Origin of the sequence: Symmachiella dynata (assembly GCF_007747995.1) — a bacterium.
Taxonomy (GTDB): domain Bacteria; phylum Planctomycetota; class Planctomycetia; order Planctomycetales; family Planctomycetaceae; genus Symmachiella; species Symmachiella dynata.
In genome coordinates, this window is the sequence record NZ_CP036276.1 from 5,375,344 (window position 1) to 5,606,029 (window position 230,686).

Consider the following 230,686-nt stretch of genomic DNA (forward strand, 5'->3'; position numbering starts at 1 on the left):
TCTTATTTTGCGCTTTCGCAACGGTCACTCTCGCCCTGTTTGGCCGCACGTTGTATTGCGCCGAATCGCATCGGCAATCGCCGCCGCAATTCAAGGCGCTGCTAAACGCGAGCGATATCGAGTTCGATTTTTACGATCCGGCCATAGAACCAGATCGATATCCCGGACGCGCTTTGTTTTCCCTCGATGTGCGGACCCGGTTTCTGTATGAGTACCAGGTTGTCAGGCGCCGCGCTCGACGCTATGTGATCATCCGGCCCAAAATCCAGAAAATCCAATGGAAGCTGAAGCACACCATCCGACTTCCTGAGTCCTACGACGACCCGACAATGTGGGACACCGTGTTACTGTTGCACGAGTTGGATCACGTCGCCATTAGTAGCGACCCCCGTTTGCGGATGTTGCTGGAACGGGCACTCTTCTCGGTGAAGCGGATTGAACGCCCCATGACACAGGGGGGCGCCCTGAATGAAGCGGCGATACAAAAAATCATCAACGACGAATTCATCAAACGCCGCGATGCCGTCGTCGAGTTGGCAACTAAAAATTACAAACTGTTGGACAAAGTCTCAGCGCACGGTGCCCGAAACATTCCCGACCGCGATGCGTTTTTTCGTAAGCTTTATTCCAAAGAGTCGCTGGACGAAGCGGGGTTTCCCTATTTGGGAGAGGTCGTGGAACTGTTGAATGACAAGAAGTATGAAAAAGCCAAACTGCTGCACCATTCCAGCATCGGCAAATAGTGACTCCATTATGATGCATACAATGCTGTGTTTATGGACGGACAACGCTCGGCTTTTGACAACCGAATGCGACAGCGCTTATTGAACAAGTCGAAATGCCGCTAACGCCCAATCGCCTATCAAGGTTCGACGTCGGGTGCCACAGGCACCCCAAATTGGGACGACTAAAAACTTAATGCTCTGCTGAAAACCTAAGGACCATTGCATGAACACCGTGCGAGTCTCTCTGTTCGTAGGCGCATTGTTATCCGTTCCGTTGTTGGCCGTCGCTGAACCGGTGACTCTCAAGCTCCAAGCGGGGAAACAGGACCGCCTGTCGACACCGGTTTTCTGGGAATTGCCGGCAGCGCTGCGCAAGGCGTCCGGCTTCACGCTCACGCGCGGAGAGGACGGGAAAAATGTTCCGGTCCAAATCACGCAAGATGATCCGCCGCGAATCATGTGGATTCTCGACGAAGAGTTGAAAGCTGGCCAGTCGCGGCGTTATCGGATGACGCCTACCGCTGAGTCCTCTGCGGCCGCCGCGGTGACGTGTCGGGACAACGGACGGCAATTGGTCGTGGCTGTCGGCGACAAACCGGTGTTGCACTACAACCATGCCGTTGTCCCCGCTCCCAATGCGGATGAAGCATATTATGCCCGCAGCGGATATTTGCACCCGCTGTTTGCACCGGACGGACAGGTTCTCACGGGCGACTTTGCCCCCGATCATCCGCATCAACATGGCGTGATGTTTGCCTGGACCAACACCACCTTCGAAGGCCGCGACATCAATTTTTGGGACCAAAAATCCCAAGCGGCAAAAATCGAACACGTTGCGATCGGGGAGACCTTCGAAGGTCAGGTGGCCGGGGGATTTCGTGCGTCGTTGCGACATACCGATCTGACAGCTCCGGAAGGACCCAAACCGGTGCTAGATGAGACGTGGGAGGTGCGGGTCTACAATGTGAGCGACGGCTTTCTCTTCGACGTGCATTCCACGCAACGTTGTGCCGGAGACAGCCCGCTGACGATCAATCAATATCATTACGGCGGAATGGCGATCCGTGGGCGTCGAGAATGGCTGAAGGCCGAGGGTGCAGAATTCCTCACCAGCGCAGGCAAAACACGGGACAACGGCAATCATAGCCGGCCGGATTGGGTCACAATGTCCGGGCAGCTTGAGGGGCGGCCGTATGACGTAACCATGTTCGCAAGCCCCAGCAATTTCCGCGCGCCGCAACCGGTCCGGCTGCATCCCTCGAAACCTTATTTCGTCTTCGCCCCGTTGGTTTTGGGCGAGTTTCAAATTCGCCCCGGCACGCCGTACGAATCGCGATATCGTTTCCACGTCGCTCAAGGAGCACCCGACGTGAAACGGACGCAACAACTTTGGCAAGATTACGCCGATCCACCGCAGGTCACGCTCATAAATGACTAAGCTGTATCAGCGCTGAAAAATCGGCAGTAGTTGATACGGCGGTGTGAGTGCCAGCACGGTCATTGCTGTGGTGTAAGCCTCACCGTAACGACGATCCAGACCGCCGGCAGGTCGCCAGGCGCCGTCGCGCGATTGGTGAGCGGTCACTGTGTCGACGAAAGTCGGGAAATAATTTTCCCAATACTCTCCTCCCAGTTGAAACATCGCCTGGCTGCTATAAAACGCCGAGTAGACATGCCAGTTTTCACCACGGATGGGACGGTCGTATTGGGTAAACGGCCGCTGCAGTAACCAGTCACCCGTTTTCTGTGCCATCTCAGTGTGATGCTGTCCTGCCAGCGAGAGTGCTAAGATCCCAGCCCCGGCCATCGCCCGTGGTCGGTTGAATTCTGGTTCTTCCTCGACGATTTCATAGACAAACGTTGTGTTCTTGGCGTCGTAACAACTTTTGATGTATTTGACCGCTAGCTCAATATCCCGCGCCGGAATATCAAATCCGGCGTTGCGGGCCGAACGCAAAAACATGACCTGCCACGATGTGATCGATAGGTCGGCATCATTTAAGCCGTACCGTCGCAAATACCGCCAGGAGCCCCGTTCATTGGGAAAGCGTTTGGGCTGCGGGTGGCACAACATGCTGAATTGAATGGCCCGTTCGATGGTCACGCGTAAATCCGCCGGCCCCGCGGCGGCGGGAAACCGGCCTTGGAATGCGACTGCCTGTTGGGGCTGGTCGTTCGGCAGCATGCCATAGACTTCCGTAAGCATCAAACCAGTGATGGCATGATTATAAGTCGCCGCGTGGGAAGCGAGGAGATAGCGATGGGTCGACTCGGGCTTGTTTTGGCTGAACAGTCCGTCGGGGCGTTGTGCTGAGCGGCAAAACGCGATGGCGCGTTCGAGGGTCTCGCCATAGGGCCCCTGCCCCGGCAAATGTCCCCGCGACAGGAAAGCCAACACACACAGACTGGTGACCCCGGGCTGGCCGGCTGCAGGTGCACGGAATGAACCGTCACGCTGCTGTTGCGAAGCCAAAAACTTCAAGCCTTTATCGACAGCTGCCTCCACGCGGTTTCGTTGCCGCGGCGTTAGGACACCAAACCCACCCATTTCCGCCCCGGCCGCCGTTGAGGCTGACGATCCACTGGCGAGAACAACCGTGATGCCACAGATAGCAGACGTCAGCATTAAGCGAGCACGATTCATCAGGGACGTCCTTTGTTACGAGGTTTTTTGACTATTCGGTCGGCGGCCGAAAATCTTAGCCGCGTTGTCGATTGATCAGGTCGTGGGCCCCACCGATCGCGCGGCTGAGCCACATCCCGTCGATCACCACCGCCAAGCCAATGGCAGCGCTGGCCAGAATGGTCACGGAGTCGAAAATATGTGCCCCCACGGTGATCACCGGTTGAGTGGTATGATCCCGCAAGAACAAATCAATACCCAGCACAATCGCGCTGGCGAATAGATGATACACCATAAATCGCAGCGTGTATTTCCCAGTGGCCGTGTCATGAAACCGCCGCGCGATTTGCTGCAGCGAGAGCGCTTGGAATAGGATTCCCAGACATCCCAAACCGACAGCGAACATTTGCGGGAACTTGTACAACGGTGAATCCCGCAGAATGGCCGGCACAGGGATTTCGCCACCGATTTTCGTAATTTCCAACGTCAACACGATCGCACCGAACAATGCCACCAATGCCGCAGCGGAGAATAGCCAGCGGAGGATGTTTCCCACCGGCGTGATACTCAAGATACTTCCCACAAAAAACAGCCCGCAACAGGCCAACAGGACCGGCGGGGTAATGCGTCCCAGAGCGGTGAGGATACGCTCTAACGTCGCGGGATGGGCATAAACCAACTGGCAGACGACGATGGAAAGAATCACGAAAACTATCAACTGCATCTTTTCGTCGGCATCGGTGATGAATGCAAAACGGACAATTCCCAGATAGATGGCGGCAATTAGGATGCCCAATCCGAACCCGACCAATCCATTGACTTCATGGCCAACCACCCAGGGCGCCAATGCCAAGCTGATCGCTGAATGCAGCAAAAAAACAATAGCGATCGCTTGGGAACTGATGCGATTCAGCGTGAGTCCGAAACGGACGCCGTGCCAACCGATATTCATGAGAAATGCCAATCTGCGTTCATGGTCGAAGGCTCAGCCTTGCGACCGGGGTCTCTGTTTCAATTCGTAATTTCCGGTGCGACTTGTTTCATTTGGACCGTCTCACCAAAGGGAGAATTTGGTGAGGAGCCAGTTTGCGGGGAGACTTCACTCCACCACTGCGCGGCTTGATTCGCGTTCCAATCTCCGGCCGCGCCGCAGTCATTGAGGGCTTGTTCCAACGCCGATAAGTCGCTGTAACGGTCCGCCGGTTTCTTGGCTAGGCATTTGAGCACCACGGCTTGAAGGTCCGCAGGAATATCTTCCCGATGAATCGTCGGTGGCTCAACCTCTTTGGTGGCATGCGCCATCATGACTGCCACCGGTGTCGCCCCTTCAAACGGCGGCCGACCCGTTAGCATGTAATAGGCGACGGCACCAAGGGCGTACATGTCGGTCCGCCCGTCCAGCGCAGGATCGCCTATCGCTTGTTCGGGCGACATATACAACGGCGTTCCGCTGATTACCTGATCGGATGTGATTTGTGATGCCTCAGGTTCATTGGTGAGCTTCACGAGGCCAAAATCCAGTACCTTGATGAAGTCGCACATGCCGCCTCGTTCCGAGACGAACAGGTTGGCCGGTTTGAGGTCGCGGTGAATCAAGCCCGCTGCGTGTGCATCGGCCACAGCGTTGCACGCCTGCCGCAGCAAATAAATCACGCGACCGGCCGGCAACGGTCCATACTGTTCGACCATCTCGTCGAGACTCATTCCAGGCAGATATTCCATGATGTAATAAAACGTGCCGTCGTCACAATGACCGTAGTCGTAAATGGCGATTGTGTTGGGATGCGTGAGCGCAGCTGTCGATTGCACTTCCCGTTCAAACCGGGCTAACGACGTGGGATTCCCGGCCGCTTCGGGACGGATCAATTTCATGGCACAGGGCCGTTTGAGCAGGTCATGCTCTACCAAATGCACCTGTCCCATACCGCCACTGCCGATCAGCTTTACTAAATGATATTGCCCAAATTTTTTAGCCTGATGGACTTCTAGACGCATCGCACTGAGCACAGCGGCACCGTAGGTGGCCAGCAGCGCCGCGATGAACACAATCAGCAGTTCGGTGCTGACATTTTGCTGGCTCGTCAATCCGTCCAATTTGTCCACCAAATCGGCATGCCTCATGGCGAACAACCCCAATGTGATCAACGGTGCTAAGGCCATCGTAAAGACCACGCGTGCTGTTCCGATCCAACGGTGCGGAATCAACAGCCCGTGAACAATGATCAACATAAAGATCCCGAACATTTGGGTGCGTGCGGCAAGCACCATTTCGGCCGTGTTTCCAGAGAGCGCACCATTGAGGGCGATTTCGTAGCGCAGGTAGATCCACATCAACGTCAAAGCGCCGAACAGGGTATATTCGATGCTGCGCAGCACCGTTTGTGACAGTTGCGGCTTGATGAACAGATACACCACAATGCCGCCCACCAGCACCAGCCGCAGCAGATCGACATGTTCGATCACCGCCATGTCGTTGAGAAAATCAATTCCCCCGTTGCCGTTGCGATTGATCATCGCCCAGAGAAAGATCAGGCCGTACACCACCAGCAGCAACAGCGTGACCGCGCGCAACCGCGTGTGCAGCAGAGAGGTGGTCTCCGTACCGAACGTCTGTCCGCGGCCCATGACCAATTCGATCGGTCGGATGCTCGACTTTTTTTCACCGGCAGCGGCATCAACCGTCTGTGCAAGTTCAGCGGCCACTTTTTGAGGGGTGCGATCCGACCGCTGCGGCGGTGCCATGCGTCTGCCTTTAGCTGAGGTTTCTATCGAGTTGACCCGCCTGCGTGTTCGGAAATCAGCGGTCAACCGATCCATCGTACGGGGAGACAGTGCTGGTTACAACTGAGGTTTGTCGGCGTCACTTTGTGCTTTTAGAACCGATAACATCGCCATTTGCCCGCTATTGCAAGCCAAGGCGGGGCGCACCGCTTGAAGTTGACGCAACGCATCGTGCAGTGGGAGGTCGGGATTGCGGTGCATCAATAACGCAGCCGTCACCAAACCGGTCCGACCATGTCCCTGCGCACAATGAATATAGGTCGTACCGGCGCACCCATTGATCTCGTTGATCAATTGCCGCAATTGGGGCCACGTCGGTATGGAACCGTCCAAGATCGGGCACGAAATATAATTGACCGCCGAGCAAATGGTGGTTGGCTCTGCAAATTCACACGTCAGATCAATCACATTGTCGATCCCGTCGATCATTTCCTTGGCCAATAATCTGCGACCGATGACTAATTGATCCTTCACAATATCATAGGGACGCTCCCGCCGCACAAAGCAGGTGAGACGCCAAATTGTCCATGCATAAAGCAGATAGGGAAGAAACACAAAAACTGGCGCATAGGAAAGACGGCCACTCGGACGTTTGCCGAAGATCCACGGCCAATTGAGAAGGTAGGCAACTCCGAGCACCGTGAGATTCATGGCCGGCCACAGACAAACCAGCCACCATCCGGACGAGACAATCGCCCGCACGCCCAGCAACAGCCCCATCGTTAACCACAACAAACCGTATTTCATGGCGATGGGACTCTTAGAGGCCAAAGGATCGGAGGACAAGAGCGATGCGGTCGACAAAATTGATTACGCCGAAGGCGTTCCACATCATAGCCTAGGGTCGCGAACGAAGTGAGCGCACCCTAGGACCAATTTAATAATGAATCTCACAACCCGGCAATTCGCGCCGCAATGTTTCAATCCCCGCCGCAGAGACCTGCGTCTCTCGCAGGTCTAAGTATTCCAACGTCCGCATCCGCGAAAGATACGGCACGGTGGCGTCGGTGATTTTTGTGCCTTTGAGATTCATAGCGACCATAGCCCTGTTCTCTCCCAGAATTTCGACGGCGTGATCGGTGATGGGAGTATCTTCAAGATACAAATACTGCAACATAGGATTGTGTGACAAGTGCTCGACACCCGCATCAGTGACGAGCGAATCGTACAAACCGACCGAATCCAATGCGGCTCCATAGGCGAGGACCTCAATCCCGGCATCCGTTACGCTCGTGTTTTTTAGCACGACGCAGTTTAAGACCGGCAATCTGCACAAAGTCTCCATTGCAGCATCGGTAAATTGCGATCCATGCAAGCCGATGACTTCGAGACTGGGAATGGACGATAGTTGCTGCAGTCCCTCTTCCGTGATGAATGTGTCATCCAGTTCCACGAACGACAGTTTGGGAAACGCGGCCAAATGTCGTAGCCCGGCATCGGTCACCTGGGTATGTTGGAGATTTAAGTGCCTGATGTTCTGATGAGCGGCGAGTTGCTGCAAACCGGCATCAGTAGTGTTCGCTCCCAACCCCAATAAATCCAAGCCTTTGAGCTTCAGAATATCAGGGATAGATGCGTCGCCGATCTGGGTTTCGCTGAGCATCAAGTAACTGAGTCGCGTCAGTCCCGCCAAATGTTTTAACCCGACATCGGTCACAGCGGTCCGTTGCAGATTGAGAGTGCGCATGTTCGGCATGCGGCCGACATATTCCAGTCCCGCATCGCTGACCTGAGTGTCCTCCAGCTGCAACGATTCCAGTTGTGGGGAACTCGAAAGGTAGGCTAAACCGGCATCGGTGATGTCCGTCTTCCTCAATTCGAGACCTTTCAGTTGCGGTAAGGCCCCCAGATGTCCGAGACCTGCATCAGTGACCGCCGTCTCGGCCAAAGACACACTACGGATGTTGTCAGCTCCCGCGAGCGCTGCGAGACCGGCATCCTTCACATTTGTGTTACTTAGGTCGAACTTCACATTCAGCAGCTTGCGAAACCCCAGGTTTTGCCGTATCCAATCATCGTCGACTTCACTACCGCTCAAAGCGATGGTCGTAAAAACCCAGTCCTGATTGTTCATGGTCAAGCGATTCCAAAGCGGGGCGGGGGGAGTTAAGTCTCGAAACTCAACCGTCCCACCGGCCTGCTCCACCGCTGCAATAAATCGCCCCGGCCCGTTTAGCCACAGCCAACCCCAAGCGACGAGGACAAACAGCAACAGAATCGCAGTCGCAATCAAATACGGATGCCGCCGAGGCCAACTGCGGCGTGGTGAAGTGTCCTGCATGAGCGCGCCTCGTTTTTTGCAATCGTCAAAGAACATCGACAACCACGACTGTACCCACAGCTGCGCACCTACGCAATCGCGTTTTCTCTGCTACCAATCACGCCTGTAAGTCAACGGCATCGTGCGGGTTGTTTGAGAAGTCCGGCGAAAATCGCTACTCGCTGTTGCGAAAACTGCCTGTTTGTGTTGTGTTGGATTGGGGTGATTGCGACAATAGAAAGAGGCGCTACGATGTCACGCGCCATTACCGGAGCGCGCACGCAACTGTGGGAGATCAGTATCGATGGTTCGGGGTTTTTCGGAGAAGTTAAAATCGTCTGCACTGCTCATCGGCGCATGCGTTGTGTCGTTGCTCATGACCACGCCGCTCTCGGCCGCGGATGAAAAAGAAGCCCCCACCCCCGTCGACTTCGGCCGCCAAATCCGCCCCATCCTGGCCAAGCGCTGTTTCGCTTGCCATGGTCCCGATGTGGCTGAATCGGGTCTGCGATTGAATGATCCGGAATCGGTCTTTGCCGAATTGGATTCCGGTGAATTGGGCATCGTGCCCGGTAAACCGGAAGAAAGCGAATTGCTGCGACGGATCGCCACCGACGATGAAATCGAGCGGATGCCCCCCGAAGAGAAGCCGCTCCCGGCAGAAGAGATCGCCCTGATTCGTCGTTGGATTTCCGAAGGGGCTGCGTGGGACAAACATTGGGCGTTTCAACCCATCCAACATCCCCAGCCACCGGTTGTCAAAAACAGCGAGTGGGTCCGAAATCCGATCGATGCTTTTATCTTGGCGCGGCTTGAAACGAACGGCCTGAGCCCTGCGCCGCCGGCCGACAAACTCGCGTTGTTGCGTCGCGTCTACTATGACCTGACCGGACTACCGCCCACCCCTGATGAAGTCACAGCGTTTCTCGCGGACACCGCGCCCGATGCCTATGAAAAAGTGGTCGACCGGCTGTTGGCCTCACCCCGTTACGGCGAACGCTGGGCGCGGCATTGGCTGGATCTGGTGCGCTATGCGGAAACCAATAGCTACGAGCGCGACGGTGATAAGCCGAATGCATGGCGGTACCGCGACTACGTCATCCGCAGCCTCAATGATGATAAACCATACGACCGGTTTTTGACCGAGCAACTCGCCGGCGACGAATTGCCCGATGCATCCGCTGAGACGATTATCGCCACCGGCTACTACCGGTTAGGCTTGTGGGATGACGAACCGGTCGACCGCGAACAGGCGTACTACGATGAGTTGGATGATATTCTCACCACCACCAGCCAAGTCATGTTGGGCCTGACCGTCAATTGCGCACGGTGCCACGATCACAAGATCGATCCGATTCCACAGACCGACTATTACAGCCTGTTGTCCTTCTTCGAAGGCGTCCCCTCCTACGGCATCCGCAGCGATCAACTTTCGTACAATCAAACGGACATCTCTTCTCCCGAATTGGCAACGCAACATGCGGAGTTGGACCGGCAGAAGAAAGCGGTCCGTGAAAAGATGCAGCCGATCGAGCAAGCGGGCATCGTCAAAATGTCCGCCCCCGATCAACGCCAATCCGAAGGCCGCGGCCGTCAGAAATTACTCGACGAAAAGCTCAAGGATTATCTCGACGAATCCGCCTGGGCAGAATACTCATCGCTCAAAAGCGAACTCGACAAACTCAATGCGATCAAATTACCTCCCCGCGAATCGGCCCTGTCGGTCGCCCGTTGTAATCCGCGGCCCCCGCAATCCCACGTGCTGATGCGAGGCAACGTGCATGCCAAAGGGGAAGAGGTTGCCCCGGGTTTTCCGACGATCCTCAATGCACCCGTGCCAGAGATCCCCGTCGCTCCCGAAGGGGCCAAGACCTCTGGCCGTCGCACAGTGTTGGCCGAGTGGATCACTTCGCCGGACAACATCATGACCTCCCGCGTGATCGCCAATCGTATCTGGCAACATCATTTCGGCCGCGGCATCGTACGCAGCACTAATAACTTCGGTCTGCTGGGCGATGCCCCCACGCATCCGCTGCTGTTGGACTGGTTGGCCACCGAACTGGTCGCCGGGGATTGGCGACTGAAGCCGTTGCACAAAACCATCATGATGTCGGCCGCCTATCAAATGTCCTCGCAAGGCAATCCACAAGGCTTGTCTCGCGACCCGCGTAACGATCTGTTCTGGCGGTTTGATATGCGGCGGTTGAGCGCCGAGGAATTACGTGATTCGATCCATGCGGTCAACGGCCGGTTGAATTTGCAAATGTATGGTCATGGCGTCTATCCAGAAATCTCCGCCGAGGTTCTCGCCGGACAATCACAGCCTGGATTGGGCTGGGGCAAATCGACGCCCGAGGAACAGGCGCGGCGAAGCATTTACATCCATGTCAAACGCTCACTGATCACGCCGATGCTGGCGAGTTTTGACTTCCCCGAAACCGATTCCAGTTGCGAAGCCCGTTTTGCCACCACACAACCTACGCAGGCGCTGGGGATGATCAACGGCGACTTCATCCACAAGCAAGCCATCGAATTTGCGAAACGGCTCCGCAAAGAGTGCGGCGACGACACACAAGCACAGATCCGCCGCGCCTTGGAATTGGCCCTCGCGCATCCCGCCGACCCGCAAGAGATCGCCCGCGGCGCAGCCTTGATTGAGAAACTGCAAAAACAACACAAACTGACGGCCGACCAAGCCTTAGAGTACTTCTGTTTATACATCTACAACCTCAACGAGTTCACCTACCTAGACTGATCTCGTGACGGGCAGGCGCCCGCCTGCCGCAATCCAACGAATCCCCCAAATCGACGGCTTCGCCGTCGCAATCGACATTCAACAACAATAACGGAAACAAACGGAACCACGTTTGGCACCAGCCGAATGTGTTTTACGGCAGGCAGGAGCCTGCCCTACGGACTTGGAGAATTCAGCGATGAGCACAACCAATAATTTCTGCGGACGCACCCGCCGCGAATTTCTCTGGCAAGCCGGCGGCGGATTTGGTTCCGTCGCGCTGACGGGACTATTGTCGGGCGATGGGTTCTTTTCCAAATCCGCACAAGCGGCCGACTCGACGAATCCGTTGGCCGTCAAGCCGCCGCACTTTGCTCCCAAAGCCAAGAGCGTGATCTTTCTGTTCATGTACGGCGGGCCGAGCCACATCGACACGTTCGACCACAAACCGGACATGATCGGCATGGATGGCAAAACGGTCGACGTGAAAACCTTCGGTCGTGGCGGACACAAAACCGGTGGCCGGATTGTCGAGCCGCGTTGGAAATTCAAACAATACGGCGAGTCGGGCCAATGGGTCTCGGAACTCTTTCCGCACCTCTCCGGCTGCGTGGATGACATTGCCTTCCTGAAATCGATGACCGCCGATTCCCCGATTCACGGGTCGGCAATGTTGATGATGAACTCCGGCAAAATCCTCAGCGGCAGCCCCGCTCTCGGTTCCTGGGTGAATTACGGTCTCGGCACTGAAAACGAAAACTTGCCCGGATTCGTCGTCATGCTCGACCCCACCGGCGGTCCGATCAGCGGCGCCAAAAACTGGTCCAGCGGTTATATGCCGGCGACTTATCAAGCGACGCAAATGCGGTCCAAGGGCGCCCCGATCATCGATCTGCAGCCCCCCGCAGGGATGTCCCGCGCAGCGCAGCGGACGCTGTTGGATTCACTCAACGCCGCCAACACCGATCACCTCGCCCTGCGGAGCGACAACAGCGACCTGGCCGCCCGCATCGCTAGTTACGAACTCGCCTTCAAAATGCAAAAGCACGCCCCCGAAGCGGTCGATATTTCGCAAGAGACCGCCGAGACGCAAAAGATGTACGGTCTGGACAACAAGCGGACCGAAGATTTCGGCAAGCGTTGCCTTTACGCGCGGCGACTGGTCGAGCGGGGCGTGCGGTTTATTCAGCTTTACTCCGGCGGCAATCACAATGACAACAACTGGGATGCCCATGGCGACCTGGAGAAGAACCACAACTACCACGCCGGGAACACCGACCAGCCGATCGCCGCATTGCTGAAAGACCTCAAGCAGCGCAACCTACTCGATGAAACGCTGGTCGTCTGGGGCGGCGAATTCGGCCGACAACCGACAGCCGAGTACGCCAAAGGCTCCGGCCGCGACCACAACGCCTTCGGCTTCACGATGTGGATGGCCGGCGGCGGCATCAAGGGAGGCCAAAGCGTGGGCACGACCGACGAACTCGGCTCCCGCGCCGTCGAAAACCCACTGCACGTCAAACGCCTACACGCCACCATCCTCAACCAACTCGGCCTGGACCCCAACCGCTTGAGTTACTTCTACGGCGGCCTGGATCAGAAACTCGTCGGCGTGGAACCGGTGGAGCCGATTGCGGAGGTGATTTGAGGGGGGAGTGGCCAGTGGCCGGTGGCCAGTGCGAGAAGCAAGCCGGTGCCTTTATATGTCATTCCGGAGCGGGGCGATGATTCCCCTCGTTCCCAAGCTCCGCTTGGGAACGCCGTTTCGCGAAGCTCTGCTTCGCTAGGGCTAGCGATTTATGATCCTTGCAACGTCATTCGAAGCGGAGCTTCGAGAAATTGCGTTCCGAAACGGAGTTTCGGAACGAGGGTGAACTGCCCTAACCCACGTGCCGCAAAAACGAAATCCGTCCCGTCGGCACCCACTCTGCCACGTAGATATTCCCATCATGATCAAAAGCCGCGTCGTGGGGGTGGATGAATTTTCCGTCTTGCCAATCTTCGGGGTGTTGGCGGACTTTGAAGCCGTTGAGGACTTTTTTCCGCCAGGCGGCGTCGTCGCCCAGGTGGGTGATTAGCGTGTTGTTCTTGTCGAACAGCGAAATCCGTGCGTGCAGGTCGGGGACCATCAAAATGTCACCGCGGATATCGACATCGGCTGGGAAGAGCACGTCGTACATGAATTCGATGTGCTTGCCATCGAGCGTGAAGTATTGCATGCGGCCGTTGGCGCGGTCGGCGACGACCAGGCTTGGGTCGCGACCGGCACGGTTATCGAGCCATTGGCCGTGCGGCGTCGACATCTCACCCGCCTCGCGCCCCTTGCCGCCCCAGGTGCGGACGTAGTTGTCGTTCTTGTCGTATTGATGCAAATACGACGAACCGTAACCGTCGCCGATATAAAACCCGCCGTCGGGGCCGAAGCAGATGTTCGTCGGGCTGTATTTCTCGCCGTTGTCGTACTTGCCCGATTCCTGAGGGACTTCCTTAACCCACACCTGTTCGCCGGTCAGCGTCGTCTTGGCGGTTGTGCCGCGGCTGGTGTTGGAGAGATACAAAAACTCCTCGCCCCCCTCCTTACGGACATCGATCCCATGCCCGCCGCCATGATATTCCTTACCAAACGAGCGGACGAACTTGCCGTCGGCGTCGAACACGACAATCGCATCCATCGGCTCATCGGTCTTCTGGCGATGCTTGACATAAATCAGCCCCGCTTCGTCCACGCAGACGCCATGCGTATCCCCCCAACGCACATGGTCGGGCACCTCGCCAAAATGGTGATCGCACTCGTAAACAAACTCCCCTTGCCCCACCCGCGCCCGCTTACTGCCCGCCTTATCACTGGCATTAAGAATCAACGGCCCACTACCCGTCGTCACAGCCGCCGCAGCGGCCCCGGCCATCGTGGCGGTCTTCAAAAAGTCGCGACGGGACGAGTCGGTCGAGGGATTTTGCGGCGTTTGCGATGAGGACATATCGGGCACCTGTGAATGTTGGTTACTGGAAGGAGCTGCGGCGAATTTCACGTCGTCGCTATTGTAGCGGGTTGAGCGGTGGGGGTACAAATGGAGAAGCGTTTTGCAGGGCCGGATTTACTGGCTGTTGTTTCGATGCCGTGCCACTAACACCCAACATCTTCTCTTTTCGTTTTCGTGACTTTTGTTTGTTTCGAGGTTCGTTCTTCTTTTGGCGACAAAGCCACCATCAAGCCTCACCCCATCACCCAAAAATCCGCACACCCCATCGGTTGAAGACTACAGGACTGATATTCTTGCACTGCTCGTGGCTACCACCTCGAAGTATCAAAGACGTTAATCTGCCCAAAATCATTTGCAGAAATCAGTCGCTTCCCATTCGCACTAAATTGTACGTACCGAACATCACTGATTTGGTTTGGCAAGATTTCCTCTAAATCTCCTGTTTGAACATTCCAAATGTTCCACTTCCCCCTCACAGGATCTTCAACCGGTCCATCGTGCTCTCCCGCCACCAAGCGACGGCCGTCTGGAGAAAAGGCGACTGATATCACACCAACCATGCCGGGGCGTTTGATGGTGAGTTTTTCCTCACCTGTTGCCGCATCCCAAACGACGATTCTGCCAAGACCTCCCGCAGCTATCCATTTACCGTCGCAAGAGTACGCGACAGATAAGAAGAATTGCGATTTATCCAACCTTCTGAGTTCGGTACCGGAGTTCACATCCCAAACCCCAACTCCTTGGCAGGGGAACGCCATTTCTTTTCCATTCGGTGATACAGCCAGCGTGCCATAGACAATCCTGTCGGTTGTTGGAAGACATTTTGCCGTACCGGTGGACGTATCATACAAAAGCATGCGATCACGATTTTCATCGCCGCCCTCTTCAAAAGGCACATCTTTGAAAATGATTGCCATGACCCTTTCACCATTCCCAGAATAGGCCACTGCTCTTGCAGCTGTAGGAACTCCTTTACACGCCTGGATTGATTTCAAACGTTTATTTTTCTCGATGTCCCACAACTCCAATTGTGATCTCGCACCCGCAATAGCCAACTTCTTGCCATCGGGTGAAAATGCGACTTGCCCACTCTTAAAATCGTCCTGGAAGACGACTCGAAGTTTCTTGCCTGTCTCCACTTCCCAGAGGGTTACGCGCCCCGCATCGACTGTCGCCAACGACTTCCCGTCGGGGCTCAATGCGAGGCTTGACAGTGACGAACAATTAATCGTTGCAATTGGCTGACTTTTATCCTTGTCGAGATCATCGTCTCCGAGAGCGATACACTGAGACACCGCACAAATTAAAGATACGACGACGGTTCGGAGGTTATGTCGACGCATATTATTTCCCTGCTGAAAACTGATGCACACTATATTGAATGACTTGTTCATAATATCGAGTTTTGTAGGGCCAGTTTTACCGGCTGTTGTTGCATCCATCGAGAAACCTAGCGACTGTATCCACTACGGTCTTGAGAGAAGATCAATCGATTCATGAGCGGAGGTATGCACCACCAGCCGGCTCCTCCGAGAATTGCCAGCAATCCCAAATAGAGTCCCATTCGCCCGCGAGAAGGATTTGCGCGGTGCATGATGGAATCCTGGACCCAATTCGGATTGACGCCCAGGTCAGGGTGTTTTTTCAATTCGACTTCGACTGTCTTAACGGCCACAGGTGTGAGGACATCTTGCATGAGTTCATCTGGATATTCGATCGTTTCCCAAGCAAATCCGTGGACAATCTCCCCAGTGGTCGGGATGTAAAACGGAACATAAATCAGCAAAAACATCATTGCTGCAATGAGGATGTAGGCATAGATTCGCTCGCTGGGCTCAAGATCATCACCCTTAGATTGGACCAACACCCCCGCCAAAATGCCGAGCGACAATGCCATAAAAATATACGGGTTCATATTGGACGGGCCTCTCCTTAGTGATAATGCCGACAGGGCAGTCACTCTTATTCGTCGAACCATGCGTATTATTTGACATGGTTCATGCAGCGCAATACCTGAATTCCGTCAGGCGGCTGCCTGACCTAAATCATCACTGCCTCACCCCACCGACAAAATTCCCCCCGCCCCATCGGTTGACGCGACGTCCCGAGAATCCGACACTGAGCACTGCGATAATTACCCACCCTTGACCAGGATACTGAAGATTATGCGACCGAGCAAAACATTGGCCAAGTTACGGGCCGGCAAACCAGTGCGGATGTGTGCGTTAGGGCATTTTATCCCCGCTTACATTCGGCATGCGGCCCATTTCAAATACGACTGCATTTGGCTGGACCTGGAACATCGGGAGATGAGCCAGCGCGAAGTGCAGTCGCTGCTGGCCTATTTTCATCTGTGCGACATCGATTGCATGCTCCGTGCGCCGACGTTGGAGAAAATTCGGCTGTACCGTTATTTTGAGGACGGGGCGGCCGGGTTGATGATTCCGCACGTCTCGACAGCGGAACGGGCTCAAGAGTTGGTCCGTGCGGTCAAGTTTCCGCCGATCGGCGACCGCGGCATCGATGGTGCCGGACTGGATAGCGATTTTTACCTGCAAGGGGGAGAGGACTACACCGACGCGGCCAATCGCGAAACGTTTCTAGTGGTCCAAATCGAAACGCCCGAGGCAGTGGACAACGCCGATGAAATCGCCGCCGTGCCGGGCGTCGACGGCCTGTTTGTCGGGCCTGGCGATTTGTCGTTGCGCATCAGAAACGCACCTGAAGGAAGCCGTACGCTGGAGGAATCGACCGAGCACGTCGCCGCCGCCGCCAAACGTCACGGCAAGGCCTGGGGCCAACCTGGCTTTTCGGCCGAACACGTCAAACAGCTTCATCAACAAGGCGCTCAACTGGTCAATTACGGTGGCGATTTTGGCGCGTTTATGAAAATGCTGGAAGCCAATTCCCGTGATCTGGATGCGGCATACGGCGAGGAATAAGCACATCGCCCCAAACCGACGGCTTCGCCGTCGCAATCGACCTCCAACTCAAAAAACGGAATCGAACGGAAATACATTTGGCGACAAGCAAAAGTTTGCCGACCAAGCGAGCGCTGAGAGACGACGGCAAAGCCGTCGGTTTGGGATGTCATTGGATAACCGTGTTGTGAATCGCGGCAGGCGGGAGCCTGCCCTACAGGGCTGGTTCTAGGGATATTCGTTGATTCATGTTCGCGATCGATACGCCGCAGAATATTGGATTGGACCCCGCGCGTTGGCAGCACGTGTTGGGGCTGGTGCGGTCGTGGACTGAGGCCGATCAAGTTCCCGCCGCGGGGATCATGATTCTCCGCAACGGCAAGACGACTGGTTCCCATCTGTTCGGCCGACAAACGTGCGATGCGGATTCGCCGCCGATTCGTGAGGACGCGATTTTTTTAATCGCATCGATCACCAAACCGATCGTGGGCATGGCAGCACTGTTGCTCGTTGAGCGGGGAGAGTTTGTGCTCGATGACCGCGTGAAAAACATCGTGCCGGAGTTTGGGAACAATGGCAAGCACGGCGTGACGATCCGGCATCTGCTCACGCACACATCGGGCTTGCCGGATATGCTGCCCAATAACACAGAGCTTCGCACCGCGCAGGCACCGTTGTCGGCATTTGTGGAAGAGACCTGTCGACAACCACTCGCTTTTCGTCCCGGTCGCGGTGTGCAGTACCAAAGCATGGGATTTTGCATGCTGGGAGAAATCATCCGCCGCGTGACCGGTCAGTCCTGCGCGGAATTCTTACAAAACGAGATCTTCGCGCCGTTGGGAATGCACGATACCGCATTGGGCGCGCCGGACGATTGGTACGCGGGGGAAAATCCCACCGTCAACCGCATCGCCGAATTACGGATTCCCGAAGCACAGGTCGGCAGCAATTGGCATTGGAACACGCGCTATTGGCGGCAACTTGGTGCTCCATGGGGGGGATTGTTGACGACACCGACCGATCTAGCATGCTTGGCACAGTTTCTGCTGAATCGTGGACGTGGGGAAGACGAGCCGCTCCTCAGCCCCGCCACCATTTCCGCCGCCACCCGCAATCAATTTCTCGCCATGCGCGATGTTCCCGAATTGGAACGCCGCTCGCGGCCGTGGGGACTGGGATGGCGACTGCATTGGCCGGGAGATAGCCGCAACTTTGGCGATTTTCTAGGGCCGCACAATTACGGCCATTGGGGGGCGACTGGTTCGCTGTTGTGGATTGACCCCACTTGGCAAACGGCTGCCATCATGCTCACGACGCAGCCGCAGGAGCCGCGCGGCAAATATCTCGCCCGGTTTTCTAATGCGGCGGTCGCTTCGCTGACAGCACCACTTGGTGACTGAGACGCGTTTCGTTCCTCGCACGGATCGAACCCCCGCCGATTAGGACTCCAAAAACACCTGGAAAATGGGGATTTGCATGCGCCAAGCGGTCCCTGAGGCGCATTTTCAGGTTTTTCTCAAAAAACTCTGAAACGGGTGTCCGGTTTTTCCAATGCGATGTGATCCGTTTGGTAGCAAAGGGACGACGGTTCCCCCAGCCACACAAAAATCGAACATGAGCGATCTCTGTTTAGGGGCAGGGAGAAAGGGTGTTGGAATTGATGGACTTTTTTTAATGGACACCAATCCGACACGGGGCAGATCCCGTCCCCGCCTTCGGGCGGCGGACGGGATTCTTTCATGCGCCGGGTGGTTGGTCGCGACGCAACACCAATCCACTACGGTTGCGGCGTGGAATTGACCGCCACGTCGTTGGCCTGCCGCAGCGGCAACTCAAAGGCGGCCGCTTCGCGGTCGTTGCGGACGATCAGGATATTGCCCGACAGCGTGGGGTGATTCCAGGTCTTGTCGCCCAGCGCCGCCAGCGTGGCCAATTTGTGATGTTCCTCCGGCGTGGCTTCGACCAAGACGACCTTGCCCGATTCGGATTGAACCAGCAAAACGTTGCCTACCAGCAGAATCTGTCCGTGGCCGTAACGGCCTTTCTTCCATTGGCGTTCACCGGTTCTTACATCCAGGCAGGTCATGATTCCGTTGTCCATGCCGTACACGAACCCGCCCTGCACCACGAAATTCGACATCTTGGATTTCAAATTCCGGTTCCGCCAAACTTCGGTCACCTGCCACTGGTCATTTTCATGAGTGATCCGCAGCAGCGCTGCTCCCGTGCCGTAACCGGATGAGACCAACACGTGGCCGACATTCGCAGCATCCTCGCCGAGTCCTTCGACAACGATCGGTTGGGCGACGTTGACGCGCTGTGATTCCCCTTGCGTCAACCAGGGGTGCAGCCAGAGCGGTTGTCCCTGTTCATCAAATCCACGCAATCCCGCCCCATTAAAGCTGAGGAATTGCGTTTGCCCGGCGAGTTGTACAAGGGCCGGTGAGGCGTATCCGGCAGGATCGTCGCCGCCGTGAAAAAGTTCGTCTCCTTGGGCGGCGTCATAGGCGACAATCGCACGCCCTGCTCCCCCACCGGGTGTGACGATGACGCGATTCTCAACAACCAACGGAGAGCCGGACATGCCCCACAGAATGTTTTGCGATGCCGGATCGGCGAGTGTATTTTGTGTCCAGATCGAGGCGCCATTGGCGCCGTTGATGCAGGACAATTGTCCCAACGCGCCCATCGTATAAACGCGGCCGTCGACGATCGTGGGATTCGCCCGCGGACCGTCGCCGTGTGTATCGACAAAACGCTGTGGGTTGCTCGAGACCCATTCCTCGCGCCCTGTTTTCAAATCGTAGCAGACGACTGCTTCCTCTTCGCCGCGTTGTTCTTGTGTGATGGCTGCGTCGCCGGATACTGAAAAACCGCCCCAGCCCAATCCGACCGGATGCCGCCACAATTCGCGAGGCGGATAGGCCGACCAATCGGTTTCCAAGGCGATGTTGTTGATCACGCCGTCCCGGGCCGTCCCCAGAAAGCTTGTGTGATCGTTCGCGCGAGCCACGACATCAATACCTGTGGCGACTTCGGTGGCTTCAGCCGCTTCAGCTGCGTGTTGTGATTGAAATTCCGCAAACTGTTCCTCCGCAGTCGGCGTCCACCGCCAAGCAAAACGGGGGACCATGCCGCCGGAAAAACTTTCGATGCGTAGTACTGACTTGAAGCCTAAAAACAATACGAACATTAACGCTACAGCGGTCAACACGGTTCGGGATTTGGGACGAATCCAGATCACAGCGGCAATCACGACAATAATCGCCAGAGCGCCGGCAATCAACGGCGTCCGCATTTGATCGAGGCCCAGATAGAAGGCTTGGAACTCCGGATGTTGCGCCAATCGGGCCAAGGAGACGACGATGGCAATCACCACGCCGATGCCCACTGCCTGGAACGCCAAAACGATTTTTGCTGCTGTGGTCGTGGGAGGCACTTCAGCGGGGGGCGTTGTGCCTTGAGTTGTTTGCTCGGACATAGTTTGCGTTCCGGTCGTACGGGGTTTGGCAGGTGTGCGGGGGATTGTCTTGGCCGATGTCACCGCTGTTTGCTGTGCGCAGGCATCTCCAGCAGCGCAGCGCGGTGTCCTTCGAAAAACTATAGGTCACGACGTAGCAGGAGCAAATTTTGCCTCAGCCGCAGAGAGAAGTGCCCGCAAAACCGGCGCAATCAGAACCGCAGGGCTGATTCGCGGCGAAAATCACATGCCGCCGAGGGGAGAAGAGCTATCGGAGCGTGCGCGCACATTACTTGCGATGGATCGCGATACATCGAAAGGGGGCACGAATACCAAGATGGCGAGAAGCGTTAGAGCAATCCCGGAACGCCGGATTATTGATGCTGCACGAGCGAACGTTGATCCAACATCGAGGGGGCGGGAGTTCGCAAGGAGAGATCTTGACGGCTGAGCCGTTCCTTGGATCTCTCGATGATATCCTTGCCGGAAACGAGTGATTGCAAATCATTGCTAATATCGTCGCCTAAGGAGTCAATGTATCCCACATGGATGCCTTGCACGATCCCCTCACTGTCGATGATGGCAGCAAACGGCAATTGTCGCACCAAAAACGCATCGGCAACCTCTTGCTTCAAGTCAACACCGACCTGGAGTTCGAGATTGTTTCTCGCTAGATACTTTTTGATCGTCTCGATCCCTTCACCATCATTGATGGCGAGGAGTTGCACTTGCTCCTCGGAATAGCGATCGACTGCCGCTTTCAATGCGGGCAATTCATCTTGGCAAAGGTGGTTGTAACTCGCCCAAAGCACAATCACGAGAATCTCGGAGGATTCGTGCTGCACCAAATTGACTTGCCCGCCTCCCGCGATGGGGACGTTAATGTCGGGCGCGCTCTCGCCGATCATCGCCACGATGGGATGTTCCGGTTTGGCCTTCACGCGGGGCAACGATGCGGGATCAGGTGTTCGCGAGGACCGCGCTGTATCACGCTCGCTCACCATACCGTATCCGCGCGTCGGGTTCGCCGGCATCGGTTCGGTATTGCGGCGGTTGGGATTCCTCTTTGTGCGGCGGGTATCGGATTTTGCTCCCGTCGGCACCGTGGCGATTTCGCTGGAATGCACCGTCACTTCGGTGTTGGCAAACGGATCGTTATCCATCGTTCCGCCAGCAGTCGCCGGACTGGCTGACGAGCCGCCACATCCACTGGCCGAGATAAGGGCCAGCGACATCGCGAGGCTAAAAGTTAGGCGAAACAGCATAGGTTTGATTCCCGAGCGCCGAAGTTTTGAATGTGTGAGCGAGCCCGCCTTCGCACTTTCAGTAACAGCAATTACAACACGTCCACAGAACTTTGTCTACATGATTCGTCGTAGTCTTGATGTAATTCAAACAATCATTCCACAACAAATTTTCTTTTTTCCATGCGGACCATCTAATCCGCCGTGCCCATAGGACGTCATGACTGAGCGGTTAGTTCCCGCAAATGAACCGTTGGACCAACAAATTCCGTTCTTGCCACCTCTCGGCGGTCGACTCCATCGACTGGCAGGCCAATACAGGGACTCCATACTATGCCTGTGCGTTTTTCCCCAACAAACTCCCGAGAGCCGCACCAATATCCGCAGAACGCATTAGGGTTTCTCCCACAAGAATCGCGTCTACCCCCGCTTGCTCTAACCGGACCACATCGTCACGACAGCGGATTCCGCTTTCGCTCACGAAAATAGTCTCAGCGTCTACCTGTTGGTGCAGTGTCAGCGAATGCCCGAGATCCGTCTGAAAGGTGCGCAGGTCGCGATTGTTGACTCCCACGATTTTGGGTTTGACGGAAAGGACACACTCCAGGTTTTCCGGTTCGTATAGTTCCACCAGGCAACTCATCCCCAGGGAATTCGCATAGTGATACAGGTCAGCCAGCGTGTCAGGATCGAGGCATTCGGCGATCAACAAGATGCAATCCGCTCCAGCAACGCGGGCTTCCAGCACCTGATAGCGATCTAAAATAAAGTCCTTACGGAGCACCGGAATGCCGACCGCCTGTCTGACCGCGCGCAAATAATCCAGGTGTCCTTGGAAAAAATGCTCGTCCGTCAGCACGCTGATGCAGGCGGCGCCGTGCTGCTCATAAACCTGGGCAATGGCGACCGCATCGAAATCCTCGCGGATCAAACCAGCCGAGGGGGAAGCCTTTTTGACTTCGGCGATGACGTGCATTGGTGCAGCTGTGTTCAGTGCCGCATGGAAATCACGGATCGGTGGTGCGTCGGCCAGTTGGGTTTGCAAGGTGTCCCACGGCGTGCGCTGCTGCGCAGCTGCAATTTCGCCGCGCTTATAGTCCACAATTTCGTCCAGGATGCTCAAGTTGATTCCTCTATGTGTCGTTCCTGCCATGCCGACAGCCAGATCGCCGCGCCGTGCAGCGGTCGGGATATCATCACGATGATTTGGCCGCATCGGCTGCAGCTTGTTTTTGGGGAATGGGGTGCCGCTCCCCTTCAGCGCGCAGTCGGCCTTCTTTCAAAAATCGGAGCGTGTAATCAATCACCTCCGGGTCGTACATCAAGAACGAATGCAAACGGTGCACTGTGATGAAATCGGTGGCGCCGGGGAGTCTGGTATTCTCCACGGCCACGGTGCCGTCATCATCGCCGGGAAGTAGCGGATTGTAACCATCCAGCGTGCCGCGACTTCCTGCGATCACGGCAAACTCAAAATCGGGTGTCGGAAGTCCGGCAATAAAACCGTCGGGATCCTTGGCCAATTGCTGCCCCGCTGGTCCCCATACCGTTTTGTACAGCCAATTGTGCTTCAGGTCCTTAGCCAGTTTTGCTCCCAGGTTCGGCACACCTAACATCACGAGGCGGTTGATGCGTTTATCTCGATGTTTCGACAAATACGAGCGAACGACCAATCCCCCCATACTGTGAACAACAAAGTTGATTTCCTTGACGCCATCCAACGATTCAATCACCTGATGCAGATAGTCAGCGGCGCTGCTAATGTCGATCCGTGTGCTGGCATAGTTAAAACCAATCACTCGAAAGCCGTCTGCCTCCAATCGTTTGCGGATGGCATTCATCGAGCGGGCAGAACGGACGATGCCGTGAACCAAAATGGCCGTCCGGCCCGGCTTGGGCAGGATTTCCTGTTTGTTTTTAATCATTTCCAGTGCGGCAAAGCATTCCTCGCGCGTTCCCCATGCATGACGCACGTCCTCAGGATCGAGCAATCGACAGTGTCCGGTCGAACTGTGTTGTTGCACGTGCCAGCCATGGAAGAAGTGGACATCCGACCAGAACTGGACGCCTCCCATCGTTTTGAGTTTCAAATTCGGCCTCCAAGTTTGCTCCGTAGTTGCCGGATTTGTCCCTGGTTCTGCGGCGACGGACGATAGCGGTGAAGCGAGGCAGATCAGGGCGAGAAGGGTAGCGCGGCAGGAGTTCATACTAAAAATTGACGCAATCGTGTGGCGGATATCACGCTGAAACATGTGAATTCTCAGAAAATTTATGGCAGGGACGATTCATTCAGAGTTTCGCAGATTGTCCTTTTTGCTGCAATTCCTGGTTGTTAATCCTCCCTCACGGATCAAATTCACACCAATTTGGATTCGTCTCGATTGTCCGTTTGTGCCGATGGAAAGGAAAGTAACGGGTTTCAGCCGAGCTTCGTGATGGAGCGCTGCCTATGGGGCGTTCGGCGAACCGTAAAACGTGGGGAACGGGGGAGGCGCAGACAACATGAAATTGATCGCGAGAAAGCTCCGTCGGGGCCGGTGGGCCGGTCCGTTGGCACTTCTATTGACAGGGTTGCTGACTAGCAGTCTGCAAGCGGAGCCACCATTGATGGAACCCTCGGAAGTTCTCTCCGAGGACTTTCAAGATGGCGACATCTTGCAAATTCAATTCCAACAAGCCCGGGCCAATAACAATGCTCGCGCCTGGGCAACGGGTACCTCTTCGGACGAGGCCAAACGGGCAGCCATTCAGGCATTGCCGCTGAACAAGTTGACCCCCGCCGACCGCAACCGGGTGGCGGAAGTGGTGAATTCGTCTTCCATGTTTCGTCGCATGCCCACAATTGTCTTCGAAAGCGACCCGGATGCCTACGAGTTCATGGTCTATCACCCCGATGTGACGGCCAGCATTTGGCGAGCGATGAAAATCTCCAAAATGCGATTGTGGCAAACGGGGCGTTTTGAATTCGAGGGAGACGCTGAAGATGGGACAATCGGCACGATGGACGTCGTGTTTCAAAGCCCCAACCTCAACTTAGTGTTTTGTGAAGGCGAATTTAAGAGTCCACTGATCCCCAAGCCAATCCGGGCACAGTCGGTGATCCTATTGCGGACCGGTTACTCGAAGGAAGCCAACGATAAGATTTACATTACGCATTCGGCCGATTTGTACGTTTCGTTTCCGTCGCAAACGGTCGACAACATTGCCAAAATCTTGTCCCCCATCAGTGGCCGGATCGCCGATCGCACATTCAGTGAAATCAGCACGTTTCTAAAAATGATGTCGATGGCGATGACCACTCGCCCCGGCTGGGTCGAAAAACTCTCCGGAAAAATGGGCGGCATCCCCGACCTGCGTCGCACTCAACTGCTGAAACTCACAGCCAAGGTGTACGCAGCTGAATTGAAACGGCAGGACCAAGCCGGCGCGACCACCGTTTCCGGCCAATCCCCGGTCCGAGACAGCAACGCTGTTCGCCGCACCACGCGCCGCAGCAACTCACTGCCGCTCCGCGCCCCACGCCGTTAGCCTCGCTTCAGAGTCCGCACAGACGATTGCGCGGACCTCATTGGAGAATTTTTCTTGGCCCATTTTTGAATGGGTTGGCCGAGTACGGGCTAAGTCCCCCGCGGTGCATGGAACCTGGGCGATGCGCAATCGCCCATTTCCCCGGTTACCATCGCACCGTGGAGCCTGTGCGGCAGATTCAACTGCGGTCCGATTGTGACGATTTCGCGGGTTGAACGCTCATCCATCCGATTCAGTGAATCCGTGACGACACGCCTCCCAGTTGTCTGCTATGCTGAACGTACGGCGAATGTACGCTTGTCGGTATAAAAAATGGATTGCGGCCGCGGCGATTTCGCAGGATGGCATCAAGCCCTGCGCATGAGGCATCTTCCCATGCGTCGACGTTCCCCCCCTCGAACTTGCAACCAAAGTCACGACCCATGTGGGCAAATTTCTCTGATAAATTAAGCCGTGAAGTCGACGGTGCATCGCTGGCCGTTGTGCGGATGGTGACTGCTGCGGCGCTGTTTGTGCTGGCCGTCGGTGTGCTTGTCACCGGCCGCGTTCCCGAATTGTTTATGTCGCTGGGGTTACATTTTCAATACCCTCTGGCGACGTTCGTCAAACCGTTGCCGGGGAATCTTCCCTACGCGCACATGGTGATCATTGCTCTGACCGCCGCCGCTGTCTTCGTCGGTTGGCGGACGCGACTTTGTAGCGTGCTGTTGTGTGCGGCGACGCTGTATTGGTTTCTGCTTGATCCGCTGTATTACGACGACGGTTATTATCTGCTGGCGTTGATGTCGATTCTCGTCGCATGGCTGCCGGTCAATCGTTGGATGTCAGCCGACCGCCAACTGGGACGCGAAACCCGTACCACGGTTCTGGGATGGCAACCGTGGTTGGTGCAGATGCAGTTGTTGTTTGTCTATTTCTTCTCCGGTCTTTCAAAACTCAACGGCGATTGGCTGTCGGGTGCGCCGCTGGTCGAGCGATTCGCGCTGGCCGATGCACCCGTCGGCGCGCAGGCGGCCGTTGGCATTGCCTGGGGCGTGATGCTTCTGCAACTGAGCCTCGGTTTCCTACTGTTGTGGCGACGCAGCCGCGGCGTGGGACTGGTCTTGATGACAGTGCTGCATTTTGCGGACTGGATGTGGCTGAACATCGGTGTCGCTCCGGTCATGATGTGGGCGTTGAGCTTTGTTTTTTGCTCGCCGGATTGGCCTCGCCGGATCGTAGCGCGACTAGCTCCAACGATAACGCAGTGGCCGTTTTTGCAGTCGGGATGGAAGGTTACGCGGCGAATCGGGGGGACCGTCGACGCGGCGTTTTCCTGGTTCGACGATAGCCCCGTTTTCAAAAAGACTACCACCGCACGCCGCAGTGGTTCTCAGACCCCGCAACCGAAAACACGCAGTGAAACTATGATGGGCGAAGCGACAAAATATTGCGTCGTCGCATGGTTGTTGCTGCAAATTATTTTACCGCTGCGGCACTTCGCCTATCCCGGCGACTCCCGCTGGACCGACGAGGGACGACTCTTTGCGTGGTGGGGCGAGACCTACGACAAGCAAGGGGATTTGTCGATGACGCTCATCCTGCCGGACCGGCAATTGATGTGGACGATCAATCCCCGCAGCGAATTCCCCGTCCCGCTGGACATCATGTTTTCACAAGCGGAACTGGAAAGTCGTGGCTTGGCCGGCGGCATGTTGCAGGATATTGTGCTAGCAAACGATGATGAAGTCATGCGGGATCTAGTGCAGGTCCGCATTGAATCGGCCGGCCTTAGTCCCGAAGATGTGGGCCGTCTCGACGACGCCTCGTTCGATATCGCCCGTTTGCAACTCTCCGATTTCGAACATGCTCAGATCATGCACCATCCCGAATTGTTACGGCAATATTGTGTGGTCGTGGCTGACACGGTCGCGAAAATCAGCCCGGGAAATACCCGTCCGGTCGTCGAAGCTGAGTTGATGGCCTCATTGAATGGGCGCGCGCTATCAATTTGCATTCCCGAAGAAAGCCAACTCTCCGAAGAATCCTTTACGTTAGGCCCGTTTGATTGGATTGCCCCGCTCAACACGCCGTTGCCTGCCGTCGAACAACGAATTGCCCTTGTACGGACGCAAGGCAGCGACATCGACCCCGATACCGTCGAATCCGCTCCATCGAGCGAAAAGACCAAAACGGCCGAACCGGTGCTCGCTCCCGGGATTTCCGAAGCCGACGAGGAATGGTTTCAGGCGGCTTATCCGGCGCACTCCGAGGAGGAGTGATAAAAGAGTGGCCGGTGGTCAGTGGCCGGTGGCCAGAAAACTTAGGGAGGCGGCGCATTTTCCTGTCGCCTCACGCCTGTAGCCTCGTGCCTATTCCGCCGCAGTTTTGTTGACTCCGCTTGTAATGTCGCCGCTGCGGGAGGATAATAATTTGCGGTTTCGTGCGAATAGTGTGTTGTCTCACCGGTTTTTGGTATTCCTGCTGAGATTTTTGCACAAATATGGCTGCTGCGGGCATCTTAAACGCGGCGGCATGCATGTTGGCATTCGCAAAAGAGCGTGCATCTGTGTTTGACGCCCCGTGGAGTTCTCCCAATTAAAACAGTTCGCTATCGAGGGGGCGAACAATGAAGCGCTTGATGGTCTTGGTGCTTGTGCTGACCGGTGTAACAACCGGAGCAGGGCAACTCCGCGCCGATGATGTGGCTGATTTAGCGGCAACCATTGAACAGCGGATCTCAGCGCGGTGGGAGGCGGAAAACGTCGTTCCCGCTCCCGAGACGGATGATGCGGAGTTTTTGCGCCGCGTCTATTTGCATTTGACGGGCAAAATCCCTCGCGTGTCGGAAGTGCGTGCCTTTCTGGACAATCCGTCCGCCAATAAACGTCGCGAATTGGTCGACGAATTATTGGAAAGCCCTGCGTACATCGTCAACTTCACCAGCGTCTGGCGGTCTTTGATGATTCCCGATGCGGAAGCGGATCCTCAATTCGGTGGCGGCATTCCCGCCTTCGAGGCTTGGTTGCGCAAACAACTCACCAACGACGTGCGGTACGATGTGATGGTCCGTGAGTTGCTGACTGCCGCCGAGAATGCGCCGCGCCCGAATTTCAACCCCGGAATGCCGGTCGAGTCCAGTCCCTCCGCGTACTTTCAGTCCAAACAAAACAAGCCGGAAGTCATCGCCGCTGGTGTCTCGCGGCTGTTTTTGGGTGTTCGATTAGAATGTGCCCAATGTCACGATCATCCATTTGCAAAATGGCAGCAAAAGGACTTCTGGCAGTTCGCCGCCTTCTTTGGCGGGCCGGGCAGTGGAAAAACGATGATTCCGGAAACAAAACAGGTCGTCGAAGCCACGTACTTGAGCGGGGAGAAGGCTGTTTCCAAACCGGGAACTTCAGATTATCGCGGCGACCTCGGCGATTGGCTAACGAGCCGCGAGAATCCTTATTTCGCCCGTGCCGCGGTGAATCGAATGTGGTACCACTTGTTCGGTACGGGGTTGGTCGACCCGGTCGATGATTTCGATGAGAACAATCCGCCCAGTCATCCCGAGTTGTTGGACGAATTGGCCGAAGCGTTTGCCGCGCATGACTTTGACATCAAATTCTTGCTGCGGAGCATTGTGGCGAGCCGAGCGTATCAACTCACGAGTCGGCAAACCGACGATAGCCAGTCCGATCCGCGGCTGTATGCAAAAATGGCGATTCAAGGTTTGACCACCGAACAACTGTTTGACAGTTTGGCTGAGGCGACCGGATTTTTTGAATCCAACGCCGATCGCAATCCGTTGAATATCAACGACAGTTCTGAACGGGCGAAATTTCGGCAACTGTTCGGCAACGAAGCGGGTGGACCGGTCGATGCGGAAACGACCATTCTGCAAGCGTTGGCCTTGATGAACGGCGAATTTGTTGAAACAGCTACCGACCTTGGCCAAAGCACGACCTTGACGGCAGTGGCTGAGTCGCCATTTTTGGACACACCGGAGCGGATTCGCACGTTGTTTTTAGCGGCGCTGTCCCGTTATCCCTCAGGGCCGGAACTTGAAAAAATGGTCGCGTACGTCGATTCGGGCGGCTCGACGGATGATTCCAAAACGGCATTGGGAGACGTATTTTGGGCGTTGCTCAATAGTAGCGAATTCATTTTAAACCATTAATCGCGGTTGGGAGTTTCAGGCCATGTTGAAAGCCACACGACGCGATTGGATGAGCATGACGGCCGGCGGACTGCTGGGGGCTTCGATGTCGCGGTGGATGCCGCTACTGGCAGCCGATACCGCTGCGGCCGCCGAACGAAAACGTTCCTGCATTCTGTTGTGGATGCCGGGCGGGCCGAGCCAGATGGATACGTTCGACCTCAAGCCGGAGCACAAAAACGGCGGTGAATTCAGCGAGATCGAAACGTCCGTGCCGGGTATTCGCATCAGCGAACACCTGCCGCAATTAGCGAAACAGATGGACGAGTGCGCGATCGTGCGTTCCATGAGCACCAAAGAGGGAGATCATGGGCGAGCGACGTATTTGATGCGGACCGGTTATTTGCCGCAAGGGCCGCTTCGTCACCCGACGCTGGGATCGTTGTTCTCTAAGGAACTCGCGCAAACCGAGGCCGATTTGCCGAATTTTATCAGTGTGGCTCCGTATCGTTTTCTCAGTCCCGCCGCTTTTGGGCCGGGATATCTGGGCCCGCAATTCGCCCCACTGGTCGTCGGCTCCGCGCAGCCGGGCCAGAATGATGATGACGAGAACTCCCTACAAGTTGAAAACCTGAAACTCTCCGATGCGGTGAACACGGCGCAAGCCGGTGCTCGATTGCAGCTATTGGAGGAAATCGAAAACGGCTTTCGCGCGCAACGTCCTGGTGTGGCCGTCAACAGCCATAAAGCAGCCTACGATCAAGCAGTGCGGATGATGCAAGCCGGCGGCGCTGCCGCCTTTGACCTGACCGAAGAGTCGGACGAAACACGCGACCAATACGGTCGCAACCGCTTCGGACAAGGCTGCTTGCTGGCGCGGCGATTGGTGGAACGGGGCGTGCCGTTCGTCGAAGTGTCGCTCAGCAGTGCCGCGGGAAACGCCGCACTCGGTTGGGATTCGCATCAAAACAATTTCGAAACCGTTAAGGACCTCAGCGAGGTGCTGGATGCTGCCTGGGCCACTTTGATGACCGATTTGAAACAGCGGGGTCTGTTGGATTCGACATTGATTGTCTGGATGGGTGAGTTCGGTCGTACCCCGGTGATCAACGCCAATGCCGGCCGCGATCATTTCCCAGCCGCGTGGTCGACCGTGTTGGCCGGCGGTGGGATCAAAGGGGGACAGGTTCACGGCAAGACGGGCGAGGATGGTATGCAGGTGGCTGAGAACCCGGTCACGACTCCCGACTTACTCGCGACAATTTGTGCGGCATTGGGAATCGATCCCCAGAAACAAAATATGTCCAACGTCGGCCGCCCGGTGCGTATTGTTGATCCCGAAGCGAAGCCGATTCAGGAGGTGTTGGCATGAAGCGCGCCGCAACAGTCCTATTGACGGTTGCGTTGTTACTTTGCGCTAACGTTGTGCGCAGCAATACTGCGTGTGGCGGCGAACCGGGCGAACTGGAGTTGTCGGATGTGCGTGATTTTTTGTTTATGGCGCCCGAGCGACCGTTGTTCATTCGACTGCACATTCAAGTCGATGGACGTAGCTTTCGAGAACAACCCGACGTCTTGGCCGAGCGGCTATTTGCCACGTTAGACACTGATGAAAACGGTGCACTCAACGAGAAAGAAGCGAAAGAAATTCCGCCCCGCAATCGTTTTCGCGATGCATCTCAATCGACGCCGATCACATTTGCGGAGCTTGACCGCGACAGTGACAGCCATATCTCTCCGGACGAGTTGCGGCGGTTTGTCCGACAAAACGTGGGAGAACCGCTACAGATCGAACGTCCTCCTGGCAGCCGGAAACTGGATGCTGAAATTTTCAACCAATTGGATGCGGGCAGCGACGGTGTGGTGACAGCCGAAGAGATCCTCAACACGCGGACCAAGCTTGCCAAATACGATATCGACGACGACGAAACGCTCAGCAAACTAGAATTCGCCGCGTTGCTCCCTCCCGTCAACGCCGACACGGCCAGCGTGGGAACAACGTTGATCGCATTGGACAACAGTCGCTGGCAGAGTGACGTGGCTTTGAAGATATTGAAAGTCTATGGAAGACCATCCGCCAGCCACGGCGACCGGCGACAGTTGAGCCGCGAGGAATTGGGCGTCGACGCGGCAACGTTCGCGAAACTGGATGCTGACGGGGATGGGGGGTTGAAATTGGCGGAAATCACCGCACTGGTGCAGGATCCAACGCCGCAAATCGAGTTGTTAGCCGAGCTCGATTCTCGCCGGAAACGAACCACGGTCTCGCCGATATCGGAATCGGCAGGTGTGGACTTTCGGCCGGGTCGTAATGGACGGCTAACGTTAATGATCCCGGGAACGGAAATCTTGATTGATTCCGAACGTAGCGGCGTGACCGCGCGTGATGAATCCAAATTGTTCCGCCTGCGATTCTTGCAATCCGACAGGGACAAGAACGGGTATCTAGACGAAGGTGAGTTCAGCGGACTGGAACTGACCGGAGCGGAGTTTGCCGCCGTGGACCGTGATGGGGATGGGATGCTGATGGTCAAAGAAGTCACCCGCTATGTCGATCAACGGATGTCATTGGCCCGCAACCAGATCAGCCTGTCAGTCGCCATAGACGGAAAGAGCCTGTTTGACATGTTGGACGTAAATACTGACCGCCGGTTGAGCCCCCGCGAGTTTCGTGAAGCGATGTCGCACCTTGAAGTATGGGACATCAACCAGGACGGGCGTTTGGTTTTGGCGGAGATTCCCAGTAAGTACAAGCTCACATTTTCGCTCGGGCAATCGTTGTTATTTCCCGGGGGCGCGATGGCCGCGCAGCCAGAAAACATGGAGGCGCGCCGTCCCGATGCGAACCGGGACGCACCAGTTTGGTTTCAAAAAATGGACCGCAACCGCGACGGTGATATTTCAAACCGCGAATTCCTGGGGCCGCCGACAGCCTTTCAGTCAATCGACAGCAACAGCGATGGTTTGATTGACGTTGAGGAAGCGAAAGCGATCGAAAAAACGTCGCCATGACAAATCGGCAAGTATCAGACATAATGCGAAGCAGCGAACCAATCTCGCGCTTGTAAGTTGTTCGAAGGAATCAAGACATGACGGAAACAGCAAAAATGCTCAAGCGGGTGGGATACCGACGGCGGGCTGCGTTGTTTGGACGCAGTTTCTATCGGGCGTTTCTCGTGCTGGCCGGTCTCTACGCGGCTGTCTTGTTGTTCAGCCGTTTGTCGGGCAAAATCCCCGATCGTTTCGACCCGCTCACGCTGTTGGTGATTCCCGCCGGAGCCATCTTGTGGGGCTGCCTAGCGCTGCGACGTCCGACGGATCCGGAATTAGCACGGCTGGTCGATCAAACAACCGACACCAAGGATCTCTATTTAACGGCGGCGTTATTGTCGCAGTCTCCCGGCGACTATGGGCCGCTCGTCACGCGTGACGCCGAACAGCGGGCAACGAAAATCAAACCCGACGTGGTCGTTCCCTTTCATTGGCATCGGCGTCTGGCGCATGTGGTCTTGGCGCTGGTTGTGTTGTTCGTCGCGACGCGTGCTTTCCCACAGTTCGATCCGTTCGGCGACGTGCAAATGGCGCAGGCGGAGGAAAAACGAGAACAAGATCTGGAAAAAGGGCGTAAAGCCACGAAACTGCGGACTGCGCAATTGAAGAAAAAAAGCGACGGGATGAGCGAGGAGTCCGACGAGGTCGCCAAAGCGGTTGAGAAATTAAAAAATGATTTCAAAAAAACCAAGCGGGGCGACCGAAAAGGCAACTCCAAAATGCTGGGCCAACAGCAAAAAATGCTGGGTGAGAAATGGCGAAAGCTCAATAACGAAAAGCTTAAGGAACTGTTCAGCAAGTCGTCGAATTCGAATCAACAATTCGGCGGCATGAGCAAAGCCAAAATGATGAAATGGAGTCGTGAACTGCAAGACGGCTCCACCGAAAGTTTGCAAAAAGAGATTGACGCGATCAAATCGGAATTGCAAAAGCTGGCCAAGACAACCGACCCGGTGAAGAAGGCGGAGTTGCGTGAAAAAATTAAGCAACGGCTCCGCGACCTGGAAGAGTTGGCATCGAACAAGCTCGACTCCAAACCACTGGCCGCCGCCGTCAAACGGGCGCTGAAGGAATTGGAGGCGTCAAAACGCGACGGCTTATCCACCAAGGCTTTGGAAGCACTCACCGAGTCGATGGCACTGGTCAAAATGGAGTTGAAGGAAGTCGCGCAATCCGCCAAGGACCTGCAGGAATTGGAAAAAGCGCTGGCGGCGATTCAAGCGGCGAAAAAACTGAACGGCGAAGGAGAACTCGACGGCGAAGGGATGGAAGACCTCGAATCGCTGGAGGACTATCAAGAGTATTACGAACAAATGCTGGCCGAGATGGGCCAGGGAGAAGGTCAAGGGACCGGCGGCGAGGGATTTGGCGAAGGGGGCGAGGTGGATGAGAATGATGAGCTGAAGTCGAAATTCGTCAACGAAAAATCCAAAGCAGAAATCCGTCCCGGGAAAGTGTTGCTCACACTCAAAGACAAAGGACTCAGCGACCGCGGCGACGCCAAACAGGAATACCGCGATTCCATTCGCAAAGTGAAACAGGGAGTCAGCGAAGCGATCGTCAAGGAACAGGTTCCTCCCGGGTATTTAGAGGGCATCAAAAGCTACTTCGACACATTGGAAGAGAACGAACAGTAAGGACCTGGATGCGACATTTTTGTTTGCTGGCTGCAACCATCGTAGTGGGCCTGAGCCTGTCGGGTTGTGCGGCGGAATCGGGACCACCGCCGCTGGTGGTGTATTGTGCGCACGATTCGCTGTACGCAGATGAGGTCCTCAAGAAATTCACCGAACAAACCGGCATCGAGGTCACACCCCGCTATGACACCGAAGCGACAAAGTCGTTGGGGTTGGTGCAGCAACTGATTCGCGAAAAAGATCAGCCCCGTTGCGATGTGTTTTGGAATAACCAAGTCCTGGGAACACTTCAACTCAAGCAAGAGGGCGTGCTCGAACCGTATCAAGGTCCGGGGTATGAACGGATTCCCGACGCTTTCAAAGATCCTGACGGAGAGTGGACCGGCTTTGCAGCACGGTTGCGAGTTTATATTGTCAACACCGAGGCCATGACGGCGACAGATGAGGCGCTGCAACAGGCATTAGCAGCCGATGATCTGTCGCAAGCGGCAATTGCCAAGCCGCTGTTCGGCACGACGTTGTCGCACTACAGCGTCTTGTGGGATGTATGGGGACCTGACAAATTGAAGGCCTGGCATGCCGACCTGCGCGAACGCGGCATTCGCGAGGCGACCGGCAATGCGACGGTCAAAAACCTAGTCGCCGAGGGAGTCTGCCAATGGGGACTGACCGACACCGACGACTTCTACGTGGCGGCTGACGAGGGCAAACCGGTCGAGATGTTGCCGGTGCGCGTCGATGAGCAAGCGACGATTTGCATCCCCAATTCCGTCGCCATCATTAAGGGAACCCAGCAAAAAGCCCGTGCTCAGCAATTGGTGGATTTTCTGCTCTCCGAGGAAACGGAACTAGCAATGGCTGCCTCGAAGTCGCGGCAGATTCCTTTGGGACCGGTGGACGAATCGAAGCTATCCGCTGAGGTCAAACAACTCAAGGAGTGGGCGGCGCCGGGATATCCCTTGGCCGGGCTTGCCGAAGCGCGGGCCCAATGTTTGGCTTGGCTCAAAGCGGAGTACGCGCCGTGAGTCTGGCTGAGGCCTGCGGCTGGACCTGCTTGCGGAGTCTGCTGATCGCGCTTTGTGCGGTCCCAGTCTGTTTCGCGATTCGCCGTCAGTTGCGTGCAGCACGCGGGGTGCGACGACTGGTTTTATGGACAGCCGTGCTCGCTCCTTTTTTTGCTCCCGATATGCTGGTCGGGTATGGCTACTACAATTTTTCGTTGTCGCTGATTCATCATCCGGTGTGGAATGAATTGTTCTACGCTGTTTTAGTCTTCTTCAAAGTGCTCCCGGCCGGGACGGTGATTGCCCTGTTCACTCCCCGCCCCCCGATCTCGCCGCAAGCGCTCTATTGCCGACGGCTGTCTCTCCCGCCGCTGACAACGCTTTCAACCCGCGTGCGGACACTCGCCGGTTATTATCTGCGGGGACCCTCCCGTGTCGCGCTACCAGCGCTGGTGTTGATGTTCTTGTTAGCGTTTCAGGAATTCGAACTGGTTTCGCTGGTGAATGCGACCTCCTGGACGGTGTGGTTGTTTGACCAGCAAGCACAAGGACTACCTCTGCCAGATGCACTGCGCTATGATCTGTTGCCGACCGGAATTCAAGCCGCGTTGATTGCAGCAATGATTCCCTTGGTGCTGATGAGCAGAAAAACGGCTGGGCAGCGCGATAGCGGCGGTGGAACATCAACGGCCATTGCTGGTGTCGCATGGGGCGTCGCGATTATTGGCTGTGTGTTGTTGTGGCTGATTCCGATGGCGATTCTGTGTCGCGGTCTGGGAAGCGGATTGGTGGTCTTGTGGCGGAATCCGCGTTTGTTTTATGAGATCGGGATCGGGTTGGGGATGATGCTTGCCGCGGCGCTGCCGACCTATGCATTGGCTGCGGCCTTGTTATCGGCAACGACGAAACAGCGCGGGCAGCGGTGGCGATTGCCGTTAGCGGTCCTTGTGGGCTTACCGGGATTATTCGGGGGATTGACGCTCGGCTTGGCGATGTTGGCGCTGTTTCAGACCCCGGCGCTTGGCGGATGGTATGACACGCCGCTGCCGTGGTGGAGCGCATTGGTACTGTGGTTGATGCCGCGGGCCATGTTGCTCCAGATTCTGTTAGCAGCAGCGCACCGCGGTGAACCGATGCATCTTGCCGCCTTGCTGATACGTGATGGTTCGCCGCAACAGCGGGGCCGCGCGCGGCAATTGATATGGCGACTCCGCTACCAAGGGCATTATTGGGCGATTGTTCTTTTGTGTTGGTGGGCCTACTTGGATCCGACCTTGTCATCGTTGCTACGGCCCTCCGGATTGGACCCGGCGCCGATGCGGATATACAATTTTATGCACTATGGCCAAGCGGGCGGACTTTCAGCCATGTTAGCGGTGACGGTGTTGGCGCCGTTGTTACTGGTGGGGTGCCTGTCTTTGCTGCGTCGATTTTTGTTTCCGCTGCTTGAACGAGGATTCCGACGAATAGGGTACACCGGCCGATGAGTGCTCCACTTTGGCGATTGGACGAGATCACGTTAGCGGGCAATGACCGTCCGCGCTTGACCGGCGTGTCGTGCGAAATTCCGCCGGGCGTGACGGCTGTGATTGGGTATTCAGGAGCCGGGAAAACGTCGCTGTTGAACCTGCTGGTCGGGTTTGAACGGCCTGGGCGGGGGCAGGTGACGCGGATCTATGACGATCCCGGTGACCGGCTGCCGCTGTTTTGGGTGCCGCAGGAAGATGGGTTGTGGCCGCACGAATCTGCGGCTGAACACCTGCGAATTATGGCTGCCGGGGCTGAAGACGCCGAGGAACGGGTCAAAAACCTGTTATCGGCGTTCGATTTATTAGACAAATCCGCCGCTTATCCGGATCTGATGTCCCAGGGGGAGCGTGCGCGGCTGTCAGTCGCGCGGGCTTTGGCCAGCCGGGCCGCCGTCCTGGTGATGGACGAACCTCTCGTCCACGTCGATCCGGCACGCGAGGAGAAATATTGGCGGGCCATTCGAAACCACCTCAGTGATACGAACACATCGTTGGTGATTGCCACGCATTCACCGGAAACCGTCCTGCGAGAAGCACAGCACGCGTTGTGCCTTAAGTCCGGGCGATTATTGCACCAAGGACCGGTCGACAACTTGTATTACGACCCTCAAACTCCTGAAATGGCTGAATTTCTCGGCGCGGCGAATTGGTTGCCGCAGCACGAGGCTCAGCAGTGGTGCATCGACACCCAGCGGGAATCCCCCTGTTTTCGGCCGGAACAAATCAAAATTCGCCCAGCCGAACAAAGCCCGCTGGTCGTGCAATCGGCACATTTTTCGGGCAGCCTCGAAGAAGTTGAGTTGCTCAACGAAGACTCTCAACAGCGGCGCACCTTTTTTCATCGTCCGGCCGGAAGTGGGCTTCGCCACGGTGTCCGGGTGGCGATTCATGTTTGTCTATTGTTGTTGGCCTGTGGAATTTCACTGGGGTGCGACCAAGAGGACGGGCCGCAGTTGAATGTTAGCGAGGTCAATCATTGGATTTCGCCGCCGATGGGGGCGCGAATCCCGCGTCCACGTGGTTTGGCGATCGGCGACAACGACGAAGTGCTCTGCCTCGACAATGGAGGACGGCTGTTGGTGTTTGATGAACACGGCAAATTGTTGCGACAATGGGAAATGCCCGATCATGCCATCGGCAAGCCGGAAGGGGTCTGCCTGTTGACCGACGGGCGGATTGCCGTTGCCGATACGCATTACCACCGTGTGGTGTTCTTCGATAAAGTCGGAAATGTGCTCTCCTATCTGGGGGGCGAAGGCCAGGAGGATGGGCAGTTCTTGTTTCCCGTCGCCCTGTGCCAGGATGAGAGTGAACATATCTACGTCTGTGAATACGGTGGCGACCACCGCGTGCAGAAATTTACCGCAGACGGTGAACATCTACTAACCTTTGGCACATTCGGCACCGATGAGGGCCAATTCCAACGCCCCAGTGGCATCGTCTGGGACGATGGCCGATTGTACATCGCCGACGCGATTAATAACCGGGTGCAGGTGTTTAGCGACGCGGGTAAGTTTATCGAGGTCTTGGGAGAAACAACGGGCGGATTGGTGCTGGAGTATCCGTACGACATCACGTTAGATCGGGCTACCAACGACTTGTATATCATCGAGTACGGTGCCGGGCGGGTCACGAAAACAAATCTGGCCGGCAAGCTGCTAGGGCGCTTCGGCAAGACCAGTCGCAACAATGATGGATTCCTCAAACCCTGGGGCGTGGCGATCGACACGCATCAACGGTTACGGGTGGCGGACACGGAAAACCATCGCATCGTGGAGTTGAAACTGTGAAGTGGAAACAGAGACTCCAGAGCGTTTTTCCCAGCCCTCCGCGACGGGTGACCTGGACCGATGCGCTGCCGTTGATTCTGTTTCTTGCCAGCTATGCGGTTGTCTGTTTTGTGTTGGAATGGCGGAATGTGTTGCTGTTTGCCAACCCGATCGCGTTTTGCCTGATGGGGATGACCGTTTGGGTCTGGTGGATGCATCTCTGCGGTTTGAGCGGGCTGAGTCGTCGGCGGCAGATGTTTGCATTCATCACGCGGCTCTGTCTGGTCGGATTGCTGGTGATGGTGCTGGCCGAACCGCGTTCGGTGCGGCGTCAGGACGGATTGGCGGTGGTCTATTTGGTCGACATCTCGGATTCGATCGGTGACCGCACAGTCGACGAAGCCTTTCAGTTTATCGCCGAAACTGCCAGCCAAAAGCCGAAGAATGACATGGTGGGGATCATCGTCTTTGGTCGGCACGCGGCTGTCGAATTGCCGACGCACACGACGTTGGCACTCAACGAAGGCATCACCGTCAACTCGCTGGTCGATCGGGATGCGACCAATCTCGAAGAGGCGCTTTCGCTCGCCGCAGCCATGATTCCCGAAGATCATCAAGGGCGAATTGTGTTGATGAGCGATGGGACGGAAACCGAGGGGAATCTGTCGGACGTCGTTGATCAATTGACCGCGCGGGAAATCGCCATCGATGTGATGCCGATTGAATACAACCACGAGAACGAAGTCTGGCTGGAGCGGTTAGAACTGCCCGAGAACGTCAAAATCGGCGAAAACTATCAGGCGGCCGTGATTCTCTCGTCACTCAAAAAGGGATCCGGCAAGCTGACCTTGCTGGAAAACGGCAACGCCATCTTCGAGGAGCGTGTCGATTTCGATGCGGGCAAAAACCGCTACGTGGTGCCGATTTATCTCCGTGAAGCGGGATACTATGAATACACCGCTCGCATCGATACCGCGACCGATACGGACAATCTCAGCCAAAACAATGAAGCGCTGAATTACCTGTATTTGGCAGGCGAGGGGCGAATCCTGCTGGTGAATGATCCGGAAGGGGATCCCCGCGATTCCGAAACGTTGGCCCGCGCCATCCGCGAATCAAAACGCAAGCTTGATATCGCCACGGCCTACGACGTGCCCCGCGATGCGATGTCGTTGATGCCTTATGACTGTGTGATCTTCAACAACGTTGCCGCCGACATGTTCGACACGGTTCAGATGGAGGCGGTCAAGGATGCGGCGCGGAATTTTGGCATCGGCTTTGTGATGGTCGGCGGGCCGAATAGCTACGGTCCCGGTGGGTATCACCGCACAGCAATCGAAGAGGCGCTGCCGGTGACAATGGACATCACCAAAAAGAAGGTGCTGCCGATGGGAGCGCTGGCCATCATTTTGCATACCTGCGAATTCGCCGACGGCAACACCTGGGGCAAGCGGATTACCAAACAGGCGATCAAAGTCCTCGGCGCGCGAGACGAAGCAGGGGTACTGGCCTACACCGAAAATGGCGAGGAATGGGTCTTTGAACTAACCCCCGTTGCGGAAATCGACATGATGCTCCGCAAGATCAACGGCGCGGTGATCGGCGACATGCCGAGCTTTGCCAACACGATGCAATTGGGGCTTAAAGGACTCAAGGCCAGCGACGCCTCGGCAAAGCATATGATCATCATCTCCGACGGCGATCCCGGTCCGCCGTCAAAAGCCTTGATCGACGACTACCGCGCAGCCGGAGTGAGCGTCTCCATGGTGGCCATTTTTCCGCATGGGGGACAGGACATCTCCAAAATGCGTCGCGTCGCTGCGGTGACGGGTGGCCGGTATTATTTCCCCGCCAGCCCGAATGAATTGCCTTCGATTTTTATTAAGGAATCCAAAACGCTCAAGCGGAGCATGATCCAAAACAAGACGATCACGCCCGAGTTGGAAAACGACCTCGACGGCGTGCTCAAAGGGATCGACACCATGCCGCAACTGCGCGGGTATGTGCTCACCACTGCCAAAAACGATCACAGTGTGCGGACGATTCTCAAAGCTCCCAACGAAGAGGATGAACTAGAACCGATCCTCTCGATCTGGCGGTACGGTCTGGGAACCACAGCCGCTTTTACTTCGGATCTGTCTCCCAACTGGGCAGCGGATTGGATGGATTGGGACAAGTACCGCACATTTGTCGAACAATTGCTGACCCGGGTTTCTCGTGTGGAAAAAACGGGCAACTTGCGAATGCGCAGCTTCGCTTCCGGAAGTCAGGGGGTCCTGCAGGTTGAGGACTTTCACGAGAATGAAACATTTCTGGAAGTGCAAGCAGTCGTTTCCGGTCCGAATGGAATTGAGGAAACATTGGCCCTCAAGCAGGTCGGACCGCGGCGTTATCAAGCCACCATGCCACTGCGAGCCAAGGGCCGTTATCAAGTCCGGGCGGTCGGTGTCGGCGAAGGACGTAAGGACGAAACGCACGGCGGATTTCTGGTTCCCTATTCGCCGGAATACTTACGGTTTCGATCTAACCCGACTGTCCTGAACAGCCTCAGTCGCAAGACCGCCGGGGAGAGTCTTGCCGATCAAAAGGATCCGGTCAAAACCATCTACGAAACCCGCCGCAAACCACGCATGAGTTCGTTGCCGATTTTCTTCTGGTTTCTCATTGCCCTGGCCTGTTTGATTCCCTTGGATGTTGCCATTCGCCGTATTCAAATCGACAAGCACGTGATCAAAGGCCTGCTGGGATTGAACAAAAAGGCCGGAGCCTCGGGCCAGTTGATGGGCGCATTGTTGGAACGCAAACGGACCGTGGGCAGCGCACTCGATTCTCAGCGGGCGACCACCTCCAGCAAGTCACGCCCGCAAACTCAAACACGTCCCACGACCGCAGCGCGGCAAGCGGCCAAGAAACCGGATACCGCCGCGAAACCGCCACAACAAGAAACATCGCCAGAAAACATGAGCACGACCGAACGACTGTTGCGAATGAAGCGGCAACGATCGGACGACGAGGAACCGACGTGATCAGCAGACCTTGATGCCTTTTATTGAATGGACTGAGAGAGAACCACGAAAGAAGCGAAAAACACGAAATCTCACCGAGAAAAAGACGAGGACTTGTAACGCTGACGCAGAACTCAAAAGAAAAGTATGGATGAAAACGGTAAGCTTCTTTTTCGTGTCTTTCGCTTCTTTCGTGGTTTGGTTTTTCTTTAGTTACGGCCGGATGCCTCAATAGCATTTGGTTATTTCGTGGTTAATCCGTTTGGAACAATAATCAAGTTGAGCAATGGTGAATGTCGCGTTTCACGTATCGCTTGCTTAGTCATCTGAAACCGCCCCGAATTCTTTATCCCAGCAACGGGAAATAACAACCATGAGCCAAGATATCACCACCGAAACGTCCGACATGCTGCAGCACGAAGCGGACCGCTTCAAGGACGACTATGCCGCCGCGCAAGCGGAAGTTGGGAAAATGATCGTCGGCCAACAGCGCGTGGTCGAAGCGACATTGACCGCTCTATTTTCCGGCGGCAACGTGCTGTTGGAAGGGGTCCCCGGTCTAGGGAAAACCGAGTTGGTTAAGGCGATGTCCCGTGTGCTTGATTTAGAATTTCGCCGCATCCAATTCACCCCCGACCTAATGCCGGCCGACATCATCGGCACCAGCATGATGAGCAGTGACGAAGCGGGGCAGTATCGGTTTGAATTTCGGCCCGGCCCGATCTTCACGCAATTGTTATTGGCCGACGAAATCAACCGCGCTTCTCCGAAAACGCAATCAGCGTTGTTGGAAACCATGCAGGAAGCCTCCGTCACGACCGGCGGCACGGTGCATCACTTGGAGCAACCGTTTTTCGTGATGGCGACACAAAACCCCATCGAGCAGGAAGGGACTTATCCGCTGCCGGAGGCGCAACTGGACCGGTTTATGTTCAAGGTCGAAGTGCCGTTTCCCAATCGTAGTGAGATCAACGAAGTCGTCAGCCGTACGATTCTCAAACGGCCGGTCGAACTGCAAAAGCTACTTGATTCGGCGCAGATCATGGAATTGCGAGGCGTGTTGGACAAAGTCGTTGTCGCTGATCCGATGCGGGACTATGCGGTACGGCTCATTTTATCGACACACCCCGATACGGAGTTCGCCTCGGAAGACATCAAACGCTTCATCCGTTGGGGAGCCAGTCCGCGGGCCGCGCAAGGACTGATTCGCGCAGCACGGGTCCGCGCTCTCAGCCAAGGCCGTGTGCATGTGGCATTTGAAGACATTCGCTACTTCGCCATCGAAGTGCTGCAACACCGCGTACTGCTGAATTACGACGGGCAAGCGGAGAACATTTTGATCGCAGAATTGATTGCCGATTCTCTTCAGCAAGTGGCCGAAGAAATCTAACGCAATGGATCATCTCCAAGATGGCCCTGTTTGATCCATTCCCCGTCGCCGCCTGGGCGTCGTGACCCGTGAACAAAACGAAAACGCGATGGAATCGACTGAGAAACCACAAAAAACGCAACTGACCACATTGCTGGCCAACGATGTCCTGGCCCGCGTGGAACGTATGCGGCTGAATCCGACGCGTCGGATGACCAATCGCAGTCGCGGCGAGCATCTCTCCGGCAAGGGAGGAGCAAGCACCGAATTCGTCGACTACCGTGATTATTCTCCCGGCGACGATGTGCGGTATATCGATTGGAATATCTTTTCGCGGCTCAATCGCCCGTATATGAAACAGTTCCGCCACGAGGAAGAAATGCACGTGGTGGTGATCATCGATGCTTCGTCCTCGATGGTTTACGACGGAAAGCTCGAACGGGCCAAACAACTAGCGGCGGCACTGGCGGTGATGGGGTTGATGAACCTCGAACGAGTCAGCGTATACGCTTGCCACCGCAAAGGGGCCGCACTGCAATTCGTGTCGGGCATTACCGGTCGCATCAGCATGCGACGACTGTTTGATTTTCTGGAAAACATCGAAACCGGCGGTGACTTTGCCATCGACGAAGCGGTCGAGAGCGTGCTGCGGCAGCATACAGGACGCGGGATCGCCATTTTGCTCTCCGATTTTTTCACCTTCGGCGGCATGGAACGGCCGTTGAATTTTCTGTTTAGCGCCGGGTTGGAAGTCTTCGGCATTCAAATCTTGGCGCCGGCCGAAATCTCACCGGAGGTCACCGGCGACCTGCGATTCGTCGATTGCGAAAACGGGATGACGCTCGATGTCTCCTCGGCGGGGGAATTGTTGGGCATCTATCAGGAACATCGGCTGGCACTGGAAGAGCGAATCGAGTCGTTGTGTCGCAGTCGTAATGGGCGTTTTCTTTCGATCAGTTCGCACGACCCGTTGCCCTGGGTGCTGTTTGACCTGCTGCGCAGGCGGGGGTGGATTCGATGAACCTGCCCGGATTTTATGCGCTCAGCAGTGCGTGGCTGTTTCTGCTGCTGATACCGTTGATCATCTTCTACTTTCTCAAACTCCGCCGCCCACAGATGGATGTGACGTCGTTGGTGTTGTGGCAACAAGTCATCAACGATCAGCGAGTCAATTCCCCTTTCCAAAAATTCAAACGCAACATGCTGTTGTTGTTGCAACTGCTATTGCTGATCAGCTTGATTCTGGCAGCGATGCAACCCTTTTGGCCGACTGGTGCCGACCGGGCCAATTACGTTCCGGTGTTGATCGATTGCTCTGCAAGCATGGGCGCACGAGACAAACCGGGCGGTCCCACGCGGCTGGAAGTCGCCAAGGCACAGGTGGAGCAGATGATCGAAGACCTGCTTCCCGATCAAGAACTCTCTTTGATCGCATTTCACAAAACGGCGCGTCGTGTCACCGATTTTTCCAATAACAAACGGGTGCTTCGCGACGGACTGAACGACATCACCGTCACCGACATCCCCAGTAAAATCGAAGAAGCATTGCGGATGACGCAAGCGATGGCGCGTCGAGTGGAAATCGATAACGTGCTGCTTTTGACCGACGGCAACTTTCCCACGGAAGCCAATTTCGAACTTCCGTTTGAATTGACCTATCAAAAAATTGATCCCGGCGGAAAGAACATCGGCATCACCGCCTTAAATGCCCGCCGCGCGGGGGCTACCAAATGGGAGATCTTTGTCCGCTTGGAAGGGGCAACAGATCAACAGACCGCCGCTCGCGTGGAGTGGGCGCAAGACGGCAATCCCGTGGGTGAGGAAGAGGTAATTTTGGAACAGGGGCAATCGGAACGCTTGGTCTTCAGTGTCGACGCCGAACGCGCCTCGATGATCCGCGTCCGACTGAAACCAGAAGGTTTTGATGCACTCGATTCGGACAACATCGCCTATTTGGACCTCCCAGCGGGCCGTGATTTGACGGTCTATTGTCCCTTGGATATGAAAGCGTATCGACACGCGCTGCGTGGCATGGAAAACGTCATCGTCGAACCGGACGCCGATAGCGGAAATAGCGACTTGAGCGAATACGACCTACTCATCAGCGACCGCTCGGCAGAAGAATCTCCCCCGGCGCAGGTCTCGCTCTTCGTCGGCGTGATCCCCCCCAATATACAGGACCTAGTCACGGTCGAATCGGGCGGCGCGGAGGTCGTCGATTGGGATAAGACTTCACCGCTCTTGCAGTATGTGCAATTGACTGAAGTCTTTTCCAGCGACGAACCGAAATCGCGCGAAGAGGTTCAGGACCGGCATTATGAAGAAGCGGGTTATGAAATCTTGGCACATGGCCGGACAGGGCCGTTGATCCTGGCCGATCGTTCCGGGGAACGTCCCAAATTTTACCTGCTGTTTCATACCGACAATTCGACATTGCCGTATCGGGTAGGGTTTCCCATTCTGGTTACCAATGCCGTACAAATCGCCACGCGGCAGTCGTCGTTGTCCGACGTGCGGGGAACGACCACTGGCGTGCTCCCGTCGCGACAACTCTTGACCAGTCGCACTTATCAGATCCAAGGCCCCGGTGGGATTTCTCGCGAAACGACCAGCAACGACGACGGCATGGTTTCGGGGATTTCAGCCCCCTTGGCGGGTGAGTATACACTCAGCGAAGGGGGCAAACTGCAAGCCCGCATCGGCGCCAGTTTGCTATCGGCTGAAGAGACCTCATTGGTGGGAACCGAGGCGATTCAATTCAGCGAGTTGTCCGTCTCGGCAACCGATGAGAAAGTCAAAATGGACCGCCCATTGTGGCCGCAATTGACGTTGGCTGCACTGGTATTCTTATTAGCGGAGTGGTGGTATTTCCTACGCCGCGGTGGAGGATTGATGGCATGAACGAGCGCTTTGTATTCCATCGCAGGCGAATGATACGGCGCAACTTGGTGGCGCTGCTGTTCATTACTGTTGCGGGTTTGATGTCGCTGTCACCGACCACAGCTGAGGCTGCGCCCCCTCAAGTCAGCACCCGCTTCGTTCCGCTCTCACCGCGGGCTCGCGCGGCGGCGCCGGTTTCTGGAATCTGGGAGGTCATTTCCAGTGGCAGCGAATTGCTGGAAGGCGAACTGCGATTGACCATCAAAGGTCTCAACGGCAAGCAGGTGATTGTGCTGACCGATGTTGTCGTCACACCCGGCACGACGACCCGTTTCCGTGGTATGTTACCGGCAATCGACGTCCCGTATTTCGGAAACCGAGAACTCGTACAAGTCGAAATGTCGGTGCAGTTTGTCGCCAACGACGGAACAGAGTTTCTGCCGGAACCGGCGCAACTCATGTTTCGAAATCCGAGCCTGCAGTCGTTTAATATCTGCATCGCCGATCCGCACATGGCGGGCGGAACCGCCATCGAACGAAAACTCGCCCAAGAATTGGCTTTTGAACGTTTTAATCCGAATCCGGCCGACAACAGTTTGGGGACGGCCCCCGCGCACGTGGCACCGCGCGATTTGCCGAACGATCCGCTGGGTTACTGCTCATTCGATATGTTGCTGCTGGCCGATGAAGGGTTTGTGGAAACCGATGCCACGCAACGCGCAGCCATCGCCAAATGGGTTGCCGCCGGCGGCAGTTTGTGTGTGGTCCCGAGAACCTCACTCGGGGCTCCGCATTTGGAGTTCCTCAATCAGCTCGCAAAATCAGCGGATTCCGACATCATCTTTGTCACCGATGCCGACGGACGGCTTTCGGCCTCTGGGGCCGACGCACAGGCGGAGTTTGCGTTGCTGCGCGTCGGTCTGGGACGCGTCGCTATCGGATTGTTGCCGGACAAATCGGATCGCAATCCCGGTTCCACGCAGTTCCGCGAAATGGCGGCCTTTTTGTGGAAAATCAAAACGGAACAACTGAACTCCATTCGAGAATCCGGCACGTTCCGCAAGAATCAAATTTCGCAAGTCCCCAACAATCAGGGACAGCCCCGCGTGTTTGAAGAGGATTACCAGCTATCGCTCCCGCTGGCCGAATCACTGGCAACATCACGTGCGTCCGACTGGAGTGAGAGTCTCGTCGGGCAATTGATGCCCAAAACTTTTCGTTTTGTACCGTTGTGGTTGATGTGCGGTTTATTGTTCGTCTTTCTCTTGGCGATCGGCCCGCTCGATTATTTTCTGCTCGGCGCGTTCAAGATGCGCAAAATGACGTGGATACTTTTTCCCCTCACCTCGTTTTTGTTTGCCTACATCACCGTAGCAGCGGCGAACGCCTATATGGGGGTCACCAACGAAACACACGCTTACGAAATCCTCGACATGGGCGACGACGGAAATGTCCTAAGAGCCAACCGTTTGGAGCTGCACTACAACGGGGCTGCGGAACATTCCGAAACCGAACTCACCGACGCCTTGTTCACCCCGCTGGACACGTCCGCCACTGCTTTTTATCAACACCGGAACATGCAAGAAGAAGAATTGCCGGTACTGATTGGACGCATCCCACAACAGGTGACGGTCGTGCAGGACATCCCGCAATGGACGCCGCGTCTCAGTCGCCGCTTCTGGATCGCCCCCAGCAAAAAAGTGGCCACACCACCGAAGTTTGATTTCGCAACAGTAACGATCGCCGATTTAGAATCGCCGCAAAGCCGCGCTCAACTCGCGATCAAGTTACAGTCGGCCTTCGGCCAGCAATGCTCGATCTTTTGCCTGAACAACCAGCGAGTCCATACGTTAGTGAGTAACAGTGCATTGTTCAGCAATCCGCTCGTAGGCGACACGTATGGAAACAACTCATCCCCAAGGGTCAACTATACAGGACCGAACTCGCAACACTTAAATGTTAGAAGGGCAAGCGGCGATGAATTCATTCGCTTGATCAGCGCGCCGACGGGTATCAGCGCCTTCAACTACGTGTCGCAGGTTTCGCCTGCGGGAGGGTGGAGTTTTGATGATCTGGCCATCCTGGACATCAACAATCCCAACGAATGGCTACTGATCATTGCCCAGCCTCGGGGTGATGACATCATGATCTATCGCAAACTTTATCGGCGCCCGGATGCGTAACCAGAGACATCAAACAGACCGTAAATTTCTCAAGCACTCAATTCCGCAAGGCGAGTTACCACTATGTCCGTCGTCAAAATTGAAAACCTGTGGGTGAGTTATGGGTCGCTGGATGCCGTGCGGGGAATCTCCATCGATATTCCTCGTGGCGAAGTGTTCGGCTTCATCGGCCCCAACGGCGCCGGCAAGTCGACCACGATCAAAGTCCTGGCGACGTTGCTCAAACATGATCGCGGCATGGTGTGGGTCAACGGCGTTGATGTCTCCCGCTATCCCCGGGCGATTCGCGACTCCATCGGTTACATGCCCGACTTTTTTGGTGTGTATGACGACCTGACAGCGATGGAGTACCTGCACTTTTTCGCCGCCGCCTATCGGCTGCCGATTTCGAAACGCAAAGGCATCATCCACGACGTCTTAGAGCTGACCGATTTGACCCACAAGATCAACTCGCCGGTCGATTCGCTGTCGCGAGGGATGAAACAGCGGCTGGCGCTGGCGCGGGTTCTGCTACACGATCCCGATCTGCTGCTGTTGGACGAACCGGCTAGCGGTCTGGATCCCAGAGCGCGCATCGAAGTGCGTGAATTGCTCAAGGAACTGAAAAACATGGGCAAAACGATTTTAATTTCCAGCCACATTTTGCACGAACTCGGCCAACTCTGCTCGCAAATCGGAATCATCGAACAAGGCCAGATGGTGGCCCAAGGCTCGCTGGAAGAGATCTATCAACAACTCAGCCTGATGCGGGTGGTGCACGTGCAATTGGCGGGGAAACCCAACGGAATCTTGGAACAGATTCAAGGGATCCCCGGTGTTGAATCGGTCGAGCAACAGGTCGATCGCATGTCGATTCGATTGCACGAAGACCAAACCTCTGTCGAAGACCTGCACGACGAGATCTGCAAACTGGGCGGACGGATTCATATGTTCCAACCCGAAGCGATGGATATGGAAACGGCCTTTATGAAACTGACTCACGGCAAAACCAATTGAACGAAAACCGGCTCTCGTCGCTCACCAAACCCCCTCACTCGACCACGGTAATACCAGCTCCATGAAACGCCCCGCATTCGTAATGGGATTTCCGTTATTGGTCAAGGAATTGACCGAATTGGCTGCACGCCGGCGGACCTACATCATCCGTGTGGCATATGCGGTGTTGCTGTTTGTCGGCGCCATACTGATGTTCTCCGACATTGTTTTCTCGCGCTACACAACTCCACTGGCATTGCTCGGCCAGGGTGAGAACATGTTCCTGATGATCGTCGCCCTGCAATTCGGCGGGATCTATTTGTTTCTGCCAGCCATGGCTTGCTCGGCGATCACCTCAGAAAAAGAACGGGACTCGTTTGCATTACTTTTGCTAACACGTTTGGGGCCGTGGACGATCCTCTTTGAAAAGCTAACCGGTCGGTTGGTGCCGATGTTCACCTTCATGCTATTGGCGCTGCCGCTAATGGCCTTTGCCTATACCTACGGCGGCGTTCAGTCGGAACAAATCTGGGGCGCAATCTGGCTGCTGGGTCTCACCGCCGTGCAGCTGGCAGCACTTTGTCTGATGTTCTCGGCCTATTGCCGCACAACCGTTGGGGCGTATTTGGCGACCAATTTGTTCTATTTCATTTTCCTGTTCGCCATTCCAGGGCTAGCTGCGGACCTAGCACGCCTTCCCGAACATAAGTTGATGTATTTTGTCGGACCGGCCATGTACTTCGAAATTTTTGACTGGGGCGGTGGACTGAATCCTTGGGGCGAGTTGGCACTGCGCAGCGTTCCGTTGGTCTTTTCAACGTTGATGTTTCTGGGACTCGCTCGATACTACTTAGTTCGACGCGCTTTCGCACAGCCGCGGCATTTGGTGCGGAAAATCTTCAAAGGACTGGACGGGATCTTCGAGACGATCAACAAAAATCCGATCACCAAAGGGGTGGTGCTGGTCAAAGAACAGACGCGTCTCCCCACCGACAATCCGGTTGCCTGGCGGGAGACGATGAAAAAGAATCTCAGCCAGTTCCGCTATGTGCTGCGGATTTGTCTGCTCTTCGAAATCCCGATCGTGGTGGTTGCCCTGCTGATGTTAGGCACGCACATGCCGGGCAACCGTGCCTACACCCCGCTATCGTTTCTACTCATCATGTTGTGGATACTGACAGCGTTGATACTGACGGTCCAAGCCGCCAATTTGATTACCAGTGAGCGTTCGCGGCAGACGTTGGACGTCTTACTCACCACGCCCCTTTCCGGTCGAGAAATCGTCTTGCAAAAAATGCAAGGCATGCGGCGGTTGGTCATTGGCTTATCGGTTTGTTTTCTCACGATCTTCTTCTGCGAGGCTTGGATGCGGCGGGGCCTGGATATGGCTTCATACGGCGGTAGCGGTAATGCGCTGGCCTACTATTCCACTTGGCGGTATCTCGTGGCATCGCTGCAATCCATTGCTATCTACATACCCTTGATTGGTTGGTTGGCCCTGTGGATTGGCTTGATTGCAAAAACCCAAACACGGGCGATCCTGGGTTCGTTGGCCGTGCTGTTTTTGTGGTGTGCGGTCCCCTGGGGCATCCTCTTGTCGCTCTCGGATTTGTTCACCGACAGAAAGGATGTTCTTACCGGTTTGTTCAGTCCTGTGACGATGATTCTGTGTAATGAATTCAATGCGTTCGGGCCGGACGGTGGACTGTTTCCTGGCATCGTCCGCGGGCATCTGTTTCGCTGGGTGGTGGTCCTGCTCAATTTTGCGTTCTACGGATTAATCCTGTACCTCATCCGCAGTCGCTGTCTGAGATTAGCCGACCGTTACATGGGACGCCGTGAAGAACAACCAGCAGGCATCCAAACTTCAACCCCACCCCCACCCTCCCCCGCCGACCTGCGGGTGGCGACCACGAATTGATCCGGAGCGTTTATAGGAACGATGATGAACGTATTCCATCACAGAAGCCGAGAGCAGACATCGCGCAGTTGTGCCGCATCCAAACATTAGAAATGAAAAAGCCACAGAGAGCACAGAGAAAGGCTGAAATGAGTGGTGATTGCGGATTATAAAATATCTCTGTGAACTCTGTGGCCTCTGTGGCTAATTTCTATGATGCGAAGCCAAGTGGCGACAAAAATGACCAAGAAAAGATAAACCACGAAAAAAGCGAAATACACGAAAACACACCGTAAAAACACCCAAAGATAACGACAAAGAATTGTGGCGCTGACGCGGAATTCAAAACAACTGTTCGATGAAATGCGTAAATTCTTTTCGTGCCTTTCGTGTTTTTCGTGGTTCCCTTTTTGGGGGGACAGATAATTGAAACGTTCTGGTCTTTGTCTTGTCGTATTTAGAATTTGTTTAGGATTTTGAAAGCCGTGTTTTGAGTTTATTTTCTCCGTGTCTCCATGGTGAAACTCCTTAGTCCCCTAAAACCCTACTCAGTCCGCCATGAAAACCAAAAAGCTCGCACTCGGTTGTCCGCTGTTGGTGAAGGAACTCACCGAGTTGGCGGCGCGGAAGCGGACCTATCAACTTCGTGTGCTCTATGCCGTGGTGTTGTTCGCTACGGCGCTGACACTGTTTTGGGCGCAGCTGTTTGACGGGTTTGACAGCAGCGGCAGTCCACTGTCCGTGTTAGGCCGCGGCGATGATATGTTTCAGATGCTGGTCCTGCTGCAATTTGCCGGCGTTTACCTGTTTTTGCCGGCGATGACCTGTCCGGCCATCACCAGTGAAAAGGAACGCGACGCGCTGCCGTTGCTGCTACTCACGCGGCTGGGGCCCTGGACGATCATTCTCGAAAAGCTCGCCAGCCGGTTGATCCCGATGTTCACATTCTTGTTGTTGGCGCTACCGTTGATGGCGTTCGCTTATACATTTGGCGGCATCCAGCAACAGCAGATCTGGGGGGCGATTTTGATGTTGGCAGTCGCCAGCATTCAGGTCGCTGCGCTGTGCATCATGTGCTCGGCCTATTTCCGCACCACGGTCGGCGCCTTTATCGCCGTCTATTGTATTGGAGCGGCCCTGTTCCCAGGCCTTCCCATCCTGGTCGATCTATTCGTCGTCCGCTTGGACGCTGACGTTGCGCTGATGCTCGTAGCGCCGTACGTCTACGACGTGACCTTTCAGTCTGGGGCCGGTGGAAACCTGTGGCAGGAATTGTCTCTGCGGCTGATTCCTTTTGTGGTGTCGACCGCTGTTTTTCTCGGTCTCGCCCGATTCTTTTTAATCCGCCGCGCGTTCGCTCAACCGCGGCACCTGCTGCGCAATTTCTTCAAATGGCTGGACCGCGTGTTTGTGGCGGCCAACGAGAATCGCATTACAAAAGGGATTGTCGTCGTCAAGGAAGTTTCGTCCCTACCCTTGTTCAACCCCGTCGCTTGGCGTGAAGCCGAGAAAAAAAACTTGGGGCGATTTCGCTATTTGCTGCGGGTTTTTCTGGCATTAGAGATTCCAGTGATCGTTGTCGGCACCACCACGATTATTATCCAAGGCGCAAATGCTCAAATGGAGTATTTGTCCATGTTGCTGTTTACGATCTGGATATTCGTCACGATGATTCTTTCTGTCCAATCCTCGAGTTTAGTGAGCGGGGAGCGCTCGCGACAAACGCTCGATGTCCTATTAGTCACGCCGCTCTCAGGTCGAGAAATCATCTTGGAAAAAGTCCAAGGCCTGCGGCGGTTGATCTGGGTGATCTCAGCTTGTTTTGTGACGGCCTATCTCTTCGAAGTTTGGTGGAACGGTTCGGTCGGCCACAATTCTTGGTTCGGATATTCCCGGACTCGGTATTTGGTTGGATCGGTGTTGTCGCTCCTGGTCTATCTTCCGCTTGTGATCTGGTTGTCGATGTGGATCGGTTTGAAAACCAAATCGCAGACACGGGCAATTTTGCTTTCATTGGCCACCATCGCCGCTTGGTGCCTGATCCCGTTTGGTGTGTTTATTTTGTTCGCTGAGCTCACAGGTTCTGAATATTCTCCCATCTTATTCCTCGCCCCATTCGCGATGATTGTGGTTAACGAATTGAACGACTTTCCCAAGTATTCGAATGCGATGGGAACACAGGCGATTCTGGAGTGGGTTGTCGTCTTCGTCAATTACGCCTGGTACGGTGGCTGGGTGCTGGTGTTTCGCGGATTATCGCTGCGATACGCGGATCGCTACTTGGGGCGGCGGGACGAACAGTGGGAAACACACTTTCCCCCACAATCAACAACATCTCCGTATTCCGAAAACATACTGGCTGCTTCCTCCTCTCAATAAAGTCTCGACCAACGAATCCGCATCCCGGAAGGGCGAAGCTCCTGCTGAGCCGCGATTCACGATAATCTTCTGCACAAGCGTCTTAACCAAGGCATCGCCCGTCCGAATCAACGGAATCTCCTGAACCATGAGGTATTTGCCGTGAGCCGATTCACACTATTCACGCGGACCGCAGCAGTCTGTTTGGCGGCAGGCTTGTGTGTCGACGCGGCGCAGGCCTTGGAAATCGAAGAGGTGCAATGGGGTTTCGACGGACAGGTTTTGCAGAATCGTTTCAATCTGTTGTCGGTCTTGGTTTCAAATCCCTCAGCCGAAGCCTTTGACGGCGGGATGTCCCTGGAGAAATCGCAGTTCAGCGGCAGCGGTTCGGTCGGCGTCGTACTGCGGCAACCGGTGTTTCTCTCGCCGTTTGCCAAAAAGTGGGTCCAATTCCATCCCTTTATTGATTACGGTTTCTCCGAGTGGAAACTGGAGTGGGGTGAAGGCAGGGATCCGCGGCGTTGGGGGCGTTCCAAAGAGGAACGGTACGATGTCAACAAACCGCGTCTCGGCCCGGCCGCTTATGTGATCCTCAATGCACCGGATGAATTATTGCACCGCGGCAAAGGGACCGGGCTGAAGGGGATGGACGAAAACCTGTTTCCGCCGATCGTCACCGCCACGGATGGGCTGAAAGGAATTGTGCTCGATCACAGTCCCCGCTGGCAACGACCGCGACGCACAGCATTTTTAGATTGGCTGCACCGTGGCGGTGAATTGCATCTCCTAAAAATGGACGACGGCACATATCCTCAGTTTCCCGCTCCGTTGGCCGACCTCAACGCGCCGCTGCCGGTACAAAATCTCGGCCAAGGACACATTTATCGGCATGATCGCACGCGCGCGGAAATGACGGCGGAATTCGTCAAGCAAAGCATCACTCATCGCGGCGAAAAGCCTCGCGATGGGGACCAGAAGATCGAAGTCCAATATGGCGTACAGACGAACAATCTGAATGACGCTTATGATTCACAATTTGATTCAAGCATGTTGCAAACCCTGAAGGCGATGACTCATCCCGATCATAATTGGGCGGTGATTTATTTGATGTCGTTCGCTTACCTTTTGTTGATCTTTCCGGGTGGATATTTACTTGGGCGACGACGAATCGATTATCGGATCATGATCGCTGCGTTATTGGGAACGATCACACTCTTCAGCGTGGGCTTCTCCATCGTGGGTGCCCGGGGTTACAACGAAGCCACGGCGGTCAACACCGTAGCCATCGCCCGCCCCTTACCCGGCGGTTTTTATGACATCGCCGCGTGGTCCAATGCATTCGTGACTCGGGGAGACGATTACTTGATCGTGCATCCGGGCCAGGGTCGGTTGTATTCCACATGCCAATCGCATGAGGGCGTGGCGGGGTTTGTGAATGAAGATCCCGCTGAGCGATTTTTCGCCGTCGACATTCCCCCCTACTCGTCCCGGACGTTTGCCCATCGCACCAAAGCCGCGGGCCAACCGCTCGACGTTCAAGTCGACTCGTTCGTCGGGGGAAATCTGTTGGAGTCCTTCACGGTCACCCTTGGTCCCGAATTGCAAAAGTCCCTGGAGCAAGGTTATGTCGTGTACGGAAACATGATCTATCGCCTGCGAGGCGAAAAAGGCCGGCTGACCGCAGACCGCCGCGGTCAGAAAATCAATGCATTCGTCAATACGGTTTTTCAACCCGGTTACGGAATGAACGCCGCTCCATTCAGTCCGCTAAATAACAAAGATGAAATCGATATCGAGGAAAGTTACCAGTATACGTTCCAGCAGTTGATCACACGCAGCTTCGATTTCACTCAAACAAAACAGGTGCCTAAATTCCAACTACCGACCGATCGCGCGCGACTCCTGCTGATCACGACGCTTCCGACGGAGTTCCAAATGTCCAGCGAAGTCCTCGGCGAACAAAACGGCCGCGTGCTGTATTGCTTTGATGTGTTTAAATAACCTCCCATTGATTTCCCTTTTGAAACTTCTGGCGCGGCCAGGGGACCTCCCGATTGGAAAGTTAACGCCATGGCTGACATCTTCGAAACCACGCCGGTACTGGATGTGCAACGGTTGAGTTACTCCTTCAAGAACCACCGCGCGCTGGTGAATGTCAATTTCCAAGTCCAACCGCAATCCTTGCATGGATTTGTCGGTCCCAACGGCGCGGGCAAAACAACGACATTGAAAATCATTTGCACGTTATTGAAACCACAAACAGGACGCGTGAATGTCTTCGGCATGGATGTTGTCAACGATGTCAAAGAGGTCCGTCGCCGGATTGGGTTTATGCCGGATCACTTTAGCATGTACCGGCAAATGACGGTTTTTGAATATCTCGACTTCTTTGGCGCCGCCTACGGGTTGGACCAAAAAGAACGGGACCGGATTATCGCCGATGTTCTGGCGCTGACCGACATGGACGGTCGCAAGGACAGCCTGATCAACGGACTCTCCCGCGGCATGCAGCAACGGGTGAGCTTGGCCCGCGTACTGGTCAATGATCCCGATCTGTTGTTGCTTGATGAACCCGCCTCGGGACTTGATCCGCGGGCACGGATCGAATTGATGGAAATCCTGCAGGAACTGCGGCGGATGGGAAAAACGATTTTCATCAGCTCACATATTTTGAGCGAGTTGGCCGAACTGTGCGACAGTGTGACGATTATCGATCGCGGCTTGGTGAAATACTCCGGAGATATGGATGGGCTGTTGATTGACGCCGCTGCGCATCCCACCTATGTGGTTACCTTGCGAGAACGCATGGACGCGGGTGAACAACTTCAGTCGTTACCGGGAGTATTGTCCGCCACGGCCGTGGAAGGCAAGCCGGCATGGTCGGTCAGTTTTGACCGGGAGCTGACCGACACCAATACGCTGTTGCGCGGTGTGTTGGATTTAGGGTTACCGCTCGCGTCGTTTAGCGAAGACCGCAAACATTTAAACCAAGCTTTCATGGATCTCACCGAACAAGGAGTGCGAACATGATTCGCGGGACCATGGCGATGATGGACCGCGCCTTGCGCGTCGATTCGCGGTCACTCCGCGCGCATCTCATCCGCTTTTTGTTCGTGGGCATGATCGTGTGGTGTCTGATGCTGTCCGAGATGCAGGCCTGGGGCACCTCTGCGCCGGGTCTGGATTTCCTGATACCGATGCTGATGATCACGTTGCTGTTGATCACGCTCGGGGGAGTCAGCTTGTTTGCGACGGCGATCACTGAAGAAAAAGAAGAAATGACGCTCGGCCTACTGCGGATGGCGGGTGTGGGACCGGCGTCGTTGTTGTTGGGCAAAGGGGTCACTCGAATTGTGATCGCCCTGCTGATCCTGGCCGCACAATTCCCCTTCATGCTATTGGCGATCACATTGGGGGGCGTGTTGATTCATCAGGTTTGGGCCGCCTACCTAGCGATCTGTGCGTATCTGTTAATGATCGGAAACGCTGGATTGTTGATGTCTGTGATCTGCCGGACATCGCGCTTGGCTAGTTTTTCCATGACGATGCTCCTGCTGGTATTTTTCTTTGGACCATGGGTGTTAGGTGCAATCCTCTCGGCAGCGATCAACGCCGGCACCGTTGCTCCCGAGGGTGTGTTTGCCGTGAATGCCGACGCCCTGTTGCTCAAAGTCGGTGAGGCCAACATCTTTCAGCGGATCACTGTGATTCTCCACAGCAGTTTCAACGAGTCGTTAATCAGTTTTCAGGTCGTCTTCCACACAATTGCGGCGTTAGTCTTGTTTGTGCTGGCGTGGCTGTTGTTTGATGTCTTTAACCGCGAGGAACGCGCAGCGGCAGCCGAACGCCCGCTGTTCGGGCGTCGCGTGGGGAAAACACGGTGGATCGCCGTTCCGCGAACGTGGCGAAACGCGCTATTGTGGAAAGACTTTTTCTATGCCACCGGCGGCTGGCAGATGATGGTCGTCAAAATTTTCCTCTACGGCGCGATGATCGTTGCCTTTACGATATTTCTGGAGGTGACAGACATAGCTCCATCGTTCACTCTATCGGCTGAAACCTTGGGAAATTCGGCGATTTGGGTCTCGATGTTGATGCTGTTCGCGGAGTTATGCTTCTACTGCTCGCGGATATTTCGTGACGAAATCCGCAACCGCACGTTGTCGGGTCTCGTCACGCTGCCGATTTCAATTCCTGCAATCGTCTATTCCAAATGGGCCGGCTGCCTGCTAGCGACGTTGCCGGCGGTCGGCTATTTCTTCGCGGGGGTCGTTCTGTATCCCGACGATTTTTTTGACTTCATCGACGCCTCTGAGGCACTTTGGTTGTTTTATACCATCCTGCAATTCGTGGTCGGCTTCCACTTGTGCACGCTGTTCTCGATGTTCATCAAGTACGGCGGTGTAGCCCTGGCGATCGCATTGGTTTTCGTGGGCAATGTGTTGTTGATTTTCACGATCGGAGCACTGACCTCCGGGTTTAGGGGGGGGGAGGGGGACGAATTCGCCATCCTGGGGTGTATGGGAAGTATGGTCGTAACCGTCATTTTGCATCTGGCTGTGATCTTTCGCATGCAGGTCATGGCCACGCGTTGATTCATAGCGATACCTTAAACATTTCAATCGATAACAATCTCAAACAAAGGTAAGCCGACTTGCAGGGAACACTCGCACTATTGACTCGTGCCTTGCGATACGACATGCGAAACGCACGCACGCATCTCCTGCGCGCGGCGTTCATCATTCCGGTGATCTTATTTATTTACTTGGCTGCAACAGTGGGAAGCTCAATTGGGGCGCCGGGCCTGTTTTTCTTTAAGCCGCTGACCTATCTGAATTTCGTATTGATCTCCCTGGCCGGCATCAGCCTGTTTTCGTCGGCCATCACTGAAGAAAAAGAGGAGATGACACTCGGCTTATTACGCATGGCCGGCATCAGTCCGCTGGCGTTACTCCTGGGAAAAGGGACATCCCGACTTTTCACAGCCGTGTTGATCCTCTCGGTGCAGTTTCCGTTCACATTGTTGGCCGTCACACTCGGGGGCATCACCCGCAACCAAGTGTTCGCCACCTACATCGCTTTATTGGCGTATATACTGCTAATCGCCAATCTCGGCCTATTCAGTTCGGTCTTCTGCAGCCGGTCGAGCCGTGCCGCTTTGCTAACGACCATTTGCCTCGCATTGATGTTCTTTGGCCCCTTCCTATTGGATGCGCTGTGGAACGTTGTGCTCGCGATTGATGTGCTTCCTGACGATTCGTCACTTCCCTCTACCGTCGATACTATCTTTCTATGGCTGACTGAAATCTCCGTATGGAATCGGCTGGGCACGATTTCCCGGTCTGGTTTCAATGATTCCCCTTTCAGCACACAGGTCATTGTTGATTGCTTGGCAGCGGCCTTGTTGTTTTTGGCCTCCTGGGTCTCTTTCGACTGGTTCAACCGCGAGGAAATCTCGGCCGCCCCTCCGCGCGGACTACTCCCACGTTTCTCGCGCAAACCGGGAGGAAAACGGACCGGCATGCCCCGTCCCTGGAAACACCCGCTGGCCTGGAAGGACTATCACTTCATCGCCGGGGGACGACGGTTGGCGATCGCGAAATTCATTGCCTATCTTGCGATTTGCGGGATGATCACCGGTTTTGCCGCCATCACGGCTCCCAACCCGAGTTTTGAACGCGAGGAAATCGCGGGGTTGTTGATCTTCGTCTCATTGTTCGGCATCTGTCTAGAAACCAGCCTGATGGCGTCGCGCGTGTTTCACGATGAAACGAAATGGCACACGCTTTCGAATTTGGTCATGCTGCCCATTTCTATCCCCCGGATGGCGTACGAGAAAATCGCCGGCTGCCTGTGGGGATTGTTCCCAGCGGCGACTCTGTTCTTTGCCGGAGCAGTCTGTGCGCCCGAAAATTTCGGCTCGGCACTCGCCGAAATCATCACGCAACCCTGGCATTGGGTCTGGATAGCCCAATTGATCATGTTCTGGCATCTCATCGCCTGGGGTTCATTGCAGATCAAATGGGGGGCACTGCCGCTGGCAATTGCTATCGTGCTGTTCGGAGACTTCATCACTCAAGTCGTGATCATGACCGTAATTTTTCTCATTAACTCTCCATCGCGTAACGCATTCGCCAATGGCGAATTAATAGAATACCTACTCCCGGTGGCATTGACTGCCGGACAACTGCTGATCACCGCACTGCTGCATGTGGGGATCGGCACGCAACTCAAAAAACAAGCCGCCGCTTAATTCGCTCTTCCTCCCATTCCATCGTCATCGATCATGCTTCGACCGACCTTCGCCTTAATGAATCGTTCGCTCCGCCTGGATGTCCGGCGACGGCGGTTTCATCTCTTGCGGTTGATCGTCGTCAGTGTGCTGTTTGTCTTGCTGTTGATGGCACAAGGTCGCAGTTGGTCGTTAGCCGCTCCAGGGCTTTCATTTTTTCGCACGATCGCCTGGCTGAATATCTCCTTAATCGCAATCTCCGGCATCGGTTTTTTTGCCTCGGCCATCACCGAAGAAAAGGAGGAGATGACCTTAGAGCTCTTCATGATCGCCGGCATCGGTCCGCTGGCGATTATGATCGGCAAAGGGGTCAATCGGCTGACCGCTGCGCTGTCGGTGTTGGTCGTGCAGATTCCGTTTACGATGATTGCCGTCACGTTGGGCGGCGTGAAGGCGCGGCAAATTTTGGCCGCCTATGTCGCGTTGGCGGCCTTTTTGTTTCTCGTGGCCAATATCGGATTGTTCTATTCCGTCCTCTGCCGCCGCACCGGACACGCCATGGCTTACACCGTGATCACGATCGGCTTGTTGCTCAACGGCCCGGCATTGATCGGCAAATTCATGACCGCGCTGATCGCCCGTGGCTTTCTGACCAGCGGCGGAACGATCGCGCAATCCGCTACCACTCTGTCGCAAGTTTTGCACGACGCGTCGATCACCACGCGCATGGATGCCATTCTGCAGACCGCGTTTAATAGTCCAGCGATCGGCTTTCAGGTTCAGAGTAACTTAGCTGCCGGAGTTGGGCTGTTTGTCACCGCGTGGCTGCTGTTCAATTGGTTCAACGCCGGCGTCTCCCACTCCGCGCCGTCGCGGGGCTGGGTGTCGCGTCCGGACCGCCTGCTACGGTTTCTCGCCCCCGCCCGCCCCTGGAAAAATGCCTTGGCTTGGAAGGACTTTCACTTCCTCACCGGCGGCAAGATGCTGATTCTCGTCCGACTGCTGTTGATTCCGCTACTCACGCTGGGGGTTTATTTTTCGCAGTTGGTCGCGAATACCTGGGGGAATTGGTGGGATCTCAATATGCAGAATCTCGTGGGCGTTTCGCTGGTCGTATTGGCCGCCGAACTTCTCGTGCAATCCTCGCGAATATTTCACGAAGAAGTCAAATGGAAAACATTGGGGAACATCGCCCTGTTACCACAACCCATCGGAGCATCGGCCCGTGATAAGCTACGTGGCTGCCTGCTCGGCTGTATCCCCGCCATCCTTTGGCTGAGCATCGGAATCGCGGGATCTCACTACGAGATTCTGCGGAATCTCTACGGTTTGTCCGAAGGAATGTGGTTCGTCTGTGGTCTGGCGGAATTCGTTTTGTTTCTGCACATCACAGCGTACCTGTCGTTGGTCGTGCGCTGGGGCGCATTGCCGTTGGCCGTGGTCGTATTCGCCACCTATGTCGCCCTCAGCATGTCCTGCTTGGCAGCCATGCTCGCGGGACTGCTGATCAATGGCTCGGAAACCGGATCGGCGGCGATGGCGGCGTATAATGCGATCGCAGCAACCATCGTGTCAGGTCTGCTGTATGCTGCCATCGGTCGCCGGCTAGAAACCGCCCAGGGGCTTTAAGCATGCCCTACGATTACTGACCTCAACAACAATCCGGTCCTACAAGACCGGATTCGCGGCGTTTGCCGGAGGAGCTGTAAACGAGTTTTGCGCGCCTTCGTTGGTGATGGTCAAACTAAACGTTTGCTCTGCCTGTTTGCCGAGCATTTGTCCGAATTGTTCCAACGCCTTTTGGGGATCGATGCCATAAGCCTGTTGGAACTTCTGCGCCATTTCGGACGCATGCAACTCGCTCGACTTCGTGGCCAGCTTGCGGAACACATCGCTCAGTTCCGGATTGTTCTTCAAGGCCGATTCAATAAACAGTTTGTCCGGATGGTCGTTGCTGACACGAATCTCGCCATTCGCATCCGCTTGTAGGCTCACACCGGAGCGCAGATCAAGCCCCTGTGCCGACATCAACTGCTTAAAGCCCGCTTCGAATTGGGACTGCAACTGTTCCGTCTCAGAACGCAGGCCTGCCAAGTTTTGCAGTGCAGCCAACCCGCTTTGCGCACCGGCACCTCCCATTTGCAGAAGTTGATTTAACGCTTGCATCGGGTTGGTCTTATCCGTCGGGTCGGCCTCTTTCTTGTTCGTCGTCGACTGAGCGAGGAATTTCTCCAAAGTCGCTCCAAAGGCGGTCGGGTTCCCCGTAGCGGCCTGCCCGAGCGAATTCGCACCGAACGGTGAAATTCCAGGAAGCGATGGGCTTTGTAAGTTGACTGCAGCCGCCATCTTGTTCCTATCTCCAAACGTCACAATTCACGGACCCTCAGCGAAACGCCGAGTGCACCCTATTTTCTTCGACAGAGCCGGCGGAGTGCCTTGACCGTGTTCGAACGGGTTGTAGCTATTTTTCCAATTTGCTCGACCCGGCAAGCCTGGGCTGCCGCCAAACCTGTTCGCATGTATACGCACAAATACGATGTCTCCCTCCTACGACCAAACACACCCTGCGAGTCGAATTTGTGCCGCCGCGAACAGGTGGACAATCCCGCCGCCGCAATTGACATCGAGTCTCAATCCTTCTAGGCTTATGATTGATACCGATGCTGTCCGTCTTTCCCTTTGGCGTCTCTCTCTATTCCCAGGCAAATCGCGGATGATTCCACTTCAGTTACTAAACGCCGGGGAAACCGCAGATATCGCCATGATCGGCGGGGAGACCTCGCTGGTCACTCGGCTGAACGAAATGGGATTTCGTGAAGGCGAGGTGGTCCACATGGTCCGTTCCGGAGAGCCGTGCATCGTGGCTGTCGGCAATCACCGATTGACCTTTCGTGGCAATGAGACGGCGCACATTTTCGTCAACCTACTCAGCCATCCCCCCCACCCGTCGGCGACCGTGACCGGGGCAAGAGAAGATTGAGTCACGCATGACCACACTCGATGGACTGAAACTGGGCGAGCGGGCGCGGATTGTTGAGGTTTCCGGCGATGACGGTATCGCGATTCGTCTCATGGAAATGGGGCTGATCGATGGTGAAGAAATCGAGCTTTTGGGCTTTGCGCCGCTCGGCGATCCCATCGAGTTTGAGTTGCGGGGTTACCGATTGTCACTCCGAAAAAACGAAGCCCGGCGGGTCACAATCGAACCGTTGCCTCAAGCCTAAGCCTTCAGTCGACTCCGCTGCCCCTCCCTCCCCTGGTCTTGCTGGGGGTATCAATCGTGAAATCATCGAAGAATTTGATAGATCATGGACGCTCCTGTTCCTGCCTCCTCCCCCCCACCCACTCCCGCCAAAGAGACGCGTTCGTTCAACGTCGCCCTGATTGGCAATCCCAATACCGGCAAAAGCACGCTGTTCAATTTGCTGTGCGGTTTGCAATCCCGCGTCGGCAATTTTCCCGGTGTAACGGTTGAGAAAAAAATCGGCCACGTCAAATGGCAGGGCCAACAATTCAATGTCATCGATTTGCCCGGAACCTACAGCCTCTCCCCGCGCACGTTGGACGAAATGGTTTCCGTCGACGTCCTGCTGGGTCGGCAAAAGGACGTGGGACATCCCGACGCCGTTGTCTGCATCGTCGATTCGTCGAATCTGGAACGGAACCTGTATCTGGTCAGCCAAGTTTTAGACATGCAGTTGCCGGTCGTTGTCGTACTAAACATGTGCGACGTCGCCCTGGCGCGGGGGACAACGATTGATGCGACGGAACTGTCGCAGCGCCTGGGAGTGCCGGTGGTCAAGGCTGAGGCGCATCGCGCGGTCGGGATCGACGATATTCGAAACGCCATCGCCGCCGCCGCGAAGTCTTCGCCCTCAGAAGCGAGGAAAAAGGTTTTCCCTGCAGAGTTCTACAGCGAGTGCGATCAGTTGGCGGCGCACCTCAATGCAGGTGGCGCAGCGGACGTTCCGGAGTTTTTGATTCAACGGATGATTCTCGATCCGGGTGGTTGCGTCGAAGCGGAATATACGAAGAAGTGCGGCAACAATCTCCCCCAAGCCCTGGCCGAATGCCGCGAACGGCTGAAATCCGCCGGGCAAGCCGTACCAGCCATCGAGGCGCGGCAGCGGTATGCCTGGATTCGCGAAGTACTCGACGGAATTCACACGCGGCCCACCACGCGGTCAGTGACGTTTAGCGACAAACTGGACCGCGTGCTGACGCACAAACTTATCGGCGTGGGGATTTTTATCGCCTTGATGTTTGTCGTCTTCCAAGCAATTTATGCCTGGGCCGGTCCGTTTATGGAGGTCATCGAAACAGCGCAAGGTTGGCTTGCCGATCTCGTCGCGATGACATTGGCCCCGGGACCGTTGCGCAGTTTGATCAATGACGGCGTGATTGCCGGCGTGGGGGGCGTGATCGTGTTCCTGCCCCAAATTGTGTTTTTGTTTCTGTTCATCGCCATCCTGGAAGACTGCGGCTATATGGCGCGCGCTGCCTTTTTGATGGATCGTTTGATGACCAAAGTCGGTCTGAGCGGCAAGTCGTTTGTTCCGTTGATGTCGTCGTTCGCCTGCGCGATTCCGGGTGTGATGGCGACGCGGGTGATTGAGAATCGCCGCGACCGCATGGTGACGATTCTGGTGGCCCCCTTGATGAGTTGTTCGGCGCGTTTGCCGGTCTACATCTTACTGATCGCCGCCTTTATCCCCGCCGTCACGTTGTTCCAGGTCGGGCCGGAACTGAGCATTGGTGATTTCGTTTTGTGGTCAGGCCAAGTGACGCTGCCCGGAGTGGTTTTGTTAGCGATGTCGTCACTGGGGGCGGTGATTGCCGTGCCGGTCGCGTGGATATTGAAAAAGACGATGTTTCGTGGTGAAACTCCGCCGTTCATTATGGAGTTGCCGAGTTACAAATGGCCGTCGCCGCGCATCGTGTTTCATCGTGTCTACGATCGGGCCAAAGCCTTTGTGATGCGAGCCGGGACGTTAATCTTTGCGACGACCATCATTGTCTGGGCAGCAGGATACTTTCCGGGCGACCATACAGCCCAACACAAACTCGAAACGCAAATTGAGGCGCTCGACGATACTCCGGAAAACGAGGCCCAACTCGAACAACTCGTCAGCCAACACAACGCCGTCTCCGCCCAACTCATTGAAACCAGTTTTCTAGGTCGCGTGGGACACGCGATCGAACCGGCGGTCAAGCCGCTTGGCTGGGATTGGCGGATCGGCGTGGGAGCGGTCGCATCGTTTCCCGCACGAGAAGTGATCATCTCGACATTGGGAACGATCTACAGCATGGGGGGCGATGTCGACGAGGAGAGCGAAGGCCTGAAAGAATCACTGCAACAAGCCCGTTGGCCCGACGGGCGAAACGTCTATAATGTCCCGGTTGCGCTGTCTATCATGGTTTTCTTTGCCTTGTGTGCTCAGTGCGGAGCGACGTTGATGGTGATTCGCCGTGAAACCAATAGCTGGTTTTGGCCGGTCTTTACCTTTGTCTACATGACAGCATTGGCCTATGTCGCCGCGTTACTGGTGTATCAGGTCGGGATGCGTTACTTTTAACGGAGGTGATTGTCCGTTAATCTATGCACCGCGCCGTATTTCCCGCCGTGGGACAGGAATGACACGGACGAATTTTGCTGTCGTGGGATACGGAGGCAAAGCAATTGAAACTTCTGCGTGAGCTAAGTCGGTTGCAGGCGGAGCGGGGCTATCTCGACGAAGATTGCCTGCGGGATCTCGCGCGCCGCGAAAATATACCGCTGTATCGACTGCAAGGATTGGTCTCGTTTTATCCACACTTTCGCCGGACACCCCCTCCCCGCGCCGCTGTGCATGTCTGTCGCGACCTCTCCTGTCGGATGGCCGGAGGCGTTGAACGGTTCGCTCAACTCAAATCGGCCTGCGACGCACAGGACGACCTCGAGATTCACGAAGTCTCTTGCCTGGGCCGCTGCGAACGCGCGCCGGCGGCTTCGCTGAATGACGCCCCCATCAGCAATTCCGATCTCGACGCGTTTTTAGAAGACTTTGCCGGTAGTCCCTTGCCCGACCGCTCGCCAGTCACAACCGCAGCGCGTGACTGGAAATGCGATCCCTATCCAGATGCAACTCATCGCTATGGCACCGTGCAACGTTTCTTGAGCGACGCGGAAGATATTCCGCGGATCTGCATTGAACGCTTGAAACAATCGAAACTCAAAGGCATGGGGGGCGCGGGCTTTCCGACCGGACTCAAGTGGGAACTCGTCTCGCAAGAAACCGAACCGGTCAAATACGTCATCTGCAATGCCGATGAAAGCGAACCGGGCACGTTCAAGGATCGCGTGATCTTAGAACAACTGCCGCACCTGATCATCGAAGGCATGTTGCTGGCAGCGCTGACGATCGGTGCGGAGCAAGGCATTGTCTATATCCGGCACGAATACGGCCCGGAGCGCGAGAAGCTGCAAACGGCCATTAACGATGCCTACAACTGCGGAATACTTGGTGCCAACGCCGCGGGTAGCGGTCGGAAGTTTGACATCGAGATATTTGTATCGCCGGGCGGCTATATTCTGGGTGAAGAAACCGCGCTGCTGGAAGCCCTGGAGGACAAACGGGGCGAACCACGGATCCGCCCCCCCTACCCCGGCACGCACGGACTGTGGGGTAAGCCAACGTTGATCAATAATGTCGAAACCTTCGCACTCGCCACGTCAATCATCGCCCAAGGCAACGACTGGTGGCAGGCACAAGGCGCGGGCGACTATGCGGGACTGAAGTTCTTCTCCATCTCCGGCGACGTTGCTGAACCGGGCGTTTACGAAGTTCCCCACGGCATCCCCATCGCCGAACTGATTGCCCGCGCCGGGGGCATAAAAGACGACCGCCCTCTCAAAGCAGTCCTACCGGGTGGGGCGAGTTCTAATTTTCTTCCCGCCGAGCACATCGATACACCACTCGACTTCGACGCCCTACGCAACGTTGGCAGTATGTTGGGATCGGGCGCCGTCGTTGTAATCGCTGAAGGCCGCAATTTGTTTGACCTGGGGCTAAGCATCACACGTTTCTTTCGCAACGAATCGTGCGGCAAATGCGTCCCTTGTCGCATCGGTAGTGAAAAGGCGGTGCGGATGTTGGAACAGGTGCAGTCCGGAGCACTGGATGCGGCCAGCTTGGATATCATGCCGGAGTTGTCAGAGACGTTGTTGCAAACCTCGATTTGCGGATTGGGACAAGTCGCCTTGGGACCGATGAACTCCGTCTTGGAGCGATTTCCGCAAGACGTTCCGGCAGGGAAGGAGACGCCATGAGTCATACAACCACCGCAGATCAAATTGAACTCACGATCGACGGGCAATCCGTATCGGTTCCGCACGGCACATCCATCTATGAAGCCGCAACCGGTCTCGGCATCGAGATTCCCGCGCTGTGTCATTCGCCCCGCATGGATCCGGTTGGTGTCTGCCGCATGTGTGTCGTCGACGTCGGCGCCCGCACCTTGACCCCCTCCTGCGCTCGCCCTTGCGAAGCCGGCATGCAGGTTGAAACGTCGAGCCCCAAGGTCGAAAAACATCGCCGCATGCTCACGCAATTGCTTGTCGAAGAGATTGCTGAAGCCGATCCGACAACGTTTTCCAAAAAACATTGCGACGTAACAGCATTGGCAAACAAATACAAAATCGCTGCCGATCCGCCGCAAAACGCCCATTTCCATGACAACCGTTTTCAGGACCATTCCTCGCCGGTGATTGCCGTCGACCACCACGCGTGCATACTGTGCGACCGCTGCATTCGCGCCTGCGATGACATCCAGTCGAACGAGGTCATCGGCCGCACCGGCAAGGGACACTCGGCGCGAATTGCCTTTGATCTCGACGTTCCTATGGGAGAGAGTACCTGTGTTTCCTGCGGGGAATGCGCGGCCGTCTGCCCCACAAACGCCCTGACCCACAAGCCGGTCACCTTACCGATTGTCGATGCTGTTGATGTGCGGGATGTCGACTCAGTCTGTCCCTATTGCGGCGTCGGTTGTGCGGTCACAGTTCATGCGACGGACGATACAATCCTGGCCGTGAGCGGACGCGAAAGCCCCGTCAACCACGAACGATTGTGCGTGAAGGGCCGTTACGGCTGGGACTATGCGCTGCATCCTCAACGTTTGACAAAACCGTTGATCCGCCGTGAAGAGTATTATCCCAAAGGCCCGCTATCGCCGGAAGTACAAGACTCCGATTCCCGCACCAAGTCGAAATCCAAGCCGGGCGGCATCGTCGATTATGACACCGTGCTGCCAGCATTTCGTGAAGCAACGTGGGACGAAGCCTTGGATCTCGTTGCCAGCCGATTTAAAGCCATCCGCGATGAACGTGGGGGAGACGCCCTAGCTGGATTTGGTTCTGCTAAGTGTTCCAACGAAGAAGCGTATCTGTTTCAAAAACTGATTCGCGCCGTGTTCCGCACGAACAACGTCGACCATTGCACCCGGTTGTGCCATGCCTCATCGGTGGCCGCACTGATGGAGACGATTGGTTCGGGAGCCGTCACGAACGTCTTCGCCGACGTAGCCCGCGCCGATGTTGCTCTGCTGACCGGTTCACATGCGGGCGCCAATCATCCCGTGGCGGCGACTTTCATGAAAGAAGCGGTCAAAAATGGGACCAAGCTGATTGTGGTCGACGTCCGTCGCCATGACCTGGTCGACTTCGCCACGCATTTCGCACAGATTCACTCCGGTTCGGACGTCGCCTTCTACAACGCGGTGATGCACGTGTTGATCACCGAAGACTTGGTCGACCACGATTTCATCAAGGCCCGCACCGAAGGTTTTCCCGAGCTACGAGAATTGGTCCTCCGTGACTTTTCCCCGGAACAAACCGAACCGATGTGTGGTGTTGCAGCTGAAGAGATCCGCGAGATCGCCCGCACCATTGGACGTGCGGGAAGCATGCTGGTCTTTTGGGGCATGGGAATTGCGCAACATACCACTGGCACCGACAATGCCCGCTGCTTGATTTCGTTGTGTCTGATGACCGGCAACATGGGCCGACCGGGGACCGGGCTACATCCGCTCCGGGGGCAAAACAATGTCCAAGGCGCCAGTGATGCTGGCTTGATTCCCATGGTGTATCCCGACTACCAGCCGGTGACGAACAAGGACATCCGCCAGAAATTTGAACAAGCGTGGGGCGTGGAACTCAGTCCCGATCCCGGTTTGACGGTCGTGGAGATTACGCACGCGGCGCTGCAAGGTGACATTGCCGGGATGTATGTCCTGGGCGAAAATCCCTTCGTCTCTGACCCCAACACCAACAAGGTCCGCGGCGCGCTGGCGAACCTCGACTTTTTGGTGGTGCAGGATATCTTTCTGACCGAAACCGCTGAGTTCGCCGATGTGATTCTGCCGGCCTCAAGTTATTTCGAAAAGACCGGCACGTTCACCAACACCGACCGCCGCGTTCAAGTCGGCCGACAGGTCTTGGATCCGCCTGGGGAAGCCCGCGCCGATTGGCAGATCACCGCCGAAATCGCCAGCCGCATGGGTTATCCGATGGACTACGCCTCGCCGGCCGAAATCTTTGAGGAGTTCGCCGGGCTGACGAAAAACTATCAGAGGCTAACACACGAACGTTTAGGAGCAACCGGCAAACTTTGGCCCTGCACGCATCCCGAAACCGAAGACGGCGCGCAGATTCTGTTTGGCGATAAATTCCCCACGCCCAATGGACGGGGCAAATTTGTCCCTTGCCCGTTTTTGCCGGCCGATGAGTTACCCAATGACGAATACCCATTTGTACTCACCACTGGACGCGTGCTGGAGCACTGGCATACCGGCACGATGACGCGTCGCAGTCGGGCACTCAATGCACTCCAGCCCGACGCCTTTGTCGTCGTGCATCCCCAGGATTTATCACAACTGGGAATCAGCGGTGAGGAACTGGTCCGCGTCTCCTCACGGCGGGGGACGATTGTCCTAGCCGCCCGTAGCGACAATACGGTCTCTCCCGGGACGATCTTCATCCCCTTCCATTTCCGCGAAGCGGCTGCGAATGTACTTACGACTGACGCGTTGGATCCCTACGGCAAGATCCCGGAATTCAAGTTCTGCGCGGTAAAAATCGACGCGGCTGTCTGACAATCGGCCGCCGAATTGACACGAGCGGTTTTGCCGCCAAGATTTCCGCCGCATCGGCGAAACCTCCTTATTTGGATCGCAATGCATTGTTGAATGCAACGGTCAGATTGTCCGCTTATCCGCTAGAGTCGAAACTCCAGCAGTTGACCGCCGGATGCCGACAGAAGCCACACTGGAGACAATAGCAAAAATCCCCAATTGGCAGTCTGCACGTTCGACGGTATGCTATAGGTTGAACCCGAAATCAGCAGCACGGTTGCAAATCTAGGAGCAGGAGGCGAGCCGCATGTCCACAGCTGTCTCAACAAAAGTCCTCGTTGTCGACGATTCCGAAATGGATCGACGGTTGGCGGGGGGACTGTTGGGCAAAGTCGAAGGCTGGGATATTCTGTATGCCAAAGATGGCGGCGAAGCCCTCAGTAGTATCGCTGCGGATCTGCCGGACATTGTTGTGACCGACTTGGTGATGCCGGGAATGACCGGGTTGGAACTGATCGAATCGATCAAAGACGACCACCCGTTGATTCCGGTCGTGCTGATGACTGGCAAAGGCAGCGAACAAATTGCCGCCCAAGTTCTCAAACAAGGGGCTTCGAGTTACGTTCCCAAAAGCCGTCTGGCCGAAGACCTCCGCGAAACCGTACACCATTTGTTAACCGCTGCCCGCGAAGACCGTGTGCATTCCCGGTTGATGCATTATCTGGCCCAAAGCGATTCCGTGTTTGTATTACGGAATGACCTGGCGCAAATCCGCTTGCTGGCCGGTTACTTCCAACAATTGCTGCGTTGTTTGCCGTTGGGCGATCAGTCCGAACGACTGCGCGTCGGTGTGGCGATCGAAGAGGCACTGAACAATGCGTACTTCCACGGCAATCTTGAAGTCGGTGGCACGATCACGGAAGTCGATCGGCGAAAATATGCCGAACTCGCGCAGACCCGCAGTTTTACCCACCCGTATCGTGATCGCAAAATCTACGTCCGTGCGGAGATCTCGCGCGAAAAAGCCACGTTCGTCATCCGCGACGAAGGCCCTGGTTTCGACTTCGCGCAACTGCTTGATGCAGGCGACATCGTCGAACAGGAACAATTCCGCGGCCGCGGCATCGTGTTGATGCGGACGATCATGGATGAAGTCACGTATAACGAATGCGGCAACGAAGTCACGATCGTCAAACACAAAGTCGCCGAGGATTTTGACAACGACGACGGTGGCGACGACGACGTCGACGATTGATCAGTACGCCGGACGTGTCTTGCAGGCCGCTGCAGACCATTGCTTAGGCCGCGCGGCGCTTGTTTTTGTCACCAGACCGTGTCGACAACGGGATCGGACCGTCATCGAGGTTCCGTCGATAATTCACGAACCGCATCGTCATCGCATGCAGCGCCGGCACGGCGAACCAGCTGAACAGCAATAACCCCGCCCACAAATTCACGCCGATCGCCCGGCTGAATTTGCTACCGATCAAACACTCCGCCGCGAACCATGCACCGATGACAAACATCGCCATCCGCGGACGATGCGGCCGTTGCCGCACAACGCACGCCAACGGAAAAAATGCCCACACCAAATAGTGTGTCCAGACCATGGGGCTTGTCAGAAAAAACCAACTGCAAACCATTCCCAACTCCCGGGCATCGCGGGAAATACCGCCCCCGGTCTCCGCCACAGGCAGCAAACGCGGCAATTGCCGTCGTCGGTTGAGGCGCAAGCCACACAGTGCGGCAATTCCCAGACCGGCGAAAAACAGCGTCGCTCCAGTCCGTGCCCGTCGCCACGTTGCCGCATCACACTTCAGTAGGTTCACTTGAAATCGATCGCCATACCACTTGGCCGGCACATCCATCATCACCCGTGCCAAGACAGCATGCACAGCTTGGTTGTTGTACCGCGCGGTGCAGCGCATCGACCGCGGAAACGCCGGATCCTCGAGTCGATCCTGATCCGCACGCGTGACGAACCGGCCCCAACTGTGGTACCAACCCACGTTGGTTTCGTAGCCAAAAAACAACGTCCCCAGCCCGCCCGCCACGAAAACAATCGTCGCGAGAAAACCGGCGCACACCTTCCACCGCAACCGCAATGCAAACGGCACCAAAAACAGCACCGGATACACCTTGATCGCCGTCGCCAACCCGATCAAGCAACCGCCACGAAACTCGCGTCCTTGCCGCGCAAAGGTATATGCTCCCAGCACCAAACACATCAAAATCAGGGTGTTTTGCCCCAGCGTTAACGTCCCCAGAAAAAACGGAGCAACGCCGACCACCGGGATCCACAGCTGCGCGTAATCCGGCGGCGGGAGATTCAACAACCCGATCGTCAGCCGCACAATGCCCCACGCGCAGCCAATATTGATCAAATAAATCACCAGCGCCGCCCCCCACAACGGCAGCGCGCCCAGCGGAGCGAACAGCACATAGAACGAAGGAGCGTAGGGGTCTTCGGGGTCGGGGCGATTCTCCACCGACGGCTGCTGCCAGTTTGCCACCCAAACGGCATGAAACCCCCGCAAGTCGCTGCTGGAACGCTCAGTCCGCACCGTGATCACAATGCCGCCGACAGCAATCGCAGCGATAAGAATTAGGCGTTGGCGAATTTGAGCAGACGAGGCATCCATGCCGGTTTCTCTATAAGTTGTTTCAAAACCCTCTGACGCGTCCCACTGAGATCAATCATTAAGTTTCGGGAACAAGCACAACCGGGTTTTGAAACCGGTTCCAATGCGAATGCGGCATCATGGGAGGGCGAAGCTCCTGCTGAGCCGCAACGGTACATAGAACAGGATTTGCAGAAGAGTCGAAAAAATACGATCCAGTCGCGCGGCGAGACAGGTGCCGCACTCCCAACCACCCCAAGGATTTCAGGGCCGGGAGTGTAATCGCTCACTGGAATCCCCGAAAGAGGAACTGCGCAGCTGACGGGCGATTGAAATTCGCGCTAATCGGCGTCCGGCAGGGAGAATTGAATCCGCTTTGCCGGTTCTTGTCCGGCAGCGAATCGGACTTCGGTACCCGGCGGAACGTGGGAGATGCCGATTTTGGGGCCAACCAGCAGACCGTATCGTGGGGTCTCAGGAGGCGGATCGGGCAATTCGACCGACGGGGGATATTCGGCTCCGAGCACTCGGACAAGGCGATCCGAACCATCTGGGCGGGTCAATTCAAGCAATTGGCCCTTAGCAAAGAGACCATGCTGGTCGGCGGTAAACCCAATCAGGGCAAGTCCGCGGCCTTTGATTTTCAGTGCGTGTTCAACGACAAACAGCGGTTGAGACGCCTCAACCGCTGGAAGAGTATTCATCGTTGCAGGCTCGTTACCAATCGAGGGAGTTTGGGGCGGCGAATCGCGCCTACTCATCAAATGTAAACAACGGGCTGATTTTCCGTGCTTTGGCCAGCAATTCGGCCTTTTCACCTTCGCTAGCAGCGTTGGCATAGACTTTGCGAAGCTTCTGCAACTTTTCACGACGTTTGCGGCGGCGTTTCATTTCCCGATCACGTTCGACACAACCCATTTTGACGTAACTTTCCTGAGTGTAACAGTTTAATGCATGTAACTGACTGCGGCTCCACACCGGCGCGACGTGGAGATACCGTGGTTTCAGTGGGTCATTCCCCGCCGACGCTGATATTACAGCGTTTCACAGTCCATTTGGCAAGGGACACGCGCATCGCAAGTTGGCTAGTGGTCAAGCCTAGCGAGGATTACGCAGAAACCGGCGTCGGACGAAGTTCTTCCGACCCCAAGCCTCCTCAAGAGCGCTTTGTTCAACAAAAATCAAGTTGGGGACCTGGGACTTGAACCCAGAATAAGTGAGTCAGAGTCACTCGTGTTACCAATTACACTAATCTCCAAGACTTCTCATAGGACACGTCGCTGAACAATCCGTTCGCGAAATGGCCGCTAGCACGCGCCATTATGAAGGCCGTCAGCGGTTTGTCAACGACCTGGAAGGCGTGAGGCATGAGGGGACAGGCTTGAGGAATTTGCCGACACACGTCCAGATACTACCCATGCCCTAAACTCTGCGGCTCGCCTGACTGCCTACTGCCTACTGCCGACTGCCTACTGCCTACTGCCTACTAAAAAGTCATTGGCCAAATTCCACTCGCCCGCTACAATTTGCCCCAGCTAAAAGTATGCCTAAGAAAACGCGTGCTCCAGTGCGGCATTTGGGTGACTTGGTGCCGCTGTTGTTGTGGTCTGACGGGTTCGGCGAGGTGCTTGCGGCGCTCCAACAGGGCGATAGCGGGACGATCGGCGGAGCCTGGGGCTCAGCGTGCGCGCTGACCACAGCCGCATTGGCTGACAAGGCGCCCGGCACGCTGCTGGTCGTGTTGCCTCGGATTAGTGAAGTCGATGATTTCGCCGACGATGTCGCCGGGCTGTGTGGATTCGATCCCGTTCTGTTTCCCGCCTGGGATTCACTCCCCAAGGATCACCGCATTACCGATGTGACGTTTGGGGCCCGCCTCCGCGTTCTGCGGGCCCTGACTTCCACAAACCCGCCAAAGATTATTGTCACCAGCATTCCGGCCCTCTTGCAGCCGGTCCCCAGTCGCGACGAATTAATACGTGGCACGCGGACCTTTTCGGCCGGTGACGAAATCGACCCCGAAGAACTGGTGCGGGACTTGGTCGATCTCGGACTCGAGCATGTCACCGGTATCGAAATGCCGGGTGAATTCAGCATGCATGGGGGGATTGTCGACATCTTCTCGCCCGATGCCGAAAACCCGCTGCGGCTGGAATTCTTTGGCGATGAGTTGGAATCGATCCGTACATTCGATGTCGAGACGCAGCGCAAATTAGAGGACCTCAACGAAGCCGCCATTACGCTCGTCACTCCCCCGGGGCGCGACGACGAGTCGAACGGTGATCGCTTGGCAGGCGAACATTTTCTCGACTTCATTCCGCCACAACCTTGGATCGCGCTCATCGAACCGGAAGAACTAGTCGGCGAAGGAAAGCACTACCTGGAGCGGCTGGATGACCCGCGCGGTTTCTACCAAGTGGATGCCACGTTAGCACGATGCATGCAGCATCCCACGGTGACGATCTCCGCCCTGGCGGGAGACAGCTTCGAGGCGACTTGCCATTTGCGGATTGAATCGGTGGAACGCTTCAATGGTCGCGCGGGTGAAGCAATAGCGGAATTGGGCACATTGCTGGCCAGCGACGAACGCGCGGTGATTGCTTGCCACAACGAAGGGGAACGCGAACGGCTGAGCGAGTTGATTGCTGAAAGCAAAATCCCGGGAGCCTCACGTATTTCCCTGTGTGTGGGGCGGTTGACGGCTGGATTTCGCATGGTTTCCGAGCGGGTGATTGTTGTCAGCGATCACGAATTGTTCCACCGCAAGGAAGTCCGCCGGGCAGTGAATAAAAAGGCGGCTGTCGAATCGCGGGCAATCGATAGTTTTCTGGAATTGAGCGAAGGGGATTTGGTCGTCCACCTCTCCAAAGGGATCGCCCGGTTTCGCGGGATCAAGTTGCTAGAGAAAGGCGACCAAAAAGAAGAGCATCTGGAATTAGAATTCCACGGCAAGACACGGGTCTACGTGCCGGTTTCACTGATTCACTTGGTGCAAAAATATGTCGGCGGTGCCAAGTCGGCGCCGGTGCTGTCCCGGTTGGGATCCAAGAGTTGGGAACGCAAAAAACAGGCGGTTGAAGAAGCGGTTCGCGATCTGGCAGCGGAGATGATTCAACTGCAAGCGGCACGGAAGACAAAATCGGGACACACATTTCCAGTCGACAGCCAATGGCAGCGTGAATTTGAAGCTTCATTTCCCTATACAGAAACGCCCGATCAGTTGACGACCATGGAGTCGATTCGCGGTGACATGCAGGGCGCACAGCCGATGGACCGGCTCATTTGTGGCGATGTTGGTTACGGTAAAACGGAAATGGCAATCCGCGCCGCCTTTAAGGCGGTCGACTCCGGAAAACAAGTCGCGGTGCTTGTTCCCACCACGGTGCTGGCCGAACAGCACTACCGTACTTTCAGCGAACGCATGGCGGAGTATCCGTTCAACGTCGATGTGCTCTCCCGTTTCAAAACCAAACGCGAACAACGCGAGACGTTGGCGAAGCTCAAATCGGGCGCGGTCGATTTGGTGATCGGTACGCACCGGCTGGTGCAAAAGGATATCGAGTTCAACGATCTGGGCCTGCTGATCATCGATGAAGAACAACGCTTCGGCGTCGCTGCCAAGGAGATGCTCAAGCGGCTGCGACTGGAAGTCGATGTGCTCACGATGAGTGCGACCCCTATTCCCCGCACGCTCCACATGTCGTTGGTCGGCATTCGGGATATCTCAAACCTGGAGACCCCGCCCCGTGACCGTCAAGCCGTGGAAACCCGCATTTGCCGCTTTGACGGCGAATTGATCCGGCAGGCGATCATTCGCGAAATGAATCGCGGCGGGCAGATTTATTTTGTGCATAACCGTGTGTACAACATTCAAAGTATCGCCGATCAAATTCAATCGCTGGTCCCCGAAGCGCGCATCGGCATCGTGCATGGGCAGATGAAGGAAGGTGAACTCGAACCGGCAATGCTCTCGTTCGTCCGTCGCGAAACCGATGTGCTGGTGGCGACGACGATCATCGAAAGCGGATTGGATATCCCCAACGCGAATACGATCTTCATCCATCAAGCGGACAATTACGGTCTCGCCGATTTGCATCAACTGCGTGGACGCGTTGGCCGTTATAAGAATCGCGCCTATTGTTATTTGGTTCTCGAAGAAGGCCGCTCGCTCTCCAGCACAGCAGCGAAACGCCTCAAGGCGATTGAAGAATTCAGCGAACTGGGAGCGGGCTTCAAAATCGCCATGCGCGACCTGGAGATTCGCGGCTCGGGAAACATCTTGGGCAACGAACAGAGCGGGCACATCGCCAGCGTCGGTTACGAGCTGTATTGCCAGCTGCTGGAAAACTGTGTCCGCACGATGACCAACCAACCGTTGCGGCAAATGGCCAACGTGGCGATCGACCTGCCGATCTCGGCGTACTTGCCGGGATCCTACGTACCGCCGGGGCGGGCCAAGATCGAAGTCTACCGCCGTTTATCACGCACACAGGACTTCCAACAGCTTGCCGAATTCGAGGCGGAAGTGATCGACCGTTTTGGCCCGATGCCCGTGGAGGCCAAACGTCTTCTGGAATTGCGCGGCTTGCAATTGATGGCACATTTTTGGCAGATCGACGACATTCATCTCGAAGATCGTTATGCCGTGTTCTGTTACCGCGACCCGAAAAAGATCCAACAATTGAAAGCCTTTACGGGCAATCGCCTCCGTATCGCAGACGGACGGTCGGCCTATCTGCCGCTGGTCAAGACCCTGCCGTTAAATCTCGACACAGTCTTCGAAGACATCGTCGCAGTGCTCCGCCCCGGCGAGTTACCGTAAGCACGCGTGGCAAGTTTCATTTTCACGACGAAAACCCCGCAACAAGGGAGGGCGAAGCTCCTGCTGAGCCGCGCGAAATAAAATTCACCCCCACCCACTAAGCTTGGTATCTGCCACCCCTGAACGAATGAAGGCGACCACTGAGCACCACAGTGCCCCAATCAATTTTTGTTGTCCCGATTCGGGGTCATTCGCTGATGGACAACAACACCTTTCCCGCACGCCCCGATTGTTCGGCGGCCCGTACGGCGTCGCAAACTTTATCCAACGGGAATGTCTCGCCCACATCAGCTGTGAGGGTTCCGTCGCGGAGCAAGGTTTTCACCATTTTGACCAGCTTCAGTTTGCCGATCAAATTCAGAGAGTTCATATGATTCGACAGCCAGAACCCGGCGATATTGGCGTCGGGCGTCATGATGTCGCGGGGGGAAAACGAGAGTGGTTCCCCCGAAAGCGTGCCGAAGACCAACATGCGGCCCCCTTTGCCCAACGATTGCACCACAGCCGTGCCAAGTGCGCCGCCCACGGGGTCGATGGCATAAGGCACGCCCTGTCCGCTGGTGATTTCGGAAACGGCAGCGGGTAACTCTGCGGGGCTCGCGGCAATCACGGCATCGCCGCCGAGCGACTTGAGCTCAGCGACTTGTTCTTCACGGCGAACGACGTTGAGCGTGCGAAAGCCGTACTTGCGTCCCAAACGGATGACCATCTTGCCCAGCGCCGAACCGGCAGCAGTTTGCAGCAGCCATGCTCCGCGCGGTACTTTGAGTACTTGGCGGGTCATGACGTAGGCGGTTGCCGGATTGACGAAAAACATGGCGGCTTGCTCGACGGATAACTCCTTACCCAAGGGAACCGCTTGTTTGGCAGGGACGGTGGTTTGCTGTTGCCAATTGCCGGTCGTGCCGTTCAGCACGGCGACCCGTTTGCCGACCAAGAATTTGCCCAACAGTCCGCCGCCACTGGCTTCGACGATGCCGACCCCTTCGAATCCGGGCGTCGCCGGAAGTTCGGGCAGAATGCCGTATTGGCCGCGGATCATCATCAAATCCGACGGATTGATCGGGCTGGCCAGCATCCGCACGCGGACGTGTCCGGAAGCCGGGACCGGCTGGTCGCGCGATTCGATCCGCAAGACGTCGGCCGGTTCGCCGAATTGGTTGAGAACCACTGCTTGCATGTTGGGGGGCCTTGGGGTTTGTGACGTTGTTGGGTTTGTGGCGAAATGGGGTTGTGAATTTATCGCTCGGAACGACGGCGAAGCCGTCGGTTTGGGAACTGTGCGACGGCTTCGCTGCTGGGAAGACTAGAGTTGCTTCACGGAGTTTTTGAGGACGCCGAGGCCTTCGATTTCGACTTCGGTGACGTCGCCATCTTTGAGAAACACCGGCGGTTTGCGGGCCATGCCGACTCCTGGGGGAGTGCCGGTGAAGATGATATCGCCTGGTTCCAAACTGAACAGTTGCGAAATATGGGCAATGATTTCGTCGACGCCGAAGATTAGTTCTTTGGTCGAGGAGTCTTGCATCGTCTCGCCGTTGAGCCGCAGCGAAATCGCCAGGTCGCTCGGGTTCTCGATTTTATCGGCCGTCACGACGTACGGTCCGATCGGTGCAAAGGTATCGGGAGTTTTTCCCAACAGCCATTGACCGCCGGGGCGTCCGATTTGCCAGTCGCGGGCCGAGACGTCGTTGCCGACCGTGTATCCGGCAACGTGAGCGAAGGCGTCTTCACGCGAAATATTCCGTCCCCCGCGGCCGATGACGACGACCAACTCCGCCTCATAATCCACAGTCTTACAGGCCGCTGGAAGTTCGATGGTTTCTTCGGGGCCAATCACGGAACTGGAAAACTTGCTGAAGCAAATCGGCTCATCGGGAATCGGCGCGTTGCTCTCCACGGCGTGGTCGCGGTAATTGAGACCAATGCAAATCACCTTGCCGGGACGGGTTATCGGCGCCAGAAGTTCTCCCGTGACAAACTCACCCGCCGCCGAAGCTCGCTCGGCTGCGTCTTCGATTTTTTTCAGGTTCTGGGGAAGCTCGGCCAACAGGCCAGCCATGTCATTCGCAAGTGTCGGGTCGGCCGCCTGCAAATCTACGTATTGGTTTTCGATCACGGCGACGGCGCGGTTGCCGGCGTTTGTTCGCAAAGTGGCCAAATGCATCAGTCAACTCCTGGTTTGTTCCAACGTCGTTATTGTGCCGTTCGTGTACGGCAATTCGGGGCGCGCGTGAAAAACAGTTTTCTCGTACAACACTTCTCCCGGCTCATGAGCCGGACATCATACGGCTGTAGCGACTGGACTGGCAATCAAAGCGGATGGATCCGGGACAATTCGGCCATTTCACCAGCGATACAGCGGTCGATTGAGGCGAAATCTGAACATTCGTCATGCGGAATTCGGCCCCCAGACATCTTAAATCCCGCCAAAACTGGCTCAAAACGTCATTTGTTCGGGGTTTCGACGCTGCGAATTGCTCGAAAAATGATTCCCTTTGCCTCAAACAGTCGATAAGATGAAAAAGAGCGAATCATTTTGTTGGAGCCGGTCTATGCCAATCTGTCTTACTCCGCATCTCGACGGAGACCCGATCAAACTGGATAAAGCGATCCTGTTAGTCGGTCGGCATCCCAGTTGCGACATTATCTTGGTGTCGAGCCGTAAGGTTTCCCGTATTCATTGTTGCATCGCACAGGCGGGGAACCGTCTGTTGATCCGTGACCTGGGCAGCACCAATGGCGTTACGGTCAACGGTGCAAACGTTGAAGAATCGGAAATCCACCTGGGTGACGACGTTGTGATCGGCGACTTGAAATTCTTTGTCGGCGACGGCTCAGAAAATCGGCAGTCGAAGCACGACAAATCGAACGGGAACGGAAGCTCCGCACCGGTCAAAAAGATGAAGGGGCTCGATTCATCGGAAACTCCACTGGTGATCGAACGTGCCAGCGCCGAGGAATATGACATTGTCGAAGACTCAGACGATGAAGTTGACTCCCAGGCCATCGATGGCGAAAATTCGTTCGCGGAGTTGAGCGACTCGCACGTCGAGCCCGTTTGAATTTGATCCATCTGATCAACGAAACGCCGCAATCGCTCACCCCAAATCGCTCACCGCGCGTCCCACGCACAATTGCTGTTGCCCACGTTGGAATTCATCGTAATAGGTCAGCGAACTGTCGATGCCAAGATGCTTGAAAACCGTCGCGGTCAGGTCGGCGGGAGTCACCGGTTTGTCGGCGATATAGCCGCCGTTGGAAGTTGTCGCTCCGTAAGCCTGCCCCCCGCGCACTCCGCCTCCAGCAACCAATGCGGTAAATGCGTGTGGCCAATGATCGCGGCCCGTTTTTTCCGTCATGCCGTTTTGCGTGACCAGTCCGATCTTGGGCGTGCGTCCGAATTCGCCCAGCGCGACCACCATCGTGGTTTCCAAGAGCCCGCGCTGATCCAAGTCCTGCAGGAATCCCCCAAAGGCGTGATCAAACAATGGGCAAAGGTCGTTTTTCAGCTTGGGGAAATTTTGATGATGCGTGTCCCAATGCGGCGAGACCTTATCGTATTTCGTTTCGTCATCCCAGTTGACGGTCACCAACGGGATATCGTTTTCAACGAGTCGACGCGCTAGTAGTAAGCTTTGCCCGAATTTCGTCCGGCCATACAGGTCGCGAATCGCCGTCGGTTCTTCGGACAAGGAAAACGCATTCGTGGCCTGCGATGTTTCGACTAGTCGCAGGGCGCCGGCGTAATTCGTATCGACCAATTCGGCCAATTCCCCGGCATCGGTCCGACGGTCGGCCAATTTCCCCAATTGTTGCCGTAGTTCTCGCCGCCGGTCAAAACGCGAACGCGTGACCTCCTGAGGAAAGCGAACCCCCTCGACTTGGAAATCTTGCTTTCGCGGGTCTCCACGGATGAGAAACGGATTCCAATGTTCACCCATTCGCCCCCCAGTTTGGCCGGCGATCCGTTTGTCTTGCCCTACGAACTGTGTGTACCAAGGCAGAACCACCGAAGCAGGAAGCCCCGTTGTGGACTGTCCATAACGGGCGACCATCGACGCAATGGACGGCCAGTCTTCCGGGAGGGCTTGATCGGTGATGGGGGGACCAAAGTAGGGACGACCGGAATAGATTTCGCTGCAGGCCGGTCCATGCACGCTCATTTTGTGAGTCATCGAACGCAGCAGACAGAATTTATCCATCTGTTGCGACAACAGCGGCAGGTGTTCGCCGATGCGGATATCCGGTACGTTCGTGGCAATCGATTGGAATTCGCCGCGCACTTCCAGCGGAGCCTCGGGCTTCATATCCCACATATCGATGTGGCTCGGCCCGCCGAAGAGAAAGATAAACACACAGGATTTGGCCCGTGCTTGTGTGGTCGGCGTTTGTGCGAGCGTCGCGGCACGCAGTTGTTGCAACTGTGGTGTATTCAAACCAAGCAGGCTCAGCCCGCCGATTTGTAAACACTTCCGCCGTGCCAACTTGGGCTGATCCGCGAACAAGCTCAACATGGATACGTTTGCTCCCCGCTTGTGTGCCGCATCCGAGTCCCTCTCAGAGGCCGTTTCTGGATACCAACAGTTTACCCGATTTTCTCAACATGCGACAGTTTTTAATGGCTGTAAAGTCATCTCCCACCCAGATCGCACCGTAGTTTGTCACAAAATCCAATCTGTCCTTATCGAAATCATAGAGACCCCAACCGCTAAAGACACCCCAGGAGCGCCAGAGGCTCGTGCGCTCCAAAGAACGTTGCTCGTTCACTTGACCATTGTCGCAGACGACCGACAATTCACTGACAGCGGCGTGGGAATTCTGTCTACAAGTCGTTTCAAAACCCTCTGACGTGTCACGCAACCAATTGTATTATGGACCCCTGAACAGGCGCAACCGGGTTTTGAAACTGGTCTAGCAACGACAACTTGATTTTGTTTTGGCTAGAATAGCAGGCTGTTGGCTAGAATCCCGGCTGTGCTCGACCTATCCTCAACCAACGCGTTCGATTTTGTGAAACCCGCAATGATGTCAATTTGTTCATGACCGATAGCCCCAGCCGACCGATCTCAACCGAGCCCGATGATACGCTCCGGCAGGATGCTGAGAGTTCCGATCGGTCCGCGCGACTCAGTCGGCGGAAATTGCGTCCGCCGGGAGACGTGCCGGGTTACAAAATCAACCTCTGCCTGGGTGAAGGAGCCTACGGATCGGTCTGGCTAGCTGGGGAGCAAAACACCGGCAAGCAGGTTGCCATCAAATTCTACACGCACCGCGGCGGACTGGATTGGTCGCTGCTGAATCGTGAAGTCGAAAAACTGGCCATGCTGTATACGAGCCGCGATATTGTGCGGCTCTATGAAGTCGGCTGGGATGCGCAACCTCCTTACTATGTCATGGAGTACTTGGAAAACGGCTCGTTGGCAGCGCTTCTTCGGGAAGGACCGTTGTCAGTGACCGAATCGGTCCGTATTGCCGAAGCGGTGTTGCGGGCGCTGGTCCATGCCCATGGCAGCGGGATTTTGCATTGCGATATCAAACCGGCCAACGTGCTGCTCGACGGTGACATGCAACCTCGCTTGGCAGATTTTGGTCAGTCGCGGCTGTCAAACTCTCAGGACCCGGCGCTGGGGACTTTGTTTTACATGGCGCCGGATCAGGCGGATCTGGCGGCGGTGCCTGATGCGCGCTGGGACGTCTACGCGCTCGGCGCGCTGTTGTACCATTGCTTGTGCGGACACCCACCGTTTCGCACCCCCGAAGTCGAACAAAAAATCCTCGCAGCGGATAGCCTGCGTGAACGATTGGCGGTTTACCGGGGAACGTTACAATCCGCCGAGCGGCCCTCGGCACATCGTCGGGTCGCGGGCGTGGATAAACGCTTGGTGCATATCGTGGATCGCTGCCTGGAAATGAATCCCGCGCGGCGTTATCCCAATGCGCAGGCCGCCTTGGAAGCATTCAAAGTCCGCGCCAAACAGCGTGCCCGTCGACCGGCGATTGTGATGGGCATCATTGCCCCTTTGCTGCTGCTGATAGCGCTGGTGCCTTTGGGATTTCAGGCAGGCGACAAGGCGGTGGCCACCTCTGAATCGGCAGTGGTTTTTCAGGCCTCAGAGAACAACAAACTGGCGGCCAAGGCAACCGCACGGATGTTGGAAAGCGAACTGGTCGGCTTGATCGGCCAATTGCACGGCGCGGCGAGTAATCCAGAATTGGCCGAGGCGATCTATCGTGAAGGGGAATTGCCCCAAGACAAACGTTCCCAGCTGGAAGAATTGCTAATAAATTTCCGCCGCCGATACAGTGTCCCGCGAACGCTGAAAGCCCGGTCACGGACCACAGTCGCCAAAGACGACGAAATCGACTATCTGTTGGATCGCAGTTGGTTTCTCACCAATGCCCAAGGCGTTCAACTGTGGCGTGATCCGCATGGCGAGACCATCGACGGTGAATATCATTGGCGCGATTATTTTCACTGGGGCGGCAAACAGCTTCCTAAAACCGTGGACGTCAAAGATGTAAAAACCCATTGGGATGAGAAAACATTTCACATCTCCTCTCCCTTCGTCAGTGAAGAGACGAATAGCTACATGGTGGCCATCTCGGTCGTCGTCCGTGATAAAGAGACCTCGCAACCGCTGGGCGTACTCGCCCGCACCATTGACTTGGGAAAATTGCTCTCCGAAAAAACGCTGGGAGGAGTGCGACGGGTTGCAATGATTGATGGACGCAACGGCAAATTTTTGGATCACCCTTTGATGTCTCCCACGCGATTTGAAGGCCTCGACGACGATGAAGTCACGGCCACCATTGAAGACTTGGAACTGAGTCCTGCGATCCGCGAAAAACTCGCACAGTACCAGCATTCAGAACACCGGACACAAGATGCGGGTGAGATGGATGTGATCATCGAAAACCAACATCGCGATCCTGCGGACCGACTTGATCCAGAAGCCGTGAAACGCGGCGACGACCAGCAGCGCTGGTTAGCCGCCTTTGCCCGGGTCCCCGGAACCGACTGGTGGACCGTTGCCCAGGAGCGGCACACCGAAGCGATTCAACCCGTGCATAAAGTCCAATCGGAATTAATGTTCTATGGCATGATCGGACTGTCGGCGTTTTTTGCGCTGATTGGCGCACTGTGGTACTTCTTATTACGCGGCGTAAGCAACCGGACAGTCCGTCTCGGCTTGTCGCGATCCCGCCGCGGTCGCAATACCGAAACCGAAGCATTGTCCGGCAGCGGGAGGAGTTCGTCATTTGACTGAGCTAATGGCCGAATGTGCCGAATCCCAAAACCGTGCGACGGTCGTGATCGAATCAGACAAGCCGCTTGCGGTTGGTCGCGATGAGCAATGTGACTTTGCTATTCCCTGGGATAAATCGATCTCACGGAAACATGTCGAAGTGCGCCTCGTCGGCGAGTGCCTCCGCGTCCGCAGGTTCGCTGTCGCTGCCAATCCACTGTTCCATCGTGGTGCGCAGGTCGAGTCTTGTGAATTGGAACCGGGCGACCATTTTGTACTGGGACACACCACATTCCTATTCAGCGACGCACGGACCCCACGGCTCTCGACTCCCACACAACCGGTGGAAGAGGTCGCCTTTTCACGCGACGACTTGCGGCGGATTCAATTTCTCGATGCCGACCGACGCATTGAAGTATTAACACACCTGCCCGATGTAATTTGGGGCGCGCGGACCGATGAAGAATTGTTCGTCCGCCTGACAACCACCCTCCTGGCAGGCATTGCCGGAGCTGAAGCGGCTGCGGTCGTTTCGATTGCGGGCGATGAACCGCCGGTGATTGAACATTGGGAGCGTCGTCTGGAAGTCGCCGGAGAATTTCGTCCCAGCACGCGACTGATCAAGGCGGCCGTGTTGGAGAAAGAGCAAAGCATCCTGCACGTCTGGGAAAGCGAAGAGCACCATCAGGCGGATTACACCATCACACAGGAATTTGATTGGGCGTTTTGCACACCGGTCCGTGGCGCTGCCACGCAAGGTTGGGGGCTTTATCTAGCCGGTCGTTTTGATCGCGCCGCCAATCCCGCCGGACAATTGGATACCAGCGAACAGCAGTTGCGCGGTGATGTCAAATTTGCCGAGTTGATGGCGGAAATTATCAGCGCAGTGCGGCAGGTCAATCGCCTGGAACGGCAACAGGCCGGTTTGCGACAATTCTTCGCGCCGCGAATTTTGTCATCGTTGGGAGACGGTTTCGACACAAAAAGCCTCGATCCGCGCGAGTGCGACGTCACCGTGTTATTTTGTGACCTTCGCGGTTTTAGCAAACAGGCCGAAGGAGCCCGCGATGAATTGATCCATCTCCTCGATCGCGTCAGCCAAGCCTTGGGCGTGATGACGCATCATATTTCCGAACATGGCGGTGTGATCGGCGATTATCAGGGCGATGCGGCGATGGGATTTTGGGGCTGGCCGGTCGCCACGGATTCGGCGGCACTGGATGCCTGCCGCGCCGCTTTGGGAATTCGCGCTGCCTTTGCTGCGACTGCCGGGAAAAAAGATCACGCGTTGGCCGATTTCCAGATGGGGATCGGCATCGCACACGGCAGAGCGGTGGCGGGGAAAATCGGGACCACCAACCATGTCAAAGTCACCGTTTTTGGGCCGGTCGTCAACCTCGCCAGCCGGCTGGAAGGGATGACCAAACAGCTCCGCGTTCCGATTCTGTTGGATGAAGCATTGGTAGAGCGAATCCAAGACGAATTGACTCCCGAAGAGGGCCGCATTCGCAAATTGGCCCGCGTGTTACCCTACGGGATGCAGACCCCGGTGACGGTCAGTGAATTGCTCCCCTCCGAAGCCGCCTTTCCGGAACTCACCGCGGCGCATCTGGAATCGTATGAACATGCGGTGACCAATTTTCTGGCCGGGGATTGGGAACAGTCGTATCGGGCGCTGCACGACATCCCGCCCAGCGACCGGGCACAGGACTTTCTCAACGTCCTGATTGCCCAGCACAATCGTCAAGCCCCGGGCGATTGGGACGGCATCGTCAAACTGCCCAGTAAATAGCCAGTTGGTTCGACACAATGCCTCTGGCTGTGGCAACGATTGTGCGGATTGCACCGGCCGAGTCACCGTGGCTGTCGTATCGGGGCTAGGTAAACTCAATCGATTGGGCAATGCTGGCAATTAGCAACCTATACTTCACTACGTTGTCAACGACCGTCTCGGCCAGACGGAGCCGTGGTTTGTTGATGCAAGTTCTCGTGCCACCGCGCGCGAAATTCACCAGAGATGACCTACAAAACTGACGAAGGACTAGCTGCGTGGCCCTTATGAATGGTCCCCGATTTGCGGACACAGATTTCCTTGCACCTGAAGAGACACTGCTTCTTGCGTCTGAAGAGACGACCGATCCGGAAACGACGTTGGGCATCTCCGAGCGCGGTGTGGAACTGTTGCACAAAATCAATGAGATCATTGATTTAGCGACCGAGAATCAGCCTGAGGGTTCCGACCAACCCATCATTGTACAGTTCACTCAAAAGTAGCCGATCGCCGTGCCGGTCGGAGAGCGTGCCGATCTTCCGGGTCCTTGCGGTTGTTTGAGGCTGATCACCTAATGGTTAATGAAATTGGGGCCCGCCGGTCCAAAGTACTCATTATCGACGACGACCCGCTCTTCCGCAGCATGCTGGCTTCGGTCATGCGCGAAAAATACATCGTGTTCGTCGCAGCCGACGGAGAAGAAGGATACCGCAAGGCGCTGGCCCATCCCCCCCATGCCATCATTCTCGATATCCGGATGCCGGGGTGGGATGGTTTAAAAACGTTGCGGACCATTCGCCGCAATGAACTCCTGGCGGAATTGCCGGTGATGATCCTCTCCAGCGATGCCAGCCGTGAAACCGTTATTGCCGCGATTCATTCAGGCGCCACCGACTACCTGATCAAAACCAGCTTTACCAGAAAAGAGTTTCACAGCAAATTGACGCGGCTGATCGAAACCGCGCGCGACCGCGCCCTGGACCGGCCCTCGCGACGACGCCTTGAAGAAGCTTGGTCGCACGTCCGGCGCGTCCCCCCTGCCACGCCCATTCCCCCCCGAGAAAATTCCCCCCCAGCGGCCGCCGAATTGCCCGAGACCGTTAACACACCCAGTGCTGACAATTCACAACTCCAGGAAATCATGGATGCCTGGGAGTAGCAGCGACTGTTTTGATGTGCTGAATTGTTGAGAACAGCTTCACAGTTTGCCCTGACGGGGCGTCTCCGGATCGACTTTGGTCTTGATCCCATCTCGCCTCTGCGACGACAATACAGTCTGTGCATCCGCTGCTGCGCCGTCATGTTCATGATGGCCGATTCCACCTGCATTTCCTGGCGTATTCATGCCTCATAAATCCCGTCGACCATTTCTTAAAACTTGGTTCCCGTTGTTGATGGTCGGTACAGCGACTGTCGGTATGCTGTTGAACGGCGTGCTTGACATCGACGCTGCCGAGAAAGTGGGCGTGAACCGGGTGACTCCCGAACTCCTAGTGGTGTTCATCGGGGGCATGGATTCCGATCCGACTCCGGCTGAAATTGCCGGCACGGCACGCGCCAACCAGGGCAATAGCGGCATGTTCCAACTCTGCAACCAGTTGGACGACGAGCGTTTGGTGTGCGAGTATTTCAACTGGAACGGCACCCGTGCCGGAAAAATCCAAACCAGTCCTCCGCCGATGACCGCGTCGATTGTCGACAGGATCCACGAGCACATTCGCCAGTTTCCCCGCAGCCGCATCGTCCTTGTGGGCAACAGTTGGGGCGGTCACACCGCTTGGCAAGTCGCCGATGAAATCGCCCGCAGCGACCACCCTTTAGCGATCAAGCAAGTCATTTTTCTGGATGCCTCATCCACCGGACGAGCGGTGGACCGGCATCCTAAAGAATTGCCGATCAACATCAACAACGCCCTGCATTACTACACGCACAACGTCTTTTGTTGGGGCCAGTGGAGCGAGAATCGTCTCCAGGCCATCGACTTGGGCGACCCCCAACTGGGGTACTCCAAGGATGGCACCCCCAATTACAGCTCAGCTTTCGATTTCCAAGCGCATGTCGCCGCTGAATGGGACCCGCGTATCCACACTGAAATCAAAACGGCTGTCATGCGGCTTCTCACCACCCGCTAAAACGCCTCTCTCCGCACGCCACGTTTACAATGCGCGCCGCCGCGAATTGTAATTCTTACGTTGCCAATACGATGGGCTGCAGCCATTCGCAAAGATTTCTAAAAGGTCTCGCCACCGGCTCTCTGTTGATTTTTGGGCGAAAACGACAGAGTTAATCGTCGCGGCGGGGCAAAATCCACTCGCAGGGCCAGCGCACAACATAGGTTGGCGCGGCAATTGCTTACTCCTCATTTGTCTGCCCAATACATGGTCAGCATTCAAAGCAAATGACTGCGATATGGGCAAAAACCAATTATTGACCTACACAGAATGGATTGAGATCGTTATCTTTTTTCTTGCCGCCATTTTTCTTAGTGTCGAACGCACGATGGTCGGCAGGACCACGGTGAAGACGTGCTCCAGCGATGGTGACCGGAGCTTGCGATTGAGAAGGCTATTGGTCTTCGCCGCGAAATGAAGGATCGTATTTTTCCCGTGGCACAAGGAACCACACAATGAGCAAGCTGGCAGAACGCCTCCCGGGCCAAACGATTGAGGCAACAGCCCCCTCACCGCGACAAGAAGCCGGCACCGCGGTGCCAGACGAATCTGCCCATCAAGTCGAACAAGAAGTCCGACGTCGACTGATGGCGACCCCCCGCCTGAAAATTGAATCACTCGTCGTGCGACGTGTCGATCAAGGCATTTGTCTGCAAGGGGTCATCGAATCCCAGGAAGCGAATCACGATATCTGTTCGCTCGTGAAAACGGTCGCTGGTGTGGATCGCGTCATCAATCGTTTGTTGGTTGCTTCGAAACATTAAGTTGTCGAAACCGATGAACTCATGAGTCGCCCGCGCGTCGGGTGACGCGTACGCGATACGTCCCCCCATTGTCGGACAACTCGCCCCACGCATCGTTCACGCGCAAAAACAGTGTCCCGGATACTCTGGGGCGCAGCGTGGCAGCTGCGCCCACCGGTTCAATGCCATCCGCTAAGGCAGCGGTCGCATTTTTCGGCACCACAACCGCCAGCAGCCTTCCCAACGGTTGGCCGTCATGATACCGAATCGTGATTCCCTCAGCGGTCGCTTCCCAAGGCCGTGGGGTTTGCGCTAGAGTCACCATTCCCTCAGCTGTGATTTCATAAGCAGCCCCCGCCTCGACCTCGACACCGCTCGATTGCCATCCACGATTGGCTTGGATCTCCACACTAGTTTCGCGACCGGCCGCCAAGGCTTGCGTTGCTGGAAACTTGATCGCAGCCCGCTCCACGTCATAGTCGTAATTCAGACCGGAGGTAAACAACGCCCATTCCCGGTTCAATTCCGACAGGTCCGTTCGGTAGAATTCTTGAAACTTTCTGCTGAATTGCGTCCCCTGCAGATAGCCTCCCAATTCCCGAAACCGATCTCGGTATCGCGGGTGTGCATCCAAAAACTTGCACAGCGCCCACGACCAAGCATAGGACTCCGTCTTCAGAAATGAGTTGTGTCCATAGTTGAAAATGTCCATCACAGATTGCGGGCGGCCGGCGGCGCATTCCGCGGCGATAATTTGCAGACGCCCCCACCCTCGGACCTCGAGCGATTCGGTGGGCATGATGCGGAACGTTGTGCGTCCTTGCGCATCGGTGCGATGCGTTCCAAACAATTCCGCCATCCCCTCCATATACGAACTCGGCGCCAACACGCCCGGCATGGCCGTCATGAAGCAATGCGTTCCTTCATGGATCATCAGATGCCGCCGATAATAATCGTGCTCCTGATCGTTCATCCAAAACTCGATCCCGCGATTCCGGCCGTGCGGAAAATCGGGCAAATCCTCGGGGAGCAAACCTGTCTCAACGAACAACCGCTTGTCCCCCATCAGATAACCGGTCATCTGAAAATCGCTCCCTGCGCGATTCGGCGGCAACGGACCGAAATACTCTTCCCAGGCCCGATACGCTTCATCCATCAAGCCCGGAAGCGGTTTCGCTACTTCCGGATCGATGTCGGTATAAAGAATCAATCGCTGCGATTCATACCGCTGAATCCCCACTTCAGCCAAACGTGTATCATCATGCTGCGGCCGTTGATCATCGGGACGATAAACGCGTTGTGATTGGGGAGGCTGCTTTGGCGTTTTTTGTTGTGCGCCGTCGGGACGATTATTGTTATCCTCCGGCGGACGAACTGGGGACGCGACCGACGGCGCGGGAGAATCATTCGCCGCATCCTCAGCGCCACCACAACCGCCGACCAGTATCGGCAGCAACAGCCACACCGCGATTTGTCTTCGCTTCTCGTTCAAGCGCCGTAGCATTGTTTCATTCATTGGCCAATTGCCCATCCTGGATGCACCACACCTCTGGAAAAACATCAATGCTCATAGACAGTGAACGCTTCCACGGTGATTTGATTCACCGCCGGTCCCACGATATTCTCAGAGAAGTTCGAAAACTGGTTTCCACACCAAATGGCGGATGTCGATCATGTCGGATTTCAAATACGCACTCAACAGTAGCACAATCCGACCGGTGCCGTTATTGGAAAAAATCCGCATTGCTGGGGAGGCGGGTTATGCGGGGATTGAATTGTGGCACGATGATATTGAAGCTCATCTCACCCAAGGGGGCCAACTGCACGATATTGTCGTCGCCCTCGACGAGCACAACCTCCGCGTGCCGACGACGATTCACATGAAGGGCTGGTTCGAATCGGCGGGAGACGAACACACAGCCAACATGGACGCGTGTAAATGGAAGATGGAGCAGGCCGAAGCGGTCGGCGCAGCTTACATCATTGCCGGTCCGCCGCGGGAAACCGCTGATCGTACGCTGGGGGCCAAGAACTACCGCGAGCTATTAGAAATCGGCCACGAAATCGGCATCAAACCAGCGATGGAATTTTTGGGTTTCGTCGAGGACATCAACAGCATCGAAGACGCGCTGGAAATCATCACGCACGCCGAGCATCCTGACGGCACGATTGTGCTCGACCCCTTTCACATCTTCCGCGGTGGCGGTTCGATAGAAAGCATTGCGCAACTCAGCCCCGCACAAATCGCCATCTGCCACTTCAACGACGCCCCGGCCCAGCCACCACGCGAGCAACAAGCCGACCGCGACCGCGTCTATCCGGGCGACGGCAGCGTCGATCTAAAACGAATGATCGCGCTGCTCAAACAAATCGGCTATGACGGTTGGTTGTCGTTGGAATTGTTCAATGAAGAACTGTGGCAGCAGGATCCGTTGGAAGTTGCGAAAACGGGTTTGGATAAAATGCGGGCCGTTGCGGAAGCGTAAATCTTCAATAGATTAGCAATGATTCATTGAGGGCGTACAAGATCTCGAGATTTCGCCCCTCACTGCGCCCCAGCGACCAACGGGAGCGACACCCAGCATCTCGAGCGGAAGCTCGCACAAAGCGGCTGTGCCGCCGCATGCCGCCGCTTTTGGCTTGCCATGAACCTCGGGAAACGGGATAATCGGTTATGGGTCTTGGCAGATCGGTTGGAAGCCGGTTTTCGAGGTCCCTCCCACCTAAAATTCACTCCCCCACTTTCCTGCCTGTGGAGTTGTTTATGTTTCGCACACTGCCCTGGGGCTGTTTGTGTCTTGTCGCCCTGAGCGGTCTTGCATCCGCCGATGAATTGGTACAGCCCGACGCAGCAGTCTCTTTTGAAAAGCAGATACGGCCAATTTTCCGCACGTATTGCTACGATTGCCACGGCAGCGGCGAGGAACATGCGGGCGGATTGGACCTGCGGTTGCGGCGGTTTATGATCACCGGTGGCGAAAGCGGGTCGGTGCTCGAACCGGGCGAACCGGATAGCAGTTATCTGATGGACCGCCTACGGGACGGCGACATGCCGCCTGGGGAGAAGAAACTCTCTGCTGAAGATATTTCGACGATTGAAAAATGGATTGCGGCCGGAGCGCCGACAATTCGCTCGGAACCGGAAAAATTAGGACGCGGTTTGGGCATCACTCCCGAAGAACGCGCCTATTGGGCCTTTCAACCGATTGTGCGACCCGACGTGCCGGTCTTTGCTCCCCAAAATAGCGTGCGGAGTCCGATCGATGCGTTGCTGTTGGCGAAGATGCGTGAAAAAGGATTGTCGTTTTCCAACGATGCTTCAAAGCTGACATTGCTGCGGCGGGCGCATTTGGATTTGACTGGAATTCCGCCGACGATGGATGAGATCGTGCAATTCCTGGCCGACGATTCGCTCGACGCTTATGAACGGCTGATCGACCTGCTATTGGAATCGCCACAGTACGGCGAGCGCTGGGGGCGACATTGGTTGGATGTCGCGGGGTATGCCGACTCCGAAGGTTATACTGTGCGCGACAACGTACGAAATTACGCCTACAAATATCGCGACTATGTAATCCGCGCATTGAACGCCGACAAACCGTTTGATGAGTTTATCGTCGAACAACTCGCCGGCGACGAACTGGTGCCGTTGCCACATGCGAATTTGAGTCCGGAAAATCTCGAAAAATTGGTAGCGACCGGTTTCTTACGCATGGGAGCCGATGGGACAGACGGCGGCGCCGACGATATAGATTTGGCCCGCAATCAAGCGCTGGCCGAAACGATCAAGATCGTCTCCACCTCTTTGTTGGGCATGTCGGTCGGTTGCGCGCAATGTCACGACCACCGTTACGATCCGATTTCGCACGACGACTATTATCAACTACGAGCGATCTTCGAACCGGCCTACGATTGGAAGAACTGGCGAACACCATCGCAACGCCGACTCTCGCTGTATACCGTCGAAGAACGCGCCGCTGCGGCTGCTGTCGAAGCTGAGGTCGCCGAAGTTGCCGCCGAACGGAAAAAACGGCAAGACGAATTGATGGCGCAAGCGCTGGACGCGGAAGTTGCGAAAATCGAAGACAAAGAACTGGGCGAGAAACTGCGAACCATTTATCGCACACCGGCAGCAAAGCGCACGCCGGAGGATGTTGCCTTGTTCAAAATGCATCCGAACTTCAATATCTCGCCGGGCAATCTCTATCAATACATCAGCACGTCGCGCGAGGAGTTGAAGAAATTCGATGACCGGATCGGAGAAATCCGCAAAAAGAAACCGGTCGAAGATTTCGTACGCATCCTGACAGAAGTCCCCGGCCGCGTTCCGGAAACCTTTTTGTTTCATCGTGGTGACCACCAACAACCGAAACACGAAGTGATTCCCGCTGCTCTGACAGTCGCTGCTCCGGAAGGCCAGCCGTTTGAAATCCCCAAGAATGATGAAGCGTTACCTACCACAGGGCGTCGTCTGGCGTATGCACGCTGGCTGACCAATGGACGGCATCCGTTGTTGGCGCGGGTGATTGCCAATCGTGTCTGGCTGCATCATTTTGGCCGCGGCATCGTCCCGACGCCGGCCGATTTCGGAACCGCCGGTCAACCGCCGACGCACCCGAAATTGCTCGACTGGCTGGCGGACGAATTCATGGCGCAAGGCTGGAGCCTGAAACAACTGCATCGCACGATCATGCTGTCGACCGCTTATCGGCAATCGTCTGAGACAGATGCAAGCAAACAACAGATCGATAGCTCGAATTTTTATTATTGGAAAAAACCGGTCGTCCGGCTGGATGCGGAAGTCATCCGCGATCATGTGTTGGCAACAGCCGGCACATTGAGCAGCAAGATGTATGGTCCCCCGGTGCCGGTGAAGGAAGATTTTGTGGGACAAATCGTCGTGGGGGGCGATGATACGCGGCGGAGTGTTTATATCCAGCAACGGCGAAGTCAGCCGATGGCCTTGCTCACGGCGTTTGACGCGCCGGTCATGGAAACGAATTGTGAACTCCGACCAATTTCGACCGCGGCAACACAATCGTTGATGCTGATGAACGGCGAATTTATGCTCGCGCATGCCAAGAAATTCGCCGAACGTTTGCAACGTGAAGCGGGGGACAACGTGCGACGACAGGTGCAGATTGCCTGGCAACTGGCCTATTCGCGACCCGCCACCCAAACCGAATTAGACGATGCAGTGCAGTTCCTCGATGAACAGATTGTCTACTTAAAACAAAACCCGCCGCCCGCACCGCCCAAGAAAAAAGGGGAAGCCGATCCGCCGGCCCCACCGACTCCCCAGTTTGAAGCCTTGGCGAATTTGTGCCAAGTGTTGTTGAACTCCAACGAATTTCTGTACATGGAATAAGATCCGGCAAGCTCACCCAGATCACGACCTCCCTACATTCACATTCGGCAAGACGGAAAGTCTCACACCATGCATCGATCATCCTCCACTGCTCGCTCGCAAGCCCCGGATTGGCAATCGGGCCGCCGCCGTTTTCTGTTCAACAGCATCGCCGGCATGGGAAGTTTGGCGCTGGCATCGTTGCTGAAACAGGATGGCCTGCTGGGGAAAGAAGGCATCGCCCCCAAGCCGCGGACCTCGTTCGATCTGGCGGCGAGAAAACCGCACTTTGAACCCAAAGCCCAAGCGATGATTTCGCTATTCATGCATGGTGGTCCGAGTCATATCGATCTGACCGACCCCAAGCCGGAGTTGACGAAACGCGACGGACAGGACTTTTCCGGCGACATCAAGTTTAGCTTTATCAATCGCGCCAGCAAGAAACTGATGGGCAGTCCGTTTAAGTTTCAAAAACATGGCGAGTGTGGCACGGAGTTGTCGGAATTGTTGCCGCACTTGGCGGAAATCGTCGACGATATCACCCTGATCCGCTCGATGCACACCGGGATCAACGGGCATGAATCCTCGATCCGGTATTTGAATACGGGAATTTCAATCCCCGGTCGTCCCGCACTGGGGTCGTGGCTGACGTACGGCCTGGGAGCGGAAAGCGACAGCCTGCCGGCGTATGTGGTGATGACTGATCCAGGCGGACATCCGGTCGACGGCGTTCGCAATTGGTCCAACGGTTGGATGCCGTCGATTTATCAAGGAACCGTAATCCGTCCCCGCGAACCACGGATTTTGAATCTCGAGCCCCCTGCCCGGCTGGCCGGGACGCTGCAAGAACAGAATCTAAAATTCCTCGGCAAACTCAACCGGCGACACCTAGAAAACCACCCCGGCGAGAACGATCTTGAGGCGCGGATCAGCAGTTACGAATTGGCAGCCCGGATGCAAGGTGCTGCCAAAGAGGCGCTCGACATTAGTCAGGAGACCAAAGCCACGCAAGAAATGTACGGCTTGGACGATCCGGCGACTCAGGAATACGGCACACGATGTTTGATCGCGCGGCGGTTGGTTGAACGCGGAGTGCGATTCGTGCAACTGTTCCTGGGTGGCCAACCATGGGACATGCACAACAGCATCCGCACGCAATTGCCCAAGGTCTGTAAGCGGACCGATCAACCGACGGCGGCGCTGGTCAAGGATCTCAAAGCGCGAGGTCTGTTGGATACGACGCTCGTGCATTGGGGCGGCGAAATCGGCCGACTGCCTGTCACCGAAGGGGATCCCAAGACCGGTGGTCGCGATCACAACGGACAAGGCTTTAGCAGCTGGCTGGCCGGCGGCGGAGTCAAAGCGGGTTTAGCGTTTGGAGAGACCGATGAATTCGGCCATAGCGCCGTCGTCGATCGCGTCGCTGCCAATGACTACCAAGCGACCTTGATGCACCTGTTCGGCTTCGATCACGAAAAGTTGACATTCCAACTCAACGGCCAAGAACGAAGCCTAACCGATGGTCGTCCCTGCCGGGTCGTCAAAGAGATCCTGGCGTAGAATACCGAGAACCATGTCTCAGGATCATGTGTGTTCGGCGTTTTCCGTCTCAGCGAAGTGCTTCTTAGATGGGCACGTAATATGCGATAAGATTTCCACAGATCGTCAAACGCGATTAGAAAGGTAGGAAGTCTAGTGATCGAATCGCCAGGCAAAGTGAGGGGAATTCAATGGCGCGTAGTAGTCATAGCATTGCTTGTCCTGGGCCTGCTTGTCATCGCAGTCTTGTTTGTGTTTTTTCCAGGACTGTTTCAGGCTGAATTGTCAAAAGCAGATAGCGAGGCAAGAAGTGCCGACCGTATTTCTGATGCGGTTGTGCAAATCGCTTGGCGATTGCCTGGTACGATGGCCTGGCGTAAAACGCTGCCGATCGGAAAGTTGCCTGAAGGGTCACTAACGTATGCTGAAGATATGAAAGAGATGTTTAAGTTGAATTGGGAGCATGTCCGTACCGCCCCGGGTGGTGACACGTGTAATTATGTAATTAAGTACTGGAATGGCAGTGATTACATTACACATAAAACTGTGTCCGTGGAAGACAGCTCCTCGATTGTGTTGTTAGATAAACCGGCCATCGAGGTATGCGTGTTCCCTCAGGGGATCAACGCGGAAAGTGATAACCACGACGAACCCTGAAGCTTAGGCCGATGCGGTGATTTTTAAGTCCCTGCCGTTAATCGCGCTGGCGAGCGACCCGAAAGAGCACGCGGTGCACGAGTTTTCCCGCACGGTTCATCGTGATGGCGTCCTGCTTAGCCGTGCTACGTTTCTTGGGCAGTAGACGAACGCTGGGTAGTTTGCCGCGGGCTACCGTCATCAACACCGGCAGCCTGCGCGCCGTGCCGGCGATTGCGGTTTTTCCGGGGACGACAGTCAGCCAGCGTGAAACACGCTCGCGATGATCGCGCAACATCCAAATCAGCCCAATGACAATCAACAACGCACCAATCACCGGCGTCCAATTGTTCTCAGCTGGGGTGCTGGACGTTTCAGTGGTCGTAGCCTCAGCAGCGGTCGGTGCGGCGATGGCAATTTCAGGTCCGCTTTCTACTGCCAATTCCGCGACAGCAGGTTGTTCATCCATCAGATTTACATCGTCACCTGCTTGGTGATCTAACGGTGCGACTGGTTCGGCGAACAGCTCGGGACCAGTGACCGGCTCGGCGGTTTCCTGCGACACCAATTGCACGCCCCTGTCGGCGCTGTCGGGCATTGCAGCAACAGCGGGAATCTTGGGAAGAGTTGCAAAGTCAATGTTCTGCGGATCGAAGACCAGGACCATGCCATTCGTCAGGCTGCGCAAGGCCTGTCCGATGGGACGTCGCGAGTTCTCTTCACCACTGGTGATGATGCGAATTTGATTGGCCATTCCGGGGGATTGCCGTAACTCCGCCAGCAATCGGCCGACAGTCACGTCGGAGCTAAAAATGGGCAGAATGATCGGTGTCTCTAAAATTCCCACGAGACCAACGTAGTTGGCATTGGCGGACGAAGTTTTTTTCCGTGCCGCTGCAGAGGGAAATTGAGCTTCTTTTTTTGTGGCAATGACCACATCGCCTGATTTCAATCGGCAATGCGTTGCGTTTTTTGTGAATTGGTAATCGGCGTGGTGCACCACCCGGCCGGCCCGGACGATTTGGATCTCGCAACTTCCCTCGGGCGAATCAAGGCCCCCCGCACGTTTTAACAGAGTGTCGATCACCAGCGGCGACGACTGAAATTCAAACGCACCGGGAAACTGAACATCGCCAATCACGTAACAGACGGCGGTATTCGGCGCCGGACCATTTTCGGCCGGAATGGGAGTCACATTCGCATCGGCAGCGAGGATCGCATTCACCGGCAGCACCGTGGCTGCTACGATCAAGAGTTTTCCGATTAGCCGTATGTTCATCACCCGATTCCTCCACTCCAATCCGAGGGCGAACCCGACTGAGACAACATCTGCTCGCGCCGGCGCGATGATCCTGCGGCCCAACGGATATCGCGCTGCACAGCCGCCCCCTACAATTCCTATAATCGGCAGGTTTTCCAGGACTGCTTCACTCGAATTCCCGTCTGCGGGTAAGTCATCAAGGGCGGCATGATCGAGATGTCTTTCGTTTTTAGGGTGCGGAGGTATCTTGAAATGGAATATGATGACACCGACTTAATATTCAGGAGTAAATAAAGATGACGACAGATGCCTATGTGATCGCCGGTTGCCGGACACCGATTGGGAAATTTTTGGGTGCGTTTCGAGATATTCCCGCGCCGGAATTGGGAGCGATTTGTATACGCGAAGCGCTGCGCCGCGGCGAGATTGACCCTGCAACCGTCGATGAAGTGATCATGGGCAACATTCTCTCCGCAGGTCTGGGACAAGCTCCGGCGCGACAGGCGGCACTCAAAGCCGGCATACCGGCCGGTGTGGCGGCGCTGACCATCAACAAGATGTGCGGGTCGGGCCTCAAAGCGGTGATGCTGGCCGATCAGGCGATTCGTCTGGGGGATGCCAACGTGATTGTCGCCGGCGGGATGGAAAACATGACCCGCGCGCCGCATCTCATTCCAGGAATGCGCGAAGGATTGAAATTCGGCAACGGTCAACTGGTCGACTCCATGCTGTATGACGGATTGTGGTGCACGTTCCATGACTGCGGCATGGGAGAACACGCCGAAGCGACCTCTAACCAAAACGATGTCAGCCGCGCGGATCAGGATGAATTCTCCGCCGCCAGCCAACAACGCGCCGCCCGAGCCGCCGCGGAAAATGAATTCGACGACGAAATCGTCCCCGTTACGGTTCGCGTGAAACGTAACGAAATTCAAATTACAGCGGACGAAGGGCCACGCCCGGAAACAACGGCAGAGGTGCTGAGCAAATTACGCCCCGCATTCAGCGCCGAGGGAACGGTCACGGCGGGAAATTCGTCGATGCTCAGTGATGGCGCCTCGGCGGTGGTCGTGGCCAACAAACAAATCGCCGATGCGTCCCCTGCTCCATACAAGGCGCGCATCGTCGCCTCGTTCACCAGTGGCGTGGAACCGCGCGACATTTTCATCGCCCCCGTGGCAGCTGTGCGCGGCGTGTTGAACAAGGCCGGTTTGTCGCCCGATGACATCGATCTTTTCGAACTCAATGAAGCCTTCGCCGCACAGATGCTGGCCTGCATGAAACAATTGGAGCTCGATCCGCAGCGGGTGAACGTCAACGGCGGAGCAATCGCATTGGGTCATCCCATCGGTGCCAGCGGCGCACGCATCTTGGTCACGCTGATAGCGGCCCTGAAACGCCGTGGCTTGCGCCGTGGATTGGCGAGTCTCTGTTTAGGCGGCGGAAATGCGGTGGCGATGATCGTCGAATGTGAGGCGTAGGCTGTTTCAGTTAAACACCCACAGTCAGAGAAATCGGGTGCCACTGCTGGCTTGTCCAGCAGTCTGTTTGCCGGTCACACGGTTTGCACTGGCGGACAAGCCGCCAGTGGCACCCGGCGTTTGCGTATTCACCGTGCGGCTAAATGCGGTTGCCGTCCGTTTTGATCCGGAGCAGCGGACGGTAATTTGATCAACGTGATTTGCAACTGGGCCGATGATTGGCTGGAAACGCAGAGCCGAACTATCCCCGGCGAATCTGCGGCGGAGATTTCCACGAACCGGCTAGATGTGCCGTTGAGCGACAGAGTCGGAGCTGCGCTGTTGATGTTCCATTCATCGCGAGCGATGCCTTGTAGGTCGTGCTCTCCAATGTGGCCGTTGAGCGAAAGGTATTGCAATCCAGCGGGCGATTGATTTGCAACCGTTGAGTTCTCGACTGGCGCCCCAGCGAGGGCGATGGTCCAGTAGCGGAATAAGTCCTCAAATGATTGACCAGTCGCCTGCTGCAGATTGATGCGGCCGCGCTGTCGGGAATGGATGAGGCGGCGGATCAATTGGTCGCCATAGGTATCAGTACACCATCGCAATAACAGATAGGTCGCGCCGCGACAACCGTGGTCCCGCCAACGGCCCGCTCGATAATAATCGGCGACAACCAGCGGGCACTCAGCCGGGTTTTGTAAAAATGCGTCGATGCGGTGATCGAGATTGGACCAATCGCTGCTGTGCATATTTTCGGCGACATGCGCGATCGCTTCATTGAGCCAATCCTCCTCATCCGTGTCGACGGCCATCGAATCCGCCAACCGTCGACGAGCGCTGAAGAGCACAGCATGCGTATATTCGTGCGCCAACAACGTTTTGAGCCGCGGCCCGGCGGCGATATTGGAATTCAAATACAACACGTCCGCTTGATTTCCAAATGGCGGGGCGATGGTTTTGCGAAAATCACTGCCGCGGACAAATCCTCCCACAGAGGTCTGCCCTCCTTGGAGTTTGCCCAGCCAATGCGACAACAGAATCGCAAATTTCCCGTCGCCATCGACATCGCAATAATCGCCGCAATGCTGCAAGCTCGTGGGATAGACTTCGTCGTCGAACAGACGAATCACTTCCGCTGCAATGTCGGGATACAATTCTCGCTCAGTTTGATCGCCGTCAAGATAGACCCGCACATGTCGCCCTTCGGCAATCAATCGCCCGCGGACTTTGTGATAGCTGCGCGGATCGTCTAAGGCTCCGTCTGTGACGTGGATAGAAAAGTCGCGAGATGCGCGGGTATCCTGCGACGGTGTTCTGTCTGTGAGCGGCAGAGGCGCTGCCGGTGTCGTAATGGGGCGAACAGCAAGCGGGGCGATGCGCTTGATGGGTTGCTTGGTGACCGCCGCAATCGGATGAGCGTTGAGCGAGAGCGGGAACTCCACATCGCTCGCGGCTAAGCTGCCGATGATCAGCAAATACCGGTCACCGTTGCCGATTTCGAGATCGAACGTCGCTGCACCATCTTCGGTTCCTATGGCGTAGGGGATTCCCGCATCGAGCGTTGTGATCCCTGTAGGTGGTGTCGCCTGAGCGCGGTGCAATTGGATACAACAAACGGCAAACGATCCCAGAATCATCAGCGCAATCATGATTCCGCGTTGGTGCATGGTTGATCCCGGCTTTGAGATGATGGCGAAACCCCGTCAGCAGCGCGCGGGGTTGCTCTTATTCCGCATCGGAATTGAGATGCTTGCCGGTCCAGCAAAACCGTTCAACTTGCCTCGGTTTATGCATAGTGATTGTGATCCGTCACAAAATCACAGAGGCTGGGCAGACTTGCAGATACAGTTTGCCGACGGTTACAGTGAATTTTCAGCGCTGTTGCTGGCCATCGTTGTCACCGAAATCGGAACCCATTCCCGCCCATGACTTACCGCATCAAAAACATTGAGTTGTACGTCCGAGAAACCCCGCCGGGACGGATGGCGTTTGCCATTGGCAAACAGTCGGCCAAGGGACCGCAGCAACGATTGACCAGCCCGCTGGGGCATGTACGACTGGAATTGGAAAATGACCGCGGCGACACGACGTTCGGGTGTGCGGGAGACCGGTTGTCGGTTCGCTGGCTCGATAAACGTCCGGGGCGCGAACGGGGCCTGAAACTGCGCGAGTTGGTTGATCTAATTGAATTCGCGCGCGAGACCTACTTGCAATCGCCGCAGTTCGAGACCCCGTTTGCTCAGTGGCAGCAATGCCACAAAACCATCATGCGCGAAGGTCGCCGCCGCAAGCAGGAAGACCTCACGGCGGCGTTTGCCTCAGCGCTCTTTGAACGTGCGTTGCTGGATGGTGTCGCCCGGTTAGAAGGCCGATCGTTGTTTGAAATGATTCATGCAGACCGATTGGGAATTCGCCCGGCACAGGTGCATCCGGAATTGCACGACCTGCCGCTGCCCAAAATCCTCCCCCCGACTCCAGCGAGCGAATTTTACATCCGCCACACAGTCGGACTGGCCGACCCATTGACGGCCGACGACTTGCCAGAAAAGGACCGCGTCAATGATGGGCTGCCCGAAACATTAGCAGAGTACATCCAGACCGATGGTGTGGTGCATTTCAAGGTCAAGATTTCGGGCCAACCGGATCACGATCTTGCGCGGCTGGAGCGGTTGTGGGATCTCATTCCCAAGACCGAAGAAACCGTCATCACGCTCGACGCCAACGAAGCCTACACCGACATGGGGCGATTTCGCGATTTTGTGCAGAACTTGGAAACACAAAATCCAGGCTGCTTTCAACATATTTCCTACATCGAGCAACCGTTGCTGCGTTCGCTCAAGGTAACGCCCGCTGATGCGAAGATCTTGCGCGAGATTGGCGAAAGCAAACCGGTCATTATCGACGAAGCGGATGGCACGTTGCATTCCTTCAAGGACGCCCACGCGGTCGGCTATTCCGGAACCTCCCACAAGAACTGCAAGGGGTTCTTCAAATCGTTGATGAATTATGCGCTCATTGCGCATTACGGACTGGAAGGGGAGTCGAATTATCTCAGCGGCGAGGACCTGCAAAATCTACCGGTCGTGCCGTTGCATCAAGATTTCGTCTCGGCATCGATCCTGGGATTGAACGACTGCGAACGCAACGGCCATCACTACAATTATGGGCTGTCGTTGTTATCCGATCAAGACAAAACCAACGTCACCAAGCACCACCGAGACCTCTATGTGAAGCGGGGGGATGAATGGTTCTTGAACATCGTCGACGGCAAAGTCCGTTGCGCGAGTCTGCAATGTCCGGGATATGGTGTGAGCAACGAACCCGATTGGGCTTCGATGACCAACATGCGACAGTGGCTGCAAACGCGATTTCCGGCCTGAGATTATTGTGAAATCACGCGTTCGCACCACCGTGCGACTTGGAACAGCGCCGCCTCTTCAAAGGGTCGTCCGACGATTTGGATCGCCAGCGGCAACCCCGCGCTTGAGAGTCCCATCGGAAACGAGACGGTCGGCAGTCCGGTGAAACTCCAAGAAGAATTGAATGCCGGATTTCCAGTCGTCGAGCGGTCCGGTGCTGCGCTGGTCGTGGCGGGGCAAATCAAGGCATCGACCTCCGCAAAGCAATCCAGCATTTGCCGTTTCAGGTGGACTTGAAGATCGCGGGCACGAATGTAATCGGTCACCGAAGCTGCCAGTCCGTCGGTGATCAATTTCGTGATGCAGGGGTCGTACTCTTGCGGCTCAGCGGTGAAGCGTTGTTCATGCACCGCTGCGGCCTCGGCGGCCATCACCAGAGCGTGCGGCGCGAGTACGTCGCTGAAGTCCGCGGGCAACGGAGTACTGGAAATCGCTGCACCGCCGCCGCGTAGTTTTTTGAGAGCCGCAGCGAATGCCGTTTTCACGGTCTCATCCGCCATGTCAGCGAATAGACCTTCCAATTGGCCCAAGCGCGGAGCGGCTATGCCTTCGGGGTCAAGTGTTGTCGCTGTCGGTTCCGGCGGCCGATCAATGCTATAGGGGTCCCCCGCGTCGTAACCGGCAATGACGTCCAGCATCACGGCCAAATCGTCGACTGTGCGGGCAATGGGACCAGGGTGATCCAGATTCGGCGCGAGTGGCAGGATGCCCCGCAGGCTAACCCGGCCGTGCGTCGGTTTGCAGCCGGCGACACCGCAGAACGATGCGGGACGGGTGATCGATCCCCCGGTTTGCGAACCAATCGCGCCCAAGCACATCCCAGCAGCGACGGCGGCTGCTGATCCACTAGAGGACCCGCCCGGCGTGTGGTCGAGATTCCAAGGATTGCATGTAGGAGGCGGGTCAAACGAGGCGTATTGCGTGGTGACGGTTTTACCCAACAGAATCGCACCGGCCGCTTTTAGACGGGCAACGACTTCGGCGTCGCCCCCGGCAATTTTGTCTTTCCATCCCGGCGAACCAGCCGCCGTCGGCCAGCCAGCGACGTCGACAATATCTTTGATTCCCACTGGAATACCATGCAACGGTCCGCGATCGGTCCCAGCGGCCAACTCCGCATCCAATTCCCGCGCGCGGGCCAAACTGCCCTCGCGATCGACAAGCACCCAGGCGTGAATCCGTGATTCTTGTTCGTCAATACGTTGCAGGCATTGCTCAACGATTCGCACACAGGTCATCTCGCCCGCGCGTAACCGCCGGGCGGTGCCGAGGATCGTGTGTTCCGGTGCCGGATAGAGTTCCATAATCGGCCTTTGATTGCTTTGTGCTACGAATGTGCAGAATCTTAATGGTGTTCAGTAAAGAGAAACCACGAAAGACGCGAAAAACACGAAAACGATCTAATCGGAGAAGAGACAAACCCGCCTTGCTCAGATTTCTGAGAAATACGTTGCGAGAAATAGACTCTGTAATTTTTTCGTGTCTTTCGTTTTTTTCGTGGTTCAGTTTTTTGGGGGGGGAGTTGTGACCAGCTTGCGCGCTCAGATTTGTTTTCTCCTGCAGTCGGGACTCCTACGAATTATGACGTCTTTCTGAGCAGAAGAAAGTGTGGTTGGATTTCCAGACTCTTTTCAAAAATCGGCAGCATGTGTGGATACCGGACGCTGCATTGGCTATCCTGCCGTTTCAGCGAGACCCGCCCCTCCGAGTGACTCTATTCATGTCCGAAGTTCAATCCCAAACTCAGCAAGATCAGCCTCAGCCGGCGCCACCGCCCCATGAGTCGCCGTTGCGGCGCAATTGGGTTTGGTTCGGCTTTCAAATGGTCGCGCAGGTGCTGTTCACCATTTGGTTTCGTGCACGAACGCGGGGCCTGGAAAACCTGCCCAAAGAAGGGCCGGGCCTGATTTTGATGAATCACGAAAGTTTCCTCGATCCCTTGGTGGCGGCAGTTTGGATCAAGCGACCTGTCAGTTACCTCGCCCGCCACGACCTGTTTGACGTTCCCGTGGTCGGCTGGATATTGCGGCGGACATACGTGATGCCCATCAATCGCCTCAAAGGCAGTTCCGCTGCCATGCGGGCGACGATCCAACGACTGGATCAAGGCTTTCTGGTGGGGATCTTTCCCGAAGGAGCCCGCACCGAAGATGGCGAATTGGGAGAAATCAAGGGGGGGTTCCTGGCAATTACGCGACGTGCTCCCGTGCCGATTATTCCGATGGGGATTGCCGGCACGCGCAAAGCAATGGCGTACGGCGATTTTTTCCCCAAGCCGTTTCGCGTCCGCGTTGTCATCGGCGAACCGCTCGATGCCGAAGAAGTCGCGCGGCTAAGTACCAAGGAACGACAAGGGGAAATGTTAGAACTCATCGAACAGCGATTGCGGGACTGCCGCCGTGCTGCTGAGGAATGGCCCCGGATAGAAAAGTCCGGCAAACCTTAATGTGGAAGGATCACAGACGTGACACAACGGATTTTGAGCATATCGGGATTGCGGGGCGTGGTGGGGGACGGGCTCGACCCAGAGTTCCTCGTCAATTTCGCCGCCGCTTTGGGAACCATGTGTGACGGGGGCACGATCGTGCTCTCCCGCGACGGGAGAGCAACGGGCGTGATGGTCAAACACGCGGTCATGTCCGCACTGCTGGCCACAGGCTGCGACGTCGTCGATATCGATATTGCCTCGACCCCCACGTGCGGCGTGTTGGTCACAGAGTTAGAAGCCGCCGGCGGGTTGCAAATCACGGCCAGCCACAATCCCGTGCAGTGGAACGGGCTGAAACCGTTCCAGCCGACCGGTTCGGTGTTGGATGAAGCAGCCGGCGCGCGGCTGCTGAGCATTCTGGAAAGCCGCGATTTTGCCTGGAAGGATCATGCAGGAATTGGAACGGTTCGCCAATTGGAAGATCCGGGTGGAATTCATCTCGGGCGAGTCTTCAAGTTGGTCGATGTCGCCCCGGTGCGGCAACGAAAACTGAATGTGGTACTTGATTGCAATCATGGCTCGGGCGGCGTGCTGGGACCGTGGTTGCTGGAATCACTCGGCTGTGAAGTGCATGTGATGGGCCGGACGCCCGACGGTCAATTCGCACACACGCCCGAACCATTGGCACAAAATCTAGGGGGACTGTGCGACGAAGTCCGTGCCCGTGGCGCGGATATTGGATTCGCCCAAGACCCCGACGCCGACCGGTTGGCGATTGTCGACGAAAAGGGCCGCTACATCGGCGAAGAATTGACGCTCGCTCTGTGCGCCGATTTCATTCTGGCACGGACACCCGGCCCGATTGTCGTCAACGGCTCGACCAGCCGCGTGACGGCTGATATTGCGGAAAAGTATGGCTGTGCGTTTCATCGTTCCAAAGTCGGCGAAGCGCATGTCGTGGCCAAAATGAACGAGGTAGGCGCGATCATCGGTGGTGAGGGGAACGGCGGTGTGATTGAACCACGAGTTGGTTTCGTTCGCGACAGCTTCGCCGGCATGGCCTATGTCTTGGCCGGTTTGACCGACCGCAAAACCACCCTGTCCGCCTGGGCCGACTCGCTGCCGCAATACACGATCGTCAAAGACAAGATCACCTGCGAGCGAGACAAGGTCGATCAAGCTTGCGCAGCCTTAAAGGCAAAATACGCCGATGCCGAAGCCACCGAAGGGGACGGCCTGCGGCTGGATTGGCCCGACCGTTGGGTGCAAGTGCGAGCCAGCAACACCGAACCGATCGTACGCATCATCGCCGAAGCGCCGGAACAATCGACGGGCGAAGCGTTATGCGCCGAAGCCAAAGCGATCGTCGGCGAAGCCGTCGGCGGGTGAGTGATTACGCAAGCCAAGCGAGTGAGTGGTAGCGTCGGGCAAGCGGGTGAGCGACAGCGTGTAGGGCAGGCGGGTGCCACTGCTGGCTTGTCCAGCAGTGCTGATGAGCGGCTCACAATTCCTTGATCGCGAACTCAGTAGGCAACGGCTTTAATCTCGGTAAGTCCGGGTCAAGCGGACTTTCGGGTTCTAAAAATCGCCGCGCACTTGACCATCGCCAGTCAATTGCACGTTCACAGAGGCCACTTTTCACTGGATTCTCGTGGATATAGTCAATCGCGGCAATGATAGATTCCGGCTCAATTAGATTTCGATCGTATCCAGGGCCTTCTTGCCAATACCGAAACGTCGTTACCCCGGGCCGCTGACGAATCGTCAGTTTCTCAAGCAGGTTACATTGGGAACTGAGGAGCAATTGTTTGATGCGATAAGAATAAGGCCTTTTGATCGCATTCAACAAAGCTGAGATTGTCGACGCATCTCGTTCAGGCAGCACAAGCAGATGCACGTGTTCCGGCATGAAGACAAATGCCACCAGCCGATATTGATGCCGCTCTGCTGCCCGCACAACACTTTGTGCTAGCAAGGTCTTCCACGAATCATTCGTCAATAACGGCATCCGCCGGTAGCAGGAAAACGTCAGCTCGTGAACGTGCCCCCGTTCCTGAAAATGTTTCACCCGTTTTCGATGTGGTTGGTCCATTCCAACAAGCTCCCCAAACGAAGCACTGCTGGACAAGCCCAATCCTGTTCGGCTCGATTGTTGCTATTGTTGGGCGTGATGGCAAGGTGGCGGTGTGTTTGCTTGTTTTTTGGGGGAGGGCGTGGCTGCAAGGGCTGCGGTTGGTGGGGTGGGGAGTTGTCTCAGCGCAGCGTTGAGCGGCTCGTCATCTGCGGGGAGTCGCGGAGCGAGTGGGGTTAGACGCTTGTCGTGGCGTGCGGCGGCAAACGGTTTATGTGGGCCAGTAGTTCTTCTTCATCCGCCAAACCTTGGAAGTAATAACAAAGCATTTCATACGTCCGCAGCGTCGGCTTGCGGCCGGTCACTAGGCTGATCAGCAGGCAAGCGATGATCGCACAGTACGTTTGAATTTCGATTCCGTTGTCACAGTCGCTTAATAACTTGCGGCAGCCCAGCACATGTTTCAAAAACCGAAAGTACAATTCGATCATCCAGCGACTGCGATAAATCAACGCGATGATTTCCGCCGGCACGTCCAGCAAGTTCGTCACCAGCACGACGTCGTGCGTGGCAGCGGCCCGCTTGCGTCCGCCTCGCTTGGGATGCGTTTCGGCGCGAATCACCACCCGCCGCACGCGATGCTGCGGATGCTCAATCCGTCGCGATTTGGGCGAACCGAGTTGGCCGATGGCGTCTTCCAACACGCCCGCCGCCCGCGCCTCCTCGTCCAGTTCGCGAACCTCGTCAGCCGTAAACGCGCGGTCGTTGCGGATGCGGCAAACGTAGCTGCTGCCGACATCGACGATCGCGTTGAACAGCGAAAATTGTTCGTAACCGCGATCGATCACGTAGCAGCGATCCGGTTCCAATTGGCTGCGCAACACATTTTTTTCATTGGCCGGTCCTTGGCCGCTGGCGTCAGTGACTGCCGATTTGACAGGCACGCCTTTAAGGATTTCAAAGTGCGCGTGCAGCTTAAAACCGCGATCGTTGCGGGTGGCGAAACAGGCCTGCGTGATTTGCGGCAGCTTCTTCAGCAGACTGCCGTCGACGGCGGTCAAGGTCTGCGCAAAGTCTTTCAGCCGCGGGTCGCAGTCGGCGCGTTGCGGAGCGCGCTGGAGCAGTTCACCGGCGATTTCCCGCAGCAATTCCGGGTCAAACACACGTGCCGCTTCGGACAACGAACCCAGCGAAGCCCGTTGGCAACCGAGCAAGCGTTGCACTTTTTTGAGCTGGCTGGTTTGTTGCATGCCGCGCAGCGAAGTGACGATCGGGTTGAACATAGACAGCAGCATCAACCCGCAATACTGATCAAAAAACAAGTCACGATTGCCGGCTTTGTCCCGTTCGCAGCCGACGGGCCGCAAGCGTTTGAGCAGCGAAGAGATTCGTTTCAGATATTTCAGTCCGGTCAAATCCGCATCGGAAACCCGCTTCGCTTTCTTCCTGGCCACAGGGCGCCTCCCCGTCAAATTGGCAGTTTTATCGACTACCATATCCCATGGCGCAAATTCCGTGCCGAACAGGATTGGGACAAGCCAGCAGTGGCACCCGCGCGTGTAGGGCAGGCTCCCGCCTGCCGCCGATTCCAATTGTCGTCCAACGTATATCACGGCAGGCGGGAGCCTGCCCTACGACTTAATGGATATGCGGGAAGGGCGTTTTTGTCTGGTGTGGTTTTCTCGTCACCGTTTCCATCACAGCGATCTTGCCAGCCTGCGGGCGCGAATCTCCGCATCGTCATTACGCAGATGCTGACATAATTGATAATCGCAATCGCCAGAAACATGCGAAAAACGCCAGGCGAGTTCTCTGCTGACGGTGGAAAAAGACAGGCTGTGAAAAGGAGACCAGCTAGCGTGCAGGAACTTACCATTGTGGTAGTTTTCGCGATCTTCCAAATCTTTTCACTCATTATAAATCTCCGTCTTCCAAATCTGATATTGGGACTGGCCTCCGTCCATCAAAACGCCAACACCCGTGCCGGATTGCCGATTGTGATCGCTTGGATATCTTTCGCCGAAACCCCCGCCGCTGCGAGTTGCGGTAGCAGTTGTTTCGTCACGATCGTGTAGTCGGAATCTTTGAACGTCCAAGCGTCGATCGTGTTGTTCGGTACGTTGGAATCGAACTGGCCGCGATAAAAGTATGGCGCCCAATCGTGGCCGACCAGGATTTGTTGGGCGAAGCCTGCTTCGACCAGTCGGCGGATTTGCCGGGCGCACTTGTCGACGGCATAGCTATCATGCCCCACGCGGTCGAACTGCACGTAACAGCCCAACTCGACCAGTTGACGTTGATATTCGTACGCTTCGTCTTGTTTGCGGTCGTCCTTGTTGCCCATGTGGCCGATGATGACACGTTGCGGTTTCGCGCCGGCGGCCAAGAGCAACCGGGCTTGTTCCAATCCGCCGCCGTCGGTGGTGTGCGTGGTGATGGGGCAACCCGTTTCAGAACTGGCGATGGCGGCGGCTGTATTGCAGCGGCGTTCGCTGGGGGTCATGTAGGCACTGGTGCCGATTTTGATCACGCCTGCTTTGACGTTTGTAAACTTCTCGCCCCACTGACCGGTGGGGTCTTCCATCCCTTCACGGATTTCGCGGATGTAAAGCTGTGCGATCTTGTCGATGCCCCCCCTCTCCAGCCCCATTTGAATCGCCCAGGGATGCTGCGGCGCGAAGGCCTCGCACCAAAATCCGGTGGCGGCGATCAGGTGACATTTGACCCGTCGGGCCAAATCGACCAACAGTCTCGGGTCGCGCCCCACACGAATCGGCGTGCACTCGACAATTGCGCCCGGACTTTGCTTGTCGGTAAGCGTCGCCTCGAAGGCCTGCAACATGGCTGTCATCTTTTTGAGCATTTCGTTGCGCACGGCTGGGACGAGCGGCGCGGGTTTGAATTCGTACAACTCTGACCAATCGACCAACGGCGCATGTTCGTGCATGAGCGTCAGTCCCAGTTTCTCGGGTGGAACCGGTCCGAGCACGGTGTGCACGCGCGGCAGGACCTTATTAGCGGCAACGGCGCTGTTCATGGTTGTGCCGGCAACAGCTGCAGCCGCCGCGGCAGTGAGGAGGAAATCGCGACGGCCGAGCGTTGGTAATTGAGACGACATAGCAGCGATCCATTCCTAGATTGGAAAACAGAGTTGATCAAATGTATGGCGGACATTCAGCATACACAGTCCAATCGTCGGATTCCAAGACCACGATTGGTGGACGTTGTGTCGGAGCCAAGCGAACACTCATCGGTCTGCACTTTTAGTGCATCCCAATGAGCGCATAAAAAACACCCGGTGATGAAATGAATCATCTCCGGGTGTCTGGTTTTGCTTACGACGAAAAGTGTCGCAATTACTTCGTGCTGGCCGTGCTGGGAGCGGGGGCGGGTTCCGGAGCGGGTGCTTCGGTGGGAGCTGCTGCCGGTGCCGAAGGAGCACAGGAGGAGCCGCATGATCCACAGGAAGAACCGCAGGAGGATCCACAGGATCCGCAAGAAGAACCACAAGCCGACTGCTGGCAGCTACCGCAGCTCTGAGTCGAGCATTGCGTGACGCAGCAGGTCGGGGCGGGGGTGCAGCAAGCTTGCGTGATCACCGTCGGCTGGCAGCTGGTTTGCGTGCAGCATTCGGTTTGCGTGTAGCAAGAAGTTTGTTGGCAGCAGCTGGTTTGCTTACGGCATCGCTTGGATCGACGCTCGGTCTTGCAGCAAGAAGAATACCGTGCCTTCTTGCATTTGACTTTACGACACCGGTTCTTCGCTTCCGCGTCGCTGGACATGAACGCCAACGCCATCACTACCATCACCGAAGTCACAATCATTTTTCGCATCATTGTCAGACACCCTCCATATGAGTCTCAACTGTGTGAATCCATGATCCCGGAACTGCCGTATAGCCGTTTTATGCGAATCCTGCAGGCTTAAGCCGGTCTCGTTCGCCGCCACCCAGACGTCCCCTGGGTGAAACCACGGCGATCACTGGCGCTGAGTATAACCGGGGGGAATTTGCGGGCAAGACAACGACGGCAAATTTATCGCTTTCCGCGCATCTTCGCAAATTCGGACAATGCACAAGCTGCATCGACTGAATTGCCGAAAACTCCTACTGACACTTTGCGTACTATATTACAGAAGACGTCACACAACCCGCGGTCGACCCGAAAGCACAACCGATAAAGCCACCTCAGCCAGCGACGCCCACCCACGACGGAGATCTTCACTATGCACCGCATTTTATCCAGTCGATTGATTTGGGGCCTCATCTGCCTGTATTTCACCCCGATTGCAGCAACTTACGCGCAGAATTCTCGCCCGCGCAGCACAACATCTCGCACAAGCAAACTGCCCGATACGCATCTGGAGATCCAATTGCTCACCGGCAATGGCGGCGCGAATCGGACCGCGCAGCGCTGGTCGGAGTACTTTCAGAAAATGAATGTTGCTGTTCGCATCCGCCGCGCAACGCCGCGTGATAAACCGGGAGTGACGGAAAAAAATATTGGCAACTCAGTGCGGCGGGTCATCGTCATCGCCGGAATGGACCGCCAAGGCCGCCTGATTCTTCCCGGGCGGATGTTCTCACTCTCGCAAGGCGGCAGACTCGCGGAATGGTTAGACGAACTGCGCACCTACGGAGCACAAGGTTCTCCGGAGGGGCAGCCTGCTTGGGGTTTGACCAAAAAACAATTGGACCAAGTGCTCCTGCCGCTGAAACGTCCTCTCACCATCGACCCGAAGGGCAAAGATCTGTTGGCGGCGATGGTCTTGTTCGCACCTGATATGGAACAGGGGGATTTGCCGATTCACGTCACCCCTGATGCCAAGGAAATTATGGCCCACCCGCGCAGCAAAGAATTGTTTCCACAATCGTTAGCCGGGCTGAGTCGGGGTACGGCATTGGCGATTCTGTTGCGGCATTATGGACTTTGCTTTACGCCACAACGAACTCCCACCGGGGATTTGGAACTTTCGGTGCGCGATATCACAAAGACCAAACAACCTTGGAAAGTCGGTTGGCCTTGGCCGGACGATAAGTCTCGCTCGAGCATAGCACCGAATCTTTTCAAATACGTCACTGTCGATCTAGAAGATCGACCACTGGCAGACGTGGTGGAAGCGGCCTCGTCGGCCATTGGGATTCCTATCCTGGTGGACCACGCCGGTATGAACGAATGGCATATCGATTACGACAAAATCCAGGTCACGTTTCCGCGCAAAAGAACCACCTGGGGCTTAGCCATTCAGCGCATCGCCTTTCAATCGCGACTGCGACGGGAGCTGTATATCGACGAAGCCGGCAAACCGTTTGTGTGGTTGACACCGATTGAGTTCAAGCGCAAACCGACTGCGAAGAAGGAGTGAGGCCTGAGGCGATAGGCTTGAGGTCAGACCGGGCGGTTTCTTAGAACGTGTTTTCAAATTACGTTTTACAACTGCCACCCAGCGCCCCGGGAGGGCGAAGCTCCTGCTGAGCCACATTGTGACGTTTAGTGTGGGAAAAGCTGGAGATTGAAATGGCCAAGGGGGGCGATATGGTTCAGCGCGGCTCGGTCGGAGCCTCGCCCTCCCGGTTACGTCGTGAGTGAAGCACCCGATCCTTTATGGGCTGCGCGGTTCGAGGCAAATCACAGAACCGTTCCCGATCAATGGAACGCGTCCCTGAAACAGTCCCGTTCACGGGGGTTCTCGATGCAACGGCTTTAGCCTTCAACGCATTGCAATGCGCCGCGGTTTGAAAACACGCTCTTGGGTATCTGGCATGTCGACGCTGTGGTATTGAGGTGATATCGGCTATGCTTGAGCTGCGTTGGAGAATCCGCTGTCTCTTGCCGTTGAGTTCACCGTATGTTTTCTGGTCCACAAATTGTCGACACCTTGAAATCGCTCGGCATCACGCATGTCGTGTGGCTTCCGGACAGCACGTTTGGCGCGTGGGAAGCGGCACTGAACGATGCTGAAGGCTTGGAACTCATCCGGGTTTGTCGCGAGGGTGAAGCTTGGTCGATTGCCGCCGGGCTCCATATGGGCGGCGCGCAGCCACTGGTGATTATCCAGTGCACAGGGCTGTTTGAATCGGGCGACGCGCTCCGCAACGCGATTTACGACTACCAGCTGCCGCTTTTCGCGCTGGTCGGTTATCGCAGCTTTCTAAATCAGGACGCGATCCCCAACGACTCGGCCCGTGTTTTTACAGAGCCAATCCTGCAAGCGTGGCAGTTGAAGTACCGCCTGATCGATGCTCCTGACAAGCTCCCTGAACTGGTAGAGCTCTACGAAGAATGCCAACGCGATGGCTCCCCCGGTGTCGCCTTGATCGCCGAAGGCCGCATGTAGAGGTTCGCTGCACGGCCACCGGCCCATCCGATGGTCCAAAGTCAATCACACTGGCCCCAAAGCGCCGCTAATACGCGACAAACGTTGTCCAATCGATGACAGATTTAGATGTCTGCGGATCACCATGCGCGAGATCCGATTCACCCCAACATGCTCCTATAAATGGGGTTGCGTCTTAAAACTGCGAGAGTCTCACCCCAACGGCACGGAAATCGCGGTTATGTTTCAGTGTGAGCAGCAACACGAACCATGACTAACGAGAGTGGCAATTCCAACTGAACTAATAGATCCGGAATGACGGGGAGACAGAATTACAGACAGCAAAGCGAAAATTGAGAACGACTGACTACCTACCCGGCGGGTTCGCTGCAATCCCCGTTGTCTTGACCGCACGCTGGTCAGCTAGCGGACTCGCCGTTTTTAATAAGTGCAAAAAGCCACCAGCCTGATGGACTGGTGGCTTTTTTGCGAGCTGGTTGCCGTGACTCAGATTTCCACGACGCTTCCCCCCTAGGCTGAAACTGTGAACAACGTGCATGTGGAGGGTACGACACTGACAAGCGCCCCCCTGAGCTCCACGAATCTTTGGATGGCACGGGTGTTTCTATAGGTCGACACGTCCCAATTCCAATTGATCGAGAGGGCGACCGGGACCGTCGGGTGCTTCTCGATTTTGAGAAATGAAGAGCTTGCGCGGCCGGTCGCTTGAATCGCCTCAACAGTTGTGGCATAGTTCACGCTTTGCTGAATTCGCCGAAAGCGTTATGCGCTGAGGCTTTCAGTTGTGGCGAGCGGCGTGGACGTCGCTTGAGGTTTTGCACAAACCGCTGTCAGTTATGTCCGGACGCATCAACTTCTGCGAAGTTGGTCCGTTTCTGCCTCCGGTGGGGAGCACTTTTGTGACATTTGCGTTGTTTGGAATTGATAGCATCGGTGATATGTTCACCGATGCCTGGTGGAAATGGGCGATAGTAGCGCTGATTCACGCGGTGATCATCGTTAACTTTTTCGCTGTTGCTCCGCTATTTTATATCTGGTTGGAACGAAAAGTCTCCGGTCGCATCCAAGACCGCCTGGGCCCAACCCGGGTGGGCGGGAAGTTCGGCTGGTTGCAGACGTTGGCCGACGGGATCAAGTTGATCCAAAAGGAAGACCTGTGCCCACAAGCTGCCGACGGCATGCTGTTCCGTGTGGCACCTTATATTGTCTTCGTCGCCTCGTTCGCCGCATTCATCGCCCTGCCGTTTAGCAACGGCTGGATCGCCCAGAACCTCGACATCGGCCTGTTTTTCGTACTGGCGGTGATGTCGCTCGAAGTGATCGGCATCATTCTGGCCGGGTATGCGAGCGGTTCGAAGTGGGCCCTGTTTGGCGGAATGCGTGAAGCAGCCCAGATGGTCAGCTACGAAATTCCCATGGCAATCTGTGCGTTGATTCCGATTGTGGCAGTCGGGTCGCTGAACTTGGTTGAGATTGGGCAAATGCAATCGGGTTGGTTTCTTTCCGATTGGCTCATCTTCCGCAATCCGTTTACGTTCCTCGGGTTCTTTGTGTATTTCACCGTGGCTACGGCGAGTGTGAAACGGGCTCCCTTTGACTTGGCAGAAGCTGAGAGCGAATTGGTTGCCGGTTTTCATACCGAATATAGCGGGATTCGCTGGTCGTATTTCTTCATGGCAGAATATGCGGGAATGTTTGCGGTCAGTGGAATCGCCGTCTTGCTGTTCTTGGGCGGCTGGTACACCGGGATCGCTCCTTTAGACAACACCTTGGTTTCGCTGCAATCCGCCGGTCCCTGGGGGCTGAGTAGTTACATTGTCAATCTGTTCTTTATGGTTGTGTTCATCACCAAGGGCAGCCTGCTCGTCTTTTTGCAGATTTGGATTCGCTGGACGTTTCCCCGTTTGCGGATCGACCAGGTGATGATGACTTGCCTGAAGTATCTGCTGCCGATGAGTTGCGCGTTGTTCCTGGGTGCGGTGCTGTGGCCATTGGCCATGTATCAAATCAAAGGGGGCAATGAAGGCGACGGGCGGACACAGTTTTTCGGGGAAGCGATCGCGGACAAGGTGACGCAATTGGATTCCAGCGCCACGCAATCACAACCTGACACGCCGTTGCCGGCCGTTGAAGAGGAGGGGCGGTAATGTTTCAGGAGTTCTTATTCTGGGTGTTTGGGATCGCAGTTTGCGGCGGCGCTTTAGGTGTCGTGCTGAGCCAAAACATCGTGCGAATGGCTTTTTGGCTGATTATTTCACTCGGCTCGACATCGGGGCTGTTTTTTCTGCTACAGGCCGACTTTGTCGGAGCGGTGCAACTGATGGTCTATGTCGGCGGGACATTGGTCCTGTTAATTTTCGGGATCATGCTGACCGCCAGCGGACCTTATGTCACGATGAAAACCTCACCGACCGAATGGGTGGTGGCGGCAATCGTCAGTTCGGCCCTGCTGGGATTGATCACGGTCTCTGCCTTTGGTGTGGATTGGCACGCGGTCGACGGGGTCGTCAGCGGACATTCAACGGAAAACCGTCCTGAAGGTTACACGACCGCTCAACAAGGCCGCACGATTCGACCGCTGGGTTTCGCGTTGCTGGGAGTCCGGCCCGACAAGGATCTGAATCAACCCGGCGAACCAACAGGCGTGGGGTATTTGCTGCCGTTTGAAATTGTTTCAGTGCATCTGTTGGTAGTGCTGGTCGGTGCGGCGTATTTGGCACGGGCCAAGCGACGAGTCGACCCTTTGGCAAAAACGACAGCGAGCTAAATTAAACGCCGCTTGTTCTGCGGTGAAACAACGGAAGTGAACGTATGGGAAGCGAACTCAATTTTTGCATTTTCATCTCAGCCGTGCTGTTCGTGGCGGGTGTGGTCTGCATGGCCACAAAACGCAACGCGATCGGCGTGTTGATGGGAGTGGAGTTGGTACTCAATGCCGCGAATTTGAATTTTGTGGCGTTCGCAAACTATACGGCATTGGGATTAGACGGACAGGTGATTGCTCTGTTCGTGATTGTGTTGGCAGCTGCCGAGGCGGCGGTGGCCTTGGCGATCGCATTGAATTTTTACAACAACCAGCTGACGATCGACGTCGACCGCGCCAACGACTTGCAAGGTTGATGTTGCCGGCCACGCGTACTGGAAATTGTCTCACGGAAATTTTGCCGGCTGAACCCGGGCATCGATAGTAGACCGAGAGTGGTATGGATCCGGAAATCTATAAACAAACGGGCGATTGGCTCAAATGCTTGCTGACAATCGCTTGGCTGCTGCCGTTGGCCGGTTTCGTTGCCGAAATCTTTGCCGGATACTGGAGCACGCGGCTGAAAAAGACCGCTGCCTATCTGGCCGTCGGTTGTATCGGTACAGGATTTGTCTGTAGCCTCCTCGCCTCAATCATTTGGTTGAACGCCACGAATTGGCATCCGCTCAAGCCACACCACGCAGCCCACGACGAAGTCGCCCATGGTGACGGTGAAAATGCTGCCGGTGAGCACCACGAGTCGGGTCATGCTGAGGAAAAACATGCCGCTGCCGACCACGACCATCCCGTCGCCACAGATGAGAAAGACGCGGAAGCTGAGCACGACAGACCGACGGCTGTCTCAGGTACGTATTATCAGATTGCCCATTTCGGCAAATTGAAACTCGACATCGGTTACTACATCGACAGCTTAACACTGGTGATGTTCACGATGGTTACGTTGATTGCGACCTGCATTCACGTGTTTGCCATCGGCTATATGAGTGACGAACTGACCGAGGATTACGAAGATCACTTCGTACATGTCGGCCAAGGGCATTTGCATCGGCCGGGGCGGTTCTATCGTTTCTTCGCATTTCTGTCACTGTTCTGCTTTTCCATGCTGGGACTGGTCATCGCGGGCAATGTGTTCATGGTGTTCGTGTTCTGGGAATTGGTCGGTATCTGCAGTTACCTGTTGATCGGGTTTTATGTCGAACGCAAATCAGCCTCGACGGCGGCGAATAAAGCATTCATCGTCAACCGTGTGGGTGACTTCGGGTTTTTGATCGGACTGATGATCCTGTGGACGTCCTTCGGCACCTTCACCTTCACGCAACCGGACGAAGCGCTGGCCAAGACGGATCCCGGCCTGTTCCAAATGCTGCGTGACGATCAAGGTCAGATCACGACGCAAATGGCGCCGGACGAATCGAAGTTGGTCGTGCTGCACGGAGCGGGGGGTGAAGAGTCGACGATCCCTTATTACCTCATGGTCGCAGCTGGAATCGGGATTTTTTGCGGGTGTGTGGGCAAGAGTGCTCAATTCCCGCTACAGACCTGGTTACCCGATGCCATGGAAGGACCGACACCTGTTTCAGCACTGGTGCACTCGGCGACGATGGTGGCTGCCGGCGTGTATCTCGTCGGACGTTTCTACCCGATGTTCATGCCGGAAGTTCTGCTCACCATCGCCTATATCGGTGGGATTACGCTGTTCATGGCGGCCACGATTGCCATTGTGGCAACCGACATTAAGCGGGTCCTGGCTTATTCCACGATCAGCCAGTTGGGCTACATGATGCTTGGCTTGGGTGTGGGCGGTTGGGCAGCGGGACTGTTGCACTTGATCACACACGCGTTTTTCAAATCGTTAATGTTCCTCTGCTCGGGCAGCGTGATTCACGGCTGCCATCACGAACAAGAAATGCCCAAAATGGGCGGGCTTCGCAAGAAGATGCCGATCACAGCTTATACGATGCTGATCGGTGTGATTGCGATTACCGGTTTAGCGATTCCCGGCGTCTTGGCCTTCTCCGGTTATCACTCCAAAGACGCCATCTTGGCGACATCACTGGCGTACGCACGACTGAATGGTTCGCATCCGCTGTTGTTCTTCTTACCGCTGGCCGGTGCGGGGATCACGGCGTTCTATATGTTCCGTCTCTGGTTCTACACCTTTGCCGGTCAACCGCGGGACGAGCATGTTCACGATCATGCCCACGAATCACCTTGGGTGATGACCGCTCCGTTGTTGATCTTGTCGGTGTTTGCCGCATTCGTAGCCGTCGGCGGCGAAGAAGGTCCGCTGTGGAGCATGTTGGTGCACAGCGAACCGGTTGGTGTTGCGAATGGTACCGAAGCGATTCCGCCGGGGAACATCAACTTGCCTAGCCATGCCCACGTGGGTGAGGTGCACGCCGAAGCGGGACGCTATGCGTTGTCGATTGCGGTGATGGGTGGAGTCTTAGCGTATCTCTTTTACGGCATCCGTGTGTTGAACCCGAGTGACGTCAAACGGCAATTGTCGGGCGTGCATGAATTCTTGGTGGAAAAATGGCGGTTCGACGAACTGTATGATGTCATGTTCGTCCGGCCGGTGCATATAGTATCGAGTTGGATCTCCGCTTTTGATCGCGTGGTCATTGACGGTTTTCTGCACGGTACCGCTAAAGTGACCATGGACGTTTCTGAAATCGACCGCCGGTTTGATGAAACGGTGATCGACGGGATCGTCAACTGGGTCGGCCAAAAGACGTTTGCCATCGGCCGTTCGCTGAGCGTGGTACAGACCGGGCAGTTGCGGCAATATGTGGTATTTATCGCCGGCGGATTGTTCGGCGTGTTGATGCTTGTCTACTTGCTCTCGTTCTAACACGAACGGTATTGGGCATTTTTCAAATACAGAGTGTGACAACCTCTCTTCGACAGTTGAGTTCATTGAAACAATGAGTGATCCAATATACCTGCTGAGCGCAATCATTTTCCTACCAGCATTGGGCGCAATCTTTTTGAGTTTCTTTTCCAAGGAAGCCGAAGAGGGCATGCGGGTGTACACGTTGATTGTGACGGTCGTCACATTCGTGCTCACGTTGTTTTTACTCAGAGACTTTGATCCAGCCGTTGGCGAAATGCAGATGCAGGTTAACAGGACCTGGATTGGCGCGTGGAATATCAATTATCAATTGGGAATCGACGGCATCAGTATGCCGTTGGTCCTGTTGACCAGCTTTATCTCCGTGCTGGCGATGTTGGCCTCCTGGAGCATCAAAAAGCAGGTTAAAGGCTATTTGATTCTGTTCCTGCTGTTGGAAACAGGCATGTTGGGCGTGTTTATGGCGCTCGACTTCTTCCTGTTCTATGTCTTCTGGGAAGTCATGTTGCTGCCGATGTACTTCTTGATCGGTGTGTGGGGCGGGCCGCGGCGAGAGTATGCGGCAATCAAGTTTTTCCTCTACACACTCTTCGGCGGCGTGTTGATGTTCATCGCCATGTTGATGTTCTACTTTGGCAGTGCGGCCGGGGGAGACGCATCGACTTTCGACATCTTGCGTCTGCAGGAAATTGGCCAAGGCAAAATCGCCGGAATTGAATTCGACGGGACCATGCAGTTGATTGCGTTCTGGTTGCTGTTTGTCGGCTTTGCGATCAAAGTTCCCACCATTCCCTTCCACACCTGGTTGCCCGACGCGCACGTCGAAGCTCCGACGCCGATCAGTATGATCTTGGCCGGTGTGCTTTTGAAAATGGGTGGCTACGGCATCTTGCGGATCGCCTTTCCGATTTGCCCCGAAGGGGCGCAGGTCGCCGCTTATGCGCTGGTATTAATTGGTGCGGGTAGCATCATCTACGGGGCATTTGCTGCGATGGCCCAAACCGACTTCAAACGACTCGTGGCTTACAGTTCGGTCAGCCACATGGGATATGTGATCCTGGGAATCGCGGTGTGGAAAATCACCGACGGAACCACGATCGGCAAGGATTATTGGAACATGGGCATCAACGGTGCGATGTTCCAAATGATCGGCCACGGTGTTTCCTCCGCCGGTATGTTCTTTATGGTGGGTGTGATTTACGATCGCGTGCACCACAGGGATCTGAACAAATTCGGCGGACTGATGGCCTTGATGCCGCTGTACGGTGGACTAGCTGCGGGAATTTTCTTCGCTGGTTTGGGACTTCCCGGACTGTGCGGGTTTCCGGGAGAAGTCTTCACCGTGTTGAGCGCCTGGAATTTCAGCCCCTTGATTGCAATCATCGCTGCCGCGGGGGTGATCCTGACGGCCGGCTACATTCTGTGGGCTATTCAACGCGTTTACCTCGGCCCGGAATATAAAGGTCCGCATGCCGAAGAAATTACGCCCATGAACGGGCGCGAGATTTCGGTGGCTGTGACGTTGTTAGTGTTCGCCATTGTGTTGGGTGTCTATCCTGAGTCGATTTTCGGTCTCATGCGGTCCTCGACAACGTTGTTGGTCGACAACCTGTCTGCCACCGCGCAATCATCTGTGGAAGCTGTCACTCAATTGATCAAATAACGTCTGATCGCATGTCACTCTGCCGACAGCCACCGATCGACTTGAGTTTGTGATTCATGAATATCAAAATCGAAAATCTAGTTAACCACATTTACACCGACACGGGGAATTCGCTGTGGGCGTTTTCTCCCGAGTTGGCGGTCTGTGCCACCATCTTGCTGCTGTTGTTCGCCCGACTGTTCAACGTGGACCGTAAGGGGGGGATCGTCTCTCCGGCCGGGTTGACGATGATTGGTATCGTCACCGCCATTTTCCTTTCGGTCGTGACCCAATCGCAGTTAATGAGCAACGCGGACGGCGTTTACTCTCAAGAATTGTTCACGGGATTGCTGGTCTTCGATCCTTTCACCGGATTCTTTCGGCTGCTGCTACTGGCCGCGGTGTTCATCGTTGTCTGGCTGACGCTGCTCAGCGGTATTCCTGATCGCGAAGATGGGCCTGACTTTTACATCCTGCTCATGGGTGCGACCTTGGGCATGATGATGATGGCCTCAGCGAATCACATGCTGATGCTCTTCTTGGCGATCGAAACCACCAGTGTGCCCAGTTACGTCATGGTCGGATTCCTCAAAGGCCGCAAGACGGCTAGTGAAGCGGCTCTGAAATACGTCGTTTACGGTGGTGGTGCGGCTGGAGTAATGCTCTATGGAATCAGTCTGCTGTCGGGAATGCTGGGGACGGCATATTTTCCAGATATGGCAATGCAGATGGCGAAAATCGCAGCCGATCCCAACCTGATGACCGGCGCCGCGATCACCACTTTGACCTTAGCCGTTGTAATGATCCTGATTGGTTTGGCATTCAAACTGTCGATCTTCCCCTTCCACTTCTGGTGCCCGGACGCGTTTGAAGGGGCCTCGGCGGAAGTTGCTGGCTTTCTTTCCGTAGCATCCAAGGCAGCGGCATTCGCTTTGTTAGTACGATTCTGTTTGGCCTTGGTGGGAGGATCGTCCGCTGATGATCCTGAGGCACTTCAACAGTTCAATATGCAGATCGGCGTCGCTCTGGGATTCGTGGCGGCCATCACAGCTACGTTTGGAAACCTCTCCGCCTATAGTCAAACCAACATGAAACGGTTGCTGGCGTATTCCACAATCGCGCATGCCGGCTATATGCTGATGGCCGTTTCGGCGATGATGGTTTTCCTAAATGCCCCCGGTGATGCATCGACTGCCAACGCCAATGCGAGTCTCGCCATTGAAGGACTGCTGTACTATCTGGTTGTGTATGTGTTAATGAATCTGGGGGCGTTTGGAATTGTGGCCCTGATCCGCAATGAGATCTACAGCGAAGAGATCGCCGATTATGCCGGCATGTCAAAAACCTCACCGATGTTGGCTGTGGGCATGTTGATCTGCCTGTTCAGCTTGGTCGGCATTCCGCCCACGGGTGGGTTCATTGGCAAGTTTGTCATTTTTGCCGCTCTGTTCGATGCCGCTCAGTATCAGCCGATCATGTATGCCGTGTTCTTATTGGGCGTGCTCAACACCGTGTTCAGCCTGTTCTACTATCTGAATGTCCTGAGAGTGATGTGGATTGTGCCCGCACAGGACTCCGTACGGATTGCCGAAGTGCCGTTGGTTTCCAAGCGGGGCGCATACGTGGCTTTTCTGGCTGTTTGCGTGATGGTCGCCGGGACAATCTTTATTGCTCCGGTTTATGAAGCTGCTGAACACGTTTCCGTGATGTTATTTTCGGGCATCGTCCCTTAATTTTGTCCCTCGAATGACGGTGTCTTTGCATAACCGATTCTGAAGCCATCTCCCCCCATGCCCGAACTACAAAACGCCTGCTTAAACGAAGTCCTGATCCGCATTCTCCGCGGTCTGTTGCAGTACGCCGGAGAGTGTTGGCCTTGGAGCAGCGCCGAGCACGGGGAAGAATACCCCACGATCGCTCGATTGGTCGCTGAGCAGCAAGAGCAAGTCCAAGAGTTGGCGGACCTGATCACCGAGCGGGGGGCATTGGTGGATTTTGGAACCTACCCCACCGAATTCACCGACTTAAACTATGTGAGCCTAGACTACCTTCTCGATGCACTGGTCCAAGAACAGGTGCAATTGCTCGCCGATGTCCGGCAGGCAATGACCGATTGCGCAGGGGATCCGGAAGGGCTGGAACGGCTTGAGCAAATTGCGAAGCAGGCTCAACAACATCTGGACACGTTGTCGGAACTCGCAGCTGCGCGGACCGCGGATAGTTCCACGTAATGCCCATGTCGCTCATCGACACGCACGCCCATCTGGACGAAGAGGCCTTTGAGCCGGATCGCGACGAAATCGTGACCCGCGCGACCGAAGCGGGTTTGCAGGCAATTCTCACCATCGGCCTGACCCTTTCTACCAGCCGCGCTGCTGTTGAATTGGCCGAAAAATACCCCAACGTCTATGCCGTGGTCGGCATTCAGCCCAATTATGTGCACGAAGTCGCACCGGGAGACTGGGAGGCGATTCAAGCATTGGCCGACCACCCCCGCGTGGTCGGGATCGGCGAAACCGGTTTGGACCGCTATTGGGACTATGCTCCACTCGACCTGCAAGTCGAACATTTTCAACAACACATGGCATTCGCTCGCCAAAAGAACCTGCCGTTCATCGTCCATTGCCGCGATGCGGCCGCCGAGGTCTTGGAACAGCTCAAAATCGCTGCCGCTGAGGGACCGTTGGTCGGGGTGATGCATTCGTTTTGTGATGACCTGGAGACCGCGCGAGCTTGCCTGGACATGGGGATGCATATCTCGTTTTCAGGGATGGTGACTTTTAAGAAAGCCGCCAACCTGCGAGACTTGGCTAAAGAAATTCCCCTCGACCGCATTCTGGTTGAAACCGATGCCCCGTATTTGGCCCCCACACCACGACGGGGCAAACGTAACGAACCAAGCTATGTCCGCTACACAGCCGCCTGTCTGGCGGAGGTGCACGGCATGACGCCCGAAGCATTCGGCGAACTCACCACCCGCAACGCGTGTCAACTCTTCGGGCTGGAGCTTGGTTAGTGGTCGGTGGTCACAAAAAACTGTAGGTCAGGCTCCTGCCTGACATCCTGCGCATTTGATCATCGAACGGCGATTTCGTCAGGCAGGAGCCTGACCTTCTATGAAAGTTCGTTGCTTGTCAAGTGGCGATGCTGTGATGACGTGCGTCCCCATTCTTCTATCCGAGCAAGGGAATTCTCCCAGCCCAAGTGGGTGGCTTCGAGGTGATGTGACAGCCCCATCTACAGGACGAGCGTAGCGACACGGCGGCCGCCGGCCCAGGTCAGGCTCGAGCAAGTCAGCATCAGCACGGGTTAGCAATCATCATCAACAATCGTCACTTGCATTCACTTTTTCATTATACGTTCGATGAGCCTCGTTCGTCTCGCCGTCGTCTCGGCCTGCACAACCAGGAGGTCGAGAGGACGGCGTGGCGACCCTCGTTTGTTGAGCTGGAGTTGAGGTCTGGACATGGCGAACGCTTTCTTAAACGGAAATGGTTTTCATTTGATGGTACAACCAACGCATCCAACGGTTGCCGATCGCCGCCGCCACCACGCTGCCCGGCTTGCCGCGTCGACGCAAACGCGTGTTCATCTTCGACAGACGCAGGTCGTAACGGCCCAGGCGATGGGCGGTCTCGATGATCACACGCCGCAATTCCGGATTCCCCGCCTTGATCAAACCGGCGTCCGCCTGGCGGTTTCCGCTGGAGGCATTTCGCGGAGTCATGCCGCAAAAACGAGCCAACTGTTTCCCCGTACGAAAGCGGTCGAACCGGCCGATTTCCGCACGCAACGTCACAGCCGTCACCAAGCCCACACCTTTGATCTCCAACAGTTTTTGGACGATCGCATCATCGCAGGTCGCCGCGCAGAGACGTGCTTCGGCTGCGCGGATCTCCCGTTCCAATCGCTGCAGCGCCTCTAGATGCTGGTCCATCACCCACCGCATCTGAGGCGAGATTTCGTCCAGCCCGGCCAGCCAGTGCTGCCACGCTTTGGTCCAGCGGCGCTGCTCTGCGACGATACGTTCCTCGCGAAGCAGAGCCGTGATCCGCAACTTGACGTTTCGCCGCGCGGCGGCCAACTGTTGACGATACCGCACCAGCCTCCGCAGATCCCGCAACGACTCCGGTGGCATCCAGACCCGCGGAAGGTACCCCACACGTTCCAGGTCTGCCAACAAACGCGCGTCGCTGAAATCGGTTTTGTCGGGGCTTTGTTTGAGTTTGGCGACGTAGCCGGCATGGGCCAGATCGACGGACCAACCCGTGTGGCGGACCAATTCTTCAGCAAAGTTGGCTGCTCCGGTACAAGCTTCGAGGGCGACGAAGACCCGTGCGGATTTGGGAACCACCCCGCGCACCAGTAAGGCGACATGCTCCGCACTGTTCGGCGATTTGAGGTTAGCCAACACATTGCCCTCGCGATCCAACACGCAGACCTGAATGAACGACTGGTGGTAGTCGAGTCCGACAAAAAACGATAAACTGGACATGCTCGTTGCTCCTGATAGGACCAAATTGTTGCGTGAAATCAAACTTGGTTGTATCACAGCAACGAGCTTTCATCCCCATCTACAAAATATATTCCTGGCCACCGGCCACTCGCCACTGGCTACTTTCATCCACCCCAATTCACGTTCCATCTAAATACCATGCCTCGTTACGACGCCAAGCGGATTGAGCCCAAGTGGCAAGCTTATTGGGAACAGCACAAGACTTTTGCCGCTCCGGAAATCTCCGATCAGCCCAAATTGTATGTGTTGGACATGTTTCCCTATCCTTCGGGAGATGGTTTGCATGTGGGGCATCCGGAAGGTTATACGGCCACCGATATTGTCTGTCGCTATTCCCGCATGCGGGGCAAAGCGGTGTTGCACCCCATGGGGTGGGATGCCTTTGGATTGCCGGCCGAGCAACACGCCATCAAAACCGGCACGCATCCACGCGAAACGACCTACAAAAACATCGGCACCTTCCGCCGCCAATTAAAGATGTTGGGTTTCAGTTACGACTGGGACCGTGAATTGGCGACGACCGACGAAGACTTTTTTCGTTGGACGCAGTGGATCTTCTTGGAATTGTTCGATACCTGGTTCGACGAAGAACAACAACGCGGTCGGCCGATCGCTGAATTGCCGATTCCCGAGGATATTACCGCCGCCGGCGATGAAGCGGTGCGTCGTTATCAAGACAAAAACCGCTTGGCCTATCAAACCGAAGCACCGGTGAATTGGTGTCCCGCCTTGGGAACGGTCTTGGCCAACGAAGAGGTGATCGGCGGGGTGAGTGAGCGAGGCGGTCATCCGGTGGTACGGATTCCGTTGCGACAATGGATGTTGCGGATCACCTCCTATGCGGAGCGGTTGTTGAACGAATTGGAAGAGGTGAATTGGCCCGACTCGATCAAAGCCTTACAGCGAAATTGGATCGGCCGCAGCGAAGGGGCGGAGGTCGATTTTTATATCGGCGACGACATCGAAGCCTGGAAAACAGCTCGCGGTAAATCCGGATTCCCGACCGAACCAGGCGACGACGTGTTGCGGGTATATACCACACGCCCCGATACGTTGTACGGCGCGACCTATATGGTGTTGGCGCCGGAGCATCCGGTTGTTGATCGTTTGGCCACGGACGAACAGCGCGAGGCGGTTGTTGCGTATCGCGACAAGTCGGCGACCAAGAGCGATTTGGATCGTACCGATTTGGCCAAAGAGAAATCGGGCGTCTTCACCGGCAGTTATGCGATCAATCCGGTCAATGGTGAACAGATTCCGATTTGGATCGCCGACTATGTTTTGATTAGCTACGGAACCGGGGCGATCATGGCGGTTCCGGCGCATGACTTGCGCGACTGGGAATTCGCCGTCACCTTCGACATCGAAATTCGCCCCGTCGTGCAACCTCCTGCAGGGTATGAAGCGTCGCGCGATGAAGCCGCGTTGGCGACCGAGATCAACGGCGAGAAACGGTTTCCCTTCGCTGGATTGGGGACAGCTGTCAATTCCGGCACATACGACGGCATGGAGACAGCGGCATTTAAAAGCAAAATCACCGAAGAATTGACCACATCCGGATTAGGTCGCGGGGCGGTGAACTATCGGTTGCGGGACTGGTTGTTCAGCCGGCAGCACTTTTGGGGCGAGCCGTTTCCGATCTGGCATGAGTTGGACGATCAGGGCAACCCGACCGGCTTGATGCGGGTGGTTGAGGACAAAGATTTGCCGGTTACCTTGCCCGACATGTCAGAATTCAAACCGCACGGTCGCCCCGAACCGCCGTTGGCCGAAGCGGGTGACGAATGGTTATATTCCACCGCTGAGGACGGCACGAAATTGGTTCGCGAAACGAACAGCATGCCGCAATGGGCCGGGTCGTGTTGGTATTACTTGCGCTACATCGATCCCAAAAACAGCGAGCGATTCGTCAGCGAGGAATTGGAAAAATTCTGGATGCCGGTCGACTTGTATATCGGCGGCGCCGAGCATGCGGTCTTGCACTTGTTGTACGCCCGTTTTTGGCACAAAGTGTTGTTCGACCGCGGTTATGTCTCCACGCCCGAACCGTTTGACCGATTGGTCAACCAAGGCATGATCTTGGGCGAGGCGGAATTGACCGCCTATCAGACAGCTGATGGTAGTTGGTTATCGGCTGCGATGGTCCGCGATGCTCCCGAAGGGGTTGAGGGAAAAGTCAGCAAACAAACGGGCGAAACGGTTACGGCTGTCCGATTGGAAATGGACCAAGTCGAAAAGCAGGGGAACGATTTTGTATTGAAGGACGACGAGGACGTTGCCGTCGAAAGCCGGTCGTTCAAGATGTCGAAATCGCGGGGTAACGTCATCAATCCCGATGAAGTCGTCGACGTGTACGGAGCCGATGCGTTGCGGTTGTATGAAATGTTCATGGGACCCTTGGAACAGACCAAACCCTGGAACATGAGTGGCGTCGAGGGGGTCAGCCGGTTTTTGGCGCGAGCTTGGCGGATGATCGCCGATGATGTTGCGGAAGAGGTCAAATTGAATCCGGCGATCCAGGCTGTTGATCCGAACGCCGATCAATTGCGGATCTTGCATAAAACGATTCAAGCGGTCAGTGACGACTGCGAGAAATTGTCATTCAACACGGCGATCAGCCGGTTGATGGAATTCACCAACCATTTCAGCCAGCAGGATTCTCGTCCACAATCGGTGATGGAAGCCTTCGTGTTGATGTTAAGCCCGTTCGCGCCGCACTTGGCAGAGGAATTGTGGGAGTTGTTAGGGCATGGCAAAACATTGGCCTATGAACCGTGGCCGGAATTTGATCCGGCAATGATCGTCGAATCGGAAATCGAAATCCCGGTGCAGATCAATGGGAAGTTGCGGGCTAAAATCCGCATCCCCGCCGAGGCGGACTCCGCTGCGATGCAAGCCGCCGCCGAAGCAGACGAGACGGTGCAAAAACAGATTGCCGACAAACAGGTGGTGAAAGTCATCGCCGTGCCGGGGCGGATGGTCAATTTCGTCGTGCGGTGAATTCGCAAACCCGTTCGCTACAGAGCGCGATGCCCGTGTGGGGACGCGTTCTTGTCACGCACCATTTCTAAACGAATGCTTTCGTTTACTGGTGACCCCCGCAGAAAAAATTGTGAGGTTCGCTCAGACGGGTTTTCGCGCGCAGAAGACACGACGGAGGCTTGGATATCACCCTCATAAAACTGCGTAAAACTACCTATAGTAAACGCTTAGTGTCTCCTAATTTGATCAACATCGGTGTCAGTACAATTGAGCGCGCTAAGGATTCTTTACGCTCTCTATGGGCCTATCCTTCGCGGTCGACCTAATTGATACAACCATGGGGTTTTGGGTGAAATCGGCTATTGAGCGAGTAGCAGGTATCGAAAATGCCTCCGCTTTGGGGCATGATGGGTTTTAGCAATTTGACTCGGCGGCTGAGCGGGCGTGTGAACCGTTTGGGCTTCGGGCGTCGTGATGATTGCAAACTTTCTTCATCGATACTATGGACTTGTGGCCACCAATTTCCAGAAAAACGCACCGATGACTCAACCTCCGCAATGGATTCAAGACCTTACATACGACGCCACGGAAGAGATTCACGCGTTCGATGTACTCGCGCCTGTGGGCTGTCATTACCACCAGATCGACTCGCAATGGGAGGTGACAATATTCGCTTCCCGGACCGAGGTGGTTGGTGGTCCTAAAGACGGCACGCAGACCTCTTCCAATTTTTCTCTCAACCTCAACGGCGTCTACAAATTGCTGGACGACGTGACCGAATTTCGCTGGCAAGCACTGCCGGTGGACGAGGCGGACGATTTGGGTCCGCACGTCTCACTGGTCGGCACCCGCGACGGGCACCCGGTGTGGCTACGGATTCTTGCCCAAGCCCCGGTGAACTTCGAGCCCGGCCGTTTTATCTCGGCCTATGATGGAAACTGGGACGAAGCTTGGACGTGAGTTTATTAGGCGGGAAGAAGTGGCCGGTGGTCAGTGGCCGGTGGCCAGAGATTGCTTATGATCGCTTAGCTGCGCAGTCCTATCGTCTAAGGTCTACAGTCTCACGTCTACCGCCTACCCTCTCGGGAGACGTTCTAGGCTTTCGTGGGAGCCGACTAACACCAGGACGTCGTCGGGTTGCATGACGTCGTCTGGCTTGGGGACGCTGGTGATGCGTAGGGTTTGAATCAGTTCGCCATCCTTCTGGACCGTCACGGTCCGTTTTAAAGCGACGAGGTTCACCTGATATTTGGTCCGCAGTTGCAGTTGCGACAAAGTCTTGCCGCGGAATTCGACGGGGCAACGGATGTCAATCAGGCTGTATCCTTCAGCCAATTCGATCAGATCCTGGAATTGCGGATTGGCTAAGCGACGGGCCAGGCTGTTGCCGGTTTCGATTTCGGGTTGCACGATGTCATCAGCCCCGATGCTTTGAAAGATTTCCGCATGCGTTGTTGTTTGCGCGCGGCAAATGATCCGCTTGGCACCGATTTTCTTCAAAGTCGCCGTCGTCAGTAGCGCTCCTTCAAAGTTTTCGCCGATGGCGACGACGCAAACATCGCAATTTTGCAGGTCCTGGCTGAGCAGGGCTTCTTCGTCGGTGGAATCGAGCCGAACAGCCAAGGCGACGTCGTCCTTCACGGCGGTGACGAGATTCGGATTGCGATCGATGGCAATCACTTCGACATCGCTTTTGCCCAAGCTCTTCGCCAGCGTGGTTCCAAAGCGTCCCAAACCTAATATAGCAATCCGCTGCACTGTTGTTTCTCCTGTACGACGACCAAGCAAGACCAGCGTTCCCCGTGTGCAGACATGATAGGGAGTAGCACCGCTGAAACACAATTCCAACTAAGGGCCGCTTGTCTTTGGGGTGGAATTGCGTGTATGAAACAACCTAAAACCGTCGATCGTCTGCCGATGATCTTCGGCTGACCGTACACAGCGTGCCTCAATACTAAAACAGGAGTCCGCCAAGTTGTTGAATTCCCTCTCGTACAATCTGCTGACACCTGCGCAAATCTGTTTTGGCTGGGGACGCCGCGCCGAAGTCGGGGAATTGGCCCGCGGGCTGGGAGAGCGTGCCTTTTTGGTTGTGGGATCCCAGACCTTGTGCCGCAACGGGATGTTGGCAGACATTCAGCAGCGACTTGCTGCTCAGGAAATCGAATCAATCCACGTGGCGGATATCTCACACGAACCGGAGGTCGCCGACGTCGACCGGTTGGTTGAACAATTGCGCCAACATCAGCCTGCAACCGGCGATTTTGTCATGGCGGTTGGGGGGGGAGCGGCGATCGATCTGGCGAAGGCCGCCGCCGCGATCGTCACCAATGCTGCCGCGGGGGACTCGGTTCAAGATTATTTGGAAGGGGTCGGACGGGGTCTGAAGATCACGGCGCCTCCGCTCCCCATGCTGGCCATGCCCACGACTGCGGGCACCGGCAGCGAAGCTACGAAAAACGCGGTGATTTCTTCCTACGATCCCCCCTTTAAAAAAAGCCTGCGGTCCGATGCGATGGTGCCGGACATCGTGCTTATCGATCCGGAATTGATGGTCTCGGTCCCCGCGACGACAACCGCTTACACCGGCATGGATGCGATTACACAGTGCATCGAAAGCTACATCTCTCGCCGCCGACAACCGATTCCACAAGCTTTGGCGATTGAAGGATTGAAATCTGCGGTACCGGCGATCACCACAGCGGTTGCCAACGGCGATTCTCGCCCCGCGCGCGAGGCGATGGCGCATGCGGCGATGTTATCGGGCATGGCCCTGGCGAATTCCGGCTTGGGGATGGCGCATGGCGTGGCAGCGGCGCTGGGAGTGCATTGTCGTGTTCCGCACGGTTTGGCCTGTGCGGTGATGTTACCCGTGGCGATGCGGACCAACCGCGCTGTCGCCCGCGACGAACTTGAAATCATTGGACGCACAATTGTCGACGACGAACTACGCGGCACCGCCGCGGTCGATGCGGGGATCGCCAGAATTCAGGAAATCTGCGACGAGGTGAAAATCCCCCACACCCTGACGGAGATCGGAGTCTCGGCGGAGCAGATTCCAGAGATTGTGAAAAGCTCACGAGGAAATAGCATGAACGGCAATCCGCTTGAATTGAGTGATGCGGAATTGACGCAGATCTTGGAGGGCATGCTGTGATCATTGCTGCCGGATTGACGCCCGCTTGGCAACAAATTGTGCTGCTCGATCGATTGCAGCATGGTGAGGTGAATCGTGCGCGTGCGGTGCATTGGTGTGCCTCGGGCAAAGTGCTGAATGTGGGCATTGCTCTGCATCATCTGGGAGCTGTGGCAGAGACAATCTCGCTGGTCGGCGGGCTGCCCGTGCGTTCGATCGATGCGGAGTTTGAACAATTCGGGATCGCCCGTAAATGGGTCCCTACCGCAGCCGCCACGCGCGTGTGCACGACGGTGCTCGAAGCCGAGACCGGGATCGCCACCGAATTGGTCGAAAACGCCGCTGCTGTCACTGAGGCAGAACTTGCCGAATTTCAGTCGGTGTTTCGCGAATCTGCGACGGCAGCCGATGTGATTCTCCTCGCCGGTTCCCTTCCAGCGGGGACACCGGCGACGTATTACCGCGATCTCATGACAGGGCTCGATGCGCGGGTGATCATCGACGGACGCGGAGCGGAATTGGTGGCGGCGCTGGAGGCTGCGCCCTATTTGGTCAAACCCAATCGCGAAGAGTTGGCCCGCACGGTCGGACGGGAATTGACCAGCGACGATGACCTAGTCGCGGCGATGCGCGAACTGAATGCCGCCGGCGCTCAATGGGTGCTCGTCACTCAAGGCGCCCAGGCCGTTTGGCTGACATCGGCGACCGAGTGTTTGCGGTTTCAGCCACCGACAATCACGCCGGTCAATCCAATCGGTTCGGGCGATTCTCTGGCAGCCGGCATCGGTTGGGGACTGGCGAATGGGGACGACATCACGCGGGCGGTGCAACTCGGCATCGCTGCGGGGGTCGAAAATGCACTGCAACTGCTCCCAGGACGGGTCGCGGCCGAAGCGGTGATTGAGCGTGCAAAGGCGATTGATGTGGAATCCTATCGCTAACGCAGATTCAACCAGGGCTGGTGGTTGCAGCCAAATGACGATCCGATAGACTGAGGACTGTCCGTTTGACCCGCCATTTGTCCCACCGCAGTTCCCATGAATTCACCGCTGCCGCTATTGTCCGTAGATGATGTTCGTCAGTACATCACCGAGAACCTCCGTGCGGCTGATTTTGCCGACAAACGGGTGTTATTGATCGTTCCCGATGCAACGCGGACCGCGCCGTTGCCGTTGCTATTCGAGGCTGTGCACGGCCAATTGTCGTCGGCTGCGGCTAAAATTGATGTGCTCGTAGCCCTGGGGACACACCCGGAAATGCCACAGGCCGATATTCGGCGGTTGTTGGGGATTTCCGACGCGGACAGCCGCGGGCGATACGCCGACGTGGAGCTGTTCAATCACGAATGGGACCGGCCGGAATGCCTGCTTTCGCTGGGCACATTGAGCGAAGCGGACACGCGCGAGATCTCTGGAGGCCTGTTGGAAGAGGCGGTCGATGTCGCTATCAATCGCCGTATTGCCGACTACGACGTACTGTTGGTGCTCGGACCGGTGTTTCCGCATGAGGTTGTGGGGTTTTCGGGAGGGAACAAATACTTCTTTCCCGGGATCGGTGGCGCGGAGATTTTAAATTTCTTTCACTGGCTCGGCGCGCTAATAACCAATGCTTCCATCATCGGCGTCAAAGAGACTCCCGTGCGGAAGGTCGTCGACCGTGCCGCGGCGCTGATTCCTGTCGAGCGGCGCTGTCTGGCGTTTGTGGTGGCGCCCGATGCGAGTCTGTACGGCATGTTTTATGGGACGCCGGAATCGGCTTGGAATGATGCGGCTGATTTGTCGGCGCAAGTGCATATGCGCCGCGTGCCGAAACCATTCCAAATGGTCCTGTCCTGTGCGCCGCCGATGTATGACGAATTGTGGGTCGCCGGCAAATGTATGTACAAGCTCGAACCGGTTGTGGCCGATGGCGGGGAGTTGATTATCTACGCGCCGCACATGCATGAGATTTCGATCACGCATGGGCCGTTGATCGAAGAAGTCGGATACCACGTGCGAGATTATTTCACCGCACAGGCAGAACGATTTTCGCACATCCCCCGCGGCGTCTTGGCGCACTCCACGCACGTGCGGGGTGGTGGGACATTTGTAGACGGAGTCGAACATCCGCGCGTGCAAGTGACCTTGGCCAGTGGGATCCCACGAGAAACGTGTGAACGAATCAATCTGGGCTATCGCGATCCCAGTACAATCAACGTCGAGGATTTTGCGAATCGTGAAGATGAAGGTGTATTGTTGGTCCGTAAGGCGGGCGAAATGTTGTACCGGCTTGAGGATTAGTTCTTATCCAGGTGCGCGGCGTCGCACCTGTTTGTCATGACCTATCGATAACGAGAAACGAACGAACCGAGATGAGTGAACAACCGGAGATTTCGCGGCGGCTGGAGGTCGCCCTGACAGTGACACAGGCGGCCGCGGAGTTGATCATGCCGCACTACCAATCGGCCGATTTGGCGGTGGAGAGTAAAGGGGACGAAAGTCCTGTAACCGTGGCGGACAAAGGGGCGGAAAAACTCATTCGCGAACGGCTCTTTGATGTCTTCCCCGACGATAGCGTGCTGGGAGAAGAATTTGACGATGTCGAGGGGACCAGCGGATACCGTTGGGTCCTCGATCCGATCGACGGCACAAAATCGTTCATCCACGGTGTGCCCCTGTTTGGCACGTTGGCTGGTTTGGAATACGACGGTCGCTTGGTGGCGGGCGTTTGCCGGTTTCCCGCACTGAATGAAGTCGTCTATGCCTCGCTGGGAGAAGGTGCCTGGTGGCAACGTCGCGACCAAAAACCGGTTGCTGCGCGCGTCAGCGATATTTCGGATATGTCGCAGGCCCTGTTTTGCACTACGACGATCACCCGTTGGGAACAAATCGGGCGTACCGAAGCGTTTCACGACCTCTGTACCAAATCGAAACTGACCCGCGGTTGGGGCGACTGTTACGGACACATTCTGGTCGCAACCGGACGGGCGGAGGTGATGATTGATCCCGAATTGAGTGCCTGGGATTGTGCCGCCTTGATTCCGATCATGGTCGAAGCGGGGGGCGACTTTGTCGACTGGAAGGGCAAACGTTCAATGCATTCTGGAAACGGGTTGTCGGTCAATGCGGCATTGAAGGATGAGATTTTGGCGATTTTGCAATAAGGCATCAGCCGCAATGCGTACCCCCCGGCGGAGTCGGGGGTTGAGGGAAAACGGAATCGTTTCACAGTCTCGACCAGCAGTCCCTGGTTTTACCGGGGAAAGGACAATTCATGTTCGCAGCCCCGGCGCCTCCACACGATGGTCTGAGTTCGTACGACTACATCGCAGTCGCAATGTATTTGCTGGGAACGATTGGCATCGCACTGTATTTTGCGAAGCGGCAAGGATCGACGGAAGAGTTTTTCCTCGGCGGCCGGAACATGCCTTGGTTCGCTGTCGGCTTGAGCATCATGGCGACGTTGATGTCGACGATCTCGTACTTGGCGCAACCGGGAGAGCTGATCAAAAACGGCATCACGATGTTAGTCGGCACCCTGGCGGTGCCGCTCAATATCCTCGTGATCTTTATGCTGTTCGTACCGTTCTTTATGCGGTTACGTCTCACCAGTGCGTATGAATTTCTGGAGTTGCGTTTCAACTACACCGCCCGCGCAATGGGAGCAGCGCTGTTTGTATTTATGCGACTGGGCTGGATGGGGGTCGTGGTTTATACCTCGTCGATGGCGCTGACAGCGATGACGCGGGGGAACATACCCCAGGAATACCAAAGCGCGCTGATCTATTTTGTGATCGTCGGCGTGGGTGTTTTCGCCACCGTCTATACCGCTGTAGGCGGAATGCGGGCGGTGATTTGGACGGATGTGGTGCAGTTCTTAGTGCTGTTTGGCGGCACGCTGATCACGTTGGGTTATATTGCCACCACAACCGGCACGGGGCCGGCACATTGGTGGGAAACCGCTTCGACCGTAACGGAATCCCACGCAAGTCCACCGATTTTCAGTTGGGACATTCGAGTACAGCGGACCATGGTCTGGGCGATTTGCATGGTCTTCTTCTGGACGATCTGTACGCACGTCTCGGACCAAGTTGTGTTACAGCGATATTTTTCAACCAAGTCGTTAAAGGCGGCCCGCAATAGTTATCTCTTGGCGGCGGGGGCGGATTTTGTCGTGTTGGTCCTGCTGGCACTTTGTGGTTTGGCGTTGATGTCGTTCTACTTGGAACACCCCACGTTCTTGCCGCTCGATGCCGATACGGGCGAACACGTTTCAGTCTCTTCAAATTTTGCGGATAAAGTCTTCCCCTACTTTATCGGCCATCAACTTCCTCCCGGTGTCGGAGGTTTGATTTTGGCAGCTTTGATTGCCGCAGCCATGTCGAGCATCGATTCGGGAGTGAACTCCGTTTCGGCCGTCATCACCACCGACTTTTTCGCTCGGTTGAATCCCCAGGGGGCGGAGAAGATGAGCGAATTGAAGTTGGCCAAAATCCTCACGATCACCATCGGAATGATCTCAACCGGCGTCGCCTGTTGCGTGGCCTATATCGTGATCTCTCACAAAATTAATATCTTTGAAGTGATGCAACCCGCCTTCAATATGTTTTTGGGGCCGCTGGCGTCGCTGTTTGTGATCGGCATGTTCCTGCCACGGTGCACAGCCCGCACCACGATTCCGGCGGTTATGCTGGGTACGGTGGTCGCGATTATTTGGAGCTACTGGAAACCGATCGCCGGATTGGATTATTGGAAGTTGATTAACGAGGAATGGGATGCGAGCGTGGTCATTGATAATGCGCCGACATTCACATTATCGACGACGGTTCCCTTTCTGGTCGCGGTGATTTCCGCAGGGATTCTGAGCCTGATTTTCGAATCGAGTACGCCGCACTCCGGATCTGGTTACACCTGGTATCAGATCATGAAACGGGATCCAGATGCTCCCAATGTTTCGACGACAGAAAAGTAACCGATGCACAGCTAATCCGTAGGTTGTAAAAAAGCCTCACGCCAAGCCGCTAAGCTCGCAAAGAGATTTGCGTTGTCGATGTGCATGGCCTCGGTTTGTGTTGATTGCGTCTAACTTGTCGAAACATCTCTCTTACAAAAATGCCATCCTCACCGCGCAGCCGCCATCCCTGATTCCGTTTATCCCGATCACTCCTTTGCGGGCTTGGCGGCTTTGCGTGAGTATTTTTTTCCTGTGAGTTGAAGCGGCGAGTTGACCACTATCGCACTCGCGGTATTCCCGCCGTCAGTTCTCCGCCGCGATCGCGACGCCACACAAGACCGGTCGTCCTACTCCGGGGGTGAGTGAGATTTTTAGTTCCTCGGTGATCGCAATCTCTTTGAACTCCTTGACCAAGATCCGCTGCGAGCCGCCCGCTGCTTTTGCGACGTCCAAGTCGGCAAGGAGCTGCTGATCCTGCAATGACACATTGAATTGACGATGTCCTGCGGAGGTGTCATTCGGTTCGGCAAAATAGAGACGCACCGTGTAGTTACGGGGTTGCTTGGCACGACCGGGGAGTTTAATGGTGATCTCCTCCGCTCCCTCGACTCCCGAAGCGGCGACCCATTTCAGGTCGCTGCCATGGATCCGAGCAGAGTGATTGCGATAGTAACTCGGATTGTCGCCGGTGACTTTCACTTCAACGTCGGGAGACGTCCCGCCGACACTGGGGTAATCCAACCACATCATGCCGGTCTCATCGACACGGTCCCCAGGGGCGCCGAAGTTGACCGCAAGTTGCCGTGGCTGGACGTCCGGTTTTTTCAGAGCGCCGTAGGTCCATAAATCGGCATCGGGAACGTGCACCAGCGCCAGCGATGTGAAAATGGAATACCCACACACACAACCATGCGCCATGTTGGGAGCATTCAACACACCACCGGCCGGGATCAGGCTGTTGCGACACCCGGAACGAAACCCGGTCAGCCGCGAGGTTGTGCCGGTCTCCACATCACAAAAACCAGCATCCCCTGCGCGAAACGTCAACAAATGTTCGTTGGCAATTGCGTAATTGCAATGATGCCCTTTTTTTGTGAACTCCCAGTCAATCTCCTCATCCGTCACCGGATGTTTGCGCTGGATCGACTCGCCGGTTGCGATGTTGTAGGCCAGTCCTGGACCGCGCTGGTCGATCACTTGATCCTTCCACAAAATCACGCGGTCCCACAGGTTTTCCGGATGGCCGGCAAAGCCTTTCCCTTGAGCATACTTCCGCCACAGCTCTTTGCCATCCTTGCCGCGATAGGCGATCATCCCCTTGTTGTTGGAGACCATCAGCACGTCGTTCTCCTGGGAATAACTCAGCCAGGTGGCAATCATGTCGGTCGTGTACCGCCAGAATTCTTTGCCGCTGCGAACATCCATAGCAACGACATCCCGGTCGGGGCCTGCTTCGGGAATTTTTCCGCGGCGTTTCCAGTCGAGATACAGATCTTGAATCATGCCATCAAAGCAATACAACTTGCCGCCGTTGATGGCGACGAAGGGGAAACTAAACTTGGCTGTTTTCTTCCAGACGGTCTCCCCGCTATTGCGGTCGATCGCTTGCAACTCGACCGGCAACCGTCCCTTGCCGGGGACTTCGCGAAAGACTTCTGCGATCAACAGATCCTCATAAACGCGAAACCGGCCCCATTGCCCCTCAGCTTTAGGCAACGTGAATTCTGACATCACTTTGCCGGTGGCGGGGTCGTAACGACGGCAGACCTGCTCATTGACGAGGTAGATTCCATCTTCCATCGCAACGAAATTGAAGCCGGCTATGACTTCCTCGAAATCATTACCGCGACGACCAGGTTGGATTTCGTCACTATCTTTGAGCGGCATTTGCCACAACACACGGCCGGTGTAGATATCGACGGCCGACAATTTATTCGGACCCTGCAAAAACATTCGCCCGCCGATCACGGTCAAGCTTGGGCCCCAATAGTGGCGGTTATAAAACAAATCTCCGTCCGCCGCCGGTCCGCCAAACCACAATACGCCCAGCGGCGCTTTGACCAGCTTGTCTTTGGACATCAACGTGTTGGCGGTGTCGCCATATTCGTGTGTCCAATCAGCTGCACCGGGCAACGAACCTTCACGGGAAATCGAGGAGAGATCCCCCACACGACGGACTTCGGCGTTCGCTAATCCTAAAGCGGCGACAAAATGCACAAGCATCTCGTGCTCGACATCTGAGGTCGCCAAGTAAGCCGCGCCGCCGTAGGGTCGAAGGATTTGAAATGTCTTTTGAATCACGCTTGCCGCATCAGAAATATCACCCGACTGCGCATCTTCGGACGTGATCAACGACGCCATGTAGGGCGGCAATCCGAACTCCAACGGCCGGCCGACATGCGCCGAGACGCGCGTGCCATAGACACCGGCAGCATCCAATTTGCGACGGACGGCATCGATTTTTGCAGCGTCCTGATCGACGGCAATCACCGGCAACTGCGATTGAAGTAGCAACTCCTCGATCAAACCGCCGTCGGAGACGCCCATGACGAGGGCATACCCAGTATCCGACGGTGACGCTTTGAGTAATGCTGCAACCTTTTCCGCAGTGGCGGCATCAGTTGATGCAAGCTCCACACTCTCTGGTTTGTGGTGTCGCGGATCGGTTTTTTCGGCACCAAAACAATAGAATTTCCCCTCCTGCGTCACAACAAACAATTTGTCAGCAGCCGCGACCATCGACGTCGGTGTTCCCTCAATCGCGGCGGACCATGTTTTGTTTGCCGGAGAATTCTCCGTGGGCAAATCGATGGCGAAGACTTGTCCGGCCTGATATCCATACAAACGATTGCCGGCCTTGAGGTGGATCGTCAGCGGGTTGTCCGCCAACCATTTGGCTGCATCGCCCTCGGCTTTTCCCACAATGTCGGCGTAGGACAATTCCCATTTCTTGGCTAAGGATAACTGTTTGACCAGTTTGCCGCGACGGTCTTTGGTCTCTGTGTATTGGGGATCCGCCAAATCCAAGGCAACCACGTTCCCCCCTTGGACACCGTAGACCGTATTATCCGCCACCACAGGTCGCCGTGCTTCGACAGCTGCTAGGAGTTGATCCTGGACGTGAAAAATCTTCTCGCCATGAAACAACCAGTCACCGGCTGCAATGGCATGAAAATCAGTCTTGCCGCGGGAATCGTACTTCATCCCAATTGGTTTTCCCGTGCTGAGCGAACGGGCCAGCACCCTCTCACGGCCACAGGGCAAGAACAGTCGGTCACCGGCGACGACGGCATAGCCTTGCGGTGCGGAATCCGCGAGCACGGTGCTTGTCAGGTGCGGCTTCTCATCAGTGGCGTCTGCGTTTTGCAGATCGAGCGTGTAAAGCATCACTCCTTCAAACGGCCAGACACCGGTTGTGAATTGGATTTTGCCGTCGCTCAAAACCGGTCCGCCCCGCATGGGCCATACCGATGTCAACCGGCCATTGCCGATCACCTTGCGATTTGTGGGAGCTGTATCGTGCTGCCAAACGACGGTACCCGTTTCAGCATCGAGGCAATAAAACACACCATCATCCGCGCCGAAATACAACCGGCCTTCGGTGAACACCGGGGCGAATCGAATCGGGCCTCCGGCGAAAAATTTCCATTTCTCATCCCCGGTCGATGCCGCGATCGCCGTCAGCGAATCATTCCGTGCGGAGCCAACATACAGCGTGTCGCCAACCACGATCGGTTCATACCCCGCATCGAATTGCAAACGCGGATCTTCGGGCCATGCGGGGGCCGAAGGGGGACGTTGGAGTGTCCATTGCAGATGCAACTTTGCCGGGAGTGCATCGGGCGCAGCAGCGCTCCGCTGACTATCGTACCGCCATGTCGGCCAATCCCCAGCAACGACCGTTGAGAGGCCGGCCCACAAATACCCCACAAAAAGCAGTCCCGCCAACGTGATCCGCAACATGGCTGTTTCCCCAATCGTTGTATTGCCAACTCTTACCATTCGGGCGCGAACAAATAACGTCCCACTGCCTCTTCTGATGAGATGCGTCGGACTTAATAACTGTTTGTATAATTATCGTACCGGCAACGGACGGCGGATGGCACCGCGCTGCTGAAAAAATATGTGCCAACCACCGGCAATGTGAACGTTAGATGAACTTTCGTTAACACGCGCTGGCCCTTCGAAGTTCACCCTTTTTCCAGACTGTGCTCAATGGCTTCTAGTCGCGCTGAAATTTGCCGCAGATAGTCAATGATCACCGCATGCGTGTATTTTGCATCAATACCCACCGGAGAATCCGGGCTACTCAGTTTTTCAATCAGGCTGTCAAAATCAGATTTCGGTTTGGACAATGGATCGGAAGTGTTCATTTTTCTGCCTTGTCGTAAGTACCTGTCGGCTGTGGTAAACCCTTGAACTATCGGATTTAGGGGATTGCGACTCGGAATTCAACGGGGACACCCAGCGCTGCCAAAATGGCGTTGCCAATACCTAGGTCAGCGGGTAACTTTAGTATGGTGTGGGCTGACACGACTAGGAATGCTCCTGGTGATCTTGGACTGAAATAAGAGGAGCGTCGGTGAAGGAACCTCACTCACACGTTGGCTCAGCAGACGATTCATTATTTGATCAGATTGCAGATGAGATCACCGACCGGTTCAGCCGGGGCGAAACGCTAGACGTTGAAGAATTCGTCACTCGTTATCCGCAATTTGAGGAGGTCATCCGCCAGCTATTTCCGGCATTGGCCGCATTGGCCTCGCCTGAGTCAACCCAGTTTCGTGACGACGATCATCCTGAATCGACCGAAAAGATCATTGGCGATTTTCGTCTGATCCGCCAAATTGGCCGCGGCGGCATGGGGATCGTTTACGAGGCTCAACAAATCTCCTTGCAGAGACGGGTGGCACTCAAGATCCTGCCATTTGCAGCGGTCCTCGACCCGCGTCAATTGCAGCGATTCAAAATCGAAGCACAGGCCGCCGCTGGACTGCATCATCCGCACATTGTGCCGGTCCATTCTGTCGGAACCGATCGCGGCGTGCACTATTATGCGATGCAATACGTCGACGGACAAGATTTAGCAACGGTCCTCAAGCAGTTGCGACTCTCCTTGGTCGACGGCCAAATCGCCGAGCTCCCGGCAGTCACACGCGTCAAAAATGCTGGTTCATCGCAGGAAGCTGCGAAGTGTGAGATGATCCTCGATCCACAGGCCGGTGGAACCTCGTTTGACACGCAGGCGCACGAAGCAGAGACGGCAGCGCGCGTGGTCGAAACAAATCGCATTCAATGTCACACGACACAATCGCTGGCTGATCGTCACAACCGCTTTCGTACGATCGCTGAGTTGGGCATTCAGGCGGCCGAGGCATTAGATTATGCACATCAACGGGGAATCATTCATCGCGACATCAAACCGTCGAATCTGTTGATCGACGGAGAGGGAGTGCTTTGGATCACGGATTTTGGCTTGGCCCAAATGGAATCTGAAGGCAACCTCACCATGACGGGTGACTTCATTGGGACGCTACAATACATGAGTCCCGAACAGGCACTGGGACATCACGAATTGGTCGATCAGCGGACCGACATCTATGCACTTGGGGTCACGCTTTATGAATTGCTGACCTGTCAGCCAATGCTCCCCATGGCAGATAAAGCTGTCATGCTTAAAAATATTGCTGTGGAAGAACCGCCGCTGCCCAGCAGTTTCGATCGCACGGTTCCAGCTGACTTGGAGACGATCGTCCTCAAAGCAACGGCAAAAGACCCCGCGGCACGGTATGCTTCAGCAGGAGCGTTGGCCGATGATTTGCGACACTACCTGGAACTACGGCCCATCCTCGCAAAACGGCCGGGGGTTTGGGATCGATTTGCCAAGTGGTCGCGACGGAATAACACGCTCGTCTCATCCATAGCTGCGATCTTGCTGATGGCAGTAGTTGCGCTTTCCCTCAGCATGTTTTTTGTGGCCCGTGCCTATCAAGCAGAGTCGAAGCAACGGAAAATTGCCGAGCGGCAATCACGTCGCGCCGACGACAATCTCACGCACGCCCTGAAGGCTGTCAACGAAATGCTCACCGAGGTCGCCTCGGATGAAATAGTCGACGTTCCACAAATGGCAACCGTCCGGCGGGAGTTATTGCAAAAGGCGGTCAACTTTTTAGAGCACTTGTCAGCTGCCGAGGGGGACGTCCCAACCGTACATTACGAAACAGCAAGAGCCTACGTGAAAATCACCAACATTCACGAAGCATTGGGCGAATTCGAACAAGCTGAGCAGACCGGCAAGCGTGCGATCGCGATGCTCAAAAAGTTGATCGCCGCAAATCCACGAAATGCCGTCTACCGCGACACGCTGACTGAAGCATATGGATACCTGGGGACATCCTATTTCCAACGTCGGCCGACATATATGGATGATGCACTGGCCACCTGTAAATTGCGGCTGGATGAAACTCAGAGTCTGGTGGAGGATTTCCCAGGCGAACTTCGATTTCGTCGTCGTTTCGCAGAAGTTAATACCGACATGGGCAATTTCCACTGGGAAGCCCAGCATCAACATGAAGCGGAAATCTATCTGCGCAAGGCGGTGCGTATTTGGAACGAGATAAAGTCTGAGTATCCCAACGCCGCCGATGGACCGGACGAAGCGCATTGTCGCCAATGGTTGGGAACGATGTTGCTGCGCACGTTACACTTTGATGAAGCCGAACTGGAGCTGTTGTTCGCAAATCGTGTCTATGAGCAATTGGTGCAAGACCAACCCAATAACACGGATATCCGCGGGCGACTCGCCCAGAATCGGTCCTATTTGGGGCAGCTTTATTTTCGACAAGGGGACTACAACCGCTCCGGTGAATTTCGGCGAAAAGCGACTCAATTGCGGGAATTGCTCGCCGAGGAATTCCCCAACGTTTACGAGCATAAGCGTCGCTTGGCGATCTGCTATGAAAATCTGATTTTAACGCTTGGAAGAGAACAGAAGTTTGATGAAGCCCGCGTGCAAATGGAAAAACAGCGAATATTGCGCCGGGATATTTCGATACGCTTTCCGCAACTCCCTGGAAAACCAGGGGGAATCGGCTGGGGACCCTGTGACTTGGCGACAATGATGTATGACACAGGCCATATCGATCTTGCGCGGCAATATTTTTCTCAAGCCTTGCAAGACTTTGAAACGGACGTGGAACATTTCCCACAACATTTTAAAGCACAACATTGGCTGTCGTGGTTACTCGTAAGATGTCCGATCAGCGAACTTCGTGATCCGCACAAAGCGCTTCCGCTTGCAAAACAAGCCACCCTGACGAGGCCTGACGATGGCGATGCCATGTGCGTGTTGGGCGTGGCGGAATATCGCTGTGGCCAGGTTGAACAAGCCGTCACCACATTGAATCGAGCGATCGAACTATCTAATAACGACGCCGCGGTCGTCGCCCAATACGTACTCGCCATGATCGACTGGGAACAAGATCGTCGCGACGAAGCGGTTCGCCGGTTCTCTGAGACTGCAACTCTCAAGTCCGCGGCGCTAGAGCACGATCCGACTCTGAAGTGGATGCACGACGAAGCAGCCCTGCTCTTAGACCTGACGACCAACGGCAAATGATGTCGACAGCCATACGCGCAGCATCGCGCCGCAAAATCATCGCTACCATTGTGCGCGACCGGTCAGATCGTCAACATACTATCGTGTTCACAACAATTTTCCTGTTATTCAGCTTTGATTAGGCACTATGACCGACACACTCGACGTCCATCCCGCCTCGCCCGATGAAGTCGTTGTTGCCCACCGCAATGTTTACGATATCTGGAGCAAAGGCCGTTCACTCGAAGAACATATTCAATACCGCCTCAATGCCGATCCGCACCGTCGGGCGACATGGTTTGTGGGCTGCGCCGGCAGGCATGTTGCAACTTCGCTGGGAAGCTATCCCGTCGAGTTTCAAGTGCGTGGCGAAACAATTCCCGGTTTTGCAATCGGGTCAGTCTACACCTGCGGCGAATATCGTGGCAAAGGCTACGCGGCAAAGCTGATTGAAGGGGTCGAGCAGCAACTCGCCGAGCGCGGTATGCGGTTGTCAATTCTTTATTCCGACATCGCCGCCGAATATTACGCCGCAATGGGCTATCGACTCTGCCCCGCCTCGGCCGGTTGGCGTTATCTCTCCACGGTCACCAAGTCGAACACCGACGAGATTTTGACCGAATTCCAGGAAGCCGACGACTTCGCCGCGATGTCGGCCATGTACCACGACTACCATGGAGCGACACCGTTTTCGATTCGCCGCAGCGACGACTATTGGCGGGCGATGTCCAGCAAGTTTCCCGAGGACCGCTTTTTCTGGTTGAAAGCCGAAGACGGATCGAACCGCGGCTACGTCCGTTTGACTCCGGATCCCCACGGCTGGCGCATCCTAGATTACGCCTGTGCGGACCAAACCAATGAATCGTTGTCGGCATTGTACCAAGCCGTACTGTCCCTGACTGCCGGATGGGACGTCGATCGCTGCGGGGGTTGGTTGCCGAACAATCCGATCACAAACGATCTCTTCGAAGTGAAGGACCGCAAATCAGAAATCACGATGATCAAATCGCTCGACCCAGCGCTGGTGATCGACGACGAAATCATCGCCGCCGCTGATCGTTTCTGTGAAATGGATCACGTGTAGGCGGGGAGACGGGGAGGCTTAAGGCGTGAGGTGACAGGCCTGAGGGCTGGTTGATGCAGGTCGGTTAAACTGCTGTGAGCCTTATAGAGATTGATCGATTTCCCTTCGACTTCTCAACGGCCAACCCTCACGCCTGTCGCCTCAAGCCTCAAACCTTATCCCACTTCATCGACCACCGGTAAGCAGCCGGGTAAGTCTTCGGCGTACCAAGTCTCGAGGACGTCTTGCCATTGTTCGTCACTACGCGCCACGGCGAAGGCGTTGCGCACCTGTTCGCCCTGGGGATGCAGCCGGGCGTATTTGATGCCGAATTTGCGCATCACGCCGCACGCGCGGTGCGGATCGTAGATTTCATGCGCCAATGCAAAATGTTCGCGGATCATATCCCGTTGTTCAAACACTGTTGGCGGAGGCAGTTCACGGCCGGCAAACAGGGCCCGGGCCTGCGCGAAGACCCACGGGTTTCCGATTGCCCCCCGCGCGACGGTTACGCCATCGACACCGGTGTACTGCATCATTTCCAAACAGGCGGCGGCGGAGAATAGATCACCGCTCCCCAGCACCACACGCGGGCCGGCATGTGTTTTTAATTCGCGGAGAAATTCCCAACGGCTCGGTCCGTCATAACGCTGCATCACCGTCCGGCCATGCACGGTGATGGCAGCGACGCCAATTTCATAGGCGGCATCGAAGATCTCGTAAAACTTGTCGCGACTTTCCGCTGAATCGTCGATCCCCCGTCGCATCTTGACCGTCACCGGAATCGCATCCGGGACTGCATCACGCACACGCTGCATGATTTCGATCGCTGTCGCCGGTTGGCTGAGATGAAAACCGCCGCGACAACGGCCGAGCACTTTTTTCACCGGACATCCAAAGTTGATGTCGATCACGTCAAAACCCGCTTCGACAAGCCGCACCGCCGCCGGACCAAACTGCTCTGGCTCCGCCCCCATCAACTGGCCGCCGACAGGATGTTCCTCAGCGGAAATCATCAAATGATGCCGCGTCTTCTCGCGGTTTTTGAGCGACGTGATAAACCGATCCAACATCACTTCACAAATCGTATACGGCGCCCCGCACCTCCGGGCGATCACACGCATTGGCCAATCGCTATACCCCGAAAGCGCCGCCTGCACGACCGGAAAGTCGAGCGCCAGCGGGCCAATTCGTAACGGTGAAGTCAACGTCTTGGTCATGCAAACATATCGCCAACTAATAGATTCCCAAACCGACGGCTTTGCCGTCGTTCACAGTTCTCCGGTCGCAACGCAAGCTACGCCAGTTGCCCCTGCCCTTCATTCTTCTTCAGCGCGCGTCCGCAATACTAGCCAGCACCTCGAATAAAACCCAATCCAAGACCTCGACCCATTCAACCACGACAACTAGAAACACCCCATTCGCCCCAGCTTGACTGTGTCTGGGCAATTCAGAACCGCCTCGTACGGTGGACAGGATTGCACCTATTTCGCAGTTTTGGGAAAATACAAAAACCTTTCCGGCTGTTGCTTGACGATTGGCCCGCGAAACCAAATCATGGACGCCAGTAATTACCCCTAGGGCGCGGCACAGACCATTCGCGGTCATCGCGTCCACTGAAATTCGATCGTTCCCTGACTTAAGCTCGTAATCGACTGGGAACATCTTGGCGTAGCGGTTGTGGCATTTCAAGCATATGCCGTGCGGCGGACCAATTCTAAGTTCGCTGAATCGAACGCCCCCAAAATTATCATTGTTGTGCTCAAGTTGTTGCTATTGGCGAACATCAAGACAGAGCGTCACGGCAGACCCACTGAACAGATTTTGTACTCAGGCAAGTTTGTAAACCTTTCGTGTTCACAAGCCGCCCCATGCAGAGTTTGCTCTCAGCACCAGACTAACAAGGAGAGTCTCTTTGTCCAAGACGTCCCCCTACTGCATCGTCAGCCGGTTATTCGTTTATTCAATTCTCGTATTTGCTACATCGAGTCATTTCGCCGTCGCCGCTGACAGCCAGCCTACCGACATGACGGATGACATGGCGCAGCTGGATATACAAGTCGGTTTAGAACCGGGAAACATTGCTCCCACATTCACAGCGACCGATTTGGATGGCAAGACCATCGACCTCCAAAAAATCGCCGGCGAATCGAAGTACATTCTGCTCGATTTCTGGGCCTCTTATTGCGGACCGTGCCGGGCGGAATTCCCGCACTTGCGGAAACTCAATGCGGATTACAAAGATCGCGGTTTACAGATTATCGGCGTCTGTTCCGATACCGATCGCGACACGGCAGCGCGAGCGGCTGAACAAGCTGAGCTGAACTACCCGCATGTGTATCATGCGGATCAGGCCCAACAATCGGTCACCACTCTGTATCAAGTAACGGGCATTCCCCAGACGTATATTTTAGATAGCAACTTGCGCGTCGTCGCCAAGGGCTTGCGGGGATCGTCACTCGAACACCGGATCGAAGAACTGTTCCTCGACGCCGATCTGGCGAACCTCAAGCCCAACGATCAAGTGGTTGTCGCTAAGGACAAAGCACCGCTCAAAGTGATCAACGATGTGCTGGCCGAACTCCCCAAAGGGCAACAACTCAAAGTGGTGTCGACCCAAGGAGATTGGATTTGGACCTATGTCGATCGAGATGGCAAGCGAACCAAAGGTTGGATCAACGCCAAGCTGATTGCCCTGGCCAATGATTCCGAAAGTCCCGCGCAAGCCAAAGATGAAGCGCTGGACGGTCATATGAGCGGCAGCAAGGCGGATTCTGCTGGCAACAATGTGCTGCTGACTTCTGAGCAAGGTTCCAGTGAAGGGAAAGTGAAACCGGCGAAATTAGAATCCCCCGCGCCGCCCGCCCCTGCCACTCCCGAACCGGCCGATTGGGAATTACAAAATCCGGATGAAATGCCACGGCTGTTTGAATTTGCCGGGACACGTAATTTGAAATCTGACCTGACCGATGAAGCGGTCGGTGAAATTGGCCGCTTCAAACTCACGGGAACCGATATGACCTGCGCGGCGGTTGCTCCCGACGGACGCTTTGTCGTTTCGGGTGGGAATGACTCCGTGATTCGCTTGTGGGATGCGGTCACCGGTCGGGAAATCCGACAATTCAAAGGACACGAAGCCAAGATTTTAACGTTGGCTTTCTCAGCGGACGGACAGCACATTCTGTCGGGAAGCACCGATGCCAGCGTACGGTTGTGGGATGTGGAGTCGGGCAGCCAACTGCATTCTTATACGGGCCATGAATCGGATGTGATCAGCGTTGCGTTTGCGCCGGGGGGACGTTTTGCGACGTCGACCGGTCGGGACAATACATTGCGGATGTGGAAGTTACCCGCCGCAACCATGCACACCCAATCCGAGAACGTCCCGGCCGATCATATTGTCCGGCGACTCATTGTGGATGAGCCTAAACAGATCACTGCTGCCCAGGTCGACCCCAAGACCCTCGATGGCGAAGTGAAGCTCAACGCGGCCGGTCATATTGTGGCAATCGATTTTCGGACGTCGCGTGCCAACAACGCCACGTTGAAACAACTTTGCGATTTGAAACATTTGGAAACTCTCTATATCTACGGTCCAAACATCACCGATGCCGGTTTGGAGTCGCTGCGCGGCCTGACGCAACTGAAGCATCTCTGGTTGACGGCCACGAACATCACCGATGCCGGGATGCGTTCACTGAGCGGTCTAGGTCAATTAGAAAGCCTCGTCCTCTCGCATTGCGATGGCGTGAGCGATGCCGGATTGGCTCACATCGAGAAATTGACCACGCTCAAAGACTTGTGGCTCAATGAAACGCATGTGACCGACCGCGGCTTAAAGCACCTCGCTGGGATGACGGATCTGGAAATGCTGGTCCTGCCCGGAAACGACGGCATCACCGATGACGGGTTGAAGCACCTCAGCAAATTGACCAACCTACGGGACCTGTGGCTCAACGGCGCGAACGTCAGCGACAAAGGTTTAACACTTGTGGCTCAGTTGGACCGGCTGCAATTTGTCGACGCCGGCCAAACACAAATCACAGCCATGGGTGCCCGGCAATTCCAACAGCAATTGCCGTCATGCGACTTGGAGTACTAATTCCCGATAGCGACCGGCAGCCTGCCGGTTGTGCTCTCGCTGAGAAGAACATAGAGAGCGCTGAATGGATGTACGAATCTGTCGTACTGCATAGAACCAGAGACGTCTGGGTGGCTGGGGACGGACGAAGTCCGCCCCCAGTTTCTAAGGCGTAGGGACGTCAAACGACCTGGGGCGAGCGAATGCTCGACCCCAGCCACACAGAGACTGACATTTTTCGCTAGTCTGTGCCCTACGGCACTGTGCGGGTGAGAATTGCGTGTTGAGTCGACGCGCAGTTAATTGGCTCGTTAGAATCACGGTTTCTCTGAATAACCAGCCACCGTGTTCGACGGACTGATATGCCGACTCGCATTCGACAACTTCTGGAGATGATCCGCTTTAGCCATACGCTGTTTGCGCTGCCCTTTGCGCTGTTGGCAGCGGGGATGGCGTGGTGGAAGAATAGCCAAGAGGGCATCCCCTTTCGCTGGCAGGACCTAGCGGGCATTTTGTTGTGCATGGTGTTCGCGCGGTCGGCGGCGATGGCCTTTAATCGGCTGGCGGACCGGAAAATCGATGCGGACAATCCTCGCACGGCCGGTCGGCATTTGCCCGCCGGGTTATTGTCGTTGCCAACCGTCGTGACTTTCACGGTCATCTGTGGCGTGGGGTTTGTAGCTTCGACGCTGCTATTTCTGCCCAACCGTTTGCCGCTGTTGCTCTCGCTGCCGGTGTTAGCGTTTTTGTGCGGCTACTCCTATGCGAAACGCTTTACCGCTTGGTGCCATTACTGGTTGTCCGCCGCATTAATGCTTTCGCCGATTGCCGCTTGGATCGCCATTCGCGGCAACGTCGAATGGCCGCCGGTACTATTGGGGCTGGTCGTATTTTTCTGGGTCGGCGGCTTCGACATTATCTACGCTTGCCAGGATACCGACTTCGATCGCGACCGGCGTTTGCACAGCCTTCCCGCGCGGTTGGGAATCCCAGCGGCGTTAAGACTGGCGATGCTCAGCCATGTGCTGATGGTGGTCTGCCTGTTCGGACTATGGTACGTTGCCGAGTTGGGGCCGGTGTTTTTCGTCGGAGCCTGCTTGGTTGCCGTCTTATTGGCCTATGAACATTGGTTGGTCCGCCCCGATGATCTGACACGGGTGAACATTGCTTTTTTTCAAGTCAACATCATCATCAGCATGGGGTTGTTGGTCGTGGGCCTCGCCGATTTGTGGTGGACGGCACACTAGCGCTCCTACGAGTCCTTCTATCACGGAGCATGACGTCCTATGTCACACGGAACCCTCTCGGCCAGCCAGTCGCAATCACAACTATCGACACCGCCCATCCCAATTTGGGTGGGCCTGCTAGGCGTTCTCTGTGCTGCGATGGCCGGGGGCATGGCTTGGGGCATTCGCGGGCAGTATGGACATGAATCGGGAGCAATGATTGCCGGCGCGCTGGTCGGCTTTACGTTGATCCTGTTTTTTGCTCCGCATATTACCAACCTCACGGGTGCCCGCGCGGTCGCCATGATGACGGTCGCTGTCGGCATCGGTGGGTCGATGACTTACGGCCAAACTGTCGGACTGACGCACGATGGCCCGCTGGTTGGCCATTGGGGGGCGCTGCGGTGGGGTCTGTTGGGGTTGTTCATCAAAGGGGGTATTTGGATTGCCATTGCCGCTACGTTTTTTGGCATGGGACTGGGAGGCAAGCGTTACCGCTGGTGGGAAATCGGTCTGCTGATGCCGGCGCTGATCTGCCTGATGTTTTTGGGCATCTGGGTGTTGAATACACCGTTTGATCCGGAAACGAAACAATTGCCTGCGCTTTATTTTTCAGACAGTTGGTTCTTTGAACCGGAACCAGAAGTTCTGCCCGATGGTTATCAACCGCTCAAGCCCCGCTTTGAAATGTGGGGCGGACTGTTGTTCGCTTGGATCGGGCTGACCGCTTATGTCAGCTTTATCCGCCACGATAAATTGGCGCGCAATTTGGCGCTGATCGGTTTTGTCGCCGGGGGCCTGGGATTTTCCGGCGGGCAATGCGTGCAAGCCTATCACGCATGGAATCCCGAAACCTTCCAAACCGAGATTTGGAGCACGATGCACATCAATTGGTGGAACATGATGGAGACCTCGTTCGGGTTGATCTTCGGCACAATTCTCGCCATCGGCGTCTGGTTCAATCGACACTTGATCTCCTCCGGCTCACAGTCTGACGAAGTGACCATTGCGCCGCCATGGGAAATCACATTGTGTGTGATTCATATCATCCTGCTCGTAGCGGCGGAGTTCTGGCCGCTGCCGAAGCAGATTTTCTGGCTGAGCCAAATCTATATCCAATGGGGACTGGTGATGTCGACGATTCCGCTGATCGGCATTGTCGGCGGACGGTATTGGCCCTACCTGATGACGCTCCCGGTGCTCACAATTCCGATCGCCGGCAAAACGATGAGGGGGTTGGCCTATGCAGGAGAGCCAACCATTTCCGTGGGATTCGGAGCGCTGGTGCTGATGGCGATTCCGATCGGCATTGCCACGATCGCAGCTGCGTTTTTGATTTCTGCGCAATTGCGCCGCCAATCGGTCCGGGCGATGGCCGCCTGGGGATTGTTGGTCACCTCGTGGCTGTTTTACGGACTCAACTGTGCGTTCTTTCATTTCGGCTGGCCCTGGAACTATTTGCTCCAATGGCCCCCGCAATTCGTAGCAATGATCGATTTCGTCCGCGACCGCAGCCAATGGGACGGCCGCACGCACAGCGGATTGATCTTTGCCTTGTTCGTGAGTTGTTTGACCGTGGCGTCGCTATGGGGTTTGGTATCGGCCTGGCGGCAGAAGAACGACCGAATTGTGGAAGAGGCGTGACGGTTCGCCAGATCGTCCATGGGGGCCGTTCCATAGGTGAATAATGAAATAGCGGCAGATTGAAAGGAAATCGTGCGACCATGAAGAGAATGCAGTTAAGAATGAATCGTGTCGCAGCGAGATGGTGTCACATTATGGCCGCAGTAACAATCATTGCTGCGCTGTCGATTTCGTGTATATCGAGTGCAGACGACGAATTGGTTGTTAACACCAAGGTAATACATGACAACGGCCGTGGTAGCATGGGCTCGATCGCGTTTTCAAGCGACGGCTCATGTCTTGTCGGTGTGAAAGACACGACTCGTCTTGCAAATCGATTGTTCGATTTTTTATCAAATCAATCAAACCACGTGTGGGAAGGAGAATATGTCGTATATGACGTACGCACGGGCAAGACGGATATCCTCCCAATTCCGGCCGGGAAATGTATTTCAGCACGAGTCGTACCGGTCGGGCGTGACAAAAATGGGAAAATTCCCGAGAGCGACGTGGTGTCGGTTCAACTAGTGTCCCCCAAACAATTGGGAGTCGAAGGAAATCGCTTCGATGGCATAAAGGTCAAGTCCGTGAAATCGGGGAAGACGATTGCAACGTTCCCGTTGAAAAAGGACAGTCCGAAGCACAACCTTTCAATTTCCGTCGATAGTGCATTCACCGCGCTGGCGATCTGCAACTATGAGCCACTCAAGGGAAACAAATATTTTTATCATCGCGGACGATTTGAGTTGTGGAGCTTGTCGGACCAGCAAAGACGGATCTCTCGCGATTCGGAAGACATCGGCTATTATTCCGTTGGGTTTTCGCCAGATGGAGCGACCCTCGCGCTCGGTGGCGGCAAGACGGTTACCGTGCCCAAAGCACTCACGTTCGGTAAAAGATCCGTGGTATTGGACGTGCCCAGCCACTCCGCAATGATCAACGTCTGGGGGGTTGTCGAGGGAAAGGAACTAAAAAGCTTCGCCTACGGCGAGACTCGCGGTATTCACAGCGTCGTTTTTTCTCGCGACGGCAAGATTTTGGTGACCGGCGATCTCGATGGGAGTCTCATGTGGTGGCGCGCCTCGACCGGCGAACAAATCGCGAAAGTGAAGCTGGATGTTCCAAAGCCGATAAAGGGTAGATCGTATGGCGGCCCTCGTATCTATTGTTGTGCGTTGTCGCCATCTGGAGAAACGCTTGCCGTAGGAGTCGGCAGTTGGAATCGCGGCTCTCGCTGGGGGGAAGTCCGCCTCGTCGATATGCAGTCGAAAAAGGTGTTTGCGACGGTTTGGGAAAATCACATTCAAGTCATCTTGAACGTCCAGTTTTCCAATGACGGAAAGATGTTGGCTGCATCGTCCGTCGATGGGACGTTAATGTTGTGGGAATTGCGATCGGAATAGCCGATCATCGGATGATGTCCCGACCGTATACGTCAGATAATTGGCAATATGACGAAGTAGGCCGTCTTCCGGGGGTCACCAATGAGTTCAAGAAACCGTCATACAGTTGTTCATATCGTTATGGTGGCAATTTCAGCATATTGCCTTCCGGGTCCGCTTGTATCAATGGCGGACGACTCTAAATCAGCCGAAACGGTGTATAACTTTAGAGAAAAAATGTCGGAAACGAGTATCGACTTGTCATCCATCGCCTTCAGTGGTGACAGTTCCACGCTCGTGGTCGTCAAGAGAGTTGGATCACCGCGCAGAATCGTCTTGGAACAGTTGTTTGGGCACTGGCGCGGCGAGTTCGTAGTTTTCGACCTTTCGGCCAACACTCAACGGAGCGTGCAGATAAAAGACGGCCCGGGAGTCAGTGATTTCGCAGTCGTGATACCGATGATCAATGTCGATAAAACGCTCGTTCCGCCGAATGACGTATTGTATGTCCAAGGTTTGTCGTCCTGGGATTTACCACGCAAAAGTGCCTCGCGCCATACGGACGTCAAACTTGGTCTTGTGAGGTCCAATACGGTGATTAAGGAATTCCCCTACACAACGGCGCTGCCCACAAAATCGATTGCTATTGATTCAAAGATGACGCGTTTGGCGATTTGCAACTATGCTGACCAAACGACGCACCCGGTCCCGGGAGAGTTCGAGCTTTGGAAACTCAATCCTCCCGAGTTGTTAATTGAACACAAATCCGACCATACGATGTTCAATTCCACGACGATTTCGCCGGACGGCAATGTGGTCGTCGCTGGCGGGGGCGAATGGATTCCCGAGCGTAAGATGATATTGGGAAAACTTGTTGAATCCGGTCGGCTGTCCTATCGCGGAGAGCTGCAGTTTTGGAACACGGCGGATGGGAAAAAAATCCGCGAAATTCAAATCGAAGATCGAGCCGTTCGGTGCCTTGATTACTCTCCGGATGGCAAGTTTGTCGTAACCGGATTTCAAGATGCGAGTGTCGCGTGGTGGAGTGTTGCCAACGGAGATGAAGTCACTGATATTCGATTTGATAAGCCATCTCCGGAACGAGGTCGGTCGTTTGGTCCTTTCGCCGTGCAACAGTGTGTATTTTCGCCGGACGGGAGGCTACTTGCGGTCAGTGTGGGTAGCTACAATATTGGCAGCAAATGGGGCGAGCTTCACATTGTCGATACCGAAACGATGGAAGTCATTGAAACAGTGTGGAAAAAGGCGGCGCACGTAATTGGTAATGTCGTTTTTTCGCCCGATGGAAAGATGTTGGCCGCCGTGTGCCTGGATGGCACCTTGATGGTGTGGGGTGTGCAGTCGCGATAAACAGTAAAGTAGGGTCGGCTGTGCCGGCCGATGCTGATTTTGGATGAGGATCATGAATTTCGGCCGGTACAACCGGCCCTACGGGATGGGAGTATTCAATGCGGTATTGCATGGGTGTATTGGCGGTTGTGGCCTTGATTTCAGCAACGACGCTGCAAGCGGCGGACGATTTGCAGTTGGCGAAAGCCGACGGCGCGAAGCCGCTGAATATTGTGTTCATTCTCTCCGACGATCACCGCTACGACGTGATGAGTTTTTTGGGGCACCCATTCGTCGAGACGCCTGCGATGGATGCGCTGGCGCGGGACGGGGTCTATTTTGAAAACGCGATGGTGACAACGTCGTTGTGTTCCCCCAGTCGGGCGTCGATTTTGACTGGGCAATACATGCACAACCACGGCGTCGTGGATAACAACGTACTGACCAAGCCGGGCACGATTTTCTTTCCGCAATATTTGCAGGCAGCGGGTTACAACACCGGATACTTTGGCAAATGGCATATGGGCGGACATTCCGATGCACCGCGGCCGGGGTTTGATCGCTGGGTTAGTTTTCGCGGGCAAGGACACTACTATCCGCCCAAACATCTGAAGAACTGGAAGCTGAACGTCGACGGCGAATCAGTGCCACAAAAAGGCTACATCACCGACGAACTGACCGACTATGCTCTCGATTGGCTCAATGGCATCAAAGGACAGGACAAGCCGTTCTTTATGTACCTGTCGCACAAAGGGGTGCATGGCATGTTTCACCCGGCCGAGCGACATGCGGGACGCTACAAAGACAAATCGATGCCGGTCCCTGAGACTATGGCCGACACAACGGAAAACTACGAAGGCAAACCGCTGTGGCTTAAAAATCAACGCAACAGTTGGCACGGCGTCGATTTTGCCTATCACCAGGACACCGATATCGAAGAGCATTACCGGTTGTATTGCGAAGCGCTGCTCAGCGTCGACGATTCAATTGCCCGCGTGCGAAAGTGGCTGGCGGACAACGATCTGGCTGAGAACACGCTGGTGATGTACATGGGAGACAATGGATTTCAATGGGGCGAACATGGGTTGATCGACAAACGGACCGCCTACGAAGCTTCGATGCGGGTTCCGTTGGTGGGGGTCTGCCCGCCGTTGTGGAAACCGGGCACGGTCGTCAAAGAGGTCGTCGCCAACATCGACATCGGTCCCACCTGCCTGGCCGCTGCGGACTTGAAGCCGCCGGCCAATATGGATGGGCAAAGCTTTCTCGATCTGGCAGCAGGTAAAGAGGACGCAGCTCAGTGGCGCAAGAACCTGCTCTACGAATATTATTGGGAGTACAACTTTCCGCAGACGCCGACGACGTTCGCACTGCGATCACAGCGGTACAAGTTCATCCAGTATCATGGTATTTGGGATATTGATGAGTTGTACGACCTGCAAACCGATCCGCTGGAGCAGCACAATTTGATTTTCGATCCGGCCCAGCAAAACCGCATTAAGCAGATGCGTTCCGAATTGCACGAAATACTTGTCAAAGCCGATGCCAACCGTGTGCCCTTCAGCCACAAACGACGGATGGGGCAAAACCTGCGTCGCCGTAGCGGCTCCGCACCGGCGAAGTTTCCGGAAGAACTGTTGCGCAAGTCGAATGCAAAGGAGTGAGAGGCTTATAGGCTTGAGCAGACAGGCTTGAGGCAGTTTTGCTACTTACATTGTGATATTTTGTCTTTTGGAGTGGACTACCGTGCACGACGGCAAGCCGTCGATTTGGGACATTGCGGCTTCATGCCCTCGAATCTGTGATACATCTGTGGCCAAAGAACATCTTCACTTTGGTACCGGCTCAGTCGCGTTGAGTTGTCCAAGCCCTGTCTGATCCCCCCACCCCTCACGCCTGTCCCCTCAAGCCTCAAGCCGACCCCAGGCAGTCCTTGACATTGGTACAGTCATATGTTTGACTATTGATAGGTCAATTCGACGGTCGTATTGCGCGCTCACGACCGAAAATCCCGCCGATTCTCATGATTTCCCTGCCCTTTTTCGAGGCCCTGAGCGATGCCGTTCCGCACGCGTCGGTGTTCCTTGTTTTGCCTATTGGTCCTTGTGGCCAGCGGTGCGATTGCGCGTGGCGACGATGATGCGTCGAAGCCACCGGCGATAAAATTACCGCCCGCCGCCGAGCGGCCGATCGACTTCATCAAGGACATCCAACCGATCTTTGCCGAGTCGTGTTACGACTGCCACGGTGGGGGGGAACACGAAGGAGGGCTGCGTTTAGACGCACGTAAAGATGCGCTGAATGGCGGCGACACGGGACAAGTGATCCGCAAAGGCAAAAGTGCGGAAAGCTTGCTGATCCAATTTGTCGCCGGTGCGAATCCGGACAAGCTGATGCCCCCCGAAGATGTGGGCGACCCGCTGACAGCTGAGCAAGTTGGTTTGCTCAGAGCATGGATCGATCAAGGGGCCAACTGGCCCGACAGTGTGGCCGTTCCTGAAGGAGGGGATCCCCGCACCGATCACTGGTCCTTTCAACCGATCACCCACCCCGAACCGCCACAAGTTAAAAACAACTTGTGGGTGCGAAACGCAATCGACGCGTTCATTCTGCGCAAACTCGAAACAGAGAACGTCGAACCCTCTCCCGCAGCAAGTCGGCCGACATTGATCCGCCGGTTGAGTCTCGATTTGCTGGGACTGCCCCCCTCCCCCGCTGAGGTCGAAGCTTTCGTTTACGATGAACGCCCCGATGCGTATGAACAATTGGTCGAACGGTTACTCGCCTCCAAGCATTTTGGCGAACGTTGGGGCCGACACTGGCTCGATCTGGCGCGCTATGCCGATAGCGATGGGTACGAAAAAGACCGCCCGCGCCCCTGGGCATGGCGTTACCGCAATTGGGTCATCGATGCCATCAACGCCGACATGCCGTTTGATCAATTCACGACGGAGCAACTGGCAGGCGATTTACTCCCCAATCCAACACTGGATCAAAGAATCGCGACGGGGTTCCATCGCAACACTCTGACGAATACCGAAGGGGGCACCGATAAGGAAGAGGACCGCGTCAAACAGGTCACAGACCGGGTCAATACCACCGGAACTGTCTGGTTGGGTATGACCGTCGGCTGTGCGCAATGCCACTCCCACAAATACGATCCGTTGTTGCAACGTGAGTACTACGGACTGTTCGCGTTTTACAACAGCGACAAAGAAGAGAACATCCCCGCGCCGCTCCCGGAAGAGTTGACCGCCTATAACGAAGCAAAAGCCAAATTCGACGCAGAAATGGCCCCACTCAAACAGGCCGTCGCGGAATTTGAAAAGCAGCAACTTCCTCAAAACCAAGCGGCGTGGGAACAACAACTCGCCTCCGCAACCGGTCCTCTCGGCTGGACCTTGATCCAGCCCGTTAGCTTCGCATCAGCCGGCGGCGGCACGCTTTCCCCGCAAGCAGACAAGTCGCTCCTCGCCTCAGGCGTGAACTCCGTCAAAGATGTCTACACAGTCGTGCTCAACACCAAACAAAAACGGGTCACCGGTTTGCGGCTAGAGGTCTTCGCCGACGACAGCCTGCCCAAAGCGGGCTTCGGACGTAGTGATGCCGGCACATTTGTGCTCTCGGAGATCACCGCCACGGTTGCCCCTACCGGTGATCCCACACAGGTAAAACCGTTAACCCTGCATAACCCAACCGCCAGCAACGCTGATAAAAAATCACCGATTGCCGCCGCCATTGACGGCAAGGACGACACCGGTTGGTCCCTCGCAGGTGATCAAAAAACGAAGCGGCACGTGGCCCATTTCGAGGTCAAAGATGCCGCCCAGTTCGAGGACGACGTCACCTTGACCGTCACGCTGCGGCAACTGGGTGGCAACAAAGCCACGCTCGGTCGTATCCGCATTGCAGCGACCGATGTCGAACCGGCGCAGGTTGCCCGGTTGATTCCCGACGAAATTCTTGATGTGCTCACTGTTGCCAGCGACCGGCGGACTCCGGAACAGCAAAAAACGATCGATACCTACTACCGGGGAGTCGACCCCGAATTCGTGAAATTGACCGCTGCCGTCAAAGCACAGGCCGCTAAGGAACCACCCTACCCGCCGACGCTGGCGCAAACGATTTCACTGACCGAAGAACCGCGCAAAAATCACCTATTGATTCGCGGCGATTTCCTACGGAAGGGGGATGAAATTGCACATCACACTCCTTCGTTTTTGCCTGAACTGAATTTACCCGAGGGTCAATCCCCCGACCGCTTGGCATTGGCTCGCTGGCTGATGTCGCCGGACAATCCACTCACCGCCCGCGTGACCGTCAATCGCATCTGGAAACATCTGATGGGCCGGGCCATTGTAGCCACCGAAGACGACTTTGGTTTGCGCGGCGATTTGCCGTCGCACCCACAACTGCTCGATTGGCTGGCGACCGAGATGATGGCCCAGGGTTGGAGCCGTAAACAAATGATTCGCGAGATCGTGCATTCCGCCACGTATCGGCAGTCGTCGGCGTATCGCCCCGAACTGGTGAGCCGCGATCCGGCCAATGCCTGGTTTGCGAGCCAGAACCGCTACCGGTTGGAGGCCGAAGTGATTCGCGATTCGTTTTTGGCGGCCAGCGGACTGCTCAGTCGCACCATCGGCGGGCCGAGTGTCAAACCCCCGCTGCCGGCCGACGTGGCCGCACTCGGCTATGCGGGGAGCGTGAAATGGAAAGAAAGCACCGGACAGGATCGTTACCGGCGCGGACTGTACATCTTCTTTCAGCGGACCGTCCCCTATCCGATGCTGGCCACCTTTGATGCCCCCGATTCCAACGCAACCTGCACAAAACGGGAACGCTCCAACACACCGCTGCAATCGCTGACGTTATTAAACGACCCGGTCTTTTTTGAAACCGCACAGAGCATGGGGCAGCGGATGATGTCGACACATCCCGCGGACAAGACCGCCCGTTTGCAATATGCGTTTCAATTGTGCATGGCGCGGCGGCCGACCGCGGATGAGTTTGATCAACTCGCATCGCTGTACGACGAAATGCTCGTGCAGGTCAAACAGGATCCGGAGGCGGAGACGCAGTTGATCGGCGATGCGAAATTGCCGACGGAGCATCGCGCCGAAACCGCTGCCTCGATTGCCGTGGCGCGTATTATTATGAACCTCGACGAATTCGTCACACGGGAGTAACCGCATGGACCCGCTTGAGCAACATATCACAAAGACACGCCGCGATTTTCTCGCCACATCCGCAAGCGGATTGGGGACGTTGGCGCTCACATCGCTGCTGCAGCAAGAAGGCTTGCTCGCTGCGGATTCGACGACAACCGATCCCCTGGCCCCCAAGGCGCCGCATTTCGCTCCTAAAGCCAAGAACTGCATCTTTATCTTCATGGCGGGGGCGCCGAGCCAGTTGGATCTGTTCGATCCCAAGCCCAAGCTCAAGGAATTACACGGCAAGCCGCTCCCCGAATCGCTGACCAAAGGCGTCCGCTTCGCCTTCATCAAAAAAGAATCGGCCGTACTGATCGGCAGCAAACGCAAGTTCACGCCGCATGGCGAATGCGGCATGGAACTCTCGGATGTGCTTCCCAATATCGGCACCTGCGCCGATGACATCGCGTTGATTCGCTCGATGCGTTCCACGCAGTTCAATCACCACCCCGGCCAACTGCTGATGACCAGCGGCGTGCCGCGGTTTGGCTTTCCCTCGGTTGGTTCCTGGTTGAATTACGGCCTGGGGACCGCTTCACGCGACTTGCCCGGCTACGTGGTGTTGACCTCCGGACGAGGAGCCAGCGGCGGCGCAACGAACTGGACGAGCGGATTTTTGCCTTCGACCTATCAAGGCGTGTTGTTTCGCAACAAGGGCGAACCAGTGTTGAATCTCAACAACCCGGCCGGCGTGAGCACGCAGATGCAGAAAACTGGACTGGAAGCACTCAGCAACCTGAACCAGTCCCGCTACGAACGGATTCAGGATCCCGAAATTGCCAGCCGGATCGCTTCCTACGAATTGGCGTACCGAATGCAAACGGCGGCGCCGGAATTGATTGATCTCTCCGGCGAAACCCAAGCAACACTGGACGCCTATGGCGTGGGCCGCACGGAAGAGGGCATGAAAATGGGCCGCGGCGGCGGAAAAGGAACCTACAACTCGTTTTCCACAAATTGCCTGCTCGCCCGTCGTTTGATCGAACGGGGTGTCCGCTTCACAAACATCATTCACGCCTCTTGGGACCATCACAGCAGCTTGGATACTGAAATTGAATTCAACGCCAAAATGGCCGATCAGCCGGTCGCAGCGCTAATCAAGGACCTCAAGGAACGGGGACTGCTCGACGAAACATTGGTGGTCTGGGGCTGCGAATTTGGTCGTACGCCGCTGGGCGAAAACCGCGGCGGTTCTCGTGATTCCAATACCGGCCGTGACCACCATCCCTTTGCCTTTAGCATGTTCATGGCGGGTGGCGGTATCAAAGGGGGGCAAGTCATCGGCCGCACCGACGACGTCGGCTGGAACATCGAAGAAGATCCGGTCGAAGTCAACGACCTGCACGCCACATTGCTGCACCTGTTTGGCATCAATCATCTGAAACTAACCGTAAGATTCGGCGGCCGCGACGTCCGCTTGACCGACGTGGCGGGCAACGTGGTGCAAAAGTTGTTGGCTTAAAGGACTCGCCCTCAACACATTCTCCACCACTTGCTAATGGATGAGCCAACTGATGCCGATCGAATCGACGCCCAATCACAACATCCGACCACAGGGTGATTCCGCGGCGGATGCATTTATTGCAGAGTCACGACAAACGTTGGATTCGGCCCAACAAAAAATCGTGCATTGTCTCGATCAACTGACCGAAGACGATCTCCAGTGGCGCCCCTTCCCGTCGGCCAATAGCCTGCAGATGATTGTGCTGCATCTGTGCGGTAACGTGCGGCAGTGGATTATGCATGGCGTGGGGGAACAACCCGACGTGCGAAATCGCCCACAGGAATTCGCCGAACAACCGCGGTTGGCCAAGGCTGTGTTGCTAGCGCAGTTGAGCCAAACGATAGCCGATGCGGATGCGGTGCTGAGAGAATTCGACATACAGCGGCTCACTGAAGCGCGAAACGTACAAGGCTTCGATGCAAACCTGCTATCGGTGATCTACGATTCTGTCAGCCACTTTGTGGGGCATACCCATCAGATTGTCTACATCACGCGACTACGTCTCGGTGACGCGTATCGCTTCGCCTGGGTGCCCGAAGGCATTGACCGTGCACAAGGGGGCGAATGAGATGGCTACTCGGGTTTCGCAAGGGTGACCTTGGCGACGATTCCCAGATGGTCCGAAACTTGATCGGGCAACGATCGGTATTCCAAAATCTCGAATTCCGAAGAAACGAAAATCCAATCAATCCGCCGCCGCGGTCGGTGGGCAGGAAAGGTGGCGATTTTCTCCGTAGGGTGGTGCGTGTGCAGTCCCAAATTGTCGGCCAATTGACGCAATGAACTCCGCTGTCGCCCCCAACCGCAATTCATGTCGCCCAGGATGATCAACGGATTCCCCCGTGCGGAGACGACGTTGATCAACTCTTGAATCTGTCGGGTTCGTTGCCGGAAACTCAAAAAATCGAGATGCACAGAAACAATATCAACATCGCGCCCGAATCCGGGGACCGTAACCGTGGCCACGACGAATCCTTTTTTGGGAGTCGGCGGCGAGGGAGCAAATGCATGGGACTTTGTCGCCGAGAGCGGCCAGCGTGAAATCAGTGCCGTGCCGTAGGTCAGATGCGAATTCCGCGCACGAATTGCCAAATGCCCGCCACGGAAGTGGTATTCCAAATCTCCCAGGTGCCCCACGCGAGCCACGTGATTGAAATTGCCGCTCCAAAACGACGGTCCGTCTGCTTCCTGCAAGGCGACGACGTCCACCTCTTCGCGGCGAACCACCGCCGCAATATCGGCCAGATTTTCTTCGATGGTCGCCCGCGATAATAACACCTGGTGGCGCGCCAATTTGCGCCCATGAGCAATATTCAAACTCATGACATTCAGCGCCGGCCGCTGCGGCGGATCACCCCCTGCCTCGGCAGGTTGCGAAGTACGTCCTGTTTCCTCTGCCACCGCAGTCTCCAACCAAGCGTCTCGTCAACCAGTCCTGTTCGTTTATACAATGACCCGCATTTTAGCGTATGAGAAATCAATAGCCCAGTCGTCCGGGAGTTTGGCGGTCGATCGGCACATCGAATAATCGCGGGACGTCGCCTGCCAGCGATGCGCGGACTTTTTCCGTCAGTTCATCCGGCTCGGTCACGCGCTCCGCCTGCACGCCCAAAGACCGGGCCAATGCCACCATGTCGACCTCCGGACCGGCAATATCCATCCCTTCAAAACGCCCCGCCTGGGCTTGCGGCAATTCCATTCCCTGAGCTCCGATTTTCAAAATCTGATACTGCGCATTATTGCAAATCACAAAGGTCACCGGAATCCGATATCGCGCCGCTGTCCACAGTCCTTGAATCCCATACAGCGATGCCCCTTCCCCCAACACCGCCAACACCGGGCGATCGGGCCATGCCAATTTCACGCCGATGCTGCAGCCCAACCCCCACCCCAATGCCCAACCGCGATGGCCGAAGTAACCGGTCGGGTCGGCAATTGCCCCCAGACGCTCCAAATGCGTATTCGTGGTCGTGACTGCTTCTTCGATCACAGCCACATTCGGCGGCAAAGCCCGCGCGAGACTGTGCATAATCACTGCCGACGTCAACGGACGCTGGTCTTGCTGCGAGGTGATCGTTGTCTGCAGGTCGTTGCGCAATTGTTGATGCACCTCGCTGCGGCGTGCGGTCCGCTCACGAACAACCGTCTGCTGTTCGTCGCTCTGACGGCCGCGAACCAGTTGCGCCAATTCGGCCAACCCGACTTTCGGATCCCCCGCCAATGCGACCTCAGTTGGGTAATTCTTGCCCAATTCCCAATAGTTCTGATCGAGATGAATCAATCGTGTGTGCTTTGGCAGTGCCCGCGCCGGCTCGAAATAGACATACAACCGAAACACGTCAGTCCCCGCCACGAACAGCACGTCGAATTCACTCAGGCGGTCCTCAATCTCGGGGGCCCACAATGGTAATCCGGGCGCCGAGAGCGGATGCGTACAGGGGAAACTCAGCCGTCCATGCGTGGTCCCTGACTCGGAAATGACCGGAGCGCCGAGCGCTTCGGCTAGTTCCACCAATTCGGCGACACCATCGGCTTCGACGACACGGCTACCGACGAGGATGCCGGGATTTTTTGCCGCACACAACATTTCCGCCGCACGCTGCAACTCAGCCGCTGGCGGGCGAACTTGTGGATTGATCGGTTGAGGCGGCGTGAGGTCGAATTCGGTGATCTCGCGTTGCACGTCCACAGGAATCGACAAAAACACCGGTCCCGTCGGGGGCATCAAGGCGGTTTGCACAGCACGGCGAATCGCGTTGGGCAGATCGGCGGCGCGTTCGACTTCGATGGCCCATTTTGTCCAAGGTTTGGCGACGCTGACCATATCGGACCACAGGATCGGTTCCTGGAATTTCAACCGGCGATCCTGTTGCCCAGCCGTCACGATCAACGGCGTGCCAGCGCGATAGGCGTTGTACAACATGCCCATCCCGTTTCCCAACCCGCAACTGATATGCAGATTCACCACACCCGGCGAACGACTCGCCTGCGCATAGCCTTCGGCAATTCCCACGACCGGCACTTCCTGCAAGCCGAGGATATATTTGATCCGCGGGTGATCAACCAACGCATCGGAGAGCGGCAACTCCGTGGTGCCCGGATTGCCAAACAGATACTTAACCCCCGCATCGGCCAACAATTCCAAAATCGCTTCCGAGCCATTCATAATCGTCCGTCCTGTGCGGTGTGGGTGTCAGTCTTGAATTAGCCACAGATTGAACACAGATAAAACACAGATAAAACACAGATTAGAGATCTGTTATTGAGCGGCAATACGAAATTGGAGAGGCAATTTTGTGTTACTGATTTTTGAATCGATTTATTCGCTGCTAGCCAATGGTCTCCGAGACCCAAACATATTTTCTTTTTTAATCTGTGTTCAATCTGTGTTTCATCTGTGGCTCAAGAAACCGACGCTGGCCCTAATATCGCGCCAAATCCTCTGCTTGTTTTAGGCCGAGTTCGGAGACGCAGCGTTGGGCTTCGGTTGTCATGAATTTGAGTTCGCTGGCCAGGGCGATGAATTGCCAGCCTTCTTCGATACGCCGCTTGACGTCGTCGGTGCTCAGTACATGCAAGCCGACCGGAGTACCGACTTTTTTTCCGATGGCTAAAATTCGTTGCAGCATCGCTTCGTGTTCTTCGGGTGTCGGATCGGTGCCGTCGGCGGAGCGCATGTTGAAGGCCAAGTCGTTGGGCCCGACGAAAATGGCGTCCACGCCGGGCAGACTGTAGATCTCCTCCGCGTTTTCGACACCCTCGGGGGATTCGGTTTGCAGAATGCACAAGACTTCATCGTTGGCATATTTGAAGTAATCGCCCGGCGTCGCATCGAAATTCATCGAATGCAATCCGCCACCGACGGAACGATTCCCCACGGGTGGGTACTTCGTTGCCGCTATCGCAATCTTGGCCTCTTCGACCGTATTGACCATCGGAACTACGATTCCATGAGCACCGCCATCTAGCACGCGCTTGATCAGATCGTGATCACCACGCGGCACGCGGGCCAGCGGGACGCAACCCGCATCAGCAATCGCGCCAAACACAGCTGAGGCCTGCGCCCAATCGATGGGCGAATGCTCCATGTCCAATGTTAGCCAAGGAAAACCGATGCGGGCCATGATCCGGCTGGCGAACAGATCGCCGAATGATAACCACGTTCCGACCTGCGGTTGACCGGCGGCTAGGGCTGCTTTGACGGGATTTTTCTTCATAACAATTTATCTCGACGGTGATCTATTAAATGGGAAACCGGCACACCATACCGGTGTTATACCAGCGGTTCACTTTCGCGAAACAGATGCCGAGTTGCAAGGCAACTGGGATTTTCATTTGTGGGTTTAAAAATCCCAAACCGACCGCTTGCGGTCGCATTGTGCGATCTATTCAGGAAAGCGTACCGCGCGCAAACGTTGAACGATTGCAGCATAGGCGTCCCTGTGCCGCAAGAACGCTGCCATGACCAACGTTAACCACGGCAGGCGGGAGCCTGCCCTACAGACTGGCTTCGGCCATGGATCTTACTTCTCCCTCCGGTCGTGCCTTCGGATTAGGAAGCAGACGGTTTGGGAGGCGCTTCTGTGTGTGTCTCTTCAGCGTTTGGCTGCGGCTTGTTGCGGTCGGCGAATTTCATGATCACCGAATAGAACACGGGAGTGAAGAACAGCCCGAAGAAGGTCACACCCAACATACCGGCCACCACGCCGACACCCAGTGCGATCCGCATTTCCGCCCCGGCACCGGTCGCAATGATCAGCGGCAAGAAACCCAACACGGACGAGAAGGCGGTCATCAGAATTGGCCGCAATCGCAACCGGCAGGCTTCGACAACCGCATCGATCCGCGACAGGCCTTCGTCCTGTTTGTTGCGGGCGAATTCCACGATCAAAATCGCGTTCTTGGCCGACAATCCCACCAGCAACACTTGGCCAATTTGTGTAAAGATATTGCTATCCATCTTGGCGATCAACACGCCGGCAATCGAACAGAGCAAACACATCGGCACAATCAAAATCACGGCCAACGGCAAGGACCAACTCTCATATTGCGCCGACAAGACAAGAAACACGAACAGCACTGACAGCGGGAAGACCAATTTGGTCATCACGTCTTTGCCGGCCTCAATTTGTTGGTAGGTCAGATCAGTCCACTCAAAATCCAACCCCGCACCTAGCTGTTGTTTGGCCAATTGGTCGACAATCATAATCGCATCGCCGGAACTGGTGCCGGGAGCATTGTTGCCATTGATTTCGGCTGAGGGATAACTTTGATAGTGGTTCACAATCGCCGGTCCGGTCGTATCGACAATTTTCACCAGTGTCGCCAGCGGAACCATGTCTCCCTTGTCGTTGCGGACCCGTAGTCGCCCGATATCCTCCGGCGTGAGCCGGTAAGCGGCGTCCGCTTGCACGTTGACTTGCCAGTTGCGATTGTCACGGGTGAAGTCGTTGGCATAACCCGAGCCAAGATAAACCTGCAGCGTCTCGAACAGGTCGTTGAGGGCGACGCCTTGGGTTTTGGCTTTGGTGCGATCAATATCCAGATAGAGTTGGGGTTGGTTCACACTGAAGGTAGAAAACAGTCCCACGAGTCCCGGCTGCGCATTTCCTGCGGCAGCCAAGCGCTGGACCCCATTTTGCAATTCCACAAGCCCCAATCCACCGATATCACGGACCTGCAATTTGAAACCGCCGGTACTCCCCAAGCCATCGATGGGGGGTGCGCCGAAGGCGGCGACTTGTGCTTCTTGGATAGCCGCGTATTCCTTACGCAATTTTGCCGCAATCGCATCGGCCGACAATTCCGGGACTCCGGCCCGCTTGTCGAAGTCCTCCAAAACGACAATCGCTGTTCCGGCATTCGATAAGTTCGTGCTGACCAACATCGAATATCCTGTCACGCCGATCACGCTTTTTACACCCGGTGTATCCCGAGCGATCTTCACCATCCGCTCAACGACTTCGTTGGAACGTTCCAAACTGGCCGCATCCGGAAGCTGCGCATTGACAATCAAATACCCTTTATCCTGTTGCGGAATAAACCCTTGTGGAACTTTGATGAACCCATAAAAGGTCAGCCCCAGTAAGCCGCCGTATAACAGCAACGTTACGAACGCTCCTCGGACAATCCAATACACGCTACGACCGTAGCCGTTTTTGGATTTTTCCATCGACCAATTAAAGCCTTTGAACAGCCACGACCCCATCGTGACTTGCATCAACCATTCCAGCGGATCCTTTTTGGCCGTCGGGGGTTTCAGCAATAGGGCGCACAAGGCGGGGCTGAGCGTGAGTGCGTTGAATGTCGAAATGATAACTGCCGCGGCAATCGTCAGCGCGAATTGCTTGTAGAATTGGCCTGAGATGCCCGCCATGAATGCCGTCGGCACGAACACAGCCAATAACACCAATGAGGTGGCGATGACCGGACCGAACAGTTCCGTCATCGCGGTCCGGGCTGCATCGCGGCGGGACATACCGGCGGCAAGGTGCGTTTCAACCGCCTCGACAATCACAATCGCATCGTCGACGACAACGCCAATGGCTAAGACCAAACCGAATAGCGACAGGTTATTCAATGAAAACCCGAACAACGCCATCCCGCCCAACGCCCCAATCAGCGAAACCGGTACCGCGACCATGGGAATGATTGTCGCCCGCCACGATTGCAGAAAGATCAATACGACCAGAAACACCAAGCCTAAAGCCTGCAGCAATGTGATGTAGACGTCGTTGATCGATTGTTCGATGAAGAGCGTGGTATCGTAGTCGATTTTATAATCAACGCCGGAGGGAAACCGGTTCGCTGCTTTTAAGTTCGACATCGTGTCGCGAACCGCCTGAGCTGTTTCCAAAGCGTTGGAACCGGGGAGTTGGAAGACGACCACCGTGATCGAGGGCAGCGTCTCACCGGTCGCACCGTTGTATGAACTCTCCATGTCATACGTTTTGGCTCCCAACTCGACGCGGCCGATATCTTTCAGGCGCGTGAGGCGGCCATCTTCGCCGGTGCGAACAATGATGTTGCCGAATTCTTCTTCGGTCAGTAAGCGGCCTTGCGTGTTGAGCGTGTACTGAAATCCGACCTTGTTATTACCCACCGGCGGCGAGCCGAGTCGTCCGGCGGCGACTTGGACGTTTTGTTCCCGCACGGCGTTCATCACATCCCCGGCCGTCATATCACGAGCGGCAAGTTTCTGCGGGTCCAACCACAGCCGCATGCTAAAGTCGCGCGCGCCCCAGATCACGACATCGCCCACGCCTTTGACACGGGACAGGTCGTCCTTGATTTGCGTCGTCACGAAGTTGCTCAAAAACAGCGAGTCATGCGAATCGTCCGGAGAAATCACGTTGACGCACATCAAGATACTGGGCGATCGTTTTTTAGTCGTCACCCCTTGCCGGCTGACCTCTTCGGGCAGTTTGGGCATCGCAATTGCCACGCGGTTTTGCACAAACACCTGCGCCATGTCGATGTCCGTTCCCAACTCGAACGTAACATCCAGCGACATTTGCCCGTCGTTGGTCGAGCGAGACGACATGTAAATCATGCCCTCCACGCCGTTGACTTCATTTTCAATCGGAGTCGCAACCGTTTCGGCAACCGTTTTGGCATTCGCACCGGGATAGGTTGTCGTCACTTGAATCGTCGGAGGCGTGACCTCTGGATATTGCGCCACCGGCAACGCAAAAAAGGAGACGCTGCCCACAATCAGAATCACGACCGACAACACCGTGGCGAAAATAGGTCGGTCAATGAAGAAATGCGAAAACATCGCGATATCCGAATCGAATGAAAAATGTGAAGGGAAAGCCGGGCTAGTTGTTGGAGTCTACGGGCGTTTCCGCCGATGTTTCATCCGCTGCCGGGCGGAATGGTTTTGGGTTTCATCACTGACACACCACAGAACACATCCCCTGCCCACTAGTTCCTCAAAGTGTAACCACTTTTGCGCCGGACAACATTCAATTGGCAAAAAAATAACGGGAAACGGATCGATTCTCACCAGCTTCTGCACGGACGCTAGCAATCTGCACACGACTGCGAGGATTTGGCAGTGATGATGTGATGATAAGGTATAGCAACCTAGCAGTGCAGGAGGACTCAGCAATTGGTGATGCCCGACAATCGCCAATTCTCTTGGCGACGCAGCGCATCGGCGTCGCGAATCACGTCAAACTGCGATAAATCCGTGAGATAGTCGGCAGGCAAACCATGCTGCCGGCCGCCTTGGAGCACAAATTCCCGGTACCAGCAGAACGGTTTCAACCGCACATCAAGCATCTCCGCCCGCGCGGCATAGATCACAGCCTCGGTCATCGTCCCGCTCGCCAATTCGACTTCGACGGTCAAATCGTCATACCCCACGCCGACCGATTCGAATTCATCCAACACCGGTTTGTCGGCAGCGGCAATCTCAAACAGCACGCCCCACACACGGTCCTCAGCAGCACCAGTAAAAAACGCATCCGCCTTGCCGGACCCGTCCAACCCCCGCTTGTGAAACACAAACCGCCGCTGAGCAACAACCCCCACCCCCACCGGCACCGCACTGGAAACCCGCGCGCGAAGTCGAGCGGTGTGCATGTTGGAACCGTAGGCGAAGATTTGCATAGCCGTTTGTCGGTCACGCGGTGCGTGACATAGCTTCACGAAACGAGGAATGTGGACATCAATATCCTACCACGATCCGGTCGCACCGCCACCCCCCGAACTCCCACCACCCCCTGAACTCCCGCCGCTGCTGGAAAACCCGCCGCCGTAATATCCTCCGCCGTGCCCAGAGCGACCACCGCCAGAGACACCATCACGCAATCTTTCGTAACCCTCATCGACACCTTCTGACAAAGCGTCAATCACAGCTTTCATGCACCGCCAGGCCCAACTGTCCAGACCGCTGCGATACAGCGAAATCGAGAACAACACGAACACAGTCCCCGCGCAGCCCAAAACGATAATCGCCCATGTCGGCCACGCTGGCCATGGTGCGGTGGGCAAGGGTTTATTGCGGGTCATATGATCTAGACCCACAACACCAGCCATGATCCCTTCACCGAATTGCCCCCGTTTGAACCGCCGCACGATATGCTCGTCCATAATCTCCCGCGCAATCGCGTCCTGCTGGCCCTCTCGCGGCGCGGCGAATTGTATCCTTGCCCGGCGATCATTTTTCGCCACCAATAGCAGAACTGCTTTGGACCAATTGATCCCGCGTGTCGGCTGCAACTCAAACTGCCATTGCGCTAACAGTTTCTCACTGAACCGTTTGATACGCAGCCCGCCGCCGCCGTGAGCGGCCAGGGAATCGATCGTCACGATATACAACGGCGTCGCGGTCTCTGCCTGCAAATCCTCGGCGATCTGTTGCAGCGACTGCTCCGCGGCCTCATCCAGCAGATTCGCTGTGTCGACGACGTAGTGCCCCCGCTCAGGCAGCGGCACCGTAATTCGCTCCGCATTGCGCTGCGGAACTTGTCCGTATAACGACGGCGTAAACCCAAGCAAAACACATAGGAGTAGACAGGTCGATCGAGCTACCATTCACACCCTCCCCCGCTAGATGTCAAAGTTCAACCGCCGCAACAGACTGTGCGGCGTAGGCTAAAATTGACAACGCAGAAAAGGGGCGGTCGGATCAAAAAACATGTAGGGCAGGCTCCCGCCTGCCATGCGCTACGCGAGTCGCTGATGCACATCTTCGGCAGGCGGGAGCCTGCCCTACATGACTGTCACCTATTCAATCGCTGACTGAATAGAACCGAACAACTGTGTGATCGCCTCGAGCATCTTGGCTTGGTCCACCTTTTCTTGCGGACTGTTCCAGAACACGTGGAAAGTGTACCAGTGACCGTTGCGGTTTTTCAGTAGCCAGTTGCCGGCAATCAGTTGATCCTCGGAACCACCCTTGAATCCGACGTACGGCCAGACCTTGGCGTCATACGGCAATTTGGGAACCACCGTGAGGATCGCCCGCAGCGGATGCGCCGGCTGGTCCTTTCCGGTGTTCTGTTTGATCCACGACAGTGCCCGGGCCATGTCCATCGGGGTGGCATACCATTCGGCCATATCAAAGGCCGCCGTGTCGAAATCCAGCGCATCATAATCCGGAATGCCTACGGCGTGTTCGGCCAGAAACTTCCGCTTTGCAGCTTCGTCCAATTTCTGATACTGCTTGCCCGGCATGCCGGCCTTCTTGTCGCGCAACATCGTCATTTCGCGCGTTGAAAGCAGCGGACGATTCCATTGGGCATGTTTGTGTCCCATCGTCGCCATTTGCTTTTCAATGTTCTCGCGCCCCAACAGGTGCAGCAGATGATCGGTGGCCGTGTTGTCGCTGATCGAGATCATCTTCAACGCAAAGGTATTCAGCGTCACTGGCGACCCCATCGGCCACTCAGCCATTTCGCTATGCGGCGGCCCAAGCCATTCAGGCCGCAATTTCATTACATTCGCCAATTGCCGCTGATCACCGTTTGTCTCCTCGGCCAGCGTCCCCAGGATGAACAGTTTGAACCCAGACCCAATCGCAAACTTTTCATGCTCATGCAATCCAAACAGCGGCTTCGGTCCTTTGTCCGTCAACTCCGTAAAGACAAACCCCGCACGTCCAGGAAGTTGCGACAACGCCTTGTGATTGACCGTTTTAGCGTCACCATCTTTCGGCGGAGCAGCAGAATTCGGTTCACCCAACAACACACTGGCACCGAGGAGAGCGACGGTCAGGAGCATAGCGAAATACCTTCTTGGATTTGACGTTGCGGCAAAAACGTTACGGCAAATCCAAGCTTAGCACACGATTTGTGGGTGCGTGGTGAAGCGGTGTCGGTCCGTTAGCGTAGGGCAGGCTCCCGCCTGCCGTGAGCGACGTTGGTTGCGGATGTGCAGGGCGGCAGGCGGGAGCCTGCCCTACGGGACGACCTTACCATTTGACATTTCTAAATCGCTGCGCCATGAGTTGCTGTATGCACCCCGGCCGAAGATGCCGCGACGCAAACATTCACACCACACATTCACATGCAATTCGTCCGCTTTCTCGAAATTGTTGCCTTTTAAATCCAAGAGAATTGTGCCATCAGGGAGCAATGACGCCATCGTCTCGACCGTCTCGATGTGGACGCCATCCTTGAGCAAAAAGGAAACATCACCACTGACCTTTTTAATTTCGTCAAGCGGAATCGTCAGGTTGACCGCCTTAAAGCGAATGTGATCGCGCGATTGCTCGACGACTTCCCACGACCACCATTCTTCAAACTCGTGTTCTTCGGATGCGCTAAGTTCAATGTAGGCCCCCCCACTAAAAATCGCGAACCAGAGACCGGTTACGACCGCCCCCACAGAAACATAGGCCGCAACCCGATACAATTTGCTTGATCGTAATTGGCTTTGTCTTTTCATGGGAACTTCTGCGAGCTAGGTTTGTCATGAATTCGCATACTCGACAAGCGTGATCTTGCCTCGTATCAACTTACCGCTTCAGTCTGCCAAAACACAAGACGTCAGGCCACCGCGCGACGAGACTCGAAAACGGATGGTTGAAATAATACACGCCGCCAGGCACCGATGTCGTTTCGCGAACAAGATACTGCTGACAGATCTTGCTTAACAAGACAATAAATTCATCGTCCGTGATTTGCTTTGCGCGTTGAGCGAGTCTTTTATTGAAGCGCGTTTGCGAACACCACAGATTCGTGGTTTGCATCGCCGAGAGCAGGAAACCGATTCCGAAGACCACGAACACAATTCCCGAAGCTGTGGAAGGCTCGTGTTGGGAAAAACTGATTCCTAAAAAATTGCAAAGCCCAGCAACGACAAAAAAGAAACCACCGAGTCCAAGAAATACAAAACTGCCAAACTCTGCATCGCGCCAACGATAGTCGCGTACTGCCCTCGCAAACCCATTGGGAAACGCGCGTTGAATGGCCGCTCGATTTAAGTGCTGGCAATGCGGACACCACACCCCGTATTCTGCCTGCCCATCGTCACTTTCAAGGTAACGCAGGCAACCGTCGAACTTGTCGAGCGTCATTTTTCCGGGGTAGAAGCGGGGATCGACTTTGACGCGGTACCGGTAATTGCGACCGCATTCCTCGCACACTCGTTCCAAATCGACGTCGCGAATGTCATCAACTCGCATCGGTCTGGAAACGGCGTACTTCATGGAACATCACCCCAGTTCCGGGATTGGCCGTCCGCCTTCGGTCAGAATCGGGGTCGGACGTCCCTGCGGGCTAGTCCAGTGGGTGCGGGGGTCGATGTCCAAGTGTTTGAACACCGATGCTGCCAGATCTTGCGGACGGACGGGGGCGGATTTGATTTCGCCGCCTGTGGAATCGGTGCTGCCGATGGTTTGACCGTGTCGCAAGCCGCCGCCGGCTGCCACCATCGACATGGTTGGCGTCCAGTGATCACGCCCCAGGTCGGCGTTGATCCGTGGAGAGCGACCGAATTCTCCCAGCATCAATACAAGCGTTTCGTCCAGCAAACCACGCTGCTCCAAATCAGTGACCAATGCATACAGTGCGCGGTCGACGCGGGGCAGCAACGGTTTAAGACCTTTTTCGATACCCTTCCAACGCACGCTGTCGCCGTGATGGTCGAAGTAACCCCAGGCTCCGCTGACCAGTACGAACGTGACACCCGACTCGACCAACCGCCGCGCGAGCAGCGCCTTTTCGCCGATGCTCTCGCGACCGTACATTTCGCGGGTCTCGGTTTTTTCCTGATCGACAGCGAAGGCTTGTTGCACTTTGCCGGACAGGACCATGTCGTAGGCTTGTTGTGTATAGCCGTCTTGCCGTTGGAGTGTTTGTTGCAAATCGATATCGCGCCGCAATCGGTCGAATTCGTTGCGCAATTTATTGCGATCGGCCAAGCGGTCGACTTTGACACCATCGGGCATCGAGAATTTTCCGGCCAGTTCGTGACCTTTGACCGGTTCGAAGTCCGGCCCCATGTGACCCGCACCCCACACATCAGCCGCCCAGGAATTTGCCAAACCGACAAACGCCGGCATGTCGGGATCGTTGGGTCCACGGAACTTGGCGGCGATGGATCCCATCGAGGGGTAACCAGCGCCATCCTTACCGTCGTTGGTCCGACGCGCGAGTGGATTGCCCGCTTGTAGGGTAATCGGTGTATGATTGCTGGCGCGGCAATCGACGCTGCGGATGAACGACAGCTTATCGGCAATCGAAGCTTGCAGCGGAAAATGTTCGGTCAGTTGTATCCCGGGGACTTTGGTGTCAATGGTGCCAAACGGGCTGCGGATTTCCTGAGGAGCGTACGGTTTGGGATCCCACATGTCGAGTTGACTGGGCCCACCTGACAGCCAGAACAGAATCACCGACTTTTTGCCGGCGGCTTTCGCTTCGGCAACCGCGCGTTGCTGTAGCAGGCCCGGCAAGGTCAACCCACCCAGCCCAGCCATGCCGGTTTGTAGAAACCACCGCCGCGAGCCGACACGGATCAAATCGTCGGCTGCCGGTTGAAACGGCGAACGCGCCGTTCCCTCAACATGGGCTTGTTGATGATCGCTCCCTCGTTGTCCATCGAACGTCGTCATGCGGAAGTCTCGTCGTGAGTTAGGTTTCCAATTCTTCAGCCAGAACGCATCAGCGTGCGTTTATCATAATTGATATCGGCAGCCATGGCAAAGCGTATTCGGTAAATTGTGCCATTCTCAAATTCCCCAACAACGAGTCTGCAAACGGCGTAACCCTTTACCTTGCCGCTCCCTCATGCAATTGTTACGTTTGACCCCACACCCCGCAGAACGCGGGAATCGGCCAAAAACCAACAGACTTGAGACAGTGACGATGCCCCAAAATAAACCCAAATGGCGGTCCACGACGATCCTCAGCGTGCGTCGCGGCAACGACGTGGCTCTAGGCGGAGACGGTCAAGTCACGCTCGGCGATACGATTATGAAAGCGGATACCAAGAAAATCCGCTGGATGTTGGAGAATAAAGTGCTCGTCGGATTCGCCGGTTCCACCGCCGATGCCTTTGCCCTGATGGAGCGTTTCGAGGCAAAAGCCAAGGATTTTCCCGGCAATATCCCTCGGGCAGCCACAGAGTTGGCGCGAGATTGGCGGACCGATCGCATTTTGCGGAAGTTAGAAGCCTTGATGGTCGTCGTCAGCGCCGAACACAGTCTATTGGTCACCGGACAAGGCGATGTGATTCAGCCTAGCGATGGAATCATCGGGATCGGGTCGGGCGGCTCGTACGCAACCGCCGCAGCGCGAGCGCTGATGCGGAATACAGATTTGAAATCAGCGGACATCGTTAAAAAATCATTGGAAGTTGCTGCTGAGATCGACATTTATACAAACACAGAAATTGTGGTGGAGGAATTCCCGTGCGCGAAATGACACCCCGCGAAGTCGTTGCGGAATTGGACGCGCATATTATCGGTCAGGATGCCGCCAAACGGGCGGTGGCGATCGCAATCCGCAATCGTTGGCGCTGGCGACAATTGGACGCTGTCATCCGTAAGGAAGTCACGCCGAAAAACATCATCATGATCGGCCCCACCGGCGTCGGAAAAACCGAAATCACGCGTCGTTTGGCCACATTGACCGGTGCCCCGTTCATCAAGATCGAAGCGACAAAATACACCGAGGTTGGTTATTACGGCCGCGATGTCGAAAGCATGGTCCGCGACTTGGTGGAAGCCTCGATCAAACTCGTGGAAACGAGCAAACGGATCGAGGTGGAAGAGGAAGCAGCGCGGCGCGTCGAAGACCGTCTCGTCGACTTGATGGCCCCGTTGACCCCGGAGTGGGACAGCGCGAGCACCGATGAGGAGAACGCCGACGAGTCCGCCGACCGCCATGCGCGCACGCAGGAAAAGTTCCGCAAAAAACTGCGAGCGGGTGAACTCGAAGAGCGTGTGGTCGAACTGCAGATCGAAACGCGCAATTCACCGGTGCAGATGTTTTCCAACATGGGCATGGAACAGATGGACGTCGATTTTCAGTCGATGTTCGAAAAAATCGTCCCCAAGCAAAGTCAAGAACGAACAGTCAAAGTTAGCGACGCTCGCAAGATCCTCTTAGAGCAAGAGATCGAAAACCTACTCGATAAGGATGCGGTCAACGAAGAAGCGATCGCGCTGGCTGAGGACACCGGGATTATCTTCGTCGACGAAATCGACAAAATTTGCAGCGGCGAAGGGGGAAGCAGCCAAGCCGACGTCAGCCGACAGGGGGTACAACGCGATCTGTTGCCCATCGTCGAAGGGACGAACGTGCAGACCCGTTACGGAACGGTGAATACCTCGCACATATTGTTCATCGCCGCCGGCGCGTTTCATCGCAGCAAGCCCTCGGACCTGATGCCGGAACTCCAAGGCCGCTTTCCGATTCGTGTGGAATTGACCGACCTCACACGGGACGACTTCATTCGCATCCTCACCGAGCCGACCAGTTCGCTGACCAAGCAGTACGAAGCGTTACTAGCGACCGACAACATCAAGCTGCAATTTTCCAAAGACGGCCTGGAGGCGATGGCCGACATCGCCTATCAGGTCAATCAATCAACACAAAACATCGGCGCGCGGCGATTGCATACGATCATGGAACGGCTCCTAGAAGAAATCAGCTTCGAGGCGCCCGACATGAAAAAGACGACGATCAAAATCAACGCCGCCTATGTTCAAGACAAACTCAAAGAAGTCGTCGAAAACGAAGACCTTAGCCGCTTCATTCTATAACGTCTGTTTCTCCAGCTTCCGGCTCGACCGGGGCAAGACATTTATGGTGAACCAATAGAAGGCCGCGATCAATGGACGGTTGGTGGATGTGGGCGACCATCATCGTATTGTTTGCGCTGGGAGTCCGACTGTCCGCATTTTTCAGCGGTTCGGAAATCGGCTTTTATCGTATCAGTCCCTTACGGCTGAGCATCGAGGCGGACTCAGGGGATCGTGTGGCGCAGTGGCTGTTGCATTTCGTGCATCAGCCCGGCTACTTCGTCGCAACGACGCTCGTCGGCAACAACGTGGCCAACTACATCACGACGATTGCCGTCACCTTGGCCACAGCAGCGGTCTTTGGCGCATCGTCGGGTTATTTGGAGATCCTAGGCACGATCTTGGTCACGCCGCTGATCTTTGTGTTTGGGGAATTGATTCCCAAAAATCTCTTCTACGAAGCGCCGCACAGATTACTCAGACAATATCGGCCGTGGTTCATACTGTTTTACTGGCTGTTTTTGCCATTCAGTATTCCACTGGTTTGGTTGTGCAAATTGTTCGAACGGTTCAACCGGCAGGAACAAAATTCGGCGAAAACCACCCTCGGCAGAAAACGGCTGGTGCAGGTGCTGACCGAAGGGCATGAGGAGGGGTTGTTGACGCAGGTGCAAAACGAACTGGTGCAAGGCCTGTTACACAAGGCGCCCCAGCCGGTGACCGCTTCGATGACCAAAGCCGCGCGTGTCCTGGGCGTGCATGAAGACCTGTCGCCTGCGGCCACTCTCGATTTTGCCCGCCAGCATGGTTGTCCGCTGGTGCCGGTTCGCCGCACGAAATCAGGGAGCGACTGGTACGGATATGTCCGCGTCGCCGATATCGGCTTATATGACCGCCCGATTCGCGACATTACGATCCCGCTGCTCAAAGTCGATGCGACGGCCGGAAAACTAGAAGCGATCCTGGCAATGCGTTCCGCCGGACTGGAATACGCAGCGATTTGCAAAAACGACACGGTCCTCGGGTTGGCGACTGAGGGGGATCTTGTCGAAGAATTCTTCATTTCGCAGCAGACAGTTGGCCGCTAGCGGGTTACTATAGTGGAGCGGTCGATTCCGGCCGCAGTTCGCGACGGCACTTTTCCCCACATGGCCTATGCCTGATTCGCAACACAACCCGGATCGCCCCCGGCGTCCCAAGAGCCTTTGGGAAGTTATGTCCCATGGCACCGATGCCGATCCAGCCGGCCCACCCCCGGAACCGGCAGAGGAATCCCCGACCGATCCAAGCACGCCGACCAAGCCGCTCGCCTCGCTGTGGAATCTGATGGGAGTCAAACCTACGGAGATTCACCCCGAGGCAGCCACCAAGGATACGACCGTCACACCGCTGCGTGATCAGGATACCTCGAAATTCGACCACATCGTCGAAGACGCATTACAGTCTGAAATCGAAAACGCACCAGCAGTCAGTCCCACGACGGAATCGGCCCCCCCTGCAAAGCCCAAACGTTGGCGGCCTTCTGCAAACGCCAATGACCTGTTAGGCATCGAGATCCGCAAACCGCAGTCGACCACGTCCGCTGGGCGGATGTCGCGCAAAGCCAAAACCAGCGTCTGGCTGGGCGGCTTGGCGATTGGCTTGTCCGCCTTTGCAGTTTATCCGGGAATGTGGACGAAACTACCGGCATTAACGGCCGGGTTTATCGCTCTGTTCAGCGGATTCCTGGCCGCTGACGAAATCCGTACATCGCGAGGGCGACTGCTGGGGATGAATCAAGCCCTGCTCGGCATGGCGTTGAGCATCACCGGAATGTTCCTCGGCCCATTGCTGGCCTGGGCCATCGGCGATTTGGCCGCTTTCCAATCGCACCAACAAGTTACCGAAACGCGGCTGGAGACTATCGGCACCGCCATCGAAGGTTTCTATGACCGGCAACGGCAATTCCCCGCTGGCGGAAAGTTCTCAGAACAACCCGGCGAAAAAGACCGCCCCATGCACGGTTGGATGACCGCGCTTTTGCCGTACATGAGTTATGAGCAATTACATAGCAAAATCAATCCGTCGCTCCCTTTTGACGATGCCGTCAATGCAACCGCGATGCGCACACAAGTTCCTGAATTTTTGGTCGCCGGAGTTGAGCAAACCACATCGATCAATCAATACGCCGCCGCACACTTCGCCGGGGTGGGTGGAAAAGAAAAAGATGCGAATGGCGATACCGTGCACTTCGGTGTCTTCGATAAAAACTCCACCGTGTTTCACCAGGATGTGAGTGACGGTTTGTCGAATACGTTTCTAGCCGGGCAAATCCCCGGCAATTATCCCGCCTGGGGAGAACCGTCGAATTGGCGGCGGATCTCGCAAGGACTCAATCGAGACCAACGCGGTTTCGGCAGCCCGGGTGGCGGGCCTGTGCTGTTTCTGATGGCCGATGGCAGCGTCCGCAGTCTCGCAGCAGACACCGATCCCCGCGTCCTGCACAGCATGAGCACCCGCGACGGGACGGACTGAAACACTGTTGCTTGCAGTGATCCGCGGCGGATTTCCAGGCCAAGATCCCGGGAAAATCAATCATCCGAGGACGTCGAACCGGACTCTTGGATTTCGTGAAAAACTGGGGTTGGCGAGTTTTGGCGGGCGGCAGTATACTCCGCCATCGTTTTCGGCAGAAATTGCCGGTTGAGAAAATGGCTTACGATGGCTGTCTCCTAATACCACCAAAAAACAGCACGGATTTAGCAACTGTAGTCACGACAGACACAAACTTTGGTTGGCGGAAGAGACAGTGGTCGAGGGGCTTTTGAGAAAGCCGAGCCGGGATTTAGAGATACACGCAAACGCATGGAGGCACCGCGTGCACAAGCTTTTTGTAGCAGGGATTGACAACGTCTTGGGAGCGAATCTGGCGGCGGAACTGGCCGACCGATTTGATGTTTTCGGACTGTCATTAGGCGATCCTATCTCAATTTCCGGGTGCCGCACGGCCCTCTGTGAAATACAAGATGCCGAATCGATCCGGAAATGGATGTCAGTCGAACAGCCTGATTGGCTTGTCGTCTGCGGTCCCGCGGCGAACTCCTCATGGAATTCCGATCACGACGACGACCCCGGCAGTGACGCCATTCACGCCATGCGGCACTGGGCAACCGCTGCCCAAGCAGTTGGCTGTGAATTCACCGTCATCTCCTCCGACGGCGTCTTCCGCGGACCATGGATGTTCCATGACGAACAAGCTGACCATTACTGCGATAGTTCCATCGCCCGCACTATTCGTGCGATCGAAACTGAAGCGACCGACAATTGCGACCGGACTTTGATTGTCCGAACCAATGCCTACGGTTGGTCACCATCGAGCGCAGCCCCCGGTTTTGTGGAATCAATTCTACATGCCATCGAAGAGGGTGATGCCTGCAAACTCGACTGCATTCGCCATGCCACGCCGATTCTGGCCAACGACCTGGCTGAGATTCTCGAACAGGCATTCGAAAAACGGTTGGACGGTTTGTTCCATATTCCCGGTGCCGAACGGACAAACCCGTTTGCCTTTGCCCGGCGATTGGCCGATCAATTCGGACACACCGACGTACACATTGCTGCTGACGACTGGCGAACTCAAGGCGGACGCATGTTTGGCCAAGGTGAAACCTCGCTGCGGAGCACGAGTATCCGCGAAGCATTGGGCGTCGCCCCGCCGATGTTGATCGAAGGCATCCGCCGCTTGCACGCACAATGGGAAAACGGATATTGCGAACGATTTGGCGCCGCGCAAACACTGGTGCACGAAAAAGTCGCCTGATCCCACACCTAATACTGCACACTCAGCCCCCGGTTACGCCGGGGGCTTTTTTTTGGCCTCGCCTGCAAAGGGATGTCGCAACGTGGTTAGCTGAGTTATACTCGGCGAACAGTCGCCGCTGCGTTGCGGCGGACAATGATTAGACATTTCCGATCGAGAGCGAGGGCGGCTCAGTGAAGCGTTCACATGCCCGTCAACCAGCGCGATACGGGCTGGTGTTGAGTTTGCTGATGGCGGTGGCCGCACCTGCCGGCGCGGAGGAACCAGCGACGCCCCTCACGCCCCCTGCTCCAGCCTCGCCACGCGACGTGCTTTCGGCGGCCCAATGGCGCAATGTAGATCGCTCGATCCATCGCGGACTGGATTACTTGGCGGCCCAACAACGCGAAGATGGTTCTTTCGAGGCGCCCCCCACAGGTCAGCCGGGCGTCACGGCGCTGTGCGTGTTGGCGTTTCTGTCCCGCGGACATTTACCCGGCGAGGGCCCGCATGGCGAGCGGATCAATCGCGCGATCGATTTTGTGCTCACCTGCCAGCGCGAGGATGGTATGTTTTCGTTCATCGAACCGGAACCGCATCATGTTCACGATGGCGCTTCGCATGCGGGGAACTACAATCATGCCATTGCCGGTTTGATGTTGGGCGAAGTCTACGGCATGACCAATCCGCAACTGCGCGAACGCACCAAAACGGCCATCCCTGCAGGTTTACAATTTCTCCGCCGCATGCAGAAGAAGGCCAAAGCCAGTCCACTCGATCATGGTGGCTGGCGGTACATTCGTCCCCGGCAAGGCATTGATGCGGATCTTTCGGCCACCTCCTGGCAATTGATGTCTATGCGCTCGGCACGGAACGCTGAATTCCACGTCCCCAAAGAGTGGATCGAAGAGGCGATGGCTTACATCCGTCGCTGCTTTAATAATAATCGCCAGACATTCTCATATACGCCGCATCGCTCCTTCAATCTGATCACCCCAGGAATCGTCGGCGGAGGAATTGTTTCGCTCTCATTGGGAGGAGAGCACAACACCGAAATCGCCCAACTAGCGGGCAAAAGCGTGCTCCGCTATTCCTTTGCGCGGTACAACACCGCCTCGTTTCCCTACCACTACGGAGCCTATTACTGCAGCCAGGCGATGTATCAACTGGGCGGCGATTATTGGACGAAGTTTTATCCGCAGCTCTCAAAACATCTGCTCGCAAATCAACGAGCCGACGGATCGTGGGAACGCGAAAACTTCAACAACGGCGACTATTTCGGCCGCAGTTATACAACGTCGCTCTCGGTGCTGGCGCTGACGCCGGCTTACCAGTTATTGCCGATTTATCAGCGGTAAAGCTGTTGTGCTTCGATATAGCACTCAACCGCGCGGGGGGTCATGTAACGGATGCTCTCTCCCGATGCGGCACGTTTACGAATGTCGGAGGAGGCTAACTCCAGGCCGGGAATCGTCACCAGATGCGTCCGCGTCGCAACCTCCGGGCCCATGAGCGATATCAACTCATCGAGTTGCGGCATCGGTTCGCCACCGCGATTCACGACAGCCAACTGAGCTGCTGCCAGAATCCGCTGCGGATGACGCCAAATCGGAAAATCGCGCAACGAATCGGCCCCGATGATCAGGAATAATTCACGTTGCGAATCCTCTTCGCGAAGTTCTTCCAGCGTCTCGTAGGTATAGCTCGGCCCGCTGCGTGCCAATTCGCGTTCGTCGATCGTGAACGATTCCTGCCCAGCGATCGCCAATCGCAACATCTCCACCCGGTCTTTGCCGGATGAGATTTTCACATCCGTTTTGTGTGGCGGAATCCCCGCCGGCATAAATCGAACTTCGTCCAATTGGCATTGTTCACGACATTGCTCAGCCAAGAGCAGATGCCCGTAGTGTACCGGATCAAACGTCCCACCAAATATCCCCAGCCGCATCGTCAAGGTTTCCTTACTTCTTCCGCTTTGCGTTTCAGATGTTAGAATCTTAGCGGACCACCGCGCCGCGCTAAACCGTAAAACAGCAACGATGCATGGCGGGCCGGGAATTAAATGCCAAATGACCACGCAGAGGGGAAGAGACCGTAGGCTGTAGACCTTAGGCTTTAGGAAAAAGAGGTAATCGTCGCCCCTACTGCCTACTGCCTACTGCCTACTGCCTACTGCCTACTGCCTACTGTCTACTGCCTACTGTCTACTGTCTACTGTCTACTGTCTACTGTCTACTGTCTACTGTCTACTGTCTACTGTCTACTGTCTACTGTCTACTACTCGCCGTGACGATAAACCTTCTCAATCACCACTCACAATGACCCCACCGGCGCAACAACAACTCTTCGATGACGATCCGCTGCCATGGGAATTGGCGGCTGAGGAGGATGTTGAGTGTGCTGAGGTTGTCTTCAATCGGCCGATGGAGCAGGCGTTTTCTTACCTCGTTCCCGAAGCATGGCGGGGCAAACTCCGCGCCGGGCAGCGGGTGCGTTGTCCGTTTGGGCGCGGCAACCGGCCGCTAACCGGTTATTGCGTCGGATTTTCTCGGCCAAAAAATACGGGCAAACTGAAGTCGCTGTTGGAAGTCATCGACCGCGAACCATTGCTCAACCAACATATGTTGGATTTGACCCAGTGGATTGGCGAACGGTACCTGTGCAGTTGGGGCCAAGCACTCAACACCATCATCCCCGCCGGCGTGAAAAACTATGCCGGCACCCGGATGCGCACCTATTTTAGCATCGACGAAGAAGCCTTAGCGCGGGTCGGGGAAACAAATCTCCCCACCAAACAAGCAGCCGTGATCGCCGCCCTCCGCGCCGCCAAGGAACCGTTGCAGTCTAAGGAGATTGAACAGAGCGCGGATTGCGGCAGCGGACCGGTCAATGGCTTAAAGAACAAGGGAATTTTACGAGTCACGCGTCGTCGCGCCGCAACCTCCCCCCCCTCGACCGACGCAGTTGAGCGAGAACAAGATCTCACTCTCAACCCCGAGCAACTCACTGCACTGGAGAAGATCCTCCAGCCGTTGCGCTCACAAAAACACGAAACCCTGCTGCTGCACGGAGTGACCGGTAGCGGAAAAACTGAGGTATATATCCAAGCGATCCGAGAAGTCGTCAGCTATGGCCGACAAGCGATCGTACTCGTGCCGGAAATCAGCCTCACGCCGCAAACCATTCGTCGGTTCGAGAGTCGTTTTGACAGTGTGGCCGTTTTGCATAGCCACCTCACCGATGCGGAGCGTCACCGCCAATGGAAGCTGATTTCATCCGGGAACGTGCAGGTGGTCGTTGGTGCTCGCAGCGCGGTCTTTGCTCCCACGACACATTTAGGTTTGATCGTGATCGACGAGGAACACGAGACCACCTTCAAACAAGAAACCACGCCGCGGTATCATGCCCGCGAAGTCGCCCGCCAACGCGCCAAGATGGCCGGCATCCCGCTGATACTGGGTTCCGCTACGCCGACGCTAGAATCGTACGCCCGCGCGCGACGGGGCATCGATCAACTCATCACACTCAAAAAACGAGTCAGCGACCTGCCGCTCCCGCCAGTCAGCGCTGTGGATGTCCGCAACGACCCCCGGTGTGTCTCCGGCTCCGGCATCGGCCGCGCGATCCAAACCGCCATTCGCGCTGCTGTCGAAGATGGCGGACAAGTCATCCTGTTTCTCAATGTCCGTGGACACTCCCCAGTGCTGTGGTGCAAGGCGTGCGGCGAAGGGATTAAGTGTCCCAATTGCGACATCACGCTCACCTGGCATAAAGACCGCCACTTGGCGATGTGCCACACCTGCGAATTTGCGATCGATCCCCCCAAAACCTGCCCCCGTTGCGGACATGCAGCTGTGCGGTATTTTGGCATCGGGACACAACGCCTGGAGGAAGAAGTTGCCGCGAAATTCCCACGCTACAAATGCCTGCGCATGGATAGCGACACGATGCGCAAACGGGGCAGCTATGAAACCGCTCTCGATGCGTTCCGCAAGGGCGAAGTACAGATTCTGCTCGGTACGCAGATGATCGCCAAGGGACTCGACTTTCCGAATGTCACTTTGGTCGGCGTGATCGATGCCGACACAATTTTGCATCAACCCGACATCCGCGCCGCAGAGCGCACGTTTCAATTGATCGCTCAAGTCGCCGGTCGTGCTGGGCGAAGCAGCAAAGGAGGCCGCGTGCTCGTGCAAACCTCCTCTCCCGACGAACCGGCGATCCAATTTGCCACCGCACACGACTACGTGGGATTCGTGCACGCCGAAATCCAACACCGACGCGAAATGCAGGCCCCCCCGTTTTGGCATTTGGCCCGCGTGATCCTCCGCGGTTTGATTGACGACGAGGTCGTTGAGTTCTCCAACAGTATGGCCACTGTTCTGCGGAAAGCCGCCGAGGAATCAGACCTCCCGGTCCGCCTACTCGGCCCCGCCCCGGCCCCAATCATGAAACTCAACAAGTTCTACCGCCACCACTTCCAATTAGCAGCCGAACAAGCGGAAACGATTCAAAAACTCTGGCGCAGCGTCGCCACCAAATTGCCCAAATCGAGCAACGTGGAATATGTGGTGGATGTCGATCCGTTGAACATGCGTTGAGCCCAGGCGGGTGTGAAAAAGATGGCCTTCAAAACGAAGACTGTTAAAATCAGGGCTGTTCCTGATTTGGTCTACCTCTCTCGAATGGAGAGAGCTAGATTAAAAGCGAGTGGAGGATCGTCGAATGTGGCTTGCCCCTCACCCCGGCCCTCTCCCAGAGGGAGAGGGAGTAAAAGCAATCACCACTCCGCCTGCACAAAAAACAGCCACAAACCACTCCCCCCTCTCCCTCTGGGAGAGGGGCCGGGGGTGAGGGTTTTCGCAAACCAAAACGCAAAACCAACCCCAACCGCCAAGCCAACAAGGTCACTACCCAGTAACACCACCCAACATCAAACCCCAAAAAAGGCTCATGGCTGATCGAATCCCTCCCCCGGACACCCACACCAGAGCAAAGCAACTCCGCCAACAAATGACGGTCCCTGAAAGGAAACTATGGTCCGTACTGCGCAGCCAACGCTTGGCGGGCCTCAAGTTTCGCCGCCAACATCCGATTGAACCGTACATCGTTGACTTCTACTGTGACGCGGCGAGGCTTGTGGTCGAGGTCCATGGTGAAAGCCATGCGGTGACGGGTGACTACGATATCAAACGCCAACGCATCATTGAGAATCGAGGATACACCTTTTTACGCGTTTCGAATGACGAGGTGCTAGAGGATCTGGAAGCAGTCGCTCTGGGGATTGCGCGGGCAGCGGGGGTTGATCTGCAGAAGTGGTTGTCGGGGGGATGAGTGGAGGAACGCCCAATGTGGCTTGCCCCTCACCCCGGCCCTCTCCCAGAGGGAGAGGGAGTAAAAAAACATTCCCCATCGCAAAACACAGCCACAAACCACTCCCCCCTCTCCCCCTGGGAGAGGGGCCGGGGGTGAGGGTTTTCGCACAACACATCGCCCCCCCCATCACACCGACTCATCAACCAAATGCGCCGCCACGAATTCTTCATTCAAAGTGACCCCCAATCCCGGCCGGTCGGAGACTTCGATGCTGCCATGGCTCGCTTGAATTCGTTCGTGCGTCAGTTCATGCCGCATGGGGACATCCTCAACGCAGTCTTCGAACAAGAAGGCATCGCGGCAGGTGCAGAGCCATTGCACGCTGGCGGCGACTGTGATCGGGCTGGTGTAGGAATGATTGCAGGGACGTGCGCCGATCTCCTCCACGCGGGCTTTGATGTAGGCCGCATCCGTAAATCCATTGCGGGACAAATCGACTTGATAGACATCCAATGCCCGGCGATCCAACAGCGGACGAAATGCTTCGCGACCGCACTCCCCTTCTCCGGATGCAATTGCTACCGGCGAGCGGTCGCGTAGCCAGACATAGCCATCGATATTGTCCTCCCGCAACGGTTCTTCCAGCCACTCGATGTCGAACTCCGCAAAAGCGGTCGCCCGCCGTAAAGCGGTCCGCGTATCCCAGACGCACCCGGCGTCGATCAACAGCGTGTTCTCGCCAATCCCCTCTCGCGCGCCGCGGACGAGTTCGATATCCAGCGCTTCGCTTTGACCCATCGGCTCCCAACCGAATTTGACCGCTGTATACCCGGCGGCAATCCACCGTTGGCCAATCTCAGCTGTTTCCTGACCGTCGCGGCCAAACAGAATCGACGCATACGCGCGAATCGAGTCGTGCTGCTTGCCCCCCAAGAGCCGGTGAATTGGTTCGCCAAAATGCTTGCCTTTGAGGTCCCACAGCGCCATGTCGACCGCCGCCATGGCCGATATTGTGACCGAAGTCCGTCCAAAATACATCGTGGCCCGGTACATCCTTTGCCACAACCGCTCGGTTTCCAGCGGATTCTCACCCAACAAGACTTCGCGCAATCCACAGGCAATGTTGTGGCTGAATGGGGCGTCGATAATGGCTTTGACGACCTCCGGCGAGGAATCGGCTTCCCCGATGCCTTCCAATCCCGAATCCGTGCGAATTCGCACCAGGACAACGTCTTGGCAACTAGCAGTTTTGGATTCGACTGACGCGGACCGCAAAACTTGACAGATGACATTGGTGATTTTCATAGAAGATTCCGATAGGGAGTGGAGAGCCGACGGTTTTTTGCTGGGCGAAGACTACAATCACCGTACCAGGGTGACCAGCATGCCGATTTTGCATAAATCGCCGAGTTTGTCGATGATTGCCGTCACGAATCTCAATTGCAGTTTGAAAGGCCGCAGGGAGCGGTCGCAGCGTGAGTTGACCTGTGATTCGTCACGACATAAAGTTCAGGAACGTTCCTCCCGACCGTGGCGCCAAGAATGCCTACAATGAGTATGGAATTCATTGTCCAACGACCAGGAACCGCATGAAACGATCAGCGATGACTTTCGGGTCGCATGACAGTAGCGATATTCACCGTAGCCGACCTGCATCGCTGCAAAAATCATTTAAGACGATACGGCAAATACTAACAGCCAAAATCGAGATCTCATGACTGATAAACCGACGAAATCGCCGGATAAACGCGGACCAAGCCGCCCCGAACGCCCTCAATCCAGCAACTTGCATTGGTACATTCTGGGCTTCATCGTCGTGATTCTGCTGATGGTTACGATCGTCGAGCGGAATAATAGTAGCCAGGAAATGGACTACAGTGCATTTCTGACCGCGATCAATAAAGGCGAGGATCAAAAAGATCGCCTGGATGCCACGAACATCCACAATCTGACGATCGGTAAAGAATTCATCCGCTTTCAAGATCGCCCTGATCCCAAAGACGGAAAGCCCCCGATTCCGAAAAAGTTTTACATCCCCATCAACGCGCAGTCGGACATGGCCAGCGACCGTTTAGAGAAGCTGCTGGAATCCAAGGGGATTCCCTTTGCATATGAGCCTCCGCCATCGGAATGGAAGGGGATGTTCATGCTCTTCCTCCCCTTGATTATCCTGTTCCTGTTGCTGATGTTCTTCTTCCGCCGCATGGGGGGCGCCGGAACGGCAATGTCGTTTGGTCGCAGCCGCGGGCGGTTCTATGCGCAGGAAGATCTTGAAGTCACGTTTGAAGATGCCGCTGGAATTGATGAAGCGGCGGATGAACTCCGCGAAGTGGTCGAGTTTTTAAGGAACCCCGCCAAATACCAAGCCTTGGGCGGACGGATTCCCCGCGGAGTTTTGCTGGTCGGTCCTCCAGGAACAGGAAAGACCTTGCTGGCCAAAGCCGTGGCGGGCGAAGCCGGTGTGCCGTTCTTTAGTTTGTCCGGCTCCGATTTCGTCGAGATGTTTGTTGGTGTGGGGGCTTCGCGGGTGCGGGATATGTTCGCGCAAGCGGTCGCCAAGTCGCCATCGATCATCTTCATCGACGAACTCGATGCGTTGGGCAAAGTCCGCGGCAGTGGTGCTCCCGGCGGACACGATGAACGCGAGCAGACACTCAACGCACTGTTGGTTGAGATGGACGGTTTTCACTCCGACCAAAGCGTGATTGTGATGGCCGCCACAAACATGCCCGAAACACTGGACCCCGCATTAATGCGGCCCGGACGCTTCGACCGCCACGTTCTAGTCGATCGCCCCGACTTCAAGGGCCGCGAAGCAATCCTCAAAGTGCACATCGTGAAAATCAAAGTCGGCGACGATGTCGATTTGGAACGAGTCGCCCGCATGACACCGGGATTCGTCGGGGCGGACTTGGCCAACCTCGTCAACGAGGCCGCCCTATTGGCTGCTCGCAAAAACAAAACCTCCGTCGGCATGGCCGAGTTCGAAGAGGGCATCGAACGCGTGATCGCCGGTTTGGAAAAACAAACGCGGATCATCACCCCGGAAGAAAAACAACGGGTCGCCTACCACGAATGCGGTCACGCACTCGTCGCCTGTTGCTTGCCGCATACTGATCCGGTACACAAGATTTCCATCATCCCCCGCGGCATGTCGGCACTGGGATACACGCTGCAGCATCCGGATGAAGAGCGGCATTTGGTCACGCAGTCCGAATTGTTCAACCGGATTTGCGTGTTCCTCGGCGGGATCGCCACCGAAGAAACGATCTTCCAAGAAACGTCAACCGGCGCTCAAAACGATCTGGAACGTGCCACCGATCTGGCCCGACGGATGGTCACCGAATTCGGGATGAGTCCCAAATTGGGGCGCGTGAATTATCACGTGAGCAACCGCTCCCCGTTCCTGGCTTCGGGATTTGGAGCCTCGACTGAGCGTGCCCATAGTGAGGAGACGATTCGCGAAATTGATTTGGAAATCAAACGCATCGTCGATGAGGCCAATCGGACGGCGCATGATATCATCAAAGAACGCCGCGAAGTCTTGGAACACATGACGCGCGAGCTGCTCGAAAATGAAATCATGAACACCGATCAACTGCAGGCCATTCTGGATGAACACAAAATCGGCCCGCAAATCAAACCAGGGACCCATGCCCGCAACCCCGTCCCCCAGGCCACCGACTCGGAACAGGACAACGACCTGCCGTCTCAACCCGCCGAAGGGGGATGATAGCAGAGACGGACGTCGCATTCGGTACAATTCGTTTCAAAACCCTCTGACGCGTCTCACTGACACTGCACTGAACGTATCGAGAACAAGCGCAACCGGGTTTTAAAACAGGTTCTAGCACTTGCCCTGCCTGCTTGTCGCTCAAAAACGGGTATAGAAATAAGGAATCTCGATGTCCGCCATCGACAAAACGGTTTGCCGTGTCCCCCGTTCCATGGAGCTTTACGCCCGCGCCGAGCAACTGATCCCCGGTGCCACGCAGTTGATCAGCCGGAGGCCATCACGGGCCGCCATGGGCGTTTCGCCCGCGTTTGCGACTCACGCCAAAGGGGCCAGATTTTGGGATGTCGATGGGCACGAATACATCGATTGGGTCAGCGGGATCGGCGCCATCATCCTTGGCTACTGCGATCCGGTTGTCGACGCGGCTGTCTGCAAACAAATTGAATCCGGCTTGAACTACTCGATCAACCATGAATTGGAAATCGAACTGGCCGAAGAACTAGTCGCCACGATTCCTTGTGCCGAGATGGTCCGTTATGCCAAAGGGGGTGGCGATGCGTGTGCCATCGCCGTTCGCATCGCGCGGGGGGCTACCGGGCGGGAAAAGATCCTGTTTTGTGGATATCACGGTTGGCACGATTGGTATCTAGCGGCCAATCTTTCGGCCGATGCCACATTGGATGCACATCTGTTTCCCGGCATCGAACCAATTGGTGTGCCCCAATCACTGGCCGGAACCGCCATCCCCTTTGAATATGGCAACGCCGAGTCGTTGCAATCGCTCCTGGAGAAACACGCCGGGGAGGTTGCTGCAGTGATTATGGAGCCACTTCGCAGCGAGGAACCACCGGACGGTTATTTGCAACAAGTCCGTTCGCTCACCCAGCAACACGATACCGTATTGATCTTCGACGAGGTCTCCACAGGTTTTCGTTTAAGCGCCGGCGGTGTGCAACCGTATCTAGGCATCGAACCCGACATGGCCGTTTTTGCCAAATCGATTTCCAACGGTTACCCGATGGGAGCTGTCGTTGGCAGCCGCGCCGTGATGGAACCGGCAGCACAAATGTTCATTTCCAGCACCTACTGGAGCGACCTGATTGGCATTCGTGCTGCTCTGACCACCTTGCGAGAGATCCGCCGTCGGGGCGTCCCCGAGTACCTACAGAATCTCGGCCGTACGATTATCTCGCGAATGAACGAAGTCGCTGACGAGACCGGTTTGCCTGTCCGTTGCGGCGGGATTTCGGTCCATCCCTATCTGCAGTTCGACGTCGACGATCCCACGATCGCTCGGCAACTCTCCACGCTCTATGTGCAGGAAATGGCCAAACGGGGCTGCCACGGGTTCCCTTCTTTTTATCTCAATGCCGCTCAAGGGACCCCGGAACTCGACCAAACCACGGCGGCCGCCCGCGAAACGTTTGCGCTCCTCAAACAGGGGCTCGATGCGGGCCAGCTCGACGGACTCCTCGAAGCCGATCTGACGCAGGACGTCTTTCGCCGCATCGTCCGCTGACGGTTCGTCCAACATGAATATCCCGCCCAGCAGTGACTGAAGGTCATCACGACCGACCTGTCACCGACGCTTTGCTGCGGTCGATGGTATCGATTGCCACGCCTACGGGTGTCATGTCCGCTATTTGCAACATTGCTTGTCATGTTGCCCGCACGCATCACCGTTGTTCGCGAACCACCGCACCGCGTTGCTTAAACACATCGTGGTCTTGCATCCCGTGTTGCCTTGCATCAGCGCTGCTTGAGGTAGGTTGCACGCGCGACAAGTCTTACCGCAAAAGCAGCCAGCGCAGGCAGCTTCTCTTTGACACGCCGCGGTTTGTGACACAAGTTTTTAATGGCGGTTCGCTTTCTCGAATGCCATTCGAAACAGAGTTGGTCGAACATTAATCGGCATCCTTCTGGCGGTGGCTTCGAGGATTGCAGACCGTTGATACCACAGATTTGCCGCGGGCTGCTGCATTCGTCCAGAGCCTTCGACAAAGGCAAACTCGTCGCGAGACGAGGACGCAAAGCCATGGGTCTCGTTCGAGAGATTGCCAGGCTACCGAAGAGGTCAATTCATTTCTGAATAGCGTTTTACGTTTCTGGGATTGCAGCCATGCTGTTTCGAGATCGTTCGAAATCAAATACGAAACTTGCCGCCGAAGCCTCTTCACTTCTCGCGCGGCTCGTCGGTCACGCCATCCCCAGAACTCCGCGCCGCCTCCCCACGCTCAACAAGCTTCGACTGGGTTTTCAAACTTTGGAACCCCGTCTCGTCATGTCCAGCAGCCTCGATCTGAATGGCGGCATGCACACCGATGATGATGCAACGGACCATTCCGCTGGATGCGGCTGTGGTTGCTGCGCCGGTGGCCATCTGCATGGACTCGACCCCATCGAAACGACCACAACCCCCGACGAATCAGGGGATGGTGAACAATATCCCTTGGCCAGTTTGCCGTTGCTCTCCAGCAACCCCACGGCTTCGGTGAAATTGTATTTGGATTTTGATGGACATTTTGAATCGCAATGGGGCGCTTACAGCAACATCACTTCGCCGGCATTCAGCATTGATGGCGATTACAGCAGCTTTAGCACGGCTGAAATCGATGCGATTACCGAAATCTGGCAGCGTGTCTCTGAAGACTATGCGCCGTTTAACATTGATGTCACCACCGTCGAACCTGACAGCTTCGCCAACGGCGAAGCAATGCGTGTGGTAATCGGCGGCAATAGCAGTTGGTATGGCGGGACCGTTGGCGGATTGGGTTACATCAACTCCTTTACCGATTCGATCGTGAACACCGTCTATGTCTTTCCGGACCACCTTGCCAAAAACGCCCGGTACATCGGCGAAGCGGCTTCCCACGAAGCGGGGCATGGTTTTGGACTCAGGCATCAAAGTGCGTACAACGGCAGTGGCACGAAAACCCATGAATACAATCCCGGCGGCAATGGCTGGGCGCCGATCATGGGGTCGTCGTACTACCAAACCCGCAGCACGTGGAGCGACGGCACGACGTACTCGGCCAATGCTTATCAAGACGACATGGCAGTCATCGCCCGCGCCGCCAACGGGTTTGGCTACCGCACGGACGACCATGGCGGGTTGGACTCCGCAACGACGCTTTCCTTCACCGGCAATACTGCGTCGTCCTCGGGTATCGTCGAGAAAATGAGCGATCAAGATGCTTTCTCCTTCACAGCAGCCGCGGGGCAATTGACCCTGGAATTGAACGTCGCTGAAGTGGGAGCCAACCTCGATAGTGTTCTCGAATTGCGAACCCAGGCGGGAGACCTAATTGCAACCGCTGACCCGTCCAATGATTTTGGCGCAACCATCTCGACGACTGTCGACGGTGGGAATTACGTGTTGGTCGTGCGCAGCACCGGCGAATACGGCTCGGTGGGACAATACACCATCTCCGCCACACGTGCCGAACAGACCACCGAGATTGCCATCTCTGGGGAATCGTCCGTCATCGAAGACGAGACCTTTACCCTACAGCTTGAAGAAGTTGTTGAAGGCGCATCACCGATTCAAAGCTGGACAATCAACTGGGGCGACGGAACGATTCAGGTCGTGGCTGGGAACTCTGATTCTGTCACACACGCTTATACCACCGGTACAGGCCAGTTCACGATTCAAGTGACGGCGACCGATGGCGAAGAGACGTTCGAGGCCGACAACCACGTTGTCAATGTCATCGATCCTGTTCCAGTGCTAGCGACATCGGGAGCGACCTACGTCGTCGAAGGAAACTCCTTCCAACTGGGACTTTCGGCCGCGGGTGATGGGGCAGACTCCATCACACACTGGACCATCAATTGGGGCGACGGCACGGTCCAAGTGGTTTCCGGAAACCCGAACAGCGTATCCCACGTTTACACCGACGGCACGACGGTCGTGATGATTCAAGCCTCTGCGACGAATTCCTATGGGACCTATGCCGCTGCTTCTAAAAGTATCACCGTTCAGAATGCAGCCGCCACGCTGGAGATTTCAGGAAGCAACACCACGCAAGGCGGCAGCACATACACACTTGGTCTGTTCTCGACAGATTCCGGGAATGACACAATCTCGCATTGGACCATCAACTGGGGGGACGGCACGATCGAGCAGATCAACGGCGACCCCTCGACAGCCACTCACTCCTATGCCAACAGCGACGGACAATTCACGATTTCAGCCACAGCGACGGACGAGGACGGGACCTATTCGGCCAATAACTTGATCGTCGAGGTCGTCGAAGAGACCAATCCCCCATTGAATTTCAATAGTTACAGCGTCAATAGTTATAGCCAAGGGCAAGACATTGCAGGGAACGCATCAGTCGGCGACGGCGGCTCGACGTTGCAATTGACAGGTAATGTTTGGAAACGCATTAACTACGACTATACGATCACCGTTGACACCGTACTGGAATTGGAATTCAGTAGTCTCAGGGCATCGGAGATTTCAGCAATTGGTTTTGACACGGACCTGCACCACGACCAACACCGCGCGTTTCAACTCGCCGGGACCGACTCATGGGGATTGCAGGATTTTCGCGTTCCCAACACCAACGACTCCGAAATGGTACGGATCGTCATTCCCATCGGCCAGTTTTATACCGGAGACGTTCGATACCTCTTCTTCATTAATGACGAGGACGTTTCCAATCCGAATTCGGTCAGCACCTTTTCTAACGTGCGGGTCTATGAGTCGATGAGGGCTCACGATGACGTGTTTGCGGCCGACGAGGCGGATGGTTCCGTCACTCTCGACGTCCTCGCCAACGACAGCAAAACCACCGGAGTCTCAGACCCCTTAGAAATTATCTCTGTCAGCCAAGGCTCGGCAGGCGGGACCATCGTCATCGCCAATGGCGGGACGAATCTCCTCTATACTCCGGCCGCGGGATTTTACGGCACGGAGACGTTTACCTACACCATGACCGACGGAATGCCCAACAGTGAGTCTACGGGGAAAGTGACTGTCGTGGTTGAGGCAGCCACTTCGCTCAGTGGCGAGGGTGAAGCTACCGTCGGCGAAAATTACGTGTTACGACTCGACACCCGCGATGGATTGGCCGTGTCCAATTGGACGGTCGATTGGGGTGACGGCACGGTTCAGAATATCGCTGGCAATCCCACATATCTGACGCACACTTACCAGAACAGCGGCCGGCAACATACGATCACAGCAACGGCGGCAAACGGCGGCACGCAATATGGCTCGGTGTCACACAGCGTCGATGTCGAAGTCGTAGAAGTCAACTTCGACCAACGCCCCATTCGTTCGTACGCTGGGAATCAAGACGCCAAGGGCGATGCTTCGGTAGAAAAAGACGGAAACGCAGTCCGCCTGGACGGAAACGTCTGGAAACGTATCAGCATGCCGATGACGATCACCAGCGAAACGGTGTTGGAATTCGACTTGCGGATCCTGCGTGAAGGAGAAATTCACGGCATCGGATTTGACAACGATTGGTACCACAGCTCTGCACGTACGTTCCAGCTACGTGGAACCGATACCTGGGGACGACAAGATTTTCGCACGTCCTCGAACACCAATGGCACCGTGCACTACGTCATCCCCATCGGGGAATTCTACCAGGGATACGTGAAGTATCTGTTCTTCGTCAATGATGAAGATGTTTCCAGACCCCGCTCAGAAGTCGTCTTTTCCAACATCCGCGTTTACGAACATGGGCCTGCACCGCAGGAACCTGCCGAGAGCGCCGCGCCGGGAGCGAGCCCGCAACTGGTCGCTGCCGATCCTCTTATTCCCCCGTCAAACGGTCTCGCTGCAATCCTCGCGGAAGTCGACGAGCAATTGATGCAGGTAGAAAACTATGGCCAAGCGACTGCTGCGGAATTCACAAAACCTGTCTCAGTCTCCACGCTAACTCATTCAATGAATCAGCAGTCATTTTCGACGTTCGAATCATGGCCCGTATCACAGAGTTCTCTCGGTAGCTCTTTGCTCTCATCTTCCATCGCGGATGAGCTGGCAGCGAACGAACTATTTTTCGCTCTATACGATGGGATGCTGGATTGAGGCGACAGCCCGATTGAAATCAAGCACCAGCACGGACCAGTTCAATTGCTCTGACCAATTCATCAAAGACGAAAAAAGGCCACCCGGTCGAATGCTCGGGTGGCCTTTTTCAATTTTTATGTCGTGGGAACTACGCGGCTTTGCGAGTTTTTCGGCGACGCCAGCCGTAGCCGACAAGCCCCATCGCTCCGATTCCCAGCAAGACAAAACTGGAAGGTTCGGGAACCACTCCAGGAGCCCCTGATGGCTTTTCGGTGCCGTAGATCGTGACCCAATCCCAGCCCCGCCCGTCGGTGGTTTTGGAATAGTCATCGTATTGCTGCAATCGAAACGTCACCGTCGACAGCGAACCGTTGCCACCAGCTAGGTTTAAAGCTTGGGCGATCGCGGCATCGACGGAACTGATTTCAACGCCATACCAATTCGAGTTACTCTCACCGGCGCTCGGCGTCCAAATCGGCACAAAGTTCTCACCATCAACACTCACGGCCACGCCGTCCGCATTCGAGTGATCGACAAACGGATTCAGTTGCCCAGCATTTTGGTCGCCGCTCCCGCCCACTCGATCTTCGTCTACTGCGAATCCGTGAACTTCGTCGTTATAGGATCGGTGGTTAAACGTAACACGAATATTTTCCCAATCCTCCAGGTTTAAGACGAGATCCGCTTCATTGAGGTTGTATCTGCCATTGGCATCCACATCCATCAACAACCCGCCACCATAGAGCCTGACTCGGCCGTCATTTGTACTGGAGTTGGTCGTAAACGGGGCAATCGAGTCCCCGCTCGTCGGACCGGTGTACAGCTCCCCCATTCCATGTCCGATAAAATTATCCATGAATAACATGGACTCGGCGTGAGCAACGGATGAACTAGCGATGACCGCCAATGCCCCGACTGCCAAAACTCTTGTAAACCCCATCATTTGATGTCTCTCCCCGGCCCGACTACTTATCGTTTCGAATGGTGTCAATAATATCTGAATTGGACTTGCGAGCTGAGCGGCCCATCCATCCTTTGATGGTATATCTCGCATAACCCCTAGAACTGCCCCGTTCCAGACATTCAGAATAATCACATTGCTAAGCGATGACCAGAAAAAAAACGTAGAATTCTTATGAATTTAGGAAATAAGGGCAAACCCTGATGCGATGCATCTTGTCGTCAAGCCATAAAAAAACGCCCCGGTAGATTACCGAGGCGGTTTAAGTGTTTTCAACTGTTGTTCGCAGTGCTCAGATCAGCCGTTTTGCGGCTTCAGCAGCCGTCTCCGGCGGCGAACAAAGGCCCCCAGACCGACAGCCCCAATGCCCAATAAGACGAAACTACTCGGCTCAGGGACGGCTGGCAGGGCATCTTGCGGAATCCCGGGCAAAAAACTCGGTTCCAGCAAGCTCGTGCCGTACTGAAAGCGGACATTGCCAATACGATCGAGGGAAAAGCCGGGCGGAAGCGATGAGAGTGTGAATACAGCGGAATTCTTGATCAATCCGCCGGTATTTCGAATCCCACCATTCCCGGTGGCGGGGTTGTCACCTGCTGAGGCAATGCCGTATTGCAAGCCACCAGGGCTGACTGGCCCAGCTAGATTCTGGCCGCCAATGATGTCCCAGCGGCCGAAGACGCCCATTCCCGTGCTGCTAATACCGTACGATTGGCCGTCCGGCAGTGCGCCACTACCGATGCCTTGACGATAAGCCCACTCGCCGCCGACATCGCTGGTCGCCCTGTCGTAAATGATGCTGCTGCCAGCTCCCACACGTGCGGAATCCGCTGAGAGTGAGGGATTTCCGAGAATATCGAAATACAAGGCTGTCAGCACATCCACCGGCACCAGTGTGTCGAATGCCGAAGTGTTGGTCAGTGTCACTTGGAGATTACCGCCCACGACGTCGAAATCCGCTTGCGCAGCGCGTGTTCCTTGCGAAAACATGAACGATTCCGCCTGGGCGCTTGAGCCCAGCAATCCAAGTGCAACGACTGCAATCAGGAATCTACTCAACACCGACATCTCCTTTTGTGACCACCGCAGTTGCTGAATCAAATTGTGACTTCGCGACCAGAGGAATTGCAAAAACGGACGACCTACACTCAAATTCGCATTCCACGCAACGGTGGTCAATCAAAAAAAATTCGACTCTCTTGCTTCTTCGAAATGCGTTGCCACAAGCGACAGGTTTTGCGGGTCCTACCCAAAAAAATGATCCGCGCGATCTTACGCTCCATAGCGGTCGCATGAATTATCAAGCCTCAATCCCTCTCCCCCCAAGCGAGACGATGTGATAGCGTTGATATCGGCAGAGATTCGCAGCCGTCCGCACTTGAATACCCCAAGGCCCCACTGGGTATCTCAAAACCGTTCCATCGCCCACGCAGCTCCACCTAGCCGCCCATTGAATCAAGGATGACACACAATGGCCAATTTTCGCGGACACGTCACGACCAGCGGTGTACTGGGCGTTGGTTACGGAGTGGGCGCCACAATGCTCGGTGGATTCACGCCCATGCAAGGCGCCCTCGCCGGCTGCCTGACTGCTGTTGGCGGCATGCTGCCTGATTTGGACTTAGAAAACAGCACGCCTTCCCGCGAGCTGTTCGCCTTAACCGCTGCCGTCGCTCCTTTGGTCTTAATGCCAAGGCTGATGCACTGGGGAGGCGGATACGAAGGGGCGATGTTTCTCGCGGTCGTGATCTATCTTGTTGTCCGCTATCTGGGCGCCACCATCGTCGGCAAACTGACGGTCCACCGCGGTATGTTCCACAGTATTCCCGCGTTATTCATCGTCGCAGAACTCGTCTTTTTGGGATACCGCAGCGACCAGGCCAGCACGCGATTCTTGATGGCCGGAGCCGTGGCTGTTGGGTTTTTATCGCACTTAATTCTCGATGAGATCTTTAGCGTTCAATTTACAGGAATACGCTTCAAACTCGCCAAATCAGCCGGTAGCGCGCTCAAGTTCATGGGCTCTAATGTATTCGCAAACCTGTTTTCCTATGCGCTGTTGTGCGCGCTGACTTATGGCGTGTTGATCGAAGGAGGCTGGATGCGGTCTCCCGTGGCTGACGAGGGTCGCGGACTGTTTCAACAAGTCCAACGGGCCGCCGAATCGTTGAGGCGCTAAACGGCCAAACCGCCGGCGCGACAATTCCAATTGACCCATCGCCGATAGCCGGGTATTCTCCCGCTCCTCTCAGCTCCCAAGCACAAGCCATCTCAATTCGCGATCAGTCTGCCGCTCTCAATTCGGCGACCGGGAATGTTCGTAACTGCGGAACATCCGCCGTTCGGAAGGGAATCCGTCACCGTGACCGATCACAAATCAATCCAACGAAAATTTTCACTGCGACTCGACGATGCGCGCGTCTGGGCCGTGCTCTGCAGTGCCATCATCGCCATGTCCCACATCGCGTTTGCCAGCGAACCGGTGCCGAAACCATCGACGCCCCATGTGCTGGAATCGGGACTATTGCTGTTGGACAACGGCAAAATCATCAAAGGTCGCATCTCGCATGGCGGCGGTGAATATCGCGTCCAGAAATCCCGCGGCGAAATGTTTGTCCCCGACAATATGGTCCGTCACGTCTGCTCGGATCTGCACGATGCCTACGCCAAAAAACGGGCGGATATTGATCAACCGACCGCTGCGGATCATGTGGTCCTGGCGCGGTGGTGTATTAGCTACAACCTGCTCACGGAAGCACAACGAGAACTCAACGATGCCGTCGCCTTAGAACCGGGACGTATCCAATCGCGGCGCATGCTGCGACGGCTTGACGCCTTGTTGGGGGAATCGCCGGACGCGCTTGAAGACGACCACGCCACGAGTCGCCGTAAATTTGCGGGACTGGATTACGAAGCCGAATCGTTGGGGGGATTGTCGCGAGAAAACGCACAACGCTTCACGGCGAGAATTCAACCAATTTTAATGAACACGTGTGCCAACGCGCATTGCCATGCCGAATCGACATCGGACAACGATTTCAGTTTGCTCCGTATCAAAGTTGGAAAATATTCGTCGCGAGTGGGAACGCAGCGCAACTTGGCCGCCGTGCTCAAGCAGGTTGACTTCAAGAATCCCCAAACGAGCCCCCTGCTGAAGAGAATGGACGACAATCATCACGGCTCCCGACTCCTGTTCCGTGGCCGCAGTGGACACCTGCAACAGCAGGAAATCCGCAAGTGGGTGTCGAGCGTCGCCGCCGGCAAAGGGGGCCGCGCATTGGCCAAACAGGATTTGCAACAACAGATCAAAAAGACCTTAACCGGGGAATCGCTGGCATCTCCCCGGGCGGAAGTCGCCACGCAAATGGAACGTGAAAAGGCGAAAATCCGCAAACGAATCAACGACACGGCCGATGCGTTTGATCCGACCCGCTTTAATCAAACGATTCGTCGCTAAAAGCTCTCGCCTCGGTTGCGCAGGCAAAGCACAGACGAACAAAATCGCTACGACAAACCAAGGTTCTCGAAGTTCAGGTCGCGTAGCAACGACGACTCGGCCGCTTGCTTGAGTTTGCTCACCACAAAATGTTTGTGATTGGCGACCGCTTGCTCGGAAATTCTCAGCCGCTGTGCCGCTTCTTTATTCGGCAATCCGAGCACGAACAGCAGCTCCATGCACATCATCCGCTCGTATTCGCCTTTTTCTTTCCAAGAGGCGATCATCGATTCCAATGTCTCTCTCAGGAACGCCTCTTCGACCGAACGCCGTTCGCCGCTGCGGGCAATGCTCGATGCCATCCGGACATTGGCGCGCGGCTCAGCAGCCGGCGCGCTGGTCTCGGTGGAGGCCATGAGCGGGATCGTCGGACGTCGCCCTTCGCGCCGCAGCGTGTCGGTCAGCTTGTGAGCGGCAATCGCAAACAGATAGCTTTCCAGCGGCGTCTTGTCGTTGTAGTTGGGCAGGCTGACCACGAACCCCAAGAACGCCTCCTGCACGACATCTTCACTCACGGCCCGTTTGCCGAGACGGCTCATCACAAATGCCAACAATCGGCCTTCGTAGCGAGCAATCAACTCCTCCCACGCCTGGGAGTCTCCCTGGCGGATGCGTTGAACAAGCAATCGATCCGTTTCGTCAACCGGCATGGGCCCTAGAAGTCCGCTAGAGATGTCACAGAAAGGGGAAGTCGCGATGAGAAGCTGTTTCAATTCCAGAGGGCGACTCTTTTAGAGTCTGGCACCCGCGTGCCCGCACCATGCGCCGTAAGGTTTTGAAACAATTTCTCGTCGCTCAGTTTTCATCCCCATCATAACGGACCGGCAGACCTCGTTGAATAAACGGGGTTGCCCCGCTTGCAAAATCAGCCTTCCAGTCCCTTCAAACGTCCGGAGCTGTCTCCCAAGGATTCCACTTCGACTCCTTGGCGATCCAACAACGATAAAAACAGATTATTCATCGGGGTATCGTCTTCATAAACAATATGCCGCCCCGTTTGAATCGTGCCACCGGCCTTGCCGGCCAAGACGACAGGCAAGTCATTGTGATTGTGGCGATTTCCATCCCCAATGGCCGATCCGTAAACGATCGCACAGTTGTCCAACAATGTCCCTTCCCCCTCTTCGATTGATTTCAACCGCTTGAGGAAATATGCAAACTGCTGCATATGGAACAAGTTAATCTTCTTGATCTTTTCCAAAGTCTCAGGTTTGTTCTGGTGATGCGACAGGCTGTGATGCCCTTCCGGCACATCAATGAAGGGGAAACTGCGGTTGCTGCCCGCGTTGCCCACCATGAATGTCGAAATCCGCGTCAAATCTCCTTGAAATGCCAAGACCAGCATGTCGCACATCAGGCGATAGTGTTCGCCCAAATCCTTGGGAATCCCCGCCGGAGCAGTCACACCCGCAACGGTAATCGTCTCTCGTGTCTCGCTTTTGGCGATCCGTTGTTCGATTTCGCGGACTCCAGAGAGGTATTCGCTCAACTTCCGTTTATCTTTGCGCCCTAATTTTTTTCTCAGAGATTTTGCGTCATCCGAGACAAAATCGAGGATGCTTTTGCGTTCGCGGTTGCGACGCGCGACGCTGCCGGCGACCTCTTGGGTCGATCCGACCGAAAACAGCCGTTCGAAAACCAATCGCGGATCGATCTCCTTGGCCATCGGCGTCGATTCGCTGCGCCACGAGACGTTGGACGAATAGGCGCAGCTATAGCCTGAGTCGCAATTCCCCGCTTGGCGTCCTCGTTCCAATCCTAATTCCAAGGAAGCAAACTTCGTATGCTTGCCGACATTCTGGGCGGCGAACTGGTCGACGGAAATGCCGGCTTTGATGTCGGCGCCATCGGTCTTGCGTGGTTGGCAACCGGTTAGAAACGCAGCCCCGGACCGTGCGTGGTCTCCAGCGCCGTCGCCGTTGGCCTTAGCCTTGTCGTGGGCCAAACCGGTGAGGATGTTGACGTCGCCCCGTAGTTCTTCCAAGGGAGCCAAGATTTCCGGTAACTCAAAGTCGGTCCCGTCGGTCTTCGGCTTCCAATGCTCCATGTGCACGCCGTTGGGAACATAGAAGTAGGCTGTCCGCATGGGCGCCGCCGCGGTGGTGGCGGATGCGGTGGATGCGGCTGTTTCTGCTTCTGCAGCGCGACCAACGGCCGGCAACATGGCATCGAACATGGGCAAAGCGATCGCCGTTCCCATGCCACGTAAAAACGTCCGACGCGGGATATGCCAGTTCTTGCTCATTTTTTATCTCCTGGAGAGTTCCGTCGATTGCGAAACGGATCACTTTTCGCGATTTCTAAAAACATGGTCGTGAACTTGTAATCGTCTTTGGCCAGGGCTTCACAGATTGAGTCTACTGCACACTTGTCGTAGTACTCAAGGCCCCGTCCCAGGGCGTAGGTCAACATCTTCTCAGTTAAACATCGGCTAAATTCGCCTCGGCTCGCCTTAAGAATTGTCAGCAGTTCCGCCGGACCGTTAAACGTCTGTCCATCAGGTAACGTGCCGGAGGCATCAACATCAAAGCCGGAATCCTTGGTCCGCCAGCGGCCGATTGCGTCGAAATTCTCAAAACCAAAACCGAGGGGGTCCATTTTCTCATGGCAGGAAATGCAGGCGGGATTCGAACGATGAATCTCAAATCGTTGCCGCAACGTCCCCGATGCCACTGCGTCGGCATCCTCCGACAGCAGGGGAACGTCTGGCGGCGGCGGGAGCGGCGGACTGGCTAAAATATTGTCCAAAATCCATTTCCCCCGCTTCACGGGTGAAGTCCGCGTGGGATCCGAGGTAATCGTCAATATGCTGGCCTGCGTTAACACGCCGGCTCGCTGGGTTCCTTCTAAAGAGACGCGACGAAATTCCGGGCCGCTGACCCCTTCCAGTCCGTAATGCTTCGCCAACCGCTCGTTGACGTAGGTAAACTTGCCGTCAAGAAAATCCAAAATACTCAAGTTCTCGCGAATCGCAGCCGCGAAAAACATTTCGGTCTCGCGCCGCATCGCCAACCGCAATTCGTCGTCGAATTCGCTGAAGATATCTTTATTGGGTGCCGCCTCCGTCAAACTGCGAAGTTGCAGCCATTGTCCGGCAAAGTTTTCCACCAGTGCTGACGATTTGGGATCGGCCAACATCCGGCGAATTTGTGCTTCCAACACCAACGGCTTGCTCAACTCCCCTTTGCCGGCCAGTTCGAACAATTCGTCATCCGGCATGCTGCTCCACAGCCAATAGGACAACCGCGATGCCAACTCATAGTCGTTCAGCGCACGGTCTTGCTCATCCTTTTCGGAAGCTTCGTTGAATTCGATGCGGAACAAAAACTGCGGCGAAATCAGGATGGCTTTGAAGACCACCCGCAATGCCTGTTCAGAGGTGCCGCCGTCCTCGATAATTTTGTATCCCAACCGCATGAAATTTTTGATTTCATCCTCAGTGGCCGGGCGGCGAAACGCGCGGCTGATGAATTGATCCAGTATCGCATGGGCGCATTTGAGTGGGTCTTCCCCTTCCGAGAGATCGCAGAACACGAGTCGTTTGTGCGTCTCCGGCAATTCCTGGGGTGTGGTTTCAATTGGTCCTTGGATGGCCACGTTGCAAATATACAGGTTACGGTCGCCGCGCAGTTTGGGGTCTTCGTGTTTTGGTTTGTAGTAGTCGTTTAAGAAGGCGACTCCCACGCGATGCTTGCCGGCGGTCACCGGAAGGCGAATTTCGTAGTACCCCGGCGACTCAGCAACTGCGGTCACATTCACCGTCTCGACCGCTTTGCCGTCAATCCGGAATTCCATTTTCGGCGGGTCCGGTCCCGCCTGCTTGCCGTACGCCTCGCAAATCACTAAGTAGTCGCCGTCGGCTGCAAATTCGTGCTCCGTAAAGACTTCACCCATCGACACCAACGAGCGGAATTTCCCGATGGCCCTGCCACCGCGATCTTGCTGCATCTCCGCCCCCTCAAAGCTCTTTCGCGGCGCTTGGTAAGGATCTTCAGCCCAAATAGCGGTCTCCACAATCTTTTCAGCGGCGGAGAGATATTTCTCCATCAGCAGCGGCGACATCGACAGCACGTCACCGATGTTGTCGAAACCATAACCGACATCATCCGAAGGGAAATCGTCTGCGGGTTGAAAATCGACACCCATCAAATCGCGAATCGTGTTGTTGTACTCCACGCGATTGAGCCGGCGGATGGTTACGCGGCCGGGGTTGTCAATCTTGGTGCAATCAAAACTCTTCAACTCCAGGTCGATCCATTGTGTGATCGCCTTGCGTTGTTCTTCACTGGGCTGCGCTTCATCCTCAGGCGGCATTTCCTTGGTATTTAAGACGTGAAGAATCTTCTGCCATGTTCCGCGCTCGGTCGTGACCGATTCGACCGATTGAAATTGCTCGAGATCCAATCCGGCAATTTGGTCGTCGGGATTGTGACAGGTGCCGCAGTAGTCGTTGAAAAAGGGCTGCACGTCTTTCTGGAAATCGATCTGCGCCTCAAGGGCGTCCTCGGCGCGAACCGTCTCAACGCAGTTGGCGACACAAAGAATGCCGCAAACGATCACGATTCCAAACTGGAAAACAGGACGCAAGCTCATGGATGCTCCGGCTGGAACGCGGTGCTCAATGGCGAGGAAGGATCATCGGCCAACTTTTGGCCAGACGCAGCCTATATGCACCGGCACGACTTAGGTGGGACTTCACAAAGTTAAGGAGGGACGTTCTAGGAGGGTCGGCAAATATGTTAGCAGAGTAACGAACGCCTTTCAAGACACACCGCCACGATTAGAACGTAAGCCGTTCCTAGAAAACAGGTTGCGACATTAGCAACTAGGGCAAACAATAGCGCCCCGCTTCGTGCACCACTTGTTTCTTATCGAGCAGCAATTCCAGGTGCGTGTGCACTTCGCCGGTCCCCAACACCAAATGAAAGTCGTGCATGGTGCCGAACATCTTGATGGCGATTTCGTAGACGCTCAGCGCTGTACCACCAGAGAGCAATTCCAAAATCTGCGACTCGCGCTGTGCGTGATGCGCAATCGTTTTTTGCACATGCCCTGTCAAATCGGTGACCGGTTCGTGGTGGCCAGGCAAGACCGTCAATCCTGGACGATCAAATCCGGCGATTCGCTCCAAAGACTTCAGATACATCCCCAACAGCCCGTTGTACTCAATATCAGCGCCGCCGATATTGGGCGTGTATCCCGGCAGCACGTGGTCGCCGGTGAACAGATGATTTTCCAGCCGCAAACAGATGCTGCCCACGGTGTGGCCCGGAGTATGGATAACCTCCATCTCCGTTTCGCCACATTTGAGACGCTGTCCGTCGCTCAATGACTGTGCTGCGGTGGAACCACACAATTTGTCGAGTCGATACGGCATGCTGGAGACGTGTTCAATATCCGCAGCGGGCACGCCCCAACCGGTTAGCCGCTCCTGGATGATGCCGACATACTCATCCAGCCGCTCGCTCACATGCGTGACGTCGCGCAGATCGTCCTCGTGAATAAACACCTCACAGCCGGTCAAATCCTGCAGCCGCCGCGACAATCCAAAATGATCTTGGTGTTTGTGCGTCAATATGAGTCGCTCTAACGACTCGATGCGGTGGCCGGCGGTTTGAAAACCTGCCGACAGCGACTCAAACGCCTCTTCGGTCCCAATCCCCGTATCAATCAACGTCAGCGGCTCGGTCTCCAGCAAGTAGACGTTGGTGTCGCCTTCAAAAAACGGATTCGGAATCTGAATTCGATGAACGGAAACAGTTTGCGACGGATCAGTTGGAATATTCACGACGTTTTGACGTCTTTCACAGCACGCCGACCGATGGTCGGGGCGGACTTCGTTGACCGAATCCCTGGAGACATCTATGCCAAGTGGCCCCAAAGCGATATAAAACTGCGTTTCATCAAAACAAGCAACTTCGCCGAAGAAATGAACCGAAACCGCCGGTTTGTGGCCGCTTACACAGTTGAATCAGTGGTCGAATGTACAATTGGCCAGCCACGTCTCGATTTTTGTGCACAGGCAATACAGTAGCCCACCTTGAGACGGTTTTCATCCCAGAACTCACTTGAATCGCGAGATTTTCGATGGACGACCCCTTTGAAGGCGGAATTCAATCCGCTGCACTTGCGTTCCGGGGATACAACGTCACCAATATGGGCCGCAGTCGCGAACTGCTGATGCACCCCGCTTATGGGGCAATCGTCCGTGAGGAACTGAAACGGTCTTCAGAAATCTGCGCAGCTGCAATTGGTCGACCTGTCGATCTGGTCAGTGACGTCGAGACCAATCGGGAAACCTCCCTCACCACGTTTCCCGATGACACCGCATTGATCGTGGGCATGGAATTGGCCCAATTGCGTTTGCTCAAGGAATTCTACGGCACCGATGTTCAGAATGTCCAACTCACGATGGGTTACAGCGTCGGTGAATTGGCCTCGCTCGTCGTCGGAGGCGTTTATGAGCTCGACCAATTATTGTCCGTGCCACTCAGCCTCTGCGACGACTGCGCATCGTTGGCACACGACGTGACCATGGGTGTTGTCTTCACGCGCGGTATCGCCCTGGATTTTGCAAAACTGAAACACCTGTGCATGGTCATTAGCTGCGAAGGAAAAGGACTGATTGGTCCCTCCGCACAATTGGCTCCCAATGCCGCATTGGTCCTTGGGCAAGGCAAGACCATCACCAGGTTCAACCAACTGAAGAAAGAGTTCTTCGAGGGGCGGGTTGTTGTTCACAAAAACCCGCATCACTGGCCGCCGTTGCACACCCCATTGGTTTGGGAAAAAAGCGTCGCGAATCGCGCTGGCATGAAGGTCTATCACATTCAAGGGGGCCACGTCGCTCCCCACCCCAAAATCCTATCCTGCGTCACCGGCGGTGCGGACTATACGGAGTCCAATAGCCGCGACATCCTCGTCCGCTGGACCGACCACCCGCAGATGTTGTGGGATGTGATCTACACCACGTTGGCCTCGGGTGTGAAAACCATCCTCCATGTCGGCCCTGAACCGAACATCATTCCCAGCACGTTCGAACGGCTTAGCACGAACGTCACGCAGCAAATGGGAAGCAATTACATCAAAGCGATCAGCAGTGGAGTCGTGTCGGGCCTGAACCGTTTTGCTTGGTTGAGAAACATTCTCCCCGCAAAGTCAGCCCTCCTACGAGCACCACACATCCGGCATGTGATTCTGGAAGACTGGCTACTGGAACACACCCCGGAGTAGTTGCCGGAGCGGAGGTTGTCTGCACACGGACGCTCGGCACGGTTGCATTCGCCTCAGTCCCGTTTACGGGACTTGTCACGCGAATCGCGTGTATTAGCCCCGTCGTTTACGACGGGGTCGCAATGGTCGTACCCAGCGCCTACCGAGCCTCGTTCACGAGGCTTCTCGCTGTTCGGCTTGAGCCATGGGTTGGCGGCTAAAGCCACGCCACGAGAACCCCCGTAAAACGGGGGTGAATTTGCAGGACCAGCGATCACCTTCCCCGCCGTAAACGACGGGGCTAATACCGCTGCGCGTGACGCCCGATAAACCGGGCTTTGTGTTTCCCACGAATTTTGATGTGATCGTGCCGGGTAGGCAACACCCCAGCTGTCATTCAACCAGCGCCTACTGACGTTGTCCGCTGCCGTCCGGTTCGATGTCAACAATCCGGGCACGCGGCCGGGATAGGTCGACGAGGACGGGATAATCGGTGGAAGCCGTTTGGGTGTTGCCGGCGGCGTCCTGGGCTTGGATGCGGATGTAGAGTTTCGAGGGCACTCCTTGTCCGACCTTCCATAAATAGCGGCCCGTATTGCGATGAGCGCCGGCAATCGGATGCCACGGTCCAGCGGCCGATCCGCCGTAATACAAGGTGATCGGTTCTTCGGCCAGGTTCTGATCTTCCATGTCCCATTGGATGAGAATTTGGTTGTTGGCGACCCCCTGCCCTTGCTCCAACGGCAGCAATCGTAATTCCGGCGGGGTGATATCGACAACAATCACCATGTCAGGACGTTCGCCCGCTTGCGGAGGATCGGAGGTCAATCCCACGCCGCTGCGGACGCGCATCGCCAGTCCGTAACGACCTTCCTTGGGCACTTTGACGCGTGCCGGGCTTTTGCGGTCGTCATCCACGCCAAACTTCCACCATGAGTCGCCATTGTCTTGCGAAACGAAGACTTCAACAGCACTCACGCCTGACGGCCCGATGTCATCGATTTTGTAGCCAATATTAAATTCACGTGAATTGACGAACCGAAACGGCACAGCCGGCAAATCGCTTTGAGCCTGATTAGGCGACGTTGTTTCATCGTCGTGCCATCGCGAGCCAATTGGCTTGGTGTTGGCCACAAACCCTTCCTGTTGGGAGGGAGATGGCGCGAACGGATCCGGAGTGGAATCCTGCCGAACCGGTTTGAATTGTGCGCTCCCCTCTTCGGTCTCGGAGAAGCGTTTGGGAATATACAATCCGGTGTTACTCTTCGAACCGCGGCCTTTGTTGGCCACTGGCTTGGGCAACCCAGGAACGTTGGTCCGGGGAACAATGTCCGTCGCCGGAGCGATGGATGTTTGCATATCGGCCTTGCCGGTATTGGCCGCTAAATCTTGCACCGTCCCTTTGACGACGATATTGCCGCCGGTGGGAATCTGCCATTGCATCTGTCCCTCAGTGTTCGGGACGAACGACAACGGTTTCCACTTCGTGCTGTTGCCTTGTTTGTAGTGTAAGGTCAGCGACGACGGCTTGAGATGAGTGTCCACCGCTTTCCAAGTCAGTTGCGCCCAGCCCGGTTGCGATTGCCGTACCGTCAAATACAGTTGCGGCGCTGACGTATCTACGATGACCTTCAGGCCCGGTTCAATCGATTCTTGTGCAGGCGTCAAACTGCCGTCGGCACTCTGAGTGCGTACGACAAACCAGTACTCGCCGTCGCCCGGTGCGTTGAAAGTAAATCGTCCATCGGTCGGCGCCACTGCCTGGCTTTTGCGCCACTTGATTCCTTCGTCGTCCGAAACATACAACAAAATCTGCGTCGCCGACATCCGCTCTAGTTCCGCCGGATCGTAACGAAACGGAATGCGAAACCGCGGTTGGTTGGTATAGATCGGTCGCGTAGGAATCGGCACAGCGGCCGGAGCCAATCGCGCCTCCCAGCCCAGGCACAACAGTGCCAAGACCACAGCGGCCCACCGGTGCAGGCGCGGAGCGTGAAGGAATGCAATTTTGCTGGCAAAGAATACGGGCGATGTCATGGGATTCCGCCGGAATGGTCAGGACAGTGCCAAGACGTGTATATCTCGAAACAGGCGCGTAGTCATCCACCGCAATCGGAGGACTACACCATCGATTGTATCGACTGGTCGGCTTGCGCAACTTGAAGCGATTTCAACGAGGCTTGGGCGAGCCTCGGAAGCAATGTGGACTGTCACCCCTGGGCAAGCCGTTTCAAAACCCGGTTCCGCTTGTTCTCAAAACTCGCAGTTCAGCGTCAGTGGGAAACGTTAGAGCGTTTTGAAATGACTTTGAGCGAGCCGGTCAATTCCATCGCGAGCAACTCAGCGAACTGGAAACAACGGCCGAATGCATGACATCGATTGAGAGAAATCGAGAACAACTGACGAGCCTCGGATTGGGCTCACAGAGAAAAAAATGTTCCTACGGAATTGAACCGCTGAACCTGCGAGATAAGGGTCGCAAGGCTTGGCCCAGCCGAACATTTTATTTCTGTGTGTCATACATGAACGCGACATCCGGCAGCAGACACGGCAAGAATATCTGGCCGATTGCGTAATTTTCCAAAAAGAATCGAAACGGCTCGCACTGCAGCGAACCAACGAGAGGAACTCTCCATCCGCAAACCACTTTTCAAAGGCCAGCGGGGTAACTTCTGTTCACTTGTCGCCGTGAAATCGCCTGTTATTTATGGCCCTGACGTTTCTAATCGCTCGAACAATCGCCTTCAAATTTGAGAGAATTTCGCATGCTCCCGCAACGCTGGATACTCAATAACCACCAATGGTATACCCTGGCAACATTGCTGTTTTTGATCGGTGGACAACAAGTCTGCGCCGCGGAACAAATCGGCCGTCATGAGTGGCAGACCGACTATTACGACGCGTATCGCCAAGCGCAACAGGAACAGAAACTGTTGTTGATCTTTTTCCGAGATACCCAAGAAACTCCCGCCGCAACGGCTTATACGGAGACCGTCCTTCCGCAAGCGGAGTTACACGAGACGCTAGACGAATACGTGCGAGTCGTGCTGCCGACGGACGTTGAGGTCCCAGGCGATGACGATCAGCCGGCGACCAGGCTTCTTGATCACGAGGCGTTTAAGCACATGGAGCAGCAACAGGGAATTGCTGTGATGGACCTGATCGATGACGAAACGGGGCAATACGGCAAACTGATCTCCGCGCATCCCTTTTCACCCGGCCGATTTTATTCGCTGCGGGCGACACAGACCGTGCTCGGTTTGCCGCGTGCAAGTATCACGCAACGCGCATTGATTTATGCCATTCGCATTCACCCCGAATCCCCTAAGAGCACCGAGAGCGACGTCGATGCACACTTGCTCTCCGAAACACACAAGCATTCGCGGGTGATGGCACGCATCGAACAGGTCGGCCACCACAATTGGGACCGCCGGTTTCACGAATTGAACGCCCACTTCGACAATCTCATCGTCGGCGAAGTCGCCGCCGTCAGTTGGGGCGGCGAAACATTAATCGAAGGCGCCAAAGACTGCGTCCACGCCTGGCGCCAATCCCCCGGCCACTGGGCCGGCGTGTCCGGCAAGCATGTGTTCTACGGTTACGATTTGGTGTTGGGGGCGAGTGGGAAATGGTATGCGACGGGGTTGTTTGCATCGGCGGAGTGAGGAGACATATTGTCCAGTTTTTCAACGAGGGTGAATCCGAATGTTTGAGTTCCACGGTTGGGCTAGGGTTCAGTATCACACCCACAATACCGATTCGATTCTTCAGGATCGCTGTTGGGACAATCTCGTTGAATATGTCGAAACAATTACCAATGAACTCGTGAGTTTGAATCGCTATAACATGTGCGATTCGGTATTCGTCACCGGGCAGCACAATCATCGCTCCGAATACGTGATTGAGCTATTCCAATGGATTGCCGATAACTCGCCAGGATCTTATGGGATCCTCTATATTCGCGATGATGAGGACAGTTCCCGATTGTCCGATTTCACAAACTGTTTTCGCGTGTGGCATCTCTGCCGGGGTACATTACACGAACTTGACGACCCATTTTTGTCGCCTGCTATTCCAACCGTAGAAGATCCTTACGGTGAATCGCGAGGAGATTAGCCGATCGTCATCCGGCGTCTTTGTTCAGCTTGTACTTTGCCCATGGAAATGATCGCGTGTGCAATTCGAAGTAACCGTCGCGAAGTAACAGACCAAAGTGCAGGAGGATCAACGTCAGTACGTCTCCATCGACGATAAGGCGTCGGCCAACATGATCAACCGCGAAAGCACCGCTCAAATCGGTATAGATACCGGTCTCTTCATTGCCCTCGACATTCGCCGCCACACAACCACGATAGAAACAGGATGATTGTCGCTGGCCATCCCACACCCAACCGAAATTGCATTCTATATCGCCGCCCCATGTGTGACATGCATAATACGCGATAACGGATTTGGTTGTGTTGGCGAACGTTTGGAGTTGACGCAACAATCCGGTAGGCGGAGTAACGTTCTGCCACCAATCCGGTGCGTCTGCAAATACGATGTCACAATCTAAGATAGGATCGTCGGACGCGGTCAAACCATCGCCAATATTAGTCCACAATACCGCATCCGCGCCGAACCACTCAGTGCCATGATTACCGCCCGGGCCACATAATTCGCGAATCACCAACAACCCATCGACAGGAAGCATCGGCCCGCGACGGACAGTCCGATGCAAATCAATGGGACCATCGTTGCCGAGGATAACCCCATCTACAACTCGTTCTTCGGATTCCATGTCGTGCAAGTGCGGAACATGGTAAATCGCATCGGCTAAAGAGGGAATCGAACCGAACGCCGCAATTACGTCATCGCGAGGTTGGGCGAATACATGTTGTGCATACCAAGTCATGATTGAGCGCTGTGAGATGTTTAGCAGTATGGTTAAAGCGTCAACGTCTGATCAAACATCCGCATATTCTAATGCGATTTGACACCATTGTATGCAACCACATTTACACATCACCCAAACAACCCCACCAGCGGCTCCCCATCGGTAATCCGGTGCGGGCGTTTTTTGGGGGGCGTGGATCACGGCGTCGTTGGGGATGCTTAGTGCTGGGAAACCCTGCGGCAGGCTACAGGGTTCATAGAGATTGCCGTTGGAATTCAGACACAATTGCTTGAATGTCCTCGTCTGATAATTGCAGTTTCAGATCAACCGCCAACTCTCTCGCTAACTGGTCATATGGCGTGTTGCCATCGAGGATATCTCTAGATTGATCGTGGTTTTGTTTAAACAACCGGTAATGCTTGACACTGATATTCCACATCTTATTCGCAGCAGACTTCTGCGCGATGTTGAAAATCAATTGAGCGTCTGTGTGGTATTGGAAGCCTACCACGTCCAGACCTTGGGGTTGACGATTATTCCAGTATTCAGCACGTGATAATAAAAATGCAGCACCTTCGATGTTGTCATTGTCGATGAGCATACATGCGTATTTGTGATATGCTCCTGGATCATCATAGGCGTAACCTACTGCCCGGTCAAAAACCTCCGTCGCTTTTTCAATTTCACCGGCGTCACTAAATTCAATCGCCCGAGTGGTCAATGCATAAGACAGGAGATATCGATTTTGTTTTGAAGGGAATTCACGAGCCAGGGCTTCCAGATAGGTCAATTCGCCTGCAAGATCGCCATGCTCTGATCGGTCCGCAGCTTTGCGAACAAGGAAATATTCCCTAAGAGGCGGATAACCAAACCACACCAACACCGTTGCGCAAACGATGAATGCAAAAGACAGACCGATTACCAAGAATAGCTTGGTCTGTAATATCCTGTTGGGAGTACGCATTGATTTTCCAAGACAATCAAAAGCTTCACTTCGGTCTCGGTATCGTTATGTACAGCTTGACCTACGCCTCGACGATTCCCCATTTGAAAACCCACATCACCCAAACAACCCCACCAACGGCTCCCCATCGGTAATCCGGTGCGGGCGTTTTTGGGGATCGTGGATCACGCCGTCGTTCGGGATGCCCAGGGCGTGGTACATTGTGGCAATCATGTCTTCGGGCTTGACCGGGTCCTTGGTGACGTAGGCGGCTTGTTTGTCGGTTTCGCCGTAGATCTGCCCGCCGCGAATTCCACCGCCGGCCAGCAGCACTGATTGGCAGGCGCCCCAGTGGTCGCGGCCCATGTCCTTGTTGATTTTGGGCGTGCGTCCGAATTCGCCCAAGGCGACCACCAATGTTTCGTCCAGCAGGCCGCGTTGGTCGAGATCGTCCAACAGCGCCGAATAGGCCAAGTCGAGCGGCGGGAGGCAGTACTTTTCTTTGAGCATGGCATAGCCGCTGATCTTGCCCAGCGAGCCGGTTCCGCCGTGGTTGTCCCACACGTTGAGCACGTTGCCATCGGGGGCAATATAAACCCAGACGACGGTCACCAACCGCACACCCGCTTCGACGAGTCGGCGGGCCAACAAGAAACTTTCGCCGTATTCGTTGCGGCCGTAGCGGTCGCGCATGCTGTCGGGTTCTTTGGTGATGTCGAAAGCACCGTGCGCCTCCGGCGAGGTGAGCATACCGAACGCCTGTTGCCGGTAATGACCGATGCCGAATTTATCGGAGGCCAACTTGTGGCCGTGCTTTTGCATCATGCGGTCCTCTTGCTCCAACAGATTGAGCAGTCCGAACCGCGCTTGCAGACGAGTGGTCGTCAGGCCGTCGGGAAGTTCGATGCTGTGCGGCGCGGGGCCGGTCACTTCGCCGGGGGTTTTGAGTTCCATCGGATCGTAACGCGGGCCGAGGAATCCGCTGTAGGTTCCGGTGTAGGTCACACCATCGTGCCCGATCGGCCGCGGAATCGTCACGCTGCCCGGCATCACGTTGGGCGGCGCAAATTTGGAAACGACCGAAGCCACGTTGGGAAAATCATTGCGATTGCGTTGATTGCGGGGGACGGCAAGCGTGTCGTTGATTTTCCCGGTGAGCGAATAATAGACGCCCACCTCATGCGTGTTGCTGTGATGCGTGTAGGAGCGGACGACGGCCATCTTGTCGGTGTGTTTGGCCATCAACGGCAATTGGTCGCTGAGTTGGATGCCCGGCACGACGGTCTCGACCGGATCAAACAGACTGCGAATGCCGGCCGGTGCCTGCGGTTTGAGGTCGAACATATCCTGCTGCGGCGGTCCGCCCCACAGGTAAAGCAGAATGCACGATTTGGCTTTTCCCCCAGAAGCCGTCTCAGCCGCAGCAGCCTGTTCGGCCTGCAACAACCCCGGCAGCGCCAGCCCGCCCAAGCCCGCTTGCCCCAACCGAATCATCGCATCGCGCCGGTGTAGCATGGTTTTTCGCCCTGTGAGTTGCGTGAGTTAGGTGGCCGCCTGACGCGAATTCATTCTGGAAATCGCAATCCTATGATAAACGGGTGCTGATGGGTTTGGGAAGTGGGAACCGATGATTGAAGGTAACAAGAGGCCTGCTTAACACCTTTTGCAGGAGCCGAAGTTCAAAGCGGGGCGACCAGTAATTGATTCCACTGCCCTTCCACATCACGCCACAAACGGCAGATCCTCGCGCGGCTCTGCGGCGAAACGGATCACGTGGCCGTCGGGGTCTTGGATCCGCATTTCCCAGGCCCAATGGAAATTGGTCGGTTCCATCACAATGTTGGCACCGGCAGTTTGAAATTCCTCGTAGAGCGGATCGAGTGCTTTCAGGCCGATCCATAACCAAGTCCCTGGATGTCCTTGCCCCTCTTGGCTGAGATAGATGCCGAAGCCGTCCCGCTCGACATAGCCGATCAACAAGTCCTCGGTGACCCATTCCCCCCGCTCGAAGCCGAGCACGTTTTCGTAATACTCGAGGCTGGCAGCAAAGTTTTTGACGTTAAGAATCGGTGCGATATTTTCGAACAAGCCGCGATTTTTGCTGGTGGACATGGCGGGGGCCTTGTATCCGGGGATAGGGGTTTCAGCGGGTTTGACGACAACTGATCCATGCTACTCCGAAATATCCTACGGCGAAACAGCAAGCCCCTCTCCGGGCATGGCCATGATGAGCTTGGTGTAGGCCATCTCAAAGCCCAAGCGGCGCGCGTTGCGTTCGGTGGCGATGCCCGGCCGGGTGTGAATCGTAACCAACGGGCAACCCAATTCCCGCGCGCGTTCTAATCGCCGGGCAATGAGCGCTGCTTGAATTCCCCGTCGCTGAAATTCGGGCAACACACTCGTTCCGAAAAGGCATGCGACCGCCGCGGTGGTCTCCATCCCCCCGCCACCCGCCGGTACGCCGTCGATCAGCGCCAGGTAATGGCTGGAGCGGGGGTGAGCGACCGTGTTGTGGGAGACTTGAAAAAAGATGTCGCTCACCGGTTCGCCAGCGGGGCGAAATCCTGAAGTGGCGACGTCGATGAAGGTGCGAGTTTGTCCTTCGTCGTGCGCATCGACAGGCACCAGTTCCAGTCCCGGCGGCCAACCATGCTCGAGCAGCGACCGCAAATCGTCATCAGCAGCGACCGTGCGGAACATCACGTTTTCAAACTCACGCAGCTCAAAGCCCCGTTTGGCCAACCCGGTGATCAAGGTTTCATCAACAAACGGGCAGACTTCAAGCCGCGGTTCCACGCCGCGCTGCACATAGAAATCGACTAGCCGGTCCAGGTCGTCATCGCTCACCGGGCCGGCCATGCCAATCCCGCACGCCTGATTCGCCCAGGACCCCATGCCGGCAAACGCCATCCATCCCCCGGCGATATGTTCGCTCTCGCTGGCAATCTCAGCTGTCCCCTCCGCTTGCCGCGTTTCTTCGAGAATTGCGATCTCTCGATAATTCATTTTTGCTGCCTTAGCATTCGATGTCGCGTGCCGAACAGATTTCAGAGGCGCGGCCTTAAAAAAAGGTTCGCGCCTAACCTGCAAAAGGGGGCTTGGCGCGCGGCAGGCGGGAGCCTGCCCTACCAGTTTTGTGCGAGGCTTTTTTATAGCGCGCGGCTCAGCAGGAGCTTCGCCCTCCCGGGATGCGGGGATTGGCATGCAGTGAGACGTTGTCAGTCGGTCAGGCGGACGCAGAGGATTTCATTGTCGTTGCGGACATACACGTGCTGGCCGGCAAAGGCGGGATGTGCCCAGGTGCGGTCAATGATGTTGGTGCGCGACTGTTCGTCGTAACCCTCGGGCGTCAGCCGCGACAGAATCAGATCTCCTTCGGCATTGAGGATGATCACACGATTCGTGTCTCCCAGCCAGACCAGATTGGCTTGCGGATTGCGGCCGCGCGGGGTCATGCGGTGCTTGTCGTCCGTCCACATTTTTTCGCATTCGCGAAACTGAAAACAGACCAGCCCACGGTTTTTGTCCAAGCTGTAGAGATATCCGTCACGATACAGCGGCTGGCACATCAACCCGCGCAAATGACGGTTTTCCTCCCACAGCAACTTGGCTTCGTCAGGCTTATCGCCCAACTCGATGGCCTTGGCGCCGTGCCAGTAACCGGTCACGAAGACGATGCCATCGCGAAAAATAGGTGTCGCGATCGAGACATCGTACTGGACTTCGTAGGGAATCGACCACTGAATCGTTCCGTCCGCCGGTTTTAGTCCCAGGATATGTCGCGGAGACCAACAGACGAGTTGCTCATTTCCGTTGTGCGAAATGATAATCGGCGTGCCATACCCGGCTGGATCGTCGCTGCTGCGCCAGACTTCCGCCCCGGTTATTCGATCCAAGGCGACATAACAACCGCCGTTGGCACCGGGATGCACGATGACGAGATTTTTCCAAATCACCGGTGAGCCGGACAGTCCCCATTCGGGAACGGTGGCATCGTCGTTGCCTAAAAAGTCGTGCGACCAAATTACGGTCCCGTCATCGGCGTCGAAACAATGCGTATGCCCCAGTGTGCCGAAGGTGTAGACACGGTTTTCGAAGACTGTGGGTGTTGCCCGCGGGCCGTTGCCGTATTCGAGTTTTCCGTAATCGGCGGCGTAGATGTGTTCCCACATTTTTTCGCCCGTGGTGCAATTCAAACACAACACGCGTTCAACCTGCTCAGGCTCGGTGGGCCGATCCATGACATACAGACGGTCCCCCACGACGGAGATCCCGCCATACCCGCCGCCGATCGGCTGTTTCCAGACTTGTTGCAGACCAGTCTCGGGCCAGCGCTCGGGAAGCTCTGGCGCTTGCCAAGTCCCATCGCCCTGCGGCCCCCGCCAGCGCGGCCAGTCTTCCGCCTGCGCAGCGAGTAGGCCCCAGCCCATCATTAGCGCGGCGGCAATTGCGAGTTGCTTGAAGAATTTGACGGACATCGACCTCAGACCCCTGCCGGAATGGCCCAGTGGCCGCCGTCGCGATAGGTGCGCGATAACATCGCCTGCGCTTCGGCATCGCCCACGACTTTTTCGGCAGCGGGATCAAAATTGACTGTCCGCTGCAAACGGTTGGCGATGGTGGCCAAATGACACAAGGCGGCGGAGCGAAAGCCGATTTCGATATCCGCATTAGGTCGCCGCGATGTCTTGATCGCATCCACAAAATCTTGTTGGTGGTTTGAGATCTTTAGCGGCACCGGATTTTTTGCGACCGGTTTGTCAATGCGGCGATTCCGTTCGTCCCAGACCAACAGCTTGCCCCGTTTGCTGAGCAACATTTGTCCTGCCGTGCCATAGAATTCCGCGCCGCTGTCGGCGTTGTAGGGATAGTTCTTGTCCCACAATCGCATTTCGAAAGTCAATTGTCGGCGACTGCCGATCGAACCGTCCCCTTCGTACTCGAACAGCGCGGTTTGCGTATCGGGATACTGTTGGTCGTCATCGAAATACGATTTACCTCCCAACGACACCACACGGGAGGGATGCGTATCGACGCCCAGTCCCCAGACTGCATAATCGAGATCATGCACGCCATCGTTCCCCATATCCCCCGTGCCGAAATCGTACCACCAATGCCAGTTGTAATGGCTGCGGTTTTCCTGGAACGGAACCATCGCTGCGGGGCCGATCCAAGTCTCGTAATCAAGACCAGCCGGCGGCTCGCTCGGTTGGGCGTGACCGATATTCGAGCGACGTTGTACGTTCCACGCCTTGGCGGCCAGGATATCGCCGATCATCCCTTCGCGGAGCATCTGAATGGCGGTGGCTGTGAAGGGATTGCTGCGTTGTTGTGTGCCGTGTTGTACGACACGATCGTTACGCCGCGCAGCTTCGACCAACAGTTGCCCTTCGCGAAAATTATGCGCACAAGGCTTTTCGACATAGACGTGCTTGCCGGCGTCGCAGGCCAGAATCGAAGCGGGTGCGTGCCAATGGTCGGGAGTGGCGACGATGACGGCATCGACCGACTTGTCATCGAGAATCTTGCGCAAATCCCCGACGGCGTGTTCGCTTTTTACACCGAACTGTGCGGCTGCTTTGTTTCGCCGTTGTTCGTCTGGATCGCACACATAGGCGATTTCGACTCCGGGCTGACCGGTAAAACCTTGCGCGACGCCTGGCCCGCGTCCGCCGCAACCGATCAAACCGACGACGAGTTTATCATTAACCCCTTTGGCCAAAACCGCAGGCGCGCCGGCCAGTACTGCGGTTGCAGTCGCAGAGGCTGCGGAAGCGGTCTTTAGAAAGTTGCGACGATCGGTATCGGCCATGCTTCAGGTCCTGCAAAAAGGTGAGATGTCACGAATTGCAATTCACGATCAGCTACGCACAACATACGCCCGGCTGTGTCCAATGAACCACTTTGCAGGATACCGTTGCCGCGATCCGCATTCAACCGGGACCAGCGCACCGCGAATGAGTACGCGACGCGCTGCCGGTTTCCAGGGATCTGTGGAATCAACTCTTTCGCTTAGGCTTTTCCGGCCAATTGCGGATGGCCTTTGACTTCGTCTTGGGTCTTTTCCACCAACTGCTCTGCGGCATCGGCAGCTTGTTTGGCGGCGGCGAATTTGTCCTTCGCCACTTGCACGGCAGCGTTTTGATCGACGACAACTTTCTTCGCGGCTTCCAAAGCGGCCACCATGGCCACGGCATTTTTCTCCGCGGCTACCAAGTCGGTCTTGGCCTTTGCCAGTGCGGCCTTGGTCTCTTCTAGAGATTTTTTGGCAGCAGCCAAGTCGGCGTTCTTCTTGTCGACCACAACTTTGACCTGAGCGGCGATCGCAGCCACATCCGCGTCTCCGCCTGATTTTTCGACGGCCTGTGCCGCCTTAGCTGCCGTTTCGTTCAACGAAGCCACAGTTGCATCCAAGGTGGCAATCGTTGTTGTGGTTGTCGCTTCTTGCGCGGTTGCCGCGGCGATGGCGTCTTTGGTTTGTTGGACCGTGGTGTTGGCGGCTTGTACGTTTGCCTCAGCGGTCGCGACTCCCGTATTCGCCTGCGCCAATTGTTCTTCGGAGCTCTTCAACTCTGCGGCAGCTTCGGCGGCAACACCGGCCAACTGTGCGTGGTTGGCTTTCACTTCAGCCAAGACGGTTAGTTTCTTGGTGAATTCGATTTCGTTTTGCCAACGAGCGACAGCCGCTTGGGAGGTGGCGACTTGTGCCGTCACGGCGTTGACCGCTTGTTGAGTCGCAGCGGCTTTGTCGACCGCTGGTTTCAACAAGGGTTCTACTGTTGCCAGTTGTTTGCCGGCCGCATCGAACGCGGCTTTGGTATCGACGACTTGTTTATCGGCGGCGACGAGTGCCTGTTTTGATTTTTCAAGCACGGCTGCCTTTTCCGGCAATGCCTTCGTGGCGGCTACCAATGCAGCGGAATTTTTGGTCATTTGCTCGGCCAGTTGTGCCACAGCCGCTGCCAGTTCTTTATCCTCAGGATTTTTCGCAGCAGCTTCTTGTGCCTTCGTGGCGGACTCCTTCAGCAAAGGAACCAACGGTTCGAGCGTTGCCATGGTTTTGGCAACAGTCTGATGTTCAGCCGTTGCTGCATCCACCGCCGCTTTCGCGGCCTTGGCGGCTTCGACGGCTTGGTTGTGTTGAGCCTGCGTGTCGGCGACCGCTTTTTTGGCGACTGCGACATCGGCCGTTGCCTTGGTTGCGGCCGCTTGTGCGGCTGTGTTGGCGTCGGTCTGTTTTTTCAGTTCGGCTTGCTGGGCAGCGAGTTGTTGCTCGGCCATGGTGAGCCGTTCGGCCAACGTGGCGGGGTTCATGGTCAAATCGCCGACCGGTTTTCCGTCAGCGGCGTTCCAGACGTGAATCGCTCCACTCCAATCGCCGGCGATCACGTGGTTGGTTTCGTCACAATGAGTAATCCGCAGGGCGATGTCTGGAAATGAAGGGAAGGCCAGCAACTGTTTGCCTGCTTGGTCCCACAGTTTCGCCGTACGATCACGTCCGCAGGAGACGAGGCGGCCATCGCGGGTGAACTCCACCGCAGCTGCGCCACCACCGTGTGCCGACCAGGTTTTAACATTGCCGCCGTTTTCCATTTCCCAAAGTCGGATGCCGCCATCTTCGCTGCTGGAGGCCAGGATGTTGGAATCGCTGCGCCAAGACAGCCCGGTGATTGCCGCGGAGTGTCCGCGGAGTGACGCATATTCGCGGGCGGTGTAACCTTCCCAGACAAACATGCCGCCGTTGCGATCACCCGTCGCTAACAGCACACCGTCGGGGCTGAATGCGATGGAATAAATCCAGTCGGTGTGTTTTTTCAATTCATGCAGTAACGAGCCGTCCGCAGTGGAGTAGATCCGCACGACGCGTGCCGGACCACCCAAAGCGACCATGGTTTGATCAGCGCTGATGTCAGCGGCTAAAACCGCGTCGAGTTCGTCACCGACTTCGATGACTCGTTCGCCGGTTTTGATATTCCAAACCACCACGCGTCCGCTGGCACCGCCCCGTCCGCCGGCAGCCAATAACAAATCGCCGGTACTGCTAAATTTGAGGACGTGGGGCACACCTTCGGGAAATGGCAGCGTCCCGAGGAATGCCAATGTCTGAGAGTGATAAAGCAACACTTGCTGCTGCCCGCTCACGGCCACGAGCGGTGCCCAAGGACTGGTGGCCAGCGCAGTGACTGCGGTTGTCCGTTCGGTATGCACAACCGGTTCAAGGTTCAATCGTCCCGGCATCGGCGGCGGTCCCTCGGGCTTGCCGGTTGGTGCGCCTTTTAATGAAAAATCGAACTTTGGCTTTTTGGGCGCCATCGCCTTACTGCCGGCTGTTTCCAATGCTCCGCCGTCGATCCATTTTTCGATGACGGCCAGCATCTCTGCCGGCATTTTTTCGGAATCGGGCGGCATTTTGGGTTCGGCTTGATGCGTGATCAACTCGAACAAATAACTTTCCGAAGCAGCGCCCGGTTCAATGACCGGTCCCGAGCCGCCGCCTTGCATCGTGCCGATATAAGAGGTCAGATCCAGGTCCGCCGTCTTCTTGTCGGTGTTGTGGCAGGAACCACATTTTTGACGCAGAATGGGCAGGACGTGATCGATGAAGTTGATTTTCGGTGCTTTATCACCCGCCGGTTTCTTGTCCGCGGCTTGCGCAACGGTTGCCAGCGTGGCAGTCACCACTGACATAGCAACGACAAGACGAATCATGGACCGTTTGGCGGTTTGATGTTTGGAAAAGTTCAACATTTTATAATCTCCGAATCACCGGAACTGAATCTAGTGATTGAATAGAAACTCACGTGAATTCATCAGTGCCCAAAACACATCTTCTAAAACAGCTTGCTGATCCTTCTCTGCGACGAGTATTGATTCCAACGCCGCTTTTTCTTTATCCGTAGGATGCCGAGTCAAGCAGCGAATATAGATCTCATCAATAATCTCTTGCGGCGATTTCTTTTCCTTGAGCCGCTGTTCGACCAGTTTGCCTTGCTTGATTTTATTGTTCACCGTATCGCCGTTGAGCAGGTGTAGGGCCTGAGACAAGTTCGGCTCCATCTTCACTTCGCAAGCACAAACAGTACCGCGTGACGCGCGACCAAATGTTTTCAAAAAGTAGGTCGACGTGTTGCCATCGGAAATCTGCACGGCGCGGGCCCCGCTCGGCAAGCCACGGAACTTGTTCTTCGTGTCGGTCACCTGCGTAACGGCATCCAGCAATACCTCAGCGCGGACGCGTCGCAGCGCCATGTGCGAGAAGTTGCTGTTGTCGGTGGCATTGGTTTCGTTGGTTTGCGTGGCCAATTGATAGGTACGTGACGTGCAGATGTCGCGGACCAGTTTTTTGAAGTCATAGTTGTATTCGGTGAATCGCCGTGCCAATTCGGCCAGCAACTCGGCATTGACCGGCGGATTGCTGATCCGCACGTCATCGACTTCGTTGATGATGCCTTTTCCGAAGAAATGCGCCCAAACGATGTTGGCCAGATTCGGTGCGAAATAAGGGTTCTCGGCCGATGCCAACCATTTGGCCATCACTTCGCGGCGATCCTTTCCAGCGACATCAGGAACCGCTCCTCCCAAAAACTTGGGAGGCATGACAGCCCCGGTCACAGGGTGCTTCACTTCACCGCGACCGCTATTGAAGATGATCTTCTCACGAGGATCCTCGCCCTGCTTGCGGCCAATTTGTGAGAAGAAGGCGGCGAACGAATAATAATCGTCCATCGTCCAGCGGTCGAAAGGATGATTGTGGCATTGCGCACATTGAATCCGCATGCCCATGAACACCTGCGCGACGTTTTCCGAAACCTTCAACGTTTCCGTTTCGGTCTGATAGTAATTCGTGGCTGCATTGGAGAATGTCCCTCCATTCGAGGCCAACAATTCCTGAACCATTTTGTCCATGGGAACATTGCTGGCAACCTGCCCTTGCAGCCAGTTGTAATAGCGGAGCATGGACTTGTAGGTCACCGCCCGGGTCGTGCGAATTTGCAGCAACTCCGCCCACTTCATCACCCAGATCTCGACGAATTCTTTACGGTCAAGCAACTCGTCCACCAGGCGATCGCGCTTGTCCGGCGCTTGATCTTGCATGAACCGGCTATATTCGTCGACTGTCGGCAAGACGCCGACAATATCCAGATGAGCGCGACGCAAAAACTCTTCATCACTGCACAATTCCGACGGTTGGATACGTAGTTTCTTGAGTTTGTCGTAGATCAACTCATCGATGTAGTTGTTCGCCGGCGTTTCCGCCCAGGTGAATTGCAACCCCTTGGGCAGCACGATGAATTGGCTTCCCACGGTGTGCGTGTCATAGCGGGCCATGATGAAGGCTTCACCGCGGTTCTGGGCTTCAACAACGCCATCCGGTGAAGTGGTCGCCGAGTTATCGTTGTTGCTAATAAACTGCGCCAGTGAGGTGACGTCGCGATCAGTTCCGTCGGAGTATTTGGCGCGTACCGTTAATTTTTGCGTGGTCCCCTGCCCGTCGAGCACGGCTCCTTTGGGGTAGAGTTCTAATTCAACGACCTGCGGGACTTCGCCGGCATCCAGCGGCGCTCCGGCTTTCAGCCAGCGAACGATTGTTGCATTGATTTCACCATCTGCGTCAAAACGTTTGCCACCGCCATGCGCGACTCTTCCGGTCGATTTCTCCAGAATCAGACTCGACTCGGGCAGCGCCAGATTGATTCGTCGTCCACTGATTTCGCGTGTTAAGCGATGGTGATCGCCGACCGGATCAAATCCGAACAACGAGAGGCGAAACCCGTCTTTGCCCCGTGCTGCGCCATGGCAGCTTCCCATGTTACATCCCGCACGCATGAAGGTGGGCATGACGTCTAAATGAAAACTGATTGGGCGGTCCGTGGTCGCAGCGGCCACTTTAACCGGAATCTTGACCGTCAAGCCGGCGTGTTCAACAACCAACTCCGTCGCCCCGTCGGCTGTTGGATACAGCGTGCTATTTTCGAGCTTCGCAAATGCCGGATCGGCCAATTTCATTGTGGCTTTTTCGGTGACGTCGCGCGTGATGCCGTCGGAATAACGGGCTTGCACGATCAATGATTGCCGATCGCGCGACGTATTTAGCTGAACGTCGGGAGGATAAACCAGGATTTCAACAGGTTGTGGCTCGTCCGCGCGCGTCATGCCGGCGGTGAGTAGCATGACTGTCAACGCCAACACAATCCGTCGCCATTGGGATACGAAATGCATGATGATTCGTGTTCCTTAATAACTCGTTCATTCCCCAGCGAATCGGGGGCCATGAGAAATATATGTCGTGGTCGTGGTCCCGCGCCTTCCTCAGCGCGAACCGGCGTACTGTGGAATTAATTTGACGCTGCAGTTCCTGCGGCGCGTTCTTTGGCTTCGAGTCGCAATTTTTCCAAACGCGTCAGTCGTTTTTCGGGTGCCGGCTTCGGCTCGGCCGGTTTTGCGGGTTCAGGTTTTGCCTTCGGCTTCGGTGCGGGGGCATCGGGCTTGGGGGGCAACGGTTCGTCGATACGCAATTCGGTGGCCCCGACGTTACTATGTACCACCGGCTCGGCGTTCTCGGTGATGATCACTTGGCAAATCACGTTTTTGTGAGTCCCCACCGGACTGGTCTTATCGGAAGTCACGGCAAAGGTGACCTCGGCAGTTTCTTTGGTAATCGCCAATTCCGGGGCAGCGACCTTATGCGGCAGCCCGACCAGACGAACGGTCGCGTTTCCTTCGAAGGGGCGACTGTGTGTCAGCTTTCCGAAGATTTCTGTCTTTTGCCCTTTTTCGACGGCTGAGCGTTCCAAGGCGATGGTCACATACGGTTCGGCGACTTCCAAGGTCGCCAATTGTGAGGCCACCCAACCTGCTCCCCCAACGTCGGCCGAGCCGAGAGCATAGATCTTCCATTTTTTGATTCCCGCACCGCCATTGGCGTTCAAAGGATACAGGACTTCGTTTTTCCCTTCAGGGATGGTCACCGAGCTGGACGCTCCGACTCCCGGGGGACGGAACGGCAATTGGACGTTGATCGCCGCGGTGAAACCTTCTTTGCGATGCGCCACGATTTTCAACTGCATCGATCCGTTGCGTACCAACGGCACTTTGGGCTCTACGATTTCCAAGTGAAACGGAAGTTCGTCCACGACCGCGATCGCCAATTTGTCCACATCGCGCCAGGAGTACAACGATTGTCCCGGTGCGGCGATGACGAAGTCGGCGCGGTTGCTATACCCGCCACTGATGTTTTTTTTCTCATCCGCATGTCGTGCGCGGAAATCGACGAGCATCCCACCCAACGGTGCATCGGCGGCGGCTTCGAAGACCACCGGCATCGTGTTCAGATTTCCGGCCATCGGCTCACAGACCATCGTGATCCCAGGGGGCAATTCCTTGGGATCTAGAATCAATTCTCCACTAAAGTTGGCGCGACTGGCGGAGATGAGCGAACCGAAACGGTTTCCCCGAGCGACAAAAATCGATTGGCGGTACTGCGAATAGCGGGCAGTACGCGGAATCCCCAATTTGAGTGTCGGCGTGACCCCGGAAAACTCGATGCGGTACACGTAGTCCGCTCCCCCTTTGCCGAGGTGATCGGTGACGCGGACGATGTACTCGCCATCTTCGGGGACTTTAAAACGAATATAGCTGTCGGGACCGCGTGAATCATCGTTGCCGGCAAGACTGCTACCGTCTGCTTTATACAAGTTGAGGACCGGATCCAACGGAGTCCGTAAGCGACGAGCGTAGCATTCGACTTCGAAGACTTGTCCCTTTTTCGCGGCGAACTTAAAGCAGTCGACATCGCCCGGTTCGGAAATAATTCCATTAAACGCCAGCGGCAATTCCGCGGGGGTCGCTTGAGCGAAGTCATTGTTCGGTTCGACCTCTAAAGCATTGCCATGCTCTGACAACCGAAATGGATTTCCCGAGGGAGCTATGCTGCCCTCCGCTGTGGCGAACACCGAGTAGTCCGGAATGATCTCCGCCGGCAGCGGCAGTTTGGCGGCGATTTCTCCGCCGGCATCTCCCAGAAACCGCACATCGATTTCTTCACCAATTTTTCCCCCAGCCGGATAAACTCCGGTGGGACGAGGGAACGTGCCAATGTGCACGCAGTAGCGGCATTTTGCGTTTCCGCCATATGCACTTTCGCGGACCTCGATAATGTATTGTCCATCTTCCGGTGCGATCACCGAGACAGCCGCATCCTGTTTGACCAGCGGCGTGTCATCGGCCGAGGCCAGTTCAAACCGTTTGGAATCCAGAATTGCCAAATAGGGGTCGAACATGGTTTCGCCCAACCTCATGCCTTCGATCTCGGCTGCGATGCGTTGACCTTTTTTGGCTTCGACCATGTAGTAGTCGACGTCTTCGTTCGTGACCACGCCATGCACGGTGACATTCAGGTCGATTTTTTGAGGTTCCGCAAATTCATTGTTCGGCTCAGCTTCATTAACGATGGGCAAAGCCCCGACGTAAAACACGCGGAATTCTGAAATCCCGGATTTCGTACGCACCTGAGCCACATGTTCGCCGAGTCGGCAGTCGGATGCGATCTTGACGGTGGCTTTGGCGACGTTGGCCCCGTCGGCTTCGATTTTGGTGACTTCAAAGCCGGGAGAATAGAAGAAGATCTCCTCGGCATCAGCCATGCGAGCTCCACTGAAGGAGATGACGCTTTCCGTTCCCCGCTGCACGCCGCGCGGCAGGATAATGTTCAGCGAAGGGGAAGCCGCGATCGCAGCGGTCCCAAACGTGCTGACAGCCAGCGTCACACAGGCACAAACACCTAAAGAAAATCGTCGCAACATGACAAACCTCTATGTTTCCATCACGAAAATCGGCAGGGCCGTTTCGAAAAACATTGATTTCACCAAAACAGGGAGCGAGCGCAGATGTTAGCAAGCGAGATTTTCGCTGCTCGGCCTAGGCCAATAGATCCTTGCGGACCTTGCCGCCGTTGACGATTTCGATGGGACGATCGCCGGGAGCCATCAGTTCTTTGTCAGCCACGATTCCCAAACACTTGTAGATCGTGGTGGCCCAGTCTTCGACGGTCAGCGGATCCTGGTCCGGTTCGCTGGCAGTGGCATCGGACGTTCCGTAAGTGATGCCGCCCTTGATCCCGCCTCCAGCCATGACGACGCTGAAGACCTTGGGCCAGTGGTCGCGACCGGCGGTGCCGTTGATTTTCGGGGTACGGCCGAATTCACTGGCGATGCAGACCAAAGTGTCCTTCAATGTGCCGCGACGATCCAGATCGCGGATCAGTGCTGCATAGGCCTGGTCGAATGCCGGGAGCTGTCTTCGAATTCCGCCGTTGATGTTGTCGTGCATGTCCCAACTGCCGTAGGTCAGTGTGACAAACCGCGACCCCGCTTCGCACAGTCGACGGGCCAACAACATCCGAGCTCCGGCGGAGTTGCGGCCGTATTCATCGCGGACCGCATCCGGCTCGGCGTTGATGTTGAACGCCTCCCGCGCTTTTTCGGAACTGACGAGCGAATAGGCCCGTTGGTAGAAACTGTCCACAGCATCCAAAGAGTCTGCTTTTTCCTTGGAGACAAAATGATCATTCACAGCCGACAGCACCGTGCGGCGACGCGTGAACCGCGTGTCATCGACGCCGCCGGGCAGTTTGAGGTCTTTGACCGTAAAGTTTTTGGCAGCGGGATCCGAACCGAGACTGAAAGCGGCGTAGGATGAACTCAGGTAGCCGGTGCCGGCATATTCGTTCGGCTGATTCGGAATACAGACGTATTGCGGCAGATGGTTCTTCGAAGGAAACTCGTGCGTCACCACACTTCCCATGCTGGGGAAGGACAAAGCCGGGCTCGGACGGTAGCCGGTGAACATATTGTGCGTCCCCCGCTCATGGGCCGCTTCGCCGTGGGTCATCGACCGGCAAATTGCCAGTTTGTCAGTGACCTGCGCCGTGTTTTTGAGCAATTCGTTCAAGCGGGTTCCCGGAACATTCGTTTCGATCGAATTCATCGGTCCGCGATATTCGATCGGAGCGTAGGGCTTGGGATCGAATGTCTCTTGGTGAGCCATGCCGCCGGGTGCGAAAATGAAAATCACCGATTTCGCCGTGCCTTCGGTGCTTTCATAAGCTTTCAGATCGGCGCGGGCTTGCTGCATTTGCAAAAACTGAGGCAAGGTCAGCCCCAATCCGCCTAAAAATCCAACATGCAAAAAATCTCGGCGTGAGGGTCGAAAGTGCATGAGAGTGCCTCCTTGGTGGGGTTCTTCCCGTAAAAACTCATCCAACGGCTCCGGGTCTCCGGAGGTGTCGCCGTCAAGACGATGATTTTGGCAAATAGTACAAACGGCGTGAATTTTCCGACGGAATGAAATTCACTTCGATGATTGCAACAGGAATTCGAATCGTGTTGTTCACAATTCAGTGGGTGGGGCCGTGGGTAGGCGTTTGGGTAGGATATCTTTTGGTGTGGCCCGCGAGGAGGGTTGTTAATCGGGGGCAACGTCCGCTCCCGTCAACAAAGGTTCTTCTAACTGTGTAATATGACAACACCGCGTGCTCAATGTCAAGCAGATCTTCTTCCAATTCCCCTTCGCTGACAAAATAGGTTTTCTCAAATCAGCACATCAAAACTGCCCAGGCAGACTTGACTGCTGCTAACGAGAGTGACCACCAGAAATCCCGCAGCATCGTTATAATCCGTCGATCAGCTTGCAGCGGACAATCTCAAATGCACCCGCATGATTCGCTGCACAAACCCAACCCGGTCATTGACGCGCAGTTTTTGAAACAGCCGGTCGATGTAGACGCGAATCGTCCCCGGGCTGACCGGTTGACCATCCTTCTTGTGCAATTGGCGGGCGATGTTAGCGCGCGTCTGCCCTTCAAAGATCAGGATCGCCACGCAGAGTTCACGGGTCGAGAGATCGAGTGCAATGCCGATCGAAATCCACTCCTCGGGAGTCAGCAGATCCTCAGCCGGATCCGCAGGTGAAAGCAAGTCCTCTTTCGACCATAGCGCCGCACGTCGCTGCAGACGTTCGGAGTCCTCGCCCGGGCTGGGGGACTTTGGTTTACGTTTCTTCGCCATCCCGTCCGTTACCTCGTTCGATCATGTTGCATGAAAACACCCCTCGTGATTCTACCCAGTCACGGCCGTCATCGCCAAGAATAAAGTCGCCCAAAGTCGTTGGACCGCGCCGCACCCTTGACCATCGTCCCCGAACATCTCACCATGATCATTCCTGCGGTTTGGTGATGAACAACCAACCGCGCGGCCATCTTCCCCCATCGTCCATTATTTTCGCGTGAGGTTCGACCACCATGTCGACAAAAACACTCTCCCTTTGCACATTGCTGTTGTTTGCTTGCGGGGCACTTTTTCCCATCGGCTGTACTGTCTCCAGCGAGGAAGACCCAGCCCCAGAGGCAGAAGTTTCCGCTCCCGATGAAAACACAGATTCCGAAGTCTTCACGGATGAAGTCCCTGCGGACGATGAGACCTCAGTCAGCAACCAAGAGGAATTAGCCAAAGTCCTGGATGAAGCGGAAACCGCCTTGGCCAATGAGGCCGAGACGGAGGAGGCGGCAGACGCGGAAGTCGCCGACTCAACGGAAATCCCCGACACCAGCCACCTCCATTTAAAATGGATACACGATGCCAACGTCGATGGACCGGAGACGTATGAGCACCATCACGAGTATCTGGCAAAGTCCAAAAACAAAGCGCGGTTGGTTCTGACCAACAACGGACAAACGGCATTGCCGGCAAAAGGCTGGGCGCTCTACTTCCGCATCGGACCGTTTATGTATCTCGACGAAGAAGCTTTTGCTCAAGACAACGAAACGGTCAAAGCCAGCTTCACCGGAATCCAGGGCCGCTACAAAATCGAACCGACCGACGGCTTTAAACCGCTGAAAGCCGACGAGTCGTTGACGATCCCGATTGTTGGCATGCGTCAAATCATGCTCAACAGCGATCCGCCGGTCGGATTCTATTTGGTCAGCATCGACGAAGACGGGAACGAGGCCTTGGTCGGCGACATCGCCATTGAATACGGTCCGATCAAAGGGTTCACTCCTTCGCCGGAACCAATTGGAGCTCGCGCGGATGCCAAATCCCGCTATGCCCGCCACTCCCAATACAACGGCGAAAGCGAACCACAAGTCGCACTGCCAGCGCCGCGGAACGTTGACCTTGATGATTCGAAAAAAATCGACCTCGCCCAATTGGCAGCCGTCGAGTCGTCGGACGATTTAAAATTCGAAAGCGACGCGCTGACCACCCTGCTCAACAAGCATCGCCAAGCCAACGAATCGGACGAGGCCGCTACAGTTAGCCTGACCATCGATCCCGAGCTCGCCAAAGAACAGTACAAACTAACCGTCAACGACGAGGGCGTCAGCCTCAGCGGCGGATCGGCCGCCGGGGTGTTTTATGGAATTCAAACGATCGACCAATTGCTCGACCGATTCGGCGACCACCTGCCTTACCTGACGATCGATGATCAACCGCAATTTTCCTACCGCGGATTGATGGTCGAC

General features: G+C 55.7%; 161 protein-coding genes, 1 tRNA gene and 1 riboswitch (2 of these 163 running past the window's edge). Of the genes, 97 read left to right on the forward strand and 65 right to left on the reverse strand.

Annotated elements, in window-relative coordinates; translation table 11 throughout:
- On the forward strand, positions 1-743 hold the 3' portion of the coding sequence (locus Mal52_RS20340) for a hypothetical protein (RefSeq protein ID WP_145378352.1). It extends 43 nt beyond the left edge of the window; 743 of the gene's 786 nt are visible here — the last part of the coding sequence; its start codon lies beyond the left edge, outside the window; it ends in the stop codon at positions 741-743.
- A 205-nt stretch (positions 744-948) separates the two neighbouring features.
- Positions 949-2,163, forward strand: coding sequence for a DUF6807 domain-containing protein (locus Mal52_RS20345; protein WP_145378353.1), 1,215 nt, complete (start codon positions 949-951; stop codon positions 2,161-2,163).
- A gap of 6 nt (positions 2,164-2,169) precedes the next feature.
- Here the strand turns inward: Mal52_RS20345 and Mal52_RS20350 are convergent, their stop codons facing one another.
- From Mal52_RS20350 to Mal52_RS20370, 5 genes are all read right to left on the reverse strand, one after another.
- Complete coding sequence (locus Mal52_RS20350; protein WP_145378354.1) at positions 2,170-3,369, reverse strand: prenyltransferase/squalene oxidase repeat-containing protein; 1,200 nt, start codon at positions 3,367-3,369, stop codon at positions 2,170-2,172.
- A gap of 55 nt (positions 3,370-3,424) precedes the next feature.
- Positions 3,425-4,300: a hypothetical protein gene (locus Mal52_RS20355; protein ID WP_145378355.1), complete on the reverse strand. Its 876-nt coding sequence runs from the start codon at positions 4,298-4,300 to the stop codon at positions 3,425-3,427.
- A 59-nt stretch (positions 4,301-4,359) separates the two neighbouring features.
- Entirely contained in the window at positions 4,360-6,090 is a 1,731-nt protein-coding gene (locus Mal52_RS20360; protein ID WP_197534356.1) for a serine/threonine-protein kinase, read from the reverse strand.
- A gap of 96 nt (positions 6,091-6,186) precedes the next feature.
- Positions 6,187-6,876: a dual specificity protein phosphatase family protein gene (locus Mal52_RS20365; protein WP_145378357.1), complete on the reverse strand. Its 690-nt coding sequence runs from the start codon at positions 6,874-6,876 to the stop codon at positions 6,187-6,189.
- 130 nt (positions 6,877-7,006) lie between these two features.
- Positions 7,007-8,410 carry a leucine-rich repeat domain-containing protein gene (locus Mal52_RS20370; RefSeq protein WP_197534357.1) on the reverse strand — a complete coding sequence of 468 codons (1,404 nt, stop codon included), beginning with the start codon at positions 8,408-8,410 and terminating at the stop codon, positions 7,007-7,009.
- 283 nt (positions 8,411-8,693) lie between these two features.
- Here Mal52_RS20370 and Mal52_RS20375 point away from each other — a divergent pair, with 283 nt between their 5' ends.
- Together Mal52_RS20375 and Mal52_RS20380 are read left to right on the forward strand one after the other, a co-directional pair.
- On the forward strand, positions 8,694-11,144 hold the full coding sequence (locus Mal52_RS20375; protein ID WP_145378359.1) for a PSD1 and planctomycete cytochrome C domain-containing protein: 2,451 nt from the start codon (positions 8,694-8,696) through the stop codon (positions 11,142-11,144).
- 178 nt (positions 11,145-11,322) lie between these two features.
- Entirely contained in the window at positions 11,323-12,771 is a 1,449-nt protein-coding gene (locus Mal52_RS20380; RefSeq protein WP_145378360.1) for a DUF1501 domain-containing protein, read from the forward strand.
- A 232-nt stretch (positions 12,772-13,003) separates the two neighbouring features.
- On the opposite strand, the gene Mal52_RS20385 is transcribed toward Mal52_RS20380, so the two are convergent.
- From Mal52_RS20385 to Mal52_RS20395, 3 genes are all read right to left on the reverse strand, one after another.
- A complete protein-coding gene (locus Mal52_RS20385; RefSeq protein ID WP_145378361.1) occupies positions 13,004-14,101 on the reverse strand; it encodes a twin-arginine translocation signal domain-containing protein in 1,098 nt (365 codons plus the stop codon).
- 311 nt (positions 14,102-14,412) lie between these two features.
- The gene (locus Mal52_RS20390) at positions 14,413-15,546 is read right to left on the reverse strand and encodes a WD40 repeat domain-containing protein (RefSeq protein WP_145378362.1); all 1,134 of its coding nucleotides are present in this window, start codon (positions 15,544-15,546) and stop codon (positions 14,413-14,415) included.
- Between the two features lie 8 nt (positions 15,547-15,554).
- Positions 15,555-16,019 (reverse strand): hypothetical protein, encoded by a 465-nt coding sequence (locus tag Mal52_RS20395; protein ID WP_145378363.1) that lies wholly within the window; start codon positions 16,017-16,019, stop codon positions 15,555-15,557.
- 250 nt (positions 16,020-16,269) lie between these two features.
- Between Mal52_RS20395 and Mal52_RS20400 the strand changes: the two genes are divergently transcribed.
- Together Mal52_RS20400 and Mal52_RS20405 are read left to right on the forward strand one after the other, a co-directional pair.
- Positions 16,270-17,046: an HpcH/HpaI aldolase family protein gene (locus tag Mal52_RS20400; RefSeq protein WP_145378364.1), complete on the forward strand. Its 777-nt coding sequence runs from the start codon at positions 16,270-16,272 to the stop codon at positions 17,044-17,046.
- A 227-nt stretch (positions 17,047-17,273) separates the two neighbouring features.
- Positions 17,274-18,425 carry a serine hydrolase domain-containing protein gene (locus Mal52_RS20405; protein WP_145378365.1) on the forward strand — a complete coding sequence of 384 codons (1,152 nt, stop codon included), beginning with the start codon at positions 17,274-17,276 and terminating at the stop codon, positions 18,423-18,425.
- Between the two features lie 377 nt (positions 18,426-18,802).
- Here Mal52_RS20405 and Mal52_RS20410 read toward each other — a convergent pair whose 3' ends face one another.
- From Mal52_RS20410 to Mal52_RS20425, 4 genes are all read right to left on the reverse strand, one after another.
- Positions 18,803-20,506: a PQQ-binding-like beta-propeller repeat protein gene (locus Mal52_RS20410; RefSeq protein WP_145378366.1), complete on the reverse strand. Its 1,704-nt coding sequence runs from the start codon at positions 20,504-20,506 to the stop codon at positions 18,803-18,805.
- Between the two features lie 353 nt (positions 20,507-20,859).
- The gene (locus Mal52_RS20415; RefSeq protein ID WP_145378367.1) at positions 20,860-21,750 is read right to left on the reverse strand and encodes a TlpA family protein disulfide reductase; all 891 of its coding nucleotides are present in this window, start codon (positions 21,748-21,750) and stop codon (positions 20,860-20,862) included.
- A 310-nt stretch (positions 21,751-22,060) separates the two neighbouring features.
- Positions 22,061-22,945 (reverse strand): indole-3-glycerol phosphate synthase TrpC, encoded by an 885-nt coding sequence (gene trpC / locus Mal52_RS20420; protein WP_231962402.1) that lies wholly within the window; start codon positions 22,943-22,945, stop codon positions 22,061-22,063.
- Positions 22,926-23,819, reverse strand: a complete 894-nt coding sequence (locus tag Mal52_RS20425; protein WP_197534358.1) for an alpha/beta hydrolase — start codon at positions 23,817-23,819, stop codon at positions 22,926-22,928. The genes trpC and Mal52_RS20425 overlap by 20 nt, the downstream gene beginning before the upstream one ends.
- Before the next feature lie 412 nt (positions 23,820-24,231).
- Here Mal52_RS20425 and Mal52_RS20430 point away from each other — a divergent pair, with 412 nt between their 5' ends.
- The 22 genes from Mal52_RS20430 to Mal52_RS20535 all read left to right on the forward strand — a co-directional run bounded on the left by Mal52_RS20430 (position 24,232) and on the right by Mal52_RS20535 (position 60,901).
- Positions 24,232-25,257, forward strand: a complete 1,026-nt coding sequence (locus Mal52_RS20430) for a hypothetical protein (RefSeq protein WP_145378369.1) — start codon at positions 24,232-24,234, stop codon at positions 25,255-25,257.
- A 422-nt stretch (positions 25,258-25,679) separates the two neighbouring features.
- Positions 25,680-27,518, forward strand: a complete 1,839-nt coding sequence (locus Mal52_RS20435; protein ID WP_197534359.1) for an HTTM domain-containing protein — start codon at positions 25,680-25,682, stop codon at positions 27,516-27,518.
- 347 nt (positions 27,519-27,865) lie between these two features.
- A complete protein-coding gene (locus Mal52_RS20440; protein ID WP_145378371.1) occupies positions 27,866-29,401 on the forward strand; it encodes a DUF1549 and DUF1553 domain-containing protein in 1,536 nt (511 codons plus the stop codon).
- Positions 29,402-29,423: 22 nt separating this feature from the next.
- On the forward strand, positions 29,424-30,752 hold the full coding sequence (locus Mal52_RS20445) for a DUF1501 domain-containing protein (protein WP_145378372.1): 1,329 nt from the start codon (positions 29,424-29,426) through the stop codon (positions 30,750-30,752).
- A complete protein-coding gene (locus tag Mal52_RS20450; RefSeq protein ID WP_145378373.1) occupies positions 30,749-32,392 on the forward strand; it encodes a CREC-EF hand family protein in 1,644 nt (547 codons plus the stop codon). Before Mal52_RS20445 ends, Mal52_RS20450 begins: the two co-directional genes overlap by 4 nt.
- Positions 32,393-32,469: 77 nt before the next feature.
- Complete coding sequence (locus Mal52_RS20455; protein WP_145378374.1) at positions 32,470-34,068, forward strand: UbiA prenyltransferase family protein; 1,599 nt, start codon at positions 32,470-32,472, stop codon at positions 34,066-34,068.
- Between the two features lie 8 nt (positions 34,069-34,076).
- Entirely contained in the window at positions 34,077-35,093 is a 1,017-nt protein-coding gene (locus tag Mal52_RS20460; protein WP_145378375.1) for an extracellular solute-binding protein, read from the forward strand.
- Positions 35,090-36,559, forward strand: coding sequence for a hypothetical protein (locus Mal52_RS20465; RefSeq protein ID WP_145378376.1), 1,470 nt, complete (start codon positions 35,090-35,092; stop codon positions 36,557-36,559). The genes Mal52_RS20460 and Mal52_RS20465 overlap by 4 nt, the downstream gene beginning before the upstream one ends.
- Complete coding sequence (locus Mal52_RS20470) at positions 36,556-38,391, forward strand: ATP-binding cassette domain-containing protein (RefSeq protein WP_145378377.1); 1,836 nt, start codon at positions 36,556-36,558, stop codon at positions 38,389-38,391. The genes Mal52_RS20465 and Mal52_RS20470 overlap by 4 nt, the downstream gene beginning before the upstream one ends.
- On the forward strand, positions 38,388-41,396 hold the full coding sequence (locus Mal52_RS20475) for a VWA domain-containing protein (RefSeq protein WP_145378378.1): 3,009 nt from the start codon (positions 38,388-38,390) through the stop codon (positions 41,394-41,396). The genes Mal52_RS20470 and Mal52_RS20475 overlap by 4 nt, the downstream gene beginning before the upstream one ends.
- Before the next feature lie 352 nt (positions 41,397-41,748).
- The gene (locus tag Mal52_RS20480) at positions 41,749-42,765 is read left to right on the forward strand and encodes an AAA family ATPase (protein ID WP_145378379.1); all 1,017 of its coding nucleotides are present in this window, start codon (positions 41,749-41,751) and stop codon (positions 42,763-42,765) included.
- Positions 42,766-42,853: 88 nt separating this feature from the next.
- Positions 42,854-43,765 carry a DUF58 domain-containing protein gene (locus Mal52_RS20485; RefSeq protein ID WP_145378380.1) on the forward strand — a complete coding sequence of 304 codons (912 nt, stop codon included), beginning with the start codon at positions 42,854-42,856 and terminating at the stop codon, positions 43,763-43,765.
- A complete protein-coding gene (locus Mal52_RS20490) occupies positions 43,762-45,645 on the forward strand; it encodes a vWA domain-containing protein (protein WP_145378381.1) in 1,884 nt (627 codons plus the stop codon). Before Mal52_RS20485 ends, Mal52_RS20490 begins: the two co-directional genes overlap by 4 nt.
- Positions 45,642-47,807, forward strand: a complete 2,166-nt coding sequence (locus Mal52_RS20495) for a hypothetical protein (protein ID WP_145378382.1) — start codon at positions 45,642-45,644, stop codon at positions 47,805-47,807. The genes Mal52_RS20490 and Mal52_RS20495 overlap by 4 nt, the downstream gene beginning before the upstream one ends.
- 63 nt (positions 47,808-47,870) lie before the next feature.
- On the forward strand, positions 47,871-48,803 hold the full coding sequence (locus Mal52_RS20500) for an ABC transporter ATP-binding protein (protein ID WP_145378383.1): 933 nt from the start codon (positions 47,871-47,873) through the stop codon (positions 48,801-48,803).
- Positions 48,804-48,864: 61 nt separating this feature from the next.
- The gene (locus tag Mal52_RS20505; RefSeq protein ID WP_145378384.1) at positions 48,865-50,703 is read left to right on the forward strand and encodes an ABC transporter permease subunit; all 1,839 of its coding nucleotides are present in this window, start codon (positions 48,865-48,867) and stop codon (positions 50,701-50,703) included.
- Between the two features lie 537 nt (positions 50,704-51,240).
- Positions 51,241-53,061: an ABC transporter permease subunit gene (locus Mal52_RS20510; RefSeq protein WP_145378385.1), complete on the forward strand. Its 1,821-nt coding sequence runs from the start codon at positions 51,241-51,243 to the stop codon at positions 53,059-53,061.
- A 141-nt stretch (positions 53,062-53,202) separates the two neighbouring features.
- Positions 53,203-55,041, forward strand: a complete 1,839-nt coding sequence (locus tag Mal52_RS20515) for a hypothetical protein (protein ID WP_145378386.1) — start codon at positions 53,203-53,205, stop codon at positions 55,039-55,041.
- A gap of 69 nt (positions 55,042-55,110) precedes the next feature.
- A complete protein-coding gene (locus tag Mal52_RS20520; protein WP_145378387.1) occupies positions 55,111-56,070 on the forward strand; it encodes an ABC transporter ATP-binding protein in 960 nt (319 codons plus the stop codon).
- A complete protein-coding gene (locus tag Mal52_RS20525) occupies positions 56,067-57,635 on the forward strand; it encodes an ABC transporter permease (RefSeq protein ID WP_145378388.1) in 1,569 nt (522 codons plus the stop codon). Before Mal52_RS20520 ends, Mal52_RS20525 begins: the two co-directional genes overlap by 4 nt.
- A 104-nt stretch (positions 57,636-57,739) precedes the next feature.
- Positions 57,740-59,293 carry an ABC transporter permease gene (locus tag Mal52_RS20530; RefSeq protein WP_145378389.1) on the forward strand — a complete coding sequence of 518 codons (1,554 nt, stop codon included), beginning with the start codon at positions 57,740-57,742 and terminating at the stop codon, positions 59,291-59,293.
- 33 nt (positions 59,294-59,326) lie between these two features.
- Entirely contained in the window at positions 59,327-60,901 is a 1,575-nt protein-coding gene (locus tag Mal52_RS20535) for an ABC transporter permease (RefSeq protein WP_145378390.1), read from the forward strand.
- A 39-nt stretch (positions 60,902-60,940) separates the two neighbouring features.
- Here Mal52_RS20535 and Mal52_RS20540 read toward each other — a convergent pair whose 3' ends face one another.
- A complete protein-coding gene (locus tag Mal52_RS20540) occupies positions 60,941-61,618 on the reverse strand; it encodes a hypothetical protein (RefSeq protein ID WP_145378391.1) in 678 nt (225 codons plus the stop codon).
- Between the two features lie 367 nt (positions 61,619-61,985).
- Here Mal52_RS20540 and Mal52_RS29910 point away from each other — a divergent pair, with 367 nt between their 5' ends.
- The 6 genes from Mal52_RS29910 to Mal52_RS20570 all read left to right on the forward strand — a co-directional run bounded on the left by Mal52_RS29910 (position 61,986) and on the right by Mal52_RS20570 (position 70,637).
- Positions 61,986-62,252 carry a FeoA family protein gene (locus tag Mal52_RS29910; protein ID WP_197533340.1) on the forward strand — a complete coding sequence of 89 codons (267 nt, stop codon included), beginning with the start codon at positions 61,986-61,988 and terminating at the stop codon, positions 62,250-62,252.
- 7 nt (positions 62,253-62,259) lie between these two features.
- Positions 62,260-62,496, forward strand: coding sequence for a FeoA family protein (locus Mal52_RS20550; protein WP_145378393.1), 237 nt, complete (start codon positions 62,260-62,262; stop codon positions 62,494-62,496).
- Between the two features lie 84 nt (positions 62,497-62,580).
- Complete coding sequence (gene feoB, locus Mal52_RS20555; RefSeq protein WP_145378394.1) at positions 62,581-64,848, forward strand: ferrous iron transport protein B; 2,268 nt, start codon at positions 62,581-62,583, stop codon at positions 64,846-64,848.
- A 104-nt stretch (positions 64,849-64,952) separates the two neighbouring features.
- Positions 64,953-66,581 carry an NADH-ubiquinone oxidoreductase-F iron-sulfur binding region domain-containing protein gene (locus tag Mal52_RS20560; RefSeq protein WP_145378395.1) on the forward strand — a complete coding sequence of 543 codons (1,629 nt, stop codon included), beginning with the start codon at positions 64,953-64,955 and terminating at the stop codon, positions 66,579-66,581.
- Positions 66,578-69,403 carry a formate dehydrogenase subunit alpha gene (fdhF, locus tag Mal52_RS20565; protein WP_145378396.1) on the forward strand — a complete coding sequence of 942 codons (2,826 nt, stop codon included), beginning with the start codon at positions 66,578-66,580 and terminating at the stop codon, positions 69,401-69,403. Before Mal52_RS20560 ends, fdhF begins: the two co-directional genes overlap by 4 nt.
- 286 nt (positions 69,404-69,689) lie before the next feature.
- Positions 69,690-70,637: an ATP-binding response regulator gene (locus Mal52_RS20570; protein WP_145378397.1), complete on the forward strand. Its 948-nt coding sequence runs from the start codon at positions 69,690-69,692 to the stop codon at positions 70,635-70,637.
- A gap of 43 nt (positions 70,638-70,680) precedes the next feature.
- Here the strand turns inward: Mal52_RS20570 and Mal52_RS20575 are convergent, their stop codons facing one another.
- The 4 genes from Mal52_RS20575 to Mal52_RS20585 all read right to left on the reverse strand — a co-directional run bounded on the left by Mal52_RS20575 (position 70,681) and on the right by Mal52_RS20585 (position 73,261).
- Positions 70,681-72,024, reverse strand: a complete 1,344-nt coding sequence (locus Mal52_RS20575) for a glycosyltransferase family 87 protein (protein ID WP_145378398.1) — start codon at positions 72,022-72,024, stop codon at positions 70,681-70,683.
- 320 nt (positions 72,025-72,344) lie between these two features.
- Positions 72,345-72,707, reverse strand: a complete 363-nt coding sequence (locus Mal52_RS20580) for a hypothetical protein (RefSeq protein WP_145378399.1) — start codon at positions 72,705-72,707, stop codon at positions 72,345-72,347.
- 49 nt (positions 72,708-72,756) lie between these two features.
- Positions 72,757-72,921, reverse strand: a complete 165-nt coding sequence (locus Mal52_RS29915; protein WP_197534360.1) for a DUF6800 family protein — start codon at positions 72,919-72,921, stop codon at positions 72,757-72,759.
- Positions 72,922-73,189: 268 nt separating this feature from the next.
- A tRNA-Gln gene (locus tag Mal52_RS20585) sits at positions 73,190-73,261 on the reverse strand.
- Between the two features lie 285 nt (positions 73,262-73,546).
- Here Mal52_RS20585 and mfd point away from each other — a divergent pair.
- Positions 73,547-76,825, forward strand: coding sequence for a transcription-repair coupling factor (gene mfd, locus Mal52_RS20590; protein WP_145378400.1), 3,279 nt, complete (start codon positions 73,547-73,549; stop codon positions 76,823-76,825).
- A 187-nt stretch (positions 76,826-77,012) separates the two neighbouring features.
- On the opposite strand, the gene Mal52_RS20595 is transcribed toward mfd, so the two are convergent.
- Together Mal52_RS20595 and Mal52_RS20600 are read right to left on the reverse strand one after the other, a co-directional pair.
- Entirely contained in the window at positions 77,013-78,005 is a 993-nt protein-coding gene (locus tag Mal52_RS20595) for a zinc-dependent alcohol dehydrogenase family protein (protein ID WP_145378401.1), read from the reverse strand.
- A gap of 126 nt (positions 78,006-78,131) precedes the next feature.
- Positions 78,132-78,992, reverse strand: a complete 861-nt coding sequence (locus Mal52_RS20600; protein WP_145378402.1) for a fumarylacetoacetate hydrolase family protein — start codon at positions 78,990-78,992, stop codon at positions 78,132-78,134.
- Between the two features lie 388 nt (positions 78,993-79,380).
- Between Mal52_RS20600 and Mal52_RS20605 the strand changes: the two genes are divergently transcribed.
- The gene (locus tag Mal52_RS20605; protein ID WP_197534361.1) at positions 79,381-79,890 is read left to right on the forward strand and encodes an FHA domain-containing protein; all 510 of its coding nucleotides are present in this window, start codon (positions 79,381-79,383) and stop codon (positions 79,888-79,890) included.
- 36 nt (positions 79,891-79,926) lie between these two features.
- On the opposite strand, the gene Mal52_RS20610 is transcribed toward Mal52_RS20605, so the two are convergent.
- On the reverse strand, positions 79,927-81,342 hold the full coding sequence (locus tag Mal52_RS20610; protein WP_145378404.1) for a DUF1501 domain-containing protein: 1,416 nt from the start codon (positions 81,340-81,342) through the stop codon (positions 79,927-79,929).
- A gap of 525 nt (positions 81,343-81,867) precedes the next feature.
- Between Mal52_RS20610 and Mal52_RS20615 the strand changes: the two genes are divergently transcribed.
- The 4 genes from Mal52_RS20615 (at position 81,868) to Mal52_RS20630 (ending at position 87,005) form a co-directional block, all read left to right on the forward strand.
- Complete coding sequence (locus Mal52_RS20615) at positions 81,868-84,096, forward strand: serine/threonine protein kinase (RefSeq protein WP_145378405.1); 2,229 nt, start codon at positions 81,868-81,870, stop codon at positions 84,094-84,096.
- Positions 84,089-85,867 carry an adenylate/guanylate cyclase domain-containing protein gene (locus tag Mal52_RS20620; RefSeq protein ID WP_231961928.1) on the forward strand — a complete coding sequence of 593 codons (1,779 nt, stop codon included), beginning with the start codon at positions 84,089-84,091 and terminating at the stop codon, positions 85,865-85,867. The genes Mal52_RS20615 and Mal52_RS20620 overlap by 8 nt, the downstream gene beginning before the upstream one ends.
- Before the next feature lie 257 nt (positions 85,868-86,124).
- Positions 86,125-86,349 carry a hypothetical protein gene (locus Mal52_RS20625; RefSeq protein ID WP_145378406.1) on the forward strand — a complete coding sequence of 75 codons (225 nt, stop codon included), beginning with the start codon at positions 86,125-86,127 and terminating at the stop codon, positions 86,347-86,349.
- 71 nt (positions 86,350-86,420) lie between these two features.
- Positions 86,421-87,005, forward strand: a complete 585-nt coding sequence (locus Mal52_RS20630) for a response regulator (RefSeq protein ID WP_145378407.1) — start codon at positions 86,421-86,423, stop codon at positions 87,003-87,005.
- 39 nt (positions 87,006-87,044) lie between these two features.
- On the opposite strand, the gene Mal52_RS29920 is transcribed toward Mal52_RS20630, so the two are convergent.
- Positions 87,045-87,191, reverse strand: coding sequence for a hypothetical protein (locus Mal52_RS29920; protein ID WP_197534362.1), 147 nt, complete (start codon positions 87,189-87,191; stop codon positions 87,045-87,047).
- Here Mal52_RS29920 and Mal52_RS20635 point away from each other — a divergent pair.
- Both Mal52_RS20635 and Mal52_RS20640 read left to right on the forward strand, forming a co-directional pair.
- On the forward strand, positions 87,190-87,978 hold the full coding sequence (locus Mal52_RS20635) for an alpha/beta fold hydrolase (protein ID WP_145378408.1): 789 nt from the start codon (positions 87,190-87,192) through the stop codon (positions 87,976-87,978). The two genes, Mal52_RS29920 and Mal52_RS20635, sit on opposite strands and share 2 nt — an antisense overlap.
- 494 nt (positions 87,979-88,472) lie before the next feature.
- Complete coding sequence (locus tag Mal52_RS20640) at positions 88,473-88,781, forward strand: BON domain-containing protein (RefSeq protein ID WP_145378409.1); 309 nt, start codon at positions 88,473-88,475, stop codon at positions 88,779-88,781.
- A 19-nt stretch (positions 88,782-88,800) separates the two neighbouring features.
- On the opposite strand, the gene Mal52_RS20645 is transcribed toward Mal52_RS20640, so the two are convergent.
- Positions 88,801-90,264 (reverse strand): hypothetical protein, encoded by a 1,464-nt coding sequence (locus Mal52_RS20645; RefSeq protein ID WP_145378410.1) that lies wholly within the window; start codon positions 90,262-90,264, stop codon positions 88,801-88,803.
- Positions 90,265-90,433: 169 nt separating this feature from the next.
- Here Mal52_RS20645 and Mal52_RS20650 point away from each other — a divergent pair, with 169 nt between their 5' ends.
- From Mal52_RS20650 to Mal52_RS20665, 4 genes are all read left to right on the forward strand, one after another.
- Complete coding sequence (locus Mal52_RS20650; RefSeq protein WP_145378411.1) at positions 90,434-91,246, forward strand: sugar phosphate isomerase/epimerase family protein; 813 nt, start codon at positions 90,434-90,436, stop codon at positions 91,244-91,246.
- Positions 91,247-91,524: 278 nt separating this feature from the next.
- Complete coding sequence (locus Mal52_RS20655) at positions 91,525-94,128, forward strand: DUF1553 domain-containing protein (protein WP_145378412.1); 2,604 nt, start codon at positions 91,525-91,527, stop codon at positions 94,126-94,128.
- A gap of 69 nt (positions 94,129-94,197) precedes the next feature.
- Complete coding sequence (locus Mal52_RS20660) at positions 94,198-95,667, forward strand: DUF1501 domain-containing protein (RefSeq protein ID WP_145378413.1); 1,470 nt, start codon at positions 94,198-94,200, stop codon at positions 95,665-95,667.
- Between the two features lie 135 nt (positions 95,668-95,802).
- A complete protein-coding gene (locus Mal52_RS20665) occupies positions 95,803-96,303 on the forward strand; it encodes a hypothetical protein (protein ID WP_145378414.1) in 501 nt (166 codons plus the stop codon).
- 37 nt (positions 96,304-96,340) lie between these two features.
- Here the strand turns inward: Mal52_RS20665 and Mal52_RS20670 are convergent, their stop codons facing one another.
- Positions 96,341-97,561, reverse strand: coding sequence for a polysaccharide biosynthesis/export family protein (locus tag Mal52_RS20670; protein ID WP_145378415.1), 1,221 nt, complete (start codon positions 97,559-97,561; stop codon positions 96,341-96,343).
- A 278-nt stretch (positions 97,562-97,839) separates the two neighbouring features.
- On the opposite strand from Mal52_RS20670, the gene Mal52_RS20675 reads away from it, so the two are divergent.
- Complete coding sequence (locus Mal52_RS20675; RefSeq protein WP_145378416.1) at positions 97,840-99,024, forward strand: acetyl-CoA C-acetyltransferase; 1,185 nt, start codon at positions 97,840-97,842, stop codon at positions 99,022-99,024.
- A 128-nt stretch (positions 99,025-99,152) separates the two neighbouring features.
- On the opposite strand, the gene Mal52_RS20680 is transcribed toward Mal52_RS20675, so the two are convergent.
- Complete coding sequence (locus tag Mal52_RS20680; RefSeq protein WP_145378417.1) at positions 99,153-100,673, reverse strand: M30 family metallopeptidase; 1,521 nt, start codon at positions 100,671-100,673, stop codon at positions 99,153-99,155.
- Between Mal52_RS20680 and Mal52_RS20685 the strand changes: the two genes are divergently transcribed.
- Entirely contained in the window at positions 100,672-100,935 is a 264-nt protein-coding gene (locus Mal52_RS20685) for a hypothetical protein (protein WP_145378418.1), read from the forward strand. The two genes, Mal52_RS20680 and Mal52_RS20685, sit on opposite strands and share 2 nt — an antisense overlap.
- Positions 100,932-102,386: an enolase-like domain-containing protein gene (locus Mal52_RS20690; protein WP_145378419.1), complete on the forward strand. Its 1,455-nt coding sequence runs from the start codon at positions 100,932-100,934 to the stop codon at positions 102,384-102,386. The genes Mal52_RS20685 and Mal52_RS20690 overlap by 4 nt, the downstream gene beginning before the upstream one ends.
- 2 nt (positions 102,387-102,388) lie before the next feature.
- On the opposite strand, the gene Mal52_RS20695 is transcribed toward Mal52_RS20690, so the two are convergent.
- The gene (locus Mal52_RS20695) at positions 102,389-103,729 is read right to left on the reverse strand and encodes an amidase (RefSeq protein ID WP_145378420.1); all 1,341 of its coding nucleotides are present in this window, start codon (positions 103,727-103,729) and stop codon (positions 102,389-102,391) included.
- A 416-nt stretch (positions 103,730-104,145) separates the two neighbouring features.
- Between Mal52_RS20695 and Mal52_RS20700 the strand changes: the two genes are divergently transcribed.
- Both Mal52_RS20700 and glmM read left to right on the forward strand, forming a co-directional pair.
- Positions 104,146-104,871, forward strand: coding sequence for a lysophospholipid acyltransferase family protein (locus Mal52_RS20700; protein ID WP_145378421.1), 726 nt, complete (start codon positions 104,146-104,148; stop codon positions 104,869-104,871).
- Between the two features lie 18 nt (positions 104,872-104,889).
- A complete protein-coding gene (glmM, locus tag Mal52_RS20705) occupies positions 104,890-106,242 on the forward strand; it encodes a phosphoglucosamine mutase (RefSeq protein ID WP_145378422.1) in 1,353 nt (450 codons plus the stop codon).
- 112 nt (positions 106,243-106,354) lie between these two features.
- Here the strand turns inward: glmM and Mal52_RS20710 are convergent, their stop codons facing one another.
- The 4 genes from Mal52_RS20710 to Mal52_RS20725 form a co-directional block, all read right to left on the reverse strand.
- The gene (locus Mal52_RS20710; protein ID WP_145378423.1) at positions 106,355-106,945 is read right to left on the reverse strand and encodes an REP-associated tyrosine transposase; all 591 of its coding nucleotides are present in this window, start codon (positions 106,943-106,945) and stop codon (positions 106,355-106,357) included.
- 215 nt (positions 106,946-107,160) lie between these two features.
- Positions 107,161-108,378: an IS4 family transposase gene (locus Mal52_RS20715; RefSeq protein WP_197533420.1), complete on the reverse strand. Its 1,218-nt coding sequence runs from the start codon at positions 108,376-108,378 to the stop codon at positions 107,161-107,163.
- 243 nt (positions 108,379-108,621) lie between these two features.
- Complete coding sequence (locus tag Mal52_RS20720; protein ID WP_145378424.1) at positions 108,622-108,825, reverse strand: hypothetical protein; 204 nt, start codon at positions 108,823-108,825, stop codon at positions 108,622-108,624.
- A 62-nt stretch (positions 108,826-108,887) separates the two neighbouring features.
- The gene (locus Mal52_RS20725) at positions 108,888-110,042 is read right to left on the reverse strand and encodes a phosphotriesterase family protein (protein WP_145378425.1); all 1,155 of its coding nucleotides are present in this window, start codon (positions 110,040-110,042) and stop codon (positions 108,888-108,890) included.
- Positions 110,043-110,245: 203 nt separating this feature from the next.
- Between Mal52_RS20725 and Mal52_RS20730 the strand changes: the two genes are divergently transcribed.
- The 11 genes from Mal52_RS20730 (at position 110,246) to Mal52_RS20780 (ending at position 123,536) form a co-directional block, all read left to right on the forward strand.
- Complete coding sequence (locus Mal52_RS20730; RefSeq protein WP_145378426.1) at positions 110,246-110,464, forward strand: hypothetical protein; 219 nt, start codon at positions 110,246-110,248, stop codon at positions 110,462-110,464.
- A 684-nt stretch (positions 110,465-111,148) separates the two neighbouring features.
- A complete protein-coding gene (locus tag Mal52_RS20735) occupies positions 111,149-112,288 on the forward strand; it encodes a hypothetical protein (RefSeq protein WP_145378427.1) in 1,140 nt (379 codons plus the stop codon).
- 483 nt (positions 112,289-112,771) lie between these two features.
- Positions 112,772-113,260 carry a thiamine pyrophosphate-binding protein gene (locus tag Mal52_RS20740; protein ID WP_145378428.1) on the forward strand — a complete coding sequence of 163 codons (489 nt, stop codon included), beginning with the start codon at positions 112,772-112,774 and terminating at the stop codon, positions 113,258-113,260.
- A gap of 836 nt (positions 113,261-114,096) precedes the next feature.
- The gene (nuoH, locus tag Mal52_RS20745; protein ID WP_231962403.1) at positions 114,097-115,407 is read left to right on the forward strand and encodes an NADH-quinone oxidoreductase subunit NuoH; all 1,311 of its coding nucleotides are present in this window, start codon (positions 114,097-114,099) and stop codon (positions 115,405-115,407) included.
- Positions 115,407-116,027: an NADH-quinone oxidoreductase subunit J family protein gene (locus Mal52_RS20750; RefSeq protein ID WP_145378429.1), complete on the forward strand. Its 621-nt coding sequence runs from the start codon at positions 115,407-115,409 to the stop codon at positions 116,025-116,027. The genes nuoH and Mal52_RS20750 overlap by 1 nt, the downstream gene beginning before the upstream one ends.
- Before the next feature lie 44 nt (positions 116,028-116,071).
- A complete protein-coding gene (gene nuoK / locus Mal52_RS20755; protein ID WP_145378430.1) occupies positions 116,072-116,380 on the forward strand; it encodes an NADH-quinone oxidoreductase subunit NuoK in 309 nt (102 codons plus the stop codon).
- Positions 116,381-116,463: 83 nt separating this feature from the next.
- Positions 116,464-118,878: an NADH-quinone oxidoreductase subunit L gene (nuoL, locus tag Mal52_RS20760; RefSeq protein ID WP_145378431.1), complete on the forward strand. Its 2,415-nt coding sequence runs from the start codon at positions 116,464-116,466 to the stop codon at positions 118,876-118,878.
- 73 nt (positions 118,879-118,951) lie between these two features.
- On the forward strand, positions 118,952-120,541 hold the full coding sequence (locus Mal52_RS20765; RefSeq protein WP_145378432.1) for a complex I subunit 4 family protein: 1,590 nt from the start codon (positions 118,952-118,954) through the stop codon (positions 120,539-120,541).
- A 56-nt stretch (positions 120,542-120,597) separates the two neighbouring features.
- Positions 120,598-122,253, forward strand: coding sequence for an NADH-quinone oxidoreductase subunit N (locus tag Mal52_RS20770; RefSeq protein ID WP_145378433.1), 1,656 nt, complete (start codon positions 120,598-120,600; stop codon positions 122,251-122,253).
- Between the two features lie 57 nt (positions 122,254-122,310).
- Positions 122,311-122,751 (forward strand): hypothetical protein, encoded by a 441-nt coding sequence (locus tag Mal52_RS20775; protein WP_145378434.1) that lies wholly within the window; start codon positions 122,311-122,313, stop codon positions 122,749-122,751.
- The gene (locus Mal52_RS20780) at positions 122,751-123,536 is read left to right on the forward strand and encodes a TatD family hydrolase (RefSeq protein WP_231962404.1); all 786 of its coding nucleotides are present in this window, start codon (positions 122,751-122,753) and stop codon (positions 123,534-123,536) included. The genes Mal52_RS20775 and Mal52_RS20780 overlap by 1 nt, the downstream gene beginning before the upstream one ends.
- Before the next feature lie 465 nt (positions 123,537-124,001).
- Here the strand turns inward: Mal52_RS20780 and Mal52_RS20785 are convergent, their stop codons facing one another.
- Positions 124,002-125,015, reverse strand: coding sequence for an IS110 family RNA-guided transposase (locus tag Mal52_RS20785; RefSeq protein ID WP_145375389.1), 1,014 nt, complete (start codon positions 125,013-125,015; stop codon positions 124,002-124,004).
- A 159-nt stretch (positions 125,016-125,174) separates the two neighbouring features.
- On the opposite strand from Mal52_RS20785, the gene leuS reads away from it, so the two are divergent.
- Together leuS and Mal52_RS20795 are read left to right on the forward strand one after the other, a co-directional pair.
- A complete protein-coding gene (gene leuS, locus Mal52_RS20790; protein WP_145378435.1) occupies positions 125,175-128,036 on the forward strand; it encodes a leucine--tRNA ligase in 2,862 nt (953 codons plus the stop codon).
- A gap of 522 nt (positions 128,037-128,558) precedes the next feature.
- A complete protein-coding gene (locus tag Mal52_RS20795) occupies positions 128,559-128,978 on the forward strand; it encodes a hypothetical protein (RefSeq protein WP_145378436.1) in 420 nt (139 codons plus the stop codon).
- Positions 128,979-129,092: 114 nt separating this feature from the next.
- Here Mal52_RS20795 and Mal52_RS20800 read toward each other — a convergent pair whose 3' ends face one another.
- A complete protein-coding gene (locus tag Mal52_RS20800; protein WP_145378437.1) occupies positions 129,093-129,776 on the reverse strand; it encodes a potassium channel family protein in 684 nt (227 codons plus the stop codon).
- 220 nt (positions 129,777-129,996) lie between these two features.
- Here Mal52_RS20800 and Mal52_RS20805 point away from each other — a divergent pair, with 220 nt between their 5' ends.
- The 5 genes from Mal52_RS20805 (at position 129,997) to Mal52_RS20825 (ending at position 136,104) form a co-directional block, all read left to right on the forward strand.
- The gene (locus Mal52_RS20805) at positions 129,997-131,175 is read left to right on the forward strand and encodes an iron-containing alcohol dehydrogenase (protein ID WP_145378438.1); all 1,179 of its coding nucleotides are present in this window, start codon (positions 129,997-129,999) and stop codon (positions 131,173-131,175) included.
- On the forward strand, positions 131,172-132,095 hold the full coding sequence (locus Mal52_RS20810; protein WP_197534363.1) for a 1-phosphofructokinase family hexose kinase: 924 nt from the start codon (positions 131,172-131,174) through the stop codon (positions 132,093-132,095). The genes Mal52_RS20805 and Mal52_RS20810 overlap by 4 nt, the downstream gene beginning before the upstream one ends.
- 96 nt (positions 132,096-132,191) lie before the next feature.
- Positions 132,192-133,433: a lactate racemase domain-containing protein gene (locus tag Mal52_RS20815; RefSeq protein ID WP_145378440.1), complete on the forward strand. Its 1,242-nt coding sequence runs from the start codon at positions 132,192-132,194 to the stop codon at positions 133,431-133,433.
- 71 nt (positions 133,434-133,504) lie between these two features.
- Positions 133,505-134,296: a histidinol-phosphatase gene (gene hisN, locus Mal52_RS20820; protein WP_145378441.1), complete on the forward strand. Its 792-nt coding sequence runs from the start codon at positions 133,505-133,507 to the stop codon at positions 134,294-134,296.
- Positions 134,297-134,406: 110 nt separating this feature from the next.
- Complete coding sequence (locus Mal52_RS20825) at positions 134,407-136,104, forward strand: sodium:solute symporter family transporter (protein WP_145378442.1); 1,698 nt, start codon at positions 134,407-134,409, stop codon at positions 136,102-136,104.
- A gap of 285 nt (positions 136,105-136,389) precedes the next feature.
- On the opposite strand, the gene Mal52_RS20830 is transcribed toward Mal52_RS20825, so the two are convergent.
- Together Mal52_RS20830 and Mal52_RS20835 are read right to left on the reverse strand one after the other, a co-directional pair.
- Positions 136,390-140,049, reverse strand: a complete 3,660-nt coding sequence (locus tag Mal52_RS20830; protein WP_197534364.1) for an outer membrane protein assembly factor BamB family protein — start codon at positions 140,047-140,049, stop codon at positions 136,390-136,392.
- A gap of 227 nt (positions 140,050-140,276) precedes the next feature.
- Positions 140,277-140,459 carry a hypothetical protein gene (locus Mal52_RS20835; RefSeq protein WP_145378444.1) on the reverse strand — a complete coding sequence of 61 codons (183 nt, stop codon included), beginning with the start codon at positions 140,457-140,459 and terminating at the stop codon, positions 140,277-140,279.
- Between the two features lie 209 nt (positions 140,460-140,668).
- Here Mal52_RS20835 and Mal52_RS20840 point away from each other — a divergent pair, with 209 nt between their 5' ends.
- Positions 140,669-143,704 (forward strand): serine/threonine-protein kinase, encoded by a 3,036-nt coding sequence (locus Mal52_RS20840; RefSeq protein WP_145378445.1) that lies wholly within the window; start codon positions 140,669-140,671, stop codon positions 143,702-143,704.
- Positions 143,705-143,831: 127 nt separating this feature from the next.
- Entirely contained in the window at positions 143,832-144,767 is a 936-nt protein-coding gene (locus tag Mal52_RS20845; RefSeq protein WP_145378446.1) for a GNAT family N-acetyltransferase, read from the forward strand.
- A gap of 155 nt (positions 144,768-144,922) precedes the next feature.
- Here Mal52_RS20845 and Mal52_RS20850 read toward each other — a convergent pair whose 3' ends face one another.
- Positions 144,923-145,966: a tRNA dihydrouridine synthase gene (locus tag Mal52_RS20850; RefSeq protein ID WP_145378447.1), complete on the reverse strand. Its 1,044-nt coding sequence runs from the start codon at positions 145,964-145,966 to the stop codon at positions 144,923-144,925.
- Between the two features lie 695 nt (positions 145,967-146,661).
- Between Mal52_RS20850 and Mal52_RS20855 the strand changes: the two genes are divergently transcribed.
- From Mal52_RS20855 to Mal52_RS20895, 9 genes are all read left to right on the forward strand, one after another.
- Entirely contained in the window at positions 146,662-148,848 is a 2,187-nt protein-coding gene (locus tag Mal52_RS20855; RefSeq protein ID WP_145378448.1) for a redoxin domain-containing protein, read from the forward strand.
- Positions 148,849-149,189: 341 nt separating this feature from the next.
- Complete coding sequence (locus tag Mal52_RS20860) at positions 149,190-150,074, forward strand: UbiA-like polyprenyltransferase (protein WP_145378449.1); 885 nt, start codon at positions 149,190-149,192, stop codon at positions 150,072-150,074.
- A gap of 39 nt (positions 150,075-150,113) precedes the next feature.
- Positions 150,114-151,697, forward strand: coding sequence for a hypothetical protein (locus Mal52_RS20865; RefSeq protein ID WP_145378450.1), 1,584 nt, complete (start codon positions 150,114-150,116; stop codon positions 151,695-151,697).
- An 80-nt stretch (positions 151,698-151,777) separates the two neighbouring features.
- On the forward strand, positions 151,778-153,079 hold the full coding sequence (locus Mal52_RS20870) for a WD40 repeat domain-containing protein (protein WP_145378451.1): 1,302 nt from the start codon (positions 151,778-151,780) through the stop codon (positions 153,077-153,079).
- Positions 153,080-153,295: 216 nt separating this feature from the next.
- A complete protein-coding gene (locus Mal52_RS20875) occupies positions 153,296-154,429 on the forward strand; it encodes a WD40 repeat domain-containing protein (protein ID WP_197534365.1) in 1,134 nt (377 codons plus the stop codon).
- A gap of 98 nt (positions 154,430-154,527) precedes the next feature.
- The gene (locus Mal52_RS20880) at positions 154,528-156,072 is read left to right on the forward strand and encodes a sulfatase family protein (RefSeq protein ID WP_231962405.1); all 1,545 of its coding nucleotides are present in this window, start codon (positions 154,528-154,530) and stop codon (positions 156,070-156,072) included.
- 393 nt (positions 156,073-156,465) lie between these two features.
- A complete protein-coding gene (locus tag Mal52_RS20885) occupies positions 156,466-159,597 on the forward strand; it encodes a PSD1 and planctomycete cytochrome C domain-containing protein (protein WP_145378453.1) in 3,132 nt (1,043 codons plus the stop codon).
- A 4-nt stretch (positions 159,598-159,601) separates the two neighbouring features.
- Complete coding sequence (locus Mal52_RS20890) at positions 159,602-161,083, forward strand: DUF1501 domain-containing protein (protein ID WP_145378454.1); 1,482 nt, start codon at positions 159,602-159,604, stop codon at positions 161,081-161,083.
- A 52-nt stretch (positions 161,084-161,135) separates the two neighbouring features.
- Positions 161,136-161,693 carry a DUF1572 family protein gene (locus Mal52_RS20895; protein ID WP_197534366.1) on the forward strand — a complete coding sequence of 186 codons (558 nt, stop codon included), beginning with the start codon at positions 161,136-161,138 and terminating at the stop codon, positions 161,691-161,693.
- Positions 161,694-161,698: 5 nt separating this feature from the next.
- On the opposite strand, the gene Mal52_RS20900 is transcribed toward Mal52_RS20895, so the two are convergent.
- The 10 genes from Mal52_RS20900 to Mal52_RS20945 all read right to left on the reverse strand — a co-directional run bounded on the left by Mal52_RS20900 (position 161,699) and on the right by Mal52_RS20945 (position 174,689).
- Positions 161,699-162,526 (reverse strand): endonuclease/exonuclease/phosphatase family protein, encoded by an 828-nt coding sequence (locus Mal52_RS20900; protein ID WP_145378456.1) that lies wholly within the window; start codon positions 162,524-162,526, stop codon positions 161,699-161,701.
- A 76-nt stretch (positions 162,527-162,602) separates the two neighbouring features.
- Entirely contained in the window at positions 162,603-164,291 is a 1,689-nt protein-coding gene (locus Mal52_RS20905) for a thiamine pyrophosphate-binding protein (protein ID WP_145378457.1), read from the reverse strand.
- A gap of 256 nt (positions 164,292-164,547) precedes the next feature.
- On the reverse strand, positions 164,548-165,342 hold the full coding sequence (locus tag Mal52_RS20910) for an HpcH/HpaI aldolase family protein (protein WP_145378458.1): 795 nt from the start codon (positions 165,340-165,342) through the stop codon (positions 164,548-164,550).
- Between the two features lie 335 nt (positions 165,343-165,677).
- A complete protein-coding gene (locus Mal52_RS20915) occupies positions 165,678-168,902 on the reverse strand; it encodes an efflux RND transporter permease subunit (RefSeq protein WP_145378459.1) in 3,225 nt (1,074 codons plus the stop codon).
- A 329-nt stretch (positions 168,903-169,231) separates the two neighbouring features.
- The gene (locus tag Mal52_RS20920; protein WP_145378460.1) at positions 169,232-169,741 is read right to left on the reverse strand and encodes a gamma-glutamylcyclotransferase family protein; all 510 of its coding nucleotides are present in this window, start codon (positions 169,739-169,741) and stop codon (positions 169,232-169,234) included.
- Between the two features lie 66 nt (positions 169,742-169,807).
- Complete coding sequence (locus Mal52_RS20925; protein ID WP_145378461.1) at positions 169,808-170,668, reverse strand: TPM domain-containing protein; 861 nt, start codon at positions 170,666-170,668, stop codon at positions 169,808-169,810.
- A gap of 192 nt (positions 170,669-170,860) precedes the next feature.
- The gene (locus Mal52_RS20930; RefSeq protein ID WP_145378462.1) at positions 170,861-171,856 is read right to left on the reverse strand and encodes a serine hydrolase; all 996 of its coding nucleotides are present in this window, start codon (positions 171,854-171,856) and stop codon (positions 170,861-170,863) included.
- Positions 171,857-172,033: 177 nt separating this feature from the next.
- Complete coding sequence (locus tag Mal52_RS20935) at positions 172,034-172,522, reverse strand: hypothetical protein (RefSeq protein WP_145378463.1); 489 nt, start codon at positions 172,520-172,522, stop codon at positions 172,034-172,036.
- 70 nt (positions 172,523-172,592) lie between these two features.
- A complete protein-coding gene (locus tag Mal52_RS20940; protein WP_145378464.1) occupies positions 172,593-173,285 on the reverse strand; it encodes a hypothetical protein in 693 nt (230 codons plus the stop codon).
- A gap of 6 nt (positions 173,286-173,291) precedes the next feature.
- Positions 173,292-174,689 carry a DUF1501 domain-containing protein gene (locus tag Mal52_RS20945; protein WP_145378465.1) on the reverse strand — a complete coding sequence of 466 codons (1,398 nt, stop codon included), beginning with the start codon at positions 174,687-174,689 and terminating at the stop codon, positions 173,292-173,294.
- Positions 174,690-174,942: 253 nt separating this feature from the next.
- Here Mal52_RS20945 and hslV point away from each other — a divergent pair, with 253 nt between their 5' ends.
- The 6 genes from hslV (at position 174,943) to Mal52_RS20975 (ending at position 181,958) form a co-directional block, all read left to right on the forward strand.
- On the forward strand, positions 174,943-175,500 hold the full coding sequence (gene hslV, locus Mal52_RS20950; protein WP_145378466.1) for an ATP-dependent protease subunit HslV: 558 nt from the start codon (positions 174,943-174,945) through the stop codon (positions 175,498-175,500).
- The gene (gene hslU / locus Mal52_RS20955; RefSeq protein ID WP_145378467.1) at positions 175,488-176,843 is read left to right on the forward strand and encodes an ATP-dependent protease ATPase subunit HslU; all 1,356 of its coding nucleotides are present in this window, start codon (positions 175,488-175,490) and stop codon (positions 176,841-176,843) included. The genes hslV and hslU overlap by 13 nt, the downstream gene beginning before the upstream one ends.
- Before the next feature lie 71 nt (positions 176,844-176,914).
- Positions 176,915-177,910 (forward strand): CNNM domain-containing protein, encoded by a 996-nt coding sequence (locus Mal52_RS20960; RefSeq protein WP_145378468.1) that lies wholly within the window; start codon positions 176,915-176,917, stop codon positions 177,908-177,910.
- A gap of 127 nt (positions 177,911-178,037) precedes the next feature.
- Positions 178,038-179,336, forward strand: a complete 1,299-nt coding sequence (locus Mal52_RS20965; protein WP_197534367.1) for a DUF1559 family PulG-like putative transporter — start codon at positions 178,038-178,040, stop codon at positions 179,334-179,336.
- Positions 179,337-179,679: 343 nt separating this feature from the next.
- Positions 179,680-180,621: a sugar nucleotide-binding protein gene (locus Mal52_RS20970; RefSeq protein ID WP_197534368.1), complete on the forward strand. Its 942-nt coding sequence runs from the start codon at positions 179,680-179,682 to the stop codon at positions 180,619-180,621.
- A 173-nt stretch (positions 180,622-180,794) separates the two neighbouring features.
- Positions 180,795-181,958, forward strand: a complete 1,164-nt coding sequence (locus tag Mal52_RS20975; protein ID WP_145378471.1) for a prenyltransferase/squalene oxidase repeat-containing protein — start codon at positions 180,795-180,797, stop codon at positions 181,956-181,958.
- Here the strand turns inward: Mal52_RS20975 and nadD are convergent.
- Positions 181,949-182,548, reverse strand: a complete 600-nt coding sequence (nadD, locus tag Mal52_RS20980) for a nicotinate-nucleotide adenylyltransferase (RefSeq protein ID WP_145378472.1) — start codon at positions 182,546-182,548, stop codon at positions 181,949-181,951. The genes Mal52_RS20975 and nadD overlap by 10 nt on opposite strands.
- Positions 182,549-182,918: 370 nt before the next feature.
- Between nadD and priA the strand changes: the two genes are divergently transcribed.
- Both priA and Mal52_RS20990 read left to right on the forward strand, forming a co-directional pair.
- Entirely contained in the window at positions 182,919-185,201 is a 2,283-nt protein-coding gene (gene priA, locus Mal52_RS20985) for a replication restart helicase PriA (RefSeq protein ID WP_145378473.1), read from the forward strand.
- 352 nt (positions 185,202-185,553) lie between these two features.
- Positions 185,554-185,934: an endonuclease domain-containing protein gene (locus Mal52_RS20990; RefSeq protein WP_145378474.1), complete on the forward strand. Its 381-nt coding sequence runs from the start codon at positions 185,554-185,556 to the stop codon at positions 185,932-185,934.
- A 168-nt stretch (positions 185,935-186,102) separates the two neighbouring features.
- On the opposite strand, the gene Mal52_RS20995 is transcribed toward Mal52_RS20990, so the two are convergent.
- Complete coding sequence (locus tag Mal52_RS20995) at positions 186,103-187,221, reverse strand: mandelate racemase/muconate lactonizing enzyme family protein (RefSeq protein ID WP_145378475.1); 1,119 nt, start codon at positions 187,219-187,221, stop codon at positions 186,103-186,105.
- Positions 187,222-187,630: 409 nt separating this feature from the next.
- Here Mal52_RS20995 and ftsH point away from each other — a divergent pair, with 409 nt between their 5' ends.
- The 3 genes from ftsH to Mal52_RS21010 all read left to right on the forward strand — a co-directional run bounded on the left by ftsH (position 187,631) and on the right by Mal52_RS21010 (position 195,698).
- Entirely contained in the window at positions 187,631-189,649 is a 2,019-nt protein-coding gene (ftsH, locus tag Mal52_RS21000) for an ATP-dependent zinc metalloprotease FtsH (protein ID WP_145378476.1), read from the forward strand.
- A gap of 172 nt (positions 189,650-189,821) precedes the next feature.
- Entirely contained in the window at positions 189,822-191,171 is a 1,350-nt protein-coding gene (locus tag Mal52_RS21005; protein ID WP_145378477.1) for an aspartate aminotransferase family protein, read from the forward strand.
- A gap of 473 nt (positions 191,172-191,644) precedes the next feature.
- Positions 191,645-191,722: riboswitch (cyclic di-GMP riboswitch) on the forward strand.
- A gap of 49 nt (positions 191,723-191,771) precedes the next feature.
- Positions 191,772-195,698, forward strand: coding sequence for an Ig-like domain-containing protein (locus tag Mal52_RS21010; RefSeq protein WP_145378478.1), 3,927 nt, complete (start codon positions 191,772-191,774; stop codon positions 195,696-195,698).
- A gap of 130 nt (positions 195,699-195,828) precedes the next feature.
- Here the strand turns inward: Mal52_RS21010 and Mal52_RS21015 are convergent, their stop codons facing one another.
- Together Mal52_RS21015 and Mal52_RS21020 are read right to left on the reverse strand one after the other, a co-directional pair.
- Positions 195,829-196,623: a PEP-CTERM sorting domain-containing protein gene (locus tag Mal52_RS21015; RefSeq protein ID WP_231962407.1), complete on the reverse strand. Its 795-nt coding sequence runs from the start codon at positions 196,621-196,623 to the stop codon at positions 195,829-195,831.
- Positions 196,624-196,938: 315 nt separating this feature from the next.
- Entirely contained in the window at positions 196,939-197,709 is a 771-nt protein-coding gene (locus Mal52_RS21020) for an XDD4 family exosortase-dependent surface protein (RefSeq protein ID WP_338054798.1), read from the reverse strand.
- Positions 197,710-198,112: 403 nt separating this feature from the next.
- Here Mal52_RS21020 and Mal52_RS21025 point away from each other — a divergent pair, with 403 nt between their 5' ends.
- Together Mal52_RS21025 and Mal52_RS21030 are read left to right on the forward strand one after the other, a co-directional pair.
- Positions 198,113-198,820: a metal-dependent hydrolase gene (locus Mal52_RS21025; RefSeq protein ID WP_145378481.1), complete on the forward strand. Its 708-nt coding sequence runs from the start codon at positions 198,113-198,115 to the stop codon at positions 198,818-198,820.
- 183 nt (positions 198,821-199,003) lie between these two features.
- Entirely contained in the window at positions 199,004-200,098 is a 1,095-nt protein-coding gene (locus Mal52_RS21030) for a hypothetical protein (protein ID WP_145378482.1), read from the forward strand.
- A 47-nt stretch (positions 200,099-200,145) separates the two neighbouring features.
- Here Mal52_RS21030 and Mal52_RS21035 read toward each other — a convergent pair whose 3' ends face one another.
- From Mal52_RS21035 to Mal52_RS21050, 4 genes are all read right to left on the reverse strand, one after another.
- Entirely contained in the window at positions 200,146-200,787 is a 642-nt protein-coding gene (locus Mal52_RS21035; RefSeq protein WP_145378483.1) for an RNA polymerase sigma factor, read from the reverse strand.
- 215 nt (positions 200,788-201,002) lie between these two features.
- Entirely contained in the window at positions 201,003-202,382 is a 1,380-nt protein-coding gene (locus tag Mal52_RS21040) for a DUF1552 domain-containing protein (RefSeq protein WP_145378484.1), read from the reverse strand.
- A complete protein-coding gene (locus Mal52_RS21045) occupies positions 202,379-204,730 on the reverse strand; it encodes a DUF1592 domain-containing protein (protein WP_145378485.1) in 2,352 nt (783 codons plus the stop codon). Before Mal52_RS21045 ends, Mal52_RS21040 begins: the two co-directional genes overlap by 4 nt.
- A 232-nt stretch (positions 204,731-204,962) precedes the next feature.
- Positions 204,963-205,925 carry an MBL fold metallo-hydrolase gene (locus Mal52_RS21050; protein WP_197534371.1) on the reverse strand — a complete coding sequence of 321 codons (963 nt, stop codon included), beginning with the start codon at positions 205,923-205,925 and terminating at the stop codon, positions 204,963-204,965.
- Positions 205,926-206,224: 299 nt separating this feature from the next.
- On the opposite strand from Mal52_RS21050, the gene Mal52_RS21055 reads away from it, so the two are divergent.
- Positions 206,225-207,370 (forward strand): ACP S-malonyltransferase, encoded by a 1,146-nt coding sequence (locus Mal52_RS21055; RefSeq protein ID WP_145378487.1) that lies wholly within the window; start codon positions 206,225-206,227, stop codon positions 207,368-207,370.
- A 387-nt stretch (positions 207,371-207,757) separates the two neighbouring features.
- Here Mal52_RS21055 and Mal52_RS21060 read toward each other — a convergent pair whose 3' ends face one another.
- Positions 207,758-209,386, reverse strand: coding sequence for a hypothetical protein (locus Mal52_RS21060; RefSeq protein ID WP_145378488.1), 1,629 nt, complete (start codon positions 209,384-209,386; stop codon positions 207,758-207,760).
- Positions 209,387-210,114: 728 nt separating this feature from the next.
- Here Mal52_RS21060 and Mal52_RS21065 point away from each other — a divergent pair.
- On the forward strand, positions 210,115-211,014 hold the full coding sequence (locus Mal52_RS21065; protein WP_145378489.1) for a spore germination YkwD domain-containing protein: 900 nt from the start codon (positions 210,115-210,117) through the stop codon (positions 211,012-211,014).
- A gap of 40 nt (positions 211,015-211,054) precedes the next feature.
- On the forward strand, positions 211,055-211,465 hold the full coding sequence (locus Mal52_RS21070) for an Imm7 family immunity protein (protein WP_145378490.1): 411 nt from the start codon (positions 211,055-211,057) through the stop codon (positions 211,463-211,465).
- Between the two features lie 7 nt (positions 211,466-211,472).
- On the opposite strand, the gene Mal52_RS21075 is transcribed toward Mal52_RS21070, so the two are convergent.
- The 12 genes from Mal52_RS21075 to Mal52_RS21130 form a co-directional block, all read right to left on the reverse strand.
- Complete coding sequence (locus tag Mal52_RS21075; protein WP_145378491.1) at positions 211,473-212,243, reverse strand: hypothetical protein; 771 nt, start codon at positions 212,241-212,243, stop codon at positions 211,473-211,475.
- Between the two features lie 235 nt (positions 212,244-212,478).
- Entirely contained in the window at positions 212,479-213,189 is a 711-nt protein-coding gene (locus Mal52_RS21080) for a hypothetical protein (RefSeq protein ID WP_145378492.1), read from the reverse strand.
- Positions 213,190-213,285: 96 nt separating this feature from the next.
- Entirely contained in the window at positions 213,286-214,683 is a 1,398-nt protein-coding gene (locus Mal52_RS21085) for a DUF1501 domain-containing protein (RefSeq protein ID WP_145378493.1), read from the reverse strand.
- A gap of 207 nt (positions 214,684-214,890) precedes the next feature.
- Positions 214,891-215,280, reverse strand: a complete 390-nt coding sequence (locus Mal52_RS21090; RefSeq protein ID WP_145378494.1) for a glyoxalase superfamily protein — start codon at positions 215,278-215,280, stop codon at positions 214,891-214,893.
- Between the two features lie 75 nt (positions 215,281-215,355).
- Positions 215,356-216,174 carry a GNAT family N-acetyltransferase gene (locus Mal52_RS21095; RefSeq protein WP_145378495.1) on the reverse strand — a complete coding sequence of 273 codons (819 nt, stop codon included), beginning with the start codon at positions 216,172-216,174 and terminating at the stop codon, positions 215,356-215,358.
- A 212-nt stretch (positions 216,175-216,386) separates the two neighbouring features.
- The gene (locus Mal52_RS21100) at positions 216,387-217,646 is read right to left on the reverse strand and encodes an outer membrane protein assembly factor BamB family protein (RefSeq protein WP_145378496.1); all 1,260 of its coding nucleotides are present in this window, start codon (positions 217,644-217,646) and stop codon (positions 216,387-216,389) included.
- A gap of 5 nt (positions 217,647-217,651) precedes the next feature.
- Positions 217,652-218,980, reverse strand: a complete 1,329-nt coding sequence (locus tag Mal52_RS21105) for a Gfo/Idh/MocA family protein (protein ID WP_145378497.1) — start codon at positions 218,978-218,980, stop codon at positions 217,652-217,654.
- 200 nt (positions 218,981-219,180) lie between these two features.
- Complete coding sequence (locus Mal52_RS21110; protein ID WP_145378498.1) at positions 219,181-221,916, reverse strand: c-type cytochrome domain-containing protein; 2,736 nt, start codon at positions 221,914-221,916, stop codon at positions 219,181-219,183.
- A 30-nt stretch (positions 221,917-221,946) separates the two neighbouring features.
- On the reverse strand, positions 221,947-224,388 hold the full coding sequence (locus Mal52_RS21115) for a DUF1549 and DUF1553 domain-containing protein (RefSeq protein ID WP_145378499.1): 2,442 nt from the start codon (positions 224,386-224,388) through the stop codon (positions 221,947-221,949).
- A 116-nt stretch (positions 224,389-224,504) separates the two neighbouring features.
- Complete coding sequence (locus tag Mal52_RS21120) at positions 224,505-226,970, reverse strand: PPC domain-containing protein (RefSeq protein ID WP_145378500.1); 2,466 nt, start codon at positions 226,968-226,970, stop codon at positions 224,505-224,507.
- A 115-nt stretch (positions 226,971-227,085) separates the two neighbouring features.
- Positions 227,086-228,384, reverse strand: a complete 1,299-nt coding sequence (locus Mal52_RS21125) for a DUF1501 domain-containing protein (RefSeq protein WP_145378501.1) — start codon at positions 228,382-228,384, stop codon at positions 227,086-227,088.
- A 464-nt stretch (positions 228,385-228,848) separates the two neighbouring features.
- On the reverse strand, positions 228,849-229,232 hold the full coding sequence (locus Mal52_RS21130; protein ID WP_145378502.1) for a LuxR C-terminal-related transcriptional regulator: 384 nt from the start codon (positions 229,230-229,232) through the stop codon (positions 228,849-228,851).
- 233 nt (positions 229,233-229,465) lie between these two features.
- Here Mal52_RS21130 and Mal52_RS21135 point away from each other — a divergent pair, with 233 nt between their 5' ends.
- Positions 229,466-230,686, forward strand: the start of a protein-coding gene (locus tag Mal52_RS21135; RefSeq protein WP_145378503.1) for a family 20 glycosylhydrolase. It continues 1,440 nt past the right edge of the window; 1,221 of the gene's 2,661 nt are visible here — the first part of the coding sequence; its start codon is at positions 229,466-229,468; the stop codon falls past the right edge of the window.

What these genes read in the sequence shown, in the direction of transcription:
- nuoH (WP_231962403.1), top strand. Translation starts at nt 114,097, where the DNA reads ATGTCCGGACGCATCAACTTCTGCGAAGTTGGTCCGTTTCTGCCTCCG.
- Mal52_RS20740 (WP_145378428.1), top strand. Translation starts at nt 112,772, where the DNA reads ATGTTTTCTGGTCCACAAATTGTCGACACCTTGAAATCGCTCGGCATC.
- Mal52_RS20365 (WP_145378357.1), bottom strand. Translation starts at nt 6,876, where the DNA reads ATGAAATACGGTTTGTTGTGGTTAACGATGGGGCTGTTGCTGGGCGTG.
- Mal52_RS20795 (WP_145378436.1), top strand. Translation starts at nt 128,559, where the DNA reads ATGACTCAACCTCCGCAATGGATTCAAGACCTTACATACGACGCCACG.
- Mal52_RS29920 (WP_197534362.1), bottom strand. Translation starts at nt 87,191, where the DNA reads ATGAATACGCCAGGAAATGCAGGTGGAATCGGCCATCATGAACATGAC.
- Mal52_RS21060 (WP_145378488.1), bottom strand. Translation starts at nt 209,386, where the DNA reads ATGACATCGCCCGTATTCTTTGCCAGCAAAATTGCATTCCTTCACGCT.
- Mal52_RS20450 (WP_145378373.1), top strand. Translation starts at nt 30,749, where the DNA reads ATGAAGCGCGCCGCAACAGTCCTATTGACGGTTGCGTTGTTACTTTGC.
- fdhF (WP_145378396.1), top strand. Translation starts at nt 66,578, where the DNA reads ATGAGTCATACAACCACCGCAGATCAAATTGAACTCACGATCGACGGG.
- Mal52_RS20575 (WP_145378398.1), bottom strand. Translation starts at nt 72,024, where the DNA reads ATGGATGCCTCGTCTGCTCAAATTCGCCAACGCCTAATTCTTATCGCT.
- Mal52_RS20815 (WP_145378440.1), top strand. Translation starts at nt 132,192, where the DNA reads ATGAATTCACCGCTGCCGCTATTGTCCGTAGATGATGTTCGTCAGTAC.
- Mal52_RS20500 (WP_145378383.1), top strand. Translation starts at nt 47,871, where the DNA reads ATGTCCGTCGTCAAAATTGAAAACCTGTGGGTGAGTTATGGGTCGCTG.
- Mal52_RS21075 (WP_145378491.1), bottom strand. Translation starts at nt 212,243, where the DNA reads ATGACTTGGTATGCACAACATGTATTCGCCCAACCTCGCGATGACGTA.
- nuoL (WP_145378431.1), top strand. Translation starts at nt 116,464, where the DNA reads ATGGATCCGGAAATCTATAAACAAACGGGCGATTGGCTCAAATGCTTG.
- Mal52_RS20550 (WP_145378393.1), top strand. Translation starts at nt 62,260, where the DNA reads ATGACCACACTCGATGGACTGAAACTGGGCGAGCGGGCGCGGATTGTT.
- Mal52_RS21020 (WP_338054798.1), bottom strand. Translation starts at nt 197,709, where the DNA reads ATGTCGGTGTTGAGTAGATTCCTGATTGCAGTCGTTGCACTTGGATTG.
- Mal52_RS20875 (WP_197534365.1), top strand. Translation starts at nt 153,296, where the DNA reads ATGTCGGAAACGAGTATCGACTTGTCATCCATCGCCTTCAGTGGTGAC.
- nadD (WP_145378472.1), bottom strand. Translation starts at nt 182,548, where the DNA reads ATGCGGCTGGGGATATTTGGTGGGACGTTTGATCCGGTACACTACGGG.
- Mal52_RS20525 (WP_145378388.1), top strand. Translation starts at nt 56,067, where the DNA reads ATGATTCGCGGGACCATGGCGATGATGGACCGCGCCTTGCGCGTCGAT.
- Mal52_RS20835 (WP_145378444.1), bottom strand. Translation starts at nt 140,459, where the DNA reads ATGAACACTTCCGATCCATTGTCCAAACCGAAATCTGATTTTGACAGC.
- Mal52_RS20455 (WP_145378374.1), top strand. Translation starts at nt 32,470, where the DNA reads ATGACGGAAACAGCAAAAATGCTCAAGCGGGTGGGATACCGACGGCGG.
- Mal52_RS20405 (WP_145378365.1), top strand. Translation starts at nt 17,274, where the DNA reads ATGTTCGCGATCGATACGCCGCAGAATATTGGATTGGACCCCGCGCGT.
- Mal52_RS21055 (WP_145378487.1), top strand. Translation starts at nt 206,225, where the DNA reads ATGGACGACCCCTTTGAAGGCGGAATTCAATCCGCTGCACTTGCGTTC.
- Mal52_RS21045 (WP_145378485.1), bottom strand. Translation starts at nt 204,730, where the DNA reads ATGAGCTTGCGTCCTGTTTTCCAGTTTGGAATCGTGATCGTTTGCGGC.
- hslV (WP_145378466.1), top strand. Translation starts at nt 174,943, where the DNA reads ATGCCCCAAAATAAACCCAAATGGCGGTCCACGACGATCCTCAGCGTG.
- priA (WP_145378473.1), top strand. Translation starts at nt 182,919, where the DNA reads ATGACCCCACCGGCGCAACAACAACTCTTCGATGACGATCCGCTGCCA.
- Mal52_RS29915 (WP_197534360.1), bottom strand. Translation starts at nt 72,921, where the DNA reads ATGGGTTGTGTCGAACGTGATCGGGAAATGAAACGCCGCCGCAAACGT.
- Mal52_RS20910 (WP_145378458.1), bottom strand. Translation starts at nt 165,342, where the DNA reads ATGAAGAAAAATCCCGTCAAAGCAGCCCTAGCCGCCGGTCAACCGCAG.
- Mal52_RS20930 (WP_145378462.1), bottom strand. Translation starts at nt 171,856, where the DNA reads ATGCTCCTGACCGTCGCTCTCCTCGGTGCCAGTGTGTTGTTGGGTGAA.
- Mal52_RS20540 (WP_145378391.1), bottom strand. Translation starts at nt 61,618, where the DNA reads ATGGCGGCTGCAGTCAACTTACAAAGCCCATCGCTTCCTGGAATTTCA.
- Mal52_RS20865 (WP_145378450.1), top strand. Translation starts at nt 150,114, where the DNA reads ATGTCACACGGAACCCTCTCGGCCAGCCAGTCGCAATCACAACTATCG.
- Mal52_RS20895 (WP_197534366.1), top strand. Translation starts at nt 161,136, where the DNA reads ATGCCGATCGAATCGACGCCCAATCACAACATCCGACCACAGGGTGAT.
- Mal52_RS20750 (WP_145378429.1), top strand. Translation starts at nt 115,407, where the DNA reads ATGTTTCAGGAGTTCTTATTCTGGGTGTTTGGGATCGCAGTTTGCGGC.
- Mal52_RS20735 (WP_145378427.1), top strand. Translation starts at nt 111,149, where the DNA reads ATGCACCGCATTTTATCCAGTCGATTGATTTGGGGCCTCATCTGCCTG.
- Mal52_RS20935 (WP_145378463.1), bottom strand. Translation starts at nt 172,522, where the DNA reads ATGAAAAGACAAAGCCAATTACGATCAAGCAAATTGTATCGGGTTGCG.
- Mal52_RS21005 (WP_145378477.1), top strand. Translation starts at nt 189,822, where the DNA reads ATGTCCGCCATCGACAAAACGGTTTGCCGTGTCCCCCGTTCCATGGAG.
- Mal52_RS20700 (WP_145378421.1), top strand. Translation starts at nt 104,146, where the DNA reads ATGTCCGAAGTTCAATCCCAAACTCAGCAAGATCAGCCTCAGCCGGCG.
- Mal52_RS20890 (WP_145378454.1), top strand. Translation starts at nt 159,602, where the DNA reads ATGGACCCGCTTGAGCAACATATCACAAAGACACGCCGCGATTTTCTC.
- Mal52_RS21100 (WP_145378496.1), bottom strand. Translation starts at nt 217,646, where the DNA reads ATGTCCGTCAAATTCTTCAAGCAACTCGCAATTGCCGCCGCGCTAATG.
- Mal52_RS20725 (WP_145378425.1), bottom strand. Translation starts at nt 110,042, where the DNA reads ATGTCGTCTCAATTACCAACGCTCGGCCGTCGCGATTTCCTCCTCACT.
- Mal52_RS20390 (WP_145378362.1), bottom strand. Translation starts at nt 15,546, where the DNA reads ATGGATGCAACAACAGCCGGTAAAACTGGCCCTACAAAACTCGATATT.
- Mal52_RS20350 (WP_145378354.1), bottom strand. Translation starts at nt 3,369, where the DNA reads ATGAATCGTGCTCGCTTAATGCTGACGTCTGCTATCTGTGGCATCACG.
- Mal52_RS20655 (WP_145378412.1), top strand. Translation starts at nt 91,525, where the DNA reads ATGTTTCGCACACTGCCCTGGGGCTGTTTGTGTCTTGTCGCCCTGAGC.
- ftsH (WP_145378476.1), top strand. Translation starts at nt 187,631, where the DNA reads ATGACTGATAAACCGACGAAATCGCCGGATAAACGCGGACCAAGCCGC.
- Mal52_RS20580 (WP_145378399.1), bottom strand. Translation starts at nt 72,707, where the DNA reads ATGAATACTCTTCCAGCGGTTGAGGCGTCTCAACCGCTGTTTGTCGTT.
- Mal52_RS20940 (WP_145378464.1), bottom strand. Translation starts at nt 173,285, where the DNA reads ATGAAGTACGCCGTTTCCAGACCGATGCGAGTTGATGACATTCGCGAC.
- Mal52_RS20615 (WP_145378405.1), top strand. Translation starts at nt 81,868, where the DNA reads ATGACCGATAGCCCCAGCCGACCGATCTCAACCGAGCCCGATGATACG.
- Mal52_RS20605 (WP_197534361.1), top strand. Translation starts at nt 79,381, where the DNA reads ATGCCAATCTGTCTTACTCCGCATCTCGACGGAGACCCGATCAAACTG.
- Mal52_RS29910 (WP_197533340.1), top strand. Translation starts at nt 61,986, where the DNA reads ATGATTCCACTTCAGTTACTAAACGCCGGGGAAACCGCAGATATCGCC.
- Mal52_RS21105 (WP_145378497.1), bottom strand. Translation starts at nt 218,980, where the DNA reads ATGGCCGATACCGATCGTCGCAACTTTCTAAAGACCGCTTCCGCAGCC.
- Mal52_RS20520 (WP_145378387.1), top strand. Translation starts at nt 55,111, where the DNA reads ATGGCTGACATCTTCGAAACCACGCCGGTACTGGATGTGCAACGGTTG.
- Mal52_RS20830 (WP_197534364.1), bottom strand. Translation starts at nt 140,049, where the DNA reads ATGTTGCGGATCACGTTGGCGGGACTGCTTTTTGTGGGGTATTTGTGG.
- Mal52_RS20345 (WP_145378353.1), top strand. Translation starts at nt 949, where the DNA reads ATGAACACCGTGCGAGTCTCTCTGTTCGTAGGCGCATTGTTATCCGTT.
- Mal52_RS21040 (WP_145378484.1), bottom strand. Translation starts at nt 202,382, where the DNA reads ATGAGCAAGAACTGGCATATCCCGCGTCGGACGTTTTTACGTGGCATG.
- Mal52_RS21115 (WP_145378499.1), bottom strand. Translation starts at nt 224,388, where the DNA reads ATGCATTTCGTATCCCAATGGCGACGGATTGTGTTGGCGTTGACAGTC.
- trpC (WP_231962402.1), bottom strand. Translation starts at nt 22,945, where the DNA reads ATGCGGCCAAATCATCGTGATGATATCCCGACCGCTGCACGGCGCGGC.
- Mal52_RS21095 (WP_145378495.1), bottom strand. Translation starts at nt 216,174, where the DNA reads ATGAATTATCGAGAGATCGCAATTCTCGAAGAAACGCGGCAAGCGGAG.
- Mal52_RS20610 (WP_145378404.1), bottom strand. Translation starts at nt 81,342, where the DNA reads ATGTTGAGCTTGTTCGCGGATCAGCCCAAGTTGGCACGGCGGAAGTGT.
- Mal52_RS20415 (WP_145378367.1), bottom strand. Translation starts at nt 21,750, where the DNA reads ATGCTGTTTCGCCTAACTTTTAGCCTCGCGATGTCGCTGGCCCTTATC.
- Mal52_RS20600 (WP_145378402.1), bottom strand. Translation starts at nt 78,992, where the DNA reads ATGCATTTGGCCACTTTGCGAACAAACGCCGGCAACCGCGCCGTCGCC.
- Mal52_RS21080 (WP_145378492.1), bottom strand. Translation starts at nt 213,189, where the DNA reads ATGCGTACTCCCAACAGGATATTACAGACCAAGCTATTCTTGGTAATC.
- Mal52_RS21070 (WP_145378490.1), top strand. Translation starts at nt 211,055, where the DNA reads ATGTTTGAGTTCCACGGTTGGGCTAGGGTTCAGTATCACACCCACAAT.
- Mal52_RS20785 (WP_145375389.1), bottom strand. Translation starts at nt 125,015, where the DNA reads ATGTCCAGTTTATCGTTTTTTGTCGGACTCGACTACCACCAGTCGTTC.
- Mal52_RS20530 (WP_145378389.1), top strand. Translation starts at nt 57,740, where the DNA reads ATGCGAAACGCACGCACGCATCTCCTGCGCGCGGCGTTCATCATTCCG.
- hisN (WP_145378441.1), top strand. Translation starts at nt 133,505, where the DNA reads ATGAGTGAACAACCGGAGATTTCGCGGCGGCTGGAGGTCGCCCTGACA.
- Mal52_RS20710 (WP_145378423.1), bottom strand. Translation starts at nt 106,945, where the DNA reads ATGGACCAACCACATCGAAAACGGGTGAAACATTTTCAGGAACGGGGG.
- Mal52_RS20990 (WP_145378474.1), top strand. Translation starts at nt 185,554, where the DNA reads ATGGCTGATCGAATCCCTCCCCCGGACACCCACACCAGAGCAAAGCAA.
- Mal52_RS21015 (WP_231962407.1), bottom strand. Translation starts at nt 196,623, where the DNA reads ATGATGGGGTTTACAAGAGTTTTGGCAGTCGGGGCATTGGCGGTCATC.
- Mal52_RS20410 (WP_145378366.1), bottom strand. Translation starts at nt 20,506, where the DNA reads ATGTCCGAGCAAACAACTCAAGGCACAACGCCCCCCGCTGAAGTGCCT.
- Mal52_RS20395 (WP_145378363.1), bottom strand. Translation starts at nt 16,019, where the DNA reads ATGAACCCGTATATTTTTATGGCATTGTCGCTCGGCATTTTGGCGGGG.
- Mal52_RS20370 (WP_197534357.1), bottom strand. Translation starts at nt 8,410, where the DNA reads ATGCAGGACACTTCACCACGCCGCAGTTGGCCTCGGCGGCATCCGTAT.
- Mal52_RS21090 (WP_145378494.1), bottom strand. Translation starts at nt 215,280, where the DNA reads ATGTCCACCAGCAAAAATCGCGGCTTGTTCGAAAATATCGCACCGATT.
- Mal52_RS20690 (WP_145378419.1), top strand. Translation starts at nt 100,932, where the DNA reads ATGACTTACCGCATCAAAAACATTGAGTTGTACGTCCGAGAAACCCCG.
- Mal52_RS20400 (WP_145378364.1), top strand. Translation starts at nt 16,270, where the DNA reads ATGCGACCGAGCAAAACATTGGCCAAGTTACGGGCCGGCAAACCAGTG.
- Mal52_RS20905 (WP_145378457.1), bottom strand. Translation starts at nt 164,291, where the DNA reads ATGAATGGCTCGGAAGCGATTTTGGAATTGTTGGCCGATGCGGGGGTT.
- Mal52_RS21130 (WP_145378502.1), bottom strand. Translation starts at nt 229,232, where the DNA reads ATGGCGAAGAAACGTAAACCAAAGTCCCCCAGCCCGGGCGAGGACTCC.
- Mal52_RS20675 (WP_145378416.1), top strand. Translation starts at nt 97,840, where the DNA reads ATGACGACAGATGCCTATGTGATCGCCGGTTGCCGGACACCGATTGGG.
- Mal52_RS21025 (WP_145378481.1), top strand. Translation starts at nt 198,113, where the DNA reads ATGGCCAATTTTCGCGGACACGTCACGACCAGCGGTGTACTGGGCGTT.
- Mal52_RS20965 (WP_197534367.1), top strand. Translation starts at nt 178,038, where the DNA reads ATGTCCCATGGCACCGATGCCGATCCAGCCGGCCCACCCCCGGAACCG.
- Mal52_RS20460 (WP_145378375.1), top strand. Translation starts at nt 34,077, where the DNA reads ATGCGACATTTTTGTTTGCTGGCTGCAACCATCGTAGTGGGCCTGAGC.
- Mal52_RS20920 (WP_145378460.1), bottom strand. Translation starts at nt 169,741, where the DNA reads ATGCAAATCTTCGCCTACGGTTCCAACATGCACACCGCTCGACTTCGC.
- Mal52_RS20670 (WP_145378415.1), bottom strand. Translation starts at nt 97,561, where the DNA reads ATGAACATACGGCTAATCGGAAAACTCTTGATCGTAGCAGCCACGGTG.
- Mal52_RS20505 (WP_145378384.1), top strand. Translation starts at nt 48,865, where the DNA reads ATGAAACGCCCCGCATTCGTAATGGGATTTCCGTTATTGGTCAAGGAA.
- Mal52_RS20995 (WP_145378475.1), bottom strand. Translation starts at nt 187,221, where the DNA reads ATGAAAATCACCAATGTCATCTGTCAAGTTTTGCGGTCCGCGTCAGTC.
- Mal52_RS20885 (WP_145378453.1), top strand. Translation starts at nt 156,466, where the DNA reads ATGCCGTTCCGCACGCGTCGGTGTTCCTTGTTTTGCCTATTGGTCCTT.
- Mal52_RS20630 (WP_145378407.1), top strand. Translation starts at nt 86,421, where the DNA reads ATGGTTAATGAAATTGGGGCCCGCCGGTCCAAAGTACTCATTATCGAC.
- Mal52_RS21010 (WP_145378478.1), top strand. Translation starts at nt 191,772, where the DNA reads ATGCTGTTTCGAGATCGTTCGAAATCAAATACGAAACTTGCCGCCGAA.
- Mal52_RS20445 (WP_145378372.1), top strand. Translation starts at nt 29,424, where the DNA reads ATGTTGAAAGCCACACGACGCGATTGGATGAGCATGACGGCCGGCGGA.
- Mal52_RS20570 (WP_145378397.1), top strand. Translation starts at nt 69,690, where the DNA reads ATGTCCACAGCTGTCTCAACAAAAGTCCTCGTTGTCGACGATTCCGAA.
- Mal52_RS20440 (WP_145378371.1), top strand. Translation starts at nt 27,866, where the DNA reads ATGAAGCGCTTGATGGTCTTGGTGCTTGTGCTGACCGGTGTAACAACC.
- Mal52_RS20595 (WP_145378401.1), bottom strand. Translation starts at nt 78,005, where the DNA reads ATGCAAGCAGTGGTTCTCAACCAATTCGGCGAACCGGCCGACGTCTTG.
- mfd (WP_145378400.1), top strand. Translation starts at nt 73,547, where the DNA reads ATGCCTAAGAAAACGCGTGCTCCAGTGCGGCATTTGGGTGACTTGGTG.
- Mal52_RS20765 (WP_145378432.1), top strand. Translation starts at nt 118,952, where the DNA reads ATGAGTGATCCAATATACCTGCTGAGCGCAATCATTTTCCTACCAGCA.
- Mal52_RS20490 (WP_145378381.1), top strand. Translation starts at nt 43,762, where the DNA reads ATGAACCTGCCCGGATTTTATGCGCTCAGCAGTGCGTGGCTGTTTCTG.
- Mal52_RS20695 (WP_145378420.1), bottom strand. Translation starts at nt 103,729, where the DNA reads ATGGAACTCTATCCGGCACCGGAACACACGATCCTCGGCACCGCCCGG.
- Mal52_RS20660 (WP_145378413.1), top strand. Translation starts at nt 94,198, where the DNA reads ATGCATCGATCATCCTCCACTGCTCGCTCGCAAGCCCCGGATTGGCAA.
- Mal52_RS21065 (WP_145378489.1), top strand. Translation starts at nt 210,115, where the DNA reads ATGCTCCCGCAACGCTGGATACTCAATAACCACCAATGGTATACCCTG.
- Mal52_RS20825 (WP_145378442.1), top strand. Translation starts at nt 134,407, where the DNA reads ATGTTCGCAGCCCCGGCGCCTCCACACGATGGTCTGAGTTCGTACGAC.
- Mal52_RS20510 (WP_145378385.1), top strand. Translation starts at nt 51,241, where the DNA reads ATGAAAACCAAAAAGCTCGCACTCGGTTGTCCGCTGTTGGTGAAGGAA.
- Mal52_RS20870 (WP_145378451.1), top strand. Translation starts at nt 151,778, where the DNA reads ATGAAGAGAATGCAGTTAAGAATGAATCGTGTCGCAGCGAGATGGTGT.
- Mal52_RS20845 (WP_145378446.1), top strand. Translation starts at nt 143,832, where the DNA reads ATGACCGACACACTCGACGTCCATCCCGCCTCGCCCGATGAAGTCGTT.
- Mal52_RS20650 (WP_145378411.1), top strand. Translation starts at nt 90,434, where the DNA reads ATGTCGGATTTCAAATACGCACTCAACAGTAGCACAATCCGACCGGTG.
- Mal52_RS21110 (WP_145378498.1), bottom strand. Translation starts at nt 221,916, where the DNA reads ATGTTGAACTTTTCCAAACATCAAACCGCCAAACGGTCCATGATTCGT.
- Mal52_RS20430 (WP_145378369.1), top strand. Translation starts at nt 24,232, where the DNA reads ATGAAATTGATCGCGAGAAAGCTCCGTCGGGGCCGGTGGGCCGGTCCG.
- feoB (WP_145378394.1), top strand. Translation starts at nt 62,581, where the DNA reads ATGGACGCTCCTGTTCCTGCCTCCTCCCCCCCACCCACTCCCGCCAAA.
- Mal52_RS20645 (WP_145378410.1), bottom strand. Translation starts at nt 90,264, where the DNA reads ATGCTACGGCGCTTGAACGAGAAGCGAAGACAAATCGCGGTGTGGCTG.
- Mal52_RS20360 (WP_197534356.1), bottom strand. Translation starts at nt 6,090, where the DNA reads ATGGCACCGCCGCAGCGGTCGGATCGCACCCCTCAAAAAGTGGCCGCT.
- Mal52_RS20680 (WP_145378417.1), bottom strand. Translation starts at nt 100,673, where the DNA reads ATGCACCAACGCGGAATCATGATTGCGCTGATGATTCTGGGATCGTTT.
- Mal52_RS20480 (WP_145378379.1), top strand. Translation starts at nt 41,749, where the DNA reads ATGAGCCAAGATATCACCACCGAAACGTCCGACATGCTGCAGCACGAA.
- Mal52_RS20380 (WP_145378360.1), top strand. Translation starts at nt 11,323, where the DNA reads ATGAGCACAACCAATAATTTCTGCGGACGCACCCGCCGCGAATTTCTC.
- Mal52_RS20485 (WP_145378380.1), top strand. Translation starts at nt 42,854, where the DNA reads ATGGAATCGACTGAGAAACCACAAAAAACGCAACTGACCACATTGCTG.
- Mal52_RS20685 (WP_145378418.1), top strand. Translation starts at nt 100,672, where the DNA reads ATGGTTGATCCCGGCTTTGAGATGATGGCGAAACCCCGTCAGCAGCGC.
- Mal52_RS20375 (WP_145378359.1), top strand. Translation starts at nt 8,694, where the DNA reads ATGGTTCGGGGTTTTTCGGAGAAGTTAAAATCGTCTGCACTGCTCATC.
- Mal52_RS21085 (WP_145378493.1), bottom strand. Translation starts at nt 214,683, where the DNA reads ATGCTACACCGGCGCGATGCGATGATTCGGTTGGGGCAAGCGGGCTTG.
- Mal52_RS20945 (WP_145378465.1), bottom strand. Translation starts at nt 174,689, where the DNA reads ATGACGACGTTCGATGGACAACGAGGGAGCGATCATCAACAAGCCCAT.
- Mal52_RS21125 (WP_145378501.1), bottom strand. Translation starts at nt 228,384, where the DNA reads ATGCACTTTCGACCCTCACGCCGAGATTTTTTGCATGTTGGATTTTTA.
- Mal52_RS20435 (WP_197534359.1), top strand. Translation starts at nt 25,680, where the DNA reads ATGTGGGCAAATTTCTCTGATAAATTAAGCCGTGAAGTCGACGGTGCA.
- Mal52_RS20640 (WP_145378409.1), top strand. Translation starts at nt 88,473, where the DNA reads ATGAGCAAGCTGGCAGAACGCCTCCCGGGCCAAACGATTGAGGCAACA.
- Mal52_RS20635 (WP_145378408.1), top strand. Translation starts at nt 87,190, where the DNA reads ATGCCTCATAAATCCCGTCGACCATTTCTTAAAACTTGGTTCCCGTTG.
- Mal52_RS20775 (WP_145378434.1), top strand. Translation starts at nt 122,311, where the DNA reads ATGCCCGAACTACAAAACGCCTGCTTAAACGAAGTCCTGATCCGCATT.
- leuS (WP_145378435.1), top strand. Translation starts at nt 125,175, where the DNA reads ATGCCTCGTTACGACGCCAAGCGGATTGAGCCCAAGTGGCAAGCTTAT.
- Mal52_RS20915 (WP_145378459.1), bottom strand. Translation starts at nt 168,902, where the DNA reads ATGTTTTCGCATTTCTTCATTGACCGACCTATTTTCGCCACGGTGTTG.
- nuoK (WP_145378430.1), top strand. Translation starts at nt 116,072, where the DNA reads ATGGGAAGCGAACTCAATTTTTGCATTTTCATCTCAGCCGTGCTGTTC.
- Mal52_RS21035 (WP_145378483.1), bottom strand. Translation starts at nt 200,787, where the DNA reads ATGCCGGTTGACGAAACGGATCGATTGCTTGTTCAACGCATCCGCCAG.
- Mal52_RS20860 (WP_145378449.1), top strand. Translation starts at nt 149,190, where the DNA reads ATGCCGACTCGCATTCGACAACTTCTGGAGATGATCCGCTTTAGCCAT.
- Mal52_RS20880 (WP_231962405.1), top strand. Translation starts at nt 154,528, where the DNA reads ATGCGGTATTGCATGGGTGTATTGGCGGTTGTGGCCTTGATTTCAGCA.
- Mal52_RS20960 (WP_145378468.1), top strand. Translation starts at nt 176,915, where the DNA reads ATGGACGGTTGGTGGATGTGGGCGACCATCATCGTATTGTTTGCGCTG.
- Mal52_RS21120 (WP_145378500.1), bottom strand. Translation starts at nt 226,970, where the DNA reads ATGTTGCGACGATTTTCTTTAGGTGTTTGTGCCTGTGTGACGCTGGCT.
- Mal52_RS20535 (WP_145378390.1), top strand. Translation starts at nt 59,327, where the DNA reads ATGCTTCGACCGACCTTCGCCTTAATGAATCGTTCGCTCCGCCTGGAT.
- Mal52_RS20385 (WP_145378361.1), bottom strand. Translation starts at nt 14,101, where the DNA reads ATGTCCTCATCGCAAACGCCGCAAAATCCCTCGACCGACTCGTCCCGT.
- Mal52_RS20770 (WP_145378433.1), top strand. Translation starts at nt 120,598, where the DNA reads ATGAATATCAAAATCGAAAATCTAGTTAACCACATTTACACCGACACG.
- Mal52_RS20780 (WP_231962404.1), top strand. Translation starts at nt 122,751, where the DNA reads ATGCCCATGTCGCTCATCGACACGCACGCCCATCTGGACGAAGAGGCC.
- Mal52_RS20355 (WP_145378355.1), bottom strand. Translation starts at nt 4,300, where the DNA reads ATGAATATCGGTTGGCACGGCGTCCGTTTCGGACTCACGCTGAATCGC.
- Mal52_RS20925 (WP_145378461.1), bottom strand. Translation starts at nt 170,668, where the DNA reads ATGGTAGCTCGATCGACCTGTCTACTCCTATGTGTTTTGCTTGGGTTT.
- Mal52_RS20850 (WP_145378447.1), bottom strand. Translation starts at nt 145,966, where the DNA reads ATGACCAAGACGTTGACTTCACCGTTACGAATTGGCCCGCTGGCGCTC.
- Mal52_RS20470 (WP_145378377.1), top strand. Translation starts at nt 36,556, where the DNA reads ATGAGTGCTCCACTTTGGCGATTGGACGAGATCACGTTAGCGGGCAAT.
- Mal52_RS20495 (WP_145378382.1), top strand. Translation starts at nt 45,642, where the DNA reads ATGAACGAGCGCTTTGTATTCCATCGCAGGCGAATGATACGGCGCAAC.